Below are 209,865 nucleotides of genomic sequence, written 5' to 3'. Positions count from 1 at the left end.
CGACGGTATAGCGGTGCAATCCCAGCATGGCGTCGGGGTGCGGTTCGACCGTTTCCTCGCGCATGCAGGCGCGGAGCGCGCTGCCGACCGCCCCCGAATCCATCCCGGTGCCGATCACGACCAGTTGCGTGGTTCGAGGTTCGCCCGACTTCCATCGCAGCGGCGTGATCCGGACATGATCACCCACCGATTGGATCTCGAATTTTCCTGTGTAGCCCGGAATCTCGAAGTTCACGAAGCCCTTGATGCGGTAAACACCCGACGGCTGATTCTCGAGAAAGTGCGTCAAGGCCCTGGCATCGAGAGGCGTCTCCGATGCGAAATCAACCGATTCGTAGCGGTGGTGCAGGTGATCGTGGTGACACGAGCCGTCCTCGTGATCGTCGTCGTGCCCGTCGCGCAGGAGTTCGTCGAGGCTCAGTTGATCGCCCGGAGCCGGAGGGGTCACCTCGCCGGTATCGAACAACAGAGCGGGGTCTATCCGCGAGTGCGAGGTTTCCACCATCGGCGCTCGCGGATTCAACTTACGAATTTCGGCCGTGAATCGCTCGCGTTCGGCGACCGGAACGCTGTCGATCTTGTTGACTACCACCAGGTCTGCCAGGCGGACATGTTGATCGAGCTCGGGATGTTCGCGGCGAACGGTGGAGAAATTGGCTCCGTCGACCAGGACCACCAGGCCGCCGTAGACGACAGACGGGTTCTCACTTCCGAGGACGAGTCGAATCATGTTCCGCGGCTCGGCAAGCCCGCTGGCCTCGATGACGATCACGTCGATCCCGGACTGCCGGTGCGCCAACTTGTTCAGCATCTCGTCCATGTCCGAGACGTCGACAGCGCAGCACAAACAGCCGTTGCTGAGAGAGACCATCGAATCGACCTGACCGGCGACCATCATCGAGTCGATGTTGACGGAGCCGAAGTCGTTGACGATCACGCCGATGCGTACACCGTCGTTGTTACGCAGAAGATGGTTGAGCAGCGTCGTCTTGCCCGAACCGAGAAAGCCTGCGACGACTATTACGGGAATCTGCTTCTTCGCCACCACACAACCTTCCGAAACCACACGTACCGATCAGTGATCGTAGTGGAGTGTGGCTCCGGAAGGTTCACGCTGACAGCAGACTCACACCGTGCAGAGCGGACGGATGTCCGACGTGCCCTCGGTGGTCGGTGACGTCAGGATCGTGCATGCGTTGTATCCACGGGATTCGGCGACCCGGCGGATCTCACTCCAGCCTGCCGCGTCGATAACCGCCGACCGTGAGAGCACGAACCCGGAAAGCCTGAGCGGATCGCCCACCAGTGCCCACGAATAGTCGTCGGCAATGTAGGTGACGATGTAGTTGGGTGGGCCGTCCAAGCTTTCCTGTGAGGGCACCCCGGGGAAGCTCACATGCAACTGGGCACCCGTTGCTGGATCGGTAACTCGGGCATTCCCGACGATCTCGTTGGCTTGACCGGTCCACGTCGTACACGTGTTCTTCACGCTCACGTTCGTGGAATCGACAATCCCGTAACTCGCCCGGGTGTCCTTCGCGCACGCGAGGTTGAAGGGCTGAGGAATCGCCGCCACCTGGTTCCATTCCCCTACGTAGCGCGCGACGTCCAGGTTCGCCACCGGCTGCAAGGGTTCCCAGATTGGGCTCGCCTGCGCGGTTCCCGAAAACATCGTCGCTGCGGCGCACACTCCCGCAATCGCAATCGCACTTCGCCCCGACCACTTCATGTCACTGCTCCTCGTCTGTACAACGCTCGATCGGCATTGGTTCCTCAAGACATTCGGAGCTGACGGACTGGAGGATGGGGAGGTATGTAAAACTACTTTTGGTTTGTTATGGACCTACTTCACAAACCTTATGTAGTCTTTGCTAAAAGATAGCTGAAAGTCGGACGGAGCTACTGTGATGAAGGTTGTCGACTTAGGTCTAGAACGCACTCGCTATGCAGTCATCGACGAGACGATCGAGTCGAGGTGGCGCCGAGTCACCTCTATGCAGCACGACGCCGTTGCCGTCGTGACTCCGCGCGACCGGATCACTTTCGCCGAACTCGAACTCCGGACCGACGCATTGGTCCGCGAACTTCGCCTACGTGGGTCACACGGGGCACGCCCGGTTGCGGTCGATCTCGAACCAACGGCCGAGTCGGTGCCCGCCATCCTCGCCACTCTGATTTCCGGTCGGCCCTTGGTCATGATCGACCCACAACTCCCCGAGGCCCGCCGAGCGCACATCATGAGCACCTCGGGTGCAGTCCCGCTGCAGTCGATACTCGACGAGTCTGCTGCGACGGGCTTCAGATTCGACAGCGCGTTGGAACCATCGAGTTCCGACCCTGCCATGATCGCGTTCACGTCAGGCACCAGCGGGGCACCCAAGGGAGTCGTGTTGAGCCACTCCATGTGCCTGAACAAGGCCGACGAACTCGCCGCAGCAATCGACCTGCGACCCGACGATCACATCGGGAACCTGTTGCCCGTCAGTTTCGGAGCCGGAATCACGGCCCTGATCATGGGGCTTATGAACGGAGTCACGGTCTACTGCTGGGATCCACGTATCGACGGCGTCTCGGGAATCGACGACTGGCTGATCGAGAATTCGATCACGACCACGCACTGTGCGCCGTCTTTTCTGCGGGCGTGGTCGGATCTCGATTGCGTTGCAGCAAATGATGATTCGATCGGTTCCCTGCGCGTCGTCGTAACGTACGGGGAAGCAGTTCACGGCGAGGACTACGCGCGCCATCGCAGTCACGGCTTCGCTCGCGTCACGTACGTCAACTGGCTGGCCACCACCGAGACCGGTGTCGTCGCGTACAACGTGTTCCCACCACATTCCGAACTACCCGTCGGAGTGGTACCGGCCGGACGTGCTCGCGACGGCAAGGACGTACAGATCGTCGATGTGAACGGCGTGCCTCTCCCCGACGGAGAGATCGGAGAGATTCAGGTTGTCTCCAGTGATCTTGCCGACGGATACCACGGCGACCCGGATCGAACTGCAACACGATTCACGCGCCTGGGCGACGGAGTGAGCATCTACCGGACCGGTGACCGGGGCCGCATCGACGAACGCGGAGAACTGCAACTGCGGGGACGCGTCGACGACGCCGTCAAGATTCGGGGCTACCTGGTGGAGCCGATGGAAGTCGAGGCGCATATTCGTCGAATTCCAGGCGTCGCCGATGTTTTCGTGGCCGTCGTCCTCGAGAACGATCGACCGGAGATCGTCGCCTACGTGGTCCTGACCAAAGCCGTGATGGCACGGTCGGGCGCCGCGATGCGGCGCGAATTGGCGACATATCTGCCGGCCTGGATGCTCCCCCGACATTTTGTTCTGATGCCGGCGTTGCCCCGCAACGAAAGAGGAAAGGTCGATCGAACAGCGCTGCCCTCCGTCGAGGTGCGGTCCACTCCACCGACTCTCGCCGGGCCCGCCGAATTGTGGTTGTCCTCGATCTGGGAGTCGATTCTCGGTATCGACTCCATCGACCGTGAGGACGACTTCTTCGAACTCGGCGGCGATTCGCTTGCTTCAACCGAAGTGGTGGCAAAGATTCACGACATGTTCCGGATCCGGATCACGGCGGCGGAGTTCGCGGCCGCCAGTACCGTCAAAGACCTTGCAGCGCTGGTGGATCGGCGCAGAATCGATCCCGATGATCGCGTCTGTCACAACACGATGGTGCCACTGAAGCTCGAAGGCTCCGGGCGACCGCTGTTCATCATGAACGGAGCGGGGTGCCCATCGACGACGCTGTCCACCTTGTCGAAAGCGCTTCACACCGATCGGCCGGTTTACGCACTTCAGCCACACGGCTTCGAATCTCGCGGACTACCCGACCGGTCGGTGAAAGCAAGCGCCCGCCGTTTCATTTTCGAAATCAAGAAGATTCAGCCCACCGGGCCATACCTCCTCGCCGGATACTCGTACGGCGGCTACGTGGCGCTGGAAATGGCGACACAGCTGTCCGAGTCAGGTGACACTGTCGAACACGTCACCGTTCTCGACACCAGAATCTCCACCGAGGCTGCCGCACGACTGGCTGGTCGAGCGGGCATCACTTTGGATCCGTCGATCGTCGACCTTGCACCACAACCATCCACCAATGCCCGCTGGAAGCCGACCAGACGCACCGTCGCGGCCATGTGGATCCGCACGCTGTTCGCCGGCATTCTGCAGTACCCGCCGGCCACCCAGTGGACCGTGTTCCTCTACATCGGAGGCCAGGCGCTCCGGAAGCATCGGATACGAGCATGCGCCGCGCCCGTCACCGTGATCCGTGGAGCCACCAACAACCGTGGACGCGAGATCTGGTCACTCATTGCCACAGGCTCACTGGATTTCGACGACGTCGACGCGTGCCACGAAGACGTCGTCCGCCAACCGTACGTCCGCAAGACTGCGGCGATCATCGATCGAGTCTGTGATCGAGCGTGACCAGCGCTGCTCATGTCCAGTTGTAGAAGAAAGAGCGGCGGGGAGTGAGTGCCCACTCGGTCGTCGACGAGCACACTCGTTCTTTGACGAACGCACCCGCCATGCCTGCGATGAACATGCCCGCTGCGTCGTCGACACGAGTGGTCCGCTGGAACACACCTCGCCGCCTCCCGAGACTGATGCACCGGCCTGCGAACTTCGGAGCCACCGGGCGCGGCGCGGAACCTTCGAGTCGATGCAGGATCGTCTCGGCCGCATGGACTCCCAAGGGAATCGCGGCCTGACAACTCATCCTCAGTAAAAGATCACCGACTGCGACCGCATCACCCGCACCGACGATGTTGGGGTGGGACGAGCATTCGAGTCGGTCGTCGACCTTCAGACGACCGAGACCGTCGACGGGAAGGCCACTTCGGCGCGCCAGCTCGGGGACCCCGAATTCTGTCGCGAGAATCGTGCAATCTGCCTCCACCCGTGCGCCTCCCGCAAGCTCGCAGGACGAACCGTCAATCCGTGTAACCCGGGATTCGGTGACGATGTCGACCCCAAGATCGGTCAATGTTCTGAGAATTGCAGATCGCGCACGCTCTGACAGATCCGGGGCCACGATTCCTCCGGTCACCAAAGTGATTCGGCTGCTTCGCTGCTCAGCCAATTCTGCGGCAGTCTCGATTCCGGTGAGACCGCCGCCGACAACACAGACCGTAGCCTCCCCGTCGAGTGTCGCCATTCTGGATTCGAGGCGAACCGCGTCCTCGAATTCGGAGACGCTGAACCCGTGCTCCGCCGCCCCGCCGATAGTGCTGGGTAACTGCCCACTTCCGACTGCGTAGACCAGATAGTCGTAGTCGAGCACACTGCCGTCGTCGAGGGTAAGCCTGCCGAGCCCCGCCTCGATCGTCGTCACCTCTCCGAAGACTCGGTGTGCCGCACGCGGTAGCGCCCTGTCGAACGAGACCGTCGCGTCGTAGCCAGCCGCGATCATCTGATGGAGCCTGATTCTTTGCACGAAGTGTGGGCGCGGATTCACGACGGTCACCGTGATGTCCGACCGAGTTCTCAGCAGTCGCTTCGCTGCCATGACGCCCGCATATCCTGCCCCGATTATCACCACGTGTGCACTCATGGTTCTCCGTTCCGCCAACGGTCCCCATGCTGAGAATGCACGGGATGATCAGGCCTCATCGCGGACGTTATTGAATATTGACGCCCTGGCGTTATGGCGGTCGACACATCTAGGCAGAACTGTGCTGCATGCAATAGAGACTCGAAAAACACAGGGTCGACAACACAACACTGGCTCGAAAACAACAAATGCTCTGCACCGATTGGTGCAGAGCATTTGTTCGGGTGGAGCTAAGGGGACTCGAACCCCTGACCCCCACACTGCCAGTGTGGTGCGCTACCAGCTGCGCCATAGCCCCGTATTCAGTTCGCTCTAACAGTCGAACTCGCAGCGGCTGTTCTGCTTTCCGCTTGCTGGAAGAAAGTTACACCACTTGACTCGTGGGCAACAAATCGCCTGGTCAGAGCGAAGCGGCCGCTCCTTGTCGAAGCGGCCGCTCCAGCTCAAGAGGAGAGCTTGGAAACCCAGTCGCTGCTGCCTGTGTCAACGATCTTGCCGTTCGCCACAACCGTGGGCGTCCCGTTCGACCCGACATCCTTGAGCGCCTGGCTGGCGGCTGCGGCATTGGCCGCGGCGGCTTCGACGTTGGTACCGGAAGAGATGCAGGTTGCCACGTCCTCGGATGCGCCCGCATCACGAGCGATCTGGGCGAGGTCGTCGTTGGTGTGGTCGCTGCTGCCGCCCTCGGCCGGCTGCGTGTCGGTCGCGAAAAGCTTGTTGTGGAATGCGGAGTACGCAATCGCGTCACCACCCTGAGCGACGCAGAGCAGAGCGGCGCCGGCCCGTGTGGAGTAGTCACCGCTGCCCGACGCCCGGTTGAGGAAGTTCAGCATGTGGTACCGCACGGCGACGTCACCGTTGTCGACGGCGGCCGCGAGAGCCTGGCCACTGAGGTGTTCGAGAGCAGCACAGGCCGGGCACAGCGGATCCTCGAAGAGATCAATGGTTGTCGCGGCGGAGGGCTTGCCGAGCAGCACCACTCCGTTGTCCTGCACCGTGACGGCAACTTCGGAACTCTGCACGGAGCCGTAGCCGTCGTTCTGGGGCTTGTTCTTGCTGTTCGTCCACAAGACACCGCCGATGACGAGGGCCGCGATCACGAGCACCGCGAGGCCACCGATGATGTAGGTGGAGCGGCTCGAGACCGGTTCCGGCGAGTATTTGTTCTTGCTGCTCTTGGTGCTCACGCTGATGCAGTCCTTCGTGCGTCGAAACGATTTACCGATTGCTTACCTTGCCACTGAAGACTGAGTATCCACTGAGAACGCCGCGCGTGATCCGGGCCCCAATGCGAGTGGCGAACGCGGGAACACGAGCAGCCAGACGGCAAGTGCCAAGAAGCCCAGGTCGCGGAGAATCTCCTTCGAATAGTCCCAAGCGCCGACGTCGGCTGCACCTCCGCCGCCGAAACATCCGCAGTCGATGGACAATCCCCTGGCCCACACCGAAATGATCACCGCAATGAGAACCGTGAGGATGACCACCGAGACTGCAGCGGATGCTCGCACCGCCAACCCGACGAGGATCAGCAGGCCCAGGACTATTTCGACCAGGGGAAGAGCCGTCGCCACCGGACCCACCAGTGACTCGGGCAATAGTTGATAGGCGCGCACCGCGATCTTCGTCTGAACGGGATCAAAGAACTTGAGTCCCCCGGAAATCAGCCAGACGGCCGCCAAACCCAATCGGGCCACAAGACTCACGATGCGAATTGCCACCCGATCGAGAGTACAGAATGCCCGGTCAGTCCAGGTTTGTCCGCGCAGGAGTATCCGTTAGCACCGTCACATCAGTCAGATCTTCTACAACGGATTCGACAGGCTTCGTTCGCGACGGGACGAACAGCCACCCCGTCGCCGACACGACAACGACGGCTCCCATCACTGCGAAGGCCGCCGAGTACGAAACATGTTGGGCGATCAGCCCGGCACAAATCGGCGCCACTACCCCACCGATGTCGGACATCATCTGGAATACCGCCAGAACGGGTCCGCCTCGGGCCGTCGATCCGACAACATCGGCAACCGCGGCCTGCTGGGCCGGACTCATGAGCCCGGAGCCGACACCAGTCACTGCGGCGATGGCGAAGAACACCACGAGGTTGTCGGTGAATCCCATTGCGATGGTTCCCAGACCACAGATGAGCAGACCGCTCACGACAAAGGGCTTGCGTCCGAAGCGGTCGGAGAGTCGTCCGGACACGATCAACACCAACGCATTGCCGACGGCGAAGATCGTCAGGGCGTAGGCCGCAATCGAGGGGTCTCGGCCGAGAAACTCGACGACGAACAGGGGAACCATGGCAACGCGAACTCCGAAGATCACGCCACCGAAGGCGAGGTTCGATCCGAGCGCTGCCCGGTACACCGGAGACTGGAGGCCTTCTGTGAGAGTCATCGACTTCACATCGACAGCCTTGTCCGGTGACGCCAAATGAGATCCACGCAGGCTCACGAAGACAACGAGCGCGGCGATCACCAACGCAATTGCGTAGATGATGAACGGCATCCGCAGACCGAACTGCAACAGCGCTCCGCCGACCAGCGGGCCGCCGATCGATCCCATGAGAAAGCTTGTCGCGTACAGACCCGACACGCGGCCGCGACTGTCCGACGGTGACATGCGAATGATCAGCCCGAGGGCCGACACCGTGAACATGGTCGACCCGATGCCGCCCAACGACCGGAACAGCAGAAGTTGCCAGTACTCCCCCGCGAAAGCGCACGCACCGGTCGAGACCGCGACGATGAGAAGGCCGACGATGTAGACCGGCCGCTCACCGAGTTTCTGTACCAAAGTGCCGCTCATCGGCGCGAACACCAACCGCATGAAAGCGAAAGACGAGATCACGATCGTGGCGGCGGTGACCGATACGTCGAAGCTGCGCGCGAACTGAGGTAGTGCCGGGGCGACCAACCCGAATCCGAGGGCGATGACGAAGCTGGCGGCGACCAGTACCCAAATTTCCTGTGGCAGCTTGGCTGCACGAGTTTTCATGTCGCCCGGAATTCTAGCCGGGCGACATGAGCGGTCCGCGGGCTAGTTCGCCTTCAAGACGCTGGACACCAAGTCCTTGGCCGCTGCCTGAACCTGAGCCAGATGATCGGCGCCCTTCATCGACTCGGCATAGATCTTGTACACGTCCTCCGTGCCGGACGGCCTCGCTGCAAACCACGCGTTCTCCGTCGTCACCTTGAGACCACCGATCGCCGCGCCGTTTCCGGGCGCGGCAGTCAGTGTCGCGGTGATCGGTTCACCCGCCAACTCGGTCGCACTCACCTGGTCGGGAGACAGTTTTGCCAAGACTGCCTTCTGTGCGCGCGTCGCGGGCGCATCGATACGTGCGTACGCCGGGCTCCCGAACTTCTCGGCCAACGCGGCGTAGTGCGCTGACGGAGACTTTCCCGTCACCGCGGTGATTTCCGACGCGAGCAACGCAAGGATGATGCCGTCCTTGTCCGTCGTCCAGACGGAACCGTCGTGTCGGAGGAAGGACGCGCCGGCGCTTTCCTCGCCGCCGAATCCCACGGACCCGTCGAGCAATCCGGGAACGAACCACTTGAACCCGACCGGAACCTCGAGCAAATCGCGGCCCAGGCTGCTCACGACACGGTCGATCATCGAGGAACTCACGAGGGTCTTGCCGACCTTGGTGTCTGCGCCCCAACCTGGCCGGTTCGCGAACAGGTACTCGATGGCAACGGCGAGATAGTGATTCGGGTTCATCAAACCGCCGTCGGGTGTGACGATGCCGTGGCGGTCGGAGTCCGCATCGTTTCCGGTCGCGATGTCGTAGCGATCCCGAATCCCAATCAGCGACGCCATCGCGTCGGGCGACGAGCAGTCCATGCGGATCTTGCCGTCCGTATCGAGCGTCATGAACCGCCAGGTCGGATCGACGAGAGGATTCACCACTTCGAGGTCGAGTCGGTGAGTTTCGGCAATCGCGCCCCAGTAGTCGACGCTTGCCCCGCCGAGGGGGTCTGCACCGATCGTGATTCCGGCATCGCGGATCGCGTCGAGGTTGAGGACACTGGGGAGGTCTTCGACGTAGTAGCGGAGGAAGTCGTAGCGTTCGACGCGGTCCAGCGCTTGTGCCGCCGTCACACGCCGTACCCCGGAAAGCCCCTTGCGCAGAAGATCGTTCGCTCGATCGGCGATAACCGACGTCGCATCCGTGTCCGCGGGCCCACCGTGCGGCGGGTTGTATTTGAAGCCACCGTCACGCGGCGGATTGTGTGACGGTGTCACGACGATGCCGTCGGCCTTGGCCTCCGGACCCGTCGAGTTGTATCGCAAGATCGCGTGACTGACAGCCGGGGTGGGAGTGTAGGCGTCGCGTGAATCGACGAGGACGACGACGTCGTTGGCGACCAGGACCTCCAAGGCCGACAGCCAGGCAGGCTCCGAGAGCGCATGTGTGTCCCGGCCGATGAACAGCGGGCCGTCGATTCCCTGCGAAGCGCGGTACTCGACGATCGCCTGGGTTGTCGCCAGGATATGAGCTTCGTTGAACGCCGAGTCGAGACTGGAACCGCGATGTCCTGAAGTGCCGAAAAGTACCTGCTGCATCGGGTTCTCGGGATCCGGAGTGCGCGTGTAATACGCGGTGACCAGATGAGGAACATTGATCAGATCCTCTGGCAGAGCCACTTGTCCTGCTCGTTCGTGCGCCACGAATCCCCCTCGGCCCGGTGGTCGACCACTGTGTCGACGCGACTGTGGACAATTGTCTACCCTGGCCGCGTGGCGTGCACGCTCGACGCCGGATCCGTCAATCCGTGATCTGGATTCCCAACCACGCAGCGGACAGTCCCACGATCAGACTGAGGACGATGTAGATCAGAGAAAGCGCCGTCTGGCGCCTCTCGATCATCCCGACGTTCTCGGTCGCGAAGGTCGAATAGGTGGACAGGCCGCCGCAGAAGCCGGTCGCCAGAAGTGCGGCCATCTCGGTGGAAAGAGCTGCCCCGGTGAACAATCCAAGGAGGAAGCAGCCGATCACGTTCGCGGCGAACGTCGCAGCCGGAAATCCCTTGTACGCGGGCACATACCGCGCCAACAGGTACCGGCCACTCGCACCAGCGCCGCCGCCGAGTGCCACCAGGAGAACTGTCATGCCGACGCTCCGTCCCGCGCGCGGATCCAGCGTTCACCGAGCCCTTTGCCCAGTGCTGCAGCGAGGATCGCGGAAATCAACGTCCCGAGAACATAGAGAATCGATCGCCACGGACTCTCCGTCACGGCGTGAACCGCGAAGGACGAGAAGGTGGTGAAGCCGCCGCAGAAGCCCGTGCCGAGAAAGAGGTACCCAACCTTGTTGTGCACGAGCAGGGCCGCGAGAACACCGAGAACGAACGAGCCGACGACGTTGATGACCAGCGTCGTCCAGATGTGGGGAAAGAACTCCCCCAGACCGTAGCGGCTGAGCGCGCCCAACCCTCCGCCGACGGCAACCGCGCATACCGCAGCCGGCAGTTTCAGATCACCCATGCTCTGGCCTCACCCGAAAGAGCCTACGTCCCGGAGCGGGCTTTCGGCGGGCGAGGAATGAAGTAACTTGTCCGCTGCTGATACTCGCGATAGCCCGGACGCTGTTCCATGTGTCGCTCGAGCAACCGCGCTCCGGTGGCGAAGACCAGGAAGTACGTCATGGCGATCGGTGAGAGGACGGTCAACACCCCCGGCCACACGGACGCCGAGACGAGGAAGATCCCCCACCAGACACACGCGTCGCCGAAATAGTTGGGATGCCGCGTCCATGCCCACAAACCTTGATCCATGATGTGGCCACGGCTGCCCGGATCGGATTTGAACTCCTCCATCTGTCGGTCGCCGACCGTCTCGAACGTGACGCCGACAATCCACAGCGCGATTCCGAGTACGACAAGAAGTCCGAAGCTGCCGTTCGACACTGCTGCGACCTGGATCGGCAGGGAGACGAACCACAACGAAATCCCCTGCGTGAGATAGATCTTGCGGATCGCATACAGCGTTCGATTACCCGTCGCTCGTCCGAGCATTTCTTCGTACCGCGGGTCTTCACCTTTGCCACGCGATCGAATCGCCATGTGCGTCGCCAACCGCAGACCCCAGATCGCCACGAGCGCAAGCATCAGCAACCGGCGCCAGAGGTCGCCGGTTCCCACTATCGCGGACACGAGCGCGATCAGAACGAAGCCGGCGCCCCACGACACGTCGACAACGTTGTGGCGCCCGATCCGTACACCGATCGTGGCTGTCACCGCCATTCCGACGGCGATCGCCAGCAGACTCGTGAGTGTGACCACTCCGAACGCGCCCCAGTCGAATCCGTTCATCGCCGCGACACCCACTGCGGCCGTACCGGTTCCATACCCGATCGACCATCACCGTGCGGCCGGACCGACAGAATCTGATCGACGCCCATCCTGCCGTCCCGAAATGCCATTCCTCCGCCGACGAGGTAGAGACGCCACACCCGGGCGACTTCGACACCTACGAGTTCCACGACGCGATCCCAGTTCGATTCGAAGGTCTCGATCCACGCGTCGACGGTCCGCACGTAGTGCTCACGCAGGGCGTGGACGTCCCGCACTTCGAGTCCACCTTCCTCGATCATCGCAACAGTGCGACCGACGGGCCGCATGTACATGTCCGGCGCGATGAACGACTCGATGAACGGACCTCCCCCGGGGTGCGGGCCAGTGCGGGACATCTGCTGAATCAGCACACGGCCACCGGCAATAACATTGTCGTGGAGCGCTTTCACGTAGGTCGGATAGTTGTCCTCACCGACATGCTCACCCATCTCGATGGAAGCGACCGCATCGAAGGGACCGTCTGGAATCTCTCGATAATCTTGGAGGCGAATCTCGACCCAGTCTTCCAAACCGAGCGCGCGGACCTTCGCGTCGACAAAAGCCTTCTGCTCCGCCGAGATCGTGATTCCGACAACCCTGGCGCCGTACTCCCGCGCTGCATGCAGGCTGAGCGAGCCCCAACCACAGCCGACATCGAGAAACCGCAAGCCTCGCGCTCGATCGAGACCGACCTTGCGGCACACCAGGTCCAGCTTGTCTGTCTGTGAGTCTTCGAGCGTGTAGTCCGGTGCATCGGAAGTCCAATAGCCCGAGGAGTACGCCATGTTCTCATCGAGGATCAATTGGTAGAAATCGTTCGACAAATCGTAGTGGTGCCCGATCGCCTCGCGGTCGCGGGCGAGACTGTGCAAGCGGCCCTTCACCTGAGCCTGCGACGCCGGTGGAGCCGAAGGTCTCCCGAAAGCACCGAAGGATCGCGCAGCCTTGACCGCGGCCAAGACGAGCGACGGTGTCGGGGTAATCGACCCGAGCCCCCGCTCGGCAGACACCTTCCACACGTGTGTGAGTGCGTCGCCTAGATCGCCCTCGACGTCGAGTTCGCCAAGAACATACGCCTGCGCAGCCCCCAACTCGCCGGGATTCCAGAGCAAGCGTCGCAAAACGTTCGGGCTGTAAAGCGTCACCTTCGGAGCATCTTCCGGACCTGCTGTGCTGCCGTCCCATGCAGTCAACCGCACCGGAAGTTCGCCGCCGACAAGTGGACTGAGGATGTCCGAGAGACGACCCGCAACGCCGGTACCTTGTGTCGTTCGATCCATTGTGGCAGTCATCGCTGGTTCCTCCGATCGAGAACAATTTGCTGGACGTCGAGATACCCCGACCGAAACCCCGCCTCGGAGTAGCAGAGATAGAAATGCCACATGCGCGCGAACACTGCGTCGAACCCGAGCGCGGACGCCTCGTCGGTGCGAGCGCTGAATCGCTCGTCCCACAGTCGCAACGTCTGCGCGTAGTGATCGCCCATCGACATCCGCTCACGCACCCGCAGGGTTGTCATGCGCTCGGTGACGTCCTCGATCGCCCGCACCGACGGGAGAAATCCGCCGGGGAAGATGTACTTGTGCACCCAGGTGTAGGTGTTGCGGGTCGCGAGCATTCGATCGTGCGGCATCGTGATGGCTTGGATCGCCGCGCGCCCACCCGGCGCCAGCAGGGCGTCGATCGTCTGGAAGTAGCTTCCCCAGTACTGGTGGCCGACGGCCTCGATCATCTCGACCGACACAACGGCGTCGTACTCCCCCTGTACTTGCCGATAGTCGAGAAGGTCGACCTGAACGCGATCTGCCAGTCCCGCAGCGCTTATCCGCTTCGCTGCCAATTCCTGCTGTTCGACCGAAAGTGTCACCGAGCGCACCGTCGCTCCCCGTTGGGCAGCTCGGATCGCCAATTCTCCCCAGCCTGTGCCGATTTCGAGCACTCGCGAACCGGGTCCGACACCTGCGCCATCCAGCAGTCGATCGATCTTCCGATGCTGCGCCGCTGCGAACACGTCCCACGACGGGGTAGCTCCTACCGACAAATCTTCGAAGAGAGCACTGGAATACGTCATGGTGTCGTCGAGGAACAGTTCGAACATCTCGTTCGAGAGGTCGTAGTGCCGGGAGATGTTCGAGCGCGTGTTCTGCGTCGAATTCCGCTCACTGCGAGGCTGCTTCGGAATGTAGAGGCCTCGTAGCCGCTGCAGGAAGTCGGGAATGAGCGTCGCCACGCGGGAGGCGAAGACTTCCAGGACCGCAGTGAGGTCGGATGCTTCCCAATCGCCCGCCATGTACGACTCGCCGAATCCGATCAAACCACTGTCACCCACACGAGCAGCGAAGTCGTCTGGGCGGTGAATGACCATCAACGGCGAATCGGGGCTACCGCCACCGGAGAACTCACCGTTGGGCATCTGGACACGCAGCGGCAAACGTGCGACCGCCTTGTGGAACAGGGCGCGGGCAACCGGTGATGCAACCCGCACTTTGAGCCCGCTCGGCACGGTGGCGACGCCCGGCCACCGCTCGGTTTCGATCGTGTGAGCGGAAGGTTCGGTGCCGAGAGTGGTTGTGGTCATTGCACTGCCTCCTGCGGGTGATGTTGCGGTCGGGGAACGATGGGTAAGCGCCTGGCCCACAGCCGGATTCCTTGAAATCTGATCTGCGCGGCGACTCGGAGCGGAGCCAGCGGGATGGCGAGCGCACTGCGCACGATCTCGCGCGTCGTCGCCGGCACACAACGACCGGACACCGTGGCCACGAAGGGCGCCTTGCCGTCACGGGCCAGAACTATCGAGAGCGCGAGCGCGGTGTCGGGTAGCGGAAGTCGCATCCGGTACTCGCCGTCCAGATCGTTGAACGGAGATACGTAGAACTCTTTGGACGTGCGAACCCCGCCACGTTCGTCGGTTTCGAGCAGGTAGCAGTGCCGTTCGCCGTAGGTGTTGTGAACCTCGGCAACGACGCACCGCTGACTGCCGTCGTCGTTCAGACACCAGAACACACTCAGCGGGTTGAACACATGGCCGAACACACGCGCGTTCGTAAGCATGAGGATGCGACCGCCGGCGAACTCCAGTCCGTTGGTTGTCAGAAAAGTCTCGACGTTGGCACGAATCGATCGAGCGGGGTCGCCGAGGTGATCCCCGGCGTCGAACTTCGCCAAGGGCCGCAAAGCCTTCGGGAGCTCGGGCAAATCGTCGACGTCGACGAGCCAACTGTAGCTTCGGTACTCGAACTCGTTGTGCAACGGCTCCGTTCGTACGTGCCGAATGCTCGTATGAACGATGGACGGCGTGATGGGTGCGGTCACGGCCACCGACCTCCGACGCGTTCGGCGGCGCGCAGGCCAGAGAGTGCACCGTCCTCGTGGAAGCCCCATCCGTGGTACGCACCGGCAAACGCGAGCACGTCCGAGTCCAACTCGGGAAGCCGCGCTTGAGCGGCGACGGAGGTGGGTGTGTACTGCGGATGCTCGTAGGTCATCTGATCGATCACCGAGTCCGGGGCCACCATTTCGTCTCCCCCCAACGTCACCAGGTAGCGCCGGCCGGTCTCCGGCAGCCGCTGCAACCTCGTCATGTCGTAGCTGACCAGAACGTGATCCGGCTTCGCGTTGCATTCAGGGATGTAGTAGTTCCACGACGCGCGCGCATTGGTGTTGCCGGGCAGCACATTTTCGTCCGTGTGAAGTTGGGTGTGGTTGACGGAGTACGGCATTGCACCGAGGACCTGGGATTCGACAGGCGTCGGATCCGCCAAAATCTTCAGCGCTTGCTGCGGATGCGTTGCGACCACGGCTGCGTCGAAGGTCTGGATCTGGTCGTCGCCGTCACGAATGTCGACGCGATCGTCGAACCGGTGGACGGCGCGAACCGGCGTGTTCAGGCGGATATCCCCGATACTTTTGGCGACGAGACGAACGTATTCGCCCGATCCACCGGTGACTGTTCGCCAGGTGGGCGATCCAGTGACGCTCAGCATTCCGTGGTGATCGAGGAACGAGAACAGGTACCGCGCGGGATATTTCAGGGCCGAGCCGGGATCACACGACCAGACTGCCGACACGAGCGGAGTCATGAAGTGAGCGGTGAAGTAGTCGGAGAACCGGCCGCTGCGCAGAAACACTCCCAGCGTCTGGTCAGGTGCCGACGGATCCGTGTTGTCGAGCAATGCGCGGGCACGGCGGTGGAAGCGCTTGACCTCCATCAACATCGACAGAAAACTGCCGTTCACCAGCAGCCCCGGCGTCGGGAGAACGCCGCGCAACCCTTGGCCTCCCGAGTACTCGAGCCCGCACCCCCCACACCTGACCGACATGCTCATATCGGATTCCTGCGTAGGCACATCTAGTTCTGCGAACAATCGCAACAATGTCGGATAGGTGCGATCGTTGTGGACGATGAACCCCGTGTCGATGGCGAGGCTTCGCCCTTCCGGGTCGGTCACCGAATGGGTGTCCGCGTGCCCGCCGAGCCGTGAATCCGCTTCGTAGAGGGTGACGTCACTGTCCTTACTGAGCACCCACGCCGCTGTCAGACCTGCGACACCACTACCGACGACGGCCACCTTGCGCTTGTCGGAACTCATCGTCGTTCTCCCATCTTTGTTGCGGCTACCCCGCGATTCATTCCTGCGATTGCATCCGCGACGAGGCGATGCCAAGTCGCCGCCCGACGGAGCATGAAGTGGCCTGCGCCGTCGATGCCGATCCATTCAGCGCTCTTACCCGACGCCTGCAGTTCGTCGACCTTTCGCCGCGACACCTCCGGATCGGTCCAGGAGTCAGCCGTGCCGTGAAGGACTGACAGTGGTGTGTCCGAACGCAGATTCACCGACGTTCCATCGGGCCACCACGGCGCCAGCGCGACCACACCGACCACCGCCGGATCGCCACATAGTTCGGCGGCGACCCGTCCGCCCATCGAGTGCCCCAGCAGGATCACCTGAGCTTGTGAATTACGTTTCGTTATCGCGTCGAGTGCGGCGCGGGCGTCGGCGACCGGACTGCGCTCGGCACCGTTCCAACCTCGAACTCGATAGCGAGCCTGCACCGCTTTGACACCGGAGAGGCGAAGCTGAGCGGTGAACGGGCACATCCGAAGGTTGGACAGATGCCAGGCGCGAGCCGGGCGATGGCTCGATACCTTTCCTCCAGGCAGCACTAGCACCACCAGGTGCTGGTCACCGTCCTGCTGTTGCCGTCGGTTGGGCGTCATACACGGCATTCGGAGCCGAAAACCATTTGGATGGGGTTCGTAGAATTTCTTTTGTGAATCGTGAAGCACTCGTCGGCGATGTCCTCGACGCCATGGACGCCAACTTGGTATCCCATGCCTGCCACCTGCATGAACACTTGCCGACGGGATCGGTCACGGTCTCTGCAGATGTTGTCGTCGCAGACAGCGGCCTCACCGACGACACTTTCAACATCATCGCTGGTGCGCGCTTCGCTGTACCTGCTGCTGAAGGCCCGGAAGAAGACCGACGACTACTCGACGTACTCGCGTGGCTTCGAGCAACCGGTCGTCCGTTCTCCTGGTGGACAGGTCCGCGCGACAAGCCCTCTGACCTCGGCGCTCGCTTGTCAGCCGTCGGCTGCGTGCGCTCCGAGGAAGAAAGAGCGATGACGGCAGACTTGAACGTCGTCCCACGCCCAACGCCTGTCTCAGAACTGTGCGTTCAGCGAGTGACGACTCGTTCGCAGCTCGCCGACTACGCCGCCGTGATGGCCGCCAATTGGTCGCCGCCCTCAACCGCAGTAATACGTTTCTTCGAAGACACCGCCGATGACATCCTCGATGAGCGCTCGCGGAGTTCGTTTGTCGTGGGATACGCGAACTCCCAGTCTGTCGCCGGAGCCGAGGTCCATTTTGCCGCCGACGTCGCCGGACTGTATGGGGTCGTCACACTCGAAACGGCGCGCCGACGCGGATTCGGCTCGGCGGTCACCCTTGCCGCACTCGACATCGCCCGCGAGCGAGGTGCCCGAACCGCTGTACTTCAGGCGTCCAGCGACGGCGCACAGCTCTATCGAAACGTCGGCTTCGAGGATGTCGGTACCTACGCCGAGTACTCGATCGGCAGCGGTTAGACGTCCCCGCGGGGACGCTTTCCGTCCTCATCCACGGATGTGTGTCGGTACTGGCATCTATCATCGAACGTACATTCGAAACATTGTCGGACACGCGCCGGGGGCAACGATGAACGCAGAACTGACCGATACCGCAGAACTGACCGATACCGCAGCACTGATCAATGAAGAAACGCAGGGTTCCACCCGAAGCGACGTAGAGCAACTCGGCTCCGAAATCTGCGCTCTCGCCGGCCAGATCGCGGCGGCCACGGCTCGATTCCTCACCCTCCTGTCGAAGTTCGACGAAGACCGCGGCTGGGCCGGCCCTGGACTGCATTCATGCGCCCACTGGCTGTCGTGGAAATGTGGAATGAGCCTGCACACCGGCAGGGAATATGTTCGCGTCGCCAAAGCGCTCCGCCCTTTGCCCGAGATGCGGAAGGCCTTCGAGCAAGGCCGGCTGTCCTACTCGAAGGTTCGCGCACTCACCCGGGTCACCACGCCGTCAAACGAACAGCAGATGGTTCGGTTCGGATGCGAGGCGCCCGCAGCCCAGATCGATCGTCTCGCCGCAGGTCTGCGTAATGCAACCGACAATGAATCTGGCAAAAGCAAAGCGCCCGAACATCTTCAGGTCCGCTGGCATTGGGACTCGGATACGGGCGAGTTTGTCATCAAAGGACGCCTGCCCGCGCAGGACGGCGCCCGAATCCTCGCAGCATTGGCGGCGGCGGAACGTGAACGCACCCGAACCGCTGCCATCCGCCCTGTCGACGAGAAGGCCACAAAGAACCCGGCCGGAAATATCGGACCAGGACTCGTCGCGATGGCAGAGCTCGCCACCGCCGCAGTCACAGACCGCACGTCCAAGGCCGCCGCGAACGAAGTTGTGTTCTTCCACGAAGCGAACACCGTCCGTGTACCGAGTGGACCCGCGCTCCCCCAAAGTGCCGCCGAGGAAGTGCTCTGCAACGCGAAATTTCGCCTGGGAACGACAAAGGAGGGATGCGTTTTGAATCTGGGCCGAAGGACCCGCGTCGTCAGCGCCAAACAAATGCTGGCATTGAATTACCGCGACGGATGTTGCCGCACACCGGGTTGCGGGCGGACTCGCTTCTTACACGCACATCACGTGAAATTCTGGGGACGCGGCGGAAATACGGACTTGGACAATCTGATCATGCTGTGCGGCACCTGCCACCGCGCGCTGCATGACGGCCAGTTCACGATCACTGCTCTCGGCGAGCAGAAGTTCGAGTTCCTTTACGCCAATGGTGACGTCATCGACCCAGCACCACCGACCGAGGGATTCGCTGATGGCCTACTGCGCGGAGACATACCCGACGACGCGATCATCCCAAGATGGGACGGCGAGCCCCTTCACCTCGATCACGCGGTCAGCGTCATCCTCGACGGTTGGGCTGCCTGAGGAAACATTGGTCTAGTCCAATCTGAATCTACCGTGAACAACAGGACAACCCTCACATCCAGGTAGTGCAATTGGTCTAGTCCTATCGCAAGATGCTTAGCGTGACCAAGAAAATCGCACGCACCTCAGCCGCTATCACACTCCTCCTCGCCGGCGCTGTTGCTGCCGGAACTGCAACTGCTGCAGCAATTCCCGGATCGTCCGACCTCAATCCGTCGGCCGCCGAGAAGACAGTTGTCATCGGCCTCGACGGCACTATGCTCAGCCACATCAAGACCGCCGACGCTCCCCGTCTCCAGAAGCTGATCGCCGATGGAACCAGCGGAGAATCTTCCATCCTCGGCCACACCACCATCTCCGGACCGTCGTGGTCGACCATCCTGACCGGAGTCTGGGATACCAAGCACGGAGTCAAGGACAACACGTACGCGGGCGCCCGCTTCGACCTCTACCCGAGCGTCTTCACCCGACTGGAAACAGCAAAGCCCTCCCTCCTCACCGAATCGATCTCCACCTGGGGCGGCATCGACAACATCGCCTCCAGTGGGACACCGAAAGCCGACGTTGTCGTCACCACGGCCGATGCAGGTTCCGGAGCGGCCACCGACGCTGCGACGGCAGACGCCGTCGCCCGCGACATCACAGACAAGGGACCTGACCTGATCTTCACCCAACTCGATCAGGTGGACGGCGCGGGACATAGCGGCGGCACCAACGGCGCTGCGTACGAAGAGTCGATCGCCTCGGTCGATGCTCAGGTGGGCAAGATTGTCGATGCCGTCGATCAGCGCGCAGCAAAGACCGGCGAGAAGTGGACTGTACTGGTCACTGCGGATCACGGGCACAAGCCCGCCGGTGGGCACGGCGGTCAGACACCCGCGGAAGCAACGACATTCGTCATAGCACGCGGCGCGGGATACGCGGCCGGTAAGAACACAGACTCGTACACGATCGCTGACATCACCCCGACAATCCTCCAGAGCCTGGGCGTTGCATTGCCTGCCGATCTGGACGGCAAGCCGCTGGCCAAGGAAGCTCCCGGCTTCGTCGGCTCGGTCGACCTGGGATTCTTCGGCTCCTGATCGCAAGAAGGCCCGGGCCACACAGCAGAGGGCCGCAGCAAGACAGCAGCAAAAAGGCAGCAAAAAGGGCCGGGCCGGAGAGCGTGTGCTCTCCGGCCCGACCTGTTGTGGAGCTGCCGGGAATTGAACCCGGGTCCTACGTTGAATCGCTAGGGCTTCTCCGTGTGCAGTTCGCTAAGTCTCTACTTGGATCTCCCAGTCTCGCGAACAAGCCAGGATGACGATCCCAGTCACTGTTTGATGTCCCATCCGACTCCGTGACCGAGCCGAACAGTAAAGCCCTCTAGCTGATGCCAGGAACCGGGTCGAGGGCAACCCCGGGCTGACAGACACGCTTCGCTACTTAGGCAGCGAGAGCGTAGTCGCGCTGATTGGAATCGGCGCTTATAGGTTTGCAGCGACGCTTACGGTGGTCTCTTGCCTGCACCGACACGCTTCCCCTAACTCAACACACGCAGTCGAAACCGTTCAGCCCCGTGTGTGCCCCGCGTCTTTCGTGGGGCTATTCACTATAACGCGCCGAAGTTCGGAAGTCATACCAATTAATCGGCGGCACTTTCCGTGTCCTTCGGCCCAGCCGTTTCCTGCACTGCACCCGCTTCCTGCACTGCACCCGTTTCCTGCACTGCAGCCATCTCACGCTCGGCGGCACCGGTGATGTTGGTGATCATCCCCTGGAAGACAACTCCGTGGAAAGGAAGGATCGAATACCAGTACGCCCGTCCTGCGAGCCCGCGAGGGAAGAAGACCGCGCGTTGATCGAGGTGGGAACCCACCGGCCGTCCGTCGGCACCGACTGGGCCTTCTGATACCCGCAACTCCAACCATGCTCCGCCCGGGACCTTCATCTCGGCGCGCAATCGGAGCAACTTGCCTCGATCGATTTCTTCGACCCTCCAAAAGTCCAGGGCTTCGCCCGTGTTGAGCCGGCGTGGATCCCGCCTGCCCCGGCGCAGTCCGACACCACCGACCGCGCGGTCCATCCACCCCCGAATGGCCCACGCCAAAGGGAATGAATACCAACCGTTCTCGCCGCCGATCGACTCGACCACCGACCAGAGGGTTTTCGGATCCGCCGCGCAGTCACGTTCGCGATGATCGACGTAGACCGCTTCGCCGGCCCAATCCGGGTCGGATGGAAGAGGATCGGATGGAGCGCCCGCGATCGTTGCACCGGACCACGCCGTCTCCACCTCACCGGTGTCGATCTTTCGAAGTGCCAGTCGCACCGCTTCTCGATACGGCGTGAGGCCCTCGGCGGGAGGCGGGATGAAGCTGTCGATGTCGTGATTGTGCATCACCGCGTCGTTCTGCAGGGATTCGATCAGGGGCATCGCCAAACCTCGTGGGATCGGCGTGACCAATCCCACCCAGTGACCTGCCAGACGCGGGGTGAGGACTGGCAGGACGAGGATGCGTCGGCGTACCAATCCAGCGACGTCGGCGTAGGTGTTCATCATTTCGCCGTACTGCATGACATCCGGCCCACCGATGTCGAAGGCGCGGTTGACCTCCGGCGTCGTCGCCGCGGCTGCGATCAAATAGTGGAGTACGTCACGCACCGCGATCGGCTGAATGTTGTTGTGCACCCACTTGGGTGTGGTCATCACCGGAAGCCGATTGGTCAAGTGGCGCACCATTTCGAAGGACGCCGAACCCGATCCGATCACCACTCCAGCTTGGAACACAACCGTCGGAACCTCGGACTCGAGCAGGATCCGACCGACTTCGAGCCGGGACTGCAAGTGAGTCGACAACTCTCGGTCGGAGGGATGAAGCCCGCCCAGGTAGACGATCCGTCGCACCCCCGCATCGCGGGCAGCGGCGGCGACGTTCTCCGCGCTTCGCTTGTCGATATCCGAGAACGACCCTCCCCCACCCATGGCGTGAACGAGGTAGTAGACCACGTCGATATCATCGAAAACACCTGAGAGGGTGGCACTGTCGGTCAGATCCCCGCGCTTGATCTCCACGGAATCGTGCCAGGGAACATCGCGTAGTTTCTCCGGGCTGCGCACTACCACTCGAACTCGATGACCCTCTTCGACCAGGCGAGGGGCAAGACGTCCGCCGATGTATCCGGTCGCACCCGTGATCAACACTCTCACTGCGTCCATCACCCCACGCTACGCACAATTCAACTGCGAAGCGCGAGTGCAACCCCGAGGTCGTCGTTGGTCAACATCATGTTGATCCCCGCTCCGGCCTTCGCCCCGGCGGCTGCGGCCATGATGACCTGGGCACCCGGGTCCACGACATTGCCCGCAGCGAACACGCCGGGCACGCTTGTGGCCCCCATCATGTCGACTGTGACGAAATCGCCCATCATCGTCTCGGCGCGCTGCGCACCGAATGCGCGCAAGATCGCATCGTTGGGGTCCATCGTGAGGGCGCCACCGACAAAGACCGCCGAACGCGCGACCACACTGCCGTCGGCCAACCGCACGCCCACCAACCGATCATCCTCGACGACGGGACCGGCAACCTCACCCTCGACGATCGAAATACCGCGAGCCGCAAGCTTTTCCCGATCTTCGGAACTCAGTTCGGTGATGCGATGAAGGAAGAGAACCACGTCATCGGACCACTGGCGAACCATGAGCGCCTGGTGCATCGCAAATTCCGCGCTCTTGGCGATCACGCCGAGCGGCTGATCACGCACGCCGTACCCGTGGCAGTACGGGCAGTGCAACACATCGCGTCCCCAACGCTCGCCGAAGACTTCGAGTTCTACCGTTAGGCGGTCCGTCAGACCCGTCGAAACAAGCACCTTGCGCACCTGAATCTTGATGCCGTCAGCCAGTTCTACCGAGAATTTCTCGCCGTCCCGTGTCACGGAGACAACGGTGCCGTCATGGAACTCGCCGCCGAATTTGCGGACCTCACCTCGGCCGATGGTCAACAATTCTGCCGGGTTCATGCCGTCACGGGAGAGGAATCCGTTCATGTGGTCGGCGGCCGCGTTCCGTGGCGATCCGTTGTCGAAGACGATCACGGATCTGCGTGCCTGACCGAGAATGAGTGCGGCGTTGAGGCCTGCCGCACCGGCTCCGATTACTGCTACGTCGAATGAGTTCTGCGTCATGAATCCAGAATGACAAGAGAACGCAGTCTTGACAAACGCTGTTGCCACTTTGGCAAAATGAGTGCATGACCGAAACATCGTTCGAAGCCGTACTAGCCGGCATCGGCCCTCGCCTACGTGCGTTGCGCCAACAGTCCGACATGACCCTGGCCGATTTGTCGGAGACCACCGACATCAGCGTCAGCACACTGTCGAGACTCGAATCCGGTACTCGCCGAGCCAACTTGGAGCTTCTGCTGCCGATTGCCAAGGCACACGGCGTCCCCTTGGACGACCTCGTGAACAGCAAGATCAAAGATCCGCGCGTGCGCGAAGAACCTCGGACGGTCGGATGTATGACGGTCATTCCGTTGACGAGTCAACCCGGCAATCTGCAGGCCTACAAGATGATCATCTCGCCCACCGACGACGATCGCGAACCGGGATCCCACGAGGGCTACGAGTGGGTCTACGTTCTGTCCGGGCGCATCCGACTCCAACTCGGCGACCGGGATTTCATCATGGGGGCAGGCGAGGCCGCCGAGTTCGACACGCACATCCCGCACCGCATCAGTGCTGCCGACGGCCGGCCGGCCGAGGCGATCAGCCTCTTCGGAAAACAGGGCGAGCGGGTTCACCTACGCGCAGCGCCGGCCGACAGACGCGGCTGAGGAAAATTCTCCGAGAAGCGAGGACATCTACAAGCGGGTGACTCGGTGGAGCGGGTGCACATCGTTGAGAGATGACTGAGAATCCGGCCAAACCAATTCCACCTGTTGTACCGCGCCGCCTGTCTCCGCGCGAGATAGCTAGCCCGATGAATCATCATGACCGAGAAGAGGAATCCCGATGAGTGGAAAAACCACTTCCTACTGCGGTCCGGGCTCGTGCACGATTTGAATCGCTCCGATGAAGTGGTTCGGCGGACCCACCTTGTCGATGTATGGAATGTAGATGTTCGTTCGTCCCACAGGGCCTGCCGACCGCTCAGAGCTCTTGCAGGGTAATTGATCTTGCGTCCAATCATTCGTCGAGTTCGCGGGGCGACGAATTCACGTATGTGGCGAAAACAAGGGGAATGACATGGAATTACGACAACTCGCGCGCGATCTTCAAGTCTCGCGTATTGGCTTAGGGTGTAACAACTTTGGTACCCGACTGGACCCTGAGGGGAGTACGGAGGTCGTCCGTACCGCCCTCGATGAGGGCGTCACCCACTTTGACACAGCGACGATGTACGGAAACGGACGCTCGGAGGAAATCCTCGGCAAGGCGCTCGCAGGTCAACGAGACCAGGTGGTAATCGCCACCAAAGCGATTCCACGCCCGCGTGAGGTCGATTACAAGCCCGGAGTACTCGCACGAAGCATCGAGGATAGCTGTGAGGCAAGCTTGCGGCGACTCAGCACCGACCGAATCGACTTGTACTACCAGCATGTCCCTGACCCCGATGCTCCACTGGAGGAGGCCATCGAGGCGTTGAATGGGCTGGTAGCCAAAGGGAAAGCCCGCCACGTAGCTTGCTCGAACTACTCCGCGGATCAGATGAGGCAGGCCGAGGGCATCGCCACCGGTACTGGCGCATTGCATTTATTGGCGAACCAGGTCGAATGGAATTTGCTCAACCGCGCGATCGAGGCAGACATTGTTCCCGCCGCACACGAGGTCGGAATGTCAATCATCCCTTTCTTTCCGCTTGCTTCCGGAATGCTCACCGGTAAGTACACGATGCGACGGCCGTTTCCGACCGGCAGCCGACTAGCCAGTGCGCCGTACTTCGCCACACTGGCGACGGAAGAGAACTTCGAGTACGTGGAGAAACTGTCAGCGTTCGCACAAGCGTACGGACACTCGATACTCGAACTCGCCATAGCGTGGCTGTGCGCGCAGGAGAGCGTTCCCTCTGTGATCATCGGTGCGATGAACCCCGAACAAGTGCGATCAAATGTTGCCGCCGCGGAGTGGAAGCTCGACGACGACGTTCTTGCGGCGCTGCCTTCGCGCCCCTGAAAGTCTGCGGTTCAACTCCTTTTGCTGATTTGACTACTGAGCAGCCAGATAGAAAACAAACGGCCCGCGCACTGGTAGCTCGCTTTCGCAGTCCAATGTTGGACTTCCAACCTGTAAGCCGCGTCGACCGTATTCGTTCCGCCGGCAGTCGCAACGACAGGACCAGCACATCACCTCCGAGTGTGTGTGAGTGACGAAGAGAAGTGGCCATCGATGACCTACCAGGCTGTGCAGCCAATCGAGGGCACTGCCCTCTGCTGGGGATGCATCCCACACGCTGATTTGATACAGCTCGCCGAGTTGGCCCGTAGGGGCGGCTTTCCAGAGATCACTGTTCATCCCTCGCAATATTCGATTGTGAAGAGTGCCGACTCCCGAGTGCGGGAGCGCCTGGACGGTCTAGGTGTGACTGTTGGCGTGATCGATGCGCTCATGACCTATCTACCCGGCTCTGCTCGACTGGATGAGGTACCTCCACACTGGCGCAAGCTCATGGTAGATCTCGACGAGTGTCTCGAAGCCGCTGAGGCGCTTCACGCTCGCACTCTCAACGTCGCCCATTTCTTGGGTGATCCGACAGTGAAGAGAAACGCGCTGGCGTCGGCGGTGCGACAAGTCGCCGACCGCGCAGCCGAGGTCGGAGTTCGTGTCAGTCTGGAGTTCATCCCCGGCACAGGAATACCGGATCTCGGTGCGGCGTTGGACATCGTCCGGCGAGCCGACCACCCCGGCGTTGGAATCCTGTTCGATACTTGGCACTTTCTGCGCTCGGGTGGTACGCCGACCCAGCTTGCAGAGGTTACCCATGGTCAGGTATTCGAAGTGCAGATCAGCGATCGCGTCCAGCCTGACCGCCACGATCCCTATGTACCGATGACCGGCCGCCTGGCTCCTGGCGAGGGAACGGCGCCGATCGCGGAGATTGTGCGGTCGTTGGGGGTCGTGGCTCCCGACGTCGTGTTGGGAGTCGAGGTGTTCACCGCTGATATCGGAGATCCGGAGGAAACCGTGGCCCACCTTTCCGCGGCCACTCGGATGTTCCTGCGGAGTACTGAATTTGGTTCGCCCGCGGGCATTGTCGAGCCGTCATGAGCTATCCCGAGGCCCTGAGTTTGGTGCGATACCAAACTCGCACCGCCGCCGCGTTTCCAATTTGGACACTCCGCCAATCGGAGACCAGTTCAAACCACGCGGGACTCTTTTGACAGGATGGTGGCGGATCGGGGTATCCGGCGTGCAAGTAGCCCAGGTACTCGTCGAGGAATGAAACAGCGCGTTCCTACGATGGGCGTACGGGTCACAGCCGCTGAAAAGGAACTACGCCCCAGCGACGGCAATCATGCCGACTGCCGCCAGCGCCAACAGCATTCCCGCTTGTTGCACGCGGCTTACCCGCTCGCCCAGCATCACCATGGCGAGCAGAACCGTCGCAGCCGGATACAGCGAACCGATCACGCTGACCAGTGAGAGCATTCCGCCTTGGAAGGCGTAGATCATCGTCCCGTTCGCGACGACGTCGAGGACGCTGACGTACACCGCGAGCTTGAGTGGCTCGCGTCGTGGGAGAACGAAGTGACCGGCCGCCAGCGCGACCAACCACACCACGACGGTCGCGGCACCTCGAGATACGGCCAACGCCCACAGCCCGCTGCCCTCGCCGATCTGGTGAAGTGCGATGAACGAGAGTGCAAATGCGCCACCGCTTCCGACGGTCAGAAGAGCCACTTGTCTGGTGAAGCGGAGGGTGATTCCGCCGGCAACCTCACCCGCGGTGTCGTCAGGCGACTCGCGGCTGACCAGGACGACGGCGACCAGCGCGACGGCAATACCCAGGTACGCGATCAACCCCGGCCGCTCACCGAAAGCGAAGCCGACGAGCACCGGAATACCCGCCACCAGAACAGCTGTCAGCGGCGAGACCACCGACATGGGGCCGGTTGCCAGCGCGAGATAGAACCACCAGACCGCCAGACCACTCGTGACGCCCGCGATCGCACCCCAGATCAGACCGTTCGGCGTCAGCGTCCCGGATACGAAAGGTGCTGCGATCAGAACGATGACGAGCGAGAGTGGATACGAGACGATCACCACACGCAGTGCGGCAACTCGTCGTGACGCAACTCCCCCGACGAAGTCGCTGACTCCGTAGGCAACTGCCGCCACGAGGGCAAGCAGGATGGAGGTCAGCGCATGCCCTTGATACGACGACCGAGCTCGCGGGTCACCTCGCGCTCGGCGGTGCGCTTGGCCATGTCCTGGCGCTTGTCGTAGTCCTGCTTACCCTTTGCCAGTGCGAGTTCGACCTTGACCTTGCCGTCGTTGAAGTACATCGACAGCGGGACCAGCGTCTGGTTTCCCTCGCGGGTCTTGCCGACGAGGTGCTCGATCTCACGCTTGTGCAGCAGGAGCTTTCGGGTACGCCGTGGCGAATGGTTGTTCCACGTGCCTTGCGTGTACTCCGGAATGTGCAACGAGCGCAACCACACTTCGCCGTTGTCCACCGTGGCGAACGCGTCGACGAGCGACGCCTTGCCTTCACGCAGACTCTTGACCTCGGTCCCGACGAGAGCGATGCCGGCCTCGTAGGTGTCGATGATCGTGTAGTTGTGGCGTGCTTTGCGATTGGTCGCAATGACCTTGCGGCCCTTTTCCTTCACTGTCCGGGCCTCTCAGTCCGCTGTCTTGCTGTCGAATGGTTCTTGCTGTTCCAGCATAGAAGCTCGTGCAAACCGATTATTCGCGGACGTACAGACGCAGCGTCACGTACGCCGTCACCGCGGCCATTCCGACACCGGCAAGTACGAGGATCGGCGAGACGAACAGCACGTCACTGTTGGATATCCGCGCCACGATGTTCGCTTCGTAGACGTCGGACAGGACCCCGTCGATGAAGACGTTCTTCGCCGTGAACAGTCCGGCAATGGCGAGCACCGCACCGATCAAGGCCGCCACGACGGCTTCGAGGAGGAACGGAAGCTGGGTGTACCAACGCGTCGCGCCGACCAACCGCATGATGTTGACCTCGGTACGACGCGTGAACGCGGCGATCTGGACCATGTTGGCGATGAGCAGGATGGCCGCTATCGCCTGGACGATCGCGATCGCGAACGCTGCGTTGCGCACTCCACCGAGCACGCTGAACAGTCGGTCCACCAACTCGCGCTGATTGAGCACACTCTCGACGCCGGGCCTCGAACCGAAGGTGTCGTTGATGACGCCGAACCGCTCCGGGTCACTGAGCTTGACCTTGAACGACGCCGGGAAGCTGTCCGGGCTCACCAGGGCTGCCAGTTCGGGCTGGTCCTTGAACACGCGCTCGGTGGCGTCCTTCACGGCGTCTTCGCGGTTGAGGTACTGAACCGCGACGACGGACGGAGTCTGCTCGAGTTCCTTGCGCAACGAACTGCAGATCTCCTGCTCGCAACCGGGATCGGCCGAAGAGATGTCGTCGGTCAGGAAGATCTGCACCTCGACTCGTTCGAGGAAGATCTGCTGGGTCTTGCCTGCCATCTGCACGACCAGCAGACCACCGCCGAAGAGTCCGAGGGAGATCGCCGTCGTCAAGATCATGGCGATGGTCATCGTGATGTTGCGGCGTAGGCCGGTCAGGACTTCGCTGAAAATAAAGCTGGCGCGCATCGGGGAATCCGATTCCTTTTCGAGAGGCCGGTTGTTTCACGACAACCGGTGGGCGTACGGGACGTGTGGTCGTAGTCGGCGCTACCTGCCGACGCCGTACACACCCCGCGCTTCGTCTCTGGTCACCTTGCCGAGATCGAGTTCGATGACGCGTCGACGCATGGAGTCGACGATGTGGTGATCGTGGGTCGCCATCACGACGGTGGTGCCGGTGCGGTTGATCCGCTCGAGCAGCAGCATGATGTCCTGGCTCGTTTCGGGGTCCAGGTTGCCGGTGGGCTCGTCGGCGAGCAGCACGAGAGGGCGGTTCACGAATGCGCGGGCGATGGCGACGCGCTGCTGCTCACCGCCGGAAAGTTCGGTGGGCAGTCGATCGGCTTTGCCGGCCAGACCGACCATGTCGAGAACCTCGGGCACAGTGCGCGCGATGACGTTGCGGGGCTTGCCGATGACTTCCAACGCAAAGGCCACGTTCTCGGAGACCGTCTTCTGCTGAAGCAAGCGGAAGTCCTGGAACACACAGCCCATGCTCTGGCGAAGCTTCGGCACGCGGCGGGCCGCCAACTTGTTGACGTGGAAATCCGCGACCTCGATGTCGCCGGACGTGGGCGACTCCATCTTGAGCAGCAACCGCATGAACGTCGATTTGCCGGAGCCGGAGGGGCCGATGAGGAAGACGAACTCCCCCTTCTCCACCTCCACACTGACCTTGTCGAGCGCCGGCCTGGTGGAGGCCTTGTAGGACTTCGACACATTCTTCATGCTGATCACAACTAGCCAGTCTAGCCGTTATCTAACGGTGACCTTGGCGCCACGCGCGAGCACCCTCGTCCTTATCCGGTACCGGTGGTCGCGGGTGACTGCGGCACAGACGTCGGTGCCTGCATCGCCGCGCCAGGTTGGGGAACGGTCGTCGTCGCCGGAGTGGTCGGCACCGTGGTCGCGGACTGTTCGGCGTTGCCCGGCGCAGGCGCGGGACCCGAAGTCGGAGTCGGAGAACCTGAGCTGCCCGTGCTCGATTCCGGAGACTGGGTCTCGGACGTAGTCGTCGGCTCGGTCGAGGACGGCACGGGGGTCGTCGTCGACGGTTTGACCGAGGGCGCGACGTAAGGCTCGGTCTGCGACGTGTCCACGCTGGGCGGTGGTGTCACTGCGGTCGGGTCCTCAGGATTGAGATACGTATGCAACAGATACGTCAATATCCACGCCACGATGAGAATGAAGGTAGAGGTTCGCATCCGGCCGCCGAAAATCCGGGACGGGAGCCAGTCCAGGTGAAACAGTCGGTCGAGTCCGCGGCGCGGTTCCTGATCGGTCATTCGCTCGCCTCCTCGGTCCGTACGGTGTGCAGATCCGGTGACACCGTGATCCCCTGACGTCGCAGTGCTGCGGCGACGCGGACGCGAAGAGCGCGTCCGACCTGGAACTGTTTGCCAGGGAGTGTGCGCGCGACCATCCGCACGTTGACCTGATCGACCTCCAGGCTTTCGACGCCCATGACCGTGGGCTCGTCGAGCAGCAGTTTCTTGAGTCCGCGGTCGGCCATCGCGTCGACTCCGACCTGGCGAAGCACCTCGTTGACCCGGGTGAGATCGGCGGTCGCCGGAACCGGAACGTCGATGACGGCGCGTGCCCAATCCTTGGACAGGTTGGTCGCTTTCACGATCTGCCCGTTGGGAACGGTGATGACCTCGCCGTCGGAGTTCCGCATTCGCGTCACGCGCAGGGTCACGTCCTCGATGACACCCTCGGCGTCGTCGGAGGAGCCGGTGATCGCAAGTCGCACGGTGTCACCGAAGCCGTACTGACGTTCGGTGATGATGAAGAAACCGGCAAGAATGTCCTGCACGACGCGCTGTGCACCGAAACCGAGCGCCGCACCGAGAACGGTCGCCGGCGCGACGAGACTTCCGATCGGCAGGTTCAGTTGGTCGAGAACCTTCAGCGTCGCGATCACGTAGATGAACGTGATGACCACCCAGGTGATGACCTGCGCGACCGAGTGACGATGCTTGGTCGCCTCGGAACGAACCAGCGCATCGCCCAACTGATAGTTGGAGTCGATCTGGTCGGTGACCTTGTTGCCTCCCCAACTGACCAACCGGGCGAGAATCATCGCCCCGAGCACGGTCATGAGGACGGACAAACCGGTGGTTTGAAGCCAATCGAGCAGGTTCTGCCCAGGTCGAAGTAAAGTCATCGTGCCTTTCGGTATCCGAACGCTATGCGGACTGGTTCTCGCTCATGCGCCAGCGGATGCCGGCCTCGAGGAACCCGTCGATGTCGCCGTCGAGCACTGCCGACGGGTTGTTGACCTCGTACTCGGTACGCAGGTCCTTGACCATCTGGTACGGATGCAGAACATAGGAGCGCATCTGGTTGCCCCACGAGCTGCCGCTGTCGCCCTTGAGCGCATCCATCTCGGCGCGCTCTTCCTGACGCTTGACCGCGAGCAGTTTTGCCTGCAGGACGCGCATCGCCGACACCTTGTTCTGGAGCTGCGACTTCTCGTTCTGACAGGTGACGACGATTCCCGTCGGGATGTGCGTGAGTCGAACGGCGGAGTCCGTCGTGTTGACCGACTGGCCGCCGGGACCGGACGAGCGGTAGACGTCGACGCGGATGTCGTTCTCGTTGATCTCGATGTGGTCGGTCGTCTCGACGACCGGCAGTACCTCGACCTCGGCGAACGACGTCTGACGGCGCCCCTGGTTGTCGAAGGGGCTGATGCGAACGAGCCGGTGGGTGCCCATCTCGACGGACAACGTGCCGTACGTGTACGGGCCTTTGATCGCGAACGTCGCGCTCTTGAGTCCGGCTTCTTCGGCGTACGACGTGTCGTAGACCTCGACGCCGTAGTCGTGCTTCTCCGCCCAGCGGATGTACATACGCATGAGCATCTCGGCCCAGTCTGCAGCGTCGATACCGCCGGCACCGGAGCGGATGTTGATGAGCGCGTCGCGCTCGTCGTACTCGCCCGAGAGCATGGTCTTGACTTCCATCGCCGCGATGTCGTCTCGCAGGCTCGCGCGCTCGGCGTCGGCGTCGGCCACCGCGTCGGGGCCTTCGTCTTCTGCCAGTTCGTAGAGGATCGGCATCTCGTCGAGTCGCTCGCGTAGTGCCACGATCCGGCGCAGCTCGGCCTGCGCGTGGGAGAGCTGGCTCGTGACCTGCTGGGCGTGTTCCTGGTCGTTCCACAGACCCGGGTCGGCTGCCTGGTGCTCGAGCTCGTCGATGCGTCGGCGCAGCTCCTCGACGTCCACAACCGATTCGCAGGTGCGAAGGGTGGTGTCGAGGGCGTTCAGGTCTGCAATTACGTCGGGATGCACGGTTCTCAAGGCTACCGGGTGCCGACCTCGGCCCTGCCGCCCGTCACGTATTGGGATCACCGGGACTGGAAGCCTTGCCAACGTCGCTCCGAGGGAACCTACTGGAACGATGACTGTCACCGACGAATACCTGCAGAACAACGCCGCCTACGCCGAGCAGTTCACCGGACCGCTCCCCCTCCCACCCAGCAAACACGTCGCCGTACTCGCCTGCATGGACGCCCGCATCGACGTCTATCGGGTGCTGGGAATCAAGGAAGGCGAATCGCACGTCATCCGCAATGCGGGTGGAGTCGTCACCGACGACGAGATCCGATCCCTGGCCATCAGCCAGCGTCTGCTGGGAACTACCGAGATCATCCTCATCCACCACACCGACTGCGGAATGCTGACGTTCACCGACGACGACTTCAAGCGATCCATCCAGGACGAGATCGGCATCAAACCAAATTGGGCTGCCGAATCGTTTCCCGACATCGACGAGGACGTCCGTCAGTCGTTGAAGCGCATCGAGAACAGTCCGTTCGTCACCGCGACGACCTCCCTACGCGGATTCGTCTTCGACGTCGCAACCGGAAAGCTGAACGAGGTCCTCCCCGATTGAGCCGGTAGGTTGTGTACCCGTGACCGATCGCGCATCCGACCTCGCACTCGCCCTCCGTATCGCCGACGAGGCTGACGCGATCACTCGCGCCCGCTTCGGCGCCCTCGACCTTCGAGTGGACGACAAGCCGGACCTCACCCCCGTCTCCGACGCCGATCTGGCTGTCGAGCGAGCAGTGCGCGCGACGCTCGGTGAGCATCGTCCTGCGGATTCCGTACTCGGCGAGGAATTCGGCGGCGACGCAGTCTTCGAGGGCAGACAGTGGGTGGTCGACCCCATCGACGGGACCAAGAACTTCGTCCGCAACGTACCGGTGTGGGCCACGCTGATCAGCTTGCTCGAGGACGGCGTCCCGGTCATCGGCGTCGTGAGCGCACCTGCACTGAATCGGCGATGGTGGGCTGCAACAGGTTTGGGTGCACATACTTCCTTCGGGGACAGTGATGCGCGGGCGATCCAGGTATCCGCCGTCGATCGCAGCGAGTCAGCGAGCCTGAGCTTCTCGAGCCTCTCGGGGTGGAAGGACCGCGGAATTCGCGATCAGTTCGTCGAACTCACCGACCACGTCTGGCGCGTGCGCGGTTACGGGGACTTCTTCTCCTACTGCCTCGTGGCCGAAGGCGCCGTCGACATTGCTGCCGAACCCGAGGTTTCCCTGTGGGATCTGGCAGCGCTCGACGTATTGGTCCGTGAGGCCGGCGGCGCGTTCACCGATCTGGACGGCGGCGCAGGTCCGCACGGCGGCAGCGCGGTCGCCACCAACGGACTGCTGCACGAAGACGTTCTGGCCCGCCTGCGGTAACACCCGAGTACCAGAACATCCCACCCGCCGCAAGGGTCCGAGGGAGGAATTCCGACAGGCCCGTCGGCAGGATTCGGCACGACATCTCGGCCCGTTGACTGGAAGTAGTTGATCACGCACTACTTCCAGGAGAACGATGAACCGGATTTCCAGGCGCACGATTCTGTTCGGTCTGGCCGCAGCGCCCCTCGGGCTCGCGGTGGGCTGCGGCGCCGACCCGGCAGCGAAGAGCGCCACGTTGGCGGTGGCCGGAACTTCGCGTCCGCTACCGATTCCGCCGCTTGCCGAATCCACCGTCGACGACGCCGGTGTTCGCCACTTCACACTTCGTGCCGGTGCCGGGACCACCGAGATCGTCGCGGGAAAACTCACCGACACTTGGGGTTTCAACGGATCCATTCTGGGGCCGACCGTCCGCGCCGAACGCGGAGAATCTGTCGCATTCACGATCGACAACACACTGGCAGAGCCCACGACCGTCCATTGGCACGGCATGCATCTGCCCGCCCGATACGACGGCGGCCCGCACCAGACCATCGAAGCCGGCGGACGCTGGGAACCGGCGTGGACGATCGGCCAGTCGGCGTCGACGCTCTGGTATCACCCACACCCGCACGGATCCACCGAACGGCACGTGCAGCGCGGTCTCGCCGGACTGTTCCTGATCGACGACGCCGACACGCGGGCGTTGGACATCCCCAAAACCTATGGTGTCGACGATGTTCCGCTGATCATCCAGGATCGTCGATTCCTCGCCGACGGCAGCTTCGACGAATCGGATCCGACCGACATAGGCCTGCTCGGCGACACGATCGTCACCAACGGCATCTCCGACGCCTACCTCGACGTCACCACCGGGGTCGTCCGGTTACGCATTCTGAACGGCTCTTCCGGCCGTCTCTACAACCTGGGGTTCCCCGACGACCGCACGTTCGATCTGATTGCCACCGACGGCGGACTGCTCGAATCACCTATTGCGATCAAGCGGATTCAGCTCAGCCCCGGCGAACGAGCCGAGATCGTGGTTCGCGTCGACCCCGGTGCGACGACCACACTGGTGTCGTTCCCGATCGAGGACGGCGGTGGCGTGAGTTCCTCCGACGCCGAGAACTTCGGCATGAACGACCGCTTCGACATCCTCGAACTGCGGGGCGTTGCCAGCCGCGCGTCACGGTCGACTCTCCCGGCGCAGTTGGCCGTACTGCCGCGTCTGGATCCGTCGAAGGCAAGCGTTTCCCGAACCTTCGATCTGCAGTGGTACATGATCAACGGGCAACGAATGGACATGAACCGCATCGACTTCGAGGCCGAGGTCGGCGCGACCGAGGTGTGGACGATCACCAACAAGGACAACTGGCCACACAATTTCCATGTCCACGACGTACAGTTCCAGATCCTCGACGTCGACGGTCGCACTCCTCCGCCGCACTTGCGCGGACTCAAGGACACTGTTTACACACCACCGGGCAGTAGGATTCGCGTCGCGCTGCAGTGGTCCGAGTACACCGATCCCACGTTCCCGTACATGTTCCACTGCCACCTGCTGATGCACGAGGACCAAGGGATGATGGGCCAATTCCTCGTCCTCGAACCGGGGCAGAAGGCGGCTCCGATGCAGATGGACATGCCGATGGACATGCCGATGCCTTCGTCTGGTTCGCACTCCGGTCACTGAAAGTTCTGCAAGTGGTACACGGCGAGGCGAACCCGATTGTCGCAACCGGTCTTCGACATCAGGTTCGCCACGTGCGTCTTCACCGTGGTCACACCGAGATGCAGCGTGTCCGCGATCTCCTGATTGCTCTTCCCTTCTGCCACCAGTGCGAGGACCTGCGATTCGCGATCGGTCAACGGAACCTTGTCCGTCACAGCAGTGTCTGCGATACCACCGATCACCGCTCGATCCACAACCCGGCGGAGAAGTTCCGGAGTGAACACCATCTCGCCCTCGGCGATCCGCCGAATGGCACCGAGCAACTCGGCGGGTTCGGTGTCCTTGACGAAGAATCCCGAAGCCCCCGCGGCGAGTGCGGGATACAGATGATCGTCGTCGTCGAAGGTGGTCAGCACGAGAATGCGCGCTCGACGACCGGCCTTGACGATCTGCTGGGTGGCGCCGATCCCGTCCAGCCCGGGCATTCTCAAATCCATCAGAATCACGTCGGGATCCAATTCTGCAGCGAGCGCTACCGCCTCGACGCCGTTCGACGCCTCACCGGCCACGGTCATGTCCTCGGCTGCCGCGCACAGCATCCGCAAACCGGCGCGCACAAGTCGCTGGTCGTCGACGATCAGCACGCTGATCACGAGACATCGCCCGAGACAACGAGTGGAATACTCACGTGCACTTCCCATTTCCCGTCACTGTTGGTGCCGGCGGTCATCTCGCCGCCGACCAACTCCGCACGCTCCTGCATTCCCACCAGGCCATGACCTGCACTCCGAGGCGATCCCTCGACGTGGTTGACAACCCTGACATGCACCCGGTTGTCTTCGCGACCGACCGAGACCGATACCAGCCCCTTCTTGTCGCCGTGCTTCATGACGTTGGTCAGTGATTCCTGAATCACCCGCAACAACGTCAGCCTCCCGATCGCGTCGAGATCGGCTGCGCCTGACTCGACATTCTCCTGGGCATCGAAGACTGCCTGCACCTCGAAACCCGCCGCACGCACACGATCTATCGCCGCCTCGATTTCCGCCTCGACGGCATCCGGCTCGACCAGAGCGACCTCACCGAGCGAAGGATCACGAAGTGCGACCAGGAGGCGACGGATATCGGCCAGCGCATCGGACGCAGTCCCACGCACATCCGCGAGGACCTCACGCACGGCCTCGTCCTGGGGCGCCAAGACATGTTGAGCCACGCCGATTCTCAGGACGATCGATGCCATGTGGTGCGCAACCAGGTCGTGCAGTTCGCGGGCGAGCGCACTGCGCTCCGCAGCGCGGGTCTGCGCAAGATTGTTCGCGGCCAATTCACGCTGCGAGCGTAGATACAGCCCGAGCAGTAGTGGCAACCCCACGTACGCAAGCACTTTCACAGCCGTCGTGACAGACCAGAACGCTTCGTGAGATTCGAACCAGATCCCCGCGAGCACCGAACCGCACCATCCTGCTGCCGATACGGCAACCATTTCTCTACGCTCGGCCCGCATCGTGACGTCGACGACGGCGACCGCCCCGAGATACGGAACAAGCTCGGACAGCCCCCAGGCGTCGGCGACGAACATCGGAACGGCGAGCGCCGAGATGACCAGGGACGCGAAGACCGGCCATCGACGGCCGACGGCGAAGGCGAGCGCCGACAGCATCGACAGAATCCAGTAGGTGAGGGGAACTCGATACTCCCCCGGATACGTGCTGGCGATCAACAGGCACGGGACCACCACCAACGGCGTGTAGCGCACGTACCGCTGTATCCGATCTGGCACCTCTGTCCGGTTCACCCCTCGAGCCTATGACGCGCATCATTTCGCGGTTTCTCGACAACAGACCTTACTGATGAGTAAGATAAGGATCGTCCAACGCCCCAACACCGAGAAACAGCTGGTGATCATGACCAAGCAAGACAGTGTTGCCCCCGACAGGAGCGCTCAGCGCAGCGAATCGGGCGCGCAGCGCGGCGGCGCCAAGGGTGCGCCCCGCGACACGTCCGCCGTCGGCCTGAACCCGATCAAACGCGACGCCATGGGCGCAGCCATGCGTGTGCTTACCAAGATCACCGGTTCGGAACTGGCCGAGAAGTTCAATCTGCGTCAGACCATCGATCGCGTGACCTACGAGGGCACCAAGACGGGCTTCAAAACCCTGGGTGCCGCCACTCGAGGATTCCAGAAGGTCTCGGGCAACGGCGCACCCAAGCGCCTGCCCGACAACCCGAGCAAGAACGCCGACTACTTCGATCTGACCCCCGACGACGACCAGAAGATGATCGTCGAGACCGTGCGCGAGTTCGCGGCCGAGATCCTGCGTCCCGCAGCGCACGACGCCGACGGCGCAGCGCAGGCACCCGCCGATCTCTCCAAGCGCGCAGCCGAGCTCGGCATCACGCTGATCAATGTTCCCGAAGAACTCGACGGAGCAGCTGCCGATCGCGGCGCAGTCACCAATTCTCTTGTTGCCGAGGCACTTGCGCACGGAGACATGGGGCTTGCACTTCCGATCCTCGCACCCAGCGGTGTTGCAGTCGCACTGACGCAGTGGGGCACCGACGCGCAGCAGAAGACCTACCTTCCGGCCTTCACCGGCGAGCAGGTCCCCGGCGCAGCAGTGGTGGTCAACGAACCACGCGCACTGTTCGATCCGTTCGCCCTGCAGACCAAGGCAGTTCGCTCCCCCAGCGGCTACAAGCTCAACGGCGTCAAGAGCTTGGTGCCCGCCGCGGCTACGTCCGAGCTCTTCGTCATCGCCGCAGAACTCGACGGCAAGCCGTCCTTCTTCATCGTCGAATCCGACACCAAGGGACTCGTCGTCGAAGCAGATCCCAGCATGGGACTGCGCGCCGCAGGCCTGGGTCGCCTGATCCTCACCGATGTCGCTGTGCCGGAGTCCGCACTGCTCGGCGACGGTGACGCCGAGCAGCGCAAGGCCGAATACGCCGACGCGATTCGCCTGGCTCGCCTCGGTTGGGCGTCCATGGCCGTCGGCACCAGCCAGGCAGTTCTCGACTACGTGATTCCGTACGTCAACGAGCGCGAAGCGTTCGGCGAGCCGATCAGCCACCGCCAGGCGGTTGCCTTCATGGTCGCCAACATCGGCATCGAACTCGACGGACTGCGCCTGGTCACGCTTCGGGGCGCTTCACGCGCCGAGCAGGGCTTGTCCTTCGCTCGCGAATCCGCTCTGGCCCGGAAGCTGGCTTCCGAGAAGGGCATGCAGATCGGCCTCGACGGTGTGCAACTCCTCGGTGGACACGGGTTCACCAAGGAACACCCGGTCGAGCGCTGGTACCGCGACCTCCGTGCCATCGGCGTTGCCGAGGGCATCGTCCTCATCTGACGCCGCTGAACTTCCAGGAGAACCACGATGATCAACCTCGAACTTCCCAAGAAGCTCAAAGCATCAGCGAACCAGGCACATCAGGTCGCGGCGCAGATCTTCCGACCCATTTCACGTAAGTACGATCTCGCTGAGCACGAGTACCCCGTCGAGCTCGACACCATGGCCGCCATGGTGGAAGGCCTCTCCGATTCCGGTGGAGACATCGGCGGCGCCAGCGGCGGACGGTCCGACGCCAGCGCCAAGGGCGGCAACGCCAACGGCGGCAACATGTCTGCGCTCCTCAACTCGCTCGAAACATCTTGGGGCGACGTCGGACTCATGCTCTCGATCCCCTACCAAGGGCTCGGCAACGCCGCGATCGCCGCAGTGTCCACCGACGAACAGCTCGAACGTTTCGGCAAGGTGTGGGCCTCGATGGCCATCACCGAACCGAGCTTCGGTTCCGACTCCGCCGCAGTGACCACCACCGCCGTTCTCGACGGCGACGAGTGGGTTCTCAACGGCGAGAAGATCTTCGTCACCGCCGGTGAGCGTTCGACGCACATCGTCGTGTGGGCATCGGTCGACAAGTCGAAGGGCCGAGCGGCCATCAAGTCGTTCGTCGTTCCGCGTGACGCACCGGGCCTGAGCGTTGCTCGCCTCGAGCACAAGCTGGGCATCAAGGCCTCCGACACCGCAGTACTCCTGCTCCAGGATTGCCGCATTCCCGCGGACAACATCCTCGGCAGCCCGGAGGTCAACGTGGAGCAGGGCTTTGCCGGCGTCATGCAGACGTTCGACAACACCCGGCCCCTCGTTGCAGCCATGGCCGTCGGCGTCGGACGCGCAGCTCTCGAAGAACTGCGCGGCATCCTGACCGAAGCCGGTGTCGAGATCTCCTACGACACACCGGTCTACAACCAGCATGCAGCTGCAGCCGAGTTCATCCGTTTGGAAGCCGACTGGGAGGCCGCGTACCTGCTGTCTCTGCGCGCGGCGTGGATGGCCGACAACAAGAAGCCGAACTCGCTCGAAGCGTCCATGTCCAAGGCGAAGGCCGGCCGCACCGGCACCGACGTGACGCTCAAGGCAGTCGAGTTGGCCGGCACTTACGGCTACTCGCAGCGCCCGTTGCTCGAGAAGTGGGGCCGCGACTCGAAGATTCTCGACATCTTCGAGGGCACCCAGCAGATCCAGCAGCTGATCGTCGCACGCCGTCTACTCGGAAAGTCGTCCGCCGAACTGAAGTGACGGTCGCACGGACCAGATCCCGAAACACTCCGCCCCGCCACCTTTCGAGGTGGCGGGGCGGAGTGCTCGGTCGCCATCGTGAAACTTCACCACCGAAACCTGATTGCGCATTAGTGTGTAATCAGTCCTACAACGACGCTGGGAAGAGGTTCACGTATGCCCGGATTGGTCACCAAGGTCACTGACACCATCGGCGCGGCGGGGGTTATGTTCCGAGCCGGACTCGTCCCGTTCCCTCGCCTCGATCGCGGACTCAAATCCATTGCAGCCGTGGACAAGTACGGACCCTTTGCCGGGCCGGTCCATGCACACGCCGAGAACGGCTACGATGCGGTGGCGATCATCGACGAGCGCGGACCCATCACCTATGCCGAGCTCGAGCGTCAGAGCAACGCGTTGGTCCGGGCGTGGCAGGCCGACGGCATCACCTCCGACTCCGTCATGGGTGCGATGTGCCGTAACCATCGAGGCTTGGTCCTGACCATGCTGGCGGCAGCAAAGAACGGAACGAAGCTCGTTCTCATGAACACGGGCTTCGCTCGGCCCCAACTCGTGGACGTCGCAGCGCGTGAGAAGGTTGTCGCCTTCGTCTACGACGACGAGTTCGCGGACATCGCCGATGCCTTGCCGGACGACGTCGTCGTCTATCGTTCCTGGCCAGAGGGCACAGCCGCTGACGGTTCCACGGCAGCTACTCTCGACGAGGCCATCGCCGGACGCACCACGTCGTCGGTGCCGGCACCCGAGAAGAACGGTGGCTTCGTCCTCCTCACCAGCGGCACAACGGGAACTCCCAAGGGTGCGCCGCGTGGCCACACCTCCCCTCTCGCGTCGGCACAGTTCCTCGACCGCGTGCCGTTGCGCCGCGGACAGACCATGATGATGGCGGCCCCCGCCTTCCACGGAACCGGTGTCTCGCAGTTCGCTCTCGCGTTGGCGCTCGGCCAGACCGTCGTCATGCATCGAAAGTTCGATCCGGAGAACACGATCAAGCTTGTCGCCCAGTACAAGTGCGACAGTCTGGTCGTGGTCCCGACGATGCTCACTCGCATCATCGACCTCGGTCCCGACGTGCTGTCCAAGTACGACACGTCGAACCTGAAGATCATCTTCTCGGCAGGTTCGTCACTCTCGCCCGACCTGTGCAAGCGAGTCACGGCCTCGTTCGGGTACGTCCTCTACAACCTGTACGGATCCACCGAGGTCGCAGTGGCCACGGTCGCGACTCCCGAGGATCTGACCATTGCGCCGGGAACCGCGGGCCGCGCTCCGGTGACCTGTCACGTCGAACTGTTCGACGAGAACAACAAGAAGATCACCACCCCACACACGATCGGCAGGATCTTCGTCGCCAGCGGGCTGAGCTTCGAGGGATACACCGACGGGCGCGACAAGGAACGTATCGACGGACTTCTCTCGACCGGCGACGTCGGACACTTCGACGCCAACGGCCTCCTCTTCGTCGACGGCCGCGACGACGACATGATCGTCTCCGGTGGCGAGAACGTCTACCCGCTCGAAGTCGAGAACCTGCTCGCCGATCGAGAGGACGTCTTGGAAGCGGCAGTCATCGGAGTCGAGGACGCCGACTTCGGGCACCGCCTGCGAGCTTTTGTCGTCGTCGCCCACGGCGCCGACCAGAACTCCGACGAGCTGAAGGATCACGTCCGGTCGAATCTCGCGCGCTACAAGGTTCCCCGCGAGATCGTCTTCATCGACGAACTTCCCCGCAACGCCACCGGAAAGCTGTTGCGCCGCGTCCTGATCGAGATGGAGATCAGCGAAGACTGAGCACAGTCACAAAGCGCTGAGCGTGCGGATCAATTCCGCCTCGTCGACGCGAGTCGAGTGCCCGTCGCGGAGCACGACCTCGCCCGCAACCAACACCGTGTCCACTATCTGACGACTGCCCGTCGTGAGAATGGACGCACCCGGATCTCGCACCGGGAGGCAACCGAAGTCGCGTTCGAACCGAATCATGGTGAGGTCGGCGGGATCGCCCACGGAGATCCCGCCGGACCTGGCCGGCAGACCGAGTGCTGCGTTTGCACCGCCGGATGCGATGTCGATCATGGCTTCGAAGCCGAGCAGGTCGGCACGGCCGCGCGCGGCTCGCTGCACATAGGCGCCGGTGCGCAGCGTCTCGAGCATGTCCTGAGTATCGTTGCTGGCTGCGCCGTCCACACCCAACCCCACCGCGATCCCCGCGTCGAGGAAACTCGGGACGGGCGCGATTCCGCTACCGAGCCGCATGTTGCTGACGGGGTTGTACGACACTCCGACGCCGCGCTCCGCCAGCACCTTCTGACCACGGTCGTCGAGTTCGACGCAGTGGACCGCCAGCACCCGGTCCCACAAGAACCCATGGGAATCCAGGTAGTCGACCGCGTTCATGCCCGCGTGTTCGGTACACATCGTGTTGTCGGTCTGCGTCTCGAGCAGGTGAATCGAGACCGTCAGGTCGCGAGCCTGCGCGAACTCACGCACTTCCGACATCCCATCCGGGGTCAGCGAACGTGGGTTCGGTACCGCGACTGCCACGTCGACGCGGGAACCTGCGACGTCGCGCATCATCTGATCCGTATGTGCGAGAACGTCTCCGAGTGGTTGCAAGAGCCGCGGATCGAAGCCCCACTTCCTCGTCTTGTCCGCCCGGTCTGCGGTTCCGCGTCCCAGTACGGCACGAATCCCGGTGTCGTGCAACGCCCGGATCACAGCGTCGTGAACCTCGCTGGACGGATGCGGCCACATGTGTTCGACCAGGGTGGTCGTACCGCTGCGCAATGCCTCCAGCGAGGCTGCGACAGTGGCCGTGTATGCGCGCTCCGGCGTGATCTGAACCGACTCTTCTGCGACCGCGAGTAGCCATTCGAGAAGCGGTGTCCCTTCGGCGATCCCACGCATCAGTGACTGCTGAAGGTGCGTATGGGTGTTGACGAAGCCAGGGATCAGATACGCCCCCGATCCGTCCACACTTCCAGGTGTGGCGGTGCCGGTCGACTTCTCGATCGATTCGACCACCCCTTTCGAGACGACGACGTCGTGGCCGGTCAGCCATTGCCCGCCGCTGTACAACGTCACGTCCCGGATGATCGCGTCGGTCATGTTCTTGGGCGCGGTAGTCATCGCCAGTTCTCCTGAAAGTGTGTGACGGAACGGATACGGATCAACGCGCGAAGTTCGCGCGTACTCGCTGGTCGATGTAGTCCTCGGCAGTGATCGGCGGGTACTTGCCCGCCGGCCCCTCGATGGTCACGTCGCGGTTCGCCTGAGCGAAGAACGCGAGGCTGTAGCGGGCTCCCCGATAGTCGGTGACTCCGGGACTCTTGACTCGATGAAAATTCGACGGCAGGACGTCATCACTCCATCTCATCAGCATGTCGCCGATGTTGCAGGTGATCGCTTCCTCAGCCGGCACCACCGACGTCCATTCCTGGGTGTCCATCTCCTTGCCCGGGCACAGTTGCAAGCCGCCCTGACCGTCACGCTGGAAAAGCAATGTCAGGCAATCGAAATCGGTGTGTGCTCCGGCACGCCACATCCCTTCGACATCTGCGTCGGCGGCAAGGGGGAAGTAGTGGAGTAGTCGCAGTGTGCTCTGGTAGGTGTCCACCGACGGGTCATGTGCCCTGGTGAAGAAGTCTCGTTCGAATCCCAGCTTCTCGGCGAAGCACGACAACAGGTCCATCGCAATGCCCCAGCACTTGGCTTCGAAGTCCAGGATCGTTTCGCGGAATCCGCCCAATTCGTCTGCAGTGGGCCACAGATCACCCATATGCGGGCGGGTCACCTGGTAGGACTCTTTCTGATCAGGTGTTCCGATGGACGGACGCACCTGCGTCATGCTCTCCCAGCCGGAGTTGAAACCCTTCTTGAGCGGATACTGCGCTTTGACCTCGGTGGGCAGTGCAAAGAATCGCTCGGCCGCCGCGAAGGCCTCGCGGACCTGGTCCAGATCGATCCCGTGATTGACGATTTGGAAGAATCCGATGTCGGTCGCTGCCGACCACAACTCCTCGGCGATCTCGCTGCGCCGGTTCTCGAAATCCGAGAGATCGATTCTTCGGACCTCGCGGTCGGTGGTCTCCGTGCCCAGGCCACCCATGCGGGTCTCGCGGTTGAGTTCTGTCATGTCGTAAGTCATTTGCTGTCAGCTCCTTCAGCGGATTCCGATGGACCGATCGGTGAACTTGTCGGTGTAGATCGCTTCTGCAGTCAATGACTGCGGTATCGCCGCACCCCCGGCGTTCAGGATGGGCTTCAGTTCTTCGACGGTGTGAGCGACTCGCGTCATGTCGAACGTGCCGACGGATCCGTCCGCCTCGTTCGCGATCAGGCCCTTCTCTTTCAAGAGTTGGGCACTGAACGCTGCTTCACCCTCGGTGTAGGGAGAGAACGACACGTCCTGCGAGACGACGTCGACAATGGCAGCATTCGCCGTATCCGGCGCAGTGATGTAGTCCGCGGTGGCCTGCTGAATGATCGGAACCAGCTTGCTCAAACACGGGGAGAGTGTCTCGACCTTGTCGGCACGAACGGAAACATTGGACGCGTAGATGTCGAAACCCGAATCTTTCAGCAGGTCATAGGAAACCGGCTTGTCCCACGCCGGCGTCTCCTTCTCGTACGTGTACGGTTCCGAATTCGCGAATCCTTGCTGAGCGATGGTCGGGTCACCGACAAATCGCGAGGGAGCTCCGTCGTAGCTCGTGTCGAGCTGAGACTGCTTCAGTAGGCCTTTCGCCACGAGCCACTGCGGAAACAGTTGCTCCTTGGAAACGACGACACTCGCGTCGGACTTGCCGATATCGGCAACACTCGCCCATTCCGGATGAGACTCTTTGTCCCACATGAGGATTGCCGGGCTGTACTTGAGCAATGGCGTGACGGCCACAACGGGCTGACTTGCCGCTGCCGCGATCACCTGATCGCCGTGCACCAAGCCGAGAGTGATCGAATCGTCGACGTACATCTGGGAGCTGACGGATTGGAACCCGATTGCCGGTCCCCCGGCCCGCAAGGTCAAGTCGACTCCGGTGTCCTTCCCTCCGGCGACAAGAGTCCCGCTGACGGACTTGTCGTCGGTGTCGACCGAATAGCCGGGACCAAGCATCTCGAAGAGCGCTCCCATATCCGACTGCGGCTGCCATTGGAGTTGAACCACAACGTTTTCCGGACAGAGACCCGCTAGGTTCTGAGCCTCGGCAGCTGGTTCGAGAGATTCAGCCTTGGCCGTCTCAGCCTCACTGGAGCTGCACGCAGTCAATCCGATGGCTGCACACATGGCCAGTGCCGCGCCGGCCGCTCCCACACTTCTGCGATTGGAATGCACCTTGCGATTTGAATACACAGCGTCTCCTTCGTGAAAACAATTGGGATGTGGGCGAACCAGGAAGGATGATCCGATGTGCACACTCTGCAGCACATGGATTACATGCAATCGACTAGTTGTTTCCATCAGGTAACGCGCGCCAGGATTCTCGCTTCACCTGCAATGTCACCTCACATTTACATTCAGCAATCTAGGCGACATACATGCAATTCAAGATGGTTCATACATCTTGAAGAACTTTTGCATGCATTATCGAACCGGAGGCTCAGATGGAACTCGCGAACACGATGCAGGATGCCGACGCTCGCAAGCTCACCGCACCGATGCAGATGGTCTTTTCCGATGTCGTCAAGAAGTTCGATACCGGCACTGTCGCGCTGGACGGCATCGATCTGAACGTGGAGCGAGGAGACTTCGTCGCCGTGGTCGGACCCTCCGGCTGCGGCAAGTCGACTTTGTTGCGCATGGCGGCCGGCCTCGAGCGACCGACCAGCGGCGCGGTTGCCCTCGACACCGAATCAGTTGGCTTCATCTTCCAGGAGCCGACTCTCCTCCCCTGGCGAACCGTGCAGGCCAACGTCGAATTGTCCGCCGAACTCGGTGGCGGCGACAAAGCAGCCCGAAAGTTGCGCGCCGACGAGGCAATTCGCGCAGTGGGCCTGGCGGACTTTGCGAAACAACTGCCCAACGCGTTGTCGGGCGGAATGAAGATGCGTGTCTCGTTGGCGCGAGCGCTCACCCTCGCACCTGCTGTGATGCTGCTCGACGAACCTTTCGGTGCTCTCGACGAGATGACACGACTGGAGATGCAGGTAGAGCTGCAAAGGCTCTACACCGACAAGGGGTTCACCTCGATGTTCATCACGCACTCGGTATCCGAGGCCGTGTACCTCGCAAACAAGGTGGTCGTCATGACCGCCCGGCCCGGACGAATCCATTCGGTCGTGGACATCGATTTCCCGTACCCGCGTAGCCCGGAACTGCGCTACGACGCCCGATACACCGAACACGTCGCCGAGATCTCGGCCAGTCTCCATGGGAGCTCACGATGACCGAAGTCCTTGCAGTGCAACAGGGCACCACCGCACGCAATTCCGCCGTTCGCACTGATTCTGCGACCGCCGCGCGAGCACAGTCACAGCCCGGACGGCCCTCGCGAATGAGAGCGCTCGGCACCTTCCTGCTCTATCCGCTGCTCTCACTTGCCGGCGCGGTCGCAGCGTGGTCGATCGTCAGCTACCTCGTTCTCTCCCCGGAACGTCGATTTCTCCTTCCGCCGCCGAGTCAAGTACTGACAAAGTCGCTACTCGACTGGAAACACCTCTCTCCCATGCTCGAAGCCCTCGCAGTGACGGCACAGGTAGCACTGGTCGGCTTCGTGGTCGCGGTGGCAGTCGGCGTCGGAACCGGCGTGCTGATGAGCCAGGCCAAGTGGATCGAGCGGATCGTCTATCCCTATGCCGTTGTGCTGCAGGTCATTCCCATCCTCGCCATCGTCCCCCTCATCGGGCTCTGGTTCGGCTACGGCATGACCGCGCGCACCCTGGTGTGCGTTCTCATCGCAGCCTTCCCGATCATCACCAACACACACTTCGGATTGCAATCGGTCGATCGCGGACTGCACGAACTGTTCACCCTCGGCCGCGCGTCCCGTTGGGATCGATTGGTGAAACTCGAACTGCGAGCGGCAATGCCGGCTATTCTCACCGGCATCCGCACCGCCTCCGGCCTTGTTGTCGTCGGTGCCATCATCGGCGACATGTTCTTCGCCAAAGGACAACCCGGGATCGGAACGCTGCTCGACGTCTACCGAAGCCGCCTTCAGTCCGAGGATCTGATCGCCGCGATCGTGATCGCGTCGGTGTTCGGTGTCCTCGTCTTCTCTGCCTTTGGATTCCTCTCACGTGTGCTCGTCGGTAAGTGGCACACGTCCGGCCGCAAGGACTTTAAATGACCCACGAAACTCCTGTCTTCGAGATCCCTGCGATCGATATCAGCCCGTACCTCCGCGGCGAGGCAGCGGTTGCAAACGCCACCAACAGCACTGCCTGTGCGGAAGTGGCAGCTCAACTCGATCGCGCGTGCCGGGAGGTCGGATTCATACAGATTGTCGGACACAGCATTCCACGATCGGCGACCGAAAGACTGGCCGACGCTCTCGACGAGTTCTTTGCTCTCCCACTGACGGTGAAGAACAACTATCGCCGTCCCTCGTCCGAGAACCGCGGCTACTCACCACCGAAATCGGAATCACTCAGCATGAGCCTGGGCGTCGCCGCTGCGAACCAGATGAACGATTTCTACGAAGCAATAGTCGTGGGCACAGAGGTGAGCGACTATCCGGGCGTCGACCTACCCGAGTCCAGCTACGCCGCCAACACCTGGCCCGTGGCCGCGCCCGGATTCCGACCGGCAATCGAAGAGTATTTCCGTCATGCCCAGGGCTTGGCACGAATCCTGATGTGCGCCTTTACCGACGCTCTCGGATTGCAGCCCGGGTACTTCGATTCGATGCTCGACCATTCGATCGACGCGATGAAGATGAACAACTACGCACTGCCCGAGGGCGAGATCCGCATCTCCGGCGACATGACGGGAATGGGCGCTCACACCGACTTCGGAATCTTGACCATCCTGTGGGCAGATCAAGTTCCGGGCCTTCAAGTTCTGAGTGCCGACGGCGTATGGCACGACGTCCAACCTGCCGACGGCGCACTCTTGATCAACCTCGGCGACGCGATGGCACGCTGGACGAACGACCGATGGCGCTCGACAGTGCACCGAGTCGACCCACCTATCGTCGATGGTCAGATCATCCGACGTCGCTCTGCCGCATTCTTTTTCGACGGGAACTACGACGCCGTCATCGAAGCACTGCCAGGGACTCTCACACCGGGCGAAGTGGGATACCCGCCGATCACGATCGCTGAGAACATCGCGGCCAAAGTGGCCGGACTGAAAGGCGCGACGGCGCCCGACGTCGACAGTCGCAACGCTGACCGGGTGCGCGCCGCTGGATAGCGCTCCCGGGTACCGTCGACATCGTGCAGGATCGAAGTGAGGACAAGATGACCACCACCGAACGAGCTTTACTCACCGAGTCTGTGCACGAGACACTTCGCGAACTGATCTTTTCGGGAGAGCTGGCGCCGGGGACACCACTGAGTGTTCCCGCGCTGGCGAGCAAGCTCAATGTCAGTCGAACGCCGGTCCGCGAGGCCGTGCAGCAGTTGATCTACGAGGGCATCGCCGTCCACACACGGAATGCGGGTGCAAAAGTCGATTCGCTGGACGCGGAGTCTCTGCGCGCGGTCTTCGAGGTGCGTGAGGTACTCGACGGTCTCGCGGCGTTCAACGCCACGGCCAATGCCACGCACGAAACCGTGTCACAGCTGAACAAGATGGTGCAGGTGCAACGCGAACTTCTCGAGAGCCCGCCGGATCAGCGTCGGGATTCGAAGCTCGACCTCGAGTTTCACACCTTGATTCGTGAGACTGCATGCAATCACCCACTCAGCGAAGCCCTGCATCGTCTGGATGGACAGTCACATCTCTACCGTTCGGACATGTGGAGCCTCGAGCTCAATCGGCGGATCGCCGTCACCGAGCACGCACGTATAGTCGCGGCCATCGAATCGGGTGACGCCTTGGGGGCGAGGACTGCCGCGAGCGCACACGTAGCCGGGCTACTCGTCCGAACAACCCGGACCTGAAGCTTTACCGAAATGACGGAAACAGTGTGTCAGGCCAGGTGATGTCGCCGTCGTTCTCGTCCACGAACGTACCGACACAGTCGCGCCCCAAAGCGCTGATCGCTCCCGAGATGACCTCTGGATGCTCGAGCTCGGTGAGGTGGTCTCCTCCGGTTCCGGCCCCGGGAACGCCATCGACGTACACCCGGCACTGGCCCCCGTCCAACCGACCGTCCGCCCACTCGCCCGAACTCTGCACCACCGAATAGTAGGCAGATCCAGGAGTGTCCTCACCGGCATTGAGCTTGGTGAGAACTTCGGAGAACATGCAGGTGTCGTAACCGTCGGCAGGGCCTTGTACGCAGCCACCGGGGCTACCGTACTGTGGCGCACCGATGGCGACGAATGAATCCACTACTTCGGAGCCACCGAGGAACTTCGCGTAGTACCGGGAGCTCAGTCCACCCGCACTGTGCGCGATCACCCCGACGGAGTCAGCGCCGGTAGCGTAGGAGCGAATCGAATCGGCAATCAGCTCGGCGTCGGCCGCAATCATCTTGCCGGGTGCATCGACGAAGTGTGTCTCGTAGCCCGCAGCGCTCAGTGCCTTGTCGAGGGCGCGGTAGGTCGCCTGGTGCGTTTCTCCCGAGTTGTAGAGCTGCTGCCCCGGAACGATGAAGACCACGCGCTTCGCATCGGTGATCCGCCCACCGGCGGCAGCGCTTCCTGCCGAGAACGCCAGAGCGGTGGTCACCAGCGAAGTAGACACCGCCATCGCCAAGAGAATCTTCGAGAGTCGCACGTCGCCACCCTACGACGGCTGCGCACAAAAAAGGACCGCCGCACTGGAATCCAGTGCGGCGGTCCTTTTCTAGTAGCGGGGACAGGATTTGAACCTGCGACCTCTGGGTTATGAGCCCAGCGAGCTACCGAGCTGCTCCACCCCGCGATGCATGGACAAAGTTACACGAGCAGGTGAACGGAACGCAAATCGCCTGCGCTGGAGCGAAATACACGCCTGAAAGTCGAGAAATCGGGTGACTGGGTTCACAAAATGCCCGTGAGCATCAACACATAACAAGCATGTAACGAACGTACGTCGAAACGGCATCGGAAAGTCTCTACCAGCACAAACGCTAAAATTTTGGGTCGAGAGCAGACCAGACAGTCCGGAAAATTGCGAATCGACCCTCGTTCGACGCTCCCGTACGGTCGGACCCGGCCCGAATCAACCGGGCGAACGCCGACCCGCCGCTGCTCCACTCTGCCCCGCGGGATCGAAACCCCCGAAACCTTCGAGGGGCAGAGACACGGAGAGACAAGCGCCCGGGAAAGTCAGCATCATCGCCGACCCGCAGGCCCGCCGATGTCAGCAAGCGCGGAGAGGATTTACCCCGACATGACGTACACCAGCATCAGCAAGCGTGCATTCGGCACATTGGCAGTAGCCGGCGCACTTGTCGCAGTGCCCCTCACCATGAGCACCGGCACCGCTTCCGCAGCCACCCACAACTGGGACGGCGTCGCACAGTGCGAGAGCGGTGGCGACTGGAACATCAACACCGGAAACGGCTACTACGGCGGCCTGCAGTTCTCGCAGAGCACCTGGACCGCCAACGGTGGCACCGGCTCGCCCGCCAACGCTTCCAAGGAAGAGCAGATCCGCGTCGCCGAGAACACCCTGCAGAGCCAGGGCCCCGGCGCATGGCCCGTCTGCGGCCAGCGTCTGACCGTCGCGAGCGAGCCTGCAGTCGAAGAAGCTCCCGCCGCAGCGCCGGCTCCCGTCGCCGAGGCACCCGCAGTTGCTCCCGCCATCGAGATCCCGGCCGAGCTCAAGCCCGCCGCACAGCAGGCTTACGACACCGCTCGTGACCTCGCCGGCCAGTACGGCTTCGCCGCACAGTTCCAGCAGCTCTCCGATGCCAACGCACCGATCGTTGCAGCACTGCGCTGATTCAGCTCGTACAGCTTCACCTGAGAACACAAGAAGGCCCGCCATCCGATCGGATGGCGGGCCTTCTGTGACTCACGAACGAGGTCGACTAACTGGGCGGCAGCGCCTGGTAAGCGTCAACCGCCTTCTGCAGGCGATCCAGCGCGGCTCCGTAACCACTGAAGTCACCAGTCTGTTGCGCAGACTTCAATGCATCCATGGCAGCGTTGACCTCTGCCAGAGCCTTCGACACATCTTCCGATGATGCCGGACCTGTAGGCGTCGTCGGCGCCGTCGGCGCGGGGGTGGTCCCGGTTCCCGCCGGCGGTTCCGTCGTGGCAGTTCCACCCGGTGCGGTGGCAGCACCCGCGGCTCCACCATTGTCGAAGACCTGATCGAGCGCCTCGGCCAACGTGGATGCGTAACCGACACGAACCCTGCTGCCAGCCTTCGCAGACTCCTGGTAACTCACCAGAACTCGGGAAAGCTGCGGGAACGAAGTCGTTGTGTTACTTCGCTCGGTATACATGGGCTCGACGTAGAGAATTCCACCCTCTGCGATCGGCAAGGCCAACTGGTTGCCGTATCGGATCGTGTTGGTTCTCTCCAGCAGTGCCTTCTCCGAGCCCACGCGAGCATCCGAGATCATCGAGTTCTGCGACTGTGACGGACCCTGCGTCTGTTTGTTGACGGGCAACTGCAGAACAGTGATCTTGCCGTAGTCCTTCGGATCCGAATTCACGGTGATGTAAGCCGACAGGAAGTCTCGCTGGAATCCCACCATCGGACTTGTGAGCCGGAACGACGGCGCGCCGGTTTCCTGGTCCCCCACCATCACGTAGTACGGCGGTTCATTTTCCTTCGAATTCTCCACCGTCGGCTCGTTGGGCACCGACCAGAAAGCGTTGTTGGTGAAGAACTCGGTCGGATTGTCGACGTGGTACTTCGCCAACATTTCCCGCTGAACCTTGAACAGGTCTTCGGGATAGCGGAAGTGTGCCCGCAGATCGTCCGAGATATCACTCTGCGGCTTGACCGTGTCCGGGAACACACCCTTCCACGCATTGAGTACCGGGTCGTTGTCGTCGACCTGATAGAGCGTCACGGTGCCGTCGTAGGCATCGACGGTTGCCTTGACCGAGTTGCGGATGTACGAGACTTCCTTCTTCGGCAACAAACGACCGGTCGTTGCATCCACACTGTCCGCGACCAGTCCGTCCAGCGAACTGCGCTGTGCGTACGGGTAGTTCTCCAGCGTGGTGTACGCATCGACGATCCAGACGATCTTGCCGTCGACTGCGGCCGGGTACGCATCTCCGTCAGTGGTCAACCACGGAGCAACCTGACCGACGCGATCGCGAGGATCACGGTTGTAGATGATCTTGGAATCCGAACCGACGGCACCCGAGAAGAGAATGTTCCTCTCCGTGTACTTCGCCGCGAAAGCCAAGCGATTGACCCAGTTTCCGATGGAGACGCCGCCGGAACCGGTGTAGGTGTACTTGGTCTGCTCCGTGTCGTATTCGCGAGCTTCCGAACCACCGGCACCACCGACGATTGCGTAGTCGTCAGCGCCTTGACCGATGACCTCGCCGTAGTAGATGCGCGGTTGATCGACCTTGATGACCTGTGTTCCCGCGTCCTGCGAGGCGATGTCGCTGACCGTGTAGATCGGGTAGCCCGCATTGTTGTTGTTCGCGTTGTCCTTCGTCGGGTCCAGGACCGGCGCAGTGATCTTGTTCGCCGGAGCGGCCACCAAGCCGTCGCCGTGGGTGTAGACCGTGTGCTTGTTGATCCAGTCCGTCTGGTTTCCCTGCAGGTTGTTCGGTGAGATCTCACGCGCCGCCACGATGTAGTCGCGCATCTCACCGTCGATGTCGTAGCGATCGATGTCGAGCGAGGGCGGGAACCCGTAGAAGTTCTGACGCTGTTGCTGCTGGGTGAAAGTGGGCGACAGAATGTTCGGATCGAGGAGACGAGCATTGGCAATAGTGGTGACGTCTGCCGGCACTTCGCGCGGAATTGCGTCGCCGTCACCCGAATAAGGCTGATATGTGACCTTGTCGTCCGTGATTCCGTAGGCCTGCCTGGTGGCCGCGATGTTTCGCTCGATGTACGTACTCTCCTTGTCCGCCGCGTTGGGCTTGACGGAGAACTGCTCGACGATCATCGGCCAGACTGCGCCTACGAGCACGGACGAGAGAACCAACAGAGCAACGGCCATAGCCGGGATACGAAGGTCGCGGGTGAAGATCGCAGCGAAGAAAGCCAAAGCACAGATGATCGCGATGGACATCAATATCAGCTTTGCCGGGAGCACAGCCATGATGTCCGTGTACCCCGGGCCGGTGAACGTCGGCTCTTTACGGCCGCTCGAAAGCAACGAGTAGCGATCGAGCCAGTATGCGACGGCCTTCAACAGCACGAAAGTGCCCGCCAGAACAGCCAACTGCACACGAGCGGCGGTAGTGAACGTCCCCGCTCGTCCGGCCAATTTGATTCCACCGAAAACGTAGTGGGTGATCAGATTTGCCACGAAAGCCAGCAGGATCGAGACGAACAACCAGTTGAGAACAAAACGGTAGAACGGCAGATCGAACGTGTAGAAGCTGACGTCCATGTTGAACTGCGGATCGGTGATCCCGAAAGCCTGGCCGTTAAGGAACAACTGGATAGTGACCCAGTTGGCCTGTGCGATGAGACCGGACAGGATGCCGATCGCTACCGGAATGATCACGCCGAAAAGACGAAGACGCGACATGACGGTGGTGCGGTAGCGCGCGATCGGATCATTAGGTCCGGAGACCGGGACGAACACCGGGCGTGCGCGGTACGCGAGAAGCATCGCGAGCCACACGATGGCTCCGACGACAATTCCGACGACCAGGAAGAGCACGAATCGCGTCAACAGAACCTTGGTGAAGACACCGCGGAAGCCGACTTCGCCGAACCACAACCAGTCCGTGTACATGCCGATCAGTCGCGGCCCCACGAGCAGCAAGGCCGCCACTACGACAGCCACCACCAACAAGATTCGACTGCGTCTGGACAGAGAGGGTAAACCTGCGGGGGGCCGCATGCCCACGTGCCACGCTCCAAGATTTGGCGACGCCGTGGCGTCGCAACCGATTGCATCGATCACTGCGGCCACGCCCGAGTGGACTTGGCCGTTTCCGACCACTCTACGTAACAACGGTCACGGGTTGACAACACGGAGAGCGGGGAGCCGGACAGAAGGTGGGAGGATGAACGCGTGAGTGAAGAGAATATGAGCAGATCACCGAGTGCCCTCGCCCGGTGCGTTCATGAAGTTGTCGACCACATCGACGCCGAAGGCTGGGATCAGCCGCCGAAGCTGTACGCGTTGGTACCCACCGAAATGCTCGCCGCGGCCGAACCCGGACTGCTCGACCAACTCGCCGAGGGCGCCGAATACACACCTATCGAACAGGAATCGCTTCCCGAGGACATCATCGGCGGTTCACGGGCACTCGACGAGTTCCTGGCAACGACGCATTGGCCCGAGTCCGTGCAGGGTTGCATCCTGGTGCAGGAGATCGTCGTCCTGCCGCCCGAGGCGGAATCGGATCTCGACCACGCCACGGCGCCGGTGTTGACCGATCAGCACGCGGCGGACGAAGTCGCTCGACTGACGGCCGACGCGCATCCCGATCGACGCGAGGCTCGACTGTTCGTCGGCGTGCTCCGTGACGGTCCCTCGCTGTCGCTCCTACAGATGCGTCCCGACGAGGATGCGGATCCGTACGGTGACTTGGAACTGCTCACCTACGACGGTCTTGCACCTCACCTCGTGCACGCCCTGTACGCGACGCTCGACGAGGTCGAAGAAGACTGACAGAGTCGTCGGCGGCCAGGCAGCTTTCAGCAGCGGGGTGCGTCGCCACCCGTGTTGAGGCTCTCGAGTGAGTCCACTGCGCCGGGCAGGTTGTCGACCTTGACGAGTCGAAGCCCGTCCGGCGCATTCTGTTTCGCCTCGTCACAGTTCTGGGCCGGCACGAGGAAGGTCTCAGCACCGGCTTCGGACGCGGCGATCAACTTGTACCTGATGCCGCCGATCGGACCGACCTCGCCGTCGGAGTCGATGGTGCCCGTTCCGGCCACGAACTTTCCACCGTTGAGCTCCCCCGGAGTCAGCTTGTCGACCAAGGCCAGTGTGAACATCAGTCCGGCAGAAGGACCGCCGATGTCGGCGAGATTGAACTGCACGGTGAAGGGAACGTCCGGGACCTCGTTGGGTGTGACGCCGAGGTAACCCGATTCGGGTTTGTTGGGCCGCGCCCCGACGGTGACCGGCACCACGGTCTCCACACCCTCACGTAGGACGGTGACGTCGATCGCGGTGCCGGGCGCGATCGCACCGACCGTGTCCTGAACGCCGGTGATGGTGGTTACCGGAGTGTCGCCGATCTTGACCAGGACGTCGCCTTCTTGCAGGGCACCCGCAGCGGGACCGTCCGGGGTCACCTTCGAAACAGTCAGTGACACCGGCTTGCCGAGAAAGTGCAGTGCCGCCAACTCGGCACTGTCCTCGGACTGCTGGAAGTCGGCGGTGTTGGCCTGCTGAATCTCTTCCTTCGACTTCTCGGGTGGATAGATCTCCGAGCGAGGGACGAGTCCGTTGCTGCCACTCGCCCACAGTCCGAACGCTTCGAAGATGTTGAGGCCGTCGCGAACCGACACCGTTGTCATGTTGAGGTTGCCGTCGGTGGGATCGACCTCGGTCCCCTGGATGTCCACGACGGGCTTACCGTCGACGTCGCCGAGCGTGTTGAAGGTGGGGCCAGGACCGAGTGCGACATAAGGAACAGTGACCATTGTTCCGACGACTCCCAACACGACGATGGGTGCGAGTGCGGCCAAGAGCGTCACTATCCGTCGATTCACCTGATCCAGAGTAAAGCGCGAAGGCTCCGGAGCACCGATCGCACCGCCTGAGCGCCGTGCGTGTTCGCCGTCAGCGTGACTCGGAGGGCGACTCCGACCGCTCGAGCCTTGTACCGTTGAGGTATGAGCAATATGCCGTTCGGCTTCTCCAACTCCGACGACGATCCCGATCGCGACAAGAACGCGGCGGGTGGCAATCCGTTCGGGGGTGGTGACATGCCGTTCGGGTTCGGCGCGGGCGGTGAGGGATTCGATCCGGCTCAGCTCGGCCAGATGCTCACCCAGTTCGGGCAGATGCTGAGCGGAATGGGCTCGTCGATGGGCCAGGGCGGTACGTCCGGCCCGGTCAACTACGACATCGCCAAGAAGCTGGCACGCCAACAGATCGGATCGGTCACACCGATCACCGAGGGCAACGTCAAGGCGATCGCCGACGCCGCGCACCTGGCCGAGATGTGGCTGGACGCCGCGACAACGCTCCCTGCCGGAGCGAGCCGCACTCTTGCGTGGACTCCGAACGACTGGCTCGACAACACGATCGACACGTGGAAGCGACTCTGTGATCCGGTGGCCGAGAAGGTAGCGGGCATGTGGGTCCAGGGTCTTCCGGCCGAAGCACAGCAGATGGCTGGCCCGATGCTGGGCATGCTCGGCCAGATGGGCGGACTCGCGTTCGGCTCGCAATTGGGCCAGGCACTCGGCCAACTGTCCACCGAGGTGCTCTCCTCCACTGACATCGGCCTGCCCCTCGGCCCCGAAGGCACCGCGGCCCTTCTCCCGGCTGCGGTTCAGGCTTTCAGTGAGGGTCTCGAACAGCCGCATCAGGAAGTTCTGGTCTTCCTCGCCGCGCGGGAAGCCGCTCATCAGCGCCTTTACAGTCACGTTCCGTGGCTGCGCCAGCGTGTTCTCGCGACAGTGGAGGAATACGCCCGCGGAATCACCATGGACTTCTCGGCGATGGAAGAATTCGCCAAGGACCTCGATCCATCCGCTCTCACCGATCCGAGCAAGCTCGAAGCGCTGATGCAGCAGGGCACGTTCGAGCCGCAGAACACACCGGAGCAGAAAGCCGCTCTCGAACGTCTCGAGACTCTGCTTGCGCTGGTCGAGGGTTGGGTGGAGACGGTCGTCACCGCCGCACTCGGCGAGCGACTGCCTGGTGTTGCCGCGATGAGTGAGACGTTGCGGCGTCGCCGCGCTACCGGCGGCCCCGCCGAACAGACCTTTGCGACGCTGGTCGGACTCGAACTTCGTCCTCGCAAGGTCCGTGAAGCGGCCGGTTTGTGGCAGAAGCTCACTGCGGAAGCCGGTATGGACGTTCGCGACGGCGTCTGGTCGCATCCCGACCTGATGCCCGATTCGAGCGATCTCGACGCACCGGACGGATTTGTCGCCCGTGTCCTCGGCGCCGGCGAAGCCGGTAATTTCGACGACCCGATAGCCCAGCTCGAAGCCGTCGTGGCAAAAGAGCGCGCGGCCGAGGAAGCGATGGACAAGACCCGCGAGGACGACGAAGAGAAGTAATCTCTTCTCGACACATTTTCGCAGATCAGCCGCGATGACGGCCTGTGGATAACTGCCGCTGACGTGGACTCGCCGAGGGCCCGTCGTGCCAGCATCGAATGATGACCGGTCACACGCACGACGACACCAGACAAGACAGCACTTCACAGCGATCCGCGGGACCCCGATGGGACCCGCGGATTGCTGTTCTGTCCCGCCCGGACGGTCGACTGCAGCTGGGATGGACCCCCGGACGTGCCGTCGTGCTGATTCTGCCTGTCGGGGTCGACGATCGCGCGGTGAAGTCGATCCTGCGCAAAATGGACGGCTCGAGATCCCGCGCAAACATCCTCTGGGAAGCGTCGAGGCGCGGGATTCCCACGTCGGTGACGGAGGAGTTGCTCGAGCAACTCGCCGATTCCGGTTTCGTCCACACTGGCCGCAGAAGCACCGCGACGGTCCGGATTCACGGTGTCGGTCCGCTCTCTGACGCCATCGAGCGCGCACTGGTCACCGGCGGGGTCAGCACGCGTCGCTCGCGCGGGTATCGCAACACCGACGTCGTGCGCACGTGGAACGAACAACTGGTGGTCCTGAGCGACGACGTCGTGACTGATCCTCGTCTGGTCAGCGATCTCGTTCGCTGTGGACTCCCCCACCTTTCCGTCCGCATCCGCGACGGCAACGGTGTGGTCGGTCCTCTTGTCCTGCCTGGTCAGTCGAGTTGCCTGCGGTGCGCAGACATCCTCCGATCCGAACTCGACCCTCATTGGCTTCATCTGTCCGCGCAGCTACTCGGCAGCGCCGGCCACGCGGAATCGGCGATGATCCATGCAAGTGTCGCGCTGGCCCTGGCCGAGATCGACTCCGCATTATCCGAGACAGCGGCGACGCATGCGGCCAGTCTGTCGTCGACGCTCGAGATCGCGCTCCGTCCGTATCGGATCACAACCAGGCGCTGGCCTCGGCAAATATCCTGCAGTTGCCAATACCTGGCACCTGTTTCGGGCAAAGGACGCCCCAGTCAGACATGATGGTGTGGTGTCCGAGATCCCGCGCAAGAGTTCTGCCCGTACTGCCAAACTCGCGAGCATCCCCCTGGGGATGGCCGGTCGCGCCGCCATGGGCTTCGGACGCAAGCTCGCCGGCGGCGACAAAGGCGAGATCGACGCGCAGTTGAGCGCGAAGGCGGCCGAGCAACTGTTCGCGGTGCTGGGCGAACTCAAGGGCGGCGCGATGAAGCTGGGCCAAGCGCTCAGCGTCATGGAGGCGGCAATTCCGGAGGAATTCGCCGAGCCGTACCGCGAGTCGCTGAACAAGCTCCAGGCCGCCGCCCCGCCGCTGCCGACCAAGCAAGTACACAAGATGCTCGACCAGCAACTCGGAACCAAGTGGCGCGACCGATTCCAGTCGTTCGACGATGAACCGACCGCGTCGGCAAGCATCGGGCAGGTTCACCGAGCCGTCTGGGCGGACGGCCGCGACGTAGCCGTGAAAGTTCAGTACCCCGGCGCCGACGAAGCTCTACGCGCCGATCTCAAGACCCTGGGCAGATTTGCCGGTCTCTTCGGTTCGGTCATGCCCGGTGTCGACGTACGGCCCGTGATCGAGGAGTTCACCGCGCGCACGGAGGAAGAACTCGACTATCGGATCGAGGCGAACAATCAGCGAGCTTTTGCCAACGAGTTCGACGGAGATCCCCAATTCGTGATCCCGCACGTCGTGGCGAGCGCGCCGAAAGTGGTCGTGACCGAATGGATGACGGCAACCCCGTTGACCAGAATCATCGAGAGTGGAACGCCGGAGCAGCGCAATGCGGCCGGTGCACTACTCGCCGAATTCCACTTCGCGTCTCCGGCCCGTGTCGGATTGCTCCACTGTGACCCGCACCCCGGCAATTTCATGCTTCTCGAGGACGGCCGACTCGGCGTCATCGACTTCGGTGCTGCTGCGCCGTTCCCGAACGGACTGCCACGGGTTCTCGGCACGATGGTGCGCTTGGCTGTCGAGGAACAATTCGACGAGTTGACGGAGTTGTTGCGCGCCAACGGTTTCGTGATCCCCGGACGCACGGTGACCGACAAGGAGATCGCGGATTACCTGCGACCCTTCACCGACCCGATCCAGACCGAGTCATTTCACTTCACTCGGGCATGGCTGCAAAAGGCCGCCGGAACCGCCACTGACTTCAACAGTGCGCAGTTCCGAACGGCCCGTGCACTCAACCTTCCGGCCGAGTATTTGATGATCTTCCGTGTTCTTCTCGGTTCGGTCGGCATATGCGCCCAGTTGGACGCATATGCCCCGTACATGGAAATCCTGACTCGTTGGTTGCCAGGGTTCGCGGAGCCGGTTCTGGATGACACCGGCTCCGCCGACTAAGACACCGGCTCCGCCGAATAGGGCTCTCACGCGCACACAAGTTGCTTGCGTGGGCGCCCTCTCGGTCTCTTGCGCGCTATGACGGCCCCCTGATCGAGGATCTCGCCGCCCCACACCCCCCATGGCTCGGCGCGGTCGAGAGCCGCACTGAGACAACGGGAACGGATGGGGCACTGCGCGCACAGTGCCTTGGCCTGCTCGAGTTCGGCCGGAGCTTCGGCGAACCAGAGATCGGGGTTGGATGCCCGGCACGGCAGGTCGCGGCGGGTGGACGCGACCTCGATGAACGTGACTGCAGCCGAAGTGACGTCGGTGGAAGTTACTGCAGTGGTGGAGTTTTCGGATTCCACGCGGATTGTCTGGGCAGACAACTCGGTCTCCTAGTGCTCGGATGCGAAACTGTGTCGCACGATATGGGTTCGATGGGTGCGAACCTGAGCCGAGTCGGAAACCAGATGAAGAGGGCTATCCAACACAAAGGCCACGGTCCGCAGGGGCTGCGGGTCCGTGGCCGTAAGTGAACGGATGTGTCCTACCGAGAAATACCTCGATGGCTTAAGAACACGGACTCGACAGCTGCTTTCTTTGCTGCTGCTTGAGGGCGCAGGCGGAGCGCATGCTGCGCCCATCCCGCTGCACGCGGCAGCATGGGGGCGGCAACAGCGAACTTTGCGCTTGCGCACGCTTCGTAAGAGATCAAGTTCGTCATTTTTTTGCCACCTCCATTTCGTGTCGGTCCGGATAGTTTCTGCGCACAGGTTGCCCCGTAACACTGAAAACCAGAGTAGAGAATCTGCCGAATCTGCACAACCTATTTTTGACCTGCGGTTATGTAACTCACCGTTGTCGATTCGGATGTGTTGTCAGATATCGAGTGTTGCCGCTCGCAGTTCACCGCGAATGACAGCTAGTACGTCTTCCCCGAAGTTGTCGAGTTTCTTCGGCCCGATTCCAGGGATCGAAACCAGTCCACGATTATCTTGTGGTCGTTGTTCGGCAATAGCCATCAGTGTGTTGTCACTGAAGACGACATAGGCCGGAACTTTGAGTTCTCTGGACTTGTCCAGACGCCAGGCCTTGAGGTGCTCGAGCAATTCCAGGTCGACATTGGACGGGCATTTTTCGCAGCGCCCGAGCATGGTCGCCGACGTCCCGATCAACGGTTTGCCGCATACGCGGCAGCGCGGACGCTTCTTGTTTCCCGACGACGGCGCGGCGACGCGCGAGGCCGGCGAGTCCTCCGGGATTAGTCCGTTGAGAAATCTCGACCGGCGACGGGACTTGCGTCCACCCTCATTGCGGGCCAATGCCCACGACAGCTGCAGATGCTCGCGGGCGCGAGTAACCCCCACGTAGAGAAGCCGACGCTCCTCCTCCACCGCGACGTCGTCGGCGCCCGAATTGGCGTCGCCGAGAACGTGTTGGATAGGCAGGGTGCCGTCGTTGAGGCCGACCAGGAACACCGCATCCCATTCGAGCCCCTTGGCCGCGTGGAGGGAGGCCAGCGTCACACCTTGCACGGTCGGTGGGTGCCGCGCCTCGGCTCGGGCCGTGAGCTCCTGTAGAAGCCCGGTGAGCGTCAGTTCAGGTTCGTGGACAAGTTGTTCTTCGGTGAGCGCCACGAGAGCCGAGAGCGACGCCCAGCGCTCGCGTGCCTGAGTACCCGAAGGCTCGTCGTTGGTCAGGCCGAGCGGCGCGAGCACAGCGCGGACGAGTGAGACCAGCGCTTCGCCGTTGTCTGCACCTTCGGGGAGGTCGTCGCGTCCAGCAGCCTGACGCAGCGCTGCCACCGCCTGACGTACCTCGGTGCGAGTGAAGAAGCCCTCTCCACCGCGCACCTGGAACGGAATGCCCAGCTTCGTCAGGGCCTGCTCGTGCGCCTCCGACTGAGCATTGATCCGGTACAGAACAGCGATCTCGGCCGCAGGGGTGCCTGCCGCGATCAGCCGTTTGATCGCCCGCGCAACGCCGAGTGCTTCGGCCGGCTCGTCGTCGAACTCCATGAACTCCGGCTCAGGCCCCGGAGCGCGTTGCCCGATCAGCTGCAGACGCGTCCCGGCGATCCGCCCGCGCGCGGCACCGATCACGCGGTTCGCCAACGACACGACCTCAGGGGTGGAGCGGTAATCCCGTTCGAGCCGAACGACGGTCGCTTCGGGGAATTTCCGGGAGAAGTCCAACAGATAGTTGGGGGTGGCTCCGGTGAAGGAGTAGATGGTCTGATTCGCATCGCCCACCACGGTCAGATCGTCTCGGTCGCCCAGCCAGGCGTCGAGCACACGCTGCTGAAGTGGGGTGACGTCCTGATACTCGTCCACGACGAAGCAGCGATACCGCTCGCGGAACTCGTCGGCGACTGTCGAATGCTCTTCGAGAGCTGCCGCCGTGTGCAGTAGGAGATCGTCGAAATCAAGCAGCATGCCGTCCTGGCCGCGTGCTTTCAGCTCTTCGTATGCGGCATACACCTGGGCCACCTTGGTGGCATCGACCGGTGCCTCACGGCGAATCTTGGCGATCGCGCGTGGGTAATCCTCCGGCGCGATCAGCGACGCCTTCGACCACTCGATTTCACTGGCGAGGTCGCGGACGCTTTCCGTGCTGGTGGACAATCCCACCCGGGCTGCGGCACTGCTGACAACCGCGAACTTTCGGTCCAGCAGACGCCACGGCGTGTCGCCGACAACCTGCGGCCAGAAGTACTTCAGTTGACGGAGAGCAGCAGCGTGAAAAGTTCGAGCCTGCACCTGCGGCCCACTCCCGCCGACGCCCAGCTCACGGAGACGTCCACGCATTTCCCCGGCCGCACGAGCGGTGAACGTCACGGCAAGCACCTGACCGGCCGACACGTGACCGTCGGCAACCAGATGAGCGATCCGGCGCGTGATGGTGCGGGTTTTGCCTGTTCCAGCGCCCGCGAGGACACATACCGGGCCGCGTGGCGCGAGCACGGCGGCCGATTGTTCTGGATCCAGTCCGGTGTCCGCAGGCATGGGGACCATCATGGCAGGACGTTCCGACACTCCATTCGCCGCGCCCGACGGTATGTGGGCAAGAGAACACGGGCCGATACGGAACAACGCTCTCGGTCGTGGTGTTATATCGGCCGTGACTTCTACCGAAAATGCGCCTGCCCTGACCATCTACTCGACCACGTGGTGCGGCTACTGCCGTCGCCTCAAGACGCAGCTCAACGCGTCGGGGATCGAGTACACCGAGATCGACATCGAGAACGATCCGGCAGCAGCCGATTTCGTCGGCAGCGTCAACGGTGGCAATCACGTCGTTCCGACCGTGAAGTACGGCGACGGCAGCGTTGCGACCAACCCGTCGCTCAACCAGGTCAAGCAGGCTCTGGGTCTGTAGACCTCCTCCGGCTGCTACTTGACCCAGCTCTCGAGCATTCCGCGAGCGATGGAGATCGACCCGGGCAGCAGCAGTGGCGCGTCCGCTTCCGAACCCCAGTCGCCGAGTTCGAGAGCGGCGCGCACCTCGTCCTTCGTGAACCAGGTGCCCTCGGCGATCTCGCCGTCCGCGAACAGCAGCGGAGCGGCGGGGTCGCCGATTGCGGCGAAGCCCAACATCACCGAGCGAGGGAACGGCCAGGGCTGGCTCCCGAGGTATCGAACGCTGTGCACGTCGATACCGACTTCTTCCTTGATCTCGCGGACAACACACGTTTCGAGTGACTCCCCGGCCTCGACGAATCCCGCGAGAATCGAGAAACGGCGCTGCGGCCAGGTCGGCTGACGCGCGAGTAGAACTCGATCGCCGCCGTCGTGCACCAGGCAGATGACCGCCGGATCCGTTCGGGGAAACTCCTCGTGGCCGGTGGACGTGGAAATGCGTGACCAGCCGGACATCGTGGGTTCACTCGGTGCGCCGTCGATAGCGCTGAATCCGGCACTGTCGTGCCAGTTGAGAATCGCGACCGCACCGGTCAACAAGCCGGCGTCCGCGTCGTCGAGTGTTCCGCCGAGCATCCGCAATTCAGACAAAGTGCCCGCCAGCAGCGACACCCGCACCGCCCAGACGTGGCGATTCTCCCGAATTCCCAGGAACACCGCGCCGCGCACCGGTTCGGGCCCCAACTCGGTTGCCTCGGCGAAGACCAATTGACCTTCCGGCGACACCTTGACCTGACCCCGTGAATTCACACGGAGGAGCAGTGCGTCCGCCCAACCCGTCGTCAGTGCAGCGGCGTCAGACCGCAATTCCTCGGCGCGGCCGACGCTCGAGCGTGAGAGCAGAGGCGTTTCGGTCAGCTGGAAGTCGTTCACGCTCACGACATTACTGCGCGCACGAAGCTCGGTAACACTCAGTTCGTGACGCGGCGAATGTAGAGCAGTCGATCGTTCTCCTCGACGGCGTCCACCTCGGGCGAACCGACGCGAACCAGACGGCCGTCGCGAACGACCCCGAGCACGATGTCGGAGAGATGACGCGGAGAGCCGCCGACCTCGTCGCGCTCGACGGCACGCTCGGCAATCGCGAATCCGGCCTCCGGAGTCAGCAGGTCTTCGATCATCTCCACGACGGTCGGCGTCGTGGTCGCGATGCCGAGGAGTCGACCCGCCGTCTCCGAGGACACGACGACGGAGTCTGCGCCGGACTGACGCAGAAGATGCGCGTTGTCGGCTTCACGGATGGCTGCGGCGATCTTGGCTTTCGGCGCGATTTCGCGGGCTGTCAGCGTCACGAGCACTGCGGTGTCGTCACGGTTGGTTGCCACGATGATCGACGACGCATTCTGCGCACCTGCCAACCGAAGTACGTCCGATTTCGTCGCCGAACCGAATACCGTCACCAGGCCTTTGCTCGCCGCCGAATCGAGGACGGTCTGATCGGTGTCCACGACCACGATCTCCGACGCCGGTACACCGTCACCGAGCATTGCTTCGATTGCCGTCCGCCCCTTGGTCCCGTATCCGACGACGACGGTGTGATTACGCACGTGCTGCCTCCAACGCTGAATTTTGAACGCCTGACGCGAACTCTCGGTCAGAGCTGAAAGTGTGGTTCCGACCAACACGATCAAGAAGAAGATCCGAAGTGGCGTGATCAACAGGACGTTGACCAGGCGCGCCGACGGCGTGAACGGAGTGATATCGCCGTAGCCGGTGGTCGAGAGCGAAACCGTCGCATAGTAAATGCAGTCGAGCAGCGACAGCTCGTTGTCCTGTGCGTCCCGGTATCCCGCACGATCGATGTACACGATCAACACGGCGGCGCCGAGAGCACCCAACGCGATGAGAACTCGCTTGTAGATGGCCCGCGCCGGACTTGTCTGTAGCTGGGGAATGCGCAGCACCCCGACAAGGGCGAAGTCAGGCTGATCGGTCAATGCTTCCGACCTGGTCAAACGCGCCCGGAGCTTACCGGCCATACATCGACTCTCTCACTCGAACTTACGAAATACCTACACGGACATCGGCAGGCAGCGTAACCCTCGAAGATCGACTTCGGAACTCGGGCGCCGAATAGCGCGCGGGTCGTGGCGCCGGTAGTGGCAAGAAGGTCCACCGTGAGGCAGGCTGGGCAAATGCCTTTCACCGGTTCGACGTCCACTCCCAGCCAAGCGGCCGCTCTTCGTTTGTCGGCCCTCCTTCTCGGCGCCGGCACCATGCATTTCGTGGCGCCTTCCTTCTTCGACAGCACCGTTCCCCGCCAACTTCCCGGACAGGCCCGCACCTACACCCAGGTGTCCGGCGTCGCGGAACTGGCGATCGGCGCTGCCTTGGCCGTGCCGAAGACCCGCAAGCTCGGCGCGGGTCTTGCCGCCGCGCTCTTTGTTGCCGTGTTCCCCGCCAACATCCAGATGGCGATCGACTGGTGCCGAAGCCCGAAGACGTCCACACCGCAGAAGATCGGTTCGATCGCACGTCTTCCCCTGCAGGTTCCGCTGGTGACCGAAGCACTCAAGGCTCGTCGAAACGCAAGCTAATCTTGCGCGCCTGCCGTTCGGATGAGGCGAGCGAGAGCCTCACCGTCCGGCAGGTTCTCGGGTGCGATGGTGCGACCCGATCGAACGTAGTGAAACGCCGCCCGGACCTTGTCGGCCGGAAACTGTTCGTTGCGCCCCGCCGAACGGGCTCTGGCTGACATCAATTCGGCCCAGGCCACCCGATACGCGGCCAACTGCATCACAACAGCGTCCTCGTTGGCGGCCGACGGTTCGGCACCGGTCTTCCAGTCGATCACCGTCCATCCGCCGTCGGGATCGGCGAACACAGCGTCGATGCGACCCCGTAAAACCGTTCCGGCAATGGATGTTTCGAAAGGAACTTCCACTTCGATCGGGCTGCGATTGGCCCACGGGGACCGCAGGAACGCATCCTGAAGTTTCACCAGATCGGTCTCGGGACCCGCGCCGGTATCCGCGGCGCCGGGTAGTTCGTCGAGATCCAACAGTCGGGTCGCACCGAACCTTCGCTCGATCCAGGCGTGAAAAGCCGTGCCGCGCCGAGCGAGCGGGTTCGGTGGGTACGGCAGTGGTCTACGCAGCCGTGCCGCGAGTTCATCCGGATCTGCCTTGAGGTCGACGAGCTGAGTCACCGAAAGCTGCGCCGGGAGAATCACTTCGGCACGCGCGTTTGCCCGGGCTTCGCGCTCGGCCAAGAGCACGTCGACGTCCGAGGCCCAGTTCTCCGGATCGTCCTCCGGTTCTTCCGCCTCTTGGCTGTCTTGCGGCAGCGATGCAAGTGCGGACAGGACGCTTGCGGCTCCGGCCTCGACCGCGCCGCGCCGCGCACCCAGCGGATCCGGCGGCCACTGCGCCGTACGGGGTGTGGAGGCCAACGGGTTCTCGGTGTCGGGTTCCGGTGCAGGCGCCCATTCCTCCACGACGCCGATCGCACCGCGTGAGTCTTCTTCACCGGCATCGTTTTCGGCCGTGACCATCTGATGCAGCTCGTCCAGGAACTCCGAAGGCCCCTTCGGTTCCGAACCGGATTCCGCCCAGTGATGCGCTGAGATGAACAGCGCCCGTTCGGTTCTGGTCAGCGCGACGTAGAACAGTCGCCGGTCCTCGTCCAGTCGGCGGTTGGACAAGGCCTTCTTGTGCGCCGTGATCGCGTTCTCGAGGTCCTTGCGGTTGTAGAGCTCCTCGAGGTCGAGCACCGGAACTCCGTCGGCCGAATCCGCGTCGACCGCCCGGTCACCACGCAACGACGGTGGCAGTTCGGCGAGCGCCCCGAGCCACGATCCGGACGCGGTGGACGAGGGGAACACCCCGTCGCTGACATGCGGGATCGCCACTACTTCCCATTCGAGCCCCTTCGCCGAGTGCACGGTCAAGATCTGCACGCGATCCGGCGCCACCTCCACTTCGCCCGGAGTGAGGCCCTTTTCGATCTGTTCGGCGGCCGCGAAGAATGCGAGCATCCCGGGCAGATTGGCTGTTGGACGCGTCGCGTAATTGGCGACGACGTCGGCAAATGCGTCGAGATGCTCGCGGCCCGCGGTCCCGACGACACCGACTCGGGTTCGCGCGCCTGCCTCGATTCCGATACCGAGCACCCGCTCGACCTCCGCCACCAGTTCGGTGAGCGGCTGGCCGATACGTTCGCGCAACGACGCCAACTCTGCCGCTATCGCGTTGATGCGTGTGTACCCGAGAGCTGAATAACGTTCTGCCGGTCCTGGATCGGAGATCGAATCGACCAATCCTGCTTGCTCGGCGTTCTCCCCCGGCAGCGCGTCCTGAACTGCCGAGGTGAGCGCCTCGGCGTCGGTGACCGCACCCGCTGTTCCGTATCCGGCGGAGATGGCAAGTTCGCGGGAGCGTTGCGAGAGTGCGGCGAGGTCCTTCGCGCCGATCTGCCATCTCGCTCCGGTGAGCAGCCGAACGGCGGCGCTGCCCGCCAGCGGATCGGCGACCACTCGGAGCATGGCGATCACGTCCGCCACCTCGGGTGTGTGCAGGAGCCCACCGAGTCCGACCACTTCGACTGGCAGACCTTTGGACCGCAAAGCCTCGGCCAGCGGGGCAGCATCGGCGTTGCGGCGGATCAACACCGCTGCCGTGGGCGTCGGGCGGTCTTCGGCACGTGCCGCCTCGTATTCTTCGGCGATCTTCTCCGCAACCCACTGACGTTCCTGTTCGACGTCTCCGAGCAGCGCCAGTCGAACGTCTCCGGCGACGGCTCCCGGCCGCGCACGAAGTGTGCTGACGGCCACACCGCGTCGGCGCAACGGTGCCGACGACAGGTTTGCCAGTTCGAGAGCCTCCGGCGGGTTACGCCAACTGGTGAGCAGTTCGAGCGTCGGAGCCGGCTTTCCGTTGGCAAGCGGGAAGTCGGTTGCAAACCGTGGCAGGTTGGCCGCCGACGCGCCTCGCCAACCGTAGATCGACTGCATCGGATCGCCGACGGCTGTCAGCGCCAACCGGCCGTCGGCTCCCCCGCCGAACAACGAGGACAACAACACTCGCTGAGCGTGACCGGTGTCCTGGTACTCGTCGAGAAGAACTACCCGAAAGCGCTCACGCTCGGTTTGCCCGACCTCGGGATGTTCGGAGGCGACACGGGCCGACAGCGACATCTGGCTGCCGAAATCCAATGCGCCTTCACGCCGCAGCGTCTCACCCAGCCGGGCAACGAGGGGCAGTAGCTCGATGCGTTTGTGTTGCACATCAAGGTAATTCAACAGCTCTTTGCTCGGCCCACCCCGCTGTTTCGGACCGGCGGGCAGAGTGTGAATCAGCTTGTCCAACTCGGTGTGAGCCTCGAGCAACTGCTCGGGGTCGACCAGGTGCTCCGCCAACTGACCGGCAAGGGCCAGAACGGTTTCGGTGATGGACCCCGGATTCTTGTCGGTGTCCAGATCACTGTCCCAGCCGCTCACGACGCGGTGCGCAACCTGCCACAGTTCGGTCTCGGACAACAGCGTCGCCGAGGGTTCGATCGGCAACAGCAGTCCGTGCTCGGACAGCAACCGTCCCGCGTAAGCATGGTAGGTACTGACTTCGGGTTCCCCGGCCAGAATCCGGGAACGCACTCCGCCGGTCGGGTCGAGTGCCCGCAAAACGTCCGAACCCGCCAGTCGCGCCAAGCGCTTGCGGATTCGCGACGTGAGCTGTTGTGCCGCTTTGCGCGTGAAGGTCAATCCGAGAACGGCCTCGGGATCGACGAAGCCGTTGGCCACCAGCCACACGACGCGAGCAGCCATCGTCTCGGTCTTACCGGCACCGGCACCGGCGACGACCAATGTCGGACCGAGCGGTGCGGCGATGACTGCCGCCTGTTCCGGCGTCGGCGGGTGTTGACCGAGCGCGACCGCCAGGTCGACAGGATCGATCTTCGGTCGGCGTGCCTTCTGCGTCGCGGCAGCCACTTAGTTACTCACCTGTCGTCCCTCGTCGTGTGCCGGGCAACTCGAGCGCACCGGGCAATGTCTACATCCGTCGTTGACCCTGGCCAGATACTGCGGCCCTTGGGTCGCTGCCGCTGCGTTGTGGATGACGTCTCGCCACATCTCGACGGCTTCGGCCGTCAGCGGCGGCTGAACTCGCTGCGCCGCACCGTCTTTCTTGTTGGACTTGGCCACGAATACCAGGCGTGCACCGCCGGGTTGTGTGGCCGGTTCGCCGGCAATCGCACCTTCGGCCGCTGCGACCTGGTACGCCGCCAACTGCGCGTGAGATTGCGCGGCCTCGTTGCTGACAGGGTTTCGCGCAGTCTTGACGTCGACAACCACCGGACGGCCTTCGGTGTCGCGCTCGAGCCGGTCGATCCGGCCACGAAGCTTGACCGCAGGCGCTCCCTCCTCACGTGGTTCGAGGACCCCCTCGACCGCGACCTCGACGCCGACTTCAGTCAGTTCGCCGCGAGTTGCGTTCATCCAGGCGGTGAACGTCGCCAGCATCTCCCGAGTTCGATTGAGTTCGCGGCGCGAGTACCACTGCGATCCCAGATCGATGGATTCCCAGGCATTTTCGAGTGCCTTCTCGACTTGATCCGGTGGAATCCGGCCGGCCAATGCCTGCACCAAGGTATGGACCAGCGTACCGGCGATCGCATGAGTGTTGTCTCCGTCGCTGCCGCCATGACGCTCGAACACCCATCGAAGAGGGCATGTTTCGAGAAGCTCGATGGTGGACGGCGATAGTGAAACCGGTCCGTCCTCGGGCTGCCACATGGGAGCAGCGGTACTCGGCTCGGCTGTGCCGTACCACTGATCCGGGTGCGCGCCGCGTACCCCGGCAGCAGCCAGACGTGCCAACTGGCGAGCGGCCCGGGAATGCTTCTCGGGGTCGAAATGCGCGATGTCGGGATCACACACGACGCTGCGAAGCTGTGCGACCAGTGCAGGCAGCGACAGAACCCGGGTATCCCCGGTCTCGGGTGCAACGACGTCGAGATCGGAGGACGGATCGTCCGAGTACGCGTCACCACGGATCAATTCGTCCACGAACCGCGAAGGCACCAAGTCGGTGTCCCCCGAAGCCGATTCGACTGCGGTGATCAGCAGACGGCGACGAGCACGGCTACAGGCAACCAGGAACAACCTGCGTTCTTCGGCCAGAAGCGGTGCGGTTCGCGAGAGTCGTTCGGCAGCCGAGTCACTGCCGTCGGAGACTCCGTTGACCAGGTCGATCAGCGCTTCGGTACGCAGTAGCGATCCGCGTGCCCGCAAACTCGGCCAGAGCCCCTCCTGCACACCCGCCACCGCCACGACCGCCCATTCGCGACCCGCCGCGGCGTGAGCGCTGACCACGGTGACGGCGTCGGGAGTGATGACCGATCGGCTCCGCAAGTCGGTCGGTATCTCCTGGCTGGTCAAGTAGTCGACGAAACCGGCGAGTTGCGAACGCGGCAACCGGTCGACGTAGTTGGCGGCCGCGTCGAAAAGTGCGACGACTGCGTCGAGGTCTCGATCGGCCTGTGAGCCGATAGGTCCGCCGCGCGCCGACGCAGCCGCCCAGCGTCGTTCCAGCCCCGTCGCCTGCCATGCTGCCCACAGAACTTCTTCGACCCCGAGACCTCGCTCGAGAGGCACTCGGGCCTTGCGAAGGACCGACAGCACGCGATTGAGTGCCGCAGCTTCGACGTCTGTCAACTTGCCCATGAGGCGCTTGGACTGCGCACGATTCTCGTCGATCAGAATGAGCCGCAACAACTCCGAGGAGTCCCGATCACTTCCCGATGCCAACTCGACCCGGCGCAGGCCACGACGCAACCGGCGCAGGGTGACCGGCTCGGCGCCGCCGATGGGACCGGCCATCAGGGCAAGCGCGTCGTCGCCGGTGAACTGATCGCCGCCGAGCGCCCGAAGGACCAGCAGCAGGCCGGACACTCCGTGTTGCCTGGCCAGCGGCAATTCGGTGGCAGCGGTCGTGACGGGTACCCCGGCCGCGAGCAGGGCTCGCCGGAGAGGGGCGAGAGTGCGCGGGACCGACCGAACGATGACGGCCATGTCGGACCAAGCAATCCCGTCCAGCAGATGCGCCCGGCGCAAGGTATCTGCGACGACTGCCGCTTCTTTGGCCGTCGTACCGAGAACCCGCACCGACGCCCGCCCCGGGTCCTCATCGGTGAGATCGGATGGAACCGCGATGCGATGAGCGAGGTTGCCGGGCAGCCGCGCAGCGATCTTCGCCGCGATCGACGCGACGTCGGCGTTGTTGCGAAACGTGGTGGGCAGGACGATCTGGCGCTCGTCTCCGCGCTCGGCGAGTCCGAGTAGGAACGCCGAATCCGCACCGCGGAACCCGAAGACCGACTGATCGGGATCACCGGCGATGACCGTGCCCGCAGTTGCGGTTCCGATCAGCCGAACCAGTTGCGCCGCCTGCGGATCCAGATGTTGTGCGTCGTCGACGAGTAGGTGCCGGATCCGAGCGCGCTCGGAGCGAAGCAATTCGGGATCGGTGGCGAACGCGGTCAATGCCGCACCGATCAACTCGGCCGCGTCGAGTGCCGGCGCCGTCGCCTCCGGAGCCTCGACACCGACACTGCCGCGTAGCAGCACGCCTTGCTCGTAGGCCTCGGCGAACCGCCCGGCCGCCACCCACTCCGGACGGCCACGCTTCTTGCCGAGCTTGACCAGATCTTCGGGACCGAGTCCGCGCTCGTTCGCTCGCAGCATCAGATCTCGAAGTTCGACGGCAAAGCCGTTCAAACCCAATGCGGGTCGCAGGCGCTCCGGCCACCGGAGCGCACCGTCTTCTATGTCGCCGCGCAACATCTCTCGGAGCACCGAGTCCTGCTCGGCGCCGGTGATCAGGCGTGGCGGCGCGTTGCCGTGCGCTGCGGCTTGAAGCCGGAGTACGGCAAAGGCGTACGAGTGAACGGTGCGGACCAACGGCTCACGAGTTGCCTGCGGTCCGCGTTCTTGTTCGTACCCGAGCAACCCGGCCGTGATCTGCTCGCGGACCTGCGTCGCTGCCCGGCGCGACTGGGTGAGCACCAGGACCGATTCAGGATCTTCGCCACCGGAGATCTTCTGCACTGCCAGATCCACGAGAAGGGACGTCTTGCCCGTTCCGGGGCTGCCGAGTACCTGCCAGGGACTCCAGGCGGCCCCCGAGCCGAATGAAACAGGGCCGAACGCGAGTTGGAAAGGATCCTCGGACGGCGGCGCGAACAGCCGGGCCGTCCCTTCGTCCCATGTTCGGGGTATCGGAGACGGCGCAGTTCGGTGCACCAACCGCGCCCGCGGGATGGTGACCTTGCTGCGTGTTGCCGTCTCACTCACCCAGGCATTCCACCAGAGCGCACCGACAACTCACACATCGCCTGCTTCCGGCATGATTGACCTCGTGCCTGCACTCCATACGTATCTCTACGGACCCGTCGGGGCACCGGAGATCCTTTCGCTGCACGGTCTGACCGGTCACGGCCGACGTTGGCAGTCGATGGCCGAGAACCAACTGCCCGAAGCGCGCTGGATCTCGCCGGATCTACGCGGTCACGGGCGTTCCACCTGGGCTCCTCCGTGGAACATCGAATCCCACGTGGCGAGCCTGCTGGAGACGCTCGACGAACATGCCACCGGACCGGTGGTGATCGTCGCGCATTCTTTCGGCGGAATGCTGGCGCTGCACCTCGCGGCCACCGCACCGGAACGCATTCGTGGGCTCGTCCTGCTCGACCCGGCGATCGGGTTGGATCCGACTTTCATGCAGGAAGTGGCCGAACTCACAATCGGCTCACCGGATTACACCGATGCGGCAGAGGCCTACTCCGAGAAGATTCACGGCTCGTGGGGTGAGGTTCCCACCCAGGACCTCGACGTCGAGATGGCTGAACACCTGATCGAACTGGGCAACGGACGCGTCAACTGGCGCCTGTCCACACCCGCGATCGTGACCGGGTGGGGCGAACTCGCTCGCCCGATCGTGCTGCCTCCGTCGTCGATGCCAACCGTGCTGGTTCAGGCGATGAAGGTCCAACCGCCGTACGTCACCGACGAGTTCCGGGCAGCGCTCACCGAGCACCTCGGTGAAAATCTGACCGGTGTCGAATTCGACTGTGACCACATGGTCCCGCACGTGCGGGCCGACGAAGTCGCCGCCCTCGTTCGCAGCATGCTCTGAAGGAACCGACATGGCAGCCACCACCGAAGAGCAGATCGAAGAGGTACGGCGCCTCATCGCGTCGATTCCGGCCGGTTTCGTGGCGACGTACGGCGATATCGCTGATGCTGCAGGACTTTCCAGTGCTCGCACGGTCGGTTGGATCATGCGAACGGACTCTGCCGACCTGCCGTGGCATCGGGTTCTCGGCGCCTCCGGCAAACCGTCGGCGCACCTGGCTCATCGTCAGATCGCCAAGCTCGAACTCGAAGGCGTGCCGATCAAGGACGGTCGGATCGACCTGAAGAAAGCTCGGTATCACTTCTGATTCACGTGTCACCGGTCGTCGTGACGCGGGCGATGGGGCAGCATGGAGGTATGACCGTCACGCCGCCGACAGCCGCCCTCATTCTGGCGGGTGGTCGCGGGACCCGAATGGGTGGTGTCGACAAACCCGGCCTGCTCGTTCACGGCCGCAGGCTCCTCGACATCGCGCTTTCAGCGACGGCGCATCTGGACGCCGTCGTCGTGGTCGGTCCACATCGCCCTGAACTTGATCCTGGCATCACTCAAACTCAGGAAACTCCGGCCGGAGCCGGCCCTGTCGAGGCGATCTGGGCCGGATTGTCTGCGACCCGGTTACCCGACGACGCCGTGGTGGTGGTCCTGGCGTCCGATCTGCCGCACATCGAGGCCGTATCAGTCGACGCTTTGATAGCTGCCACGTCGACGGACAGTCCGGTGACGTGTGCCGTGGACGAGAACAACCGAACCCAATTCCTGCTCTCCGCGTGGACATTTCGCGAGCTCCGGCAACGCCTGTCCACATTGCGGGAGAGTTCGGGGTTGGAGAATCAACCTATGAAAGCGATTGTCACCGAACCGTTCTCGACGCTGCGTGTCACTGGTACCACTGACTGCGACACACCGGCGGACATCGACCGCGCGCGAAACCATCCGCGCCTGACGATCGAGCAAGCCCGCGCCGCCGTCAGGAACTCACTGACAGCATTGTCACCACACCGGGCCGCCCTCGCCGACAGTCTCGGAGCAACGCTCGCGCAGCCTCTCGTCGCCCTGGGTGATCTTCCTCGATCCGATGTCTCGGCGATGGACGGGTACGCCGTCTCCGGCGAGGGTCCCTGGCGAATCCGCACCGAGATCCGTATCGCGGGCGCCGACGGGCAACTCGAACTCGGTGAAGGCGAAGCGATTCGCATTGCCACGGGAGCACACCTGCCCCTCGGCGCCACCTCGGTGATTCGTGACGAGTATCTGTCCGTCGACGAGCCATCTCGGATGGTACGGAGACTGCCGGATGCGCCGCACCGCAACGACGCTCGACCACGAGGGGAAGATTGGACCACCGGATTCACGATCGCCCCGACTGGTACCGCGGTGACTCCGGCGGTGGTCTCCGCAGCTGCCAGCGGTGAAGTGTTCGACGCCCTCGTCCGTGGTCCGGTACGGGCACGCGTGACAGTCACCGGCGACGAGATCCGGCGGACCGGTCCACTGCGTGAAGGTCAGACCCGCGACTCCGTCGGTGGGATTCTCCCCTACCTACTGGAAAGCAACGGCGTACGGTGCGTGGCGGATTCGCACCTGAGGGACACGGCCGACAGTTTCGAGCGTGTACTGGCGGATGCGACTGAACAGGACCTGCTTGTTGTCATTGGTGCCACGGGCGGCGGCGCTGCCGACGAAATGCGCAGTGCGCTCGATCGACTCGGCGCTCGCACGATTGTCGGGCGAGTCGCCTCGCGCCCGGGCGGATCTCAGATAACGGCTGTCCTGCCCAGTGGTCGGGTGGTTCTCGGACTCCCCGGCAACCCGTACGCCGCAGTGACCACCCTGTTGACGATGCTGCCCACCGTCGTGGCCGCCTTGACGGGAAGCGACACACCACCGCGACTGCTCGGCATCATCGAGAACGCCGCTGCGGTGACTTCCGATGCGGTACGCCTACTGCCGGTCACACAATCCGCCGACGGTCGCTGGCGCGCCGAACCGTCTGTACGTACCGCACACCTGGCGGGGTTGATCGGGCGCTCCGCGTTTGCACTCGTTCCGCCACACGCGGAAGACGATGCCGTCGCCGAAGTGGTTGTCCTCCCACGCTGATCGGGTCAGTCGTTTGGGCGCCTACGCCGGTTGACCCCGACCACGCCGACCACTATCGCAAGCACCAGCGAATACACGCCCCACAGCACCAAGAACGGCAGCAGCCACCCGGCATCAACGGTCTGACCGCGCGGTCCGACGCAATACAGCGTGAAATTGGTGGACGTACCGTCGCCGTCGGAAAAGGTATCCGAGACGACCATCGCGCTCGATGTGGGAGCTTCACAGAAAATCGGCGCCAAATGAGCGACCTGTCCTGGCCAGATCACCGAAGACAGTAGTGCAGCAAAGATTCCCACGACCACGATCACCACTACGGAGATCACCAACGGAGCGATACGGCGGCTCACAGCGGGTGCACCAGGAAGGGAGTTCCGTCAGGCTCGAAGACCACCAGCGCCCGCGAGCGTAGAGATTCCACCATCACGGAGGCGCGAATCGCCTCGGTGCGACTGACCGAGATCCCGGTGACTTCGCCGTCGTCGACACCGCTGTTCTCCAGCGCGTCGTCGACCAACTTCTCGAGGTTCGTCAATGCCGGCACTTGATCCAGCGTGAACGATCGTGCATCGAGATCGTCGGTGACACTGACTTGCACGGGGCTCGGCTCGCCGAGAATGACTCCGTCGAAAGAGAATCTGTCGAGCTGGGTCGGCTTCCCGGGGTCTCGAACGGTGACTCCGAGCGTCTCGATCGGGCTGATGTCGATGCTGGTCACCGATACCGCGTCGACGCCGTATCTATGTGCGAGGCTGTCGAACCCGCCTCGCACCAACTCCGACGTCATCCCACCGCCACGTTCGCGCATCTGATTGTCGAAATCCATCCGATCGACGGCACCGATACATCCGCTCAGACTCGTGGCCGCCAAAGCGATGGCTACCGTCCACAGCGCCGACCGCACCTGCGAGGACGCGAATTTCATGAGCGGAGCGTACCGCGAGTGTCCGGTTCCATCCCGGTGGACTGCGCGTCGCACGAATTACTGTCGGCGACTCGTGGGATCATCGCGCCATGAATCGTGTCGACGAAGGATTCGAACCGCCGGACGCATTGGTCGAGTGGTGCCGCTCCCGCACCTTTCCACTGCACGTCCTCGACGACGAAGCCACCGTCGACCTGGATTGGTGGAACGCACACCTGAAGGACGCCGGCCACACCATCAGCCTTCGCGGGCGTGATCTCGACGGCAAAGTGATCACCGAAGGTCGAGCCATCGTTCAACGCAACGACCTTCGCCCGTCGAGCGATCTCGTTGTCGCCCAGCACGACGGCCTCGGACTACTGTTTCTCTGCGCGGCCTGGCAGGGCTCGCACGAGAGCCGACGTTTCACACGGCGGTTCCCCAACGTCTTCAATCCCCATCACCGCGAGGACGAGGATCCGCTGACCCAGATCACAGCCATTCTCGATCACTGCTCGAAAAACAAGTCGATGCCCGTCGTGCGGCGCGACACCTGGTCCGGGTGGCCACTCACCCCCGGTGTCGGGGTATCGCTGATGGCCGCTTTCATGTGGGCAGTGGGCGTACAGGACGAAGGCCGACGCGCTCAGATGATCGACCAGTACGGAGTCTCGACGCTCATCCACGAGGGCTGGCTCGAGGATCCTTCCGTCACCGGCTTCACGACGCGTCGCTACCGCCGGTACTGCGAACTTCTCGACAGCTGGGCCTATGCCGCCGGCACCCAACCCGAGATCGTCGAGATGTGGTTGGTGAAACGGTGGAGTGCGCGGTTGGCCCAAGCACGCAACGACGTCAGCGCCCCCACCCTGTTCTAATCCTCAGAAAGGTCGTGTCTCAGAAAGGCCAGGCAGGGAGGGTAGGCAGCCCCACCCTCGTCGGCCTCCCGACCAACCAGGCCAAGGTCTCCGCGTCGGACAGTGACGGCACTCGTACACCCGGGACCGCCGTCTCGAGTGCGCCCAACTGACTGGCGAGAGTGAATTCCACGAACTCGGCAGGCCAGTCGTGGCAGGTGTAACCGATGTCGAGGTCCATCAGGTGAATCTCGATCTCGTTCCAGCGCAGGATCGGTAGATCGAATGCCGTCACAGGTTTGCGCCACGGCACCGGTGTGTCCAGTCGATCTGTCGGGATCTCGCACAACGCGTCGACCAGCCTCGTTCCCGAGAAGCGGTAGTCGAGGGCCAACAATTCAGCCGGGCGATCTGCGCCCTCTTCGATTGCAGCATTGCGCGCATCCGGCCCCCCTGGATACATCTCCCCCGATTCGCCGCCCTGCACGCCGGCAACAAATCTGCCCAGCGCGTCGGCGTTGCGCGACATGTGCGTCACGACGTGTCCCCGACTCCACCCGGGGAGCCCGGAGGGCTCCCGCGCCTGCTCTTCGGTCAGTGCACCGATGAGAGCCTGTGCCTTGACGTCGGATTCACGAACTGCTGCGACCAGGTCGGCATACGTCGGCGTTACGGAGTGAGACGTCATGCAGCGATACTAGTTCCCTTCGCGCACTCTCATACCGATTCACGACAAGGTCCACCACTCCCGGATCGACGCCGAGCGGTTCGGTCACACCATCGGCTCCTGCAGCGTGCAACCTTTCGTGGAACAGCCCGTGCGCGAGGAGGTACGAGGCGACAAAAACTCGCTTCGCGCCGCGAACGCGTGCTGCTGCAACAACATCGGCTACCTTCGGCTCCCCGGTCGCGATGTACCCGATGTCGACACGAGTCCCCGCCGCTTCGGCAAGCATCAGCGCAGCACGCTCGACGTCTCGCAGCGCCCGCGCATCGGAGGACCCGGCGGCAGCAAGCACTGTCGCGTCACCCGGATTCCACCCCGCTTCGGTCAAGCGCCGAAGCAACACGCGTGCAAGCGCCGGATCGGGTCCGAGTGCCGGCGTCACACTCACAGCCGAGTGCTCACTGATCGCCACTTCGCGTCGAACATCGGTGTGAACGTGGTAGCCGGACGCCAAGAAGGCCGGTACGAGAATCGCTCGCCCCGGAGTGTCCCGGAGGACTTCCGAAGGTGACGGACCGAGCACATCGACAAAGGCAACGCGCGTGCGTCCGACGCGCGTGCCGACGGCGTCGGCCAGTGCGGCAACCATTTCCACGCCACGTGCACTACGCGTGCCATGAGCTACCAGGACGAGGACATCGTCATCGCGTTGCATAGTCACCTGGATTCTGTACGTAGTCGCCGGGGTCGAGGGCAAGTCGATAGCCCCGCTTGACCACCGTCTGAACGGCTTTGGGCGCGCCGAGGCACGCGCGCAATCGGGCGACGGCGGTCTCGACGGCATGGGTGTCGCCGCCGCCGCCGGGAAGAGAAGCCAGCAGTTCGTCGCGGGAGACGACTCGACCGGGGCTGGCACCGAGAGTGCGGATCAACGACATCGCAGCCGGCGGCAATTGCTTCACTTCACCGTCCACGACTACGCAACCGCCGCGAATGCTGATTTCGTGTTCGCCGGCTTGAATCTTGTTGGCTCGCTGCGGGAGTTCGTCGACGATGTGTCTCGCGAGCGCGCCCAGACGTGCCCGCGCCGGGGCTGTGGTCGGTACATTCAAGGCTTCGAGCGGCGCCGAGGTGACCGGGCCGACGCACATTGCCGCCACCGGACCCCGCATCGCGTCGAGAATGTCGCCGAGATCCCCGGTCTTGTCGGCTCGCATCAACATCGAGGCTACGGCCGGTGCACTGGTGAAACTGACGGCGTCGATTCCGGCTGACGCGATGGCGTCGATCATCCGGTCGAGCAGCGTCGGATCCTCCGGCGGTTCCCATCGATAGACGGGCACCGCGATGACCTCGGCGCCAGCTTCGCGCAACACCTGACAGAAGTCGGGAATCGGCTCCCACTCGGTGGTCGCACCATGCAGTTGTACAGCGATCCGCTTTCCCGAGACACCTTCTGCCAGAAGATGTTCGAGCACCTCGGCGGAAGACTCGGATGCCGGTGACCATTCCTCACGAAGGTCGGCCGCGCGGATTGCTCCCTTGGCCTTCGGTCCGCGCGCGAGCAGACGAGCCGAGCCCAACGCGGATCCGAGATTTTCCGCCTCACCCCACCCGTCGGCTGCTTCCAGCCAACCCCGGAATCCGATCCCGGTGGTGGCGACGACCACCTCGGGAGGATCCGAGATGATCTGCTGTGTCACCCTTTCGAGCTCACGGTCGTCGGCCAACGGAATGATTCGAATCGCCGGAGCGTGAACGACATCCGCTCCCCGACGAGTCAGCAAGGTCGCGAACTCCTCGGCGCGGCGCGAAGCAGTGATACCTACCGTGAATCCAGCCAACGGCATGTCGTCACTCACGAGACTGCATCGGCGACAGTCGAGCGAACGCCCTGCATCTGCAGGCTGTGTACCTGAACGACTCCAGCCCACACGCGAACGCCGTACACCGGCAGCGCAACCGACGAGTCGTCCAGCGCCCGGCCGTCGACCAGCGAGAACGCCTGCTTGAGCAGTGGCGAGACCACGATCGGCTCACCGTCCCGGTCGCCGACGAGTCCGCGAGACATCACCGCGGCGCGGCCGTACGGATCGAAGTTGCTGACAGCCCGGAGTGTGCCGTCCTCGAGTAGGAACAGCGCCACCTGCTCGCCGCCGCGAAGAAGCACGGCAACTCCGCGTCCAGGGATCAGATGGCTCAGCGGGCAGGCCGACGTCCATTCGAGTCGATCCGAATCCAGCTTGGCGATCTGCGCATCGATGACACTCATCGAAGTCCTCCTGTCGATCCGGCGACAACGTCGCGCGGGTTCTTGTCTACGTTTCTACGGATCCCGTGTTTCCCACGGGTTACGCGACTATTACCGGCGCGTGGGGATGCTCGGCATGCCCATCAGGACCGGAACCTTGCGCACTCCGGTCTCGTCGAACACAACCGTCGGGTCGGCTTCTTCCGGTGCGTTGACGAACGAGACGAACCTCGACAATTTCTCCGGATCACCCAGCACACCGGCCCATTCGTCCTGGTAACCCTCGACGTGCTTGGCCATCAGTGCCTCGAGTTCCTCGCCGATACCCAGGCTGTCTTCACAAATCACGGCCTTGAGGTGATCGAGTCCGCCTTCGAGTGATTCGACCCACGGCGCCGTGCGCTGGAGGCGATCGGCAGTACGGATGTAGAACATGAGGTAGCGGTCGATGTACTTGACCAAGGTCGCGTCGTCGAGGCCGCCGGCAAGCAGCTGAGCGTGTTTGGGCGACTGTCCGCCGTTACCGCCCACATACAGATTCCAACCGTTCTCCGTCGCGATGACGCCGACGTCCTTGCCGCGCGCTTCGGCACATTCACGGGCGCAACCCGAGACGCCGAACTTGATCTTGTGCGGCGAACGCAGACCGCGGTAGCGATTCTCGAGGTCGACGGCCATACCCACCGAATCCTGGACACCGTAGCGGCACCAACTCGAACCGACGCAACTCTTGACCGTCCGGAGGGACTTGCCGTACGCCTGACCCGATTCCATCCCGGCGTCGACGAGGCGCTTCCAGATCGCGGGCAACTGTTCGACGCGGGCACCGAACAAGTCGATGCGCTGACCGCCGGTCACCTTCGTGTACAAGCCGAAGTCTCGCGCCACTTCTCCGATGACGATGAGTTGCTCACCCGTGACCTCGCCGCCCGGCATCCGAGGTACCACGGAGTACGTACCGTTCTTCTGGATGTTCGCGAGGAAGTGATCGTTGGTGTCCTGCAACGACGCCTGCTGGCGGTGCAGGATGTGATCGGAGTCCGTCGATGCCAGAATCGAAGCGACTACGGGCTTGCAGATGTCGCAACCGGCGCCCTTGCCGTACTTGGCGATCAGCGCCGAGAAGGTTCTGGTCTGCGTCGACTGGACGATCTGGAACAACTCGGCCCGCGACTGCGCGAAATGTTCGCACAGTGCCTTCGACATCACAACGCCGGAATCGGCCAGCAGCTGCTTCACGGTGGGAAGGCAACCGCCACAAGTGGTTCCGGCGCTGGTGCACGCCTTGACCGAAGCGATGTCGCATGCGCCGGCTGCGATTGCACCGCAGATGGCTCCCTTCGTCACGGCGTTGCACGAGCACACCTCGGCGTCGTCGGGCAGCGAGCCTGCACCCGGCTTCTCCCCCGCAGGCGAGATCAATGTCGCCGGGTCACCGGGTAGTTCGCGACCGACCAGCGGGCGCAGCGACGCGTAGGCCGATGCGTCACCGACAAGAATGCCGCCGAGCAGGATCTTCGCGTCGTCGGAGACCACGAGCTTTGCGTACGTCCCCTTGGACGCGTCGCTGAGGACGACTTCGAGGGCGCCCGGTGAGGTCGCCATCGCGTCACCGAAACTGGCGACGTCGACGCCCATGAGCTTGAGCTTGGTGGACATGTCCGCGCCCGGGAAATCCGCGGCGCCGCCGAGCAGACGATCGGCCACGATCTCCGCCGTCGTGTAACCGGGAGCGACCAGACCGTAGCAACGGCCTTCCACCGCAGCACATTCGCCGACGGCATAGATGTTCTCGTCCGAAGTCACGCAGCCGAGGTCGGTCAGAATGCCACCGCGCTCCCCCACTGCGATGCCCGCGTCGCGGGCCAGCTGATCACGCGGACGTACTCCGGCGGAGAAGACGAGCAGCGACGCGTCGATAGTGGAGCCGTCGGAGAGTTCGACCACAATTCCGTTGTCGGCCTGCGAAATTCCCGCCGTCCCGACTCCGGTGTGGACAGTGAGCCCGAGTTCGGTGACGAGGCGAGCGAGCAGTGCGCCGCCACCCTCGTCGACCTGCATCGGCATCAATCGCGCATTGTGCTCGACGACGTGTGCCGTCATCCCCATGAGCGAGAGAGCATTTGCGGCCTCGAGTCCAAGCAAACCTCCGCCCACCACGACGCCGACAGCGCCAGGACCAGCCTTCTCGGCGGCGGCCCGGATACCGTCGAGGTCGTCGAGGGTGCGGTAGACAAAACATCCGTCGCCGTCGTGCCCCGGTACGGGAGGCACGAACGGATACGAACCGGTCGCCATCACCAGAGCGTCGTAGGAGATCGTCTCGCCGGTTGTCGTCGTGACCGTGCGTGCATCTTTGTCGATCGCGAGCGCGCCCTCCCCCACACGGAGGTCGACCAGGCTGTCGCCGACGTAATCGTTGCCGGCCAGTGCCAGTTCCTTGGGGTCCCACGCTCCGACGTACGAGGACAGCCCGACTCGGTCGTACGCTGCGTACTGCTCGTCGCAGAGTACGGTCACCGACCAGTTGTTCGCTTCGTCGCGCGAACGCAGTGCCTCGACGAATCGGTGTCCGACCATTCCGTGTCCGATGACAACAACCGACTTGCTCATGACGCCTACTTCCTGAGGTACGAGATAGTTCTGAGATTCCGCGGACCGCTCACGCCGTGACTGCGACCTTCGCCTCGTCGACGTCTGTGGTCAGCGTCGACGGCTTGCGCAGGAAGACGAACCAGGTGACTGCGATGCAGGCGATGTAGAAGGCCAGGAACACCCAGAAGGCCATGGTCGCCGACTTCGCGGGGCTGCTGTACGACGCGCGCAGCACCAGGTTGATGCCGACGCCGCCCAAACCGCCTACCGCACCGGCAAATCCGATGAGAGCGCCGGAGATACTGCGCGACCACGTCGCCTTCTCGCTTCGATCCATGTGGTCGAAGCTCTGAGCCTTCGCCTCGAAGATCGCCGGGATCATCTTGTAGACGGATCCGTTTCCGATGCCGGAGAGCAGGAACAGAGCGATGAATCCGAGAACGAATGTCACCATGATTCCGGCGCTGGCGACGCCGGCGGTGTTGTCGTCCATCGTTCCGGCCGTCACGAGTATCGATGCCGCAAATGCCATGGCGACAAACGTCCACATGGTGATCTTGCCGCCGCCGATCCGGTCGGCCAGTTTGCCGCCGAGGGGGCGAGCGATCGAACCGAGGAGAGGGCCGATGAAGGCGATCTGTGCTGCATGCAGCGCGGCCGCGGCCGGAGTGGCACCGCCGGCGAGGAAGTTGATCTGCAGAACCTGACCGAAGGCGAAGCTGAATCCGATGAAGGAACCGAACGTACCGATGTACAGGAAGCTGATCACCCACGACTCGGAGAACTTGAGTGCCTTGGCCATCGAGCGCAGGTCCGACTTCTGGTTGCCCAGGTTGTCCATGAACAGCGCGGCACCGACGGCAGCGGCCGCAATGAACACGAGATAGACAGCGCACACGATCCACGGAGCACGGTTACCGACGGTGGCGATCACCAGCAGACCGATCAGCTGGATCATCGGTACACCGATGTTGCCGCCGCCGGCATTGAGACCGAGCGCCCACCCCTTGAGGCGTTGCGGGTAGAAGGCATTGATGTTGGTCATCGACGACGCGAAGTTGCCGCCGCCGATACCTGCAGTGGCCGCTACCAACATGAACGTGGTGTACGACGCACCCGGGTTCATCATCAGGTAGAGCGTGAGAAGTGTTGGTACGAAGAGGAACAGCGCACTCATGACGGTCCAGTTACGACCGCCGAACCGTGCGGTGGCAACCGTGTATGGAATGCGGAGGACCGACCCGACAAGCGTGGGCACTGCGACGAGGAAGAACTTTCCGGCCGCGTCGATGCCGTAGATATCCGTCGGCATGAACAACACCATCACGGACCAGATCGACCAGATCGAGAAGCCGACGTGTTCGGCTACCACTGACCAGATCAGGTTCCGCTTCGCGATGTCCTTGCCGCCGGATTCCCAGGCGTCGACGTCCTCTGCATCCCAATGCTCGATGTAATGACTCACCAGGGCCTCCTGAATATGTTGGAGACCCAAAGGTAGAAAACGGTTATTGCGCCGGTGCTGCGTGCGATGACCGCGAAGTCAATTGATCCTCACCCGGTAACAAGACCGGGTGTGAGCTAGTTTTTCGCAGGTGCGTGCCAGGAATCCTCGAGCATCCGAGGCTTGCATGCCTGGTAGGCGCCCAGGAGCACCACGATCACAGCGACGACGAGCAGGCCGAACGGCGCAGCGTATCCACCGGACACGTCGTGGAAAACGCCGAACAGGAGCGGACCGAGGCAGGCAACGGAGTAGCCGATGCCCTGGGTGAAGCCGGACAGTGCCGAGGAACCGATGTGCGAACGAGTACGCAGGTTGATCAGCGTGAGCGACATCGGGAACGTGCTCGGACCGAGGCCCAGGACGACAACCCACACGACCGGCGCCGCCATCGGGGCAAAGTACAACCCGCCCATGCCGACCAGGTAGCAGACGGCACACGCGATCACGACAGGGAAGGGATTGGCCATGCGGGCGCACAGCGTCGGTGCACCGAAAGCTGCGACGAGCCCGATCACCGAGAACATTCCGACCATCGTTCCGCCGAAGGCATCACTGGCTCCGGCGTCACGAAGGATCGAGGGAATCCACGTGAACATCGAATACGTGATCAGTGAGGTCATGCCGAACATGCCGGCCATCCCCCAGGCCACGGGAGAACGCCAGACCTGACCGCGTGGCTGTTCTGCCACTGCCGCAACCGAATCCGATGCATTCTCGACGGACCCGGCTTCGTTCGCGCGAGCCTTGCGCGAGCGAGCGAGGGTGATCAACCACGGCACTGCTGCGGCGAAGCCGAAGGCGGACCACCAGCCGATCGAGAACCGCCACCCGAAGGCGTCGGCAACCGGGACTGCGACGAACGCCGGAACGATGGTGCCGATCTGCACGGCCACGATGTAGACCGAACTCATGGTGGCGAGGCGATCCGAGAAGTACCGCTTGACCAACGGCGGGATCACGACATTGCCGATTCCCATGCCTGCCAGCGCCAGAGCCGAGAGGGCCAGCAACGACCATGTCTGAGACATCATGGCGCGCAACAGCATTCCGACGCCGGCCATGAGCATCGCGACGAGGGCCGTCCGCTCGAGCCCGATACGTTTCGCGATGGCGGGAGTGACGAGACCGAAGATGGCGAACATTGCGGTCGGAACCATGCCGAAGACACCGACGATCGAGGCGGAGAAGCCGATCTCGTCGCGAATCTCGGCCGCCAAGGGCGAGAACGAGGTCACCGCAAGTCGAAGTACGAGCGCAGACATCGCAATCGCTGCGAAGACGAGCACACGGCCTTGTACCAACGAGCGGGTTTCCGTTCTCTCCAGTTGAGCAGTCACCGGCAAATCATAGGATGACCGGACGAACTCGCACAAGCGCGGTAATCTAACGTCACATTCACACCACTTACCCGGACCCGAGGAAACAACCACGTGCAACCCGTTCGACGCGCAAGTCTCATCTCGCAGGTCACCGAACAACTCCGCAACGAGATCCGGAGCGGAACCTGGCCGATCGGTTCCAAAATCCCCACCGAACCGGAACTGTCGGAGTTGACCGGCACCGGTCGCAATACCGTGCGCGAGGCGGTCCAGGCGCTCGTTCACGCCGGAATGCTGGAACGTCGTCAAGGATCTGGCACCTACGTCGTTGCCGTCTCCGACCTCGGTGGCACTCTCGGCAACTACTTTGCCGGTGCCCACCAGCGGGATGTACTCGAACTACGGCGCGCACTCGACATCACCGCGGCCACCCTCGCCGCCGCACGGCGAACCGAAGACGACATCGCCGAACTGACGCGGCTACTCGAGCTTCGCACCGCTTCGTGGGAGGGTCAGGACGTCGACGCCGCCACCACCGCGGACGTCGCACTGCACCGAGCAATCGTCGCGGCCAGCCACAACGAGGTCTACCTGGAGTTCTACGACTCCCTGCTTCCGGTAATCGAGACCACGATCCAACAACACATCGACGCGACCGGCGAGGGATTCCACTCGCAGCACGCGAACCTCGTCAACGCTGTCGTCGACGGGAACACCGTGGCCGCCTCGAACGCCGCACGCGAGTTGTTCGAGGGCCTGGTCTCGGACTTCGGTACCGGCGCCCCGATCTAGAGCAGCAAGCGCACGATGTCGGACGTACGGGCCAACCCCGGGAACGCGTCCGCCGTCGAGCGAGGATGCAGAACATGAACTGCCAAGCGGAACATCACCGCACGTAGAAGCATCTGCGGCCACTCGGGGAGATCTTCCCACCGGCCGACCAGTGCCTCGTCGGCACCGCCCCACGAGATCGCGTCGACCACAGCGACGGCGGCGGCCCACGCAGCCGGCCGCCAATACGGCGTGATGTCGGTGATTCCGGGCGCCATACTGCCCGAGAACAGCACTGTCCCGAACAGATCGCCGTGCACGAGCTGGTCCGGGCTCTGCACCGGCTTACGCAAAGTAGCGAGCCCGGCGATCAGTTCCAGACTTTTGCGACCGTCAGGAGTGGGCGTCTCGAGTTGCTCGACGCCCTTCGCGATCCTCAGCGGAACCGTTTCCCAGGCCGCGCGATCAGCGGCGACGAATACGTCGACCTCGGCCCACGGCGGCACGGGCGGTTGCGCAAGGAAGCGCGGGCGCTCGAGCGAGGCCGTCGCCGCATGCAGTCGGCAGGACATCGAGACCACTTCGTCGTGACGTGGTTCCGGCGATCCGACGATGAAGGTGTCGGCACGCCAGCCCGAGACGACGTAACGACCGTCGGTCGAACGCACCGGTCGAGCCAGCCGAACGCCGTCGACTTCGAGGTTCTCTCGCACCTTCGCCGACCACGCTGCGCGGGCATGATCCGCGACTGCTGAAAGGACGACGTCTCCACACAGCCACCCGCCGTCCCAATCCGCACCGAGTGGGATGGGATCGACTTCACGGAGGCCGAAGGTGGAGCACACGTGCTGGGGAGGTTGGCCTGTGCTCACACCCCAACGCTACCGGTGCGCGGCGCCGCCTCCCGCGAGGCGCGCCTAGTAGACCGGCAGACTCGCATCCACCTGGTTCGCCCAGGCGATCGCGCCGCCTTGAACGTGGACCGCGTCGGAGAAACCGGCGTTCTTGAGAAATGCCAATGCCTCGGCGGAACGAATGCCGGTTTTGCAGTACAGCACTATCTGCTTGTTCTGCGGCAACGTCGCCAGAGCTTCCCCGGACAGGATGCGGTCCTTCGGGATCAGCACGGCCCCCGGCAGATGCATGATGTCCCATTCAACCGGTTCTCGTACGTCGACCAGCTCGATCGACCGTCCCTCGCCGATCATGGCCTCCAGTTCGGGCGCCGTGATCGTCGAACCGACAGCAGCGGCACTCGCCTCTTCGGACACGACACCGCAGAACGCGTCGTAGTCGATCAAGGCGGTGACCGGCACGCGGGTCGGATCACGCTGAAGGCGGATCGTCCGGAACGTCATCGCAAGTGCGTCGTAGATCATCAGGCGTCCGAGAAGCGGTTCGCCGATCCCCGTGACGAGCTTGACCGCCTCGGTCGCCATGATCGAACCGACGGTCGCAGGCAGGACTCCGAGCACACCACCCTCGGCGCACGAGGGGACCATGCCTGGCGGCGGCGCCTCCGGGTAAAGATCGCGATAGTTCAGTCCCGCGCCGTCCGGGGCGTCTTCCCAGAAGACCGAGACCTGCCCTTCGAAGCGGTAGATCGAGCCCCACACGTACGGCTTTCCCGCGATGACGGCAGCATCGTTGACGAGGTACCGCGTCGCGAAGTTGTCCGTACCGTCCAGGATCAGGTCGTACTCGGAGAACAGTTCGACCGCGTTGGAGTTGTCCAGGCGGAACTCGTGCAACCGGACGTCGACGTGCTCGTTGATTTCGAGAATCGACTCCTTCGCGCTGAGCGCCTTCGGGCGTCCGACGTCGGAGCGTCCGTGAATCACCTGACGCTGCAGGTTCGACATGTCGACCTCGTCGAACTCGACGATCCCGATGGTGCCCACTCCTGCGGCCGCGAGATAGAGCAGTGCCGGTGAACCCAATCCACCGGCGCCGATGAACAGGACTCGTGCATTCTTGAGCCGCTTCTGACCGGTCATGCCTACGTTCGGGATGATCAGGTGCCGGCTGTATCTGGCAACTTCCTCCCGGCTCAACTCGGCTGCCGGCTCCACCAGTGGTGGCAATACGACGGGTGTTGCAGACACCGCGAAACACTCCTAGTTCAAGACGAGATCAGGGATTCTCGATCCGGTCACGCTCGGGGGTACGGCCACGGATTGAAGCGGCACGTGAGTCCGTTCATCGGAACGACGCCCTCGGGATCAAGCCTAGCGATGTCGTTGTTCGCGGTTCCGAAGGTCTGCTGCATCATGATCGGTGCGAGTCCACCTTCGGTCTCGCACGGCTGATGAGCGGCGTATCCGATGGCATGGCCGACCTCGTGATTGATCTGATACTGCCGATACGAGCCGATGTCGCCCTGGAACGAAATGGCGCCTCGCACCCATCGCGGTTCGTTGAGCAGGACTCGGTCCATGCTCGGGTTGTAGCAGGATCCTTCGAGTTCGATTTCGTATCCACAGCCTTCGCGGATCGTCATCTGTGAGGTCAAGGAGATCCGGAAGTCCGGCTCGCCGGCGTCGACGCGCCGGAACGCGACCTTGGGATCGTTGGTCCAACTCTTCGGATTGGCCAGTGTCTGGTCGACCATGCGTCCGTACGATTCGTCTCCGCCGAAGCCGGTCGTGTCGACGCCGTCCTCGATCTCGACCGTGTACGTGAACTCGCGTTCGGTTCCCTGTCCGACCTTGCCCGTCGTACCTGGTACGACGTGCCACGTTCCACCCCCCGCGACGGTGAACGGACCACCGTCGGGAAGGGCACCGGACGGTATCGACGAGGCAAAAGTTCCGTCTCCGGCCGGTGGGGCACCGATGACGTCGGTTCCGTCGGTGCTGTGCGCGAGGTCGGCGGTGGCCGACGTCTTGCTCGCGGAGTCTGTGGCGTCCGGCCGCACCGCATCGACGATCACAAGAATGGTGAGCACCACGAGAACCGGAATCGCGTAGGCCCGCCAACCGTAGGTCGAGACGAAGCGCCCGAGCTTGCTCTGCTTTCGCGCTGCCCGGTCCGGTCGCGGATTACGCGGGGTTCGGCCCACTTCTCGTTTGGTCGGATCCCATTGGGCGCGCAAAGGCTGATGGGAGGAAATGCCGCGATAGTCGCGTTCGCCGTAGGCACGATCATCCGGCACCTCCGGCCGACGTTCGTCGCGAGGCGCTCCAGTTCCGCTACGCATTCGACGTTCCTCACGTTCAGGGTTCTGCGTAGTTCGTCCACGCATGCGCGGTCCCCCTGGGTCAGTCACGTCGTCCAGAATCTCACACACGGCAAGTCGCTCGCCCGGGCTGACCGAAACTTGCTGGTCCTGGCGTGTCATGGCAGCCCGTCCTGTAACGAGAAAGACCGCTGGTCTCGCTCACCGAGGCACGCGCGACTCGCCCGGGCGACACACGGTATCGTTCATTCGGCTACGACCGGTGTGACGGAGGATACTGGCGGGTACGCACACGCGACTCGCGGATCCGCGCGCCGACCGAATTACTTTTGCTCAGATTGGAAGCGACATGACAGAACTCGCGGATCGGACTGACTCCGATCGCGGTACAACGGCTGGCAAGCCTGCCGGAACACGTCGCAGCACCCGCCTCCCCCGCGATGCGCGCCGCCTCCAGCTCCTCGCAGCTGCAAGTGAGGTATTCGTTGCGAACGGGTACCACTCGGCCGGCATGGACGAGATCGCCGAATGTGCCGGTGTCAGCAAGCCAGTTCTGTACCAACATTTCCCAGGCAAACTCGAACTGTACGTCGCAGTCCTGCAGAGTTACGTCGACAGCCTCATCTCGGGTGTACGCCAGGCCCTGCGATCGACGACGGACAACAAACAGCGTGTCCGCGCCGCGGTCCAGGCGTTCTTCGACTTCGTCGACAACGACTCCCAGGGCTTCCGCCTGGTGTTCGAGTCCGACATCATGGGCGAACCTCAGGTCCAGACACGCGTCGAACAAGCCACCGAAGCCTGCGTCGACGCCGTGTTCGACCTGGTGAGTCAGGATTCCGGACTCGATCCGTACCGTGCGCGCATCCTTGCGGTCGGTCTTGTCGGTGCCAGCCAGTTCACTGCGCGGTACTGGCTCGAGGCCGCGCGGCCGATCCCGAAGGAAGAAGCCGTGGAAATCACCGTGACCCTCGCGTGGGGCGGTCTCTCACACGTGCCGCTGCAAGCCGAAACGAAGTAACCGGAACCCGAACCCGAACGAGAATGGGCGGGCAGTCTCACGACTGCCCGCCCATTCTGCTGTTACAGCTACGCGTCAGACGGTAGGCGCGAATCCGACCTTGCGGATATCGGACGGACCGATCTCCACGTACGCCACACGAGAAGCCTGCACCAGGAACTTGCGGCCCTTGTCGTCGACGAGAGCCAGAACCGGCTCGCGGCCACCGAGGACAGCCGCGACCAGTGTCTCGACCTCGTCAGGGGTCTGTTCGCTGTTGACGATGAGCTCACGCGGGCTGTCGATTACACCGATCTTGACCTCCACGGTCAACCTCCGAACTGTTCGTGAATTACATCCGTTGTCGACGCAAGGCTAATGCAGCAACGACCGCCCACGCTCCTCTGCACGCTGTGCCCAGAGCGAACAGGCACCTAGACGAGTCCGAGAATCGCCATCCGCTCGGCATGCTTTGCCTGCATGCCGTCGAACAACGCGACAACTCCGTTGAGGTCGCCGGAGGCGGAGATCACCAGATCGGTGAGATCCTCACGCTGCGCCAGCACGAACTGCGCCTGCGTGATTGCTTCGCCCAGAAGACGGCGTCCCCAGAGCATCAACCGGTCCTTGGCGCGAGTACTGGCCTCCACTGCTGCCTTCACCTCGAGCACCACGAACTCCGAGTGGCCCGTCTGGGACAGCACGTCCTCTACGATTTCCGCGACATCCGCCGGGAGAGAGTGCCCGATCTCGCGATAGAAGTCGGCAGCGATTCCGTCGCCGACGTACGCCTTCACGAGCGATTCCAGCCACGTCGACGGTGTCGTCGACGCGTGGTAGTTGTCGAGAGCTCGAACGAACGGGTCCATGACGGCGAAGATCTCGTGGCCACGTTCCGTCAACGCCGTTTCCAGAGTCTCGAAGTGGTCCATCTCGGCGGCGGCCATGCTGGCGAACGCCACCTTGCCTCGCAGGTCCGGTGCCATTTGTGCGTCCTCCGCCAAACGGTAGAACGCCGAAATCTCGCCATACGCGAGAACGGCAAACAAATCGATTACGCCAGGGTGATCGGAAGCGACTCGGCCTCCGGTTCCAGCGTCCGTCGAAGCATCAAGATCGTGTGCGCCCATGACTACGAACTGTAGTGCTTCGACGGCCGACGCGACCGGCAAGGACCGCATGTCCGATTCGGTGATCTTCGACATGTCATCGCGAGGGACGGACAACGTGCAGCTACAATGGTCTTGGGAGTTCGCCAGTTCCCCCGGGCCATTTGGTTAGCCGGGACGGCTGTATTCACACGAACCCCACCGATAATGTGCGCGCACCTGCATCGACGGTTGTCGCCCGCTTCGCCGAGATCTCCGGACGGTTCGAATTCGTCCGAGTGGAATTCAGTGCTGAGGCGTAGGCATGACCGAAGAAAAAGAGGGCATCGACATCGGCCGACTTACGGCCTGGCCCCTTACCTTGTGCGTGCGTACCGCCACGAGGAAAGGCTAGTCCCCTGAGCAAGATCACTGTCGACCACGAAGACGAAGCAACCGAGAACACCGTTTCCGTCCAGCTCGACGACACCCATGTACCCCCGAGCTTCGCCGAACTCGGTGTCCGCGACGAAATCGTCCGCGCACTGAACGAGATCGGCATCGAGCGCACCTTCGCCATCCAGGAACTCACCCTTCCGTTGGCTCTCGCCGGTGACGACCTCATCGGTCAGGCCCGCACCGGAATGGGCAAGACCTTCGGTTTCGGCGTCCCGCTCCTGCATCGCATCGTCACCGCCGAGAACGGCACGGCTGTTCTCGACGGCACGCCCCGCGCTCTGATCATCGTTCCCACCCGCGAGCTGTGCATCCAGGTTGCCCGCGACCTCGAGAACGCCAGCAAGTACCTCCGAGTCGGCGACCGCGGTCTCCAGGTTCTGCCCATCTACGGCGGCCGTCCGTACGAGGCGCAGATCTCGGCACTCCAGAAGGGCGTCGACGTTGTCGTCGGCACCCCGGGTCGCCTGCTCGACCTCGCCAACCAGTCGCACCTGATCCTGGGCAAGGTGGGCGTTCTCGTCCTCGACGAGGCCGACGAAATGCTCGACCTGGGATTCCTCCCCGACATCGAACGCCTCATGGGCATGGTCCCCGACAAGCGTCAGACGATGCTCTTCTCCGCGACGATGCCCGGCCCGATCATCACCCTGGCTCGTACCTTCCTGACGCAGCCGACGCACATCCGCGCCGAAGAGGCCGAATCCTCCGCGGTGCACGATCGCACCAGCCAGCACATCTACCGTGCACACGCGCTCGACAAGGCCGAGATGGTCGCCCGCGTCCTGCAGGCCGAAGGCCGCGGCGCGACGATGATCTTCACCCGCACCAAGCGCACAGCCCAGAAAGTCGCCGACGATCTCGCCGAGCGCGGCTTCTCCGTCGGTGCCGTCCACGGTGACCTCGGCCAGATCGCCCGTGAAAAGGCGCTGAAGGGCTTCCGTAACGGCAACGTCGACGTTCTGGTCGCCACCGACGTCGCTGCCCGCGGTATCGACATCGACGATGTCACCCACGTCATCAACTACCAGTGCCCCGAGGACGAGAAGACCTACGTCCACCGCATCGGTCGTACCGGCCGCGCCGGACGCACCGGCATCGCCGTCACGCTGGTCGACTGGGACGACATCCCTCGCTGGCAGCTCATCGACAAGGCACTGAGCCTCGGAATCCCCGACCCGGTCGAGACCTACTCCAGCTCGCCGCACCTCTACGAAGAGTTGTCCATTCCGGCCGATGCCAAGGGCACTGTTCGCAAGGCCAAGGCCGCCCCTGAGAAGGCAGCAACGGACAAAGCAGCAACGGACAAAGCAGACGCGCCGAAGTCGACCGACTCGGACGGCAACGAAGAGAAGGCCGCTCCCCGCCGCAACCGGACCCGTCGCCGCACCCGCGCCGGCGCTTCGACCGACGCTGCGACGTCCACCACCGCCGGCGCCACCACAGCTCCCCCTTCGGCACCCGCGGCAACCGCTGCCGAGAACTCGGACGAAGACGGAGCGGCCAAGCCGCGTCGCCGTCGGCGTCGTCGCCCCGCGGCTTCCGCGACGGCAGGCGCCGCAGAGTAAGCTGCCGATGTGCTGGCTCCCGAAAGGCGTACTCGCTCAGATGTGATCGGTGCGCTGGCAATCGCGCTGGCCGTAATCGTGGCGGTGACCGTTGTGTGGTTGCGCAGTGATGCGCGCCGAACCACCTCGGTCACCGCCGAATCTCCACTCCCACCTCTGTCGACGTCGGTGTTGTTACCCGACATCCTGAAGCAGACGTGGGAATCTCCCAGTGCCGACTCGACGGCACCGATCACCGTCGGAAATGCCGTCGTCACCGCCGACGGCTCCGAGGTGATCGGCCGCGATCCGGCAACGGGCGAAGAAGTGTGGCGATACGCGCGCAACATTCCGCTGTGCGGCGCGATCGGTTCGTGGGATCGCGTCGTCAGCGTCTATCAGGATGATCGCGGTTGCTCTCAGGTCACGTCACTGGTCGCCGACACCGGCGCCCGAAAGGACCAGCGCAACAGCGACGCCGATTCCGCGGTCAGCCTTTCAGCGGACGGCACCTACCTGATTTCGCGCGGCAGTGAGCGAATGGAGCTGTGGCGCTCGGACCTCGTCCGAACCCTCGAGTACGGCCGGGTCGACGCGAAGGTCAACCCCAACAAGCAACCCCGCACCGGATGCACGCTGCTCGACGCTGCGTCGAGCGCCAACCGAGTCTCGGTACTCGAACGCTGCCCCGGTGAAGCCTCCAACAGGTTGACGGTGATGAATCCCGCACCCAAGGACGCCCAGGAACCCGAAGAGTACGGATCCGCGATTCTCCTCGACTCCGAGGGCGCCCGCCTGCTGGCCGTGGCCGGCGAAAAGACGGCGGTCTATCTCCCCGCAGCCAACGGAACCGTTTCTCGCATCACCATTTTCGACGGATCCGGCAATCCGATCGTCGACTATCCGATCGAGGGAACGGTGACCGAAGGCGCCCGCACCCACGCCGACAAGGCTTCGATCACGTGGTGGACCGGCTCGCAGACCGTCAACCTGCGCCTGAGCGATCTGGCTCCGACGTGGATCGTCAACGGAACGTCAGGACCCGGAAGCATGGTTGCCGGTCAGATGCTCATCCCCGTTCCGGGCGGCATTGCAGCCGTCAGTCCGTCGGACGGAGCGGTGCAGCGCATGATCGCAGTCGACCGCGGTGAGACGGCGACACCGATCGTGCTCGCCAGTGCGGGCGAGACGATTCTGGAACAGCGCGGCGATACCTTGTTCGCGCTGCGCTAGAAGCTCGCCTTCCTCAGAGCGCCAGCTCCGGCGCGAAAGTCACGACTTCGTTTCCAGCCCAATGCTTTACGAGATTGTCGGCGAGTTCACGATAGGCATCCGCACCCTTGTTCTTTCGTCCGGCGAGGACCGTCGCACCCGACGCGGACGCCTCGGCGAACTTGACGGTGCGTGGGATCGGAGGCGCCAGAACGGCCAGGGAGTAGCGGTCGCTGACGTCGGCGAGCACGTCGCGACTGTGCGTGGTTCGAGCGTCGTACAGAGTCGGAAGTGCGCCGAGCAGAACAAGATCCGGGTTGGTGATGGCTTGGACTTCACGAACTGTACGCAGCAACTGTCCGACGCCGCGGTGTGCGAGGGTTTCGCATTGCAGTGGAACCAGAACCGACTGCGCCGCAGTCAATCCGTTGAGCGTGAGCACACCCAACGACGGTGGGCAGTCGATGATGATGACGTCGTAAGAGCCCAGGAGCGGAGACAGCGCCCGCTTGAGCGCGAACTCTCGACCGGGTCGCATCAGGAGCAGCGCTTCGGCGCCCGCGAGATCGATCGTGGCCGGCAGGAGATCCATACCGTCGTCCGTCTTCAGCACGGCGTCGACCGCGTCGAGATCACCCGCCAGGACCTCGTTGACCGAACGCTCGAGGCGATCCGGGTTGTGTCCGAGCGAGAACGTCAGGCAGCCCTGCGGGTCGAGATCCACCACCAGAACTCGTTGTCCGAGCGCGGACAAAGCCGCACCGAGAGAAGCGACGGTGGTGGTTTTAGCCACGCCGCCCTTTTGATTCGCCACTGCGAGAACCGTCGTCACACGTAGATCCTTGCGCACTTCGCGCCAGGAGGCGAGCTACACACGCGAGGCAGCCTGCAATGATGGTCGACATGACGTCCCAGTCCGCCCCCTCGTCGATCCCCCTAGGTGCTCGCGTCGTACTCATGCGACACGGTGAAACCGAGTGGGCACGCACCGGGAAACACACGGGCCGGACCGAGGTTCCGCTGACTCCGCTCGGCGAGATGCAGGCAACCGCGACCGGAAATCGCTTGCGAACCCTCGACCTCCGGAACCCCATGATTCTGACGAGTCCGCGGCTGCGCGCACAGTTGACGGGCGATCTCGCCGGCCTGCCGGAAGAGCGAACCTGGGATGCACTGTCCGAATGGGACTACGGCGATTACGAAGGCCTCACGACGCCCGAGATCCGCGCAACGGTGCCCGATTGGACCGTCTGGACGCACCCGTGCCCCGGCGGCGAGCAGGCCGATCAGATCCACGCCCGCACCGACATGGTGCTGTCGATGGTGCGTTCGCAACTACCCGAACGCGACGTGATCCTGATCGGGCACGGCCACTTCTCACGCGCACTCATCGCCCGCTGGCTCGAGCTCCCGGTGACGGAAGGAAAGCGTTTCGCCTTGTCCCCCGGCGCATACTCGGTTCTCGGTTACGAGCACGGCGCCACCCACCTCGTCCATCACAACGTGCCGCCGCTCGTCGAGGCTTGAGGCCTAAGATTCTCCCTATGATCCGACGCGCCACGCCCGCAGACGTCCAGCCGATCACCGACATGATCTACGAGTTGGCCGACTACCAGAAGGCCCTCGACGAGTGCACCGTGAAGGCGGAACAGATCGGCGAGGCGTTGTTCGGGCCGGCCGCGACGGCCTTCGCGCACGTCGCTGTGAATTCGGCCGACGACGTCGTCGGCATGGCATTGTGGTTTCGCAATTTCTCGACGTGGGACGGCGCTCACGGCATCTACCTCGAAGACCTGTACGTCAAGCCCAGTCAGCGCGGATCAGGCCACGGGAAGGCTCTTCTGGCCGCACTCGCCAAGGAGTGCACCGACAACGACTACACCCGGCTGTCCTGGTCGGTGCTCAACTGGAACACCCCCTCGATCAAGTTCTACGAGTCACTCGGTGCCGACGCGAAGACGGAGTGGACCACGTATCGCCTGACCGGCACCCACCTCGGAGCTCTCGCCGCCGAAGCTGAGTAGGACCGAAGCAGCGTAGGCGTTTCGTCCTACTTGTCCCGCGGCTCTTCGGTCTCGTCCGGGCGTCCCTCTTCCGGCGACACCTCGTCTGCGTACGCTCCGTACTCCGCTGCCATCCATCGAGACGTCGGAGCCGAGAACAGGCAGCCCAGAGCGCCGAGAACGACGACACCCAGAACGATGCCGAGCGGCACCTGATGCGAATCGGTCAGGAGCGACCAGGCGACCGGCAGGAGCAGCAATTGCGCGACGACGGCGATTGCCCGGCCCCACCGGCGGCCCGTCAGCAAAGCGATACCGGCAGCCAACACCGCGCCGCCGAGGATCGCGACCCACGCGGCAAATCCGTATCCGTTGGTGACGCTCTGATCGTGGCCGGTTGCACCGCGAATCACTGCGACGATCGCGAACCCGGCGGCAACCAGCCCTTGCAGCGTCACGAGGGCACCTGCCCATGTGACTGTCTTGGGCAGGGCGTTCGGACTGGCGGTATTCGGCACGAGGCCAGCCTAGAACACGACACCGGATAGGCTCATGCCCCGTGCGCGCACTGCTGATCGTCAACCCCAATGCCACCTCCACCACCGCTGCCGGTCGTGACCTGTTGGCACACGCCCTCGAGAGTCGGGTGCGACTTACTGTGGCGCACACCACACATCGGGGACACGCTGCCGAACTGGCGCGAGAAGCCCACGAAGACGGCTTCGGCTCGGTGATCGTCCACGGCGGCGACGGAACGGTCAACGAAGTGGTCAACGGACTGCTCGGGTCACCGCATCCCGCGTCGATGAAATCGGTTCCGGTCGGTCCGATCCCGACGATCGCTGTCGTCCCGGGAGGCTCGGCAAACGTTTTCGCGCGTTCACTCGGTATTGCCGCCGACCCGATCGACGCCACGAACCAACTCGTCGACCTCCTCTCCGAACGGACCAGGCGCCGAATCGGGCTAGCACACTGCGACAACCGTTGGTTCACGTTCAACGCCGGAATGGGCCTCGACGCCGATGTGTGCGAGGCCGTCGACGCCAGCCGTAAGAACGGTGACGCCGCCACACCCGCCCGGTATGTCCGAACCGCGATCGCGGCGTTCTTCCGTGCCAAGCGAGCCGAACCAGCGCTGACCGTCCACCTTCCCGATCAGGATCCCGTCTCCGGAGTCCACTACGCATTCGTCTCGAACTCGAGCCCGTGGACATATCTGGAAGAGCGTCCCGTCCACACCAATCCGGGAACGACCTTCGACAGTGGACTCGGCATCTTCGCCATGACGAGCACCAAAGTTCTGCCGTCCCTGCGGGTTGTGCGGCAACTACTCGCACGCGGCGCGGAGCCGAAATCGAAGGTCCTCTTACGCACCGACGACGTCCCGACAATCACCATCGAATCGTCGCGACCGATCGGACTCCAGATGGACGGCGACTACATCGGACTTCGTGAAAAGGTCGAATTCACCTCGGTCCCGGATGCACTGGAAGTGTTCGCACCGATTACGACGTGAGTCAGACAACACGTTTGACCTGCAAAAACTCTGGTGCCAAAAGGTCGAAATCGGGTAAAATGCCGGTGACGCCCAGGTGGCCGTCAGGTGTGTCACAAATTAGTGAGTTGGCCCACGAACCCGTTCAAACCTATTGACATACCGCGAGTTCGTGAAAGCATTCACAAGTAACAGTGCGGAAACATTGATGACGCACACACAAACTCATTGGTACCAAATGGTGTGAATACACACCCAATTAAGGAGCGAAAAAAGATGGACTGGCGCCACAACGCAATCTGTCGCGACGAGGATCCCGAACTGTTCTTCCCCGTGGGAAACAGCGGACCGGCCCTCGCTCAGATCGCTGATGCCAAGGTTGTCTGCAACCGCTGCCCCGTCACCGCCGAGTGCCTGTCGTGGGCTCTCGAGTCCGGCCAGGATGCAGGCGTCTGGGGCGGAATGAGCGAAGACGAGCGTCGCGCACTCAAGCGTCGTAACGCACGTACCCGTGCACGCACTTCCGTCTAGGTAGAACCGAGACGTTCGACTCGCGGCGGAGAACAGCCCCTCTGCACAGTCGAAGACGACAGCCCGGCACCACATGGTGCCGGGCTTTTTGTCTGCTCGAATCGCTAACACTGCTCGAATCAGTAACGCGCAGAACGTCTACCGAGCGGCACACGCAGAACCGCGTCGGTACCGCCTCCGCTTCCCGGGTGCAGTCCGAGCGAGCCACCGAGTTCGGCGCCCAGCAGAGTCCGCACGATCTGGAGTCCGAGGCGATCGGATTTCTCGAGGTCGAAGTTCTCCGGCAGGCCGCGCCCGTTGTCGTGGATGATCACGTCCAACCAGCGTGCAGAACGCTCGGCACTGAGTGTGACCGTGCCGGTCACACCCGGATCGAAAGCGTGCTCGATCGCGTTCTGCACCAACTCCGTCAGCACCATGACCAGCGGGGTGGCGCGCTCGGCGGAGAACACTCCGAAACTGCCCTCACGCCGAATCGTCACCGGCACACCTACTCCCGCGACATCGGAGAGCATGGGAACCAACCGGTCGATCACCTCGTCGAGATCCACCTCTTCGTCCACCGACATCGACAAGGTGTCGTGAACGAGGGCGATGGACGTCACGCGTCTCACCGACTCTGTCAACGCTTGTCGCGCTTCGTCGTTGCCGGTTCGCCTGGCCTGTAGACGCAGAAGCGCCGCGACGGTTTGCAGATTGTTCTTCACTCGATGGTGAATCTCGCGGATGGTTGCGTCCTTGCTCAGGAGAGCGCGATCACGACGCTTGACCTCGGTGACGTCGCGGACGACGACCGCAGCACCGACATGCCGGCCGCCAGGCTTGAGAACCAGGGCCCGCAGCAGAACGGTCGCCCCGCGCGCCTCGATCTCCATACGGCGACCGGGCTTGTCCGCCAACGTATCTCGGATGTATCCCGCAGCTTCCTGAGACTCGAACGGGTCGGTGACCAACGAACGGGTCAGCGCTGCGAGGTCTTGGCCCACCAGATCCGAACTCAGACCCATCCGGTGATAGGCCGAGAGCGCGTTCGGGCTGGCATAGACGACTGTGCCTTCGGTATCGAGACGGATGAAGCCGTCGCCCGCACGTGGGCTCGAGTTCGTGTCGGAGCGCGATTCTCGGATCGGGAAGGTTCCGTCGCTGATCATCTGACACAGGTCTTCGGCGCAATCGAGATACGCGAGTTCGAGCGGACTCTGCGCTCGCTGGTGCGACAGGTTGGTGTCGCGGCTCAGAACAGCGATGACTCGCCCGTCCAGACGCACCGGAACGGCTTCCCGACGCGGCGGCATTCCTTCACGCCACGTCTCGTCTTCCCCGCGCACGACGCGGCCCTCCACGAGAGCGCGAAGAACCTGCGGGTGCTCGGACTCGGAAACGACCGTTCCGACCGCATCCTCCGGAAAAGCCGTCGATGCCGTTGTCGGCCGGCAATGCGCGACGCAGATGACCGTCCCCTCGGATCGGTTCTTCTCCGATTCGGTGCCCACCCACAAGAGAACGTCGGCAAAGGAGAGGTCGGCGAGCAGTTGCCACTCCCCCACGACGCGCTGGAGATGGTCGACCGCCGCACCGGGAAGGTCGGTGTGTTCGGCGAGGAGGTCGCTGAGAGTGGACATCGTCCGGCTTAGGAGATCACGGCGATCAGATCGCCTTGCTGAATCACGTCGCCGACCTTGACGCCCACCGTCGTCACCGTTCCCGGAACCTCGGCCAGGACGGGAATCTCCATCTTCATGGATTCGAGGATGACCAGGGTGTCGCCGTCCGCAACGACGTCTCCCTCGCTCACGACGACCTGGTAGACCGTCGAAACCATCTCGGCGCGCACGTCTTCTGCCATCGTGAACCTCACTTCTGTCGGAACTGCACTCTGACCACGAAAATACGTCGACGGATCACTCGATCGACCTGCCAATGGAACCACACCGGCATCGGCGTGAAACAATGACGCGAAAGAAACAGAAGGGAGACCAATCATGGGTAAGCGTGGTCGTAAGAAGCGCAGCCGTAAGGGCAACGCCGCTAACCATGGCAAGCGTCCAAACGCCTGACATGTAGCGCAACAAAACGTCCGAGGGGCGGGGAAGCATTGCTTCCCCGCCCCTCGGCGTTACTGCCTTCCGACTGCTGCCGCTCAGATCTTCGCTGACGGGCTAGCTGTCGGTTTCGGTAGTCGTTATGACGATGGTCCGACGCAACTCGACGGTGAGCCTCTGACGCAGGCTTTCCGGCGCATGGTCTCCGCCGCACTTACGGTTGATCAGGCTCTTGACCTTCTCTTCGATCCCGTAGGCCTCGAGGCACGATCCACAATCGTCGATATGACGCTGCAGGCGAGCACGACTTGAATCGTCGCATTCACCGTCGAGCATCAACCAGACGTCGGCGATGACTGCCGAGCAGTCGAGCCTTTCGAATTCGTCCTGCTCACTCATCGTGTGACACCTTCCGTCTCGGTGGCTGCGACTGTGGCTGTGTCGACCGCGCCGTCCCGATTGAATCCCCGGTCTTTTGCGACATCGGCCAAAAGACCACGCAATTGCTTGCGACCACGGTGCAGTCGCGACATCACCGTTCCGATGGGTGTGCCCATGATCTCCGCGATCTCCTTGTACGGGAATCCTTCGACATCGGCGTAGTACACGGCCATACGGAATTCCTCGGGAAGCGACTGCAGCGCCGCCTTGATGTCGTCGTCAGGCAACGCGTCGAGCGCCTCCACCTCGGCCGATCGCAGCCCCGTCGAAGTGTGCTCGGCGGTGGCGGCCAACTGCCAGTCGGTGATCTCGTCCGTCGGATACTGCGCGGGTTGGCGCTGCTTCTTGCGGTACGAGTTGATGTAGGTGTTCGTGAGAATCCGGTACAGCCAGGCTTTCAGGTTGGTACCGGCACGGAACGAACGGAAAGCGGTGTACGCCTTGACGTACGTCTCCTGCACGAGATCCTCGGCATCAGCCGGATTCCGCGTCATGCGCAGGGCAGCGCCGTACAACTGGTCGAGCAGCGGGAGCGCGTCGCGCTCGAACCGGGCAATCAACTCATCCGCAGTTTCGGGCGTTTCGGACACTGCGCCGTCGATAGGTTCAGCTACCCCTGACGGTTCGTCCTTGGGCCGGTCGTGTTCCAGCACTCTGATCCCTTCACTAGCCGTAGGGATCAAGGTTACCGCCAACTGAAGATCCGACCCACGGGCCGGTGGTGGCTCACACACAGCCAGCACGGTCGCTCCTTCGCTTCTCGGGACAAGTTTCATCAACTGGTACCAACACGGGAGTCAGCGACTCTGTTCCCGGCCTGGTCGAATGCACCTGTCGGCGATCCACATAGGGTGTTCCTCATGGCCGGAACAGCGACCCCTGCGACCGTACTTCTCGACAAGTCGAAGACACCGCACCGCGTCCACAGCTACGACCACGATCCTCGCGCCGAATCTTTCGGCGACGAGGCGGTCACTGCACTGGCAGAGTCGACAGGCGTCGAGGCCGCCCAGATCTTCAAGACCTTGGTCGTCAAACTCGACACCGGCAAGCTCGCCGTCGCGGTCCTGCCGGTCCCGGACAAGCTCTCGCTCAAAGCTGCAGCCGCTGCCCTCGGTGCGAGCAAAGCCGTCATGGCCGATCGCGCCGAAGCCGAGCGCTCGAGCGGCTACGTCTTCGGCGGTATCTCACCGCTCGGCCAGCGCAAGAAACTGCCGACAGTGATCGATGCGTCGGCGCTCGACTGGGACCGCATTCTCTGCAGCGCCGGCCGACGCGGGCTCGAAATCGAGCTGGCTCCGACGGACCTCACGCAGCTCAGTGGCGCGGTCACGGCGCAAATCACGGCGGGCTGAGTATCCGGTCGCTACGGTCTCACCATGCGACCACACCTGAAAACTCTTGCACTGACCGCTGCAGCGGCAGCCCTCACCGTCTCGCTGACGGCCTGCGGGAGTTCGGACAATGCCGCCAAGGAAGTCACGGTAGTCGGATCAGGGCAGGTCCGCGGGGCGCCGGACATCCTCAATGCCGACATCGGCATCGAGGTGGTTGCCCCGGATGTATCGGGAGCGGTCTCGGAGGCGAATGACAAGGCCCGTCAGATGATCGACGCGATAGTCGCCGCCGGGGTTGCCCCCGAGGACGTGCAGACAAGCGATCTGTCCGTCCAGCCGCAGTACGACGCCAGCGGCGGACCGTTCGTCGGCGGCAACGTGACCGGCTACCGGGCGACCAACTCGGTACGAATCGTCGTCCGCGATCTCGACAAGGCCTCTTCTGTCCTGGACGCCGGCATCGCGGCGGGCGGAAACGCGGCACGGCTCGGTAACGTCGCCTTCGCCATCGACGACGACTCTCAGCTTCTGGCCGACGCTCGCACCCGTGCCTTCGAGGACGCGAAGAACCGTGCCGAGCAGTACGCGGATCTGTCCGGGACGTCGCTCGAAAACGTCGTGACCATCACCGAGGCACACGACACGAGTGGCGGTCAGACCATGCGCGCTCCCGACGCCTCGATGTCCGACATGGTTCTCGCCCCGGGAACCCAGCAGGTCTCGTTCGAAGTGACCGTCACCTGGGCTCTCGGCTGACTGCTAGAGCAGGCTGATCTGCTCGCCGGCACGGTCGACGTCCGGCTCGATCAACTCGTGCCCGTTGTTCTTGACACTGTTGACCAGCGGCCGGACTCGATCGACGTCGATCCGCTCGAAGAGGTCCGGTACCGGTTCGAGCAGGGCCGAATCGACGGTGTTGTCGGGATCGAGCCACGCCTCCCAGCGGTCACGAGGCAGGGCGAGGGGCATGCGGTCGTGAACCTGCTCGAGGTGACCGAGAGAGTCGACCGTGACGATCGAGCAGCTCAGAACGGGGCTCGCGTTCTCGACCCTCGGGTCCCGCCAGGCAGACCACACGCCCGCCATGAACAGCCGTGATCCGTCGTCGGGGTGCATGTAGTAAGGAATCTTCGCTGCCTTCTTCCCGCCGGTGGCCTCGGTCTGCCACTCGTACCACCCGTCCATGGGGACCAGGCAACGCTTGAACTTGAAGGCGGTCCGAAACGCCGGCTTCTCCGCCAGCGAGTCGGCGCGGGCGTTGAACAGGACCGGGCCTTTGCCCAGTTCCTTGGTCCACGACGGCACCAATCCCCACCGCATCCGCCGAATCCTCTTGGTCGGATCGCTGTCGGGGTTCTCCCGATCGTGGCGTTCGACGACGGTCAACACCTCGGTCGTGGGGGCCACGTTGTAATCGGCTTCGACGGGCGCCGAGTGGTCGGTCTCGTCGAGCGCGTCGAGTTCCACCGCCAGGGTGGCCGGGTCCGCTGTGGTCGCATACCTTCCGCACATGACACCCAGGGTGGCACGGTTTCGACCATTCCCCCACCGATGAGAGAAGATGGACCATGTGAGTCTGAGTCTGTGGAGCGCCCCGAGGGCCCAAGCACCCGTCGATGCAGTGGTGACGCTGCCCGGATCCAAGTCCATCACCAATCGAGCTCTGATTCTGGCCGCACTTGCGGATGGCCCGTCCACGATCACCGGTGCACTCCGCAGCCGTGACGCCGACCTGATGATCGCAGCTCTGCGTGACCTCGGCATCGGCGTCGCGGAAGCCGGTGATGCGACCACGCTTCGCATCACCCCTGGACCCCTGCGCGGCGGCGAGGTCGACTGCGGCCTGGCCGGCACCGTGATGCGCTTCCTGCCGCCACTCGCCGCGATGGCCGACGGCATCGTCCACTTCGACGGCGACGAGCAAGCACGCACACGACCGCTCGGCACCATCTTGGAAGCACTGCGCGGTCTCGGCGCTCGGATCGAGGGTGACGCACTCCCGTTCACCGTCACCGGAACCGGATCCCTACGCGGCGGGACGGTCACCATCGACGCATCCGGTTCGTCGCAGTTCGTCTCCGGTCTCCTGCTCTCGGCTGCTGCGTTCGAAGAGGGTGTCACCGTTCACCACGACGGCAAGCCCGTCCCGTCCATGCCACACATCGACATGACCGTCGAGATGCTCCGCGAGGCCGGAGTTTCCGTGACGACGCCAGCCACGGGCGGTGACGCGGACACCTGGCGTGTGGCACCGGGGCCGGTGCGCGCCGTGGACTGGGCGATCGAACCCGATCTCTCCAACGCCACACCGTTCCTGGCCGCTGCCGCAGTGACCGGCGGAACCGTCAGCGTCCCGATGTGGCCGTCGTCGACGACGCAACCCGGCGACGCGATCCGCGGGATCCTCGCCTCGATGGGGGCCGACGTCACTCTCGCCGATGGTGTCCTGACTGTCCGCGGCCCGGAGAAACTGCGCGGCATCGACATCGACCTCCACGACGTGGGAGAGCTGACCCCCACCGTGGCGGCCCTGGCCGCTCTCGCCGAGGGCACCTCGCATCTACGAGGAATCGCGCACCTGCGCGGGCACGAGACAGACCGTCTCACCGCCCTCGCCGACGAGCTCAACAAACTCGGCGGCTCCGTCACCGAAACCGATGACGGCCTGACGATCGTTCCCGCGGAACTCCATGGCGGACAATGGCTCTCGTATGCCGACCACCGCATGGCAACAGCCGGCGCCATCATCGGCCTGGTCGTCGACGGCGTCGACGTCGACGATGTCGGAACCACCGCCAAGACACTGCCCGGCTTCGAGAACATGTGGATCGACATGCTCGAGAGTTCGCCGGCGACACCGAAGGCAAGCTTCTGAGTCCGCGGCAGTACGACGAGTCCGACGTCCGGGTACGCCCCGGGCGCGGATCCCGCCCCCGTACGAAGACTCGGCCCGAACATCTCTCGGCCGAATCGGGGATGGTGGTGTCGAAGGATCGTGGCCGTTGGGGTTGCGTCCTCGGCGGCGATCCCGACCGGCTGATCGTCACGATGCGCGCCCGCGAACTTGGCCGAACCCCCATCGTCGTCGGCGATCAGGTGGACATAGTCGGCGATCTGTCGGGCAAAACCGACACCCTGGCGCGCATCGTCCGGGTCTCCGAGCGTTCGACGGTTCTGCGACGGACCGCCGACGACACCGATCCCTTCGAACGTATCGTCGTCGCGAACGCGGAGCAGCTTCTCATCGTCGTGGCACTCGCCGATCCCCCACCGCGCACCGGCTTCGTCGAGCGCGCACTGGTCGCCGCCTACGTGGGTGGCCTGACGCCGATCGTCTGCCTGACCAAGAGCGACCTCGAACCGCCGGAGGAATTCGCGAGCACGTTCGCCGACCTCGACATCCAAGTGGTCGTCGCCGGTCGCGACGATCCCCTGGACGAACTGACGCAGATCCTCGAGCACAAGTTGACCGCCCTGATCGGACATTCCGGCGTCGGAAAGTCGACACTGGTCAATCGCCTTGTCCCCGATGCCAATCGAGCGGTCGGCATCGTATCCGGCGTCGGCAAGGGCCGGCACACGTCGACGCAATCGGTGGCACTCCCGCTCGCCGGTGGCGGCTGGGTGATCGACACCCCGGGCATCCGTTCGTTCGGTCTGGCGCACATCTCGCCCGAGAACGTGGTGGCGGCGTTCTCGGATCTCGCTGCGGCGATCGAGGATTGCCCGCGCGGATGCACGCACCTCGGACCGCCGGCAGATCCCGAATGCAAGCTCGACCTGCTGGAGGGCAAATCAGCTCGACGCGTCGTCGCTGTGCGACAACTGCTGGAAGCGATCAAGTCCAACGATCAGTACTGAGCGCCCCCGAGCGACGTTCCGGGCGAGAACAGCAAAGCGGCCCGACACCATCGAATGGTGTCGGGCCGCTTGCTGTCTACGGTCAGCGCAGTCGACGATCAGCGCAGGCCGAGGAGGCTGCGCAGCTTTCCGCTCTTGCGCTTACGTGCGATGGCGCTCTTGAGGCCACTGCGACGCCCGGTCACGGGATCGACAGTCGAGGTAAGTTCGCCGTCGAACATCCGCTCCGACGCCGTCTCGGGCGCATTGTCGACGGTGTCCTTGAGGTACTTGTTGGGCAGCGACAGCTTGGCGATGGTGCGCCAGGACTTGGCGTACTGCACGGCAAGCGGGCCCGTCGTGTACGGCAAGTCGTACTTGTCCGCGAGCTGACGCACCGTGACCGCGATGTCCTTGTAGCGGTTGCTGGGCAGATCGGGGAACAGGTGGTGCTCGATCTGGTAGCTCAGGTTGCCCGTCATGAAGTCCATGAGCGCGCTGCCCTCGATGTTGGCGCTGCCGAGCATCTGACGCAGGTACCACTGAGCCTGCGTTTCCTTGTCGATGTCTTCCTTGGTGAACTTCTCGGCACCGTCCGGGAAGTGGCCGCAGAAGATGACCGCGTTGGTCCACACGTTCCGCAGAGTGTTGGCGGTGAAGTTGGCCGACAACGTGCTCTTCCACGCCGGGCCGGTGATGGCCGGGTAGATGACGTAGTCGCGCAGGACCTGCTTGCCGATCTTCTCGCCGACCTCACGGAGCTTGCGCTGCGTCTCTTCCTTGTCGGCGCGGCCCTTGGCCACCTTGCCGAGCTCGAGGTGCTGTGCGGCGATGCCGTACTCGAAGAACAGCGCGAGCAGCGTGTTGTAGACCAGGTTGCCGGCGTTGAAGGGCTTCCAGCGCTGATCGCGGGTGACGCGGAGGAGTCCGTATCCGACGTCGTCGTCCATTCCGAGGACGTTGGTGTACTTGTGATGCAGGTAGTTGTGGGTCTGCTTCCAGTGCGCAGACGGGCCGGTGACGTCCCACTCCCACGAGGTGGAGTGGATCTCCGGGTCGTTCATCCAGTCCCACTGCCCGTGCATCACGTTGTGCCCGAGTTCCATGTTCTCGATGATCTTCGAGAGCGTCAGCAGGCCAACTCCGGCGAGCCACGCCGGACGACGACGGCTGGCGAAAAGCACTGCGCGGCCGCCGATTTCGAGCGAACGCTGCAGACGAATGACGTTGCGCACGTATCGCGCATCCTTCTCGCCGCGCGACTCCTCGATGTCGCGACGAATCGCGTCGAGTTCGCGGCCGAGCGCTTCGATGTCGGCGTCCGTGAGATGTGCGTATTCCTTGACATCTGCAATCGCCATGGAAAGCCTCCTAGCAGTGAGTTAGGCGCAAAGTAGTAAGTGCAGAACGATCATCGATTCGAATCGTTCAGATCAACTGCACCTACTGTAGCGTAACTTACGGCACCGTAGGTTAGGTTTTTCCCGATGTAACCTATATCACTTCCGGCGCTTCGGCATGCGGGAACGGGCCTGCGACTTGAGTGCGGTCAGCAAACCGAGACGCTTACCGGTGATCGGATCGGTACGAAGGTCCTCGACCATCGCCATGGCTGCGTCCCGGAATCCCGAGTCGCGGAACCGCAGTTCCGAAGACGTTTCCGGAGCATTGTCCGAGGTTGCGGTCAGCCACTTGTCCGGCAAAGCCAACTTGTGGATGGTGCGCAGAGCCAGAAGATACTGTTTGAAGAGCGAGCCGGTGGTGTACGGGAGATCGAACTTCTCGCACAATGCACGCATCTTCACAGCGATTTCGGGATAGCGGTTACTCGGCAGATCAGGAAACACGTGGTGCTCGATCTGGTAGCTCAGATTGCCGCTCATGAGTCCCATGAGCTTGCCGGAATTGAAGTTCGCACTACCGAGCATCTGGCGCAGGTACCACTCGTGACGAGTCTCCTGCTCGAATTCGGCAACAGTGAACTTCTCGGCACCGTCCGGGAAGTGGCCACAGAAGATGACGACGTACGCCCACAGGTTGCGCACGAGGTTCGCGGTCGCATTGGCCGACATGGTCGACTTCCACGCCGGCCCCGTCAGCGCCGGGAACAAGATGAAGTCCTTGCCCACCTGACGAAAGATCTTGCGCGCGAAGTCTTTGTTCGCCTGCGAGTTCAGCTGCCCCTTTTCCGCGCCCTCCAACTCGGCTGCCGCCGTGAGGTCGTGCAGCGCGATGCCCCACTCGAACGTGGCCGCCAAGATCACGTTGGCGATCGGCTGGAAGAGGTTGATCGGCTTCCACGGCTCGTCACGAGTCATACGCAGAATCCCGAAACCGAGATCCTCGTCCATGCCGACGACGTTGGTGTACGTGTGGTGCTGGTAGTTGTGGGCGCGCTTCCAATGCTCGGAAGGACCGGTCTGATCCCACTCCCACGAGACGGAGTGAATCTCGGGATCGTTCATCCAGTCCCATTGCCCGTGCATGACGTTATGCCCGAGCTCCATGTTCTCGATGATCTTCGACAGGCTCAGCAGGGTCGTGCCGACCAACCATGCCGGTCGGTACCGACTGCCGAACAATGCGATACGCCCGCCGAGCTCCAACGCCCGCTGGACGCGAATGACGCGACGAATGTAGCGGGCGTCCCGGATCCCACGAGAGTCTTCGATGTCGAGTCGAATCTGATCGAGTTCACGTCCGAGAGCTTCGACATCGGCCTCGGTGAGGTGCGAAAACTCTTTGATATCGGTGATGGCCACCGTGGTCCTCCGTGTGCCTAGAAGCTATGCGTCCAGCGTACAGTCGCCGGCGGCGGCGGAGATGCACGTCTGGATGCGCTCGCCCTCCGCGTGCTGTTTCCCCGAGCGTAGATCGATCGCGTGGCCGGCAACGAGAGGTACGACACACGTCTGGCAGATGCCCATGCGGCAACCGAACGGCATCAAGGCACCGGACTGCTCGCCCGCCTCCAGAAGCGTCGTCGCACCGTCGACGGTGATCGTCTTACCCGACTTCTCGAACGTGACCGTGCCACCGTCGGCCGAAGCATCGATGCGCGATACGGCGAACCGCTCCATGTGGAGTCGATCCTCGATGCCTTCCGCCTTCCAGACGTCTTCGAGCTCGTCGAGCAACGGGAGGGGTCCGCACGCCCAGGTGTGGCGCTCGCGCCAGTCGGGGCAGACCGTGTCGAGAGAACTGAGTTTGAACTTTCCGTCACGTCGCGTGAGTTGCACGTGGCTCACGAAGTCCTCGTGCTCGGCGTGCAGTGCTGTGAGTTCGTCGGCGAACATCACGTCGGATTCCGTCGGAGCCGAGTGGATGTGCATGACGTCGGGCAATTGACCGCGCCGGTTCATCGTCCGCAACATGCCCATGACCGGAGTGATGCCACTGCCGGCGGTGATGAACAGAATCTTCTCCGGCGGCGGATCCGGCAACGCGAAGTTGCCCGAAGGCGTGGCCAGTCGAACGATGGTTCCCGACGGCACGGCCCCGCTGACGAGGTGGCTCGAGAGAAAGCCCTCGGGCATGGCCTTGACCGCGATGGAAATGCGCTTGTTCTCCCAGTTGGGAGGCGAGGTAAGTGAGTACGACCGCCAATGCCAACGGCCGTCGATATGCAGACCGATGCCGATGTACTGCCCCGGCTGGTAGTTGAAGTCGAATCCCCAACCCGGCTTGATGACGATGGTCGCCGAGTCCGTGGTCTCGGGCCGGACTTCGACGATCTGGCCGCGCAGCTCGCGCGCGGACCACAACGGATTCGCGAGGTGCAGATAGTCGTCGGGAAGCAATGGTGTGGTCAGCCGAGCCGCCGCACCGCGAAGCAGATTGAGCTTCGACCGCGCTGCCGGAACTACCGACGCTGCCGGTGCCTCGATCCAGTCCTTCAGACCCATCAGACCTCCACCTCTCACCTTCCGAACCCACTGCCTACGGTACCGTAGGTTATCAGGTTACGGTACCGTAGGTTACTTCACGGTAAGCACATTCACAGCAGGTCGAGCAAGAACGGCAACTCCTGCGCGGCGTACCACGCCAACTCGTGGTCCTCCGCGTCACCGAGCGTGAACTCGGCATCGGCGTCACCGAGATCCGCCGCGTCGACTATGCCAGCAGCGCGCTCGATGTCCGATTCTGCCTGTTCGAGGTCGACATGCACAGATGCAACCTGAGCCATCGTGACAGGACCCGCCAATCGGACTACCGAATCGTCGAGATCGGGCCGTAACTTCACATCGGCATCGTCGACGTCGGCGGCAACGACAGCACGCCGGAAGGTGACGTCACCCTCGGTTCCGGCGATCAGCCGCAGCGACGCACGCGCAGCCTCACCCATGGCGACCTCGGCCAACTCGTCGTCGTCCCCCGCCGCGTACGACTCACGCAGAGTCGGGGTGACCGCAAAAGCCGTCCGGCTCATAGGGTCGAACTCCTGATCTGCGACCAACTGCTGCAAAATCTCGACCGTCGCCGGTACGTACACCCTCATGAGACCACCTTCATGCTCGTTCGTCACCGACTCGCATCCGTCAATTCCTCGAGTGACTCGAAGATCAGCGAACGAACGACGTCGACGTCCGACATCGCGTCACGGTCGGCATTCAAACCGTAGTAGACATTTCCGTCGTACGACGTCAGGGCGATGCTGAGTGTCTGATTCTTGAGCAGTGGCGACACGGGATACATCTCGAGCATCCGAGCACCACCGAGGTAAAGCGGAAATTGCGGCCCTGGCGCATTGGTGATCATCAAGTTGAACATTCGCTGCGACAGACTACTGGCCGCGCGGGAGCTCATCGCATGCAGCGTCGCCGGCGCAAACCCGGACATTCGCACCATCGTCTGCGCGGTGACCCGCCGACCCTGACGCGCGAATGCCTCCGTCGCATGGGCCACGTGCGAGAGCCGAACCACCGCGTTGGGTTCACCGACAGGCAGGTCGATGAGGAACGAGGAAACATGTCCGGGCGCTTGCGGATCGTCGACGTCAGGACTCTCCGGGCCGTCGGTGTAGACCGACATGGGCACCATCGCTCGCACGATGGTCGCCTCGGTCACCGGTTCACCGCGCGAGAGCAACCAGTTCCGCATCGCACCTGCGATGACGGTCAGAATCACGTCGTTGATCTCGCACCCGTACCGCGCACGAATGCGTCGATAGTCCTCCAGAGACGTCTTGGCCACCGCAAGGCGTCGATTGCGCGAAATGGTGGCGTTGAGCGGGCTCGACGGGGCTACCTGCGTCGCCGTTCGAACCACTTCCGCGAGTTTCCCGAGTGCACTCACAGCCTCGGTGACGGACGTGGTCACGTCGTTGAACGCTGCACGCGCCCGTGCGATCCCCTCCCCCGGGCTCGTCACGAGATCCGCCAGTGCACTGACCAACAAGCTGGTATCGCTCGGCGGCCTGGCGGGCATCCACAATTCTTCGGGGCCTGGCGCTCGATTCTTCTCCGGATCGAAGATCACCTGACTGATCTCTGGAGCCGCCTCGCCGTCCACCAACGACGAATGAGACTTCGTGAAGATGGCAAATCTGTTTCTGGTCAGCCCCTCGACCAGGTACATCTCCCACAACGGCCTCGTGCTGTCGAGTGGTCTCGACGTCAGCCGCGCGATCAGATCCATCAGCTGTTCGTCGGAACCCGGTTTGGGCAGAGCAGATCGGCGAACGTGATAAGTGATGTCGAAATCCGAGTCGTCCACCCATACCGGGCGGGCCAGACCGAACGCCACCTCGCGAACTCTCTGTCGGTATCGCGGAACCGATCCGAGCCGCTCTTCGACAAGTCGAAGCAACTCCTCGTGATCGATCCCGTTTCGCAGTTGCCTGAAGATCCCCAACGAGCCGACATGCATCGGCGTCGTCCCGGCTTCGAGGAAGTAGAAAGCGGCATCCTGAGTCGTCAGTCTGTTCACCATGGCTTCGTGTCCCCTCCTTCGCCGAGATCGAACAGAATCGACAACTCCTCGATGGTCGATTCCGAGCCGACGTGATGGACCCCGACCATCCCGACGGCCACAGCCGCCCGGACGTTGATTTCGAGATCATCCACGAAAACGAAATCCTCCGGCTCGACGCCCAAACGACTCGCTGCCAACAGATAGATCTCGGCGTCGGGCTTTGCCATCTCGACATCACCGGACAAGATCACGTCGTCGACCAAGACCCCGTCGCCGAGATCCCGCAACCACTGAGCACTGGCGCCGCCGGGATCGTTGCTGACGATTCCCGTCACGATTCCGCGGGCCTTCACCGCGCGCACGACCGCGCTCAAGCCGTCGAGATCCGATCCCGGACCGAACAGCACGCCACCGACATCCAACAGAAGTCCCCGCACGCCATCACCCTAAGTCGCGATGGTGATCACGGCGACATCTCGAGCGATTCGTGTCATGCTTCTCACCATCGCTCGGGGGAGCGAAGTCCGAGACAGCTGTCTCGGACGCAGGATCATCCGGGGGGATGTCATGGAGCAGGACTGCAAGATCGTTCTCGAGCCGGCGCCGCAATTCGAGCCTCACCCGCATACCGTCGTGCTGTCGCGGCCCCAGTGCCGGCCAGACCGAACGCAGTGCCGAACAGACCGGATGCTGCGTCGCCCGCGAAAGACGCCACACAACGGAACGTCGCCCAGTACCGGGTTCACTCACGCTCCGGAACCGCGGCTGGTAGGTGCCGACATCTTCTGGAACCGATCACTACGTCTGGTTCTCGAAACCGTCGACCGACGACGAAATCCACGGCAGCTCAAAGGTGTGTTGACGCCGTCCGCCCTGGAAGTTGTTGCGAGACTTTACACTTCGGATTTCTCGGCCCGGAAGCTGGGCGGCGCGGCCGTTCACCGCACCCACGTTCAAGCAGTGTCGGAGAGTACCGCCGAAGTCTGTGCGACGTACACACGAGGCACGCAGACTTTTGCCGTCGCAGGCCGGATCGACCACACAGACGAAACAGGCTGGACGGTCACCGCACTACACGTGGTGTGACCGTCCAGCCTGCCGAGTACTGACTGCGCTAATACCTCAGCGCTTGCGCTTGGACTTCGGAGCTCGATTGCTCTTCGACTGCGTCCGTGCGGCTTCACGACGTTCGCGACGAGAGGCGGCACCGTCGCCGGTGTCGGCAGCCGAGTCACGTGTTGCCTTTGCCTTGCCGTCCTCGTCCGGGCCGGTGTACGTCAGACGCGACGGACCTTCGTCGTCAAGTCCCTTGGCGCGCAACGCCGTCGGGGCGGCAGTTCCGGCTGTCCTGGCCGCAGCCTCCTGCGTGGGGAGCGGCTTGGGCGCCGTGGCGGACGCCGCGGCGGCAGAGCCCGCGGTGACGGAAATTCCACTTGCGGGCTGCGCCGGAGCTGCCTCGACCTGCAGGTTGAAGAGGAATCCGACGGACTCTTCCTTCAATCCGTCGAGCATGCCGATGAACATGTCGTAACCCTCGCGCTGGTACTCGACCAGCGGATCGCGCTGGGCCATCGCACGCAGACCGATTCCCTCCTTGAGGTAATCCATCTCGTAGAGATGCTCACGCCACTTACGGTCCAGGACCGAGAGGAAGACACGACGCTCGAGTTCACGCATACCGTTTTCGCCGGCGATCGCATCGATCTCGGCTTCGCGCTTCTTGTACGCCGCGTGGGCGTCTTCGAGCAAAGCGGTTCGCAGGTCGTCACGGCTCAGGTCACTGTTGATGCCTGCGCCGTCCTCCCCTGCCAACGTCTTGTGATCGATGCCGACCGGGTACAGCGTCTTCAGCGCAGTCCACAGCTGCTCGAGATCCCAGTCCTCGACGTATCCCTCGGCGGTGGCACCGTCGACGTAGGCGGTGACCACGTCAGTGATCATCTGCTCGACCTGGCCTTCCATGTCCTCACCCTCGAGGATCTGGCGGCGCTCCTTGTAGATGACCGTTCGCTGCTGGTTCATGACCTCGTCGTACTTGAGGACATTCTTGCGAATTTCGAAGTTCTGCTGCTCCACCTGGGTCTGAGCGCTCTTGATGGCCTTCGAGACCATTTTGGCTTCGATCGGGACGTCGTCGGGCAGGTTCAGGCGCGTCATGATCGACTCGAGTGCCGAACCGTTGAAGCGGCGCATGAGCTCGTCACCGAGCGAAAGGTAGAACCGCGATTCGCCGGGATCACCCTGACGTCCGGAACGACCACGCAACTGATTGTCGATTCGGCGCGATTCGTGACGCTCGGTGCCCAGGACGTACAGGCCGCCGGCATCGCGGACCTTCTCGGCGTCTGCCTTGACCTCAGCCTTGACCTCGTCCAGGACTGCGTCCCAGGCTGCCTCGTACTCGTCCGGCGTCGTGACCGGGTCGAGGCCCTTCTTGCGCAGCGCGATGTCCGCGATGATGTCCGGGTTACCACCGAGCACGACGTCGGTACCGCGGCCGGCCATGTTGGTCGCGACGGTGACCGCGCCGGAGCGACCGGCCTCGGCGATGATGGTCGCTTCCTTCTCGTGGAACTTGGCGTTGAGGACGTTGTGGGCAACGCCGCGCTTGGTGAACTGCTTGGACAAGTACTCCGAGCGCTCGACGCTGGTGGTACCGATCAGGACGGGCTGGCCGTTCTCGTGGCGCTCGACGACGTCGTCGACCACCGCGTCGAACTTGGCTTCCTCGGTCTTGTAGATGAGGTCGCCGTTGTCGACTCGGACCATCGGACGGTTGGTCGGGATCGGGATCACACCGAGCGTGTAAGTCTGGTGAAGCTCGGCAGCTTCCGTCTCGGCGGTACCCGTCATGCCCGACAACTTGTCGTACAGACGGAAGTAGTTCTGCAGGGTGATGGTGGCAAGGGTCTGGTTCTCCGCCTTGATCTCCACCTTCTCCTTGGCCTCGATCGCCTGGTGCATGCCCTCGTTGTAGCGGCGGCCGACCAGCACGCGGCCGGTGAACTCGTCGACGATGATGACCTCACCGTCGCGGACGATGTAGTCCTTGTCCTTGGTGTAGAGCTCCTTGGCCTTGATCGCGTTGTTCAAGTAGCTCACCAGCGGCGAATTCGCGGCTTCGTACAGGTTGTCGATACCGAGCTGGTCCTCGACCAGTTCGACGCCCGCCTCGTGCACACCGATGGTGCGCTTGCGGATGTCGACCTCGTAGTGAACGTCCTTCTTCAGCAGCGGCGCGATGCGCGCGAACTCGCTGTACCACTTGCTGGAGCCGTCGGCCGGGCCCGAGATGATGAGCGGGGTTCGGGCTTCGTCGATGAGGATCGAGTCGACCTCGTCCACGATGGCAAACGCATGGCCACGCTGGACCAGGTCGTCCAGCGAGTGCGTCATGTTGTCGCGCAGGTAGTCGAAGCCGAACTCGTTGTTGGTGCCGTACGTGATGTCGGCTGCGTAGGCGACGCGGCGCTCGGCCGGCGTCATGCCCGAGAGAATCACACTGGTCTCGAGGCCGAGGGCGCGGTGAACGCGGCCCATCCACTCGGAGTCGCGCTTGGCAAGGTAGTCGTTGGTGGTGACCACGTGGACGCCGTCACCCGCGATCGCGTTGAGATAAGCCGGAAGAACCGACGTCAGAGTCTTGCCCTCACCGGTCTTCATCTCGGCGACGTTGCCGAAGTGCAGGGCCGCGCCACCCATGATCTGCACGTGGAAGTGCTTCTGATTGATCACGCGCCACGACGTCTCACGGGCCACGGAGAAAGCCTCGGGCAGCAACTCGTCGAGAGTTTCCCCGGCGGCATAGCGCTCACGGAACTCGGTGGTCTTGGCTTTGAGTTGCTCGTCTGTCAGGCCTTCGACATCGGGCGACAGAGATTCCACATGCTCGGCGATGTGCTTGAGCCGCTTGACCATGCGACCTTCACCAACACGGAGCAGCTTCGATAGCGACAGCGACGGCACAGTCTTCTTCGTCCTCAATCTTCGGCGACAGGGGGTCACACACTGAAAATCCGGCCGGGGTCCGAAAACTCCGGCCGGATTCCATGGTAGGCGCTACCGGCGGCGAGCGAGCAAACCCACCACCGATTGGGTCATGTCAGGCGGATCAATCCGTAGTCGAAAGCGTGACGACGGTAGACGACGGACGGCTTGTCCGACTCCTTGTCATGGAAGAGAAAGAAGTCGTGTCCGACCAGTTCCATCTCGTAGAGAGCGTCGTCGATGGTCATCGGCTCGGCCGGGTGATCCTTCGTGCGGACCACGCGTCCCGGGCCGTCGTACTCGTCCGGCTCTTGACCGTTCAGCGAAATGTCCGGTGTGACTCCGAGTGAGTCTGCGTCGACGAGGGAGGCGGTTGCCTCCGCGACGGACACCGGTCGCTTGTCGCCGTAATGGACCTTCTTGCGGTCCTTGGTTCGACGGAGGCGACTCTCGAGCTTGTCGATCACCGCTTCGAAGGCGGCGTAGAAGCTGTCTGCGGACGCTTCGGCTCGGGCCACCGGGCCTTTACCTCGAGCGGTGATCTCGACGCGCTGGCAACTCTTGGCCTGTCGTCGGTTGCGTTCATGTTGGAGTTCCACGTCGAAGTGGAATATGGAGGGGTCGAAGTGTTCGAGTCGCGCCAGCTTTTCCGAAACGTAGATTCGGAAGTGATCGGGGATCTCGACATTTCGTCCCTTGACTACGACGTCGGATCTCGGAGCTGCGGCATTCTCGGAACGCTCGATGGTGGCGTCCTCGATGAAAAACGAGGCTTGCGAAGGGGTCGTCACTCGTACCTCCCAATTACGGCCCCGCCCCACGGTGGGCGGCGGCAAATTCTGCAAGTACCGAGAGGGGATCCGCCCGGCACCAGTATCGAAGTACCACCTCCTACCAGTATTTTCGGGTGTGCCGCCGACGCTAGTACGTAACGCGCGCGAGTGCCACTGTTCCAACGAAATTCATCTAAGCCCCTGCAAGGACAAGCACGAGAGTTGTCCGAATCCCACTGAGCGAGAGGGCCCGAACCGACTCTGCCGCAGTCGCTCCCGTGGTGAGGACGTCGTCGAGCAGGACGATGTCACTGTCCCCGGCAATCGAAGAGATCGCAGTGGTGTCGAGAGACACATGACCGTTCACGTTGGTCACCCGGTCGGCCGCGGACAGTCCCACCGAGTCACGTACACCTCGCGTCATCCGGAGAATCGGACAGACACGTACCGGACGACCCGCGACAGAACCAATTTCCCGCTTTCCGCGCATACTTTCGGCTATCCGGCGAACCGGATCACCCCCGCGAGATCGCGCCGCTCGGGCGCGCGTGGGAGCCGGCACCAGCACGATCGGCGGACGACCCCCGCTGCCGAGCTCGCCCCACCGTTCCAGAGTGGCCAACGCGTCGGCCACAGCGATCCCCAGAGGCATCGCGAGGTCCCGACGACCCCGTTCCTTCATCTCGATCACACTGCGCCGCCTGGGGCCGTCGTAGCGGCCGAGTGCCCAGACGGGCACGCCCGGATCCACGCGCGGACTCAGTTGAAGCGGATGATCGCGCAGCAGTTCCGCGCACTCACCGCACCACAGAGTCCCCGAGCGGCCACACCCACCACACTCGCGTGGCAACAGCAGGTCGAGCAGACCGGCACCGAATTTCTTGTCCCCCATGGCCGAATCATGAACCTGAGCACCGACATGCATCAGAGCGCAGACATTCACCAGAGCGCAGAGGCGTCAGCCAGGCAGAACCGGAATCGCCTTCTGTCCGGTCAGCACGGTCACCTCACGCCAGCGGCGATCCCCGGCGGGGTCGTTGTTGTTCAGTTGGAACACCGCACGCGCGTCGGCGACGTACTCGGTGGTCGGCGATGCATCCACGGAGGTGACGGGAGCGGTCAGGTTTCCACTCGGCAGCGCGTCCATTCGTGAGCCGTCGATCGCGACCTGGACGACCGGTATGTCGGCTCCACTGCGCGCGATCACGATGGTGTCGCTGTTGCTCCAGTCGAGTGAGAGCGCGGTACTGCCCAAGCCGGACGCCACTGCGCGTGGACTCGTCAGGGCGTAGACCCCGCTGGCGGTGCGCACGACCACAGCCAGGTAGACCTTGCCGTCGATGATCATCGCCGCTCGCACGCCGTCCCGCGACAGACGCAGTTCCGAGATCGTGGAACCGACCGACGTCAGGGCCCCGACGTCGACGTTGGTGACCGACACCCGGCCGGTGCCTGGTTCACGGACGACCCGAACGACGGTATTGCCGTTCACAGCCGTCCAGACCGCGTTGTTGTCCAGCTCCCACGAGGGTCTGGTGATGGCGCTGCCTTCGAGTACCGGAACGGACCCTTCGCCGTATGTCCCGAGCGACAAGTCGAATCTTGTGCCGGGATCCGGCCGAGCGGTGTCCGCGACGGCTGCCACCAACTTGCCGTCCCGTGAGAGAGCAGCCGCCGTGAGGTTGCCCGCATTGCCTGCGAAACCGGGCACCGGAGTCGCCTCTTGCTCGGTGACACTCACCAGTGAACCGTTGCGCAGTGCATGCAGTCCGACGGTTGCACTCGTGGTGGCCAGTGGGTTGGTGGATGCGACGTCGGCGGTGGTCCAGCCGTCGGCATGAGCCGCGTCCAGCGGTTCGCCGTCGATCTCCAGAACGTACGGCCCTGCCACATCGGCGTTGGCGAGCGTCCAAATGACCTGTGCTGCAAACAAACCGCGAGTAGCAGCATCCATCGGGTTGTCAAGGCGGAAGTTGATGCGCACACCACCGAGACCGACTCCGACCTGTCCCGGCTTACCGTCGGCCTTGGTGATCGGACCGATCACCGACACGCCATTGCCCAGTTCGTTTCGCACAGCCGGCGCCAGCGCTGCCTTCGGTCCGTCGATCATCAGACCGATCAGCTGAGCCGCCACCTGGTCCTGCCCGCCGGAGATCCAGCGAAGATCGGGGACGACCGTCTGGCTGGTGGGGTCGAGGAAGAACAACGACTTCCGCTGGTAAGCGCCGAGGAACTGCGGACGCTCCATGATCACGCCGGGAGGCAGATCACTGATCCGCCATTCGCCGTCGGTCAACGCCAGGGTCATCCTCGCTTCGAAGCTGCCCTCTTCGGGAACGTACAGTCCTCCCGGGTCGAGGCGACCGACCTTGTTCACACGAATCGTGTAGACGGCTTCGGTGCTGGTTCGAGAAACCGAGAGCACATCGACCTTGTCGACGATGACAGCACTTGCCGCGTCGTCCCAACGCGCCGAAGCGTCCTTGGTGAGGTACTGACGGGCTGCGGCGTGCCGGTTGGACGGATCGGTACTCGCCTTGACGAAGTCACGTACCAGCAGGTCCGGCTCTCGCCCCGAGGCCGGTGATTCGACGGAGGTTCCGGGCACAGCGGTTGCCAGAGTTCCGATTGCCTGCGGCGAGGAGGATTCCGGCAAACTCGCGCACGCGCCGGTCAGCAACAGCACGCTGAGCGTTGTTGCGAGAAGTGCCAGACGGCGGCGGGTTCCGATCATGATCGATCCCCACCGTTGGACTCGTTCCGCGAGTCCGATTCGCGCGGAGTCGGCAGGGACGACGTGACCTCGCCGACGGTATCGGCGACGATGTCGGCTTCGCTCGGCGTGCGGACGAACTTTGTGGTCGTCGGCTTGAGAGGCAGTGGGCTCGACACGACTTTCTTGCCACGGGTGCGCGAGAGCGTCAGCCGGAAGCAGGCTCCGACTCCCGGTTCGCCCCAGGCCTCGAGCTTGCCGTCGTGCAGATTCGCGTCCTCGACACTGATTGCGAGGCCGAGTCCGGTGCCACCACTGCGGCGCACACGGGACGGGTCCGATCGCCAGAACCGGTTGAAGACCAACTTCTCCTCGCCCGGACGCAACCCGACGCCACTGTCGCGGACGATGAAGGCGAGGGCATTGTCGTCGGCGCGAAGGCGAAGCAGAATCGGCTTCCCCTCACCGTGGTCGATGGCGTTGGCAAGGAGATTTCGCAGGATGCGTTCGACGCGGCGCGGATCGACATCTGCCATGACCGGCTCGTCGGGCATGTCCACGATCAGTTCGGTGCCGGATTCGCGGGCGAGATGGCGAACCGTGGAAACGGCCGCTCGCGCACACATACGGACGTCGAGTTGTTCGGACGCAAGTTCCGCGACACCGGCGTCGTGACGGGAGATCTCGAGGAGGTCCGCCAGAAGCCCCTCGAACCTGTCCAGTTCGGCGACAAGCAGTTCCGACGACCGACGCAGCATCGGGTCGAGGTTCTCGCTGCCGTCGTAGATCAGGTCGGCGGCCATCCGGACCGTGGTCAGAGGTGTGCGGAGTTCATGGCTGACATCGGAGGTGAAGCGTTTCTGGAGGCTGCCGAACTCCTCCAGCTGGGTGATCTGTTTGGACAGACTCTCGGCCATCTCGTTGAAGGACATGGCCAGGCGCGCCATGTCGTCCTCGCCGCGGACCGGCATTCGTTCCTTGAGTCGGCCGTCTGCGAAACGCACCGCGATTCGCGAGGCCGATCGGATGGGAAGCACGACCTGTCTGGCAACCAACAGCGAAATCGCCGCCAAGAGCACCAGCAACACGGCTCCACCGATCAGCAGGGTGCTTCGAACAAGCGACAGACTTCGGTCTTCGCTGGCGAGCGGGAAGATCAGATACAGCTCGAGTCCCGATATCGACGACGCGGTGGGGCTACCGATGATCAGCGCCGGTCCGGAGTAACCGTTCGGGTTGGACACCGTCGCGAATTGGTAACTGATCTGGCCGCGTTTGACGAACTCGCGAAGGTTGTCGGGGATCTGATCGACCGGTCCCGAACTCGTCGGCTGGCGCGGCCCGTCCCCTGGCACGATGAGCACCGGGTCGAAGGTGCCGGCCGACCCGGAGGCCTGGCCCGAGGTCTGGTTTCGACGGCTCGTCAGTCCGGATGCAGCGCTTTCCAATTGAACGTTGAGCGCCGTCGAATCGTCGACGCCCGCGAGTTGGTCTTCGACGATGCCGCGGGCTCGGTCCATTTCCTCGGTCGCCGCGGTGATCTTCGTTTCCAACAGCCGATCGGTGATCTGGCTGGTCAGCACGACACCGAGAATGACGATGACGATCAAGGACAACGTCAAAGTCGAGACGACCACTCGCAATTGGAGCGAGCGTCGCCACGTGTGCGCGAGGGTGTTGCTCATCGAGTGACACCACCGCAGAAATGGCGTCAGCCGTCGGTTGAGACGACGACGCCACCTGGAAACTCCGCTCACGGCGGTCCGGCCTTGTAGCCGACCCCCCTGACCGTCAGAACCACTTCGGGATTCTCGGGATCAGTTTCGACCTTGGCGCGCAAACGCTGAACGTGCACGTTCACCAGGCGGGTGTCGGCGGCGTGGCGGTATCCCCACACCTGCTCGAGGAGGACTTCACGGGTGAACACCTGGCGCGGCTTGCGCGCCAATGCGACCAGCAGGTCGAATTCGAGTGGTGTGAGCGAGATCTGCTCGCTGCCGCGGCTGACCTTGTGTGCCGGAACGTCGATCACGATGTCGGCGATGCTCAGCAGTTCGGCCGGCTCCTCTTCCGTACGGCGCAGGCGAGCACGCACTCGCGCCACCAGCTCCTTCGGCTTGAACGGCTTCATGATGTAGTCGTCCGCACCGGATTCGAGGCCGAGCACGACGTCGACGGTGTCGGTCTTGGCCGTCAACATCACGATGGGCACGCCGGAATCCGCACGCAGAACTCGGCATACGTCGATCCCGTTCATTCCGGGAAGCATGAGATCGAGCAGGACGAGGTCGGGCCGGGTCTCACGCACTGCCGCGAGCGCCAGGGTTCCGTCGCCTACCACGTAGGGATCGAAACCCTCACCACGCAGCACGATCGTGAGCATCTCGGCGAGTGCCGTGTCGTCGTCGACAACCAGAATCCTTGGTTTCATATCCCTATCGTTGCATCTCGGAGCGATGAATCAGACCGTTACGAGGCCGTGCGGCGTGCCGCGTCTTTCCCTCTACTGTGCCGGAAAGTTCGAATCCCGGCCGCAAGGGTGACCGATCACGCGAAATCCGCGAGCCTGCGCGCCAGTTCGCCCGGGTCCGTCTCCGGCCCCACGATCCACCAGGGCGAGACCCAGTCCGTCGCTGCCAACTGCTTGTAGAGCTCACCGGTTCTGGCCTGCAGGCCGCCGTCGCGCTCGTAGGCGTCGAGCTGACGCGACGCGTCCTCGGCCTCACGCGAGCGGGCACGCTGCTCGGCCAGAGCTACCGGTACGTCGAGGTACAACTGCAGATCGGGAGCGGGAAGAGCGAGTCGACCCAACTCCAATTCACGGACCCAGGCGACCATCTCGCCGTCCACGCCCTGATGCGCGCGCGCCGCGTTGTAGGCGGCGTTGGACGCCACGTAGCGGTCGAGGAGAACAATATCGTTGGCGGACAACAGGTCCGAGATCCGATCCGCCGCACCCGCGCGGTCCAGGGCGAACAGGACTGCCATCGCGTTCACGGATTCAGCCAGGTCTCCGTGCGATCCTTTGAGTGCCTCGGCAGCAAGATCCGCGTGGATCGACTTCCCGTACCGCGGAAAATCCAGAGTCGCGATCGACGTGCCGCCGCGGCGGAGTTCGCTCTCCACTTTGCCGATCAACGTTCGCTTTCCAGCGCCGTCGAGGCCTTCCAATGCCACCAGTGTTCCCACGGCGGACAAGCCTATCCCCCGGCCTGGTTGCGCAGACCGGGGGACGGCGGACACTACATCCTCAGCAACGAATCACCGGGTCAGTAGCGGTAGTGCTCGGGCTTGTACGGGCCTTCGACGTCGACGCCGATGTACTCTGCCTGATCCTTCGTGAGCTTGGTCAGCGTGCCACCGAGTGCCTCGACGTGGATCTTGGCGACCTTCTCGTCGAGGTGCTTCGGGAGGCGGTAGACCTCGTTGTCGTACTCGTCCGGCTTCGTCCACAGTTCGATCTGCGCGATGACCTGGTTGGAGAAGCTGTTGCTCATCACGAACGACGGGTGGCCCGTCGCGTTGCCGAGGTTGAGCAGGCGGCCTTCGGACAGCACGATGATCGAGTGGCCGTCGGCGAACGTGAACTCGTCGACCTGCGGCTTGATGTTGATCCGCGTGACGTCGCCGGACTTCTCGAGGCCGGCCATGTCGATCTCGTTGTCGAAGTGACCGATGTTGCCCAGGATGGCCTGATGCTTCATGGCCTTCATGTGCTCGAACGTGATGATGTCCTTGTTACCGGTGGACGTGATCACGATGTCGGCCCAGCCGATGGCCTGCTCGACTGTCTTGACCTCGAAGCCGTCCATGAGCGCCTGCAGGGCGTTGATGGGGTCGACCTCGGTGACCGCGACGCGAGCGCCCTGGCCGCGAAGTGCCTCGGCACAACCCTTGCCGACGTCTCCGTAACCGCAGACCAGCGCAGCCTTGCCGCCGATCAGAACGTCGGTGCCGCGGTTGATGCCGTCGAGCAGCGAGTGGCGCGTGCCGTACTTGTTGTCGAACTTGCTCTTGGTGACCGAGTCGTTGACGTTGATAGCGGGGAACGTGAGTTCACCGGCAGCGGCAACCTGGTACAGGCGCAGAACGCCCGTGGTGGTCTCCTCGGTGACGCCCTGGACGGACTCGGCGATTGCCGTCCACTTGCCCTTGTCGGACTCGAGGGACTGACGCAGAAGTGCAAGGAAGACCTTGTACTCGTCGGAATCCTGGTCGTCGTCCGTCGGCGGGACGACGCCGGCCTTCTCGAACTGTGCGCCCTTGAGCACCAGCATGGTGGCGTCGCCGCCATCGTCGAGAATCATGTTGGCAGGCTCACCCGGCCAGGTCAGCATCTGCTCGGCTGCCCACCAGTACTCTTCGAGGGTTTCACCCTTCCAGGCGAAAACCGGAACGCCCTTGGGCTCTTCCGGGGTGCCGTGCGGACCGACGACGATGGCGGCGGCAGCGTGATCCTGCGTGGAGAAGATGTTGCATGAAGCCCAGCGGACCTCGGCGCCGAGCGCGGTCAGCGTCTCGATCAGCACCGCGGTCTGAATGGTCATGTGCAGCGAGCCGGAAACGCGAGCGCCCTTGAGCGGCAACACCTCTGCGTATTCGCGACGAAGCGCCATGAGGCCGGGCATCTCGTGCTCTGCCAGACGGATTTCCTTGCGACCGAACTCCGCGAGCGAAAGATCTGCAACTTTGAAGTCGATGCCGTTACGGCTCTCGGCCACGGGCGTTGTTGAAACTGAGGTCGTCATCTGCCTCTCCTGGTTGACGTGCATACTCTGCACAAGCCTATCGGTGTACCAGGCTATCGGTTAGACGCCCTCTCCCGCCCGCCCCTCTACTGCGCGGCCCTCGCGCGCCACGTCGATGAACGGCCCGAGCAGTATGCCCAGATCCTCCGCCACCGAAGCCTCGGACTCCGGCGGCATCGAAATGTAGCTCAGCCCGAGACGCGCAATCGCCCTGGCCAGAATTCCGGCGTCGGCGGGTGACGCCTGAATCCACCCTCGCTGGAAACTCTCCGCAAGCCGCGACGACGCGCGCTCGATGATGACCGCACTGTCGGTGGTGATCAGGCGAAGCAGGTCCGGCTTGGCCTCACCGGTGAGCAGAGAGATCACCAACGGGTCGGTTGCACTGGAGGCGAAAAACGATCCGAAACCCGCCGTCAATGCCTCGACTGCACGTCCGTCGTTCGCCACCATGGCCTCGTCCACCGCGTCGACGAAGCGGTCAGCAAGGCGAAGCGCGTACGCCTCGGCAAGCCCTTGCCTCGAGCCGAACTCGTTGTAGAGCGTCTGACGACTCACACCGGCATGCTTGGCCAGAACCGTCAGCGTCACCTCGGACCAGTCGCGCTCGGTCAACAACTCACGCATCGAATCGAGCACCGACGTACGCAGCAGCAGGCGCGACGCTTCTTTCTGCGGCAGACGAGTGGGCGTCGAAGTCATGGTGACGACACTACCGCCGCACCTAGGTCCGTTCGACGCCGACGCATCTCACCGTCGTTCGACCTCAACCATGAAGAAGTCGCTCTTCGCCGCCCCGCAGTCCGGGCAACTCCAGTCTTCGGGAATGTCGTCCCAGCGAGTGCCCGGTTCGATACCGTCCTCCGGCCAGCCGACTGCCTCGTCGTACTCGAAGCCGCATTGCGCGCACTGATACAGCTTGTAGTCGTTCATGATTCACTCCCCGCCGTTGCCGGCATCGGCTCGAAGTCCAGCTTTTCCCTCACGCCGCAGTCCGGACAGCACCAGTCGTCCGGCACGGCATCCCACGGCGTGCCCGCCGGAAACCCTTCTCGTGGTGCACCCTTCGATTCGTCGTAGACGTATTCACAGACCGGGCATCGATAGCTGCTCATCACGCTGCTCCGTACCGAGCAAGGATGCGATCACGCTTGGACGGCTGAACGTTGACGCGGGTGATGTCGCCGCCGTAGTGCGCAAGGACTTTGGGATCCATCACTTTTCGCCACAGCGGTGGAACGTAGGCGAGGATGATCATGCTCGCGTACCCACTGGGCAGGTTGGGTGCACCGTCCATGCTTCGAAGCGTCTGATAACGACGCGTCGGGTTCGCGTGATGATCGCTGTGACGCTGGAGGTGATACAGGAAGATGTTGGTGCAGATGTGATCACTGTTCCAACTGTGCTCCGGTGCTGCACGCTCGTACCGCCCGCTGTCCAGACGACGACGCTTCAGTCCGTAATGTTCGAGGTAGTTGACGGTTTCGAGCAGACAGAATCCGAACACGGCCTGCAGCACCAGGAACGGCAGTACCGAGAGGCCGAAGACGGCGACGAGGACACCGAACAGTACGACGGACATCAACCACGAATGCAGGACGTCGTTGCGAATTGTCCACGGCTTCTTACCCAGTCGATCGAGTCTGGCCTTTTCCAGGGACCACGACGAGCGCAGAGATCCCCACACACTGCGCGGCAGGAAGGTCCAGAAGCTCTCACCGAAGCGAGACGACGCCGGATCCTCGGGCGTGGCGACGCGCACGTGGTGTCCACGATTGTGCTCGATGTAGAAGTGGCCGTAAAACGACTGCGCCAGAGTGATCTTCGACAACCAGCGTTCGAGATCGTCCTTCTTGTGACCGAGCTCGTGTGCGGTGTTGATCCCGATTCCTGCGACACAACCGATACTGATCGCCAGACCGATCTTGGAGATCAGCCCAAGTCCCCCGTCGATTCCGAGCCAGGACAGATCGGTCGCCGACCAGAGGTAGCAGGCCAGGACCAGGCTGACCAACTGGAACGGTATGTAGATGTAGGTGCAATACCGGTAGTACTTGTCGTTCTCGAGGCGCTCCATCACTTCGTCCGGCGGATTCTCGCCGTCCGGGCCGAAGAAGATGTCGAGGATCGGGAGCAGGATGTAGACGAGAAGCGGCCCGATCCACCACCACACCGGCGAGACCGCATTCCATCCGAGACTGTTGAACAACGCGACCAATCCGACGGCGATGAAGACCGCCGTCGGCGGCACGAGGCCGAGCAGCCAGAGGTATCTCTTCTTGTCACGCCACTGCTCGGGCGGGAGCGTCTGGCCGGATTGCGAGTCCACGTGCGTCGACACGGTCTACCTCCTCGATTCGGACCGACCCGAAAACTGTGAGTCAGTTCACTATGAGGTAGACAGTACTACTGATTTTGTACAAGTGATAGACAAATCATAAACTTTGTACATCTACTCGATTTCGCCGCGTTCACGCTTCCCGATCATCGAATGCTGCCTGCTGTAGGCAAAATAGATGACAACGCCGAGGGCCATCCAGACCACGAACCTCATCCAGGTCTCCACCGACAGGTTGAACATCAGCCACAGACACGCGAGGACGGCCAGAATCGGGACCAGCGGGACCAGCGGCACCCTGAATCCGCGAGGTAGGTCGGGACGCGTCCGACGGAGCACGAGAACCCCGATCGAGACGAGAACAAAAGCGAACAGTGTGCCGATGTTGACCATTTCCTCGAGGGTGCCGATCGGAAAAACGCCGGCGAGCACCGCGACCACGACGCCGACCAAGATCGTGATCCGCACAGGGGTTCCGTGCTTGCCGGTCGGTGCCAGGCGTCGTGGCATCAGACCGTCGCGTGCCATCGCGAAGAGCACCCTGGTCTGCCCGAGCATCAGCACCATCACCACTGTCGTGAGACCGGCCAAAGCGCCGAACGAGATGACGTTTTTCGCCCACGTGATGTCGTGGAAAGCGAATGCCGTTGCCAGGTTGGAGGTATCGCCCTCGAGCTCGGTGTATTTCACCATCCCCGTCAGCACCAGTGTCACCGCCACGTACAGAACCGTGACGATCAGGAGAGAACCCAGGATGCCGCGTGGCAGCGCCTTCTGCGGCTCCTTCGCCTCCTCCGCCGTCGTGGCGACGACGTCGAAGCCGATGAACGCGAAGAACACCAGACTGGCTGCCGCGAGCAATCCGTACCACCCGAACGTGCTGCCACCGGCCCCGGTCACGTACGAGAACAACGACTGGTGGATGCCCTCTCCCGTCGAGCCCGGCTCCGACGGCGGAATGTACGGCGAGTAGTTGTCGGTGTCGATGTAGAACAGACCGACGATGATCACCAGCAACACCACCGCGACCTTGATCGCCGTGATCACCAGTGACACCCTCGACGAGAGTTTTGTGCCGGTCGCGAGCAGGATCGTGATGACAGCGATCACCAGCACCGCACCCCAGTCGAAGGATATCGGCCCCAACTCGACGATCGGGCTGCGTGAGCCCATCACTTCGCCGAGGTACAGCGACCAGCCTTTGGCGACCACCGAAGACGCCAAGGCGAATTCGAGGATGAGATCCCAGCCGATGATCCAGGCGACGAATTCGCCGAACGTCGCGTACGAGAACGTGTACGCGCTACCGGCAACCGGGACCGTCGACGCGAATTCGGCGTAACACAGCGCTGCCAGTCCGCAGGCGATGGCGGCAATGACGAACGCGAGCGAGACCGACGGCCCGGCGACATTTCCCGCCGTCCGAGCCGTGAGTGTGAAGATGCCCGCACCGATGACGACTGCGACACCGAACACCGTGAGATCCCACGAGTTCAGTTCTTTCCGGAGTTTGGTTTCCGGCTCGTCGGTGTCCTTGATGGACTGCTCGATCGATTTGGTTCGAAACAGCTTCGACCGTCCAGATCCGGCCTGCTCGTCCTTGACAGCCATTGCCGCCTCCTTGCTGGGGACCAGCAGGTCCCACCATGGGCAAGTAGAGAGATGGCATCAGCCTAAGCCCGCAGGCGCAGCTTTGTTCAGGGTTTGTCGGGAGCCTGTAGATCTGTTTCAGGGCGATCTCCTGCGCTGAGACGATCCAGGTCCGGCTCGAGGTAGATCACCCGCGCCGCAGGCACTGCAGCGCGCACGCGAGACTCGGCCTCGTCGATCGCCGTCGCCACGTCCGAGATCGTCGATCCGATCGGCACCGCAACCTTGGCAGCAACAAGGATCTCCTCGGGACCGAGGTACTGCGTCTTGCAATGAATGACGCGTTCGATACGAGTTCCGTCGACCAGGGCGTTGAGGATCAGTTCGGTCTCCACCGCCGTTGCGCCCTCACCGATCAGCAGCGACTGCATTTCGATGATCAGAATGATCGCGATGATGCCGAGCAGGACACCGATGCACAGAGTTCCGATGCCGTCGAAGACCGGATTTCCGGTCACCATCGTGAGGCCGACGCCGCCGAGTGCAAGGACGAGACCGATCAATGCGCCGGTGTCCTCGAGCAGCACAACCGGGAGTTCCGGGCTACGAGAGGTTCGGATGAAGTTCCACCACGACGCATTTCCCTTGAGCGGTCGTGATTCCTTCGCTGCGGTCCGGAAGCTGTAGCCCTCCAGACAAATCGCTATGACAAGAATCGCGATTGCCACGAAAGCCGAATTGAGTTCTTCCGGATGTTGAATCTTGTGAATACCCTCGTAAATCGCGAACAGCGAACCGAGGGTGAAGAGCACCAGTGCAACGACGAACGAATAGAAGTATCGGTTGCGCCCGTAGCCGAACGGGTGCAGTTGATCCGCGTCACGTTCTGCCTTCTTCTGCCCCAGGAGCAGCAAACCCTGATTGGACGTGTCGGCCACCGAGTGCACCGATTCGGCGAGCATCGACGACGATCCGGTGATCAAGAATCCGGCGAACTTGGCTACGGCAATTCCGGCATTGGCTCCGAGGGCCGCCAGAATTGCCTTCTTGCCACCATGAGCCGACACAATGTCTCCTAGTTTCCGACTACGGCACTGAAAACCTGCGCAGTCGGGGTCCGTGTGCTCAGGTGTATCGCGGGCTCGTCGGCAGCGATCCACGCCGCTCGGCCTCGATCGAGGTCGAGAGTGTCAGTGCCGCACGTCGCAGTGACCGCGCCGTCGGTGCAGATCAGAATCCGCGGGCCTGAAGCGTCGACGACGATGTCCGTGGAATTCGCGTCGAACTCCAGACGCGTCAAACGAAATTCGGGCGCCGGCGTGACGTACTCGTATCTACCTGATCCTGACTGACCTGATCCAGATGACGGGGCCGGATCGAGCACTTCGATATCGGCCCCGACGAAGTCCAGAACCCTCAGCAATTCGGGCACGTCGACGTGCTTCGGTGTCAGCCCACCGCGCAGCACGTTGTCGGAGTTGGCCATGATCTCGACCGCGAGTCCATGGAGATACGCGTGGAGATTGCCGGCAGCGAGAAACAGTCCTTGGCCGGGCTCGAGGGTGACGCGGTTGAGCAGCAGTGCCGCCAGAACACCGGCGTCGCCGGGGTACGCCTCGCTCAATTCCAGCGCGGTGCGGATCTCGGTCACGAATTCGGCGTCGTGGTGTGCGACGTAGGTGATGCACCCGGCAAGTACGGCAGGGAGCAAGGTCCCGAGCACCGTGGACGGCAGCGTGATCCATGTCGTGAACAACGCCCGCAGTCCGTCGGAATCGGGTTGCCCTTCGAGCAGACCGATGTACGGCTCCAACTCGTCGACGGCCAGAGCGCGCAGCAGTTTGACAGTCCGCGTCGGCTCGCGGAATCCGGCAAGCGCTTCGAATCTGCTCAGTGCGACAACGAGTTCGGGCTTGTGGCTGCCGTCCTTGTAGTTGCGAATCGGCGATTCCATGGGAACGCCGAGTGCGTTCTCACGACGAAAACCCTCGTCGGCTTGAACGGCGCTGGGGTGCGCTTGAAGTGACAGCGGTTCTTCCGCCGCAAGCAGCTTGAGCAGGAATGGGAGTCGCTCACCGAATGCCTCGAGGTTCTCACGGCCGAGTTCGCGTTCGGGTTCGCGGTGCAGGACCTCGAGCAACGACTCGCTTCCGGATTCGGTGATCACGCGCGCCGGGTCACCCGGGTGCGCGCCCAACCACAATTCCGCTTCGGGATGATTCGACGGAGTCGAAAGACCGCGTAGTTCGGCAATTGCCGTTCGCGAGCCCCACGCGTAAGAACGAAGTGCACCTTCGAGTTCACGCACTTACTTCGCACCGCCCGTCAACTGCACGTACGCCGCGGCCATGTCTACTCGAGACGCCAACACGAATACCTGCTCCATCTCCGATATGACCACGTTGGTCTGGTCTTCGTCTGCCGCGACCACCAGGTCGGCGTCGGCCAGTGCGTCCATCCGGCGCCTCGCCTCCCCGCGCGTGGATTCGGTCGCGAAGACGAACGCCCGCGCCGGCGGGGTCGGCAGCGCGCCGTCGAGTTGCGGATCGTGAAAGAAGGGGTCGTGGAACACCGAATCACGTGAAGCTGCGTCCGGCGCGAACAGTGCCCGCGCCGAACGAATCACCTCGGACATCTCGGCGGCAGCGGCGTTCAGGCCGGAGCTCATCAGCGCAACGCTCGAGAACTCTGCGAGTGCTGTTGTCACGGAACCACTTCCACACAGAACGACTCGCCGGCCGCTCATCCTGGTGGCCAACGACTTGGCCGGGTTGTGGAATACCTCGTTGGCCGGTCCGTCCCGCAGCGCCTCCGCATCAACTGCGTCGGCGATTCGACCGAGCACCGCCGAACGGTCCTCGATCGATCCCTTGCCCTCGATTTCGGCGGCAACCGCGAGGAAGACGGCGAGGAACCGCGTCATCGTGTGCCGGGGCGAGGCGTAGAGCCGCGGTGGCAAGGGCATGGTGCGCCCGGCCGCCACGGCTCGCATGGGCCCCTCGTCGGGAACGGCGACAACAACCTCGGCGCCGCGGCGTACGGCACTGTCAACGGATTCGACGAGGCGTGGATCACCGGCATCGTCACCGGCGACGACGATCACGTCCAATGGCCCGGCCCACGACGGCGTCCGGTCGAGAACGAGGAGCGGGCAACCGACCGAATCTCCGACGAGAGCAAGCGCGATCCTGGCTCCGTGCCGGGCGCCACCCGCGCCGGCGATCAGTACGACGCTGCGCGGACGCAGACCGGCCAATCGGGAGATCACACCCTCACCGACGGCCGACGCGGTGGCCCGAATCTGTGCGCCGCCCATGGCTACAGACCGCAGTAGCCCTTCCGAATCGGCAGCTGACAAACCCTCGCTGTCGTCGAGGTCGAGAAGCGGCATCGGCGCTGTCATCTCACCGCACCCCCTTCTCCGTTAGCAGTTCCCGCACCATCCAGCATTCCAGCTCCACGCGGTCCGTGGTGGCAAAGCCCTCGTTCCCGAGGCCGTCGTTCCTGAGATAGTCCCCCAACTATCCCAGGGCTTCGGCTCACCGACAAACCGATCAGACTCGGATTCAAGCCCGGACGATCGCCAGAATTTCGTTCACCAATGCGTCGACATCGGCGGACGTGGGTGCTTCGACGTTGAGTCGCAGCAGTGGTTCGGTGTTGGACGCGCGCAAGTTGAACCAGGCATTTCCCTCGAGACTGACCGTGACACCGTCGAGGCGATCCACCGACTCGGTGCGGTCGGCAAATGCCGCCAGTACAGCGGCCGTACGATCTGCCGCGTCGGCCACGGTGGAGTTGATCTCGCCCGAGGCCGCGTAGCGGGTGTACTCCGCCATCAACTCGGAGAGCGGACGATCCTGCTCGCCCAGTGCGGCGAGTACGTGCAGCGCCGCGAGCATGCCGGAGTCGGCGCCCCAGAAGTCGCGGAAGTAGTAGTGAGCGGAGTGTTCGCCGCCGAACACCGCACCGGTCTCGGCCATCTCCTGCTTGATGAACGAGTGGCCGACTCGGGTACGAATAGCGACGCCGCCGAGTTCTTCGACCAGTTCGGGCACTGCCCGTGACGTGATCAGGTTGTGGATGATCGACGCGCCCGGTTCCTTCGCGAGTTCGCGCTTGGCGACAAGTGCCGTCACCGCGGACGGCGAGACCGGGTCGCCCTTCTCGTCTACGACGAAGCAACGGTCCGCGTCACCGTCGAACGCCAAGCCGATGTCCGCTCCGGTTTCGCGCACGTAGGCCTGCAGGTCGACGAGGTTGGCCGGATCGAGCGGATTGGCTTCGTGGTTGGGGAACGTGCCGTCGAGCTCGAAGTAGAGCGGCAGGACGTCGAGGGGCATCGGCCCGAATACGGCCGGCGCGGTATGGCCGCCCATACCGTTGCCTGCATCGACTGCGACCTTCAGCGGGCGCAACGCAGCCAGGTCGACCAATCCGCGGAGGTAGCTCGCGTATTCCTCGAGGACGTCCTTGGTGCTGGCGGTGCCTGCCGGTCCGTCGTACGCGGGAACACCCGAGACGACCTCGGCGGAGATGACTGCGAGGCCGGTGTCCTGACCGACCGGCTTGGCGCCGGCCCGACACATCTTGATGCCGTTGTACTTGGCGGGATTGTGGCTCGCCGTGAACATCGCGCCCGGGCAGTTCAGCAAACCGGATGCAAAGTAGAGCTCGTCGGTCGACGCCAATCCGATGTAGACGACGTCGAGCCCTTGAGCAAGCACGCCGTCACCGAAAGCCGAAGACAGCGTGGGCGACGATGCGCGCATGTCGTAGCCGATCACAACCGTCGTGGCGGCGCCGGCCTCGTCGCGGACCAGGCGGGCGAACGACGCACCGACGTCGCGGACAAAATCTTCGTCGATCTGCTCACCGACCACACCGCGTACGTCGTACGCCTTGATGATTGCAGCAACCGACTCGGCTGTTCGCCCCACTGAAAACTCTCCTTGTGCATGCACCCTCACAGACGGGAACGTCCGGGCGCATGGCGTCCGGAGATTCGCAGTACTCGGGTGTGGAAGTACTCGGTCGAGCCTAGCGTCTACGGCGACGAATCTCGCGTCAGTTGGACGGGTCGGGCAGAACGCGTAGGTGTCCACGACGCCCTGTACGGGCAGTACTCGGAGCTGCGGGACGTATGTCCTCATCTGCATCGACGTTGGACTTGCTGCGATCTCCGAGACCGGCCTCACGTACAGCTTCCGCCAAAGCGGTCAGATCGTCTTCGTCGGGAGTACTCGACGCGAATCCGCCTTCGTGGCGGACGAGTTCCCACCCCTTGGGGGCGGTGATTCGAGAGCCGTGAGTGTCACACAAATCCCATGAATGGGGCTCGGCGACGGTTGCCAGCGGCCCGACAACCGCAGTGGAGTCCGAGTAGACATACGTAAGCGTCGCGACGGCGGGGTTCTTGCACCCGGGGCGGCAGCAGCGACGCAGAGATCTCACAGGTACGGAGCCTAGCCCTCCCCACGTCCGGAACCTACTCGGACACACCGAGCAGTTTCTCCTGTCGTAATCTGGCGCCATGCCACAAGCCCGCCGCCGACGCTCGGTCACCACTCGTTCCATCGAGCGACACGGCCGTGGCCTGCGCGGACCGCTACTTCCCCCGGAGGTGCCCGCCAGGCGTACCCGCGCGGAGAAGTTCGATCTCCTGGTGCTCGACGCCTTCTCTCCCGTCGACCTCGCATGGCACGACCGGCTGACGAAACTCGACATCGCAGTGGACGAAGTTCCGAAGATTCACGCGCACGATCCGGAGTCCGTCACATGGCCGCCGGAGGTCATCGCAGACGGCCCGGTTCCACTGTCACGACTGATTCCGGCCGGAATCGACCGTCACGGAAATACGACTCGCGCAAGAATTGTGCTGTTTCGCCGCCCATTGGAGCAGCGAGCGAAGGATCCGGAAGAACTCACGGATCTGGTGCACGACGTGTTGGTCCATCAAGTCGGCACGTATCTGGGCGTCGACCCACAGGTCATCGACCCCACGCTGCCCGACGAGGACTGATACTGCCCGACGAGGACTGACGCACTGTCAGACGAAAAAACTGATGTCACACGAAGAAGTAAATCCACACGAAGAACAAAACAGTCGTTGCTTGACCTGCAATTCCCCGTTGCAGGTCAGACTTTCGAAGACCGCCCGTCAGCCCCGACGCTGACAGAACCGATTCAGCAGCAGATCAGATGATCCCCCGCTTGAGTCGCCGACGCTCGCGCTCGGACAACCCTCCCCAGATTCCGAACCGTTCGTCGTTCGCGAGCGCGTACTCGAGGCACTCGTCACGAACTTCACAACCGAGGCAGATCCGTTTTGCTTCCCTCGTCGATCCTCCCTTTTCAGGAAAGAACGCTTCGGGATCGGTCTGCGCGCAGAGAGCACGCTCCTGCCACTGATCCTCGATGGTGTCGAACAATTCTTCGAAGCCGGTGACGAGACTCAGCACTGGCCGAGTACTCATACCGTCGAACTCACTGCTGCAGGCACCTTCTGCTGCGCCTGCTCGGGAATCGGTCTGCGGTTCGTCGCTTACTGTCATTGCGAGAGAACTGATCTCGACATTTTCATTGGGCATCGTTCCGCCTCCTCACCTGTAATAGCGCAGAATTTTCACTCCATCTTCAACCCCACCCCGTCGACCGTTCGAAACTGTGTTCGAAACCGGCCCCGCTGCAAGTGAACTCACAAGTAGCGGTTGGAATGACACATTTGAGATTACACACGTCCAGCGTGTCGCGGTCAAGCTAAACGAGATGAATCCATTAGTATTCCGGCCCTCAATTGACGGGACCTTCTGCCCGCCAGACACGACGACGCGCCGACCGCCTAGGCTCTGTTGTCGTGAACGTGACTGTATTGGTTGGCGGCGTCGGCGGGGCCCGTTTCCTTCAAGGTGTTCAAAACGCGCTCGGAATCGCCGGTGGTGAATCCCTCGAGAAATACGAAGGCCCACATCGCATCACGGCCGTCGTCAACGTCGGGGACGACGTGTGGATGCACGGTCTGCGCATCTGCCCCGATCTGGACACTTGTATGTACACACTCGGCGGCGGTATCGACACCGAACGCGGGTGGGGGCACGCCGGCGAAACCTGGAATGCGAAAGAAGAACTCGCCGCGTACGGCGCGAAGCCGGACTGGTTCGGCCTCGGAGATCGCGATATCGCAACGCATTTGATTCGCAGCCAGATGCTCCGCACGGGATATCCGTTGTCCGCGATCACCGAAGCGTTGTGCAATCGCTGGAATCCCGGTGTCGCACTGCTTCCCGTGAGCGACGACCGCAGCGAAACACACGTCGTGATCACCGATCCGGAAGACGGTGAGCAGAAGGCGATTCATTTCCAGGAGTGGTGGGTACGCCATCGGGCACAGGTGGAAACGCACAGCTTCGCTCACGTCGGCGCCGAGCAGGCCAAGCCCGCGCCAGGGGTGGTCGAGGCGATCGACGGTGCCGACATCGTGCTGATCGCACCGTCCAATCCCGTCGTGAGCGTCGGCGCGATCCTCGCGGTGCCCGGCATTCGCGGTGCCCTGCGAACAACCGCGGCCAAGGTTGTCGGCCTCTCCCCCGTCATCGGCGGAAAACCGTTGCGCGGCATGGCTGACGAGTGCCTCGAGGTGATCGGGGTCGAGACGACTTCGGAGGCGATCGGTCGCCACTACGGAGCTCGTTCGATCAACGGTATTCTCGACGGCTGGCTCGTCGACGAAGGTGACACGGCCGACATCGACGGGGTGGACGTGCGAAGCATCCCACTTTTGATGACGTCCCCCGAAGAGACCGCGAAAATGGTTCGCACGGCTTTCGAGATCGCCGGAGTCGAACTGTGACCGAGCCCGGAACCGAAGCAAGCCGCGACAGAAATCACTCTCCCGGTGATCACTCCCCCGGCGCCGCAATCGAAGTCATTCCCGTGCTCGGGCTTCCCGAGTTCCGGCCCGGAGACGACTTGGCCACCGCTGTCGTCGACGCGACGCCGTGGCTCGAGAGCGGCGACGTCGTTGTCGTCACGAGCAAGGTGTTCTCCAAAGTCGAGGGTCGCATCGTTTCCTCACCGACCGATCCGGAAGAGCGCGACGCGGCACGACGCCTCCTGGTGGATCAGGAAGCCGTCCGCGTCGTGGCACGCAAGGGCCGCACTCTGATCACCGAGAACAAACTCGGAATCGTGCAGGCCGCATCGGGCATCGACGGCTCCAACGTCGACGGTGCCGAATTGGCGCTACTCCCCGTGGATCCGGATGCGAGCGCTGCGGGTCTGCGCGCCCGAATTCTCGAGAGCACGGGCAAGTCCGTCGCCGTCGTCGTCACCGACACGATGGGTCGTGCGTGGCGCAACGGGCAGACCGACGCCGCAATCGGTTCCTCCGGCATTCCGGTCCTGCACGGCTACCTCGGAGCACAGGACAGTCAGGGCAACGATCTGATCGTCACCGAGATCGCGATCGCGGACGAAATCGCCGCTGCGGGCGACTTGGTCAAGGGCAAGCTGGGCGGCGTTCCCGTCGCCGTCGTTCGTGGGCTTCGGTTCGAGGACGACGGTTCGAGTGGCCAGGATCTGATTCGCCGCGGCCCGGACGATCTGTTCTGGCTGGGCACCGAGGAAGCTACGGCGATGGGTCGCGGCCAGGCGCTGCTGTTGCGTCGATCGGTCCGACAGTTCGCAAGTGATCCCGTCGACGCGGAGATCATTCGCAGCTCGATCGCCGAGGCACTCACCGCTCCCGCACCGCACCACACGAGACCGGTTCGATTCGTGTGGCTACGCACGGAGTCGGTCCGCACGGCTCTTCTCGAGCAGATGCGCGAGAAGTGGGCCGCCGATCTTCGCGCCGACGGTCGCAGTGACGAATCCGTCGAGGCCCGGGTTGCCCGCGGAAACATCCTGTTCGACGCCCCCGAGGTCGTCATTCCCTTCTGCGTGCCCGATGGCGCACACAGTTATCCGGATGCCAGACGAACCGCGGCGGAGTCGACGATGTTCACGGTCGCCGCCGGCGCGGCAGTGCAGGGACTGCTGGTCTCGTTGGCCACCCGCGGCGTGGGAAGCTGCTGGATCGGATCGACGATCTTCGCCGCCGATCTCGTACGCGAACAACTCGATCTCCCGGCGGATTGGCAGCCACTCGGTGCCATCGCAATCGGGCACCCCCTCGAACCACTGACTCCGCGCTCTGTCTCCGCCCCCGGGGACGCGTTGGTGGAGCTGTAGGTCCCATGTCAGCCGAATCGCTGCACGCCTCCGCCAAGGGCGTCCTGGAGGGCTGGGAGACGTCCTCCGAAGCGGACGAATCATTGCGGCACACGATGCTCGCGTTCCTCGATTCGGCTCCGGACGGCTGCCTTCGTCGCCACGCACCGGGACACATCACCGCGTCGTCTCTCGTTCTCGACGAGAGTGGCTGCCACGTCTTGCTGACCCTGCATCCCAAGGTGGGCAGGTGGATTCAGCTCGGCGGCCACTGCGAGCCCGACGACGAGACGGTGGTAGTTGCGGCATTGCGGGAAGCTCGCGAGGAGTCCGGAATTCACGACGTTCGGATAGACGCGGACCTACTCTCCGCCCACACGCATCCGATCACGTGCTCACTCGGAGTACCGACTCGCCATCTCGATCTACGGTTTCTTGTTGTGGCGCCGAACAATTCACATATCGTCCGCAGCGCAGAGTCCACCGACCTCAGATGGTGGCCGGTGGACGCGCTCCCACCTACAGCGGAACGCGAGACCATCGACCACCTGGTCGCGCTCGCCCGTCAGCGCAAGAATCAGGACTGAATCGGAGAAAGCTGGGGCTGCTTGGCGCTCACGCCGTCGCCCGAAGATGTTCCCTTCACGCGCCGAGCTACCCACGGCACCAAGAACTCTCGCGCCCATTGACGATCCTCGCGACGAGTTTCGGCTTTCGTGAGAACCGGCGCAGGCCCGAGATCGGGCGGGGTCAATCCGTGTTCGACGCCGAGCACGTCGAGCACACGCGTCGCCATGTTCTCGTGCCCGGAGGGCGACATGTGGAGGCGATCCCAGTCCCACATCCGAAGGTCCTGATATTCGGAGAATCGCCAGAAGTCGACGAGGGTCGCGTCGTGGCGGTCCGCCACCTCGCGAACAAGCTCGTTGTAGATCGCCAGACGTCCGCGGAGCTTGCCGAAGAAGGCGGACCATCCGGTGTCGTACGCGGTGAACATCAGAACCCGAGCGCCGGATGCAGTGAGCTGACCGATTGCCGAATCGTAGCGGGCGACCATCGCATCGATGTCGATCTTCGGACGCATCATGTCGTTTCCGCCGGCGTAGATGGTCACCAGATCGGGCTTCAACGCCAGAGCGGGTTCCAACTGCTCGTCGATGATCGGTCCGAGTAGGCGACCACGAATCGCCAGGTTGGCGTAGCGGAAGTCGGGATTGTTCACCGCCAGCTGCTCGGCCACTCGGTCTGCCCACCCGCGCAGACCGTTGGGGAATCGTTCGTCGGCGTCGCCGACGCCCTCGGTGAACGAGTCACCGAGGGCAACGTAACGGCTCGGAAGAGAAGTCATACCCGCCAGTATTCCAGTAGGTCAGCTAACGATCACACATCTGTGCTGAAGCGCACGCCACCGTCCGGCAGCGTCACCCCCGGCCACACGCGTGCGCCTCGCAACAATTCACACCGCGCACCGATGTCCGCGCCGTCTCCGATGACAGCGTCGCGGACCAGCGCTCGGGGTCCGATACGGACGCCGAATCCGAGGATCGATCGTTCGACCACCGCCCCGGCTTCCACAACGGCGCCGTCGAAGAGAATTGCACCGTCGAGGCGAGCGCCTGCACCAACTTCTGCGCCTCGACCGACAACCGTGCCGCCGATCAGGACAGCGCCCGGCGCGATTCCGGCTCCGGGGTGAACCAGCGACTCGCCGCGCGGACCTTCGAGAGCCGGCGAAGGTGCGATACCTCGCACCAGGTCGGCGGAACCGCGAACGAAGTCCTCGGGGGTTCCCATGTCACGCCAGTACGACGAGTCGACGTGGCCGAACACCCGCTTGCCCTCGGCCAGGAGATTCGGGAACACCTCGCGCTCGACCGATACCGGTCGTCCTTCGGGGATCTGTTCGATGATCTCGCGTTTGAAGACGTAGCAGCCGGCGTTGATCTGATCCGTCGGCGGATCCTGGGTCTTCTCCAGGAATGCCGAGACTCGTCCGTCCTCGTCGGTCGGAACACAACCGAATGCTCGCGGGTCTCCCACACGAACCAGATGCAGGGTCACGTCGGCGTCCGTCTTCTCGTGGGTATCGAGAATGCCGTTCAGATCGGTGCCACCGAGCACGTCGCCGTTGAACACCATGACGTTGTCACCGCGCAACTTCGGCAGAACGTTGCGGATTCCGCCACCGGTGCCCAGCGGTTCGGTCTCGAAGACGTAGTCGATCTCGAGGCCCATCTTGGAGCCGTCGCCGAAGTAGTCCTCGAATACCTCTGCCTTGAAGGACGTTCCGAGCACGACGTGCTTGATTCCGGCTGCCTCGATGCGGGCGAGCAGGTGCGTCAGGAACGGCAGGCCGGCGGTCGGAAGCATCGGCTTGGGTGCCGACAGCGTCAGCGGACGCAGCCGAGTGCCTTTGCCGCCTACCAGGATTACGGCGTCGGTCGGATTCGGATCGGACATCATTTTCCCCCGTGGTTCGAAACTGATGGGTTGTCGGTCGAGTTGTCGGTGCGAGCGCGCTCGCGAACTGCAGAAGCTACGGCGATCTTGGATCGCACCGCGAGGCCACCGCGCAAGGCAAGTCGTAGCGGAGCCTGCCACCAGTGCGGATGGCGATCAGCCTGGAACTGGTACGCACTGCGATGATGGGCAGGCAACATCAGTTCCGGATGACGTCCTGCCGCATGGCCTTTGGCATGGGTGACGACGGCCGAGGGGACGAATACGTTGAGCCACCCGGCTTTTCCGAGGCGGTCACCGAAGTCCACGTCCTCCATGTACATGAAGTAACGAGAGTCGAAACCGGAGATGGTGTCGAAGGCGTCGCGTCGCACCAGCAGGCACGACCCGGAAAGCCACCCCACTGCACGCTCGGTGACGGCCTCGTTCTCCTGACGGTAACGAGCAGTCCACGGGTTCTTCGGCCATACGGTACCGAGCAACGCGTGCCCGACGCCCGAGGTGATGTCGGGCACCGTTCGCGCCGACGGATAGACACTGCCGTCCGGTTCGAGGACCTTCGGCCCCAGTGCACCGGCCCTTGGCCACCGATTTGCCGCAGCCACCAATTCGTCGAGTGAACCGGGTGCCCATTGGACGTCCGGGTTGGAAATCACGACGAATTCGATCGACGAATCGATCTCCGCTACGGCCCGATTTATCGCTCCCCCGTACCCGATGTTTCCGCCGGTTCGAAGCAGACGGACATGCTCGTACTTGGCATCGGCGGCCTCGGGGGCACCATCGGTCGACCCATTGTCGGCCATGATGACCTGGGGTTTTTCTGTCGTCGCCACAGCGAGCGTGCTCAAGAAATTCTCGAGATGCTCGCCTGGCGAGTAGGTCACCGTTACCACGGCCAGCTTGGGACTCACGCCGGTCAGCCTAGCCGTCCGCGGCCACTGTCCCGAACAATGCTCACGCCAGAGCGGCGTGCAGAGCCTCTCGCCACGGACGCAGCGGCGTCATTCCCGCGGTAACCCACGCGCGCTCGGACAAGACCGAATATGCCGGGCGCGGGGCAGGGCGTACGAACTCCGCACTACTGCACGGGCGCACCCGAGCAGGGTCTGCTCCGATCTCCTCGAAAACAGCTCGCGCCAACTCGTACCAACTTGCTTGCCCGCCGTTCGTCACGTGGAATGTCGACGCACCCGTGAAGTCCAGCAGCGCGAGTTCGACGATGCCGCCGGCCAGATCGACGCTGTACGTGGGTGACCCGATCTGGTCGTCCACGACGTTCACGAATTCGCGTTCGGCTTCGAGCCTTCTCATCGTGGCGACAAAATCCGTGCCGACACCGGAATACACCCACGCGGTGCGGACAACGGCCGCGTCAGCCCCCGACTCTCGAACAGCGATCTCGCCGTCCAGTTTGGTTCGGCCGTAGACCGTCGCGGGACCGGTCGGTGCATCGACGTCGTATGGCGAGCTTGCATCGCCCGGAAAGACGTAGTCGGTCGAAACGTGGATCAACCGCGAACCCACCCGCGCACAGGCTTGCGCGAGATTCCGCGGTCCGATCTCGTTGACCGCCCTCGCCGCCTCCTGGTCGGTCTCGGCAGCATCGACGGCCGTGTACGCAGCGCAGTTGATCAGCACCGAATCAGGCGAGACGAAGTTGTCAACCGCGCGGCTGTCGGTGATGTCCAGCTCGTCGGATCCGACGGCCGTGACGGGAAGACCCGCCGAGGTAGCGAGGGTTTCGACACGGGTCCCGAGCTGCCCTCGGGCGCCGGTGAGCAGGATATTCGTCACACGGTTCAGTCTGGCACGCCGCGTCGAGGTACCCGCGGCCGAGCATCGGACCAGTAACCTGAAGGAGTGTCCCACCAGCAACCGCAGCGCCGCGCGCGTCCACGACCTGCGCCGATTCGGACCAAGACGAGCCCGGCTCGCATAGCGGTCGCGGTGCTGTCCGTGCTCGTACTGCTGGTCACCGGGTTCGCATGGCGGGGTGTGGACTCGTTGAGAAACAGCCTTGCCACTGCCAGCGGACTCGGCCTCGGTGGCGGCAAGGACGGAGCAATCGACATTCTGATGGTGGGAACGGACAGTCGAACGGACGCGCACGGCAACCCGCTCTCACAAAGCGAGCTCGACTCGTTGCGCGCAGGTGAGGAAGTTGCGTCCAATACCGACACCATCATCTTGATCCGCGTCCCCAACGACGGGAGTTCCGCGACCGCGATCTCGATTCCCCGCGACGCGTACGTCAACGTCCCGGGTATCGGTATGTCGAAGATCAACGCCGCGTTCGGTGCCACCAAGGAAACCGAGCGACTGAAGTTGGTCAACAACGGGTCGTCCGACAGCGATGCAGACAAGAAGTCGACGGAAGCCGGCCGGACCGCGCTCATCGGAGCGGTGGCGAATCTGACCGGCATCACCGTCGATCACTACGCCGAAGTCGGACTACTCGGATTCGTCCTGCTGACCAACGCAGTGGGCGGAGTCGACGTGTGCCTCAACGCGCCGGTCGACGAACCGATGTCCGGAGCCAATTTCGCGGCCGGGAAACAGACACTCGACGGCGCCGACGCGCTGAGCTTCGTGCGACAACGACACGATCTTCCTCGCGGCGACCTGGACCGGATCGTTCGCCAGCAGGTGTTCATGGCTTCTCTCGTCAGCAAGGTACTCAGCGCAAAAACCCTCAGTGACCCCGGCAAGCTCAGTCAGCTGACCTCGGCTGTCCAGCGTTCCGTCGTGATCGACGACGACTGGGACATCATCGAGTTCGCCAAGCAGTTGCAGAATCTGGCCGGCGGCAAGGTGCAATTCGAGACCATTCCCGTTCTCGACATCAACGGCATGACCGATTACGGCGAGTCCATCGTCAAGGTCGATCCCAAGGCCGTCAAGAAGTACATCGCGGGATTGGTCGGCGCCGACAGCGAGGACTCGGAGACCTCCGAAGCACCGACCACGGTGAATGCCTCCTCGATCACGGTCGACGTCGCAAACGCCAGTGACATCGCAGGGTTGGCCAGCGGGGTTTCCGAAGCGTTGAGTGCCCTCGGGTACAAGCAGGGTCAGGTCGGCAACAACACCGGCTCGGACGTCACCGAATCGACGGTGTTCGCAAAGTCCGCGGACGACGACGCAGCACTCGCGGTGGCCGAGGCACTCGGCGGTCTGACGGTCAAGGCGGATTCGTCATTGTCCTCGGGCAAGGTTCGGGTTGTCATTGCCGAGGACTACAGCGGCCCGCAGTCCGCGGACGCGGTATCCCCGTCCGAAGGAGCGACAAGCACGACTGAATCGTCGAGCACCACCGAGACCAGCCCCACTCCCGCCCCTCCCGGTCCGCCGATCGACGCGGCCTCCAACGGCCCGCGCTGTGTGAACTGAAAAACTGTGTGAACTGAAAGCGGTGTGAACTGAACGGCTGCGTAAGCTGACGACGTGCCTTCGCCTGTAGACAACCTGACCGACGCCCTCCTCGGACCGATCCTGGCTGCCGACCCGGCCGGCCCTCGCGTGACCTACTACGACGACGCCACCGGCGAGCGCATCGAATTGTCTGCGAGCACTCTGGCCAACTGGGCGGCAAAGACAGCGAATATGGTCCGCGACGAGTTCGCTCTCGAGCCCGGCGGCAAAGTTGCCGTGCTGCTTCCCGCGCACTGGCAGAGCGTCGCCGTCTTGCTGGGTGTGTGGTGGGCAGGCGGTGAGGTGGTCCTCTCCCCCGACGCCGACGCCGAACTGGCTTTTGTCACTGCGGACCGACTGGACGATGTTGCGGACGTACCGGAGGTAGCCGCACTCTCACTCGACGCGTTCGGCAAAGGTTTGAGCGATCTTCCGCTCGGCGTCGCCGACTACGCAACCTCCATCCGTGTGCACGGCGACCAGTTCCGTAGCGCCGGAGCCGGTTCGGCGCTGGAAGGCCGGTCCGTAGCGGACACGATCGACGCGGCACGGGCATCGGCGAAGAACGTCGAATTGGTGTCGACGGATCGTGTCCTCTCCAGTCGCACGTGGGACACGGCAGACGAATTGATCGACGGGCTTCTGGCAGTTCTCGCCGCGGGTGCCTCACTCGTGCAGGTGGCCCACCCGGACGCGGAAGCTACCGCGCGCCGAGTGGGCACCGAGAAGGTCACGAAACAGTTCTGAACGCTAGCTCGCGAGAGCTGTCACCGGTGACACCAGCCCCGCCCGCCTAGCGGGGAGCAGTGACGCGATCACACCGCAGATTCCGCCGATCAACACGATGGCTACCAACTGCACCCACGGCACTGCGCTGAGGGCGACGTCCTCGATCCCGAATACCGATGCGGTACCGGCTACACCGAACACCATCCCGAACAGCACTCCGATCACCGATGCGACTCCTGCCACGAGCAGCGCTTCCCAGATCAACATGGCTCGAATTCCCTTCTTGGTCAGTCCGAGTGCGCGAAGCAGTCCGGATTCGCGGCGCCGTTCGAGAACGGACAGTGCCATGGTGTTTCCGACGCCGATCAAAGCAATCAACACCGCTACCGACAGCAATCCGGCAACCACCATGAGCATGGTGTCGAGGATCGAATCGAGAGCTGAACGCATCTCGGTCATGCCCTGAACATCGCTGCCCGGCGCTTCCTGGCGTGCCAGTTCGGTGATGCGGTCGGTGGCGGCCAAAGCCTGTTCGTCAGTATCCGTCCCCAGCCTTACCCAGTACGAATCGGTGGTCGGCGCGGTGGCCGCTGCACCGAGATCGCCTCGATCCAGTAGTGCTGGTTGACCTTTCACGCCCTCGACCACGCTGACGTTCACGACGCCGCGATCCCCACGCACCGTCGCCGTATCGCCCGCCGAAAGCTTGTATTCGGTCAGGTCAGCGGGCGAGAGCACCAACTGACCGGCCGCGGGTACCGAGATCTCGGTACGCAGAACATCTTTCACCCGCGCAGCGTCGACGCCGAATCCGGCCAACGAACCGCGCCCGTCGATCGTCAGTTCGGCCTTGTCCAGACCGCTCACCGCGCCGACACCGTTGACCGCGGCGATGTCTGTGCCCAACCCTGCGGGAAGCGGTGCCGAACCGGAACCGCTCACCATGACGTCGACGGGGAATTGACTGTCCATCGCCGCGGGTGCGGCTTCCTTGACCGTCGCGATTCCCACGACGAGCGTGCTCGTCAAGGCCACACCGATCAACAATGCGGTGGCCGTCGCCGACGTGCGGCGTGGGTTCCGACCGGCGTTGCCTGCTGCCAGGCTTCCCACCGGACCGATCAGTCTCGCCAACACTCCGCCGGCCGCATTGATCAGTGCAGGCACGATTCGACCGGACAGTGCCGCGATCCCCAGGAACGAGAACAGTCCACCGGCGGTTGCCGCCGGCACCTGCTGATTCGTCACTCCCAGGACGGTCATCGCGATGCCCGCGAGCAGGGTCACGACGCCGAGAACCCGGCGCACCACCGATACCTGAACGCTCTCAGGCTTGGACTCCATCGGCTGCAGTGCCGCCAGCGGGGAGAGCCTCGTTGCCGCCCGCCCGGGCGCAGATGCAGCGAGCATCGTCATCACGATGCCGACGGCAAGACCGACGAGCACGGTCACCGGGGTGACGCTCAGTGACGAAAGAGGAACCGGCACATCTGCGGCCGTTGCTACCCGACCGATCGCCCACGCAAGTCCGACACCGAGTCCGACGCCGATCACCGAGGCGATCACGCCGACCGCCGCGGCTTCACTGCGAATGCTCCGGCGAACCTGTTTGGCCGTGGCGCCGACGCATCGCAGCAACGCGAGTTCCTGAGTGCGCGCCGCGAGCAGGACGGCAAATGTATTGGCGATCACCAGCGCGGCAACAACAACGGCGATGGCGCCGAAGGCGAGCAACACCGTGCTGAGGATCTTGGTGCCGCCCATGTATTCGGCTGCGGCGTTGTCTGTGGCTTCGTCGCCGGTCAGCACGGTGGAGTCCGCGGGCAACGCGCTCGAGATCGAATCCACGAGTTCTTGCTGAGAGCGTGAACCGTCACCGGCGACACGGAACTCACGTTCGGCACTGTCACCGGCCCACGCGCTCACCTGCTCGGCGGTGGTGAATATCTTGATCCCGCCCAGTCGTTGCGCCGAACCGGAGAGGTCGACCAGTCCGACTACCTCCGCGGTGGGTGCGGCGGCACCGACCGTCGAATCCCGTGCCGTGACTGTGATTCGGGCACCGATCGGTATCCCGGAGTCCGCGCTCACCAACACCTGCCCCAGACCGGCCGGAATCGATCCCTCCGACACCTTCTCCCAACGCAATTCGGGATTGTCGGCAATCGTGAGCGCATCCCCGTAGGACGCGCCCTTTGCCTCGGAGTCGACACGAACATAGGTCGACACGTCGTCGGCCACCGCCGAGACGCCCGGCACCGCGCTCAGCAGTGCTTCTGTCACGCCTGGACCGGACGCGACGACATCTGTGGTTTCGTATTGCGTCGCAAGTGATTTGCTCACACTCGCGTCGACCGTCGAGCTCAAGGTCAAAGTCGCGACGATGTATCCGACGGCGATCACCACCGCGAGTATCGACGCCACATAGCGCCCGGCATGTGCCCGCGCCTGCGCAAAAGCCAGACCTCTCATCGCAGTGCACCCGAAACTGCAGGAACATCGGCCAGGTCGTCGGCACCGAGAGCTCGCATGGCACCGATCACCGAGTCGACGGTGGGATGGTCGATCTCTCCGGCTATACGCCCGTCCGCGATCAACACGACTCGATCCGCGTACGACGCCGCCACCGGATCGTGTGTCACCATCACGACCGTCTGACCGGTCTCCCGGACACTGGTGCGCAAGAGTCCCAGAACCTCTGTCCCGGAACGGGAATCCAGGTTGCCGGTAGGCTCGTCGGCAAAGATCACGTCGGGCTGGGGCAGTAATGCACGGGCGACAGCTACACGTTGCTGCTGACCGCCGGACAACTCGTGCGGCAGGTGGTCGAGGCGCTGCGACAGGCCCAGCTTTCCGATCACCTCGTCCATCCACTCGGGCGAGGGTTCACTACCTGCCAGCTTCATCGGCAGCAGCATGTTCTCCCGAGCAGTGAGCACCGGTAGCAGGTTGAACGCTTGGAAGACGAATCCGATCCGCTCGCGTCGCAGTTCGGTGAGCTCCGTGTCGCCGAGTTTCGTGACTTCGGTGTCGCCCAGGAAAACCTGCCCACCCGAGACCGTGTCGAGTCCGGCCAGGCAGTGCATGAGCGTCGACTTTCCGGAGCCGGACGGGCCCATGATCGCGGTGAACCGCTCGCGACCGAAGTCCACGTCGACTCCGCCGAGCGCGTGAACCGTGGTCTCACCGGTGCCGTACACCTTGGTGACACCGCGGGCAGTGATCGCCGGCACTGCGGCTGGTTCCGTCGTGGTGTGCGCATGCATTTTTTGCCCTCCGTAAAGCTTCTCGCTATGACGGAATCGACGTTATTGCAGCGCAAGTGGTCTCCGCGTCGGAGTGCGGGGCGATCTTGGAGAGCCCGGTGTCATCCCGGGGTAGGACTGGACAGGGCGGCGTGTCAGCCCTCGGTGCCGAGGAGATCTGCGCGCCGGACAAGTCCGATCTGGAAGGCGAAGACGACTGCCTGTACACGATCACGAGAATGAGTCTTTGAAAGAACCCGTCCGACATGGGTTTTCACTGTCGTCTCGGAGACGTGGAATTTCGCAGCGATCTCCGAATTCGACAGCCCGTACGCCATGGCTTCGAGCACCTCGACCTCGCGCGGCGTCAACTCTTCGGGCAACTGCGCTTCGGGCGCCGAGCCTTCCAGGAGTGGCCCGACGTGCTGAAGCAGTCGCCGAGTGGCCCGGGCTTCGATCACCGCGTCCCCGCGGTGCACGGTGCGGATGGCGTCGAGCAACTGCTCCGGTGGCACGTCCTTGAGCAGGAAACCACTGGCGCCCGCCCGGATAGCCGACATCACGTACTCGTCGTTGTCGAAGGTGGTGAGCACCACGACCTTCGGCGCATCGGGGTCGGCCAGGAGCCGACGAGTCGCCTCGATGCCGTCCATCTTCGGCATCTGGACATCCATCAGAACGACGTCGACATGACGGGCGGCCAACTCGGTCAGCGCCTGCTGACCGTCCGAAGCCTCGACAACCACCGACAGATCCGGCTGTGAGTCGATGACCATTCGAAAACCTGCGCGGACCAGCTGCTGATCGTCGATCAGTGCCACTGCGATCGGAGCCACGTGTTCGTCCATGCCACTCACCTTAAGACCTTCGGACGTTTCAAGACCTACCCAGACGTTCGTTCGTACGGCAAGACGGCCCGGACGCTGTATCCGCCGCCTGATTTCGGTCCGGCGGTCACTTTGCCTCCGTGCAGCTTGGCTCGCTCGGCCATTCCGATCAGTCCCTGTCCGCCTGGTGACGATTCGACCAGCGCGGCGCTGCCGCCTCGTCCGTCGTCGGTGATACCGAGAACGAGTTCGGTTTCAGCCCATGTCATCTCGACGCTCGCCTGTGCTCCAGGCCCCGCATGTTTGAGAACGTTCGTCAGCGATTCCTGCACGATGCGATACGCCGTCAACCCCGCACCCGCAGAGAGTTCGCGTGGTTCCCCGGTCACACTGACGGCGATGTCGAGTCCGCTGCTGCGTAACTCGTGGAAGAGACTGTCGATGTCGCCGGCGCCCGGGATCACCGAGAAATCACGGGGCGTGTCCTCACGCAGGACGGACAGCAGCGATCGCATGTCGGTCAACGCTTGGCGGCCGGTGGAGGCAATTGTTTCGAGTGCCTGAATTGCAGCCTGAGGATCCTTGGCCGCGCTGTAGCGTCCACCGTCGGCCTGAGCGATGACAACGGTCAACGAATGCGCGACGATGTCGTGCATCTCGCGCGCAATCCTCGAGCGTTCGCTGATCGTCGCGATTTCCGCTTCCTGCGCACGCTCGAGTTCGAGCAACCGTGCGCGCTCGGTCAGACCTTCCAATTGTTTGGTGCGAACTCGACGCAAATCACCGAACGCCCAGACCGCGAGCATGAAGATCATGACGGCCACGGACTGCATGACCTGCGAGGACACCGGGATTCCGTCGTAGCCGAAGTATCGAACAGTCCCGGCAATCGAGCCGAGCAACGCGAGCACCAGCCCGGTGAGTGAACTCCACCGAGCACCATAGGCGGCCAGCGCGTACAGGGAGATGGGTACGACAACGGCCGATGCGAGCAGTGTGTTGCCGATGAAGATCACGTGTAGAACCGCGAATCCTGCGATCACCATGCCGGAGAGTTCGGGGCGCGAGCGTCGCCACGCCAACGGAACGGTCATACCCAGCGAGATGAACACCGCCAGCGGACTCGCCTCGACCGCCACGACAACGCTGAACAGTGCGGCAACCGTCGCAATGCAGATGTCCACACCGCGAGCATGTTCCGCGCTCCAGCGGACGAAGCGTTCACTAGTCGGAAAACGAGCCATGCCGCCAAGAGTAGCTTTTACTGACGAGCTTTCACTCAGGTGCGGTAACCGCCGTCTTCGAGACCGGCCTCGATTTCGAAGCGGTTGCGCGGCCCGCGATGACGCAGTTCCTCACGCAGGTACAACAACCCGAATATGATTCCGTACCTGGCCCATTGGTCTGCATGAACGGCCTCGTGACGAAGGACGGATCGAGTCGTGTTCCGCCGGGTGAGATATACACCACCGAGAGTTGTTCCGCCTCTGGCGAACCCGCAGCGCAGTCCGGAGGCGACAAAGATTCCGGACTCGTCGTCGAAGCGGATGTCCGCGCCGAGAATCCTGGCGTACAGCAGGGCGACGCGGGTGACGAACGCGGACTGCGCGCTGCCCCGACTCGCTCGGATCAGCGGCAGCCCGCGTCGTGCACACACGAGAAGATCAGCCCAGCAGTTTTTCGCGGAGCGCCTTGTCCTTGTCGAGCACCATCGACTCGAGGCTCTCCTGGAACGCCACCATCCGCCGCTGCAGTGCGGGATCCGAAGCACCGAGAATCCGAGCAGCCAGCAGACCGGCGTTGCGAGCGCCGCCGATCGACACTGTCGCCACCGGGACGCCGGCCGGCATCTGGACGATCGAAAGCAGCGAATCCATACCGTCGAGGTACTTGAGCGGCACCGGAACACCGATGACGGGCAACGGCGTGGCCGAGGCAACCATGCCCGGAAGATGCGCGGCGCCACCGGCACCGGCGATGATGACCTTGATTCCGCGGCCGGAAGCTTCCTTGGCGTAGTCGAGCATCCGCTGAGGCGTGCGGTGCGCCGAGACGACACCGACCTCGAAGCGGATACCGAACTCGGCCAAAGCTTCGGCTGCAGCTTCCATGGTCGGCCAATCCGAATCGCTGCCCATGATCAGGCCGACCTGCGCGCTCTCACTCACCGTGTACATCCCATCCGTCGGTCCAAACTGCGTACGAAAGCCAATGTGCTGCGCGCTCGGCGCGTTCCCGAACTGCGGCAACGTAATTCGGATCGTCGATGGATCCGGCGACGCCCACGATGTTGACGTGTCCGATCTTGCGATCCTTGCGCTCACCCTTGCCGTACAGGTGGATCTTCGCGTCAGGCATCCGCGCGAACAGGTGATGGACGCGCTCGTCCATCGTCATCTCGGGAGCTTCCGGCGCACCGAGAACGTTGGCCATCACGGTGACCGGCGCGATCGGCGACGTATCTCCGAGCGGGTAGTCGAGAACCGCGCGCAGGTGCTGCTCGAACTGAGAGGTGCGGGCGCCGTCCATCGTCCAGTGACCGGAGTTGTGCGGGCGCATCGCCAACTCGTTGACCACGAGAGTGCCGTCGGTCGTCTCGAACAGTTCGACGGCCATGGAGCCGACCACACCGAGCTCCGACGCGATGCGCAGCGCCAACTGTTCAGCTTCCTCGGCAACGGCACTCGAAAGCTCGGGGGCAGGTGCGATCACGACGGCACACTGGCCGTTGCGCTGAACCGTTTCCACGACCGGCCAAGTAGCGCCCTGTCCGAACGGCGACCGCGCCACCATGGCGGACAGCTCCCGACGCATCGAGACCATTTCCTCGACGATCAGCGGAACACCCTTGTTCAGCTGCTCGGTGACGATGGCTTCTGCTTCGTCCTGATCGTCGGTGATCCAGACGCCGCGGCCGTCGTAGCCTCCGCGTGTTGCCTTGATGACAAGCGGCCAACCGTGTTGCGCACCGAAACGCACGACGTCTTCCGCCCACGTCACTTCGGCGTACGCGGGTACGGGTGCGCCCAGTTCGGCAAGTTTGCGACGCATGAGCAGTTTGTCCTGAGCGAAGATCAGAGCCTGCGGCGGCGGCTGAACGTTCACGCCTTCGGCAACAAGAACCTCGAGGTGCTCGGTCGGCACGTGCTCGTGGTCGAAGGTCAGTGCATTGGAACCGACCGCTGCACGGCGGAGAGCATCGAGGTCGGTGTGGCTGCCGAGCACGACGTCGGGGCTGACCTGAGCTGCCGGCTCGTCCGAAGTCCCGGAGAGCACTCGGAGCGTCTGGCCCAGGGCCACCGCCGCCTGGTGAGTCATCCTGGCCAACTGTCCGCCACCGATCATGGTGACGACGGGCATGGATGCTTTTGCCGGTCGAGGGGTGGTCGGGCGGGCGGGGATCTGCGCGGGATCGTTGTTGCCGGTCACGGCTCTCTATGTTGTCATGTGCCGCGTTCGCCCGTTCATTCAGCGTTCCCAATCTGTGATTCTGCTGATGAATCCGCGGCAAATTGGTGGTAACGCGGTTTCGTTTCGTAAACTCATCTGTTGTGCCATTTGTCGACGGGGTCATTGCCCGCATACCCCAACCGTTTCGTGACATCGCTCTGCGTCACAGCGAGCTGATCAAATTCGCGATCGTCGGCGGAACGACCTTCCTCATCGACTCGGGCATCTTCTACACACTCAAGCTGTCGATCCTCGAATCCAAGCCGATCACGGCCAAGATCATCGCCGGCGTCGTCGCGGTGATCGCGTCGTACATTCTCAACCGCGAGTGGTCGTTCAAGAACCGTGGTGGCCGTGAACCAGCGCACGAAGCTGCGCTGTTCTTCATCATCAGCGCCATCGGTGTCGTCATCAGCTTCATCCCGCTGTACATCTCCAGTTACGTCTTCAACCTGCGCGTACCCGAAGTCAGCCTGGCGACGGAGAACATCGCCGACTTCATCAGTGCATATGTCATCGGCAACCTGCTGCAGATGGCGTTCCGATTCTGGGCCTTCCGCAAGTTCGTGTTTCCCGACGAGAATCCGGAACCGCTCGAGCTGTCCGACACCACAGGATTGTCCGAAACCACAGCGTTATCCGAAACCACGGCGCCTGACCCGGTAATTCCTGATGCCGAAGAGGAGCTCGGGCACTCCTGAGTTTTCCGTCTGCGCCGACCTTTCGGTCAGCGCGGTTCGCGGTGCGGAACGACGTCCGCGGTCGGCGCCGTGTTGGCCACCGGCAGGAAGACGGCGAACAAGGCAGGCTTACGCCTCTGCAGTTCCAGGCGGCCCCCGTCGGCTTCGATCAGTGCACGTGCGAGCGCCAACCCGACGCCGGTGGACCCCGCCCCCGAAAATCCTCTGTCGAAGATGTGCGGCGCCAGATCGTTCTCCACACCGGAGCCTTCGTCGGTGACCTCGACGCACACCATCGAGTCACGGCGAGACGAACTGCGACCCGTACCGTCGATCAATCGCACCGACACCGTGCACGTGCCTTCACCGTGTTCGAACGAATTGTCGACCAGAACGGAAACAGCTTCACGCAGACGCGAACCTGTGGTCGCAGCCATCACCGTGCGATCGCCGCGTAGGCGCAGCCTGCGTCCCTCTCCGTCGAACTGAGCCTGCCAGTCGCGAGTCACCTGTTCCAGCTCGCCGACTACCGACACCAGACTCGCCGATGACCCACTGGTGCGCGACGAGCGAATCAGGTCGTCGATTCCGTCGGTGAGCCTGTCCACTTGCGCCATGGCTTCCTCGGCCTCGTTCACGACGTCAGGATCTTCGTGAACGGACAACTCGTCCAGGCGCAGCCGCACTGCAGTCAGTCGACTGCGCAGTTGATGCGAGACGTCCGCAACCAGCGCGCGCTCTCGTTGCAGCCGCACCGAAATCTCCACGGTTGCCGCATCGAGGACGTCGGACACGCGGTCGAGTTCGGGGATGTCGTGCCGACGAGGATCCGGCCGGAAGTCGCCTTCGGCGAGGCGCGCCGCCCGGTCGGCCACATCCTGCAGCGGATCGGCAAGCCGACGCGCAGTGACCACAGCAACCACGGTGCCTGCCGTGATGGACAGAAGCACGAGCACGCCGACAGCCATCACCGCCTGTTTCTGCTGGGTGCGCAGGTTCTCCGACGGCACCTCGAGGCGCAACGAGCCGGACGTTCCCATCGCGAGCGATTCGACGAGTGCGTTCTTGACCGTCGCCTCACCGACGTCGACGCGTGCAGCGCCGTCGACGACAGTCGGATACACGACGACGAGGCGCCCGTCGTTCGGGGTGAGAACCTTGAGCGAATCTGTGTTCAACGCACCTTCGACGAGTCCGTTCGTCCCCTCTTGCGCGATGACCTCAGCGGCCATCCGGTCGAGGCGCACCCGGAGATCACTTCGCGTCACGTCCTCCACCCAGAGCCACGCCGTGTAGATCAGCGGAACCCCCAGCAGCAACGCCGTCATGATCACGACAGCGAGAATCGACTGCAATATGCGACGCCGCATGCCGGCAGTTCCTGATTCTCGAGAAGTTAGTCGGTGTTGATTCGGAAACCGACACCGCGGACGGTGGCAATCCTGCGTTCCACGGCGGGGCCCTCGTCGCCGATCTTGCGGCGCAGCCACGACATGTGCATGTCGAGCGTCTTCGATCCACGAAGCTCGACGTCGCCCCACACCTCACGAAGGATCGTATCGCGCGAGACCACTTCCCCGGCGTGCTCGAGGAGGACCCGCAGAAGCTCGTATTCCTTGTTGGCCAAGGCGATTTCGGAGCCGTTGACGAGTACGCGTCGTGCCGCGGGCTCGAGCCTGATGCCACCGACCTCGACGATCGTGTCCTCGCGGCCACCGTGGCGACGCAGGAGTGCTCGCACACGTGCCATCAACTCGGCGAGACGAAACGGCTTGCTGACGTAGTCGTCGGCGCCCGCGTCCAACCCGACCACGAAGTCGACTTCGTCGGTCCTGGCGGTCAACATCAGCACGGCGAGCGAGGTGCGATGCGCACGAATCTGTCGGCAGACCTCGAGGCCGTCCATGCCCGGAAGGCCGAGATCGAGAATCAACAGGTCGAAATCACCTTCGAGCGCCTGCTGCAACGCAGCGGGTCCGGTCGGTTCGACCGTCACCGAATACCCTTCACGCCCCAAGGCGCGGGAAAGGGGTGCAGCAATGGCCTCGTCGTCTTCGGCTAGCAATACGGCAGTCACACGAACAGACTACGGACAACACGCCTTTGCACGTTGATTACCAGCCATTTCGATCATTCGGGTCGTCGTTTTCACCTGACGGCCACTGCGGTACCTGCGATGGTGGCTGCTGCATGGAATCGAAAACCTGGTGATACAGCAGAGCGTGAACGTGCTCGACGTCAGGAATGTCGTCGAACTCGAGCGGATCGTCACTGGCAGATGCGATGACCAGAGTTCCGGTCTTGAGCATTCGATCGATCAGGCCGTGACGGAACTGAACATTGCTGATCCGTCCCATGGGAATGTCGATACCCGTGTGCGTGAGCACTCCGTGGCGGATGAGCACTCGCCGATCGGTGACGATGAAATGCGTGAACTTCCAAACCGTGAAGGGCGCAACCGACCGCCAGGCCACGACACCGAGCCAGATGATTCCGACGGCAATGGACGACACGGTGCGAGCCGTGCCGTCCAATCTCGTCTGTGCGAGGCCCAGCAAGAACCCGGCGACGGCCGTCGCAAGCACGAACGTCAGCGCCGGAAGCACCAACATCTTCCAATGAGGATGGCGATGCAGTATCAGTTCCTCGTCCTGAGCGAGGGCGTCTTCGGGATATCCCATGACGGGAAGTCTGCCACCCCGCACCGACTTTCAGGCATACCGACTTTCAGGCACACCCGCCTTCAGGGCAACGCTCAGGGCTGCGCGAGCTTTCGCAGCACCAACGGGGTCACGACGATGATGATGCCGTACAGCACCATCCACACGCCGACCACGATGCGGAAGACGTCGAGCGAGAGTTCGGGCTGCAGAAGGACGATTGCACCCGCGACGATGCTGATGACTCCGAGCACGATCGACAGACCGCGATCGACGGTGTGCCCGGACGCCGCGTCGACCAGATCGAGAACGCCACGGAATACCCACCAGGCACCGATCACCAACGCGATCAGAACCACCGTCTGCAAAGGGCTACGGAGAACCAGGAATCCGAGGAGCACTGCCAACGCGCCGGAGATCGCGACGAGCGTGCGAGTTCCACCCGAAGCCGTCACGTCCGCGAACGAACGGATGATCTGGACGATTCCGAATCCGAACAGCTGGATCGCAATGACAACCGCGACCACGAACAGGGTGGCATCCGGCCACGCGAGTACCGCGATACCCAGTCCCAATGTGAGGACACCGAGCAGCACCGTCACGCCGGTGAGTACGCGGCGAGCGCTCTCGGCCGTCTCGGCTTCGGTCGGAACAACGATCGGTGTGGTCATGACGCCCCTAGGCAGCTCGGTAAATCCCGCAGTTGAGTGAAATGAAGGACGGACGGTTGGTTCGAAAACCGGTCCGGGCCAAAAATTAGCACTTTGGTGCCAGAAAATCCGGCAACGTTCACGATTCGGTGACCGGGGCGGCGCGAAGGTGCGTGATATCACCCGCTGCGACCGCAAAGGTCTCCCCATCTGTTCCCTCGATTTCGATGACGACGCGTCCGGAAGTGTCGACGTCGGTCGCGATACCGAACACCTCCTTGTCGCCCGGCAAGACCGCGCGGACTCGTTTGCCCAGCGTCCCGCAGCGCTGCCGGTATTCGGCAGCCAACACAGATGTATCCCATTTCGACGATTCCCAAGCACGGAATTGCGTCGCCAATTCACGGGCGATTGCGCGAACGAGAGTGTCGCGGTCGACAGTCGATGCTTCTTCGATCAGCAGTGACGTAGCGGTCGGGACGGGCAACTCCTCGACGCCGAGGCTCACGTTCAGCCCGATCCCCACCACCACCGCGGGATCGGGCGCCGTCCTCGCCACCTCGGCCAGAATGCCGGCGACCTTCTTGTCACCGATGAGAACGTCGTTCGGCCACTTGAGTTCTGCGGGCACTTCGGCCACGTTGCGCAGCGCGTCGACGACCGCGATTCCCGACAGTAGCGGGAGCCAACCCATGTCCGCGAGATTCATTCCGGGCATCGACAGCAGAACCGACATCGAGATCTGCGCTTGCGGCGGACTCACCCACGTGCGCGAATGACGGCCACGGGCACTCGCCTGATATTCGGCGATCAGAACGTGACGGTCGGCATCCGGATCTGCCGCTCGCGCAAGGAGATCCGCGTTCGTCGAACCGGTCTCCTCGACAACGTCGAGGCGGTTCCAGAAAACGCGCGCGTCGTCGTTGTCACTGCGCACGAGTGCGCGTCGTAGGGCATTGCCGTCGAGGGGCGGTCGGTTCAAGTCGGTCCACATAGCCCCAGCCTATGACGACGGCGAGAATGTACTGGTCAGTAGCTTGAGCCTGCAAGACAGCGACAATCGGACCTGCCTTCGAAGCCCCCCACGCACTCTCGTTAAGCTCACGTCCATGACCACTGTCCAAGAGCCGAACGCGCCGGAGGCGGCGGCCGCACCCGATATCCACACGACCGCGGGAAAGCTCGCGGACCTGCGGAATCGCCAAGCCCAGGCGCAGGCACCGAGCGGCGAAGCCGCCATCGACAAGGTGCACGCCAAAGGCAAGCTGACCGCCCGCGAGCGCATCACCGCCCTCCTCGACGAGGGCTCCTTCGTCGAACTCGACGCACTGGCACGGCACCGAAGTGTGAACTTCGGTCTCGCTGACAACCGCCCGGTCGGCGACGGCGTCGTCACCGGTTACGGCACCATCGACGGCCGCGACGTCTGTGTCTTCTCACAGGACGCCACCGTTTTCGGCGGATCGCTCGGCGAAATCTACGGTGAGAAGATCGTCAAGGTCATGGACCTCGCGATCCGCACCGGACGGCCCCTCGTCGGCATCAACGAAGGTGCAGGCGCGCGCATTCAGGAAGGCGTCGTCTCGCTCGGCCTCTACGGCGAGATCTTCCACCGCAACGTCCAGGCCTCGGGTGTCATCCCCCAGATCTCACTGATCATGGGACCCGCCGCCGGCGGCCACGTCTACTCCCCCGCACTGACCGACTTCGTCGTGATGGTCGACGAGACTTCCCAGATGTTCGTCACCGGCCCCGACGTCATCAAGACAGTCACTGGTGAAGACGTCACGATGGAAGACCTCGGTGGTGCTCGCACCCACATGGTCAAGTCCGGAGTCGCCCACTACGTCGCTTCCGGCGAGCAGGACGCACTCGACTACGTCAAGGACCTGCTCAGCTACCTGCCGTCCAACAACCAGGCAGCGGCTCCCCGCGGCGAGATCACCGACCCCATCGTCGGTTCGATCGAAGACAGCCTGACCGCCGAGGACATCGAACTCGACACCCTCATCCCGGACTCGGCCAACCAGCCGTACGACATGCACGAGGTCATCCGTCGCATCCTCGACGACGACGAGTTCCTCGAGGTCCAGGCCGAGCGCGCGATGAACATCATCGTCGGTTTCGGTCGCGTCGACGGACGCTCGGTCGGCATCGTCGCCAACCAGCCCACCCAGTTCGCGGGCTGCCTCGACATCGACGCCTCGGAGAAGGCCGCTCGCTTCGTGCGTACCTGCGACGCGTTCAACGTCCCGATCATCACCCTCGTCGACGTTCCCGGTTTCCTCCCCGGAACCGAGCAGGAATACAACGGCATCATCCGTCGCGGCGCGAAGCTCCTCTACGCATACGGAGAAGCAACGGTCGGCAAAATCACGGTCATCACCCGCAAGGCTTACGGCGGAGCGTACGACGTCATGGGCTCCAAGCACATGGGCGCCGACGTGAACCTGGCATGGCCGACCGCTCAGATCGCCGTCATGGGTGCATCCGGAGCAGTCGGATTCGTCTACCGCAAGCAGCTTCTCGAAGCCGCGAAGAACGGCGAAGACGTCGATGCATTGCGCCTCAAGCTGCAGAACGAGTACGAGGACACCCTCGTCAACCCGTACGTCGCCGCTGAGCGCGGATACGTCGACGCTGTCATTCCTCCGTCGCACACCCGCGGACAAATCGTTTCCGCATTGCGACTGCTAGAGCGCAAGGCCGTTTCCCTTCCGCCCAAGAAGCATGGGAACATTCCCCTATGACCGCAACCACCGAGGACATTCTCAGCGAAGATGTCGCACTGGCGGAGACTGCACCGACCAACGGTGCGGTCGTCGAGGGAACCGCGACGGATGCTTCGCTCACGGAGCTGACCGAGACGTCGACCTCCGACGCGTCGGTCATCAAGATCGTCAAGGGTTCGCCCACGGACGTCGAGATCGCGGCACTGGTCAGCGTGCTTGCTGCGGCTGCCGGCAGCGGTCAAGCTCCCGAGTCGAACGTTCCCGCGGAGACCTGGGGCGATCCGACTCAGTTCCACCGCACGCGTGCGCCGTTCTCGCCGTACGCGTACCTGAACCCCGCGATCCGTCGCAGCTGACGATCACTCTGCTGACGTGACTCAACTGGTTCTAGCTTCAGCGTCCCCGGCTCGCCTCGCAGTTCTGCGGGCGGCCGGGGTTTCGCCGCTTGTGCGTGTCTCCGGCGTCGACGAGGACAAGATCGCCGACAACCTCGGACCCGACGCCGCCCCCGAAAAAGTCGTGACGGTGCTGGCGGAGGCCAAGGCCGCCGAAATCGTCCCCGGCCTCGCCGCCGACAATCTCACCGACGTAGTCGTCGTCGGGTGCGATTCGATGCTCCTGATCGACGGGCAACTTCAAGGCAAGCCGGGCAGCGTCGATATCGCCCGAAAGCGATGGGCCGCAATGGCCGGACGCAGCGCCACTCTCTTGACCGGGCACTGTGTCCTACGCGTCGCCGACGGCCGCATCGTCCGCATGGCCTCGGATCACAGCGCAACAGTCGTTCATTTCGCGCAACCGTCCACCGAGGATCTCGAGGCATACCTGGCAACGGGCGAGCCGCTCCAAGTTGCCGGAGCATTCACGCTCGACAGTCTCGGCGGCTGGTTCGTGGAGAGAATCGAGGGTGATCCCTCGAGTGTCATCGGTATCGGATTACCTTTGGTACGAACACTTCTCGAGCGTGTCGGGGTTTCCGTCTCGGATCTCTGGCGCACGCAGAGCATCTTCTGACGCGTTTTCTCCAGGCACGTTTTCTCTAAGCACCACTGACCAGCCCCGCATCGGGTCCATGCCGATGCGAAGCTGGTCGTTTTTGTTGTCACCGAAAAGGTTTGACCCTTCAGGTTTTGAAGGTGGTGTTGGCCGGCCGCGGGTGCTGCTGCGGGTCGATCGAGGGCGGCGGAATGAACAACGGCTTGTTGTCGACCCCGATCCGAATCTCCCACTTCCCGACGAACCCGGATTTCCGGTGCATCAACCGATGATGCGAACGGCACAGCAGGACCAGATTGTTCATCACCGTCGGGCCACCGTTCGCCCAGTGCCGGATATGGTGCGCATCCGTCCACGCGGGCACACACGTGCAGCCGGGGAACGCGCAGCCTTTGTCTCGGGCGATCAACGCCACTCGCTGCTCCGCGGTGACCACCCGTTTCCCGGGTTTCGCATCCAACGGCGCGCCGTGATCGTCGAGCAGAACGGTGGACAGGAAACAATCACACCCGAGAAGCCTGGTCTGCGACACCGACAGCGGCCCCAGCCACGGCATGTGCCCGACATCAAGATCAGACACAGCCACTCCACCATCAGCCATGGAGGGTGTTGCGGCGCAGTCCCGATGCTCAGCGAGATCCCGAGCGTTGATGTGCACGTTCACGTGCGGGCGTTGGCCACCATCGGTACCGGTTTTCGCGCAGTCCAGATACCGGCGGATCAGTTCCGTGAACCCGTCCGCGGTCCGTTTCGCCGCCGACCGAGAATCCGGCGTCCCATCCGGTGCCGGGGTCGGCATCGTCAGATTCGACAACGCCGACAGCAGCATTTCACCGGTCAGGGCATCGAAATCCCCACGCACCACCACCCGGCCATTGAGCGTCGAAGCAATCCGCAACTCATTGAGATCGACATCCTCGGCGGGCGGGATCTCATCCGATTCGAACAACCTCTCCAACGTCGCAATCACGTTCCGCACCTTCGTCGTCGTCGCCTCCACACCCGACGCAGCAGCCAACAACAAATCGATGCACTTCGGTAGCGCCTCCTCCGGCATCCCCTTCGGCGGTGACTCACAGAACGCCACGATCAACACGGCATGCTCGAACGAGCAATCCCCGCCATCGAACCGAGCAGCCACCGCCGGAAACGGCCGCAAAGCCGCACCCAACGCGGCGATCTTCTTCCCGTCCCGAACCTGCAGCATCGTGTTCGCCGCCAACCACGAACCGACACCGCGGCTGGCAATCACCTGATCATCCGGGCGCAACGACAACTCGTCCACCACCGCCACACGCACCGCCTCGAGGCGCAGAATCTCCGCACTCGCCTCGACAGCAGCAGCAGCACGCAACTCAGAAGCAGACAACTGCCACAACCGTCCGCGTAACCCCACCGCAGAACCAGACACCACATCCGACAACAAGACACTCATTGAACCCCCCGATCCCCTGGATACAGGGTACTCGAACACCCGTTCGAGTCAAGGGCAATTTTCAGACCGGCGAATTGACCCGCGGCAGAGCAGTCGACGCCAATCCGATACCGAGCGCAATTGCTGCGATGATCGCGAGCACACGGCGCTGCGCTTCGAGAAATGCTTCGCCGGCCGCCGCGCGAGTCGATGCGTACGCGGCATCAACTGCCACCTGAACGGATTGACCCCCGGCACCGGCGGAGCCGTCCCGGCGACATTCCGGCGCCACCTCCATCGGTGTTCCGGATGCCAATTGGCTTGTTGCGCAATCGACAAAGGCCTTTTCGGCGATGTCGATCAGGCCGGGACCAACGCCGGCAGCTTCAAGGTTCGCAACGTACTCTGGCCGCTCCCCCTGCACTGCTTGCGGAGCTTGCCCCGCGACGAGCGAGAAGAACACCACTCCGATCAAGGCCAGTCCGATGGAGCTGCCAACCTGCTGAACGGTAGGAAGCAGTCCCGACACCGAACCCGCGTGCGCGGGTTCGACCGTCGCAAGGATCGCGGTTTGCAGTGGTGCCACGAACAGTCCGAGACCTGCGCCACCGAGAAGCAGCGGACCGGCGAGCGCGAGCCAGCGTGGATCGGTTCCTTCGCGTTCGAGGATGATCGACAGCGCGATCAGCGAGCCGGCAAAGACGACCATCCCCAGGATCAGAACACGGTTTCCGAGCATCCGGTACACCGCCGATGAGAGAACCGCCGCCACGCCCATTCCGACGGCCCACGGCAGCGTCATGACGCCCGCTCGCAATGCGGAGAACCCGAAGCCGAACTGAAGGGTGAGACTGATGGTGAAGATCAAGGAAGTCAGGGTTCCGAAGAAAACGAACGCAAGAACCGCGCCGATTGTGAAGGCTCGGTCGCGGAAAAGCTCGAGACGAAGGACCGGATCGCCGCCTCGTTTCGCCAAACGCGATTCGTAGAGCACAAACGCCACTGCCACCGGCGCCGACATCGCGAGCATTACGACAAGACCTGTGGGCCATCCGCGCGCCCTTCCCTCGGCCAGGGGAAGGATCAGCAGGAACAGCGCCAGTGATGACAGTGCGGCGCCGATGAGGTCCAGTGAGCGCACATGCTCAGCGCGAGCATCGACGAGATGGAAATATCCGAGAATCAAGGCGGCGATGCCGATCGGGATGTTGACGAAGAAGATCAGGCGCCAGCCCCAGTCGAACAGATTCCACTCGATCAGCAGCCCACCGATCAGAGGCCCGCTGACCGTTGCGAGCCCGATGGTCGCACCGTAGATCCCGAAGACTCGCGGATGCCTGGCCTTCGGAAACAGGCCCGAGATGATGGCAAACGTCTGGGCGGACATCGAACCGGCCGCCAATCCTTGCAGACCCCGGAAGACGATCAACATCGTCGCGCTCTGCGCGAGCCCGCACAGCAACGAGGCAACCACGAATACGGACAGGGCGGTCAGAAAAACAACTCTACGGCCGAACAGGTCCCCCAGCCGCGCTGCAGTGATCAACGAACACGCGAAAGCCAGGATGTACACGCTGACCATGAGCAACTGCGCCGATACGCCTGCTTGAAGATCGACGGCGATACTCGGAAGCGCGACGTTGACGATGGTCGCGTCGAGCAATTGCATGAATGCCGCCGCCAGACTCGTCGCCAACCCGAGCCAGGGCGTCAGAGAACCAGCTCGCCGCCCGCCCTTGTGGTCGGCGCCGACAGCGTCACCTAAAGGGTCCGGAAGCACCGAATGATCCTAATCGAACACAACGCTTCTAGAACCTGTTCTTGTTTAGATTGTAGTATTTCGGACAATTCAGTCCCCCAGATGGGATAGTTCGTCGTCTGCCCATTTTCAGAGCAGGCTTCTCGACGACACACGCAGGAGTTCTACTCGATGGATCTGAACTTGATCACCCATTGGCACCCGCTTCCTGGGCGGGTAATCGAATGGGGCGTCACGCATGCTTCCGCTCAACGAGCCGCCGAAGCCGAGATCGACCGAGAACTACCCCCGACCACGATGCAGGATCGCCACCTGCGACGCGCCCGCGTCACCGCGGAGAAGGGCGATCCGCAGTCTCCGTGGATCGGTATCGCCTTCGATTTTGCAGGAACACTGGACCGCGACGCCATGACGCGAGCCCTTCAGCGCTACATCCGTCGCCACGACACGCTGCACAGCTGGTTCTCGTTCGACGAAGCAACCACCGACGCTGCGGACACCTCGTTCGAGGTCCGTCGACACGTGGTGCCGGTCGAAAGCATCGAACTCGAGTACCGCGTGGGCGACGACGTCTCCGAATCCGAGGCGATCCGCGCGCTCGTCGCGACCAAGTTCGCCACCGAAACCAGCGCGCTGCAGTGGCCGGCCTTCGTGTTCGGTGCCGTCGAGCACCACCATGCCGACCTCGAAGCCGATCCGAGCTTCACCCTGTTCCATGCGGTCGACCACGCCCATTCGGACATGAACTCGATGGTGTTGATGTACGCGGAATTGCGTCAGCTCTACGCAGCGGAAACGACCGGGTCACATCCCGAACTGGGCCCCGCGGGAAGTTACGCACAGTTCGGTCGCGTCGAACGCGAGCGAACAACCGAACTGACGATGCAGTCACCCGAAGTGCACCAGTGGCTCGGTTACCTCATGCGCAGCGGCGGCTCGTTCCCCGGATTTCCGCTCCCGCTCGGGGCCGAAGACGCGCCCAAACCGGCAATCGGTTCACGCTTCGACCTGGCCGATGACATCGAGTGCGAGAAGTTCGGTGCGGTCTGTAAAGCCAACGGCGCCAACTTCATCGGTGGAATATTCACCGCGCTCGCGATTGCGGAATTCGAACTGGCCGGGCGCGACAAGTACATCGCCCTCTCGCCGGTCAGCACACGAACCGAGGCCGACTCGTTTGCACAGGGCTGGTACATCAACCTGATCCCGGTCGGCATCGACGTCGACGACAAGCGACGCTTCACCGAGTTGGCAAAGCTCGGGCAGCAGGGGTACCACGACGGCAAGGCACTCCTCGATGTCTCCGTGCAGCAGGTCATCGATCTGGTTCTGTCGAGCTTGGCCGAGTCGGATTCCGCACCCGGCGGATTGTCGAAGACGCTCACCCCGCCGCCGATCGTCTCGTACATCGACGGCCGCCGCATGCCGGATCCGTACAGTTATGCCGAGACGAAGGCAACGGGAATCGTCGGCGGCAAAGAGACTCAGATCGCGTCGATGTGGATCAACCGGATGCACACCGGAACCTGGATCGCCGTGTCCCACCCTGACACCCCCATTGCCCACGAATCGGCCACCCGCTTCGCCGAGCACGTCTCCAAGATCATCAAAACTGTTGCAGCTCAGGGCGACTACTCGTTCGCGGCACCAGAGGGAGCGGCCTGATGCATGTCACCTCGATCGATCGATACGGACTCGAGCCCGGAATCGTCACCGAATGGTCGCTCCAGCCCGCGGACGGCGCCGTCACCGAGTCGGAAGTACCACCGTCGTACAACCAGCATTTTCACCTCGAGACTGCGCGAACACACGGCATGGGCCGGAGTGTGTGGATGGCAGCCGCATTCGACCTTCCCGGAGAACTGAATCGGCCTGCACTCGATCTCGCGCTGCGCCTGTTCATCAGTCGCCATGACACTCTGCACACAGGATTCGAGGTGGGCGAGTTCACCACCACCCGAATGGGACTCGATCCCGACGGCACACACATCGAGACTTCGGAACCTCTGAAATTCGATTCGACCGAAGACCTCCGAGCGCATCTCAAGAAGCGATTCACGACGGTATGCGATCCACTGACCTTCCCTGCGTACACGTTTGCCACGGTCGAACGCGAAGAGCACTACACGGTCCTGAGCGCGTTCGATCACACACTCGTCGACGGCTACTCGTTGGTCATCGCTCTCGGGGAACTGCGACAGATCTACGAGGGACTGATCGCCCTACCCGATCTGACCGACCACGAGGCCGTCGACGCAGTGATGAGCCGACTGGGTGACCCGGGAAGTTTCGTGCGGTACTGCGAACTGGAGGCAGACGCTCTGCTTCCAGTCGACAACGACCCTCGAATCCGCGAGTGGGCAAGGTTCTACGAGATCTGCGGTGGCACATCACCGAGTTTCCCCTTGGATCTCGGCGTCGAGGGCGGAAAGCCCGCGCCGCAGGGCGCCGATGTGCGCGTGCTGCTCGACGAGGAGCTGACGGCGACGTTCGACGAGATCTGCCTATCCGCCGGCGGTAGCGTGTTCACCGGAATCCTCACTGCGATGGGACTTTCCGTCCACTCGTACACCGGGCAGTCGACGCTTCCGCTGCAATTTCCGCTTCACATTCGCAAAGATCCACGTTGGGCCGACGCGATCGGCTGGCTCACCACGAGCGCGCCGATCACGGTCCAGATCACTCCCGACGCGGATTTCGGTGCATCCCTTGCACATACGCACGCGTCGTTCCGAGTTGCGTTGACGCTCGAGGGCGTCACCATGGCCCAGGTTCGAGATGCTTTGGGCGACAAGATTCGACGCACGCGCACCGACGTCTTCATGGTGTCGTACATCGATTACCGCAAACTACCCGGCACAGACGATCATGATCTGCTCAACGCCCATCACATCAGCAATGTGACGGTCGCCGACGATGCCCAGTTCTGGATTTCGCGAACGAACCGTGGTCTCTCGCTGCGTTCACGCTTTCCCGACACCGAGACGGCAAACGACACCATGGTGAATTTCCTCACCGAACTCGACCGGATTCTGAGGGAAGTCTGCGCCCGGGGCGTGACGCCGATCGGAAGTGTCACCGAACAATTGAGAGATTCGAGCGTCGGAGCAGGAACACCGAGGATTTAGGGTCGGTAACGGGCACGAGCAGGCAGAACCTGCTTCCGGACGTCTCACCTTGCGCACAGCGCATAGAATCGATCAAGTCCGTGTTCGAACCGAACGATTCGTCTTCAGGAGTACGCCCGTGCCCGTTGCCCCCGATCCCTCAACCGCGTTTGCCGAGTTCGCGCATCCCGACCGGTTGGTCTCGACGGAATGGCTCTCGGCGAATCTCGGTGCGCCGGGCCTCAAGGTTGTCGAATCCGACGAAGACGTGTTGTTGTACGACGTCGGCCACATCCCCGGAGCCGTGAAGATCGACTGGCATCTCGACCTCAACGATCCGGTCACCCGCGACTACATCGACGGTGCGAAGTTTGCAGAGTTGATGAACCGCAAGGGCATCGGCCGCGACGACACCGTGGTCATCTACGGCGACAAGAGCAACTGGTGGGCGGCCTACGCACTGTGGGTCTTCACTCTGTTCGGCCACGAGGACGTCCGTCTTCTCGACGGTGGCCGCGATGCGTGGATCGCCGAGAACCGCGACACCGCTTTCGACGTTCCCGACATCACGTCAACGGATTACCCGGTCGTCGAGCGCAACGACGCTCCCATCCGCGCGTTCAAGGACGACGTTCTCGCGCACTTGGGCGACGGGCCGCTCATCGACGTGCGATCTCCGCAGGAGTACACCGGCGAGCGCACCCACATGCCCGACTACCCCGAAGAGGGTGCGTTGCGTGGTGGACACATTCCCAGCGCGCTCAGCATCCCGTGGGCGAAGGCAGCGGCACCGGACAGCCGCTTCCGCACCCGTACCGAACTCGGCGAGATCTACGGCGACCTGTCGGCCGACGACAACATCGTCGCGTACTGCCGCATCGGTGAGCGTTCCAGTCACACCTGGTTCGTGTTGACTCATCTTCTCGGCTACCCGAACGTTCGTAACTACGACGGTTCATGGACCGAGTGGGGCAATGCCGTGCGCGTCCCGATCGTCCAGGGCGAAGAGCCCGGAGCCGTTCCTTCCTCCGTATCGGCGTCATGAGCGCTCTTCCTTCGGCTCTGGCCGAGATCGTCGACGACTTCGCGGCCGTCGGCGCCTCGGACAAGCTCACCCTTCTTCTCGAGTTCAGCCGAGAGCTGCCGCCGTTGCCGGCGGAGCTCGAGCAGAGCGCGATGGAGCCGGTCCCCGAATGTCAGTCGCCGCTCTTCCTCTCGGTCGACGATTCGGATCGCGACAACGTCCGTCTGTACTTCAGCGCTCCCCCCGAGGCTCCCACGACGCGTGGTTTCGCATCGATCCTCGCGCAGGGGCTCGACGGCCACAGCGCCGACGAGATCCTCGGTGTACCCGACGACTTCTATTCGGCGCTCGGTCTCGCAGAAGCCGTGAGCCCGCTCCGTCTGCGCGGAATGTCGGCCATGCTCGCGCGCATCAAGCGGCACTTGCGGGGCTGAAAACATGGAGTTCACCGAACTGGCCGACTATGCGATTCCGGCCGGCGCACTCGTCGAATGGTTGCCGTGCGCAACCGGGCCCTGGGTTCCGGATCCGCGGCCCGTCTCCTACATTCACGAGGCACATCTCAACCGTTCCGCTGCAGGCGCAGGCGACAAGTCTTGGCTGGGAACAGCTTTCGAGATTTCCGGCCCGCTCGACGTCGATGCGTTCCGAGTCGCTCTCGGCCGGTGGATCGACCGTCACGAAGTTCTGCGCTCGCATACCGTCCTCGAGCCCTCGAGCGGCGAGATCACCCGGCACACGGTCCCGCTCGGCGGAATCGACATCGGGGTCGTCAGCCACGGCTACGACGCGTCCAGCCAGGACAACTTCGACCACCTTCACCGCCTGTTCGACGATTACGCGTCCCCGCACAGTTGGCCGTCGTACGTCTTCGCGACGTTGACGCCCCGCGGTGGCGACGGTCCGTTCACCGTGTTCTTCGCGGCGGACCACTCGATCATCGACGGGTTCTCGATCGTGCTGGTCGCTCACGAGATCGCTGCTCTGTACCGCGAGGCCTCGACCGGTAGTGCTGCAAATCTGTTTCCGGTGGGCAGCTACGTCGATTTCGGTGCCGTCGAACGCGAGCAGATGGCCGACATGGAAGCCGAGAAGGCTGCGGTCGAGATCTGGCGAAAGGCTCTCGGCACGGACGGTCTACCCCAGTTCCCGCTACCGATCGGTGACCGTGGAACCGATTCTCAGAACGGCCTGTCGACCTGGCTGCTCGACGCCGACCAGTCCAAGGCCTTCAGTTCGACGTGTGCAGCCACCGGCGTGGGGTACTTCGCCGGACTTCTCGGCGGACTTGCCGCTGTAGGTCGCGAAGTCGCGGGATCCGATCGATTCGAGGTCGTGACGCCAGTTCACACCCGCAGCGCTCAGGAGTGGGCGGGTGCGCTCGGCTGGTTCGTCGGACTGTGCCCGGTCGAGTTCGCCGTTGGATCGGACTGTTCGTTCGGCGACCTCGCGACACGCGCCGCCGAATCCATCGCTTCGGTCAAGCCTGCCGCAGCTGTCCCGTTCGATCGGATCGGTGAGCACCTCGAAACCCCGATCCGACCGCGATTCGTCGTGTCCTACATGGACGTTCGCTTCGTGCCCGAAGCCGCACAGTGGCCCGAATGGAACGCCAGAGCACTTCGAAGCAAGGCATATACGCACGACGTCTACATCTGGATCAACCGCACACCCCAGGGACTCAACCTCGCGGTCAGGTACCCAGGCAACGAGACGGCGAACGCCGCGGTTCACGCCTACGTGGCCGCACTGCGCCGGACCATCGAAGAAATCGTCACCGAACCGGACGCCGCCGCCTCCGACAGCTACTCATCGGTAGTTTTCGAAACCGTTTCCTAAGCCGGAGTGGGCTTTAGCGATCCGGTTACAACCAGCGCCGAAGCGATGCATACACTCCGAAGTGATGCCAATCCCCCGATGGTGAAATCCCAGAGGAATACACCGCGGAGACAGACTATGCGAACCACAGGAGGCTCAGTGCCCAGTCATGCCAGCGCGCACATTACGAAGGTGCTTGTCGCGAACCGCGGTGAAATCGCGGTACGGGTCATCCGGGCGGCCAAGGATGCCGGCTACGGCAGCGTTGCCGTTTACGCCGAGCCCGATGCAGACGCGCAGTTCGTGAAGCTCGCAGACGAGGCATTTGCCCTCGGTGGACAGACGTCCGCCGAGTCCTACCTCGTGTTCGACAAGATCCTCGACGCAGCCAAGAAGTCCGGCGCCGACGCCATCCACCCCGGCTACGGTTTCCTCTCCGAGAACGCCGACTTCGCCCAGGCCGTCATCGACGCGAACCTCATCTGGATCGGTCCGTCACCGCAGTCCATCCGCGACCTCGGCGACAAGGTCACAGCACGCCATATCGCAGAACGCGCGAAGGCGCCGATGGCAGCAGGCACCAAGGATCCCGTCAAGGGCGCCGACGAGGTCGTCGCATTCGCCAAGGAATACGGCGTCCCGGTTGCGATCAAGGCTGCCTTCGGTGGCGGTGGACGCGGCATGAAGGTCGCCCAGACCATTGAGGAAATCCCCGAGCTGTTCGAGTCGGCCACCCGTGAGGCCATCGCAGCCTTCGGTCGCGGCGAGTGCTTCGTCGAGCAGTACCTGGACAAGGCCCGCCACGTCGAGGCTCAGGTCATCGCCGACCAGCACGGCAACGTCGTCGTCGCCGGTACCCGCGACTGCTCGCTGCAGCGTCGCTTCCAGAAGCTCGTCGAAGAGGCTCCCGCTCCCTTCCTGACGGACGACCAGCGTGCACGCATCCACGCATCCGCCAAGGCCATCTGCAAGGAAGCCGGCTACTACGGCGCCGGAACGGTCGAGTACCTGGTTCAGGGCGACACCATCTCCTTCCTCGAGGTCAACACCCGCCTGCAGGTCGAGCACCCCGTCACGGAAGAGACCGCGGGCATCGACCTCGTGCGTCAGCAGTTCCTCATCGCCAACGGCGAAGAACTCTCCATCAAGGAAGATCCCACCCCGCGTGGACACTCCTTCGAGTTCCGCATCAACGGCGAAGACGCCGGCCGCGGCTTCATGCCTGCCCCCGGCCCGGTCTCCGTCTACCGTGAGCCCACGGGCCCCGGCGTTCGCGTCGATTCCGGTGTCGTTGCCGGCGACGTCATCGGCGGACAGTTCGACTCCATGCTCGCCAAGCTCATCGTCACCGGCGCCACCCGCGAAGAAGCCCTCCAGCGGGCATCGCGCGCTCTGGCCGAGTTCGAGATCGACGGCCTCGCGACCGTTCTCCCGTTCCACCGCCACATCGTCGAGAACCCGGCGTTCATCGGTGACGGCGAGAAGTTCGACATCTACACCAAGTGGATCGAAACCGACTGGGTCAACCCCATCGAGCCGTACGCAGGCGCCGGTGCTCCCGTAGACGACGAGGACGAGGCTCTGCCGCGTCAGAACGTCGTCGTCGAGGTCGGTGGACGTCGCGTCGAGGTTTCCCTCCCGGGCCAGTTCTCGCTCGGCAACGGCGGCGGCGCTGCCTCCGGTGCGATCCGCAAGAAGCCGAAGGCGCGCAAGCGCGGCGGCGCCGGCGGAGGTGCAGCATCGGGTGACGCTGTCACGGCTCCGATGCAGGGCACCGTCGTCAAGGTTGCAGTGACCGAAGGCCAGGAAGTCGCAGAAGGCGATCTGATCGCCGTTCTCGAAGCCATGAAGATGGAAAACCCCGTCAACGCGCACAAGGCCGGTGTCGTCACCGGACTGTCCGTCGAGCCGGGTGCAGCAATCACGCAGGGAACGGTTCTCGCAGAACTGAAGTAGGGCCTCCGGCCCCGTGCGCCTTTCCGGTAGTCCCCACTACCGGAAAGGCGCACAGTCGTTTGAGTAGGCTGTAACGATGGCTGACGTCCCCGACATTCGCATCGGCACTGCAGAACGCGAGCAGGCACTCGATCTCCTGAGCGAGCACTTCGCCGCAGGCCGCCTCACCGTCACCGAGTTCGACGAGAGAAGCGGAATCATCAGTGCCGCAACAACTCGCAGTGAACTCGTTCCGGTGTTCGCCGATCTTCCGGGCAACTACCAAGCCCCCGGCACCGCTCCCCTGTCGATGGTGACGCCTCCCGACGCACCGGCGGAGCGAGGCTTCAACCCCGACTGGTCCGGTCGCGTCATGGCCGTCGTCCCGATTCTCGCGGTGATCCTGTTCTTCGTCACCGGTACCTGGTTGTGGTTCCTCGCGATTCCCCTGGCCGGTGCACTGCTGTTCGGTACCGACCGGGAACGCAAAGCCAAGCGCCGCCGCGAGCGGGACTCCGACTGATGGAGCCGATCGAGATCAACGCAGGCGGCTGGTATCTACGCGCACTACGCGCAGACGAGCGTGTGGACGACCGCCCCGCCCTTGCCGATGGTGGTATCACCGACCCCGATTACGTGAGTCAGCGAAGCGCTCAGTGGCACGAAAACAGCGTCTACTCCTGGGCAGTGTGCCAACCCAACACCGGTGAGCTTCTCGCCGAGGTCGTTCTGACGCCTCTCGACTCCACCGCCCTGCTCACCGGCTGGGCCCGCGACGGGCACACCGAGGCGCTCACGACGGCCGCCGACGCCGTCACCAGGTTCGCCGAAGGTGCACTCGGACTCGTCGTCGTCGAGGGGCAGACGAATTGAAGAACAACCGATACTGGCCGTTGGCGATCGCCGTGGTCATTGCCCTGATCATGCTCTTCTCCCCGGGTTCCACCGTCCCGTCGAGCCCGGAGAACACCGACAAGATCACTCACACATTGATGTTCGCGGTATTGGCGATCACCTCGTTGCACGCCCGGATCCCTGCGTGGCTCACCGCGGTGTGGCTCGTGATTTTTGCTGCGACGTCCGAGGTTCTTCAAGCAGCGCTGCCCATTTCGCGTTCCGGTTCGATCTGGGACGGCAGCGCCGACCTGCTCGGCATCGCCATCGGGATCGGTATCGTCAGCCTCGTGACGAGGCGACGAACTTCCCGCCGAGACGAGCCGAGCAGGTCCTGATCAGCTGAGCAGGTTGCTCCGCAATTGGTCCTGGGTCGACGCGTCGATCTTCAAGCCGTCGGTGAAGTAGGCCTCGATGGATCCGTGTACCTGCGCGAGCTCTGCCATCGACGCCTCCAGGTACTCGCGCCTGACACCGAGGACACCCTCGAGCAGGGTCGGGTCGATCCCCTTGGCCTCGAATCGCTCGAGGAGCGGCGCGAACATCGGCAACAAAATCTTGTTGGTTTCGAGGTAGTCCGCGAAGACCGCGTCCTCGGAGGCACCCAGGAACAGCAGTAACGCGGCCGCTGCCCAACCCGTGCGATCCTTGCCCGTGGTGCAGTGAATGAGTGCCGGCGAGCTGGGCGGCTGCGCCAAGTCGACGAACAGTTGCCGGTACGACGCGACCGCACTCGGCAAGGTCACGAAATCGCGGTAACTTCCCTGAAAGTACTCGAGCGCCTGGCCGCTGCCCAACGCTTCGGCAGCAAACGCCGGGTCGGCGATCATCTGCTGCATCTGAGCCGGAATGGCGCGATACTGCTTGTCCGCCAATACGTCCAGGCCGATTTCTCGGATACCGTCCGGCGTCAGATCCGGTGCCGTCTCGCGTTCGGATTCGGTGCGCAGATCGTAGATCGTGACGATGCCCAGATCGGCGAGGGTCTGTGCGCCGTCCGCACTGAGCGATGCCAGATCGGTGGAACGAAACACGCTCCCGGTGCGGACGGTGCCACCGAAGCTCGATTCGGGGCCACCGATGTCTCGGAGGTTCGCCAGGGACGGTACGACGGAAGACAGCTTCGGAGTATCGGTCATACCTGAGAATGTATCGGTCGCCGAGAAACCGTGATCGGGGAAGAGCAGCCGGAGAAATAAGATCGAGACACATCATCTCCCGTAATTGCTGCGCTACAGATCCGTAACATGCTCAAGTAATCCTGTGGACATGCCTACAACGAATTCCAGTGGTCTCGGAGCCTTCGATGCGCTCGGTGACCACCAGGCAGTCGCGGCGCTGCTCGAGTGTTGCCATTCCGCCGTGTGGGCACAGGAAATCGCCTCGTCTCGCCCGTTCGCCGATCTGGAAGCTCTGTTCGACAAAGCAGATGCGGTGCTGGCCGAGCTTCCCGAGTCCGAGATCGACGACGCTCTCTCCGGCCACCCACGAATCGGTGAGCGAAGCGAGAGCGCGGCCTCTACCCGTGAACAGTCGGGAGTCTCGTCGGCGACAGAAGACGTACTCGCGGAACTTCGACGGAAGAACGCCGAGTACGAAGAGACATTCGGCCATGTTTACCTGGTCTGCGCGTCGGGGAAATCGGGAACGGAGCTCCTCGACATCCTTCGAGGTCGTCTCCGAAACGACCCGGCGACCGAGCGTTCCATGCTTCGAACCGAATTGGCCGCCATCAATCGGATCAGACTCGCCCGTCTGATCGATGCACTCGCCGGAGGCACAGCATGAGCAAGACCCTCAGCACGCACGTTCTCGACGCGACGACGGGCAACCCCGCGGCGGGGATTCGCGTCGAACTTCGTGATCGAGACGGCGCCTCCGTCACCACTGCGGAGACCGACTCCGACGGCCGCATCCCCGAACTTGCTCCCGGTGGCCTGACCGCCGGTCACTACACCCTGACTTTCGACACCGGAACGTATTTCGAGACCAACGGACAAGAAAACTTCTACCCGGAAGTGACAGTGACCTTCCGGGTGGACGACACGGCACGGGGCTATCACGTCCCACTGTTGCTGTCGCCCTTTGCTTATTCCACCTATCGCGGGAGCTGAACACGTGACTACCGAAAACATCACGACCGGCAACATCACAACCGGCAGTACGAACACCGAACGGTTGAGCGGATCGATCGAACTATCGGGTCACCAGTACGGCAAAGCGGAAAATCGAGTAGTCCGAATCTATCGAGACACCCCCCGTCACGAAATTCACGACATCAACGTCTCCACCTGCCTGCGTGGGGATTTCGCCGACGCATACCTCACCGGTGATCAATCAAAGGTTCTGCCGACCGACACGCAGAAACAAACGGCCTACTCCTACGCCAAGGAAAAGGGTCTGATCTCGATCGAGACGTACGGACTCGAACTCGCCCGTCATTTCGTCGACGACATCGAACCGGTCAGTGGCGCGCGGATCGAGATCGAGGAATACGCCTGGGAGCGTGCGATTGTCGACGGCAGCGAGCACGACTACACCTGGATTCGGAAGGGTCAGGAAGTTCGGACGGCGTCGATCACCATCGCCGATACCGGGACATGGGTGATCGGCGGCCTGAAGGACCTGGTGATCCTCAAATCGACCGGTAGTGAGTTCTCGGGTTTTCTCGAAGATCCGTACACCGTTCTCGAGCCGACCGACGACCGCGTCATGGCGACGACGTTGGTCGCCCAGTGGCGATTCGTCACCACCGACGTCGACTGGGAATCGGTCTACGCGGGCATCAAGGCACAGATCGTCAAGCAGTTCGCACAGGTACATTCACTTGCCCTGCAGCAGACGCTCTTCCACATCGGCAAGGCAATCCTCGAGGAATTCCCGATCATCGCGGAGGTTCGACTGTCCGCACCCAACAAGCATCATTTCGAATATGCACTCGGCCGCTTCGGAGTGGAGAACGACAACGAGGTGTTCCACGCTGCGGATCGTCCGTACGGCCTGATCCAAGCTGCGGTCAGCCGATCCGACGCACCAGACGCGGGACCGTCGTGGACCACCTACGCCGGTTGGTTGTCGTGACCGAATCAGCTCTCGGGGCAACACTCGTCGTGGCGGGCGCTCATGTGGTCACGATGGACGGCGACCGCTCCGAGTACTCCGACGGCTATGTGGTGATCTCGGGCAACAAGATCGTCGACGTCGGCGCCGGAACGCCACCCGAATACCCGGGTGCGCAAGTGATCGACGGGAGTGGTTGCCTGATCACGCCGGGTCTGGTCAACACACATCATCATCTCTACCAATGGATCACCCGAGGCCTGGCCGCGGACTCGACGCTTTTCGAGTGGCTGACCACCCTGTACCCCGTCTGGGCAGGTATCGACGCCGACGCCGTCCACGTGGCGGCCACCGGCGGCCTCACGTGGTTGGCGAAAACCGGATGTACGACCACCACCGACCACCACTACGTCGTTCCCCGCGACGCCGGCGACGTTTTCGAGGCCGAGATCACCGCGGCTGCGCAGGTCGGCCTTCGATTCCACCCCTGTCGTGGGTCGATGGATCTCGGCCAGAGTTCCGGCGGCCTGCCACCGGATCACGTCGTGGAAAAACTCGATGACATCCTGACCGGCACGCAGTCGGTGATCGACCGTTGGCACGACCCGAATCCCGGATCGATGCTGCAGATCGCGGTAGCTCCCTGCTCACCCTTCTCGGTGACGGAGGCATTGCTCCGCGAGTCCGCGACGCTGGCCCGCGAAAACGGCGTGCGTATGCACACGCATCTGGCCGAGACACTGGACGAGGAGAGATTCTGCCGCGAGCATTTCGGTTGCACGCCGGTCGAATACATGGAACGAGTCGGCTGGGTGGGCCCGGACGTCTGGTACGCCCACGCAGTCCATCTCGACGACGCCGGTATCGAGACGATGGCGCGAACCGGAACTGCGGCGGCGCACTGCCCGACCTCCAACGCGCGCCTGGGAGCCGGTATCGCCCGTGCCGCCGATCTGGTGAACGGCGGGGTCACCGTGGGGCTCGGCGTGGACGGCGCGGCGAGCAATGAAGCTTGCAGCCTGATCGAGGAGTCTCGTCATGCACTTCTGTTTGCTCGCGCGAAGGGCGGACCGCAGACGATGACGGTGCGAAAAGCCTTGGAATTGGGAACGATCGCCGGCGCACGAGTTCTGGGCCGCGAGGGCGAAATCGGATCGATCGAGGTCGGAAAACTTGCCGACCTGGCGGTGTGGAAACTCGACACCGTCGCGCATGCCGGCATCACCGATCCGGTGGCGGCGCTCGTACTCGGCTCGACTCCCCCGCTGAAGTTACTGCTCGTCAACGGGCGAATCGTAGTTGCCGACGGACGAGTCACCACCGTCGACGAGGACGTCGTGGCCTCGGATGTCGCACGCGCACACCGCGATCTACTCGGAAAGGCTTGAGGTCGCGATGGACCTGCACAGCGTCGACGAAGTTCTGGTGCCGCGGACCCGCGCCGAACTCCCCTGTGCATCACCCGGCATCGGGTTCATCGGTGGCGGCACCTGGCTGTACTCGGAACCGCAGCCGCACCTGACCACCCTTGTCGACCTTGCGGGCTTCGACTGGGAAGCTGTGGCGGTCGGCGATCTCGGTCTCGAGATCGCGGCCACCTGCACCATCGAGGAACTGTGCCGCGCCGAACTTCCCGCATCCTGGCGCGCCGCAGCGCTGTTCCAACACTGCGCTGACGCACTACTCGCATCGTGGAAGGTGTTGCGATACGCGACAGTCGGCGGCAACATCGCGCTCTCCTTCCCGGCCGGAGCGATGACGACTCTGTGTACCGCTCTCGATGCCGAACTGACGATCTGGCGTCCGGACGGTACCGAATACTCGTTCCCCGTAGTCGATTTCGTTATCGACGATTCTCGAAACGTACTCAGGTCCGGCGAGATCATCCGCAGTATCCGGATTCCCGTGCATGCATTGACTGCACGTACCGCGATGCGAAAGCTGGCTCAGACGTCACTCGGGCGATCGGCCGTAGCCGTGGCCGGACGCTGCGGCGCCGACGGTTTCACGCTGGCGATCACCGCCGCGACCCGCCGTCCGTACGCTCTCAAATTCGACGAACTCCCCGACGCCACAGCACTTGCGGATGCGTTGCGCAGCAGGATTCCGGAAGACGCCTACTTCACCGATGTCCATGGAACTGCGCCGTGGCGGAAGGCGATGACCGAGCTTCTTGCCGAAGAAATCCGAGGTGAACTGGAATGAAGTACTCGGTGGACGGAGTTCCGCGCGACGACCAGCCCCGCCCAGGACAGTGCCTGCGAACTTTCCTCCGCGAGCACGGAGCGAACTCCGTCAAGAAGGGGTGCGATGCCGGAGACTGCGGCGCCTGCTCGGTGCTGGTCGACGGACACCCCACCCATTCGTGCATATTTCCCGCCCATCGCATCGACGGCCGCGACGTCGTCACCGCCTCCGGTCTCGGAACACCGGAGAAACTTCACCCCATTCAACAGGCATTCGTGGACGCGGGCGGATTCCAATGCGGTTTCTGTACAGCGGGAATGGTAGTCACCGCATCAGCGTTGTCGGTCGAGCAAAAATCCGATCTCGCGTGCTCGATGAAAGGTAACCTGTGCCGCTGCACCGGTTATCGGTCCATTCGTGACGCTCTCGCCGGTACATCCAATACGGAGACTGCCAAAATAGGCGGGGCACAAGGGCGTTCGATCGCAGCACCGGCGTCCGCGCGCATCGTCACGGGAACCGAGCAGTACACCATGGACTTCTCCCCGGATGAGAAGCCGGTCGACCTGCTTCACGTCGCAGTACTCGGCAGTCCGCACGCACACGCACACATAACGCGGATAGACACGGCAGCAGCCGAAGCGGCGCCGGGCGTCGCCGCGGTCCTCACCTTTCATGACAGTCCGGACGTGCTGTTCTCGACCGCCCGGCACGAGGACCGCAACGACGATCCGGACGACACGCGCGTGTTCGACAGCACCCTCCGTTTCCGCGGCCAGCGCGTAGCCGCGGTCATCGCCGAAACCCCGACGCAGGCGGAACGTGCACTCTCGCTGATCGAAGTCGACTACGAGGTACTCGACGCGGTATTCGAACCAGATCTGGCGCGTTCCCCCGGCGCTCCACTCCTGCACGGCGACAAAGACGAGAGCTCGCGGATCGCCGAGGCCCCTCGCAACGTGGTTGCCGCGCTTCACGATGGCGTCGGCGATCTGGACCGTGCGCTCGCGGATGCGACTGCAGTCGTCGAAGGTACGTGGAAAACTGCGCGAGTCCAGCACGTGGCCTTGGAAACTCACGGCGCAGTGGGGTGGCTCGACGAGGAGGGCCGTCTCGTCATCAGAAGCAGCACACAGGTGCCGTTTCTGGTTCGGGACGAATTGGCCCACATCTTCGATCTCGATCGCAGCCGAATCCGGGTGTTCGCAAAACGGGTAGGCGGGGGTTTCGGCGGGAAGCAGGAACTACTCACCGAGGATCTGGTCGCACTGGCCGTCTTGAAGACCGGCAAGCCCGTAGCCTACGAGTTCAGCCGAAGCGATCAGTTCACCATCGCACCGTCACGGCATCCGATGCGAGTATCGGTGCGTGCGGGAGCCGACGCCGACGGAACTCTCACTGCGCTCGCTATCGACGTGCTTTCCGACGCGGGGGCGTACGGGAACCATTCGATCGGAGTCATGTTCCATGGGTGCGCCGAATCCATGGCGGTCTATCGCGCTGCGACCAAACGCGTCGACGCCGAAGCGGTCTACACGAACAACGTTCCCTCCGGGGCCTTTCGTGGTTACGGGCTCGGTCAGATCATCTTCGCCGTCGAGTCGGCCATGGATCAGCTCGCGGATCGTCTCGGCATGGACCCCTTCGAGTTTCGGCGGCGCAACGTCGTCGTTCCCGGAGACGATTTTGTCGACTGGCACGTCGAGGACGGTGATCTCGAGTTCGGCAGCTACGGGCTGGACCAGTGCATCGACCTCGTCGACAGTGCACTGTCAAGCGGACGCGGAGAGGCTGCACCGACTGGGTCGCGTTGGCGGATCGGTCGGGGCATGGCAATTGCCATGATCGCGACGATCCCGCCGCGTGGTCACTTCTCCGACACCACCGTCGCGCTCGAGGCCGACGGTCGGTACGTCGTGAACATCGGCACCGCTGAGTTCGGCAACGGAACCACTACGATTCACCAACAGATCGCGGCCACCGAATTGCGGACGACAGTCGATCGCATCACGATTGTTCAATCCGACACCGATGCCGGCGGATACGACACCGGAGCGTTCGGGTCGACGGGAACGGTGGTCGCCGGAAAGGCGCTCCTGATCGCCTGCGAGCGCCTTCGCGAGCGGATACTGACCCGTGCGGTGCGATCGAGCGGTCGCGGCGCGCAGATCGACGACCTTTCGCCGGACGGTGTCGAAACATCCCACGGTTGCCTCGATTTCGCGACGCTACTCGAAGGTGGCCCGCTCGCCGCTGACGGTCGCCACGACGGTACACCGCGCTCGGTCTCGTTCAACGTTCACGGTTTTCGCGTTGCCGTCGACACGAACACCGGCCGGGTGAAGATCCTGCAGTCGGTTCAGGCCGCCGATGCCGGCACCGTCATGAACCCGGCACAACTGCGAGGGCAGGTGGAAGGCGGTGTGGGACAAGCGCTCGGCGCTGCGCTGTCGGAGGAGATCGTCATCGAAGAAGGTCGGGTGATCAATCCGCAGTTGCGCAATTATCACGTTCCCCAGATCGGGGATCTGCCGATCACCGAAGTACTGTTTGCCGACACGTACGACAAGCTCGGGCCTTTCGGCGCGAAATCGATGAGTGAGGCCCCCTTCAATCCTGTAGCACCGGCGTTGGCAAACGCGATTGCCAACGCGTGTGGAGTGCGTATGTACTCCACACCGATGACACCGGATCGAGTGTGGGAACAGCTACAGAGGCCCTAGGTCTCGCGTGCGAGCACGCGCTCGACCGCGTCGACCGCGTCGTCCAGCTCACTGGTGGTCACCGTCAGCGCGGGCCGGAATCTGATTCCCCTCTTCCCGGTGGGCAGTATCATCACGTGCTCGTCTTCACGCAGTCGCTGTACGACGCGATCGCGAAGGTCACTGTCTTCCAGAGTGATCGCGCACATGAGGCCACGACCGCGCGGCTCGGTTGCCGCCGCGTACCGCCCGCAGACTTCGGTCAACCGGGCAAGGAGATGCGCACCCGTGAATCGCACGCGGTCGATCAGTCGGTCCTGCTCGACGACTTCGAGTATCCGCCGGGCACGAACCATGTCGGTGAGGTTGCCACCCCACGTCGAATTGATCCGAGAACTGACGTGAAACACGTTGTCATGCACTTCATCCACGCGCCCGCCGGCCATGATTCCGCACACCTGCGTTTTCTTGCCGAACGCCACCACATCCGGACTCAGACCCAATTGTTGGTAGGCCCAGGCAGTTCCGGTGATTCCGCAACCGGTCTGTACTTCGTCGAGAATGAAGAGGGCGTCGTTTTCGTGGCACAACTCCTGCATCGCCTGCAGAAATTCCGGCCTGAGGTGATGGTCGCCGCCCTCGCCCTGGATCGGCTCGGCGATGAAACAGGCAATGTCGTCGGGGTTGTCGGCGAAAGCTCGGCGCGCTTGATCGAGAGCTTGCCTCTCCGCAGCTTCGACATCGCGGCCGTCTGCCAGGTACGGCGAGTCGATACGTGGCCAGTCGAACTTGGGGAATCGCGCGACCTTGCCCGGTTCGGTGTTGGTGAGCGACATCGTGTAACCACTGCGGCCGTGAAAAGCCTCGGTCAGGTGCAGGACCTTTGTCCCCAGATCTGCTGACAACCCGCGGCTTTCGTTCCACCGACTCTTCCAGTCGAAGGCAACCTTGAGTGCATTTTCCACCGCCAGGGCTCCGCCGTCGACGAAGAACAAGTGTGGGAGTGCCGAATCCCCCAGTACCCGAGCGAAAGCCGCAACGAAGCGCGCCATGGGTTCGGTGTAGATGTCGGAGTTACTCGGCTTGTTGGAGGCCACGACAGCCAACTCCTGTTGAAACTCCTCGTCGCCTGCGATCGCAGGGTGATTCATACCCAGGGCCGAAGAGCCGAAGAAACCGAACATGTCCAGATACTCGGTTCCGTCTCGCAGGTCACGGAGATAGGAACCCCGCGACCCTTCGACGTCGAGAATCAGATCGAATCCGTCGACGAGGATGCTGGCCTTCAACACGTCGTAGACCGGAAAGAGCGCACTGTCACCGAAGTCTCGCATCGCAGTACTCATACGCGAAGGCTATGTCAATTTTCCGGGAGTGTCGATAGAGGACCGTAAAAGTTATTGAACAAGCGTCATTCGTCGTAAAAAGTTTGTAGGATGATGGTGCTTCGTGTGTTGACGTTGGCTGCCGTACGGATCTCCTGCAGCAATCGCTCCAACGCCCGAGGTGACGCCACCCGGACCAGGAGGACGTAGCTTTCGCTCCCGGCTACCGAGTGACACGAGACGACCGCCGGCAGATGACGCAAGCGGGCAGGCGCATCGTCGGGCTGCGAGGGATCGAGAGGAGTGATGGCGACAAATGCTGACAGATTGTGACCGAGTGCCTCCGGATCGATCTTCGCGGAGTACCCACGGATCACCTTGCGAGATTCCAAACGACGCACTCGCGATTGGACTGCGGAGATCGAGAGTCCAGCCTTCTCAGCAAGACTCGCGAGAGTGGCACGGCCGTCCAAGACCAATTCACGCATCAAAAGTCGATCGGTTTCGTCGACCGGAACACCGGCAACGTCACTGGTTTCTGTTTCTCGCACCTGCGCAGGCTAACGCAATCGGACATTCGTATGGTTGAAACCTGGGAGCTACGTGCACGGTTCGCAGCGGCCCTCGCCAAGATGTATGGCGACGAGGTCCCCGCTTACAACACCTTGGTAGATGTAACGATGCAGGTGAACCGTGATTTTGCCGCCGACCATCCGGATTCTGCGGAGCGCCTGGGCAGCCTGGCGAGAGTCAGCGCCGAGCGTCACGGCGCCATCAGACTGGGGACTCTCGACGAACTACGTGACGTAGCCACCGTCTTCGGCGGATTCGGTATGTTTCCGGTCGGCTATTACGACCTCCGGCTCACCGACTCCCCCATTCCCGTTGTCTCGACGGCATTTCGCCCCACCGATCCCGCCGAACTCGCCCGGAACCCGTTCCGCGTTTTCACCTCGGTGCTGACCAGTTCCGATTCCAGGTTCTTCGACACCGACCTCGAGCGTCGGATCACCAGGTTCCTGCGTCGCCGGACCCTGTTCTCTCCCGAACTTCTGCAGTGGGCACGGCAATCGAGTCGCGAGGGCGGGCTGACGGAGCCCGAGGCGACACAGTTCGTCGATGCAGCGACCTCGGCGTTTCGGCTCGGCACCGATCCCATCGACGCGGGCTGGTACCGCGAACTCGCCGCAATCTCGCCGGTCGCTGCAGACATTGCGGGGCAGGGCTCGACCCACGTCAATCACCTCACCCCGCGAGTGCTCGACATCGACGAGTTGTACCGCCGCATGACCGAGCGCGGTATCACCATGATCGACCGCATCCAAGGCCCGCCGAGATGGAGCGGACCACCACTACTTCTGCGGCAGACGTCGTTTCGTGCATTGGCCGAAGACAGACTCTTCCGTCAGCACGACGGATCGGTCACCACTGAGCCCGTCCGCGTCAGATTCGGCGAGGTGGAGGCACGCGGAATCGCGTTGACCCGCAGCGGGCGAGCGATCTACGACCGACTGATCGCCACGCCCGAGGACGCCGATTGGGACAGCGAATTTCCGCACTCCGAAAGCGAACTCGATGCCGCGGGGTTGGCGTACTTCACGTACCGAAACGAAGGAACTGTTGTCGTCCGCGACCCGATCGTCTACGAGGACTTCCTACCTGCCTCCGCGGCCGGGATCTTCGCATCCAATCTCGATTCCGTGACCGGATTCGTTTCCGATGCGCCCGGCGCCGAATACGGGCAGGATCGATTGGAGGGCGCCATCGACCGCACCATCGAAGATCCGTTCGAGCTGTACCGCGCACAACAAGAGGCGTCACGTGCCGTGCTGCCTCCCGCCCACAACAACAGAGGACTCCCCAGTGAACCTGCCTGATTCTTCGAGCCTCGCCGATCGCGCCGAAAGCGCCCTTGCCGCGTGCGGTGTCGAGTGGCCCGCCGGCGACCTGAGCGCACGAACCCCCATCACCGGTACGCAACTGCGTACCGTTCGGCAGCACTCCGGTAGAGAAGTCGACGACGCCGTCGACGCGGCGCATCGCGCGTTCCTCACCTGGCGCACCGTCCCCGCTCCGGCGCGCGGCGCGGTCGTGCGCCGGCTGGGCAGCCTACTGACCGAGCACAAGGATGACCTCGCGGAAATCGTGACGTTGGAGGCCGGGAAGGTCACCTCGGAGGCTCTCGGCGAGGTACAGGAGATGATCGATATCTGCGAGTTCGCCGTCGGTCTCTCCCGGCAGCTCTACGGACGCACCATGCCGTCCGAGCGTCCCGGACACCGGTTGACGGAAACGTGGCACCCTCTCGGCGTTGTCGGAGTCATCTCCGCGTTCAACTTTCCCGTCGCGGTGTGGTCGTGGAATACCGCCATCGCTCTCGTGTGCGGTGACGCCGTCGTCTGGAAGCCTTCGGAGACCACGCCGCTGACTGCGCTGGCATGTGACGCCCTCCTCCGACGCGCCCTCGCCGACTGTGATGCACCGATCGACGTGCACCAGTTGATCATCGGCGAACGCGATGTCGGTGAGGCCTTGGTGGTCAACCCACTGGTGGCCTTGGTCAGCGCCACCGGTTCCGTGCGGATGGGCCGCGCGGTGGCTCCGCGGGTCGCCGAACGCTTCGGGCGAAGCCTCCTCGAGTTGGGTGGCAACAACGCCGCAGTCGTCACACCGTCGGCAGATCTCGAGCTTGCCGTACGCGGAATCGTGTTCTCCGCCGCCGGAACTGCGGGGCAGCGGTGCACCTCACTTCGTCGGCTCATCGTGCACGAGTCGATCGCCGATCACGTCGTCGAGCGCGTTGCGGCCGCGTACGCACAGCTCGAGGTCGGCAGTCCCTTCGATTCCGGTGTTCTGGTCGGGCCGCTGATCAACGAAGCCGCGTTCGAGACGATGCAGAAATCGCTCTCGGCCGCACGCGCGGACGGCGGAACTGTGGTGTGTGGCGGGGACCGCGTCGGCGATTCCGGGTTCTTCGTGACACCTGCCCTCGTTCGTATGCCCGCACAGACCGAGGTGGTGCGGGCGGAGACTTTTGCACCCATCCTCTACGTCTTGACCTACACCGACTTCGACGACGCCATTGCGCTGCACAACGGCGTGCCTCAAGGACTTTCGTCCTCGATCTTCACACTCGATCAGCGAGAAGCAGAGCGCTTCCTCGCCGCCGACGGCTCCGATTGCGGCATCGCGAACGTGAACATCGGAACGTCCGGTGCGGAGATCGGCGGCGCATTCGGCGGGGAGAAGGAGACTGGCGGCGGACGCGAGTCGGGTTCGGATTCGTGGAAGGCATACATGCGCCGAGCCACCAATACCGTCAATTACTCGGACCAGCTTCCGCTGGCTCAAGGGGTCGAGTTCGGCTGAACACCTGCCGGGCGAAATCGATGATCGCGTCGATCAACTCCGGGAGCGCCGAAAACTGCGGTGCATGGTCGGTGCCCAGGCTGACCACCTGGGCACCGGGGACAAGTCTCTGCATGGCGCGTTGAGCCTCGATCGGCACGGTTCGATCCAGCGTGCATTCGACATACAACCTCGGCACGGTTCCGAATCGCTCTTCCGTCCAGACAGGTGCCATCAGGCGGGCTGACTCCAGTTGTGGAACGAGCATGCGCGCGGCGAAGATCGCATCAGCCTCCGGCGCTTCGTGGAAGAACACAGCGGCACCGGCTTCGGGCGGAACAGCCGTCGCATCCCCGTCGTCGGCGGGGACCAACCAACGTGAGATCCCGACCGGACTTTCCAGACCGAGTTCGACGCAGAGCATCCCGAAGTCCGTCTGCGATGGAAGCATCATCCCTGCGACGTACACAAGACCCGTTACCCGCGAAGGCAGCAACTCAGCCACCTGTGAGGCCACGATGCCACCGCCGGAGTGACCGACGAGGGCGCACTGTCCGTCCAAGGACTCGACAACTGCCACAACATGTTCGGCAACGACATCGAGATCGATCACGTCGTCTGGGTTCCAACTTCCCGAGCCGGGAAGCTCCACCACAACGGGATTGAAGCCGGCCGATTTCAGTGGGCCACACACACGATCCCAGACCCAACCGCCGGCCCACGCTCCGTGGATCAGGACGATGTTCCGTGCACTCACTGCTTGACCTCGAGCTCTGCAGCCGAAAGTACCCGAGCCGCCTCACGACCTGCGGCGGCGTTGGACTTCCCCTGCCTCGACCCGGCCAACTTGGCCTTGATGTGATCGCGAACGGTAATGGGTTCGTACTCCAAGCCGGAGTCGTCCTGAAAAATCGGCAAGGTCGCAATCACCGCGTCGACGTTTCCGTCATGGAAGAAGGCCGCCGATCGCCGGCGCTTGATGGTGCCGTTCACCACCGGAGGCGCAACTCGGTGCAGCGTGGACATCCACCTGTCGTTGGTCAGTCGCGCGGTGAGATCCCCGAGGTTGACCAGTAGCGCGCCGTCGTGCGGCCAGACATCGTGCCAGCGTCGGTCGGTCCCGAGCACTTGCAAACCTTCGACCTGATCCGCCCACAGCACGGTGACCAGCCCGAAATCGGTATGTTCACCCATCCCCTTCAACTCACCGTCCAACGTCACCGTCCCTTCGGGTAACGCGTAGTTGTTCATCCGCAGTACGTCGATGGAGTGGTCGGTGATCGACTCGAAGAATCCTGGGGTCAGCCCGAGCGCATCTTCGAAAATGGCGGTCAGTGTGCGTGCCACCCGCTCGCCATGGGCGTAGTAATTCTCCACCCGCGCCGTGAAACCAGACACTGCGGGCCACAGGTTGATTCCGTAATCGTCCTCCGACAGTTCGAGTTCGGTGAATGATCGGGCTTCGGTTCCGACGTTGAAGGCCTCGAAAAAGTCGTTCATTCTGGTCGCGGATTCGACGCCGAGGCTCAGGCTCAGCGACTCACTCTTGGGCGGGCTGTACCCACGATTCGCGCCCTCGATTCGGTAGCCCGACTTCGTCTCCATCGGCAGCCCGAAGAAGTCGTCCATCGCTTCGGCGAGGCCGGAAGAAACAGCGGCCGGAACACCGTGGCCCCGAATCTGCATGAAACCTACAGTCCGACAAGCATGGTCGACTTCGGCAGCCACTCGCGCCTTGTCCTGGTCGGCACCACCGAGCACGTAAGGCGAGATGTCGACGACGGGCACTTCGAAGGGATCAGACTGGGACTGTGACACTGGCGTCTCCTGCAGAGCTGGTGGCGGGTTCAGATTTTGCAGTGGCATGGAGGCTCTCTCGCGATCGCCTCGCGAGTTCACCGAGTCGGGTGTGATTGAACAGCAGATTGAGCGAAAAGGCCGAGGCCGCAGCCAAGGTGATGCCGCTACCGAGGAGGATCTGAGCCGAGGAGGGGAATCGCTCGAACATCCCCTCCGCAAATTCCGGAAGAATACCGATCCCCACCGATACAGCGGCGATCGTGGTGTTGATCGGGTCGCTGAGATCGACCTTGCGCAGCGTGTTGATTCCGACCACGGCGACAGTGGAGAACAAGATGATTCCGACACCGCCGACCACCGGATCAGGCAGGGCTGCAACCACTTCACCCATTCGCGGGATGAGGCCGAGGACGATCAGAATGGCACCGCTGGTAGCGGTCACGTACCGGCTGTACACCCGGGTCGTGGCAACGGCGCCGACATTCTGCGAGAAAACGGTGTCGACAAAGGCATTGAAGATTCCGCCCAGAACTCCCGACATCCCGTCGGCCACCAGCCCTCGTGCGAGATCTGCTTTCTTCAAAGGCTTTCCGGTGATCTCGCTGACCGCCAGCATGCTCGCCGTCGACTCTGCGAAGACGACTGCCATGACGATACTCATCGCCACCACGGCGGTGACGGGAAACTCCGGAGCGCCGAAGTGGAACGGCATCGGGAAGCCCACCCAGGCCGAGCCGCCGACGCCACTCAGATCGATCAGGCCCATCGGGATGGCGATCACGGTGCCGATCACAAGCGCCATCAGTACACCGAGCTGCGTCCACATCCCGCGGCCGAGGCAGATGAAGGCCACCGCGACCACAACGACTGCGGCAGCCAGCGCCAGATTCTTCGGGTCGGCGAACGACGGGGAGGTGGGGTCGTTTCCGACGATCAGTCCTCCTGCGACACCGATCAACGAGATGCCGATCACTGTGAGGACGACGCCGGTAACCAGGGGTGGGAAGTATCGGACGATCTTGGCGAACGGCACGGCCAACGCAATGCCGACTACGCCACCGACCAGCATGGACCCGTACACCGCCTGCAGGCCGTACTCCTTGGCGATCAGAATCATCGGCGTCAGCCCGGCGAAGGTCGCCCCGCAGACGATCGGCAGCCGGACACCGGCGACCTTCCCGACGCCCAGGCTCTGAATGATCGTGATGATGCCTGCAACGAGCAAGTCCGCGCTGATCAGCATCGCGACTGTGCTGCGGTCCAGCCCTACGGCGGCACCGAAAACCAGCGGAACCGTGATGCAGCCGGTGTACATGATGAGGACGTGCTGAAGAGCAAAAGCAGACTGGCGGGCAAATGGGAGCCGCTGGTCGACAGGATGGATGGCCATGCGCCGATCTCCGTCCGAAGCTGGAAGTGTTTCGTGTACGGGACTATTCAGCACGTCGATAATTTCTTACCGTGGTCGAATTTGTTTCGTCTGTGTAATCAAAACTTTCACCAGATCACTGCTATCTTCGGCACATGGACGACGACCAGAAGGCGATAGCGACCGCAATCGGGGCTGCCGTGCGGACGGCGCGAAAAGAAGCCGGACTGACGTTGCGCGAGGTTGCCGTGAAGTCGGGCTTGTCCCAGCCCTTCCTGAGCCAGACCGAAAACGGCCACGCAGTACCCAGTGTCATGAACCTTCATCGCCTCGCGCAATCGCTCGGCACCACGGCGCACGCACTCTTGGCACAGGGTGAGCGAACTCCGTCCAGCCTCGTCCGCGCCGGCGAGGGGCGAACCTTCGAACTGGCACACGATTCGGTGATTCGATTCTGCTCCACCGGCTCACGGACCATGGAACCCAACGAGATCACGGCAGCACCTCATTCCGAGGCAGGTGAGCACACCGAGCACGCCGGCGAAGAGTTCATTCATGTTCTCGAAGGATCTGTCGAGGTCGAGGTGGGACTGGACGAGCATCACGTTCTTCACGTAGGCGACACCCTCCTCTACACCTCGACCATCCCGCACCGGTGGTTCAATCGCACCGATGCGGTCGCGAGGTTCCTCATCGTGAGTTCGCCGCCCTCGTTCTAGATGCGCGGCTGTAGTTCCACACCACAACCCCCCGCTCACGGCTTACCCTGACAGCGTGACCATGTGGCCGGAACTTGCGCGCGAAATCGCCGATACCGTTCTGTTTCCCGTCGCCGACAGCGTCGACGCCGACGGAGAAATCCCCAGCAGCCATTTCGACGCGCTCGCCGCCGACGGCTTCTACGGCATCGCCGCCCTCGGTGAGGGTGGCCCCAGCAGCGAAGAACTGGTCGAGGTCCTCGAAACCTTGTGCGGCGGTTGCCTCGCGACGACGTTCACCTGGATGCAGCATCACGGCGTCGTCGGAGCCCTGGCGGCGAGTCCCAATGCACCTCTGCGCGAACAATACTGGGACGGTCTGGTTTCCGGCATGATTCGCGGTGGGGTTGCCTATGCCGGCGCCATCCCCCGCCCACCGCTCCTGTGGGCGAAGCGGGTGAACGACGGCTACGTCCTCGACGGGATCGCCCCCTTCGTCACCGGTTGGGGCATCGTCGATGTTCTCTTGGTGTCGGCGCGCGACGAGTTCGACAATTCCATCGTTCATTCCGTCGTACCGGTGGGCGAGGCCCCGGGTCTGACGATCGAGGAGCTTCCACTGATCGCGGCGCGCGGAAGCAACACCGTCCGAATCGTGTTCGACGCTTTCGAAATTCCCGATACCGACGTCTGTGCTGTCGTCAGCGACGAACAATTCCAGAGCACCCAACTCCCCGGCTTGTGGCTCAACGGCGCGATGGCCATGGGCATCACCCGCCGTGCTGTCACCGAACTCGCGGATCTGGGAGTCGACACCGACGCGTTCGAGGAACAAGCCACCCGGGCGCGCGCCGATCTCGATGCAGCACTGCGCGACGGCGGCGACATGTCGGCCGCCCGCGCCCGAGCGTCGGAACTTGCGATACGCGCGTCGGCCGCACTCGTGACTGCGACCGGAAGCCGCGCTCTGGTCGGCAGCAACACCCCCGAGCGGCTCATGCGTGAAGCCACCTTCACTCTTGTCGCGGCTGGTCGCCCGGAGATCAAAACGGCTCTCGTGGAACGACTCACCGGATACTGAGTACGCACGGTTGTACTCGATTACGCTGGGATTCATGACCAGTGGAGAACCAGTACTCATCCCGGCCGGAACCGTGTTCACGGCGGAGGACCTGACGTTCTATGCCGATCGTGACTCCCGCAGTCTCGACGACGCCATCGCCGACGCCGACCTTCTTGTCAGTTGCCCACACTCGGGTTCCGCGATTCCAGCAGAACTCTCACGCTTTCTCGCACCCGAGTTCACACAGCGGCTGCAGTTCGACTTCACCGACATGTCCACCAGTCCCATCGTGCGCCGTTGGGCCGAAATCGATTCGCGCATCGTGTACGTCGAGAATCCGCACCCTCGCATGATTCGCGATCCCAACCGTGCGAAGCCCGAAAACCTGGAAGCGTCACTGCGCGAGGCCTTCGCCCGCGTCCACGAGGCCGGTGCCGGCAACAAAGCGGACCTCGCCGGTGTCGACGCAGTTCGCCCTGTCACCTTCTCGTTCTACCCCCTGCTGCTCGAGCCTACCGACGACGCGGGTTGGAAGGACCTCGCCGAGACCTTCACCGAGACAGCTGAACACGGTTTGGGCGTCTACGAGAGAACTCGCGACGCACTGATCGAAGCCATGGTGGCGAAGAGCTTCGAACTCGGTCGATCGTTCACGACCTTGTCGTTCCACGACACGATGAACCACACCACCCGGCAGGACGGCGCCGTCAATGTCGAACGGCCGGAAGCAGATCGGCTCCCCGACGTCGTCGCGCTCTCCAATCGTGGCGACCACGACGGCAATCGACGCGGCGACAATCCCGTGACGATGGATCCGGAGCTCATACGCACACTTGCGATCTCACATCGCAAGGGATTTCAGGTCGACGATCCGGATGCCGTCGCTCTCAATCAGCCGTACCTCGGCAGTTTCGAAATCATTCGAGCCGGAGCCAGATTCGCCGAATTGAGCGCCCGCGCCGCCGAAGCCGGGATCACGTTGAGCGCGGTTCAGGCCGAATTCAAACGAGAATTCCTATTGGGAGACGAGCTGGCCGCCTACATCATGGAACCCGGCGTCGACTGGCCTACACCCGACGCCGAACGGGTGGACCAGCTCGCCCACGCGTGCAAGGCGAGCTGGGACCACTACCGCAACAGCTGACTCAGCGCTGTCACTCAGGGCTGACTCAGCCGCAATACTCAACCGAGCACCACTCCGAACAACGCGCCGGCCGCAATCGTCGTGACGGCCAAGATGATGGTCGGCAGGAAGAACGAGTGGTCGACGAGCTTGGAACCGAGCTTCGTGCTGCCCGAGAGGTCGAAGTTCGCAGCCGCGATCTGCGAACCGTTTGTCGGCAACAGATAGACGCCGGCAAACGCTCCGGCCCACATTCCGCTCACCAGACCGGGTGCAATCCCGGCAGCGAGACCGATCGGCACGATGGTCCTCGTAGCGGTCGACTGACTGGTCGTCAGTACACAGACCAGGAAGACACCGAGCGCGAAGATCCACGGCGCGGCGTTGACCCAGTCGCCGACGGTGCTCGTGATCAGCTCGGAATGGGCGCTGATGAACGTGTCCGTCAGCCATGCCAGACCGAACAGCGCGATGGCCGAGACCATACCGGCACGGAACACCGTCGACGACGGCACGTCGGCGACATTCGGGCGGCACACCAGCAGGATCAACGTACCCACGACGAACATCAGCATTTCGATGATCGGTGTCATCCCCATCGGAGTACCGTCGGCAGCTTCGGGACGAATCCCCTTGAACAGGCCGAAGATCACGATAGCCAGGACGCCGGCCAGGAAGATCAGTGCCGCGTTTCGTCCGGTCTTCGTCGAGACGAGTTCGGTCTTGGAGGCTGCACCAGGTCCGGCCAATTCGCCCGACTTCATCTTCGCCTGTATCTCCGGGTCGTCGTCGAGATCTTTGCCGAGTCGGTTGACCGCGATTGAGGAAAGGACGATGCCGACAACAGCAGCCGGGAAGGTGATCTTGATGATGTCGATGAGTTCGAAATCGTAGGGCGGCACGTCGGTCAGCGTGACCATTGCCGCCATTGCCGCGGACACCGGACTACACGCCAGCGCCACACCGGTCGAGACAACTGACAGCGACAGCGGTCGTGACGGCCGCACACCGTTCTTGTACGAGACGTCGTAGATGACGGGGAGCAGCGGGTAGAGGATGTTGGACGTGCCGGCACCGACCGAGAACAGGAATGACACCAACGGCGCGATCAGCGTGATCTGTTTCGGGCGAGATTCGATCAACTTGGCCGCGATGGTGACCATCCAGTCGATACCACCGGCCGCCTGCATCATCGACGACGCGAGGACGACGGACAGGACGATGAGGAGAGCGTCGACCGGCGGACTGCCGACATCCTCTCCGAAGACGAACACGAGGACGGCAACACCTGCGCCGCCCCACAGACCGAGAGCGACACCGCTCGATCTGGTACCCATGACAATCGCCCCGAGCACTACCGCCAGCTCGAGGACAATCTTGACTGCTTCCATCAGGCACTCGCCTTCTCGATAACAAGAGAATCGCTATAACAGGGCAAATAGTATGCTCTGCACTTCGGCTGCAGGCACGAACACGCTGTCGGTGGGAAGGTGCAATATGGTGGTCGTGACCAACGTCCTCGGTAGGTTCTCACCCGCCACACGCGAGTGGTTCGGCGGCGCTTTCAGCGCTCCGACTGCTGCGCAGCTCGGCGCCTGGGAATCCATCGCGAGTGGCTCTCACACACTTGTCGTCGCACCCACCGGCTCCGGCAAGACATTGTCGGCGTTCCTGTGGGCCCTCGATCAACTCGCCGCCAAGGACGAAGGCGAACGCGCCACCAAAGTCCTCTACATATCGCCGCTCAAAGCGCTGGGTGTGGACGTCGAGCGGAACCTTCGCGCGCCGCTGGTCGGCATCACGCAGACGGCGAAGCGTCTAGGCCTCACTCCGCCCGAGATCACCGTCGGTGTCCGTTCCGGTGATACGTCCCAGGCCGATCGGCGCTCGTTGATCAAACGACCCCCGGACATCCTGATCACCACGCCTGAGTCGTTGTTCCTGATGCTCACCTCCGCTGCCCGGGAAACACTGGTCGGTGTCGACACCGTGATCGTCGACGAGGTTCACGCGGTGGCGGGCACCAAGCGCGGCTCTCACCTCGCGCTCTCACTGGAACGCCTGGACGGCTTGCTCGAGCGTCCGGCGCAACGCATCGGATTGTCGGCCACTGTCCGTCCGCACGAGGAGATCGGGCGGTTCCTCGCCGGTTCGGCACCCATCCGGATCGTGGCACCGCCTGCCGCCAAGACCTTCGACCTCACGGTCCGTGTTCCCGTCGAGGACATGACCGAACTGGGGATCGCGACGCCGGACGACGGTTCCGAATCTCCCACCCCGCAAGCCGGTTCGATCTGGCCCCACGTCGAGGAACAGATCGTCGACCTCGTTCTCGACCACCGATCGTCCATCGTGTTCGCCAACTCTCGCCGCCTCGCGGAACGATTGACAGCCAGGCTCAACGAGATTCATGCAGAACGCATCGGTCTGGCCGTCGAGAAAACATCTCGCCCGCCCGCGCAGATCGGGGCTCCCACCGAGGTCAACTACGGCGCAGAACCCCTCCTTGCTCGCGCCCACCACGGATCGGTCAGCAAAGACCAGCGAGCCCTCATCGAAGACGACCTCAAATCGGGTCGATTGCGATGCGTCGTCGCCACCAGCAGCCTCGAACTCGGAATCGACATGGGCGCCGTCGACTTGGTCATCCAGGTGGAGGCACCGCCTTCGGTTGCCAGCGGCCTGCAACGTGTCGGCCGCGCCGGCCACCAGGTCGGTGAGATATCGCGAGGCGTCGTCTTCCCCAAGCATCGCACCGACCTTATTCATTGCGCGGTGACGGTCGAGCGCATGGTCGAAGGCAAGATCGAAGCGATGGCCGTTCCGGCCAATCCCCTCGACATCCTCGCTCAGCAAACTGTTGCGGCCACCGCTCTCGAACCGATCGACGTCGACGACTGGTTCGAGACGGTGCGCCGAAGCGGTTCCTTTGCAACGCTTCCCCGTTCGGCGTACGAATCGACTCTGGACTTGCTGGCGGGGCGGTACCCCTCGGACGAGTTCGCCGAATTACGTCCTCGCCTTGTCTGGGATCGTGAGTCCAACACGCTCACGGGCCGCCCGGGTTCGCAGCGTTTGGCCGTCACTTCCGGCGGCGCAATCCCCGACCGCGGCCTCTTCACCGTCTACATGGTTGGCGAGAAAGCGTCCCGCGTCGGCGAACTCGACGAGGAAATGGTCTACGAATCCCGGGTCGGCGACGTCTTTGCGCTCGGCGCCACCAGTTGGCGGATCGAGGAGATCACCTTCGATCGGGTTCTGGTCAGCCCCGCCTACGGCATGCCGGGTCGTTTGCCCTTCTGGCACGGCGACGGACTCGGTCGCCCCGCCGAACTCGGACAGGCGTTGGGACAATTCGTTCGAGAGACCGCGCTGGGTAACGAAGCCGACGTCGTCGAGCGTTGTCGCGTGGGCGGGCTCGATCACAACGCCACAACCAATCTGATCCAACTCGTCGGTGAGCAGAAAAATGCCACCGGGCAGGTGCCGTCGGATCGAACCCTGGTGGTCGAACGCTTCCGCGACGAACTCGGTGACTGGCGTCTGGTGCTGCATTCCCCGTACGGCCAACGGGTTCACGCACCGTGGGCCCTCGCCATCGGGGCGCGCCTGCAGGAACGATACGGCGTCGATTCCAGTCCGACGGCCTCCGACGACGGCATCATCATCCGTCTCCCCGACACCGAGAACGAACCTCCCGGCGCCGAACTGTTCACCTTCGACGTCGAGGACATCGAAGATCTGGTCACCCAAGAGGTGGGCGGCTCCGCGCTCTTCGCTTCCCGATTCCGCGAATGTGCCGCCCGCGCACTGCTTCTCCCCCGCCGCAATCCCGGAAAACGTGCACCACTGTGGCAGCAGCGTCAGCGGTCGGCGCAACTGCTGGACGTCGCCCGCAAGTTCCCGACCTTCCCGATCCTGCTCGAGACCGTACGCGAGTGCTTGCAGGACGTTTACGACCTGCCTGCACTGAAGGAATTGTTCGGCAAGATCGAGAAAAGGCAGATTCGAATCGTCGAGGTGGAGACGGCCTCTCCGTCTCCGTTCGCCAGTGCGCTCCTGTTCAACTACGTGGGTGCGTTCATGTACGAGGGCGACAGCCCCCTCGCCGAGCGACGCGCCGCCGCTTTGTCCTTGGACTCCACGCTGTTGGCCGAACTCCTCGGCCGCGTCGAACTGCGCGAGCTCCTCGACGCCGGAGTGATCGAGCAGGCCGAACGTGAACTGCAACGGCTCGTCCCTGACCGAAAGGCCAAAGACCTCGAGGGTGTTGCCGACCTCCTCCGCATGCTCGGCCCGCTGACCACCGAAGAAGTCACCGAACGCTGTCTCGAGGACCCGGTCTCATGGCTCGAGAAGTTGGTTACGGACAAACGCGCCCTCCACGTCTCGTATGCGGGCGAGAGCTGGTGGACCGTCGTCGAAGATGCAGCGCGGCTTCGCGATGGACTCGGCGTTCCCCTACCCATCGGCGTTCCGGCCGCGTTCATCGAGCCGGTCGATCAACCACTCGACGACCTCCTGAGCCGGTACGCCCGCACCCACGGTCCCTTCACTCTCGCCGACGCGGCTGCACGCTTCGGTCTCGGAGTATCAGTCGCGCGTGACGTTCTCGGTCGGCTCGCGCTCGAAAAGCGGGTCCTGGAAGGTGAATTCCGCCCGTCTGCAACCGGAAGCGAATGGTGCGACGCCGAGGTCCTGCGTCGCTTGCGGCGTCGCTCGCTCGCCGCGGCACGGCAGGAGGTCGAGCCGGTCAGCACCGCGACCCTCGGGCGATTCCTTCCCAGTTGGCAGCACGTGGGCGGCACGCTGCGAGGAATCGACGGTGTTGCAACGGTGGTCGATCAACTTGCCGGCGTCCCGATTCCGGCGTCCGCTCTCGAATCGTTGATCCTGCCGAGCCGAGTTGCCGACTACTCTCCCGCGATGTTGGACGAACTCACGTCGACGGGTGAAGTCCTGTGGTCCGGATCGGGAGCTATCTCGGGCAAGGACGGGTGGGTAGTGCTGCACCCCGCCGACCTGGCACCGATCACGCTCAATTCGCCCGCCGACACCGACGTCTCGGAATTGCAGAAGCGCATCCTCGACCTGCTGTCCGGCGGCGGTGCCTACTTCTTCCGCCAGTTGGTCGACGCGTTGCGAACTACGGAGTCGGCTGCGGACACGGTCGACAGTGCGGTGACGACGGCACTGTGGGAGTTGGTGTGGCTCGGACACATCGGTAACGACACCGTTGCACCGCTGCGCGCACTTCTCTCCGACACCACCAGAACAACAACCAGTCACCGATCGCCTCGCCGTGTTCCGCGGGCCCGTCCGTACCGCGGAATGGCCCGCGCTTCCACGCCCGCGCGCACGGGACCGGCAACTGCCTCCGGTCGGTGGTTCCAGCTGCCAGGTATCGAACCTGACCCCACTATCCGGGCGCACGCCACGGCTGATCTGCTGCTCGAACGATACGGCGTCGTCACCCGCGGTTCGGTGATGAGCGAGAACGTGCCGGGCGGTTTCGCGTTGATCTACAAGGTACTGAGCACGTTCGAGGACAACGGGCGCGCTCGACGCGGATACTTCGTGGACACCCTGGGCGGCGCTCAATTCTCCACGCCTCCCGTGGTGGACCGCTTGCGGACGTTCGGTGATTCCATCGAGGGGCGCCACACCTCCTCGGCTGCAGTCACTCTCGCGGCGTGCGACCCGGCAAACCCGTACGGCGCGGCGCTGCCGTGGCCGGCGTCGGGGGGCGAAGAGTCACCAGGACACCGACCCGGACGAAAAGCCGGCGCACTGGTAGTTCTGGTGGAGGGTGAGTTGGTTCTGTTCGTCGAGCGCGGCGGTCGCACGATCCTGACATTCACCGACGACGGCGGAACGTTGCGCCTGGCAGCACTGTCACTTGCTCAGAAGGTGACTTCTCGCGCCATCGACAAGTTGGTAGTGGAGAAGGTCGACGGAGAGACCATCCACGGCAACGATTTTGCTCCGGTCCTGGTCGAAGCCGGCTTCGCGGCCACCCCTCGCGGATTCCGGTTGCGGTCATGAGGATTGGGGTCATGATGATTGAGATCGTGGAAGTTGAGATCCTGAAGTGTGGGTGCGGCGACCATGCCTGAGGGCGATACCGTGTGGCGGGCCGCCAATGAACTGCGCGCTGCCCTGGCCGAGAAGGTACTCACCACCTGCGACGTCCGCGTTCCTCGTCACGCCACGGTTGATCTCTCGGGCCACCGCGTGGATTCCGTCGCCAGCCGCGGAAAACATCTCCTGATCCGAGTGGGCGAAGCGTCCATTCACACGCATCTGAAGATGGAAGGTCAGTGGCAGATTTATCGCCCCGGCGAGCGCTGGCGCCGACCCGCCCATCAAGCGCGCATCATCTTGGCCACCGAAGACTCTGTAGCAGTTGGCTTTTCACTGGGAATCACCGAGATCCTCGAACTCGGGCAGGAACAGGAGGCCGTCGGACATCTCGGACCGGATCTGCTCGGGACCGATTGGGACAGTTCCGTGGCCGCCCGAAATCTACGGGCCGCCGACTCCGTACCGATCGGAATCGCGCTCCTGGATCAGCGGGTGATGGCCGGACTGGGCAACGTGTACCGAAACGAGATCTGCTTCCTACGAGGTATTCACCCGAAAACGCCGACACATCTCGCGGGGAATCTCGACGCGATAGTGGATCTGTCTTTTCGCACCATCAACGTCAACAAGTCACGTCGCATCCGGGTCACCACCGGCGACACCCGCCCCGGTAGGCAGACATGGGTGTACGGCAGACGCGGAAAACCATGCCGCCGTTGCGGAACTCGCATCAGAGAAGACACCCTCGGACCGGATCAGCTCACCGAGCGAAATATCTTCTTCTGCCCGGCCTGCCAGCCCTTCACGCCTGGTTAGCGTTGATCAGCAGCCTGACGCAGTGGCGGACAAATCGATCACGGTCCACGGCGATCGTGCCGTCCAGATAACCGATGAACAGTGTGAACAACGCCCCGACCAGTCCGACTGCCACCAGTTGCTTGTCCACGGGATCAGCGATCTCGGACAACTGGTCGTACACCAGGTCGACGAACGCCGGCATCGATTCGATACCGCGGCCGCTCAGGACGGGTTCCGACAGCGGGGCGATCAGGAGCACTCTCCCCATCGCCGGATCGTCGACCATGAGCTTGACGAAAGCGTCGACCGCAGCGGTGGCGACGGCCTCGGATGTCGTCTCCGACTCCACTGCCGACGCAAGCGCCGACTGCGCGCGCTCGGCGACAAACGTGTGGACCGCGACAACGTACTGATCGCGATCGGTGAAGCTTTCGTAGAAGTACCGCTCGGTCAGACCGGCAGCCTTGCAGACCGCACGCACGTTGACGGCCGGACCGTCGACCGCACCGAGCAGTGTCACTCCGACGTCGAACAACGTCGCCTTTCGAGTGGCCCTGCGTTCTTCGATGCTCACAACTTCCCCACTTCGCCGACACTTGATCTTCAATGCACCCGGCATTCGATCCTTGACTACCGCTGTTGTCGATCCTAATCTGACAACATGCGTAGTCAACTTGACGACAGCAGCACCCCGGTTCCCCTCGGTCCGGATTCCCTGACGTGGAAGTATTTCGGCGACTGGCGCGGGATGCTGCAAGGCGTCTGGGCCGGTTCGATGCAGAACATGCACCCCGGCCTCGGCGCCGGAGTCGAGGAGCATTCGCAATTCTTCGACGAGCGGTGGGAACGGCTGTACCGCTCGCTGTATCCCATTGCAGGCGTGGTCTTCGACGGCGATCGCGCGCAGCAGACAGCCGAAGAAGTCCGCGGCTATCACACACGAATCAAGGGCGTCGACAAGCTGGGACGCCGGTACCACGCACTTGATCCCGACACCTTCTACTGGGCGCACGCAACATTCTTCATGGGCACCATCGTCACTGCCGAGAACTTCTCCGGTGGCTTGACCGAGGCCCAGAAACGTCAGCTCTTCACCGAGCACATTCAGTGGTACCGCCTGTACGGGATGAGCATGCGCCCTGTTCCCGAGACCTGGGAAGCATTTCAGGAGTACTGGGACCACATGTGCCGCAACGTACTCGAAGACAACAAGGCGACCCGCGACGTCCTCGACCTGTCGGGACTCGGCAAGCCCCCGTACATGACGTGGCTACCCGATCCGTTGTGGCGGCTCGCCCGAATCCCCCTCGCCCGCGGATTCGTGTGGCTGACGGTCGGAATGTACGACCAACCGGTTCGAGACCTACTCGGCTACTCGTGGACCAGTCGCGATCAGAAAATTCACAACGCTGTCGGCCGCACCGTCAACGCCGTCTTCCGTCTGGTGCCGTGGCGATACCGGTATCAGCCACGTGCTCGCGCGGGATGGGATCGAGCTGACGGCCGAATCCCCGCCGATGCACCACTGGTCCACACACCGGCGCGCAACCTGCCCCCGCTCGAGCAGCGAGATAACCCGATGCACTACAGCCCCAGGGTCTGATCTGCCATGCTCTGAACATGGAGTGGGACCTGCGAACCCTGCTGAACCGTCCGATCACGTCTCACGGTGCGCCGCTGGGACAAGAACGTGTGGCGGCGAGGACCACCGCGTACATCTACGGCAACATTCTTGTCCTCGCCGCACTCATACCGGTGACGAAATCTCAGGAATCGCTCGGCGCCGCGATTGTGGTCGGCACGGCATTGTCGACATACATCGCCCACACATTTGCCGAGGGCGTCGGCGAGAGCATTCGCAACGATCGCCGACTGACGACCGCGGAGAGAATCGACTCTCTTCGCGATTCCGTCCCGATCCTCACCTCTGCGGTTGTTCCTGTCGTCATTCTCGCGACGGCGTGGTTCAACTTCCTGGAACCACGGACGGCGCAGTTGATCGCGGAAATCGTCTTGATCCTGCGGATCGGTTCCACCAGTTACGTGATCAGCCGACTGCACGGCGAGAAAGTCAGTACGAACACACATCTGGCAGCCTTCGGCCTCGCTGCCGTCGCCACCCTCATAGTCGGGTTGAAGATAGTGCTCACTCATTGACGAGCCACAAGTGCAAAAGAAGTCAGACCGGTCGTATATAACTAAGACGGGCAATTCGCAGAAACCTAACAATCGGTAATTTCGATGTGCGGTGATCGACGACTAACTCGGCCCACTTCTATCAAGTAGGCAGAGGAGCAGCCCGCAATGACAACACCACAGTCGCCGTATCCCTGGAACAACGACCCCAACCACACGACGCCTCTCCCTCCGCCCCTCCTCCGCCGCCGGGCATCACACCCGGTCAGGCTCCGTACTCGGGACATCAGCCTGCTTACACCCCGCCCCGGCCCCCATACGGTCAAGGCACTGGATATTCGCCGATGCCTCCCCGCCCGCCGAAATCGTATGCATGGCTGTGGGTCCTACTGGGAGTTGTCACAGTCGCACTCGTCGCCGTCGTGGTCTACGTATGGGTTCTCCCTCTCGTCTTGAACGACAATTCCGACGAGAACACCGCACGCACGGAAACCGTGGTGATCACCTCACCTGCGGCCGCGCCGCAGAACGGCGTCGTCACACCCGCGCCCAACGAGTCGGTCCCTGCCAGCGCAGCGCGTTGTGGATCGGTGTTCTCGAACAACGAATTCACGACGTCCGCCGTCGGCACCAGCGTGACGTCTTGTGAGTTCGCCGAAGAAGTGCGCTACCAGTACGTGAGCCAGGGTCGACGCGGCGGCCCTGGCTCCATCAGCGCGGTCAGTCCGGTCACGGGAACTCGGTACTCGATGAACTGCGCCGGCAACAAAGTCGTCACGTGTACCGGCGGAAACAACGCGGTGGTCTATGTCTATTGAGCAGTGCGTCGAGGCTCGTAGCGGGACGCGCCGACGACTCCTGGCGGTTGCACTCGCCACTGCTTCTGCAGCAGCCCTCGCGGGCTGCACGATTCCGACGCGAGACGAGTCGTCGGAGAAGGTCGAGACGATCACCGAGATCGTCGTCGTTCCACCGGAGCCGACAGAGACTCCTGCCGCCCCGGGCAACGGTGTCGGCCCGCTCGCCGGATTCGAGGCCCTGGGCAACACCCTCGGCGGCGCCGTGGGTGTCGCACTCGTGCCCGTCGGCGGAGGTCAGTCACTCGTTGCCGGCGAGTGGCAGAACGGAGTCGCCTGGTCCACCATCAAAGTCCCACTGTCCATCGCAGCCCTCCACGAAACCGACAACACAGAACTCACAACGGTCAAGCAGGCGATCACCACCTCCGACAACGAATCAGCCGAAGAACTGTGGCGAGGCCTCGGCGATCCGACCACTGCCGCAGCGAAGGTCGAGTCAGTCCTCGTGGCCTCCGGCGATATGTCCACCACCGTGGAATCACGCACGCTACGACCAGAATTCAGCTCGTTCGGTCAAACACAATGGCCACTTGCCGTCCAAGCGCAATTCGCCGCCACCCTGCCATGCCGGAGCGACGCCACCGAAGTCTTCGGGCTCATGGGCAGCATCAGCCCCGACCAACAGTGGGGCCTGGGAGTGATCAAAGCCGCTCGATTCAAAGGTGGGTGGGGGCCGGACGACGACGGCGGCTATCTGGTCCGCCAATTCGGGATCATCAGCAGCGGCACCGGACAACTCGCTGTCGCCATCGCAGCCAAGCCGGACTCGGGCACTTTCGCCGACGGTACTGCGATGCTCAGCGACATCGGCCGCTGGGTAGGCGAACGAGCGCTGGCTTTACCCATCGGCGGCACCTGCCAACCGAGCTGAAGTACTGCCGGTCGAGGGAGGTACTGCCGTTACCCGGCTGAGCAGTCACTCCCGCCGAACCCCCGGCCGCCGCTACCGTGGACGACATGAGCATCCCGAGTCTGAAACTGAACAACGGCGTCGACATCCCCGCGCTGGGTTTCGGCGTGTACCAGACGCCGCCGGACGAAACAGTCGCCGCCGTCGAGTCCGCGCTGTCGACGGGTTATCGCCATATCGACACTGCGGCGGCCTACGGCAACGAGAAGGGCGTCGGTGAGGCGATCCGGCGATCCGGACTCGATCGCGCGGACATCTTCGTCGAGTCGAAGGTCTGGATCACCGACTACGGATACGACGAGACTCTGCATGCCTTCGACAAGAGCGCAGGCAAACTCGGTGTCGAACAACTCGACCTCCTGATCCTCCACCAGGCGTTGCCGAGCGAGTTCGAGCGCACGATCGACGCGTACAGGGCGTTGGAAACGCTTCTGGCCGACGGCAAGGTCCGCGCCATCGGAGTCAGTAACTTCATGCCGGATCACCTCACCCGACTCCTGGACGCAACGTCCGTGGTGCCGGCGGTCAACCAGATCGAGGTTCATCCGTACTTCAGGCAGTCGACTTTGCTCGAGGCCGACGCCGATCACGGGATTCTGTCTCAGGCATGGTCACCGATCGGCGGAATCACGTTCTACCGCGACGGCTCCCACGGCTCGACCCTCGAGGACGCCACCATCGGCGCCATCGCGACCGCTCACGGCAAGTCGCCTGCACAGGTGATGCTGCGCTGGCACCTCCAGCAGGGCCGCCAGGTGATCCCCAAGTCGGTGACTCCCTCGCGGATCGCGGAGAACTTCGACGTGTTCGACTTCGAACTCACCGCCGAAGAACTCTCCGCAATCGACGCACTCGACACCGGAGTTCGCGGCGGTCCCGAACCCGAGGTCATCACCCGCGAGAGGTTCGGAATCGAGATTCCCGAAGCCTGAACCCGGCAGCTTGAACAACACAGCAGCCCCAGTGATCTAGCTGGCGCTCCACCCGCCGTCGATGGTGTACGAAGCCCCCGTCACCATCGACGCCTCGGTCGATGCCAGCCACCCCACCAGCGATGCCACTTCTGCGGGCTCGACCATCCGTTTGATCGCGCTCTCAGTGAGCATCACCTTCTCGACAACCTCGGATTCACTGATTCCGTGAACCTTTGCCTGGTCGGAGATCTGGGATCGCACGAGTGGTGTCAGGACGTAGCCCGGATTGACACAGTTACTGGTGACACCGTGTGGGGCACCCTCGAGCGCAACAACTTTCGACAGGCCTTCGAGTCCGTGCTTTGCCGTGACGTACGCACTCTTGAATGCCGAAGCGCGGAGCCCGTGGACCGAGGAAATGTTGACGATGCGCCCGAATCCTTTGCGGTACATGTACGGCAGGGCCGCTCTGACCAGGAGGAACGGCGCTTCGACCATGAGGCGTTGAATCTTCCGGAAGTCCTCGACGTCGAAATCCTCGATGGGACTGACCCGTTGAATGCCGGCGTTGTTGACAAGTACGTCCGTCTCGAGTGCCAGATCCACGAGTTGGTCGGTGTCGAGGAGATCGACGGCCCACGCAGTGCCGTCGATCTCGTCGGCCAGCGCCTTCGCAGCGACGTCGTCGAGATCAGCGACGGTGACGTGGGCGCCGCGGGCGGCAAGGAGTCGAGCACACGCCTCGCCGATACCGCTGGCACCACCGGTGACCAGTGCCGTTTTGCCGGAGAGCGTCATGCGGAAACACCGGCCCGCTCGTCGGCGAGCACTCGTGCGTCGGCAGCATCGACGGACTCGAGCGAGATTCCCTTGGTCTCCCGCGCGAAAACGACTGCGACGATAGTGACCAGGGATGCCAGCAGGAGATAGATCGCGATGGGGACCGAGGAGTCGAACTTGCTCAGCAGTCCGGTCGCGATGATCGGAGCAAGTGAACCTGCCACGATCGACGTGACCTGATATCCCAGGGAGACACCGGAATAGCGCATCCGGGTCGGGAACATCTCGGCCATGATCGCGGGTTGGCCGGCGTACATGAACGCGTGGAACACAAGCCCGATGATGATTGCCGACAAGATGACTGCATTGTGCCCGCTGTTCATCATCGGAAAGGCGAAAAATCCCCATGTTCCAGCGGTGACGGCGCCGATCATGTACACCGGGCGTCGACCGATCGTGTCGGACAGTTTGCCTACCAACGGAATCACTGCGAAGTGCACGGCATGTGCCATCAGCATCCACCAGAGGATGTGCGCCGTGTCCGCATGAACGACGACCTTGAGGTAGGTGATAGAGAAGGTCACCACGAGGTAGTACATGACGTTTTCGGCGAAACGCAGGCCCATCGCGGTCAACACTCCGCGCGGGTAACGCTTGACCACCTCGAAAACGCTGTACGAGGTTGCCTTGACCAGTTCTGCTTCCTTCTGCGCCGCAATGAAAATGGGAGCGTCGGTGACCTTGGTCCGAACGTAGTACCCGACCAGAACGATCACCGCGGAGAGCCAGAAGGCAACGCGCCAGCCCCAACTCATGAAGGATTCGTCCGAGAGCGTCGACGTCAGGATCAACAGCACGACAGTGGCCACCAGGTTGCCCATCGGCACGCCGGCCTGAGGCCAGGACGACCAGAACCCGCGAGATCGATTCGGGCTGTGCTCGGCGACAAGGAGTACCGCCCCACCCCATTCGCCGCCGACAGCAAATCCTTGGATGAAGCGCAGCGTGACCAGCAGTGCCGGCGCCCAGTAGCCGATCTGACCGTATGTCGGTAGACAGCCCATCAGGAAGGTCGCGGCACCGACCAGCAGCAAACTGAACTGCAACAACTGCTTCCGGCCGAACTTGTCTCCGAAATATCCGAAGACGATTCCGCCGAGTGGCCGGGCGGCGAATCCGACGGCGTAGGTGATGAAAGCCGCGATGATCGCATCCAGCTCGTTGCCGCCGCCAGGAAAGAAGACTTTGCTGAAGACCAGAGTGGCCGCCGTGCCGTACAGAAAGAACTCGTACCACTCGACCACGGTGCCCGCCATCGAGGCGCCGACCACCTTCTTCAGCCCCGATGGTGGGGCTTGGCTCTCGGGTTTCGGCATGTTGTCGACGCTCATCGTGGACTCCCTCGTCTTCAGTTCGCGATTCGCCTGCTCTTCACGATCAGGAATGTGACCGCTCGCACATTTTTTGTGACTCGATGAGTATCGGTGCAGATTCTTGGCACGACAATGACAAATCTCGCACCATACAGGTGCAAAAATGCAGATATGACACTCGGACTGAGCCCGGACGACCTACTGGTGCTTCTCGCGGTCGGCCGCACCGGCCGCTTCAACACCGCCGCCGACGACCTGGGCCTCAACCACACCACCATTTCGCGCCGCATCGCCTCGCTCGAGAAGAGCCTCGGCGGCCGTGTACTGGTCCGCTCGTCCGGCGGCTGGGAGTTGACCGACCTGGGCAGACAAGCCCTCAGCGCGGCCGAGCGCATCGAGGCCGCGGTGAACGAACTGGCACTCGACTCCACCGGTCAGCAGCAACTCGACGGCGTCGTGCGGGTCTCGGCCACCGACGGCTTCAGCGCATACATCGCGGCCCCCGCCGGCGCAGCGGTTCGCAGACGCCATCCTCGCGTGAGCGTGGAGATAGTCGTCGCGACCAGAAAGGCGTCGCAGATACGCTCGGGGCTCGACATCGAGGTTGTTGTCGGCAAACCTCAAGTTCACCGCGCCGAGGCCGTCCATCTGGCCGACTACGCGCTGGGTTTGTACGCCTCCCGAGAGTATCTACGTCAGAATGCAGTGCCCGAAAGTGCCGAAGAGCTGGCCGAACACTCGCTCGTGTATTTCATCGACTCGATGCTGCAGGTCGACGAACTCGATCTGGCCCGCAAGCTCACGGTTTCCATGCGCGAGGCCGTCACGTCCACCAACGTGTTCGTCCACATCGAGGCAACGCGCGCGGGTGCCGGCATCGGCCTGCTCCCCTGCTTCATGGCCGAGCAGCACGACGATCTGATTCGCGTGCTGCCGGCTCACATCGAAGTCAGACTTTCGTACTGGTTGGTGGCTCGTTCTGAATCCTTGCGCCGACCGGAAGTCGCAGCGGTGGTGACGGCACTTCGAGAGACGGTGGATCGCAAGCGATCTCAACTCCTCGGCTCTCCCGGGGCGAACGAAGCGCTCAGTCCAGAGTCGAACGATGCTGGACGATGACCTTGCGCGCCAACTCGGCGATCTTGACGTTCATGTTCTGCGAGGTTCGCACCAGAATGTCGAAGGCCTCGTCGTCGGACACCCGATGCAATGCCATCAGCAGACCGACGGCCTGACCGATTTCGCGACTGCTCGCCAGACCTCGCCGCAGCGAGTCGGCATCCTCTCCTCGGTTCAGCGCGGTGACGGCCACGGATGCAAACGATGCCAACATGATCGCGTGGTCGGCAACAGTTTCCGTGAATGCTCCCGGAGTGTCGGAGAAGAGGTTGAGGGCACCGAACTTCTGACGATCGACCATCAGTCGGAACCCCATCGAGCCACGAATGGGTGTCTCTGCCACTACTTTCCGAGCGAACTCGGGCCACTGATTCGGAGTGCGAAGATCTGACTCGAGCTGCGGCGCCTCCGTGTCGAGGGCGTCGATGCACGGCCCCTCACCAGTCGCACGTTCGAGATCGTCTGCATGCTCGGCGATCTCATCGCTTGCCGCTACCGTGACGTTGGTGTTTCCCCGTCGCAGCATCAGGCTTGCGTGATCGCAACCGGGAATCAACTCGACAGCCGCCGAACAGATCGCGGAGTACACCTCGGCGCTGTCTGCGGCGGAGTAGAGGATCTCCGCCAACGCCGCGAACACTGCCGTGGGTTCTGTCAGTGCTTGGTCGCGCTCAGCCATCTCCATACACCTCGGGGTCTACCGTTCATCGAATTCTTCACCGAACGGTACAAACCTTACTTACTCGAGCGGATGGGGTCGCCGCCGCTCGCCGATTCCCGCCCGTCCGTCCCCTGAAAAGCTTCCGTAGCCGCGCGGTGATGCAGAGCCGTGACGGTGGTGATCTGCTTGGACACCAGGTCGTTGAGCTCGCGGTACTGCTCCTCCGTCTCCCCGGCCGGAATGTCTCTCAGGACCTCCCACATCGCACTCTTGCCGCACAGAGCCGTCCGCATGATCTCGAGAGTTGCCAGCTTCACGAGACGGTTGCGCCAGATGGCGTCGACATGGACGAGGCGCCTGATCCGATTGACCGTCGCGTCGATCTTGGAGTACCGCGGCAGAGATATGCCCTGGGTGTCCTCGATCAGTTGCAGCAGCTGCTCGATCTCGTACTCGAGCTCACCCGGCAACGAGTCCAGCTCACCGTCGGCCCACGCGCCGTACGAGTCCGAGAGTGACCGCGAGAGTTGCAGCCCTACCATCGCTCCGCACAGGTGAGTGACCAGATAAGCAGTGGCTATGTGTTCCTCAGCAGATCTCGACCGACTACCGAACATTGGGATCCTCCTGGGCGACGCTCGACCGGTCTGTGCTGACACGGGTGGTGATTCGACATCCGCCTACCCGCGACAGACCGAGAACAAACGACGGGCGACTCAGACCCGATCCGGCACCACGACGACGGGTTCGAGGATCTCGGCCCGAGACTCCGGCGCTGCGGCGCGCAAGGCGTCGGCCGACTCGTCGTCCGGCTGGGTCTGCGACTCGATCTCCGCTTCGACGCGCGCTCGGTACGTGTCGACCTCGCGCTCGACGGTGGCGGCATCCCAACCGAGAATCGGGGCAACCAATCCGGCAACCTGTTGCGCACAGTTGACACCACGATGCGGGTACTCGATTGCGATGCGCATGCGACGAGCCAGGATGTCGTCGAGGTGCAATGCACCCTCGGCCGCGGCGGCGTACACAGCCTCGACCTGAAGGTAATCGGGGGCATCTGTGATGGGCTGCAACAACTCCAGCGTCTGTCGGCCGAGTTCGAGGACCTCCGTGATGAGTGAACCGTAGCGGTCGAGCAAGTGCTTGACGCGATACGGATGCAAGCCGTACTGCTCGCCCAGTTGCACAGTCTGATTGATCAACGCGAAGTATCCGTCGGCGCCGACGAGCGGCACCTTCTCCGTGATCGACGACGCCACTCGCGCCGGAATGTCTTCTGCTGCGACATCGACGGCGTCTTCCGCCATGACCCGATACGTCGTGTACTTTCCACCGGCGATGGCGACCAGGCCTGGAGCCACACGGGCAACGGCGTGCTCGCGCGAGAGCTTCGACGTCTCGTCGCTCTCACCGGCAAGCAGCGGACGCAGGCCAGCGTAGACACCGTCGATGTCGGCGTGCGTCAGCGGCGTGACCAGAACGGAGTTCACGTGGCCGAGGATGTAGTCGATATCTGCTTTGGTTGCCGCTGGGTGAGCGAGATCCAAGTTCCAGTCGGTGTCCGTGGTGCCGATGATCCAGTGACTGCCCCACGGAATGACGAACAGCACCGATTTCTCGGTACGCAGGATGATGGCGGCTTCACTGACGATGCGATCGCGCGGGACGACGATGTGTACGCCCTTCGACGCTCGCACCCGGAACCGTCCGCGCTGACGTGAGAGGGCCTGGATTTCGTCCGTCCAGACACCGGTTGCATTGATGACGACGTGACCCTTGACCTCCGCGGTACGGCCGTCTTCGCAGTCGCGAACACGAACTCCCGAGACCCGGTCCGCTTCACGCAGAAATCCCACGACCTGCGTCGACGTTCGGACAACCGCGCCGTAGTGGGCGGCGGTCCGTGCAACGGTCATGGTGTGCCGAGCGTCGTCGACGACGGTGTCGTAGTACTGGATGCCACCGGTCAGTGAACTGCGCTTGAGGCTCGGCGACATGCGCAGTGCGCCCGCCCGCGTCAAGTGCTTCTGGGAGGGGACCGATTTGGCGCCGCCCATCCGGTCGTAGAGGAAGATTCCCGCGGCCATGTACGGGCGTTCCCACACTCGGTGAGCCAAGGGGAACAGAAACTTCAGCGGCTTGACCAGGTGCGGAGCGAGCGTGGTCAGCGAGAGTTCGCGCTCACGCAACGCCTCACGAACGAGGCCGAATTCTAGTTGCTCGAGATAGCGGAGACCGCCGTGGAACATCTTCGACGAGCGACTGGACGTACCGGATGCGTAGTCACGGGCCTCGACCAACGCAACCTTCAGCCCGCGGGTGGCCGCATCGAGGGCCGCTCCGACACCGACGACACCACCGCCCACCACGACGACGTCGAATTGCTCGGTCTGAAGTTGTTCCCAAGCAGCTTCGCGCTGCTGCGGGCCGAGAAACTGCGCACCTTGCTGCTTACTCAACCCGGTCTCCTGTAAGTCGACGACGAATCCGTTTACAGGCTAGTAGCTTGATCCACATACTGCGACAGCGCACGGATTACTGCGAACACGCCCGAACCTAGGAGCACAGTGAATCAATACATCGCCGCCATCGACCAAGGCACGACGTCGAGCCGCTGCATGATCTTCGATCACGACGGCGCCGTGGTGAGCGTTGCGCAGAAAGAACACGAGCAGATTTTCCCGCGAGCAGGTTGGGTCGAGCACGATCCGGTGGCGCTGTGGATCAACACTCGGGAGGTGGTGGCCGGCGCTCTCGCGAAGGTCGATCTCACGCGGGCCGACATCGCTGCCGTCGGAATCACGAATCAGCGTGAGACGACCGTCGTTTGGGAACGTTCGACGGGTAAGCCGATCTACAACGCGATCGTGTGGCAGGACACGCGCACGGATCAACTGTGTGTCGAACTGGGCGGCGACGAGGGTCCGGACAAGTATCGAGACAAGACCGGACTACCACTCTCGACCTACTTCGCCGGGCCGAAGATCCGCTGGATTCTCGACAACGTCGACGGTGCGAAAGCAAAAGCGGAGGCCGGCGAATTGTGCTTCGGCACTGTCGACACGTGGATCGTGTGGAACCTGACCGAGGGCGTCCACGTGACAGATGTCACCAATGCGTCACGCACGATGCTGATGGATCTCGAGACCCTCCAGTGGGACGAATCGATCTGTGCGGACTTCGGAATCCCGATGTCGATGCTCCCGGAAATCCGTAGTTCCTCAGAGGTCTACGGCACAGGACGTCCACGCGGCAATCTCGCCGGTGTGCCGGTCGCCGGAATCCTCGGTGACCAGCAGGCAGCCACATTCGGCCAGGCCTGCCTCTCCGAGGGTGAAGCCAAGAACACCTACGGCACCGGCAATTTCATGCTTCTCAATACGGGCACGAAGCCGGTGCACAGCAAGCACGGACTACTGACGACCGTCTGCTACAAACTCGGCGAAGCCCCTGCCGTGTACGCACTCGAAGGTTCCGTCGCCGTGACGGGTTCCTTGGTCCAGTGGCTTCGAGACAATCTCGGAATCATTCAGAACGCCAAGGACATCGAGCCGCTCGCCGCAAGTGTCGATGACAACGGCGGCGCCTACTTCGTGCCCGCGTTCTCCGGGCTGTTCGCACCTCGGTGGCGACCGGATGCCCGGGGTGTCATCGTCGGCCTGACGCGCTTCGTCAACAAGGGACACCTGGCCCGCGCAGCGCTCGAGGCGACGGCATACCAGACCCGCGAGGTCATCGACGCCATGCGAGCGGATTCGGGAGTCGAACTGTCCGCACTGAAGGTCGACGGCGGCATGGTGGTCAACGAAACCCTGATGCAGTTCCAGTCGGACATCCTCGGAGTTCCCGTCATCCGTCCGGTGGTCAACGAAACGACAGCTCTC

The 209,865-nt window shown here is 63.1% G+C and carries 196 protein-coding genes, 2 tRNA genes and 1 other RNA gene (1 of these 199 running past the window's edge); 81 read left to right on the top strand and 118 right to left on the bottom strand.

Annotation, left to right across the window (positions count from 1 at the left end):
* Positions 1-1,045, bottom strand: a 1,045-nt coding sequence (locus tag QRN54_RS08915; protein ID WP_285181869.1) for a CobW family GTP-binding protein, incomplete at its 3' end; no start/stop codon positions are given.
* Positions 1,046-1,126: 81 nt separating this feature from the next.
* Positions 1,127-1,729, bottom strand: a complete 603-nt coding sequence (locus QRN54_RS08910; RefSeq protein WP_007731307.1) for a lipocalin family protein — start codon at positions 1,727-1,729, stop codon at positions 1,127-1,129.
* A 178-nt stretch (positions 1,730-1,907) separates the two neighbouring features.
* Here QRN54_RS08910 and QRN54_RS08905 point away from each other — a divergent pair, with 178 nt between their 5' ends.
* Positions 1,908-4,442, top strand: a complete 2,535-nt coding sequence (locus QRN54_RS08905) for an AMP-binding protein (RefSeq protein WP_285181868.1) — start codon at positions 1,908-1,910, stop codon at positions 4,440-4,442.
* A 10-nt stretch (positions 4,443-4,452) separates the two neighbouring features.
* Here the strand turns inward: QRN54_RS08905 and QRN54_RS08900 are convergent, their stop codons facing one another.
* From QRN54_RS08900 to QRN54_RS08835, 14 genes are all read right to left on the bottom strand, one after another.
* Positions 4,453-5,568 (bottom strand): NAD(P)/FAD-dependent oxidoreductase, encoded by a 1,116-nt coding sequence (locus tag QRN54_RS08900; RefSeq protein WP_285181867.1) that lies wholly within the window; start codon positions 5,566-5,568, stop codon positions 4,453-4,455.
* Positions 5,569-5,793: 225 nt separating this feature from the next.
* Positions 5,794-5,866 (bottom strand) — tRNA-Ala (locus QRN54_RS08895).
* Positions 5,867-6,011: 145 nt separating this feature from the next.
* The gene (locus QRN54_RS08890; protein ID WP_007731305.1) at positions 6,012-6,755 is read right to left on the bottom strand and encodes a DsbA family protein; all 744 of its coding nucleotides are present in this window, start codon (positions 6,753-6,755) and stop codon (positions 6,012-6,014) included.
* Between the two features lie 42 nt (positions 6,756-6,797).
* Positions 6,798-7,286, bottom strand: a complete 489-nt coding sequence (locus QRN54_RS08885) for a MauE/DoxX family redox-associated membrane protein (RefSeq protein ID WP_003942318.1) — start codon at positions 7,284-7,286, stop codon at positions 6,798-6,800.
* 25 nt (positions 7,287-7,311) lie between these two features.
* Positions 7,312-8,565, bottom strand: a complete 1,254-nt coding sequence (locus tag QRN54_RS08880; protein ID WP_003942326.1) for an MFS transporter — start codon at positions 8,563-8,565, stop codon at positions 7,312-7,314.
* Positions 8,566-8,607: 42 nt separating this feature from the next.
* Positions 8,608-10,245: a phosphoglucomutase (alpha-D-glucose-1,6-bisphosphate-dependent) gene (pgm, locus tag QRN54_RS08875; RefSeq protein ID WP_285181866.1), complete on the bottom strand. Its 1,638-nt coding sequence runs from the start codon at positions 10,243-10,245 to the stop codon at positions 8,608-8,610.
* A gap of 97 nt (positions 10,246-10,342) precedes the next feature.
* The gene (crcB, locus tag QRN54_RS08870; RefSeq protein WP_003942344.1) at positions 10,343-10,687 is read right to left on the bottom strand and encodes a fluoride efflux transporter CrcB; all 345 of its coding nucleotides are present in this window, start codon (positions 10,685-10,687) and stop codon (positions 10,343-10,345) included.
* Entirely contained in the window at positions 10,684-11,061 is a 378-nt protein-coding gene (locus QRN54_RS08865) for a fluoride efflux transporter FluC (RefSeq protein WP_285181865.1), read from the bottom strand. The genes crcB and QRN54_RS08865 overlap by 4 nt, the downstream gene beginning before the upstream one ends.
* Before the next feature lie 23 nt (positions 11,062-11,084).
* Positions 11,085-11,888 carry a DUF1295 domain-containing protein gene (locus tag QRN54_RS08860; RefSeq protein WP_037130102.1) on the bottom strand — a complete coding sequence of 268 codons (804 nt, stop codon included), beginning with the start codon at positions 11,886-11,888 and terminating at the stop codon, positions 11,085-11,087.
* Complete coding sequence (locus tag QRN54_RS08855) at positions 11,885-13,201, bottom strand: SAM-dependent methyltransferase (RefSeq protein WP_285181864.1); 1,317 nt, start codon at positions 13,199-13,201, stop codon at positions 11,885-11,887. Before QRN54_RS08855 ends, QRN54_RS08860 begins: the two co-directional genes overlap by 4 nt.
* Positions 13,198-14,487 carry an SAM-dependent methyltransferase gene (locus tag QRN54_RS08850; protein ID WP_007731299.1) on the bottom strand — a complete coding sequence of 430 codons (1,290 nt, stop codon included), beginning with the start codon at positions 14,485-14,487 and terminating at the stop codon, positions 13,198-13,200. The genes QRN54_RS08855 and QRN54_RS08850 overlap by 4 nt, the downstream gene beginning before the upstream one ends.
* Complete coding sequence (locus QRN54_RS08845; RefSeq protein ID WP_050655123.1) at positions 14,484-15,227, bottom strand: DUF1365 domain-containing protein; 744 nt, start codon at positions 15,225-15,227, stop codon at positions 14,484-14,486. Before QRN54_RS08845 ends, QRN54_RS08850 begins: the two co-directional genes overlap by 4 nt.
* Positions 15,218-16,498, bottom strand: coding sequence for an NAD(P)/FAD-dependent oxidoreductase (locus QRN54_RS08840; RefSeq protein WP_064075183.1), 1,281 nt, complete (start codon positions 16,496-16,498; stop codon positions 15,218-15,220). Before QRN54_RS08840 ends, QRN54_RS08845 begins: the two co-directional genes overlap by 10 nt.
* Positions 16,495-17,127 (bottom strand): dienelactone hydrolase family protein, encoded by a 633-nt coding sequence (locus tag QRN54_RS08835; protein WP_285181863.1) that lies wholly within the window; start codon positions 17,125-17,127, stop codon positions 16,495-16,497. Before QRN54_RS08835 ends, QRN54_RS08840 begins: the two co-directional genes overlap by 4 nt.
* A 53-nt stretch (positions 17,128-17,180) precedes the next feature.
* Between QRN54_RS08835 and QRN54_RS08830 the strand changes: the two genes are divergently transcribed.
* The 3 genes from QRN54_RS08830 to QRN54_RS08820 all read left to right on the top strand — a co-directional run bounded on the left by QRN54_RS08830 (position 17,181) and on the right by QRN54_RS08820 (position 20,495).
* On the top strand, positions 17,181-18,002 hold the full coding sequence (locus QRN54_RS08830) for a GNAT family N-acetyltransferase (protein ID WP_285181862.1): 822 nt from the start codon (positions 17,181-17,183) through the stop codon (positions 18,000-18,002).
* Between the two features lie 109 nt (positions 18,003-18,111).
* A complete protein-coding gene (locus QRN54_RS08825) occupies positions 18,112-19,413 on the top strand; it encodes an HNH endonuclease signature motif containing protein (RefSeq protein ID WP_285181861.1) in 1,302 nt (433 codons plus the stop codon).
* Positions 19,414-19,505: 92 nt separating this feature from the next.
* Positions 19,506-20,495: an alkaline phosphatase family protein gene (locus QRN54_RS08820; protein ID WP_502944044.1), complete on the top strand. Its 990-nt coding sequence runs from the start codon at positions 19,506-19,508 to the stop codon at positions 20,493-20,495.
* A gap of 105 nt (positions 20,496-20,600) precedes the next feature.
* Here QRN54_RS08820 and ssrA read toward each other — a convergent pair.
* The 3 genes from ssrA to QRN54_RS08805 all read right to left on the bottom strand — a co-directional run bounded on the left by ssrA (position 20,601) and on the right by QRN54_RS08805 (position 23,580).
* Positions 20,601-20,971: a transfer-messenger RNA gene (ssrA, locus tag QRN54_RS08815) on the bottom strand.
* 66 nt (positions 20,972-21,037) lie between these two features.
* The gene (locus tag QRN54_RS08810) at positions 21,038-22,612 is read right to left on the bottom strand and encodes an SDR family oxidoreductase (protein ID WP_285181859.1); all 1,575 of its coding nucleotides are present in this window, start codon (positions 22,610-22,612) and stop codon (positions 21,038-21,040) included.
* Positions 22,613-22,632: 20 nt separating this feature from the next.
* Positions 22,633-23,580, bottom strand: coding sequence for an NAD(P)/FAD-dependent oxidoreductase (locus tag QRN54_RS08805; protein ID WP_007731291.1), 948 nt, complete (start codon positions 23,578-23,580; stop codon positions 22,633-22,635).
* A 65-nt stretch (positions 23,581-23,645) separates the two neighbouring features.
* Here QRN54_RS08805 and QRN54_RS08800 point away from each other — a divergent pair, with 65 nt between their 5' ends.
* From QRN54_RS08800 to QRN54_RS08790, 3 genes are all read left to right on the top strand, one after another.
* Positions 23,646-24,230: a helix-turn-helix domain-containing protein gene (locus QRN54_RS08800; RefSeq protein ID WP_007731290.1), complete on the top strand. Its 585-nt coding sequence runs from the start codon at positions 23,646-23,648 to the stop codon at positions 24,228-24,230.
* Positions 24,231-24,642: 412 nt separating this feature from the next.
* Complete coding sequence (locus QRN54_RS08795) at positions 24,643-25,569, top strand: aldo/keto reductase (RefSeq protein WP_285181858.1); 927 nt, start codon at positions 24,643-24,645, stop codon at positions 25,567-25,569.
* Between the two features lie 213 nt (positions 25,570-25,782).
* The gene (locus tag QRN54_RS08790) at positions 25,783-26,661 is read left to right on the top strand and encodes a sugar phosphate isomerase/epimerase family protein (protein ID WP_161120861.1); all 879 of its coding nucleotides are present in this window, start codon (positions 25,783-25,785) and stop codon (positions 26,659-26,661) included.
* A 225-nt stretch (positions 26,662-26,886) separates the two neighbouring features.
* Here QRN54_RS08790 and QRN54_RS08785 read toward each other — a convergent pair whose 3' ends face one another.
* The 7 genes from QRN54_RS08785 to prfB all read right to left on the bottom strand — a co-directional run bounded on the left by QRN54_RS08785 (position 26,887) and on the right by prfB (position 32,537).
* The gene (locus QRN54_RS08785; protein WP_490049708.1) at positions 26,887-27,756 is read right to left on the bottom strand and encodes an EamA family transporter; all 870 of its coding nucleotides are present in this window, start codon (positions 27,754-27,756) and stop codon (positions 26,887-26,889) included.
* On the bottom strand, positions 27,753-28,226 hold the full coding sequence (gene smpB, locus QRN54_RS08780; protein ID WP_003942330.1) for an SsrA-binding protein SmpB: 474 nt from the start codon (positions 28,224-28,226) through the stop codon (positions 27,753-27,755). The genes QRN54_RS08785 and smpB overlap by 4 nt, the downstream gene beginning before the upstream one ends.
* Before the next feature lie 76 nt (positions 28,227-28,302).
* A complete protein-coding gene (gene ftsX, locus QRN54_RS08775; RefSeq protein WP_003942367.1) occupies positions 28,303-29,208 on the bottom strand; it encodes a permease-like cell division protein FtsX in 906 nt (301 codons plus the stop codon).
* Positions 29,209-29,289: 81 nt separating this feature from the next.
* Positions 29,290-29,970: a cell division ATP-binding protein FtsE gene (ftsE, locus tag QRN54_RS08770; RefSeq protein ID WP_020969258.1), complete on the bottom strand. Its 681-nt coding sequence runs from the start codon at positions 29,968-29,970 to the stop codon at positions 29,290-29,292.
* A gap of 71 nt (positions 29,971-30,041) precedes the next feature.
* Complete coding sequence (locus tag QRN54_RS08765) at positions 30,042-30,527, bottom strand: Rv3103c transmembrane domain-containing protein (protein ID WP_007731286.1); 486 nt, start codon at positions 30,525-30,527, stop codon at positions 30,042-30,044.
* Positions 30,524-31,408 carry a mechanosensitive ion channel family protein gene (locus QRN54_RS08760; protein WP_003942304.1) on the bottom strand — a complete coding sequence of 295 codons (885 nt, stop codon included), beginning with the start codon at positions 31,406-31,408 and terminating at the stop codon, positions 30,524-30,526. The genes QRN54_RS08765 and QRN54_RS08760 overlap by 4 nt, the downstream gene beginning before the upstream one ends.
* Before the next feature lie 22 nt (positions 31,409-31,430).
* Positions 31,431-32,537 (bottom strand): peptide chain release factor 2, encoded by a 1,107-nt coding sequence (prfB, locus tag QRN54_RS08755; protein ID WP_003942364.1) that lies wholly within the window; start codon positions 32,535-32,537, stop codon positions 31,431-31,433.
* Between the two features lie 109 nt (positions 32,538-32,646).
* Between prfB and QRN54_RS08750 the strand changes: the two genes are divergently transcribed.
* The 3 genes from QRN54_RS08750 (at position 32,647) to QRN54_RS08740 (ending at position 35,618) form a co-directional block, all read left to right on the top strand.
* A complete protein-coding gene (locus QRN54_RS08750) occupies positions 32,647-33,141 on the top strand; it encodes a beta-class carbonic anhydrase (RefSeq protein WP_007731285.1) in 495 nt (164 codons plus the stop codon).
* A 19-nt stretch (positions 33,142-33,160) separates the two neighbouring features.
* Positions 33,161-33,943 carry a histidinol-phosphatase gene (gene hisN, locus QRN54_RS08745; RefSeq protein ID WP_007731284.1) on the top strand — a complete coding sequence of 261 codons (783 nt, stop codon included), beginning with the start codon at positions 33,161-33,163 and terminating at the stop codon, positions 33,941-33,943.
* Positions 33,944-34,079: 136 nt separating this feature from the next.
* Positions 34,080-35,618: a multicopper oxidase family protein gene (locus QRN54_RS08740; RefSeq protein WP_070160148.1), complete on the top strand. Its 1,539-nt coding sequence runs from the start codon at positions 34,080-34,082 to the stop codon at positions 35,616-35,618.
* Here QRN54_RS08740 and QRN54_RS08735 read toward each other — a convergent pair.
* Together QRN54_RS08735 and QRN54_RS08730 are read right to left on the bottom strand one after the other, a co-directional pair.
* Positions 35,612-36,250, bottom strand: a complete 639-nt coding sequence (locus QRN54_RS08735) for a response regulator (RefSeq protein ID WP_030534984.1) — start codon at positions 36,248-36,250, stop codon at positions 35,612-35,614. The genes QRN54_RS08740 and QRN54_RS08735 overlap by 7 nt on opposite strands.
* Positions 36,247-37,392: a sensor histidine kinase gene (locus QRN54_RS08730; RefSeq protein ID WP_256261657.1), complete on the bottom strand. Its 1,146-nt coding sequence runs from the start codon at positions 37,390-37,392 to the stop codon at positions 36,247-36,249. Before QRN54_RS08730 ends, QRN54_RS08735 begins: the two co-directional genes overlap by 4 nt.
* Before the next feature lie 103 nt (positions 37,393-37,495).
* On the opposite strand from QRN54_RS08730, the gene QRN54_RS08725 reads away from it, so the two are divergent.
* The 3 genes from QRN54_RS08725 to QRN54_RS08715 all read left to right on the top strand — a co-directional run bounded on the left by QRN54_RS08725 (position 37,496) and on the right by QRN54_RS08715 (position 41,968).
* Complete coding sequence (locus QRN54_RS08725) at positions 37,496-38,944, top strand: acyl-CoA dehydrogenase family protein (protein ID WP_073512822.1); 1,449 nt, start codon at positions 37,496-37,498, stop codon at positions 38,942-38,944.
* A 27-nt stretch (positions 38,945-38,971) separates the two neighbouring features.
* Positions 38,972-40,177, top strand: a complete 1,206-nt coding sequence (locus tag QRN54_RS08720; RefSeq protein WP_003942363.1) for an acyl-CoA dehydrogenase family protein — start codon at positions 38,972-38,974, stop codon at positions 40,175-40,177.
* 156 nt (positions 40,178-40,333) lie between these two features.
* Positions 40,334-41,968, top strand: a complete 1,635-nt coding sequence (locus tag QRN54_RS08715) for an acyl-CoA synthetase (RefSeq protein ID WP_003942348.1) — start codon at positions 40,334-40,336, stop codon at positions 41,966-41,968.
* A 6-nt stretch (positions 41,969-41,974) separates the two neighbouring features.
* On the opposite strand, the gene QRN54_RS08710 is transcribed toward QRN54_RS08715, so the two are convergent.
* The 3 genes from QRN54_RS08710 to QRN54_RS08700 are packed head-to-tail and all read right to left on the bottom strand — an operon-like array spanning position 41,975 to position 45,527.
* Positions 41,975-43,303 carry an amidohydrolase family protein gene (locus QRN54_RS08710; protein ID WP_073512803.1) on the bottom strand — a complete coding sequence of 443 codons (1,329 nt, stop codon included), beginning with the start codon at positions 43,301-43,303 and terminating at the stop codon, positions 41,975-41,977.
* Positions 43,304-43,343: 40 nt separating this feature from the next.
* Complete coding sequence (locus QRN54_RS08705; RefSeq protein ID WP_003942293.1) at positions 43,344-44,321, bottom strand: isopenicillin N synthase family dioxygenase; 978 nt, start codon at positions 44,319-44,321, stop codon at positions 43,344-43,346.
* Between the two features lie 15 nt (positions 44,322-44,336).
* Positions 44,337-45,527, bottom strand: a complete 1,191-nt coding sequence (locus QRN54_RS08700) for a hypothetical protein (RefSeq protein WP_003942310.1) — start codon at positions 45,525-45,527, stop codon at positions 44,337-44,339.
* Positions 45,528-45,778: 251 nt separating this feature from the next.
* Here QRN54_RS08700 and QRN54_RS08695 point away from each other — a divergent pair, with 251 nt between their 5' ends.
* Genes QRN54_RS08695 through QRN54_RS08680 form a run of 4 tightly spaced genes read left to right on the top strand, consistent with a single transcriptional unit; the run spans position 45,779 to position 49,222 of the window.
* Positions 45,779-46,561, top strand: coding sequence for an ABC transporter ATP-binding protein (locus tag QRN54_RS08695; RefSeq protein ID WP_003942349.1), 783 nt, complete (start codon positions 45,779-45,781; stop codon positions 46,559-46,561).
* Positions 46,558-47,463, top strand: a complete 906-nt coding sequence (locus QRN54_RS08690; RefSeq protein WP_007731277.1) for an ABC transporter permease — start codon at positions 46,558-46,560, stop codon at positions 47,461-47,463. Before QRN54_RS08695 ends, QRN54_RS08690 begins: the two co-directional genes overlap by 4 nt.
* Entirely contained in the window at positions 47,460-48,530 is a 1,071-nt protein-coding gene (locus tag QRN54_RS08685; RefSeq protein ID WP_073512804.1) for an isopenicillin N synthase family dioxygenase, read from the top strand. Before QRN54_RS08690 ends, QRN54_RS08685 begins: the two co-directional genes overlap by 4 nt.
* A 47-nt stretch (positions 48,531-48,577) precedes the next feature.
* On the top strand, positions 48,578-49,222 hold the full coding sequence (locus QRN54_RS08680; RefSeq protein WP_007731273.1) for a GntR family transcriptional regulator: 645 nt from the start codon (positions 48,578-48,580) through the stop codon (positions 49,220-49,222).
* A gap of 4 nt (positions 49,223-49,226) precedes the next feature.
* On the opposite strand, the gene QRN54_RS08675 is transcribed toward QRN54_RS08680, so the two are convergent.
* Together QRN54_RS08675 and QRN54_RS08670 are read right to left on the bottom strand one after the other, a co-directional pair.
* Positions 49,227-50,003: an esterase/lipase family protein gene (locus QRN54_RS08675; protein ID WP_073512805.1), complete on the bottom strand. Its 777-nt coding sequence runs from the start codon at positions 50,001-50,003 to the stop codon at positions 49,227-49,229.
* A 73-nt stretch (positions 50,004-50,076) separates the two neighbouring features.
* Positions 50,077-50,150 (bottom strand) — tRNA-Met (locus tag QRN54_RS08670).
* A 450-nt stretch (positions 50,151-50,600) separates the two neighbouring features.
* Between QRN54_RS08670 and QRN54_RS08665 the strand changes: the two genes are divergently transcribed.
* Positions 50,601-51,155, top strand: a complete 555-nt coding sequence (locus tag QRN54_RS08665; protein WP_003942299.1) for a transglycosylase family protein — start codon at positions 50,601-50,603, stop codon at positions 51,153-51,155.
* 88 nt (positions 51,156-51,243) lie between these two features.
* Here the strand turns inward: QRN54_RS08665 and QRN54_RS08660 are convergent, their stop codons facing one another.
* Complete coding sequence (locus tag QRN54_RS08660; protein ID WP_030534991.1) at positions 51,244-54,219, bottom strand: UPF0182 family protein; 2,976 nt, start codon at positions 54,217-54,219, stop codon at positions 51,244-51,246.
* 168 nt (positions 54,220-54,387) lie between these two features.
* Here QRN54_RS08660 and QRN54_RS08655 point away from each other — a divergent pair, with 168 nt between their 5' ends.
* Complete coding sequence (locus tag QRN54_RS08655) at positions 54,388-54,990, top strand: PPA1309 family protein (protein ID WP_003942343.1); 603 nt, start codon at positions 54,388-54,390, stop codon at positions 54,988-54,990.
* Positions 54,991-55,016: 26 nt separating this feature from the next.
* Here the strand turns inward: QRN54_RS08655 and QRN54_RS08650 are convergent, their stop codons facing one another.
* A complete protein-coding gene (locus QRN54_RS08650; RefSeq protein WP_058226487.1) occupies positions 55,017-56,039 on the bottom strand; it encodes a YlbL family protein in 1,023 nt (340 codons plus the stop codon).
* Between the two features lie 123 nt (positions 56,040-56,162).
* On the opposite strand from QRN54_RS08650, the gene QRN54_RS08645 reads away from it, so the two are divergent.
* The 3 genes from QRN54_RS08645 (at position 56,163) to QRN54_RS08635 (ending at position 59,924) form a co-directional block, all read left to right on the top strand.
* On the top strand, positions 56,163-57,563 hold the full coding sequence (locus QRN54_RS08645) for a zinc-dependent metalloprotease (protein ID WP_003942352.1): 1,401 nt from the start codon (positions 56,163-56,165) through the stop codon (positions 57,561-57,563).
* Positions 57,564-57,661: 98 nt separating this feature from the next.
* Complete coding sequence (locus tag QRN54_RS08640) at positions 57,662-58,576, top strand: hypothetical protein (protein ID WP_350318870.1); 915 nt, start codon at positions 57,662-57,664, stop codon at positions 58,574-58,576.
* Positions 58,577-58,580: 4 nt separating this feature from the next.
* The gene (locus tag QRN54_RS08635; protein ID WP_192712539.1) at positions 58,581-59,924 is read left to right on the top strand and encodes an ABC1 kinase family protein; all 1,344 of its coding nucleotides are present in this window, start codon (positions 58,581-58,583) and stop codon (positions 59,922-59,924) included.
* Positions 59,925-59,950: 26 nt separating this feature from the next.
* Here the strand turns inward: QRN54_RS08635 and QRN54_RS08630 are convergent, their stop codons facing one another.
* Both QRN54_RS08630 and QRN54_RS08625 read right to left on the bottom strand, forming a co-directional pair.
* The gene (locus tag QRN54_RS08630) at positions 59,951-60,274 is read right to left on the bottom strand and encodes a WhiB family transcriptional regulator (RefSeq protein ID WP_003942321.1); all 324 of its coding nucleotides are present in this window, start codon (positions 60,272-60,274) and stop codon (positions 59,951-59,953) included.
* A gap of 513 nt (positions 60,275-60,787) precedes the next feature.
* Positions 60,788-62,926 carry an ATP-dependent DNA helicase UvrD2 gene (locus QRN54_RS08625; RefSeq protein ID WP_081557676.1) on the bottom strand — a complete coding sequence of 713 codons (2,139 nt, stop codon included), beginning with the start codon at positions 62,924-62,926 and terminating at the stop codon, positions 60,788-60,790.
* Between the two features lie 103 nt (positions 62,927-63,029).
* On the opposite strand from QRN54_RS08625, the gene QRN54_RS08620 reads away from it, so the two are divergent.
* Positions 63,030-63,287: a mycoredoxin gene (locus QRN54_RS08620; protein WP_003942350.1), complete on the top strand. Its 258-nt coding sequence runs from the start codon at positions 63,030-63,032 to the stop codon at positions 63,285-63,287.
* Between the two features lie 14 nt (positions 63,288-63,301).
* On the opposite strand, the gene nudC is transcribed toward QRN54_RS08620, so the two are convergent.
* Together nudC and QRN54_RS08610 are read right to left on the bottom strand one after the other, a co-directional pair.
* On the bottom strand, positions 63,302-64,201 hold the full coding sequence (gene nudC / locus QRN54_RS08615) for an NAD(+) diphosphatase (RefSeq protein WP_007731249.1): 900 nt from the start codon (positions 64,199-64,201) through the stop codon (positions 63,302-63,304).
* Between the two features lie 38 nt (positions 64,202-64,239).
* Positions 64,240-65,307, bottom strand: a complete 1,068-nt coding sequence (locus tag QRN54_RS08610; protein ID WP_003942296.1) for a potassium channel family protein — start codon at positions 65,305-65,307, stop codon at positions 64,240-64,242.
* Positions 65,308-65,463: 156 nt separating this feature from the next.
* On the opposite strand from QRN54_RS08610, the gene QRN54_RS08605 reads away from it, so the two are divergent.
* Entirely contained in the window at positions 65,464-65,865 is a 402-nt protein-coding gene (locus QRN54_RS08605) for a DoxX family protein (protein WP_003942341.1), read from the top strand.
* Here QRN54_RS08605 and QRN54_RS08600 read toward each other — a convergent pair.
* Together QRN54_RS08600 and QRN54_RS08595 are read right to left on the bottom strand one after the other, a co-directional pair.
* Entirely contained in the window at positions 65,862-69,254 is a 3,393-nt protein-coding gene (locus QRN54_RS08600; protein WP_064688956.1) for an ATP-dependent helicase, read from the bottom strand. The two genes, QRN54_RS08605 and QRN54_RS08600, sit on opposite strands and share 4 nt — an antisense overlap.
* Positions 69,255-72,617, bottom strand: coding sequence for an ATP-dependent helicase (locus QRN54_RS08595; RefSeq protein WP_285181856.1), 3,363 nt, complete (start codon positions 72,615-72,617; stop codon positions 69,255-69,257).
* Positions 72,618-72,669: 52 nt separating this feature from the next.
* Between QRN54_RS08595 and QRN54_RS08590 the strand changes: the two genes are divergently transcribed.
* From QRN54_RS08590 to QRN54_RS08580, 3 genes are read left to right on the top strand one after another with little or no spacing between them, the layout of a single operon-like run.
* Positions 72,670-73,458 (top strand): alpha/beta hydrolase, encoded by a 789-nt coding sequence (locus tag QRN54_RS08590; RefSeq protein WP_064688954.1) that lies wholly within the window; start codon positions 72,670-72,672, stop codon positions 73,456-73,458.
* 10 nt (positions 73,459-73,468) lie between these two features.
* Positions 73,469-73,765: an MGMT family protein gene (locus tag QRN54_RS08585; RefSeq protein WP_003942322.1), complete on the top strand. Its 297-nt coding sequence runs from the start codon at positions 73,469-73,471 to the stop codon at positions 73,763-73,765.
* 50 nt (positions 73,766-73,815) lie between these two features.
* Positions 73,816-75,561, top strand: a complete 1,746-nt coding sequence (locus tag QRN54_RS08580; protein ID WP_007731244.1) for an NTP transferase domain-containing protein — start codon at positions 73,816-73,818, stop codon at positions 75,559-75,561.
* Between the two features lie 5 nt (positions 75,562-75,566).
* Here the strand turns inward: QRN54_RS08580 and QRN54_RS08575 are convergent, their stop codons facing one another.
* Positions 75,567-75,911 carry a hypothetical protein gene (locus QRN54_RS08575; RefSeq protein ID WP_047271673.1) on the bottom strand — a complete coding sequence of 115 codons (345 nt, stop codon included), beginning with the start codon at positions 75,909-75,911 and terminating at the stop codon, positions 75,567-75,569.
* Complete coding sequence (locus tag QRN54_RS08570) at positions 75,908-76,486, bottom strand: hypothetical protein (protein ID WP_064688953.1); 579 nt, start codon at positions 76,484-76,486, stop codon at positions 75,908-75,910. Before QRN54_RS08570 ends, QRN54_RS08575 begins: the two co-directional genes overlap by 4 nt.
* A gap of 89 nt (positions 76,487-76,575) precedes the next feature.
* Here QRN54_RS08570 and QRN54_RS08565 point away from each other — a divergent pair, with 89 nt between their 5' ends.
* On the top strand, positions 76,576-77,343 hold the full coding sequence (locus QRN54_RS08565) for an 8-oxoguanine DNA glycosylase OGG fold protein (RefSeq protein WP_003942311.1): 768 nt from the start codon (positions 76,576-76,578) through the stop codon (positions 77,341-77,343).
* A gap of 19 nt (positions 77,344-77,362) precedes the next feature.
* On the opposite strand, the gene QRN54_RS08560 is transcribed toward QRN54_RS08565, so the two are convergent.
* From QRN54_RS08560 to QRN54_RS08530, 7 genes are all read right to left on the bottom strand, one after another.
* Entirely contained in the window at positions 77,363-78,010 is a 648-nt protein-coding gene (locus QRN54_RS08560) for a maleylpyruvate isomerase family mycothiol-dependent enzyme (protein WP_007731241.1), read from the bottom strand.
* Positions 77,955-78,704 carry a sirohydrochlorin chelatase gene (locus tag QRN54_RS08555; protein WP_037130090.1) on the bottom strand — a complete coding sequence of 250 codons (750 nt, stop codon included), beginning with the start codon at positions 78,702-78,704 and terminating at the stop codon, positions 77,955-77,957. The genes QRN54_RS08560 and QRN54_RS08555 overlap by 56 nt, the downstream gene beginning before the upstream one ends.
* On the bottom strand, positions 78,691-79,851 hold the full coding sequence (locus QRN54_RS08550; RefSeq protein WP_003942336.1) for a uroporphyrinogen-III synthase: 1,161 nt from the start codon (positions 79,849-79,851) through the stop codon (positions 78,691-78,693). Before QRN54_RS08550 ends, QRN54_RS08555 begins: the two co-directional genes overlap by 14 nt.
* Positions 79,848-80,261, bottom strand: coding sequence for a nitrite reductase small subunit NirD (gene nirD / locus QRN54_RS08545; protein ID WP_003942316.1), 414 nt, complete (start codon positions 80,259-80,261; stop codon positions 79,848-79,850). The genes QRN54_RS08550 and nirD overlap by 4 nt, the downstream gene beginning before the upstream one ends.
* 90 nt (positions 80,262-80,351) lie before the next feature.
* Positions 80,352-82,853 (bottom strand): nitrite reductase large subunit NirB, encoded by a 2,502-nt coding sequence (gene nirB, locus QRN54_RS08540; RefSeq protein ID WP_081557672.1) that lies wholly within the window; start codon positions 82,851-82,853, stop codon positions 80,352-80,354.
* Positions 82,854-82,902: 49 nt separating this feature from the next.
* The gene (locus QRN54_RS08535) at positions 82,903-84,303 is read right to left on the bottom strand and encodes an MFS transporter (RefSeq protein WP_085989607.1); all 1,401 of its coding nucleotides are present in this window, start codon (positions 84,301-84,303) and stop codon (positions 82,903-82,905) included.
* A 113-nt stretch (positions 84,304-84,416) separates the two neighbouring features.
* A complete protein-coding gene (locus QRN54_RS08530) occupies positions 84,417-85,679 on the bottom strand; it encodes an MFS transporter (RefSeq protein WP_063316627.1) in 1,263 nt (420 codons plus the stop codon).
* 93 nt (positions 85,680-85,772) lie between these two features.
* On the opposite strand from QRN54_RS08530, the gene QRN54_RS08525 reads away from it, so the two are divergent.
* Positions 85,773-86,453 carry a FadR/GntR family transcriptional regulator gene (locus QRN54_RS08525; protein ID WP_003942319.1) on the top strand — a complete coding sequence of 227 codons (681 nt, stop codon included), beginning with the start codon at positions 85,773-85,775 and terminating at the stop codon, positions 86,451-86,453.
* Here QRN54_RS08525 and QRN54_RS08520 read toward each other — a convergent pair.
* From QRN54_RS08520 to QRN54_RS08510, 3 genes are read right to left on the bottom strand one after another with little or no spacing between them, the layout of a single operon-like run.
* Positions 86,450-87,304: a TIGR02569 family protein gene (locus tag QRN54_RS08520; RefSeq protein ID WP_007731227.1), complete on the bottom strand. Its 855-nt coding sequence runs from the start codon at positions 87,302-87,304 to the stop codon at positions 86,450-86,452. The two genes, QRN54_RS08525 and QRN54_RS08520, sit on opposite strands and share 4 nt — an antisense overlap.
* A gap of 45 nt (positions 87,305-87,349) precedes the next feature.
* Positions 87,350-88,537, bottom strand: a complete 1,188-nt coding sequence (moeZ, locus tag QRN54_RS08515) for an adenylyltransferase/sulfurtransferase MoeZ (RefSeq protein WP_081557671.1) — start codon at positions 88,535-88,537, stop codon at positions 87,350-87,352.
* Between the two features lie 47 nt (positions 88,538-88,584).
* Positions 88,585-89,631: a DUF3152 domain-containing protein gene (locus tag QRN54_RS08510; RefSeq protein WP_007731223.1), complete on the bottom strand. Its 1,047-nt coding sequence runs from the start codon at positions 89,629-89,631 to the stop codon at positions 88,585-88,587.
* A 328-nt stretch (positions 89,632-89,959) separates the two neighbouring features.
* Between QRN54_RS08510 and fasR the strand changes: the two genes are divergently transcribed.
* The gene (gene fasR, locus QRN54_RS08505) at positions 89,960-90,631 is read left to right on the top strand and encodes an HTH-type transcriptional activator FasR (protein WP_003942309.1); all 672 of its coding nucleotides are present in this window, start codon (positions 89,960-89,962) and stop codon (positions 90,629-90,631) included.
* A 75-nt stretch (positions 90,632-90,706) separates the two neighbouring features.
* On the opposite strand, the gene QRN54_RS08500 is transcribed toward fasR, so the two are convergent.
* Entirely contained in the window at positions 90,707-90,937 is a 231-nt protein-coding gene (locus QRN54_RS08500) for a DUF3107 domain-containing protein (RefSeq protein WP_003942312.1), read from the bottom strand.
* Between the two features lie 107 nt (positions 90,938-91,044).
* Entirely contained in the window at positions 91,045-91,740 is a 696-nt protein-coding gene (locus QRN54_RS08495; RefSeq protein WP_029255047.1) for a ferritin-like fold-containing protein, read from the bottom strand.
* 377 nt (positions 91,741-92,117) lie between these two features.
* Here QRN54_RS08495 and QRN54_RS08490 point away from each other — a divergent pair, with 377 nt between their 5' ends.
* Both QRN54_RS08490 and QRN54_RS08485 read left to right on the top strand, forming a co-directional pair.
* The gene (locus QRN54_RS08490) at positions 92,118-93,722 is read left to right on the top strand and encodes a DEAD/DEAH box helicase (RefSeq protein ID WP_285181871.1); all 1,605 of its coding nucleotides are present in this window, start codon (positions 92,118-92,120) and stop codon (positions 93,720-93,722) included.
* A 9-nt stretch (positions 93,723-93,731) separates the two neighbouring features.
* Positions 93,732-94,934: an Rv3212 family protein gene (locus QRN54_RS08485; protein WP_285181855.1), complete on the top strand. Its 1,203-nt coding sequence runs from the start codon at positions 93,732-93,734 to the stop codon at positions 94,932-94,934.
* A gap of 13 nt (positions 94,935-94,947) precedes the next feature.
* Here the strand turns inward: QRN54_RS08485 and QRN54_RS08480 are convergent, their stop codons facing one another.
* Positions 94,948-95,745, bottom strand: a complete 798-nt coding sequence (locus tag QRN54_RS08480) for a ParA family protein (protein WP_003940948.1) — start codon at positions 95,743-95,745, stop codon at positions 94,948-94,950.
* A 71-nt stretch (positions 95,746-95,816) separates the two neighbouring features.
* Between QRN54_RS08480 and QRN54_RS08475 the strand changes: the two genes are divergently transcribed.
* Complete coding sequence (locus QRN54_RS08475) at positions 95,817-96,440, top strand: acid phosphatase (protein WP_080552758.1); 624 nt, start codon at positions 95,817-95,819, stop codon at positions 96,438-96,440.
* Between the two features lie 17 nt (positions 96,441-96,457).
* Positions 96,458-96,937, top strand: coding sequence for a GNAT family N-acetyltransferase (locus tag QRN54_RS08470; RefSeq protein ID WP_003940724.1), 480 nt, complete (start codon positions 96,458-96,460; stop codon positions 96,935-96,937).
* Positions 96,938-96,963: 26 nt separating this feature from the next.
* Here the strand turns inward: QRN54_RS08470 and QRN54_RS08465 are convergent, their stop codons facing one another.
* The gene (locus tag QRN54_RS08465) at positions 96,964-97,434 is read right to left on the bottom strand and encodes a membrane protein (RefSeq protein WP_019747799.1); all 471 of its coding nucleotides are present in this window, start codon (positions 97,432-97,434) and stop codon (positions 96,964-96,966) included.
* A 41-nt stretch (positions 97,435-97,475) separates the two neighbouring features.
* Between QRN54_RS08465 and QRN54_RS08460 the strand changes: the two genes are divergently transcribed.
* Together QRN54_RS08460 and QRN54_RS08455 are read left to right on the top strand one after the other, a co-directional pair.
* On the top strand, positions 97,476-98,432 hold the full coding sequence (locus QRN54_RS08460; protein WP_007731209.1) for a diacylglycerol/lipid kinase family protein: 957 nt from the start codon (positions 97,476-97,478) through the stop codon (positions 98,430-98,432).
* Positions 98,433-98,687: 255 nt separating this feature from the next.
* Positions 98,688-98,942 (top strand): WhiB family transcriptional regulator, encoded by a 255-nt coding sequence (locus QRN54_RS08455; RefSeq protein ID WP_003940950.1) that lies wholly within the window; start codon positions 98,688-98,690, stop codon positions 98,940-98,942.
* A 119-nt stretch (positions 98,943-99,061) separates the two neighbouring features.
* Here the strand turns inward: QRN54_RS08455 and QRN54_RS08450 are convergent, their stop codons facing one another.
* Positions 99,062-100,564: a sensor histidine kinase gene (locus QRN54_RS08450; RefSeq protein WP_003940890.1), complete on the bottom strand. Its 1,503-nt coding sequence runs from the start codon at positions 100,562-100,564 to the stop codon at positions 99,062-99,064.
* An 8-nt stretch (positions 100,565-100,572) separates the two neighbouring features.
* Complete coding sequence (locus QRN54_RS08445) at positions 100,573-100,788, bottom strand: biotin/lipoyl-binding carrier protein (protein ID WP_007731208.1); 216 nt, start codon at positions 100,786-100,788, stop codon at positions 100,573-100,575.
* A gap of 136 nt (positions 100,789-100,924) precedes the next feature.
* Here QRN54_RS08445 and QRN54_RS33735 point away from each other — a divergent pair, with 136 nt between their 5' ends.
* Positions 100,925-100,999 carry a 50S ribosomal protein bL37 gene (locus QRN54_RS33735; protein WP_022597109.1) on the top strand — a complete coding sequence of 25 codons (75 nt, stop codon included), beginning with the start codon at positions 100,925-100,927 and terminating at the stop codon, positions 100,997-100,999.
* Between the two features lie 102 nt (positions 101,000-101,101).
* Here QRN54_RS33735 and rsrA read toward each other — a convergent pair whose 3' ends face one another.
* Positions 101,102-101,383, bottom strand: a complete 282-nt coding sequence (gene rsrA, locus QRN54_RS08440) for a mycothiol system anti-sigma-R factor (protein ID WP_003940722.1) — start codon at positions 101,381-101,383, stop codon at positions 101,102-101,104.
* Positions 101,380-102,078: a sigma-70 family RNA polymerase sigma factor gene (locus QRN54_RS08435; protein WP_042922166.1), complete on the bottom strand. Its 699-nt coding sequence runs from the start codon at positions 102,076-102,078 to the stop codon at positions 101,380-101,382. The genes rsrA and QRN54_RS08435 overlap by 4 nt, the downstream gene beginning before the upstream one ends.
* Before the next feature lie 207 nt (positions 102,079-102,285).
* Here QRN54_RS08435 and ybaK point away from each other — a divergent pair, with 207 nt between their 5' ends.
* Both ybaK and QRN54_RS08425 read left to right on the top strand, forming a co-directional pair.
* Entirely contained in the window at positions 102,286-102,780 is a 495-nt protein-coding gene (ybaK, locus tag QRN54_RS08430; RefSeq protein WP_047271686.1) for a Cys-tRNA(Pro) deacylase, read from the top strand.
* Between the two features lie 24 nt (positions 102,781-102,804).
* On the top strand, positions 102,805-103,518 hold the full coding sequence (locus QRN54_RS08425; protein WP_021332569.1) for an SIMPL domain-containing protein: 714 nt from the start codon (positions 102,805-102,807) through the stop codon (positions 103,516-103,518).
* A 3-nt stretch (positions 103,519-103,521) separates the two neighbouring features.
* Here QRN54_RS08425 and QRN54_RS08420 read toward each other — a convergent pair whose 3' ends face one another.
* The gene (locus tag QRN54_RS08420; protein ID WP_020969226.1) at positions 103,522-104,274 is read right to left on the bottom strand and encodes an SOS response-associated peptidase; all 753 of its coding nucleotides are present in this window, start codon (positions 104,272-104,274) and stop codon (positions 103,522-103,524) included.
* 49 nt (positions 104,275-104,323) lie between these two features.
* Between QRN54_RS08420 and aroA the strand changes: the two genes are divergently transcribed.
* Together aroA and rsgA are read left to right on the top strand one after the other, a co-directional pair.
* Positions 104,324-105,637 (top strand): 3-phosphoshikimate 1-carboxyvinyltransferase, encoded by a 1,314-nt coding sequence (aroA, locus tag QRN54_RS08415; protein WP_285181854.1) that lies wholly within the window; start codon positions 104,324-104,326, stop codon positions 105,635-105,637.
* Complete coding sequence (rsgA, locus tag QRN54_RS08410; RefSeq protein ID WP_007731200.1) at positions 105,586-106,623, top strand: ribosome small subunit-dependent GTPase A; 1,038 nt, start codon at positions 105,586-105,588, stop codon at positions 106,621-106,623. Before aroA ends, rsgA begins: the two co-directional genes overlap by 52 nt.
* A 98-nt stretch (positions 106,624-106,721) precedes the next feature.
* Here the strand turns inward: rsgA and QRN54_RS08405 are convergent, their stop codons facing one another.
* The 6 genes from QRN54_RS08405 to QRN54_RS08380 all read right to left on the bottom strand — a co-directional run bounded on the left by QRN54_RS08405 (position 106,722) and on the right by QRN54_RS08380 (position 112,952).
* On the bottom strand, positions 106,722-107,963 hold the full coding sequence (locus tag QRN54_RS08405) for a fatty acid desaturase family protein (protein WP_003940700.1): 1,242 nt from the start codon (positions 107,961-107,963) through the stop codon (positions 106,722-106,724).
* Positions 107,964-108,101: 138 nt separating this feature from the next.
* A complete protein-coding gene (locus QRN54_RS08400; RefSeq protein WP_003940901.1) occupies positions 108,102-109,364 on the bottom strand; it encodes a fatty acid desaturase family protein in 1,263 nt (420 codons plus the stop codon).
* Positions 109,365-109,388: 24 nt separating this feature from the next.
* Positions 109,389-110,507: a ferredoxin reductase gene (locus QRN54_RS08395; protein WP_003940928.1), complete on the bottom strand. Its 1,119-nt coding sequence runs from the start codon at positions 110,505-110,507 to the stop codon at positions 109,389-109,391.
* Positions 110,508-110,599: 92 nt separating this feature from the next.
* Positions 110,600-111,100, bottom strand: coding sequence for a DUF6912 family protein (locus QRN54_RS08390; protein WP_030535010.1), 501 nt, complete (start codon positions 111,098-111,100; stop codon positions 110,600-110,602).
* 23 nt (positions 111,101-111,123) lie between these two features.
* Positions 111,124-112,533: a WS/DGAT/MGAT family O-acyltransferase gene (locus QRN54_RS08385; RefSeq protein WP_007731194.1), complete on the bottom strand. Its 1,410-nt coding sequence runs from the start codon at positions 112,531-112,533 to the stop codon at positions 111,124-111,126.
* The gene (locus tag QRN54_RS08380; protein ID WP_003940859.1) at positions 112,527-112,952 is read right to left on the bottom strand and encodes an HAD-IA family hydrolase; all 426 of its coding nucleotides are present in this window, start codon (positions 112,950-112,952) and stop codon (positions 112,527-112,529) included. The genes QRN54_RS08385 and QRN54_RS08380 overlap by 7 nt, the downstream gene beginning before the upstream one ends.
* Positions 112,953-113,082: 130 nt before the next feature.
* On the opposite strand from QRN54_RS08380, the gene QRN54_RS08375 reads away from it, so the two are divergent.
* Positions 113,083-113,601, top strand: a complete 519-nt coding sequence (locus tag QRN54_RS08375) for an Rv3235 family protein (protein ID WP_225320335.1) — start codon at positions 113,083-113,085, stop codon at positions 113,599-113,601.
* Between the two features lie 36 nt (positions 113,602-113,637).
* Here the strand turns inward: QRN54_RS08375 and secA are convergent, their stop codons facing one another.
* From secA to QRN54_RS08285, 18 genes are all read right to left on the bottom strand, one after another.
* Entirely contained in the window at positions 113,638-116,481 is a 2,844-nt protein-coding gene (secA, locus tag QRN54_RS08370) for a preprotein translocase subunit SecA (RefSeq protein ID WP_050654900.1), read from the bottom strand.
* Positions 116,482-116,612: 131 nt separating this feature from the next.
* The gene (hpf, locus tag QRN54_RS08365; RefSeq protein ID WP_285181853.1) at positions 116,613-117,293 is read right to left on the bottom strand and encodes a ribosome hibernation-promoting factor, HPF/YfiA family; all 681 of its coding nucleotides are present in this window, start codon (positions 117,291-117,293) and stop codon (positions 116,613-116,615) included.
* A 175-nt stretch (positions 117,294-117,468) separates the two neighbouring features.
* The gene (locus QRN54_RS08360; protein WP_003940811.1) at positions 117,469-118,200 is read right to left on the bottom strand and encodes a ComF family protein; all 732 of its coding nucleotides are present in this window, start codon (positions 118,198-118,200) and stop codon (positions 117,469-117,471) included.
* Positions 118,201-118,233: 33 nt separating this feature from the next.
* Positions 118,234-120,012, bottom strand: a complete 1,779-nt coding sequence (lpqB, locus tag QRN54_RS08355; protein ID WP_003940768.1) for an MtrAB system accessory lipoprotein LpqB — start codon at positions 120,010-120,012, stop codon at positions 118,234-118,236.
* Complete coding sequence (mtrB, locus tag QRN54_RS08350; protein WP_019747781.1) at positions 120,009-121,748, bottom strand: MtrAB system histidine kinase MtrB; 1,740 nt, start codon at positions 121,746-121,748, stop codon at positions 120,009-120,011. The genes lpqB and mtrB overlap by 4 nt, the downstream gene beginning before the upstream one ends.
* Positions 121,745-122,422 (bottom strand): MtrAB system response regulator MtrA, encoded by a 678-nt coding sequence (gene mtrA, locus QRN54_RS08345; RefSeq protein WP_003941013.1) that lies wholly within the window; start codon positions 122,420-122,422, stop codon positions 121,745-121,747. Before mtrA ends, mtrB begins: the two co-directional genes overlap by 4 nt.
* 116 nt (positions 122,423-122,538) lie before the next feature.
* Positions 122,539-123,180 (bottom strand): dTMP kinase, encoded by a 642-nt coding sequence (locus QRN54_RS08340; RefSeq protein WP_007731190.1) that lies wholly within the window; start codon positions 123,178-123,180, stop codon positions 122,539-122,541.
* 80 nt (positions 123,181-123,260) lie between these two features.
* Positions 123,261-124,739, bottom strand: a complete 1,479-nt coding sequence (gene ahcY, locus QRN54_RS08335) for an adenosylhomocysteinase (protein WP_003940766.1) — start codon at positions 124,737-124,739, stop codon at positions 123,261-123,263.
* 60 nt (positions 124,740-124,799) lie between these two features.
* The gene (locus QRN54_RS08330; protein ID WP_063316632.1) at positions 124,800-125,441 is read right to left on the bottom strand and encodes a TetR/AcrR family transcriptional regulator; all 642 of its coding nucleotides are present in this window, start codon (positions 125,439-125,441) and stop codon (positions 124,800-124,802) included.
* 48 nt (positions 125,442-125,489) lie between these two features.
* Positions 125,490-125,672, bottom strand: coding sequence for a rubredoxin (locus tag QRN54_RS08325; RefSeq protein WP_003940894.1), 183 nt, complete (start codon positions 125,670-125,672; stop codon positions 125,490-125,492).
* Positions 125,669-125,854, bottom strand: a complete 186-nt coding sequence (locus tag QRN54_RS08320) for a rubredoxin (RefSeq protein WP_003940827.1) — start codon at positions 125,852-125,854, stop codon at positions 125,669-125,671. Before QRN54_RS08320 ends, QRN54_RS08325 begins: the two co-directional genes overlap by 4 nt.
* Complete coding sequence (locus QRN54_RS08315) at positions 125,854-127,080, bottom strand: alkane 1-monooxygenase (RefSeq protein ID WP_030535014.1); 1,227 nt, start codon at positions 127,078-127,080, stop codon at positions 125,854-125,856. The genes QRN54_RS08320 and QRN54_RS08315 overlap by 1 nt, the downstream gene beginning before the upstream one ends.
* 111 nt (positions 127,081-127,191) lie before the next feature.
* Positions 127,192-128,688, bottom strand: coding sequence for an amino acid permease (locus QRN54_RS08310; protein ID WP_030535015.1), 1,497 nt, complete (start codon positions 128,686-128,688; stop codon positions 127,192-127,194).
* An 86-nt stretch (positions 128,689-128,774) separates the two neighbouring features.
* Positions 128,775-129,734 carry a cation diffusion facilitator family transporter gene (locus tag QRN54_RS08305; protein WP_042450115.1) on the bottom strand — a complete coding sequence of 320 codons (960 nt, stop codon included), beginning with the start codon at positions 129,732-129,734 and terminating at the stop codon, positions 128,775-128,777.
* An 8-nt stretch (positions 129,735-129,742) separates the two neighbouring features.
* A complete protein-coding gene (gene manA / locus QRN54_RS08300) occupies positions 129,743-130,975 on the bottom strand; it encodes a mannose-6-phosphate isomerase, class I (RefSeq protein ID WP_042922158.1) in 1,233 nt (410 codons plus the stop codon).
* Positions 130,976-132,070: a hypothetical protein gene (locus QRN54_RS08295; RefSeq protein ID WP_030535017.1), complete on the bottom strand. Its 1,095-nt coding sequence runs from the start codon at positions 132,068-132,070 to the stop codon at positions 130,976-130,978. It lies immediately after the preceding gene.
* A 163-nt stretch (positions 132,071-132,233) separates the two neighbouring features.
* Entirely contained in the window at positions 132,234-133,607 is a 1,374-nt protein-coding gene (locus QRN54_RS08290) for a phosphomannomutase/phosphoglucomutase (protein WP_003941022.1), read from the bottom strand.
* 127 nt (positions 133,608-133,734) lie between these two features.
* Positions 133,735-134,121, bottom strand: a complete 387-nt coding sequence (locus tag QRN54_RS08285; RefSeq protein ID WP_007731177.1) for a DUF3499 domain-containing protein — start codon at positions 134,119-134,121, stop codon at positions 133,735-133,737.
* 79 nt (positions 134,122-134,200) lie between these two features.
* Between QRN54_RS08285 and QRN54_RS08280 the strand changes: the two genes are divergently transcribed.
* On the top strand, positions 134,201-134,689 hold the full coding sequence (locus QRN54_RS08280) for a metallopeptidase family protein (RefSeq protein ID WP_003940797.1): 489 nt from the start codon (positions 134,201-134,203) through the stop codon (positions 134,687-134,689).
* Positions 134,690-134,864: 175 nt separating this feature from the next.
* Here the strand turns inward: QRN54_RS08280 and QRN54_RS08275 are convergent, their stop codons facing one another.
* Positions 134,865-135,143 carry a WhiB family transcriptional regulator gene (locus QRN54_RS08275; protein ID WP_020907098.1) on the bottom strand — a complete coding sequence of 93 codons (279 nt, stop codon included), beginning with the start codon at positions 135,141-135,143 and terminating at the stop codon, positions 134,865-134,867.
* A gap of 380 nt (positions 135,144-135,523) precedes the next feature.
* Between QRN54_RS08275 and cofD the strand changes: the two genes are divergently transcribed.
* The 3 genes from cofD to QRN54_RS08260 are packed head-to-tail and all read left to right on the top strand — an operon-like array spanning position 135,524 to position 138,464.
* Positions 135,524-136,516 (top strand): 2-phospho-L-lactate transferase, encoded by a 993-nt coding sequence (gene cofD / locus QRN54_RS08270; RefSeq protein WP_003940958.1) that lies wholly within the window; start codon positions 135,524-135,526, stop codon positions 136,514-136,516.
* Positions 136,513-137,898, top strand: coding sequence for a coenzyme F420-0:L-glutamate ligase (locus QRN54_RS08265; RefSeq protein WP_054187629.1), 1,386 nt, complete (start codon positions 136,513-136,515; stop codon positions 137,896-137,898). Before cofD ends, QRN54_RS08265 begins: the two co-directional genes overlap by 4 nt.
* A gap of 5 nt (positions 137,899-137,903) precedes the next feature.
* Positions 137,904-138,464, top strand: a complete 561-nt coding sequence (locus QRN54_RS08260) for an NUDIX hydrolase (protein ID WP_054187630.1) — start codon at positions 137,904-137,906, stop codon at positions 138,462-138,464.
* Here QRN54_RS08260 and QRN54_RS08255 read toward each other — a convergent pair.
* From QRN54_RS08255 to rfbD, 4 genes are read right to left on the bottom strand one after another with little or no spacing between them, the layout of a single operon-like run.
* Positions 138,455-139,225: an SGNH/GDSL hydrolase family protein gene (locus QRN54_RS08255; RefSeq protein WP_054187631.1), complete on the bottom strand. Its 771-nt coding sequence runs from the start codon at positions 139,223-139,225 to the stop codon at positions 138,455-138,457. The two genes, QRN54_RS08260 and QRN54_RS08255, sit on opposite strands and share 10 nt — an antisense overlap.
* A 32-nt stretch (positions 139,226-139,257) precedes the next feature.
* On the bottom strand, positions 139,258-140,340 hold the full coding sequence (manB, locus tag QRN54_RS08250) for a mannose-1-phosphate guanylyltransferase (protein ID WP_054187632.1): 1,083 nt from the start codon (positions 140,338-140,340) through the stop codon (positions 139,258-139,260).
* Positions 140,337-141,251, bottom strand: coding sequence for a glycosyltransferase family 2 protein (locus QRN54_RS08245; protein ID WP_003940999.1), 915 nt, complete (start codon positions 141,249-141,251; stop codon positions 140,337-140,339). The genes manB and QRN54_RS08245 overlap by 4 nt, the downstream gene beginning before the upstream one ends.
* A 43-nt stretch (positions 141,252-141,294) precedes the next feature.
* Positions 141,295-142,134: a dTDP-4-dehydrorhamnose reductase gene (rfbD, locus tag QRN54_RS08240; protein ID WP_054187633.1), complete on the bottom strand. Its 840-nt coding sequence runs from the start codon at positions 142,132-142,134 to the stop codon at positions 141,295-141,297.
* Positions 142,135-142,200: 66 nt separating this feature from the next.
* On the opposite strand from rfbD, the gene QRN54_RS08235 reads away from it, so the two are divergent.
* Both QRN54_RS08235 and QRN54_RS08230 read left to right on the top strand, forming a co-directional pair.
* Entirely contained in the window at positions 142,201-143,730 is a 1,530-nt protein-coding gene (locus QRN54_RS08235) for an LCP family protein (RefSeq protein WP_269456383.1), read from the top strand.
* A gap of 54 nt (positions 143,731-143,784) precedes the next feature.
* A complete protein-coding gene (locus tag QRN54_RS08230; protein WP_003940786.1) occupies positions 143,785-144,498 on the top strand; it encodes a TIGR03089 family protein in 714 nt (237 codons plus the stop codon).
* 3 nt (positions 144,499-144,501) lie between these two features.
* On the opposite strand, the gene QRN54_RS08225 is transcribed toward QRN54_RS08230, so the two are convergent.
* The 7 genes from QRN54_RS08225 to QRN54_RS08195 form a co-directional block, all read right to left on the bottom strand.
* Positions 144,502-146,952 carry an ABC transporter permease gene (locus tag QRN54_RS08225; protein WP_054187634.1) on the bottom strand — a complete coding sequence of 817 codons (2,451 nt, stop codon included), beginning with the start codon at positions 146,950-146,952 and terminating at the stop codon, positions 144,502-144,504.
* Entirely contained in the window at positions 146,949-147,746 is a 798-nt protein-coding gene (locus tag QRN54_RS08220) for an ABC transporter ATP-binding protein (RefSeq protein ID WP_042450120.1), read from the bottom strand. Before QRN54_RS08220 ends, QRN54_RS08225 begins: the two co-directional genes overlap by 4 nt.
* Before the next feature lie 134 nt (positions 147,747-147,880).
* The gene (locus QRN54_RS08215) at positions 147,881-148,573 is read right to left on the bottom strand and encodes a response regulator (protein WP_003940960.1); all 693 of its coding nucleotides are present in this window, start codon (positions 148,571-148,573) and stop codon (positions 147,881-147,883) included.
* A 35-nt stretch (positions 148,574-148,608) separates the two neighbouring features.
* Positions 148,609-149,796, bottom strand: coding sequence for a sensor histidine kinase (locus QRN54_RS08210; RefSeq protein ID WP_030535022.1), 1,188 nt, complete (start codon positions 149,794-149,796; stop codon positions 148,609-148,611).
* A gap of 35 nt (positions 149,797-149,831) precedes the next feature.
* On the bottom strand, positions 149,832-150,209 hold the full coding sequence (locus tag QRN54_RS08205) for a hypothetical protein (RefSeq protein WP_054187635.1): 378 nt from the start codon (positions 150,207-150,209) through the stop codon (positions 149,832-149,834).
* Between the two features lie 7 nt (positions 150,210-150,216).
* Positions 150,217-150,729, bottom strand: a complete 513-nt coding sequence (gene purE / locus QRN54_RS08200; protein WP_054187636.1) for a 5-(carboxyamino)imidazole ribonucleotide mutase — start codon at positions 150,727-150,729, stop codon at positions 150,217-150,219.
* Positions 150,713-151,912, bottom strand: coding sequence for a 5-(carboxyamino)imidazole ribonucleotide synthase (locus QRN54_RS08195; RefSeq protein ID WP_397517563.1), 1,200 nt, complete (start codon positions 151,910-151,912; stop codon positions 150,713-150,715). The genes purE and QRN54_RS08195 overlap by 17 nt, the downstream gene beginning before the upstream one ends.
* A 191-nt stretch (positions 151,913-152,103) precedes the next feature.
* Here QRN54_RS08195 and QRN54_RS08190 point away from each other — a divergent pair, with 191 nt between their 5' ends.
* Positions 152,104-152,703: a GtrA family protein gene (locus tag QRN54_RS08190; RefSeq protein ID WP_007731156.1), complete on the top strand. Its 600-nt coding sequence runs from the start codon at positions 152,104-152,106 to the stop codon at positions 152,701-152,703.
* 26 nt (positions 152,704-152,729) lie between these two features.
* On the opposite strand, the gene QRN54_RS08185 is transcribed toward QRN54_RS08190, so the two are convergent.
* From QRN54_RS08185 to QRN54_RS08165, 5 genes are all read right to left on the bottom strand, one after another.
* Entirely contained in the window at positions 152,730-154,052 is a 1,323-nt protein-coding gene (locus QRN54_RS08185; RefSeq protein ID WP_007731154.1) for a sensor histidine kinase, read from the bottom strand.
* A 26-nt stretch (positions 154,053-154,078) separates the two neighbouring features.
* Positions 154,079-154,759 (bottom strand): response regulator transcription factor, encoded by a 681-nt coding sequence (locus QRN54_RS08180; RefSeq protein ID WP_003940916.1) that lies wholly within the window; start codon positions 154,757-154,759, stop codon positions 154,079-154,081.
* A gap of 37 nt (positions 154,760-154,796) precedes the next feature.
* Positions 154,797-155,363 carry a PH domain-containing protein gene (locus tag QRN54_RS08175; protein WP_054187638.1) on the bottom strand — a complete coding sequence of 189 codons (567 nt, stop codon included), beginning with the start codon at positions 155,361-155,363 and terminating at the stop codon, positions 154,797-154,799.
* A 74-nt stretch (positions 155,364-155,437) separates the two neighbouring features.
* Positions 155,438-156,013, bottom strand: coding sequence for an HdeD family acid-resistance protein (locus QRN54_RS08170; protein ID WP_007731150.1), 576 nt, complete (start codon positions 156,011-156,013; stop codon positions 155,438-155,440).
* A gap of 118 nt (positions 156,014-156,131) precedes the next feature.
* Positions 156,132-156,986, bottom strand: a complete 855-nt coding sequence (locus QRN54_RS08165) for a biotin--[acetyl-CoA-carboxylase] ligase (RefSeq protein ID WP_003940755.1) — start codon at positions 156,984-156,986, stop codon at positions 156,132-156,134.
* Between the two features lie 115 nt (positions 156,987-157,101).
* On the opposite strand from QRN54_RS08165, the gene QRN54_RS08160 reads away from it, so the two are divergent.
* The 3 genes from QRN54_RS08160 to QRN54_RS08150 are packed head-to-tail and all read left to right on the top strand — an operon-like array spanning position 157,102 to position 159,738.
* Positions 157,102-158,742 (top strand): acyl-CoA carboxylase subunit beta, encoded by a 1,641-nt coding sequence (locus QRN54_RS08160; protein ID WP_003940853.1) that lies wholly within the window; start codon positions 157,102-157,104, stop codon positions 158,740-158,742.
* Positions 158,739-159,080: an acyl-CoA carboxylase subunit epsilon gene (locus QRN54_RS08155; protein ID WP_007731147.1), complete on the top strand. Its 342-nt coding sequence runs from the start codon at positions 158,739-158,741 to the stop codon at positions 159,078-159,080. The genes QRN54_RS08160 and QRN54_RS08155 overlap by 4 nt, the downstream gene beginning before the upstream one ends.
* 16 nt (positions 159,081-159,096) lie before the next feature.
* On the top strand, positions 159,097-159,738 hold the full coding sequence (locus QRN54_RS08150; protein ID WP_007731146.1) for a Maf family protein: 642 nt from the start codon (positions 159,097-159,099) through the stop codon (positions 159,736-159,738).
* Between the two features lie 109 nt (positions 159,739-159,847).
* On the opposite strand, the gene QRN54_RS08145 is transcribed toward QRN54_RS08150, so the two are convergent.
* Positions 159,848-161,155, bottom strand: coding sequence for an HNH endonuclease signature motif containing protein (locus tag QRN54_RS08145; RefSeq protein ID WP_285181850.1), 1,308 nt, complete (start codon positions 161,153-161,155; stop codon positions 159,848-159,850).
* A 61-nt stretch (positions 161,156-161,216) separates the two neighbouring features.
* Positions 161,217-162,914 carry an MFS transporter gene (locus QRN54_RS08140; RefSeq protein WP_042922151.1) on the bottom strand — a complete coding sequence of 566 codons (1,698 nt, stop codon included), beginning with the start codon at positions 162,912-162,914 and terminating at the stop codon, positions 161,217-161,219.
* A 150-nt stretch (positions 162,915-163,064) separates the two neighbouring features.
* Between QRN54_RS08140 and QRN54_RS08135 the strand changes: the two genes are divergently transcribed.
* From QRN54_RS08135 to QRN54_RS08095, 9 genes are all read left to right on the top strand, one after another.
* The gene (locus QRN54_RS08135) at positions 163,065-164,558 is read left to right on the top strand and encodes a condensation domain-containing protein (RefSeq protein ID WP_003940824.1); all 1,494 of its coding nucleotides are present in this window, start codon (positions 163,065-163,067) and stop codon (positions 164,556-164,558) included.
* Entirely contained in the window at positions 164,558-166,021 is a 1,464-nt protein-coding gene (locus tag QRN54_RS08130) for a condensation domain-containing protein (protein WP_075832831.1), read from the top strand. Before QRN54_RS08135 ends, QRN54_RS08130 begins: the two co-directional genes overlap by 1 nt.
* A 118-nt stretch (positions 166,022-166,139) precedes the next feature.
* On the top strand, positions 166,140-167,045 hold the full coding sequence (locus tag QRN54_RS08125) for a sulfurtransferase (RefSeq protein WP_003940962.1): 906 nt from the start codon (positions 166,140-166,142) through the stop codon (positions 167,043-167,045).
* Positions 167,042-167,458: a SufE family protein gene (locus tag QRN54_RS08120; protein WP_003940804.1), complete on the top strand. Its 417-nt coding sequence runs from the start codon at positions 167,042-167,044 to the stop codon at positions 167,456-167,458. Before QRN54_RS08125 ends, QRN54_RS08120 begins: the two co-directional genes overlap by 4 nt.
* Before the next feature lie 4 nt (positions 167,459-167,462).
* Positions 167,463-168,863, top strand: coding sequence for a condensation domain-containing protein (locus tag QRN54_RS08115; RefSeq protein WP_042449590.1), 1,401 nt, complete (start codon positions 167,463-167,465; stop codon positions 168,861-168,863).
* A gap of 138 nt (positions 168,864-169,001) precedes the next feature.
* Positions 169,002-170,798 carry an acetyl/propionyl/methylcrotonyl-CoA carboxylase subunit alpha gene (locus tag QRN54_RS08110; protein ID WP_030535031.1) on the top strand — a complete coding sequence of 599 codons (1,797 nt, stop codon included), beginning with the start codon at positions 169,002-169,004 and terminating at the stop codon, positions 170,796-170,798.
* A 76-nt stretch (positions 170,799-170,874) separates the two neighbouring features.
* Positions 170,875-171,300 (top strand): DUF1707 SHOCT-like domain-containing protein, encoded by a 426-nt coding sequence (locus QRN54_RS08105; RefSeq protein WP_063316647.1) that lies wholly within the window; start codon positions 170,875-170,877, stop codon positions 171,298-171,300.
* Complete coding sequence (locus QRN54_RS08100; protein ID WP_003940792.1) at positions 171,300-171,650, top strand: hypothetical protein; 351 nt, start codon at positions 171,300-171,302, stop codon at positions 171,648-171,650. Before QRN54_RS08105 ends, QRN54_RS08100 begins: the two co-directional genes overlap by 1 nt.
* Positions 171,647-172,009 (top strand): VanZ family protein, encoded by a 363-nt coding sequence (locus tag QRN54_RS08095; RefSeq protein WP_030535032.1) that lies wholly within the window; start codon positions 171,647-171,649, stop codon positions 172,007-172,009. Before QRN54_RS08100 ends, QRN54_RS08095 begins: the two co-directional genes overlap by 4 nt.
* Here QRN54_RS08095 and QRN54_RS08090 read toward each other — a convergent pair whose 3' ends face one another.
* On the bottom strand, positions 172,010-172,810 hold the full coding sequence (locus QRN54_RS08090; RefSeq protein WP_007727222.1) for a tyrosine-protein phosphatase: 801 nt from the start codon (positions 172,808-172,810) through the stop codon (positions 172,010-172,012).
* A gap of 130 nt (positions 172,811-172,940) precedes the next feature.
* On the opposite strand from QRN54_RS08090, the gene uraD reads away from it, so the two are divergent.
* The 6 genes from uraD to QRN54_RS08060 all read left to right on the top strand — a co-directional run bounded on the left by uraD (position 172,941) and on the right by QRN54_RS08060 (position 179,641).
* Positions 172,941-173,459, top strand: a complete 519-nt coding sequence (gene uraD, locus QRN54_RS08085; protein ID WP_058039126.1) for a 2-oxo-4-hydroxy-4-carboxy-5-ureidoimidazoline decarboxylase — start codon at positions 172,941-172,943, stop codon at positions 173,457-173,459.
* On the top strand, positions 173,456-173,785 hold the full coding sequence (uraH, locus tag QRN54_RS08080) for a hydroxyisourate hydrolase (protein WP_007727227.1): 330 nt from the start codon (positions 173,456-173,458) through the stop codon (positions 173,783-173,785). Before uraD ends, uraH begins: the two co-directional genes overlap by 4 nt.
* A gap of 64 nt (positions 173,786-173,849) precedes the next feature.
* Positions 173,850-174,752: a factor-independent urate hydroxylase gene (gene pucL / locus QRN54_RS08075; protein ID WP_030535035.1), complete on the top strand. Its 903-nt coding sequence runs from the start codon at positions 173,850-173,852 to the stop codon at positions 174,750-174,752.
* Between the two features lie 53 nt (positions 174,753-174,805).
* Complete coding sequence (locus tag QRN54_RS08070) at positions 174,806-176,119, top strand: 8-oxoguanine deaminase (RefSeq protein ID WP_231915147.1); 1,314 nt, start codon at positions 174,806-174,808, stop codon at positions 176,117-176,119.
* Positions 176,120-176,126: 7 nt separating this feature from the next.
* Positions 176,127-176,936, top strand: coding sequence for an FAD binding domain-containing protein (locus tag QRN54_RS08065; protein WP_030535037.1), 810 nt, complete (start codon positions 176,127-176,129; stop codon positions 176,934-176,936).
* The gene (locus tag QRN54_RS08060; RefSeq protein ID WP_210378303.1) at positions 176,933-179,641 is read left to right on the top strand and encodes a molybdopterin-dependent oxidoreductase; all 2,709 of its coding nucleotides are present in this window, start codon (positions 176,933-176,935) and stop codon (positions 179,639-179,641) included. Before QRN54_RS08065 ends, QRN54_RS08060 begins: the two co-directional genes overlap by 4 nt.
* Here the strand turns inward: QRN54_RS08060 and lat are convergent.
* Both lat and QRN54_RS08050 read right to left on the bottom strand, forming a co-directional pair.
* Positions 179,638-180,966, bottom strand: coding sequence for an L-lysine 6-transaminase (lat, locus tag QRN54_RS08055; protein ID WP_047271731.1), 1,329 nt, complete (start codon positions 180,964-180,966; stop codon positions 179,638-179,640). The two genes, QRN54_RS08060 and lat, sit on opposite strands and share 4 nt — an antisense overlap.
* Before the next feature lie 65 nt (positions 180,967-181,031).
* Complete coding sequence (locus QRN54_RS08050; protein WP_003940830.1) at positions 181,032-181,496, bottom strand: Lrp/AsnC family transcriptional regulator; 465 nt, start codon at positions 181,494-181,496, stop codon at positions 181,032-181,034.
* A gap of 30 nt (positions 181,497-181,526) precedes the next feature.
* On the opposite strand from QRN54_RS08050, the gene hglS reads away from it, so the two are divergent.
* Together hglS and amaB are read left to right on the top strand one after the other, a co-directional pair.
* Complete coding sequence (hglS, locus tag QRN54_RS08045; protein ID WP_285181844.1) at positions 181,527-182,822, top strand: 2-oxoadipate dioxygenase/decarboxylase; 1,296 nt, start codon at positions 181,527-181,529, stop codon at positions 182,820-182,822.
* Complete coding sequence (amaB, locus tag QRN54_RS08040; RefSeq protein WP_285181843.1) at positions 182,809-184,314, top strand: L-piperidine-6-carboxylate dehydrogenase; 1,506 nt, start codon at positions 182,809-182,811, stop codon at positions 184,312-184,314. The genes hglS and amaB overlap by 14 nt, the downstream gene beginning before the upstream one ends.
* Here the strand turns inward: amaB and QRN54_RS08035 are convergent.
* From QRN54_RS08035 to QRN54_RS08025, 3 genes are read right to left on the bottom strand one after another with little or no spacing between them, the layout of a single operon-like run.
* A complete protein-coding gene (locus QRN54_RS08035) occupies positions 184,265-185,050 on the bottom strand; it encodes an alpha/beta fold hydrolase (RefSeq protein ID WP_064688932.1) in 786 nt (261 codons plus the stop codon). The genes amaB and QRN54_RS08035 overlap by 50 nt on opposite strands.
* Positions 185,047-186,111 (bottom strand): isopenicillin N synthase family dioxygenase, encoded by a 1,065-nt coding sequence (locus QRN54_RS08030; RefSeq protein ID WP_064688931.1) that lies wholly within the window; start codon positions 186,109-186,111, stop codon positions 185,047-185,049. The genes QRN54_RS08035 and QRN54_RS08030 overlap by 4 nt, the downstream gene beginning before the upstream one ends.
* Complete coding sequence (locus tag QRN54_RS08025; protein WP_007727244.1) at positions 186,092-187,483, bottom strand: uracil-xanthine permease family protein; 1,392 nt, start codon at positions 187,481-187,483, stop codon at positions 186,092-186,094. Before QRN54_RS08025 ends, QRN54_RS08030 begins: the two co-directional genes overlap by 20 nt.
* Positions 187,484-187,617: 134 nt before the next feature.
* Here QRN54_RS08025 and QRN54_RS08020 point away from each other — a divergent pair, with 134 nt between their 5' ends.
* The 3 genes from QRN54_RS08020 to QRN54_RS08010 are packed head-to-tail and all read left to right on the top strand — an operon-like array spanning position 187,618 to position 190,367.
* Positions 187,618-188,181, top strand: a complete 564-nt coding sequence (locus tag QRN54_RS08020; protein ID WP_007727247.1) for a helix-turn-helix domain-containing protein — start codon at positions 187,618-187,620, stop codon at positions 188,179-188,181.
* A gap of 55 nt (positions 188,182-188,236) precedes the next feature.
* The gene (locus tag QRN54_RS08015; RefSeq protein ID WP_285181841.1) at positions 188,237-189,241 is read left to right on the top strand and encodes an acyl-CoA dehydrogenase family protein; all 1,005 of its coding nucleotides are present in this window, start codon (positions 188,237-188,239) and stop codon (positions 189,239-189,241) included.
* A gap of 34 nt (positions 189,242-189,275) precedes the next feature.
* Positions 189,276-190,367, top strand: coding sequence for an N-formylglutamate amidohydrolase (locus QRN54_RS08010; RefSeq protein WP_047271740.1), 1,092 nt, complete (start codon positions 189,276-189,278; stop codon positions 190,365-190,367).
* 38 nt (positions 190,368-190,405) lie between these two features.
* Here the strand turns inward: QRN54_RS08010 and QRN54_RS08005 are convergent, their stop codons facing one another.
* On the bottom strand, positions 190,406-191,737 hold the full coding sequence (locus QRN54_RS08005) for an anaerobic C4-dicarboxylate transporter family protein (protein ID WP_003940851.1): 1,332 nt from the start codon (positions 191,735-191,737) through the stop codon (positions 190,406-190,408).
* A gap of 106 nt (positions 191,738-191,843) precedes the next feature.
* Here QRN54_RS08005 and QRN54_RS08000 point away from each other — a divergent pair, with 106 nt between their 5' ends.
* Positions 191,844-196,391: an ATP-dependent helicase gene (locus QRN54_RS08000; protein ID WP_042449813.1), complete on the top strand. Its 4,548-nt coding sequence runs from the start codon at positions 191,844-191,846 to the stop codon at positions 196,389-196,391.
* Between the two features lie 63 nt (positions 196,392-196,454).
* Positions 196,455-197,246, top strand: coding sequence for a DNA-formamidopyrimidine glycosylase family protein (locus tag QRN54_RS07995; protein WP_285181840.1), 792 nt, complete (start codon positions 196,455-196,457; stop codon positions 197,244-197,246).
* On the opposite strand, the gene QRN54_RS07990 is transcribed toward QRN54_RS07995, so the two are convergent.
* Positions 197,233-197,802: a TetR/AcrR family transcriptional regulator gene (locus QRN54_RS07990; protein WP_054188185.1), complete on the bottom strand. Its 570-nt coding sequence runs from the start codon at positions 197,800-197,802 to the stop codon at positions 197,233-197,235. The two genes, QRN54_RS07995 and QRN54_RS07990, sit on opposite strands and share 14 nt — an antisense overlap.
* Positions 197,803-197,889: 87 nt before the next feature.
* Here QRN54_RS07990 and QRN54_RS07985 point away from each other — a divergent pair, with 87 nt between their 5' ends.
* The 5 genes from QRN54_RS07985 to QRN54_RS07965 all read left to right on the top strand — a co-directional run bounded on the left by QRN54_RS07985 (position 197,890) and on the right by QRN54_RS07965 (position 202,066).
* Positions 197,890-198,831, top strand: coding sequence for an oxygenase MpaB family protein (locus tag QRN54_RS07985; RefSeq protein ID WP_042449607.1), 942 nt, complete (start codon positions 197,890-197,892; stop codon positions 198,829-198,831).
* A gap of 17 nt (positions 198,832-198,848) precedes the next feature.
* Positions 198,849-199,385, top strand: coding sequence for a hypothetical protein (locus QRN54_RS07980; RefSeq protein WP_003940745.1), 537 nt, complete (start codon positions 198,849-198,851; stop codon positions 199,383-199,385).
* Positions 199,386-199,708: 323 nt separating this feature from the next.
* Complete coding sequence (locus QRN54_RS07975) at positions 199,709-200,182, top strand: hypothetical protein (protein ID WP_042922136.1); 474 nt, start codon at positions 199,709-199,711, stop codon at positions 200,180-200,182.
* Complete coding sequence (locus tag QRN54_RS07970) at positions 200,172-201,095, top strand: serine hydrolase (RefSeq protein ID WP_285181837.1); 924 nt, start codon at positions 200,172-200,174, stop codon at positions 201,093-201,095. Before QRN54_RS07975 ends, QRN54_RS07970 begins: the two co-directional genes overlap by 11 nt.
* Before the next feature lie 86 nt (positions 201,096-201,181).
* On the top strand, positions 201,182-202,066 hold the full coding sequence (locus QRN54_RS07965; protein ID WP_054188184.1) for an aldo/keto reductase: 885 nt from the start codon (positions 201,182-201,184) through the stop codon (positions 202,064-202,066).
* A 36-nt stretch (positions 202,067-202,102) separates the two neighbouring features.
* Here QRN54_RS07965 and QRN54_RS07960 read toward each other — a convergent pair whose 3' ends face one another.
* Complete coding sequence (locus QRN54_RS07960) at positions 202,103-202,846, bottom strand: 3-hydroxybutyrate dehydrogenase (protein WP_054188164.1); 744 nt, start codon at positions 202,844-202,846, stop codon at positions 202,103-202,105.
* Positions 202,843-204,219 carry an MFS transporter gene (locus QRN54_RS07955; protein ID WP_003940819.1) on the bottom strand — a complete coding sequence of 459 codons (1,377 nt, stop codon included), beginning with the start codon at positions 204,217-204,219 and terminating at the stop codon, positions 202,843-202,845. The genes QRN54_RS07960 and QRN54_RS07955 overlap by 4 nt, the downstream gene beginning before the upstream one ends.
* Before the next feature lie 153 nt (positions 204,220-204,372).
* Here QRN54_RS07955 and QRN54_RS07950 point away from each other — a divergent pair, with 153 nt between their 5' ends.
* Entirely contained in the window at positions 204,373-205,320 is a 948-nt protein-coding gene (locus QRN54_RS07950) for a LysR family transcriptional regulator (RefSeq protein WP_042922131.1), read from the top strand.
* On the opposite strand, the gene QRN54_RS07945 is transcribed toward QRN54_RS07950, so the two are convergent.
* The 3 genes from QRN54_RS07945 to QRN54_RS07935 form a co-directional block, all read right to left on the bottom strand.
* Positions 205,289-206,005, bottom strand: coding sequence for a GAF and ANTAR domain-containing protein (locus QRN54_RS07945; protein ID WP_003940742.1), 717 nt, complete (start codon positions 206,003-206,005; stop codon positions 205,289-205,291). The two genes, QRN54_RS07950 and QRN54_RS07945, sit on opposite strands and share 32 nt — an antisense overlap.
* A 50-nt stretch (positions 206,006-206,055) precedes the next feature.
* Entirely contained in the window at positions 206,056-206,523 is a 468-nt protein-coding gene (locus QRN54_RS07940) for a hypothetical protein (protein WP_228232568.1), read from the bottom strand.
* A gap of 174 nt (positions 206,524-206,697) precedes the next feature.
* Entirely contained in the window at positions 206,698-208,440 is a 1,743-nt protein-coding gene (locus QRN54_RS07935) for a glycerol-3-phosphate dehydrogenase/oxidase (RefSeq protein ID WP_285181835.1), read from the bottom strand.
* Between the two features lie 108 nt (positions 208,441-208,548).
* Here QRN54_RS07935 and glpK point away from each other — a divergent pair, with 108 nt between their 5' ends.
* Positions 208,549-209,865, top strand: the 5' portion of a protein-coding gene (gene glpK / locus QRN54_RS07930) for a glycerol kinase GlpK (RefSeq protein ID WP_007727296.1). 174 nt of this gene lie beyond the right edge of the window; the window shows 1,317 of its 1,491 coding nt (coding positions 1-1,317); it begins with the start codon at positions 208,549-208,551; the stop codon falls past the right edge of the window.

This window comes from Rhodococcus sp. MEB032, from assembly GCF_030208925.1.
In the GTDB taxonomy this organism is placed as follows: domain Bacteria; phylum Actinomycetota; class Actinomycetes; order Mycobacteriales; family Mycobacteriaceae; genus Rhodococcus_F; species Rhodococcus_F qingshengii.
Note: the sequence above shows the minus strand (reverse complement) of the source record. Positions and strands in the feature narration are given on the sequence as shown.

Bases quoted from the DNA above. Each gene is read 5' to 3' on its own strand.
- rsrA (WP_003940722.1), bottom strand. From the start codon at position 101,383: ATGAGTGAGCAGGACGAATTCGAAAGGCTCGACTGCTCGGCAGTCATC.
- QRN54_RS08275 (WP_020907098.1), bottom strand. From the start codon at position 135,143: ATGAGTACTCGGCCAGTGCTGAGTCTCGTCACCGGCTTCGAAGAATTG.
- QRN54_RS07980 (WP_003940745.1), top strand. From the start codon at position 198,849: ATGGAGTGGGACCTGCGAACCCTGCTGAACCGTCCGATCACGTCTCAC.
- QRN54_RS08750 (WP_007731285.1), top strand. From the start codon at position 32,647: ATGACTGTCACCGACGAATACCTGCAGAACAACGCCGCCTACGCCGAG.
- QRN54_RS07975 (WP_042922136.1), top strand. From the start codon at position 199,709: ATGCCTCCCCGCCCGCCGAAATCGTATGCATGGCTGTGGGTCCTACTG.
- crcB (WP_003942344.1), bottom strand. From the start codon at position 10,687: ATGACAGTTCTCCTGGTGGCACTCGGCGGCGGCGCTGGTGCGAGTGGC.
- QRN54_RS08455 (WP_003940950.1), top strand. From the start codon at position 98,688: ATGGACTGGCGCCACAACGCAATCTGTCGCGACGAGGATCCCGAACTG.
- QRN54_RS08720 (WP_003942363.1), top strand. From the start codon at position 38,972: ATGATCAACCTCGAACTTCCCAAGAAGCTCAAAGCATCAGCGAACCAG.
- QRN54_RS08065 (WP_030535037.1), top strand. From the start codon at position 176,127: ATGGACCTGCACAGCGTCGACGAAGTTCTGGTGCCGCGGACCCGCGCC.
- QRN54_RS08195 (WP_397517563.1), bottom strand. From the start codon at position 151,912: ATGCCCGTCGTCACCATGATCGGTGGCGGACAGTTGGCCAGGATGACT.
- QRN54_RS08705 (WP_003942293.1), bottom strand. From the start codon at position 44,321: ATGACTTACGACATGACAGAACTCAACCGCGAGACCCGCATGGGTGGC.
- QRN54_RS08585 (WP_003942322.1), top strand. From the start codon at position 73,469: ATGGCAGCCACCACCGAAGAGCAGATCGAAGAGGTACGGCGCCTCATC.
- QRN54_RS08450 (WP_003940890.1), bottom strand. From the start codon at position 100,564: ATGTCCACTCTCAGCGACCTCCTCGCCGAACACACCGACCTTCCCGGT.
- QRN54_RS08025 (WP_007727244.1), bottom strand. From the start codon at position 187,483: ATGGCCATCCATCCTGTCGACCAGCGGCTCCCATTTGCCCGCCAGTCT.
- QRN54_RS08475 (WP_080552758.1), top strand. From the start codon at position 95,817: ATGACGTCCCAGTCCGCCCCCTCGTCGATCCCCCTAGGTGCTCGCGTC.
- QRN54_RS08115 (WP_042449590.1), top strand. From the start codon at position 167,463: ATGGAGTTCACCGAACTGGCCGACTATGCGATTCCGGCCGGCGCACTC.
- QRN54_RS08665 (WP_003942299.1), top strand. From the start codon at position 50,601: ATGACGTACACCAGCATCAGCAAGCGTGCATTCGGCACATTGGCAGTA.
- QRN54_RS08210 (WP_030535022.1), bottom strand. From the start codon at position 149,796: ATGGCTCGTTTTCCGACTAGTGAACGCTTCGTCCGCTGGAGCGCGGAA.
- QRN54_RS08360 (WP_003940811.1), bottom strand. From the start codon at position 118,200: ATGCATGTCGGTGCTCAGGTTCATGATTCGGCCATGGGGGACAAGAAA.
- QRN54_RS08470 (WP_003940724.1), top strand. From the start codon at position 96,458: ATGATCCGACGCGCCACGCCCGCAGACGTCCAGCCGATCACCGACATG.
- QRN54_RS08170 (WP_007731150.1), bottom strand. From the start codon at position 156,013: ATGACCACACCGATCGTTGTTCCGACCGAAGCCGAGACGGCCGAGAGC.
- ahcY (WP_003940766.1), bottom strand. From the start codon at position 124,739: ATGACGACCTCAGTTTCAACAACGCCCGTGGCCGAGAGCCGTAACGGC.
- QRN54_RS08715 (WP_003942348.1), top strand. From the start codon at position 40,334: ATGCCCGGATTGGTCACCAAGGTCACTGACACCATCGGCGCGGCGGGG.
- QRN54_RS08120 (WP_003940804.1), top strand. From the start codon at position 167,042: ATGAGCGCTCTTCCTTCGGCTCTGGCCGAGATCGTCGACGACTTCGCG.
- aroA (WP_285181854.1), top strand. From the start codon at position 104,324: ATGGACCATGTGAGTCTGAGTCTGTGGAGCGCCCCGAGGGCCCAAGCA.
- QRN54_RS08800 (WP_007731290.1), top strand. From the start codon at position 23,646: ATGACCGAAACATCGTTCGAAGCCGTACTAGCCGGCATCGGCCCTCGC.
- ftsX (WP_003942367.1), bottom strand. From the start codon at position 29,208: ATGCGCGCCAGCTTTATTTTCAGCGAAGTCCTGACCGGCCTACGCCGC.
- QRN54_RS08070 (WP_231915147.1), top strand. From the start codon at position 174,806: ATGGACGGCGACCGCTCCGAGTACTCCGACGGCTATGTGGTGATCTCG.
- purE (WP_054187636.1), bottom strand. From the start codon at position 150,729: ATGTACACGGTGAGTGAGAGCGCGCAGGTCGGCCTGATCATGGGCAGC.
- QRN54_RS08260 (WP_054187630.1), top strand. From the start codon at position 137,904: ATGTCAGCCGAATCGCTGCACGCCTCCGCCAAGGGCGTCCTGGAGGGC.
- QRN54_RS08420 (WP_020969226.1), bottom strand. From the start codon at position 104,274: ATGTGCGGAAGGTATGCGACCACAGCGGACCCGGCCACCCTGGCGGTG.
- QRN54_RS07965 (WP_054188184.1), top strand. From the start codon at position 201,182: ATGAGCATCCCGAGTCTGAAACTGAACAACGGCGTCGACATCCCCGCG.
- QRN54_RS08445 (WP_007731208.1), bottom strand. From the start codon at position 100,788: ATGGCAGAAGACGTGCGCGCCGAGATGGTTTCGACGGTCTACCAGGTC.
- QRN54_RS08395 (WP_003940928.1), bottom strand. From the start codon at position 110,507: ATGGGTCTGAAGGACTGGATCGAGGCACCGGCAGCGTCGGTAGTTCCG.
- QRN54_RS08605 (WP_003942341.1), top strand. From the start codon at position 65,464: ATGCCTTTCACCGGTTCGACGTCCACTCCCAGCCAAGCGGCCGCTCTT.
- QRN54_RS07950 (WP_042922131.1), top strand. From the start codon at position 204,373: ATGACACTCGGACTGAGCCCGGACGACCTACTGGTGCTTCTCGCGGTC.
- QRN54_RS07960 (WP_054188164.1), bottom strand. From the start codon at position 202,846: ATGACGCTCTCCGGCAAAACGGCACTGGTCACCGGTGGTGCCAGCGGT.
- lat (WP_047271731.1), bottom strand. From the start codon at position 180,966: ATGAGTACTGCGATGCGAGACTTCGGTGACAGTGCGCTCTTTCCGGTC.
- QRN54_RS08310 (WP_030535015.1), bottom strand. From the start codon at position 128,688: ATGGCTGTCAAGGACGAGCAGGCCGGATCTGGACGGTCGAAGCTGTTT.
- QRN54_RS08130 (WP_075832831.1), top strand. From the start codon at position 164,558: ATGCATGTCACCTCGATCGATCGATACGGACTCGAGCCCGGAATCGTC.
- mtrA (WP_003941013.1), bottom strand. From the start codon at position 122,422: ATGAAACCAAGGATTCTGGTTGTCGACGACGACACGGCACTCGCCGAG.
- QRN54_RS08790 (WP_161120861.1), top strand. From the start codon at position 25,783: ATGACCTACCAGGCTGTGCAGCCAATCGAGGGCACTGCCCTCTGCTGG.
- QRN54_RS08825 (WP_285181861.1), top strand. From the start codon at position 18,112: ATGAACGCAGAACTGACCGATACCGCAGAACTGACCGATACCGCAGCA.
- QRN54_RS08390 (WP_030535010.1), bottom strand. From the start codon at position 111,100: ATGAGGGTGTACGTACCGGCGACGGTCGAGATTTTGCAGCAGTTGGTC.
- QRN54_RS08850 (WP_007731299.1), bottom strand. From the start codon at position 14,487: ATGACCACAACCACTCTCGGCACCGAACCTTCCGCTCACACGATCGAA.
- QRN54_RS08295 (WP_030535017.1), bottom strand. From the start codon at position 132,070: ATGACAGCGCCGATGCCGCTTCTCGACCTCGACGACAGCGAGGGTTTG.
- uraD (WP_058039126.1), top strand. From the start codon at position 172,941: ATGCCTACAACGAATTCCAGTGGTCTCGGAGCCTTCGATGCGCTCGGT.
- QRN54_RS08165 (WP_003940755.1), bottom strand. From the start codon at position 156,986: ATGTGGACCGACTTGAACCGACCGCCCCTCGACGGCAATGCCCTACGA.
- QRN54_RS08320 (WP_003940827.1), bottom strand. From the start codon at position 125,854: ATGAGCAGCTATCGATGCCCGGTCTGTGAATACGTCTACGACGAATCG.
- QRN54_RS08610 (WP_003942296.1), bottom strand. From the start codon at position 65,307: ATGGCCGGTAAGCTCCGGGCGCGTTTGACCAGGTCGGAAGCATTGACC.
- QRN54_RS08155 (WP_007731147.1), top strand. From the start codon at position 158,739: ATGACCGCAACCACCGAGGACATTCTCAGCGAAGATGTCGCACTGGCG.
- QRN54_RS08510 (WP_007731223.1), bottom strand. From the start codon at position 89,631: ATGCGTAGCGGAACTGGAGCGCCTCGCGACGAACGTCGGCCGGAGGTG.
- manB (WP_054187632.1), bottom strand. From the start codon at position 140,340: ATGATGTCCGATCCGAATCCGACCGACGCCGTAATCCTGGTAGGCGGC.
- QRN54_RS08375 (WP_225320335.1), top strand. From the start codon at position 113,083: ATGGAGCAGGACTGCAAGATCGTTCTCGAGCCGGCGCCGCAATTCGAG.
- QRN54_RS08255 (WP_054187631.1), bottom strand. From the start codon at position 139,225: ATGACTTCTCTTCCGAGCCGTTACGTTGCCCTCGGTGACTCGTTCACC.
- QRN54_RS08900 (WP_285181867.1), bottom strand. From the start codon at position 5,568: ATGAGTGCACACGTGGTGATAATCGGGGCAGGATATGCGGGCGTCATG.
- QRN54_RS07955 (WP_003940819.1), bottom strand. From the start codon at position 204,219: ATGAGCGTCGACAACATGCCGAAACCCGAGAGCCAAGCCCCACCATCG.
- QRN54_RS08385 (WP_007731194.1), bottom strand. From the start codon at position 112,533: ATGGTGAACAGACTGACGACTCAGGATGCCGCTTTCTACTTCCTCGAA.
- QRN54_RS08760 (WP_003942304.1), bottom strand. From the start codon at position 31,408: ATGACTTTACTTCGACCTGGGCAGAACCTGCTCGATTGGCTTCAAACC.
- QRN54_RS07945 (WP_003940742.1), bottom strand. From the start codon at position 206,005: ATGGAGATGGCTGAGCGCGACCAAGCACTGACAGAACCCACGGCAGTG.
- nirD (WP_003942316.1), bottom strand. From the start codon at position 80,261: ATGAGTGTCATCGATGCGCAGATCGCCAAGCTGGATTCGGATCGACTC.
- QRN54_RS07995 (WP_285181840.1), top strand. From the start codon at position 196,455: ATGCCTGAGGGCGATACCGTGTGGCGGGCCGCCAATGAACTGCGCGCT.
- QRN54_RS08640 (WP_350318870.1), top strand. From the start codon at position 57,662: ATGATGACCGGTCACACGCACGACGACACCAGACAAGACAGCACTTCA.
- QRN54_RS08645 (WP_003942352.1), top strand. From the start codon at position 56,163: ATGAGCAATATGCCGTTCGGCTTCTCCAACTCCGACGACGATCCCGAT.
- QRN54_RS07970 (WP_285181837.1), top strand. From the start codon at position 200,172: ATGTCTATTGAGCAGTGCGTCGAGGCTCGTAGCGGGACGCGCCGACGA.
- ftsE (WP_020969258.1), bottom strand. From the start codon at position 29,970: ATGAAGAATGTGTCGAAGTCCTACAAGGCCTCCACCAGGCCGGCGCTC.
- QRN54_RS08000 (WP_042449813.1), top strand. From the start codon at position 191,844: ATGGTGGTCGTGACCAACGTCCTCGGTAGGTTCTCACCCGCCACACGC.
- QRN54_RS08695 (WP_003942349.1), top strand. From the start codon at position 45,779: ATGGAACTCGCGAACACGATGCAGGATGCCGACGCTCGCAAGCTCACC.
- QRN54_RS08740 (WP_070160148.1), top strand. From the start codon at position 34,080: ATGAACCGGATTTCCAGGCGCACGATTCTGTTCGGTCTGGCCGCAGCG.
- QRN54_RS08905 (WP_285181868.1), top strand. From the start codon at position 1,908: ATGAAGGTTGTCGACTTAGGTCTAGAACGCACTCGCTATGCAGTCATC.
- QRN54_RS08090 (WP_007727222.1), bottom strand. From the start codon at position 172,810: ATGACCGATACTCCGAAGCTGTCTTCCGTCGTACCGTCCCTGGCGAAC.
- QRN54_RS08560 (WP_007731241.1), bottom strand. From the start codon at position 78,010: ATGACGTCTCACTCCGTAACGCCGACGTATGCCGACCTGGTCGCAGCA.
- QRN54_RS08865 (WP_285181865.1), bottom strand. From the start codon at position 11,061: ATGGGTGATCTGAAACTGCCGGCTGCGGTATGCGCGGTTGCCGTCGGC.
- QRN54_RS08570 (WP_064688953.1), bottom strand. From the start codon at position 76,486: ATGAAATTCGCGTCCTCGCAGGTGCGGTCGGCGCTGTGGACGGTAGCC.
- QRN54_RS08160 (WP_003940853.1), top strand. From the start codon at position 157,102: ATGACCACTGTCCAAGAGCCGAACGCGCCGGAGGCGGCGGCCGCACCC.
- QRN54_RS08580 (WP_007731244.1), top strand. From the start codon at position 73,816: ATGACCGTCACGCCGCCGACAGCCGCCCTCATTCTGGCGGGTGGTCGC.
- QRN54_RS08590 (WP_064688954.1), top strand. From the start codon at position 72,670: ATGATTGACCTCGTGCCTGCACTCCATACGTATCTCTACGGACCCGTC.
- lpqB (WP_003940768.1), bottom strand. From the start codon at position 120,012: ATGATCGGAACCCGCCGCCGTCTGGCACTTCTCGCAACAACGCTCAGC.
- QRN54_RS07940 (WP_228232568.1), bottom strand. From the start codon at position 206,523: ATGGTAGGGCTGCAACTCTCGCGGTCACTCTCGGACTCGTACGGCGCG.
- QRN54_RS08330 (WP_063316632.1), bottom strand. From the start codon at position 125,441: ATGACTTCGACGCCCACTCGTCTGCCGCAGAAAGAAGCGTCGCGCCTG.
- QRN54_RS08010 (WP_047271740.1), top strand. From the start codon at position 189,276: ATGACCAGTGGAGAACCAGTACTCATCCCGGCCGGAACCGTGTTCACG.
- QRN54_RS08810 (WP_285181859.1), bottom strand. From the start codon at position 22,612: ATGGACGCAGTGAGAGTGTTGATCACGGGTGCGACCGGATACATCGGC.
- QRN54_RS08565 (WP_003942311.1), top strand. From the start codon at position 76,576: ATGAATCGTGTCGACGAAGGATTCGAACCGCCGGACGCATTGGTCGAG.
- QRN54_RS08225 (WP_054187634.1), bottom strand. From the start codon at position 146,952: ATGAGAGGTCTGGCTTTTGCGCAGGCGCGGGCACATGCCGGGCGCTAT.
- nirB (WP_081557672.1), bottom strand. From the start codon at position 82,853: ATGAGCAAGTCGGTTGTTGTCATCGGACACGGAATGGTCGGACACCGA.
- QRN54_RS08710 (WP_073512803.1), bottom strand. From the start codon at position 43,303: ATGACTACCGCGCCCAAGAACATGACCGACGCGATCATCCGGGACGTG.
- QRN54_RS08005 (WP_003940851.1), bottom strand. From the start codon at position 191,737: ATGGAAGCAGTCAAGATTGTCCTCGAGCTGGCGGTAGTGCTCGGGGCG.
- QRN54_RS08425 (WP_021332569.1), top strand. From the start codon at position 102,805: ATGCGACCACACCTGAAAACTCTTGCACTGACCGCTGCAGCGGCAGCC.
- QRN54_RS08280 (WP_003940797.1), top strand. From the start codon at position 134,201: ATGCCACAAGCCCGCCGCCGACGCTCGGTCACCACTCGTTCCATCGAG.
- QRN54_RS08020 (WP_007727247.1), top strand. From the start codon at position 187,618: ATGGACGACGACCAGAAGGCGATAGCGACCGCAATCGGGGCTGCCGTG.
- QRN54_RS08105 (WP_063316647.1), top strand. From the start codon at position 170,875: ATGGCTGACGTCCCCGACATTCGCATCGGCACTGCAGAACGCGAGCAG.
- QRN54_RS08860 (WP_037130102.1), bottom strand. From the start codon at position 11,888: ATGAACGGATTCGACTGGGGCGCGTTCGGAGTGGTCACACTCACGAGT.
- QRN54_RS08805 (WP_007731291.1), bottom strand. From the start codon at position 23,580: ATGACGCAGAACTCATTCGACGTAGCAGTAATCGGAGCCGGTGCGGCA.
- QRN54_RS08765 (WP_007731286.1), bottom strand. From the start codon at position 30,527: ATGACCGATCAGGAACCGCGCCGCGGACTCGACCGACTGTTTCACCTG.
- QRN54_RS08880 (WP_003942326.1), bottom strand. From the start codon at position 8,565: ATGAAAACTCGTGCAGCCAAGCTGCCACAGGAAATTTGGGTACTGGTC.
- QRN54_RS08690 (WP_007731277.1), top strand. From the start codon at position 46,558: ATGACCGAAGTCCTTGCAGTGCAACAGGGCACCACCGCACGCAATTCC.
- QRN54_RS08145 (WP_285181850.1), bottom strand. From the start codon at position 161,155: ATGAGTGTCTTGTTGTCGGATGTGGTGTCTGGTTCTGCGGTGGGGTTA.
- QRN54_RS08910 (WP_007731307.1), bottom strand. From the start codon at position 1,729: ATGAAGTGGTCGGGGCGAAGTGCGATTGCGATTGCGGGAGTGTGCGCC.
- QRN54_RS08555 (WP_037130090.1), bottom strand. From the start codon at position 78,704: ATGCAACGCGATGACGATGTCCTCGTCCTGGTAGCTCATGGCACGCGT.
- QRN54_RS08325 (WP_003940894.1), bottom strand. From the start codon at position 125,672: ATGAACGACTACAAGCTGTATCAGTGCGCGCAATGCGGCTTCGAGTAC.
- QRN54_RS08685 (WP_073512804.1), top strand. From the start codon at position 47,460: ATGACCCACGAAACTCCTGTCTTCGAGATCCCTGCGATCGATATCAGC.
- QRN54_RS08855 (WP_285181864.1), bottom strand. From the start codon at position 13,201: ATGACTGCCACAATGGATCGAACGACACAAGGTACCGGCGTTGCGGGT.
- QRN54_RS08680 (WP_007731273.1), top strand. From the start codon at position 48,578: ATGACCACCACCGAACGAGCTTTACTCACCGAGTCTGTGCACGAGACA.
- QRN54_RS07985 (WP_042449607.1), top strand. From the start codon at position 197,890: ATGCGTAGTCAACTTGACGACAGCAGCACCCCGGTTCCCCTCGGTCCG.
- ybaK (WP_047271686.1), top strand. From the start codon at position 102,286: ATGGCCGGAACAGCGACCCCTGCGACCGTACTTCTCGACAAGTCGAAG.
- QRN54_RS08625 (WP_081557676.1), bottom strand. From the start codon at position 62,926: ATGATGGTCCCCATGCCTGCGGACACCGGACTGGATCCAGAACAATCG.
- uraH (WP_007727227.1), top strand. From the start codon at position 173,456: ATGAGCAAGACCCTCAGCACGCACGTTCTCGACGCGACGACGGGCAAC.
- QRN54_RS08405 (WP_003940700.1), bottom strand. From the start codon at position 107,963: ATGGCGATTGCAGATGTCAAGGAATACGCACATCTCACGGACGCCGAC.
- QRN54_RS08100 (WP_003940792.1), top strand. From the start codon at position 171,300: ATGGAGCCGATCGAGATCAACGCAGGCGGCTGGTATCTACGCGCACTA.
- QRN54_RS08185 (WP_007731154.1), bottom strand. From the start codon at position 154,052: ATGCGGCGTCGCATATTGCAGTCGATTCTCGCTGTCGTGATCATGACG.
- QRN54_RS08220 (WP_042450120.1), bottom strand. From the start codon at position 147,746: ATGCATGCGCACACCACGACGGAACCAGCCGCAGTGCCGGCGATCACT.
- QRN54_RS08060 (WP_210378303.1), top strand. From the start codon at position 176,933: ATGAAGTACTCGGTGGACGGAGTTCCGCGCGACGACCAGCCCCGCCCA.
- QRN54_RS08175 (WP_054187638.1), bottom strand. From the start codon at position 155,363: ATGGGATATCCCGAAGACGCCCTCGCTCAGGACGAGGAACTGATACTG.
- QRN54_RS08795 (WP_285181858.1), top strand. From the start codon at position 24,643: ATGGAATTACGACAACTCGCGCGCGATCTTCAAGTCTCGCGTATTGGC.
- QRN54_RS08215 (WP_003940960.1), bottom strand. From the start codon at position 148,573: ATGGACGAACACGTGGCTCCGATCGCAGTGGCACTGATCGACGATCAG.
- fasR (WP_003942309.1), top strand. From the start codon at position 89,960: ATGACAGAACTCGCGGATCGGACTGACTCCGATCGCGGTACAACGGCT.
- QRN54_RS08840 (WP_064075183.1), bottom strand. From the start codon at position 16,498: ATGAGTTCCGACAAGCGCAAGGTGGCCGTCGTCGGTAGTGGTGTCGCA.
- QRN54_RS08835 (WP_285181863.1), bottom strand. From the start codon at position 17,127: ATGACGCCCAACCGACGGCAACAGCAGGACGGTGACCAGCACCTGGTG.
- hglS (WP_285181844.1), top strand. From the start codon at position 181,527: ATGGTTGAAACCTGGGAGCTACGTGCACGGTTCGCAGCGGCCCTCGCC.
- QRN54_RS08135 (WP_003940824.1), top strand. From the start codon at position 163,065: ATGGATCTGAACTTGATCACCCATTGGCACCCGCTTCCTGGGCGGGTA.
- QRN54_RS08820 (WP_502944044.1), top strand. From the start codon at position 19,506: ATGCTTAGCGTGACCAAGAAAATCGCACGCACCTCAGCCGCTATCACA.
- QRN54_RS08495 (WP_029255047.1), bottom strand. From the start codon at position 91,740: ATGGGCGCACACGATCTTGATGCTTCGACGGACGCTGGAACCGGAGGC.